This is a genomic window from Winogradskyella aurantiaca, from assembly GCF_003362725.1.
GTDB classification, from domain to species: domain Bacteria; phylum Bacteroidota; class Bacteroidia; order Flavobacteriales; family Flavobacteriaceae; genus Winogradskyella_A; species Winogradskyella_A aurantiaca.
Genome location: NZ_QKTV01000001.1, coordinates 1 through 230,686, shown reverse-complemented (window position 1 = coordinate 230,686; position 230,686 = coordinate 1). Strand labels below are relative to the sequence as shown.

Below are 230,686 nucleotides of genomic sequence, written 5' to 3'. Positions count from 1 at the left end.
AAATTATCTATAGTCTTCATGATACGGTGTTTAAGGCTACAAATATAGTTATTAGGACGCTAAAAAATGCTAGATTTGCTACATGGAGTTTTCCGAAGTTTTGGGGCACGAACACATCAAATCCTACCTTAAAAAAGGGGTGGATACGGGACGTATTGCTCATGCGCAATTATTTGTTGGTCCTGAAGGTTCTGGGACGCTACCAATGGCTTTGGCTTATGCGTCTTATCTGCTAAAAGCCTCGGCGCGTAGTACAGAATCTCATCAACTGATGATGGAGAATTTTACGCACCCGGACATGCACTTTGCATTCCCCGTCACCACCACATCAAAGGTGAGTAAACACCCGGTCTCCAACCATTACCTAACTGAATGGCGCGAACTCTTAAAAACACAACCATACGGCAACCTGTTTGACTGGTACAAACTGTTAGGTGTGGAAAACAAGCAGGGCTTAATTAGCGTTAATGAGGCCCATGAGATTGTAAAGTCTCTAGCCTTAAAATCGTTTGAAGGAGGTTACAAAGTGATGATCATCTGGATGCCTGAGAAAATGAACAATGAGTGCGCTAACAAATTACTCAAGCTTATTGAGGAACCTCCCTCACAAACCTTATTTGTATTAGTTGCCGAAGATGAAGAACAACTCATCGACACCATAAGATCGCGCTGCCAGATCATCCATTTTCCGCCTTTAAGTGAAAATGATATTGTAGAGGGCCTTGTACGCGATTACGATGTGGACTCTAATGTGGCGCAAAAGATTGCTCACCAGTCTGAAGGCAACTATAATAAAGCCTGTGACCTGGTCTATCGCGACAGCGAGGACTTGCAATTTGAAAAGTGGTTTGTCATATGGGTACGCTCAGCCTTTAAGGCAAAAGGAAATAAGTCGGCCATTCATGATCTGATTACCTGGAGTGAGGAAATTGCTAAGACTGGTAGAGAAACACAGAAGCAGTTCCTACTCTTTTGTTTAAGCTATTTTAGGCAGGCCTTACTACTCAACTACAAGGCCACCGAGCTGGTGTATATGGAGCCTCAGGTTGAAAATTTTAAATTGGAAAAGTTTGCGCCCTTTGTGCACAATTCCAACATCATGGAAATAACGGATGAGTTGGAAAAAGCCGTGTATCACATTGAGCGCAATGGCAACTCAAAGATCATCTTGACTGATTTGTCCATAAAGCTCACACGCCTACTGCACCGCAAGAGTGTTGCCTAATTTGTCTTTTTATAATCGCTGTTAAGCTGATACAGAATGGTCTGAGAAATATCGTTGCTCTCAGAACTAAACATGACGGTATTGGTAGCATCACTAGTACCAAAAATAAAGGTGTAGTTGTTGGCCTTCCCATAGGTAGTGACGTACTCCTTCACTTCCATGATCACTGAATCAATCTCGGCATCAAAGGCCTGCTGCAGTTGCTGCTGTTCTGCCTGAATTTGCTGCCCAATAAAGGCTTCCTTTTGCTGAAACTGCTGACTGAGTTGCTGTACCTGTTGTGGAGTCATGGACTGAGCACGTACACTGGCCTGGGTGCGTTCCAGCTCATAGGCCTGGATAAGACTATCACGACGTTTGATAAAATCCTGATTCATAACCTCAAATCGCTGCTCGATGTTAACCTTTTTCTCGTAGCCATTAATGACGACAGATCTATCAATATACCCGAGTTTTTCCTGATTCTGACAGGCGGTTACAACGAGTAAAAGAACTAAAAGACTTAGGAACTGTTTCATACTAATGGATTTGCTAAGGGGCCAAAGATAGCTATACCTAGGTCTTAGAGAAATTTAAACAGTACTTTTAATATAGGTTTGTCAAAAAGAGTGTTATATGATTCCTCTGCCTAGCAGATTGCGCTACGCACTGTTACATCCGTTTTTATTTTTTCACACTAGTATCTCTCTAGGATCAGCTGAGATGGTGCCTTAGGTTGTGTTAATAAAGTTATTATCATTCACGTCTGAAATTGAACCATACAAAATATACACAATCTATAGGCTTCCCGTCCTTTAGTGCCACTTGAAATTTAAGCTGTCTTGCGGCACTTTCAACGTGATCTTTTGACCACAAATTGGAGGCAGCTGATAGATCTATTGACTCTACGTTGCCCTGTTGGTCAGCATGGACGATATAAGAATAGGTGATTACAAAATCATCGCGATCATATAAATCAAAATCAGTCTCATTAATTGTTATTAATTTTTCAAGTTCCTGTAGATTTACTATTTGTGGGTTATTGTCAGGTTGGATATGTAAATGTGTTTCGTCAAAGCAGCCGTCACCAACTCGCATAGTAATGTTCGTGCGAACCTTTGATCGTCCCACTTCAGACAATGTATTTTCGTTGAGTCCCAATACCAATCCTATTATGGCAATAAGTTGAATAAATTTCATTTCGCTTCATTGAAATGTTTCACACATGGATTATCGCAGCTAATGGTTTAGCCCTGCCTTCATGCATACGGCGTGTAACGGTTTGGCTATGATATGTCGCGAGTGACAGCGTGGCTAAGCGCCACTCCGGTCTGCTTTGGTTTTCTAGCCGGTAGTGGAGCGCGCTGCAAGTTCGCAACGTTCATGCATTTATTTAAAATTAAATGTAGGAAATAATCTCCAACTACCTGAAGAGTAGCTATGCATTATAGGTGGTGTTGTGAGCTGGCTTTTTTTTGCGCCCAGTTTTTCCAGTATGGCGTTTTGATTGATGATCAATTGTAGTCCGAACATTATAACCAATTGCCACAGGTTTATAATGTTGAAATAGTTTTTTACATCTTGCTCTGAATGAATAAAACTTATTGATACAAATACGAAAATCGTAACTGAGATAATCCAATTTGTAAAGCGGGATGTTGTCTCTTTAAACAATGATTTTAATAGAAACATTGTTAATACAGGTGCAGTTATAAATGCTCCTAAGCAAAGAGACAAGTCGGTATAAAACCAATTCCCAATTTTTATGTCATTCGGAATTCCAAGTAGTTCGAAAAGTCTGTAGAATCCACTTGATACTAGAATTCCGATTAAAAACGCTGCATAGCAATAAACTAGACTCAAAAGGATACCTTTAGGTAGATCACTCCTGAATGACTGGTAATTTGATAGGCTTAACGTTAGACTGAAAACTAACGGATAGGCATATAAATTTGATTCTGTAAAATATAGAATTGAAACTGACAAAAACGGGGGCAGGAATAATTTTAATATCAGCTTTAATGAATCCATTTATTTTTTCACGTCGATTTTTAGGGCTTGCTCACAACAACTAAATAAACACAAATGTGTTTATTTTCATTATACATTTCCTACAAAACTACAAATTGGATTTTTGGGGAAGTAGTTTAAAGTAATTGATTTTTGAAAGCTGTTGTAACGAACCATTCAGAAGCTAAATAGCTAATTTTTGCATAATAGACAAAACCTATGCTTTTTTCGATTTACTATAAACGTAGCTTATAACATGTCATGTTGTAAAACAGTGTTTTTAGACCACTTCAAAATTGCAGAATATACTTTTGCGACCCCTTGGTTGAAAAACGCTTAAAAGGGCTTATTTTGAGTTTTAGGCCTTAAAAGATAAATATGCGATGAGTACTCTTTGGATCCTAGGCCCTTTAGGTTTGAAATCATTCCTGTCCAAGCCCCTTTTAGAAATCCTAATTGAGACCCCTTTTGTTTTTCAGAAAGCATACTCACATAAAAAGAATCAAACCACATAGGTTTGGTATTAAACAATTCAAAATCGTATTGCCCCAATAATTTCTGAATTGAAGCTTTAGAAAAATGCCATAAATGTCTAGGTACATCAAAAGCCGCCCAATGATTTTTATAGTGCTGGGCATCATAAGACTTAAAATTAGGGACGGCGATCACCAAAAGGCCATTAGGTTTAACAAGTCGCTGTAAAATTTTAAGGTGCTCTTCCAGCTTTGGCAAATGTTCCAAAACATGCCAGAGAGTGATCACATCAAACGACTGTTCTTTTAAACTAAGTAGATGCTCCACTTCAAATACGTCTTCAACTTTGTCCTTAGCCAATTCTCTGGCCTGAACATTGGGTTCGATTCCCCTCACCTGCCAGCCAGCTTTTTTAGCTGTTAATAAAAAATCTCCTGTGCCACAACCAATGTCTAAGAGTTGACCCTTTCCCCTACTGTGTTTAGACACCAATTTTAATTTAGATCCTAACATATAAGAACGAACCATATGGTAGACACGCTCAAATAAATTGCGCTGGCTACTGGTATGAGAAATGTAATCTTCGCTTTCGTAATAACGCGGTAGGTCCTCTAAAGATGGTTGCGGAACTGTAGCGTACATGTCCAGGTCTTCATCATACTCAAGCGTAAAAGACTCTTTAGATACCGATTGATCAATAACCTGAAATGTGTTGGGATGTTTCAAAAAAACAGAGGAAATTTATAATGTTCCACGTGGAACATGTCTTATTATCGGCCTAAATATACCAGTAATACAGAAATATCATTAGGTGAGACACCGCTAATTCTTGATGCCTGAGAAACCGTAACCGGTTGGATCTTTTTTAGTTTCTCTCGCGCTTCCATACTCATGGATTTTAAAACGGAATAGTCAAAATTAGCAGGGATCTTTAGGTTTTCAAGGCGGCTCAGCTTATCGGCATTATTCTTTTCCTTGGCGATATAACCCGCATATTTCACTTGAATTTCAGTTTGCTCTATCACCTCATTATCCAAATCATTCGCCGTTAAATAATCCTGCACTTCCTGGAATTGTTTCATGTCCTCGAAATTAATATTAGGACGCGCATAAATTTTAAACATCTTATCCTTCTGCTTGACCGGTGCTGAATTCTTAGCTTCTAAAACCGGATTGGCCTCTTCTGGTGCGACGCTAGTATTCTTAAAAAAGGTTACAAAATCCTCAGACTGTTTTTGCTTTTCCTCCATGCGTCTTAAACGTGCTTCCGAAGCGATACCTAGTTCATATCCTTTTGGAGTTAATCTAAAATCGGCATTATCCTGACGCAACAGTGTACGATATTCGGCTCTAGAGGTGAACATACGGTACGGTTCTTCAGTACCCTTAGTAATTAAATCATCAATCAATACACCTATGTACGCCTCATCACGCCTTAAGGTAAAGGCTTCTCGTTCCTGCACCTTTAAACTAGCATTAATACCGGCCATTAAACCTTGAGAGGCCGCTTCTTCATATCCTGTAGTTCCGTTAATTTGACCTGCAAAAAACAAGTTGTCAACCAACTTTGTTTCCAGCGTATGTTTCAATTGTGTGGGTGGAAAATAATCGTATTCGATGGCATATCCGGGTCTAAAGAACTTGACATTTTCAAAACCTTTTACTTTACGCAAAGCGTGGAATTGTACATCCTCAGGGAGTGAGGTTGAGAACCCATTCACATAAACTTCCACCGTATTCCAGCCTTCCGGCTCTACAAAAATCTGATGGCGATCTTTGTCTGCAAAGCGATTGATCTTATCTTCTATAGAAGGACAATAACGCGGGCCAATACTCTTAATTCTACCATTAAACATGGGGGATCGATCAAAGCCTTCTCGCAACAAATCATGTACCTCACCACTGGTGTAGGTCATATGACAAGACCGTTGGGTTGTTAATGGTTTGGTGACATCCAGATATGAGAACTTCTCTGGGTTGACGTCACCAGGTTGTTCAATCATTAGATCGTAGTTTAAGGATCGCCCATCCACACGTGGTGGAGTTCCAGTCTTCATACGACCGGAATCAAATCCCAAATCCATTAACTGTTCCGTAATACCTGTTGCCGCCTTTTCACCAGCACGACCTCCGCCAAAATTTTTTTCGCCAATATGAATAAGACCATTTAAAAAAGTCCCATTAGTCAAAACAACAGACTTACCCTTTACTTCAACACCCAAAGAAGTTCGCACACCAACCAATTGGTCTTTTTCAATTAGTAATCCGGTTACCATTTCCTGATAAAAATCAAGATTAGGTGTTTGCTCCAACAAGAGTCGCCAATCCTCAGCAAAACGCATACGATCACTCTGCACCCTGGGACTCCACATAGCTGGACCCTTAGACTTGTTCAACATTTTAAACTGAATGGCGCTGGTATCACTTACGATACCACTGTAGCCACCAAGTGCATCAATCTCTCTTATAATTTGCCCCTTAGCAATTCCACCCATAGCAGGGTTGCATGACATCTGGGCAATGTTCTGAAGATTCATTGTAATTAGAATGGTCTTAGAGCCCATATTGGCAGCCGCAGTCGCAGCCTCACTACCAGCATGTCCACCACCAACTACTATAACATCATATTCAGTTTGAAACATTTTTTAATCTTTATGTTCCACGTGGAACAATTCATCCGTCCAAATTAAAAGTCTGCAAATATACGTTGAAATACAATTATTTAGCTAAAAGCCCCAGATAGAAGTTCTCTTTAGACCTCATCAGCTCCTTCTCAGAATCCGTCTTGTCTTTATAGCCACAATAATGAAGTACACCATGAATCATTACACGCGCCAACTCATTTTCAAAATCCACTTCAAAATCCTTGGCATTATCCTTAACCCGATCAACCGAAATAAAAACATCGCCCTGTATTACTTTTCCTACTGTATAGTCAAAAGAAATAATATCTGTCAAGGTATCGTGATCCAGATAGTCAACGTTCATTTGGTGTAAGACATCGTCTGTTACAAAGGTGTAGCTTAACTCACCCAATTCATGAGATTCTAACTCAATTGTACCTTGTATCCAATGGGAGTATTTATCCTCATCCAACAGTTCAAAAGGATAGTCGATGTTATAACTGATCATTGTTGGTCTTAAAGTACTGTTGCACCTTCTTCTTGTAATTATCCTTAAGCGGTAAAGTTTGCCTATTTAGGGCCTCGGTTCTATTAAAATATTCTTTAGCCTTTTCCAAGCTGCTATTACTGCCTTCAAACTGCTTTAAATTGGTTTCAGATTCCCGTCGTTCTTCTTTACCTTGAAGAAAAGTGGCGTTCTCTAATTTGAGCAGGCGATGCTGCAAATCAAGCATCTTTTCCATGGTTTGATTGGTAAAGCCATTATTGATTAGATCTAACTCCACCTCTTCCATTTTCTCAATTAAGTTTTTGATCTCCTGCTGGGTTTCACCACTAGATTCTTGAATCTTATTTTCTAGCGCTTGTCTTAATTGTTGTTGCTTCTGATAGATCTCATACAGTTCTTTATTCATTTCTTCAGAGTTTCCTTCACCATAACCATTATTATCAGAATTACCATCTCCGTTTTTACCATCTCCTTCGCCACCGTTTTTTCCGTCATTACTGTCTTTTCCACCTTCTCCTTGCTCTCCGTTTTCTCCTTCTTCACCTTCATTTCCTTCTTGGCCTTCTTCACCGTTCTCTCCTTGCTGCTCGCCTTTTTGTTCTCCTTCCTCACCTTCACCTTTCCCTTTGTTCTCACTTTGATTGCCGCTTTCCTGGCCTTGTGCTTTTTCCATGCCTTCCTGCATCATTTTATTCAACTCTTCCTGGCTAATAATAATATCTTGCAGCTGCTCACCTGACCCGCCGCCTGAGCCAGGCATCATGTTCAGTTGTTGCTCCATATTATCCAGCATATCACTTAAAAAACTAGCCAATTCATTAGCTGCAGTGATGGTGTATTGCTGGTAGGAGATACCTTGATACAGCCTGTTCTCAGATAACTGCCCTAAGGCCTTATCTATGTTGAAATAGACATTAGATATCTGCTTGTTGACATTTTCAGATAATTTAGGCTGCCTTAATGACAAGGCAAACAAACTGTCATCCACATGCTCAAAATGCGTACGTAAGGTGCTTTGGTCCACAATGTATTTACCGTATTGATTGTTATCAATATCAATGGACTTAAACTGATTCATTAACTTTTCTTCGTCAAATGAAAACAACACCAGATTGTCCAGGATCTGCCTTAGCATCTCTGCATCTTCTTGCATCTGCTGGGCACCACCCATACCGCCGCCAGACTGCTGCATCTTTTTAAGGTTATCGCTCATCTTTTTCATTTTCTGAGCTGCTGCCTTCTGCTTCTGCTGTGCCTTTTGTTGTGCTTTTTTCTGTTCCTCCTGGTCCTTCATTTCTTCAGGCTGCCCTCCTTTATCACTTTGCTCGCTTTCTTTCTTTTCCAATTGCTCAGTCGCATCTTGCTGATCCTTCTCTATACGCTCTTCTGTGAGCTTATCTTCTGGGAGGCTCATTGGCTTTTGTAGTGCACTATTATCTTTCTTTAATTTATCTAGATCATCTCTAATCTTTGAAAATTCTTCATTGAGCTTTTCCTGATTCTTGGAACTATTATTGCGCTCGTCTTCTGACAGTTTCTTTTGTTCTTCTGCCAATTGTTCCAGCTCCCCCTGAACCTTCTCGGCTTTTTTAGCCACATAGTAGCGCTTGGTCAACTCTAAAAGCTGCTTCATACTGCGCTTTTTATTCTTATTCTGCTTGGCCAGTTCGTCTAACTTCTGGCTAAATTCTTCTTTGTTGATCTTATCCTGCATGCGCTCCAGCTCCTCCAACAATTTCTCATCTTTCTCCAGTTGCTGCTCATTATCCTTTAGGCGCTGTTGCAATTCTTCTTTAAAGGGGTCCTGCTCTTCCTTGTTAAACTCCTGAAGGTTTTCCTGAAGGTTCTTGTTAAAACTCTTCATGAGTTCTTCCTGCTGCTTCTGTCGTTTGAGGAAATTCTGAAACTTCTTTCGGTCATTGAAATTAAGCGCTTCTTTTTCCTTCTGGGTCTTAGAGAATTCCTCCAGCTTCTTGTCCTGATCATCAAGTTTCTTAAAGGTATCATCCATTTTCTTAATGGTCTCACTTTGTTGCTGAAGTTGCTGGGTCTGTTCTTCCTCTGCAGTGCGTTTTCTGTAACTAAACAGCTGACTTTTGGTGCTTTTAAAGCCATGTATACGATCGTTGTCCACAACCTCAAAATAAAGCTCATAAGGCACCCCTTCTTTTAGCTCAATTTGATCTGGGAACGCATTAACAAACTCCGAATAGTTACCCGCACCAATTGGTAGTTTGACACGCTGTTCAACTTCAGGGTTATTAACCTCGTAATAGACCAGATTAAGTGCGCGTAAACCATAATCATCACTAGCTTGTCCAAAAAAGTAAAGCGTCTGCTGATCCAAAGAATCTAATTTGCTTTTAATACTCAATTCTGGATAGGCATCCTTCACCACCTTCACATTATAGGCCAAACGCTCATAGTCCTTAAGATTTAAATTACTAGACACCAAAGCATAAGCATAGTTAGAAAATAGCTGCTTTTGTGCCTTAAACGCGTTTTGTTCTTCCTGAGTGAATTGCAGTGTATCCTGTGCATAGATCTTTACTTCTGATGCTTCTCTAGTTTTTACATTCCAATTCACTGTAGTGCCCTCTGGTACTATAGCGTTTCCGCTACTTTTAATAATTTCGTTTTGTTTACCAGTATGTCTTGGGTATTGCAGTTCCATTTCCAAGTACTCTAAACTTGGTGTTTTCAGCACCTTTAACTCGTAAGGCTGCGAATTAACCTCGTTGGCATACAGCTCGAAAATAATATCATCTGTTAATTGTGTAAATACAAACTGAAACTGCCCATTACCTTTTGGTTGCAGGAAGTAAGATTCGTTATTGTACTGTAATTGCACCGCTTCAGGAATTACGGAGCCTGAGGTACGCACCTCCAAGACAAATGGAGCGTTCTCGATCGCCTCGAGGTTGTCGTTGACAATAAAAAATTGAAATGGTGACGGTGGCTCGTAAGCAGTCTGGTAATTGACCACACGCTCATAACTGTTGCTAAACCAATTAAAGTTATCAGTTAGCAATGACAGTAATAGTATAACCACAGGTATTGCCATATACCGTGTGTATTTGATGTTGGCCTTAAAGTCAATTGCGGTTTTAAATGGAATGGGTTCTAGTTCTCGTGATTTTTGATCAATACTCGCCAGCAAGAGGTCTGACTGGGTCTTATTCTTGCTCAATTGTAGGACGTTGAGCAGGCGATCGTTGACATTTGGAAAGTGTTCTCCAATAATTTTCGAGGCCTCATCATAACTGATACCGGATTTTAGCTTAAACAACTTAGCCAGAGGAAGTGCAATAAACCTCCCAAACAAGAAAAGCTCGACAACAACAAAGCACCAAAATAGCAAGGTTCTCCAGCCAGATTCCAACCACAATAAATACTCAACAAAGACAGTGGCAAGCAGGTACAGCAACCCGAAAGCTAGAAATAGAATCGCGCCCTTGATCAGGTCGTTCAAATAATACTTCCGGATAAACCCCTCTAATTTCTCTTTTATCAGCTCAAAACTTCCCATAGCCCCCTTGTCTACAACTAAACTACGACAATATTTTATTATCATTTTCTTAAATTTGGTAAGATTGTGTTAATTAAAGATTGAATGCTGTGGCCCCAAATGAACTACAAACACCAAATTTTATCTCATGAGCGACTTTAAATACCTAATGGCTTTTTCCATCCCATTAACAGCTGTTTTAGGCTTGAGTTTACAAGACTGGTGGCTATGGGCTACACCGGTTTACACCTTTGTTCTCATTCCTGTTTTGGAAGTCCTGTTTCCGGTTGATCCCTCAAATTTGAGTGAAGATGACTCTAAAAATCGTCTAAAAAATAAGGTGTTTGATTGGCTCCTATACCTCAATGTCCCCATCGTATTTGGCTTGTTGATCGGCTCATTTATTCTCCTGAGTCAGCAAAATCTGGAATCCTACGAATATGCGGGCCTAATCTTTTCTGTTGGTATTGTGTTAGGGGTTAACGGCATTAATGTGGCCCATGAATTGGGTCACCGGCAGCAGACCAATGAACGCTTTATTGGCAAACTCTTACTGCTTCCTTCGTTCTACATGCACTTTTATATTGAACATAATTATGGTCATCACCTGCATGCTGCAACTCCTGAAGATCCAGCTACCGCTAAATACAACCAGTCGGTCTATTCGTTTTGGATGACCTCTACCTTTAGACAATACTCAAGTGCCTGGGCCATACAATCCAAACTATTAAAGCAGCAATCGCTTCCGTTTATTTCCATAAAGAACGATATGATTTGGTATGTTTTGTTCCAGATTTTGTATTTGCTTACGGTGTATCTTATTTGGGGAAGTTCTATAGCTGTTTTTGCATTGTTAGTAGGCATTGTTGGGTTCTTATTACTAGAAACCGTTAACTACATTGAGCACTATGGCTTAAGGCGCATGAAAACTAAATCGGGCCGCTATGAGCGGGTCAAAGAAATGCACTCGTGGAACTCCAATCATGTTATTGGCAGAATTGTGCTTTATGAACTTACAAGACACAGTGATCACCACTTTAAGTCTTCGAAAAAGTATCAGATTTTGGACTGTCACGATACTAGTCCGCAACTACCTTTTGGTTACCCAACGTCCATGGTGATTGCCATGCTGCCACCTATTTGGTTTAACTTGATGAACCGTCGTGTTCCCGAATCTATGAGACTGGCTAAGATATAGGCCCATAGATCCCAAATTAACATTCAATATTGTTGCCTCGGTCATTGCTTTTGCATCCTTTTACCTTTTTAAATACCTACATGTTTGGATCAATGATCTGGTTTTGAAAAAGCAACCCCATTTTAAGGAGAAGTTTCCCTGGATTTTTACAACAAGAAGTCATGCTTATGTCTTTTTAATCATGCTTTTATAATTGGGAATTGTGATAGCGCTTATCTGGTTGGGTCTTATTGCGGTGCCAAAAATTTTGCAGTCTTAAACACTCTGTTTTGCAGCGCTGTATTATAGGTCTATCTTTGCAAAAAATTTAATCACACTCATGGCTCAGAAAGTACGTGTAAGATTTGCTCCCAGCCCAACTGGTCCGCTTCATATTGGCGGCTTAAGAACGGCTTTATTCAACTATTTGTTTGCTAAAAAACATCAAGGAGATTTTGTGCTTCGCATAGAAGACACCGATCAAAACCGTTTCGTAGAGGGTGCTGAAGCATATATTACTGAGTCCCTTAATTGGTCTGGCATTCCCTACGATGAAGGGCCTGAAAAAGATGGAGGGTATGGCCCGTACAGACAAAGTGAACGCAAGCATCTTTATATACGCTACGCTGATGAGCTCCTTGCCTCTGGCAAGGCTTACTACGCTTTTGATACGTCCGAGCAATTAGATGCCCACAGGAAAGACCACGAAGCCAATGGTAAGACCTTTATTTACAACTGGCATAACAGAGAAAAAGGACGGCTTGTTAACTCTCTCGTACTTAGCGAAGAGGAAGTGGCTTCGAGAATTGCTTCCGGCGAACCCTATGTGGTACGATTTAAGTCCCCTCAGGACCGAATTCTTGAATTAAAGGACATCATAAGAGGAGATATGCGTATTGATACCAACATTCTGGATGATAAAATCCTGTTTAAGAGTGACGGTATGCCTACCTATCACCTGGCAAATATCGTGGACGATCATCTTATGGAAATTTCACATGTAATTCGTGGTGAAGAGTGGCTGCCATCTTTAGCGCTTCATGTGTTGTTATATGAGGCTTTTGGCTGGGCCAGTCCAGAATTTGCGCATTTACCACTAATTCTTAAACCTGTGGGTAAAGGAAAACTAAGCAAGCGCGATGGGGATAAATTAGGTTTCCCTGTTTTTCCTTTAGAATGGACTGATCCCAAATCTGGTGATGTTTCGCGGGGCTATAAAGAAGATGGCTACTTTGCGGAAACGGTTGTTAATTTTCTGGCGCTTTTAGGATGGAATCCTGGCACCGAGCAGGAATTATTTAGCCTCGAGGAGTTGGTGTCGTCATTTGATTTGGCCAGAGTCAATAAATCCGGAGCGCGTTTCGATCCTGAAAAGACCAAATGGTTTAACCACCATTACCTACAAACCAAACTGGATTTGGAATTAGCAGAAAGCTTTAAATCTCATACTTCGGCTTTAGCTGATATTGATATTAACTATGTGGCTTTGATCGTAGGCCTTATTAAAGAGCGTGCGACTTTTGTCAGCGACTTTTGGGATTTGAGTAGTTTCTTTTTTGAAGCTCCAGTGGATTACAACCCTAAAGCCCTTAAAAAAGGATTTAAAGAAGAAACTGCAGATATTCTTCAACAGGTAATTCATATAATTACACGAACTCGAGAATTCACCGCTCAAAATCTGGAGGCCAAGATTAAAGACTGGATCACAGACCAGGGCATTGGATTTGGAAAGGTCATGATGCCATTAAGGCTCGCCTTAGTTGGTGATTTAAAAGGTCCTGATGTGTTTGATATCATGTTTATGATTGGTAAAAACGAATGTGTGAAGCGTCTTGACACGTTTTTAGAAGTGGCGCAAGCTTAAGGCCTTTGGGTAAAGTGTAACAAATTCTCGTTTTACACACTAATAATATAGACGTTTGAAATTTTTTATTTCAACAGATTCCTGTCCTTTTCTTTGAATATAGGCGTATCTTTAAGTCTGCATTGTTTAATCCTTAACCATCATTAATACCATGGGTTTATTTCTATATCCAGTAATTTTTGTTGGGGTCGTTATTCTGGTTGGCTCCTTCTTTATTGTTAAACAACAAACAGCTGCTATTATCGAGCGCTTTGGTCGCTACCAAAGTATTCGACAATCAGGTCTTCAAATGAAAATTCCTTTAGTAGACAGGGTCGCGGGGCGTTTAAGTCTAAAAATTCAACAGCTCGATGTTATTGTTGAAACCAAGACCTTGGATGACGTATTTGTTAAGATCAAAGTATCGGTACAATATGTGGTTATTCGCGATAAGGTATATGACGCCTTTTATAAGCTTGAATATCCACACGATCAAATAACCTCTTTTGTTTTTGACGTAGTACGCGCTGAGGTTCCTAAAATGAAATTGGATGATGTCTTTGTAAAGAAAGATGATATTGCTATTGCTGTGAAGCGGGAGCTACAAGAATACATGTCTGAATACGGTTACGACATCATTAAAACCCTGGTAACAGACATTGACCCAGATGCTCAGGTAAAAGCCGCTATGAACCGAATTAATGCTTCTGAGCGCGAAAAAATTGCTGCACAATTTGAGGGAGATGCTGCCCGTATATTAATCGTAGAAAAGGCCAAAGCCGAAGCTGAAAGCAAGCGATTACAAGGGCAGGGTATTGCCGATCAGCGTCGTGAAATTGCCCGTGGGCTTGAGGAGTCTGTTGAAGTACTCAACAAGGTGGGTATCAACTCTCAGGAAGCCTCCGCTTTAATTGTGGTGACCCAGCATTACGATACCTTACAATCTATAGGTGAAGAAACCAATAGTAATCTTATCTTGCTGCCCAATTCACCGCAAGCGGGTAGCGATATGCTCAACAACATGGTAGCTAGTTTCACTGCTAGCAATCAAATTGGTGAAGCCATGAAACAAGCTAAAAACAAAAAGAAAGAAGATGAGAATTAAATCTATTGCAACAACACTCTTACTAATATTAACCATAGCTCTGGGTTTCGCACAGACGAAAGAGGACGCTCTTAAAGATGCTCAGATGGCTGCCGAAGGAACGCTTTCGGAAGACTTTGACACAGTTTTAAAGTATACCCTTCCCGAAATAATTGAGGTTATGGGGGGTAAGGAGAATGCGAAAAACACCATTGTTCAAACATACGACACTATGAAGTCTCAGGGCTTTAAAATCGAAAGAGCGGAAATTCTTGAAGTTTCTGAGATCGTTAAAGAACAAGGGCAGTCGCGTTGCTTAGTTAAAAGTTATAATGTCATGGTCATGTCTGGGCAACGGCTTAAATCTACAAGCCACTTGTTAGGCATTTATGATGATAATGCAAAACACTGGAAATTTATTGAAGCGAAACAGCTTAAAAACCCTGGTTTAACTAGCCAAATCCTCCCCGATTTTAAAACGGAAATGGATATTCCGGATGACCAAGTGGATATGGAACCGGTTAAAAACTAAAAGCAAGTCTAGACAGCACTCGCTTCCTCAACCAGTAAATGGTTCTTGTCTTCAAGTGCCTTTTTAATAAAAGTATTAATGGCTTCGTTTTTAGCGAGGCCATTTTTTATGAGCTCTGCCAGCACAATCATCGTGGCAATTCTGGTTCCTACTTTCTTCACAGCCGTTCCAAACAGTGGTTCCAGGTCCTCATAGGAAACCTGAGCGGCCAGATTTACCAATTCCTCTCTCACTTTTAAGCGCTTCTCTTCAGGAAGATTGGGATACTTTTTTCCAAATTGCTGCAAGAGGCTTACAGGTGATTTTTGTTGTTGTTTTTGAGCATGCGCCTTCGCTTCAACCGTCGGCTTTGTATCGTTCTGTTTGGTCCAGCCATCTCTCAATCCAACGGTTTTGTTGAATACTAACTTGCCTTCTTTAGTGTCGGGGTCCACATTGAAATAACCAATGCGTTGAAATTGAAAATGCGCACCAACCTTGGCATCGGCAAGGCTTGGTTCCAAATATCCGGTTTTAACTTGAAGAGAATTAGGGTTAATAAATTCAATGAAGTCTTTGTTTTTGTCCGCATCTGGCGCTTCATCCAAGAACAAACGATCGTACTCTCTTATTTCTGCAGTTATAGCGTGTGGAACAGACACCCAATGCAAGGTTCCTTTTACGCGCTTCTCCTTGTCTTCACTGTAAGTACAATGAACCTCAATGATATCCCCCGATTCATTTTTAACAACAGATTCTGCTTTTACAATGTAGGCGCTTTTTAAGCGCACTTCACCACCAAGTTTTAGTCTGAAAAATTTACGGTTAGCTTCTTCCCTAAAATCTTCCCTTTCAATAAATACTTCCCTGGTAAATGGAATCTTTCTATTACCTGCCTTTGGGTTTTCGGGGTTATTTTCAGTATCAAGCCACTCTACTTTATCCTCCGGATAATTGGTTATGACCAACTTTAAAGGATCCAAAACGCCCATTACCCGGTTGGCAGTTTTATTCAAGTCTTCTCTCACAGAAAATTCAAGAAGAGCCACATCAATTATGTTTTCTCGCTTCGCCACCCCTACCCGATCAATGAATTCTCTAATAGAATTAGGTGTATAACCGCGTCTTCTCAATCCTGAAATAGTAGGCATTCTTGGATCATCCCAACCACTAACAATACCCTCCTCAACCAGGAGCAACAGTTTACGCTTGCTCATGATCGTATAACTGAGATTTAATCTAGCAAATTCACGTTGTTTAGGAGGTAATGGCAAGTTATCCTTACTGTAAGAATGCACATGATCTCTAAACCAATTATAAAGTGGTCTGTGGGGTTTAAATTCCAAAGAGCATAATGAGTGTGAGATTTGTTCTAAATAATCGCTCTCACCGTGTGTCCAGTCGTACATGGGATAAATGCACCAATCTTCGCCTGTCCTATGATGAGCTGCGTGTAAAATACGGTACATGATAGGGTCCCTCATTAGCATGTTGGGGTGTGTCATGTCTATTTTTGCTCTAAGCACATGTGCCCCGGCATCAAATTCACCATCCTTCATTCGTGAAAAGAGATCTAAATTCTCTTCAACAGAACGATCTCTAAACGGACCATTAATACCCGGTTCGGTTGGAGTACCTTTTTGCTCTGCTATGGCCTCTGAGGACTGGCTGTCCACATATGCTAAACCATCTTTTATCATTTGTACAGCCCAATCGTAAAGTTGCTGGAAATAGTCGGACGAATAGCATTCTTCTGCCCACTTATAACCCAGCCACTCAATGTCGCGTTTAATTGCGTCTACATATTCCTGTTCTTCTTTGGCGGGGTTGGTATCATCAAATCTAAGATTCACCGGGGCGTTATACGTCTCCCCTAGCCCAAAGCTAATACCAATTGCCTTAGTATGGCCAATGTGCAAATAGCCATTAGGTTCCGGCGGAAACCGAAACTTTAATTGGCTCCTGTCCAGACCATTTTTAAGATCTTCTTCAATAATGTGCTCAATAAAATTGAGTGACTTTATTTCTTCTGACATTCGTAACGACTATAGCTGTGATAATGAGGGCAAAAGTAAGGAAATCTGGGATTTTCAAGTTATTTTTAAGGTATCTAATTTACTAATCCACAAATTATGAATCAGTTGAATTATAAGTGTCCAAAATGCGGCAATCGCACCTATGAGACAGGACAAATGAGAGCTGCCGGAGGAACCCTCTCCAAGATTTTTGATGTACAAACAGAAAAATATACCTCTATTACATGCGAGCGTTGCACTTATACCGAGTTTTTTAAGGCTAAGACCAGTGCTCTGAGTAATATCTTTGATCTATTTACCAATTAAATGGGAGAAATACTGTTAGAAAATATAAGGACCTACTCCTATCACGGATGTCTTAAGGAGGAAACCGCAATTGGAAGTGATTACAGAGTAGACCTTACGGTTAAGGCTGATTTAAAGAGGTCTGCTGAGTCCGATAATTTAATTGACACTGTTGATTATGTACTGCTCAACCGGATTGTAAAAGAGGAGATGGCCATTCCTTCAAAACTCCTCGAACACGTTGCTCAACGCATTCTTAATCGCATATTTGAAGCTAGTGATATGGTTAGAAAAGCAAAGATCACCGTGAGCAAAATTAATCCCCCAATTGGTGGAGATGTGCAACAAGTTAGTGTGCGAATGGGTCAATCCAAAAAATAGGATAGTAATAGCTTCCTAGAGTTATTTTTTTTACATTTGCCCTCTATTATTGGCGTCTTGGCCGAGTGGCTAGGCAGAGGTCTGCAAAACCTTTTACAGCGGTTCGAATCCGCTAGACGCCTCAAAAAAAGCCTCTCGAATTGAAGAGGCTTTTTTTATTTAGCTAAGAGACTTCAAATACGATATAAGTGCCCCGACGCTTGCGGGGTCGTAAAAGTCCACATCTTTTGCCTTTACGTAAGCTTTATATTGCTTTTTATGCTTCGCGTAATGTTTTTTTATTTGATTAAGACTCTTAAAAATTTCTGTGCCTTTTTTATCTGTTAAGATGTAATTCAGTTTCATTTCAACACTGTAAGCTTCTGGTAGGTCAGTGTTTAAAACCACACTAGAATTTTCAACGGTGGAAACAACTTGGGTCGACGTGGTTTGAGACGAACTACCGTAGGCATTACGGCCTTCGGTATTCGTTTTTAAAGTGGCATTATACTCAACGAGTAACTCTACTTTTGAAGTTCTAAAAATAATCTCATAAAACTGGTCGCCTCGGTAGATAAACTTTCTGTTTTCGATGTAGACCATGTCTACATTTTCGGCGTCCTTCTTAGAAACAGATTTTATTTCACCATCCTTCAAAAGAGCAAAGTTTTTTGTAAGCCCATTATAGTTTAAATAGCCAGTCTGCTCAGAACCGTCTTTAAAGACGGCCACAGCTTCTTTAAATTCTGGAAAGACATAGTGATCTTTCTTGCTTTGACCAAAAGTGCACATGACTAGAAATGCCATTACTGTGGTGATGATTGTTTTTTTCATGATGATTTTAGATTACTTGGTTAACTAATGATTTAAGTGTAGGAATATACATCAAGAAACGTGCCAATAAAAATGTTTGTGGAATCTTTAACGTTATTCAACTTAATAGGATTGCACTTTTTGAATTTGCTCTTTTCCTTCCTCAAATAATTCTGGAAATAGACCCTGTGAGAGCAAAAGAATGCCAAAACCTAGAATAACTAAGGCTACAATTTTCTTAGTCTTAAAAATACGTTTTGGAGTTAAACGGTTTCTCAGGCGTTTTGCCGCTGCAATTTTTACCAAATCTGTAATAAAATAGGTGATAATCATCGTGCTTATAAAAACCAAAACACCATTTTCTGAGGAAGTTATCGAAGTGCCAATAACAATAAAACCTAACCAGCCTAGAAGCACACCTATATTGATAAAATTGAGTAAAAACCCTTTGACAAAAAGCTTCCAGTACCCCTTCTTTATTTTTACTTTTTGATAATCTCTTACAATGGATCTGAAAGATTTGGATGTTTTAATAAAAGAAATTAACCCGTAAACAATTAATAAAACACCGCCAAACACCAGAAAATTGGGATCGTCCTTTATCTTTTCAAGTAGTTTATTAGTGCTGAAAAAGGCTAGAAAAATAAATACTATATCTGCTAGAACCACGCCAAGATCAAAAATGACAGCGCTAGCAAAACCTTTGGTGGCACTAGTTTCCAATAAGACAAAAAATACTGGGCCTATCGTAAACGCTAGTAAAATACCAAATGGAATGGCCGCTAATATATCGTCTAATAACAAAGCATGGGGTTTGTCACAAAAATAATAAAAGAGACTACTTAATCCACACGTTTTACACGGCCTCCAAAAACTCTTTTTTCATCCACCATTTTAGGGTTTCCGTATATATAAACATCACCACCAGCCTTTATTTTAATCTCTAAACGATCAGAACAATTAACAGAGACCTCTCCCCCTGCTTGAATACTGACTTCGCTAAATTCTGATGACATCTGTTCACCTTCATAAATACCACCTGTATAAACGGAAACATCCTGGTTTTTTGCTGTACCTGTCGTATGTACAATACCCCCAGTAACCGCTCTAATATTAGCGTAAGTAACATCAAGCTCGGCCTCTATATAGGCACCTTCCTGGGTTTTTAAATCTATCTCATATTGTTTAATAGCTTGTTTAATTTTTACTCTAGCACCCTCGTTAGCGTCAACAACGTCAACAGATTTGAAGTAAAGTGTTATATCAACACCATCACCATTAAATGCGTGCTCAGGATCCATTCTAATTTTTAGTTTACCATTCCTATTAACAAATTCCACTTCTTCTTTGTCACTACCCTTAATAACTGCCTTATTCTCATCGGATTTAATCATTGCAACATTAATTAAATCGTACACTTTTAAGGTGCTAAAATCTCCAAGGGATTTTTCAATAGTGCTTTGTCCCTGAACCGTAACAGTTACCACAACCAGCAGATAATAGATAATTTGTTTCATAATTTATTTTCGATTAATGATTTATGCTTTTTAAATTAAATAAAAATCCAGATGTTTCTTAATTAAGTCGGTGTTTTTAACCTTCACCATCACTTCTTCTCCAAGCTGATACACTTTTCCTGATGATCTACCAACCAGGGCATATTGTTCTTCATCAAAATCATAACGATCATCAGTCATATCTCGTACACTTACCATGCCTTCACATTTGTTTGATATAATCTCAACATAAATTCCCCAATCGGTCACGCCAGAAATAACCCCTTTAAATTCTTCATCCAAATGATCCTGCATAAAACGAATCTGCATGTACTTTATAGAATCGCGTTCTGCTTTAGTGGCTAAATATTCCATGTTACTGGAATGTTTGCATTTTTCTTCATAAACCTCAGCGTTAGGGGAGGAGCCATTATCTAAATAATGCTGTAACAAGCGGTGTGCCATAACATCTGGATAGCGTCTTATCGGCGACGTAAAATGCGAATAATAGTCAAATGCCAAACCGTAATGACCAATGTTTTGAGTTGTATATTCTGCCTTACTCATAGAACGTATGGTCAAAGTATCTACCAAGTTTTGTTCTTTCTTTCCAACCACTTCTTTTAAGAGGTTGTTCAATGACGCCGAAATATTCTTCCGATTACTAAAATTAAGTTGATAACCAAAACGACCTACAACATTCTGAAGTTGATACAACTTAGCTTCGTCTGGTTCATCATGAACGCGATAGACAAAGGTTTTTTTAGGACTTTGCTTTCCAATATACTCAGCCACCTTTTTATTAGCTAAAAGCATAAATTCTTCAATTAGCTTGTTTGCGTCCTTACTCGTTTTAAAAAACACCCCAATTGGATTGGCCTCGTTGTCTAAATTAAATTTGACCTCTACCTTATCAAAAGAAATAGCCCCTGAATGCATGCGTTGCAAACGCATTTTTTTAGCCAAACGGTCTAAAACCATAATAGCCTCTGCTATTTCAGTAGCGGTGTCATATGATTTTCCTGTAAGTGATACTTCTTTTGGTATGTTGGTCTGTATTGGATTTGAATCTGATTCAGTATTAGAAAGGCTAAATATAGGATTTGCCTCGATAATTGCTTGTGCTTCTTCATAAGCAAATCGAGCATCAGAATGTGTGGCAGTCCTTCCAAACCATTGGTTCTTAAGCTCTGCTTTTGAATTCATTTGAAACACAGCTGAGAAGGTATATTTATCTTCTTTAGGACGTAATGAACAAGCATTATTAGATAAAACTTCAGGTAGCATAGGTACCACTCGATCCACTAAATACACCGAAGTGGCTCTCTCATAAGCTTCATCATCTAAAACTGTATTAGGCTTTACGTAATGTGAAACATCAGCAATGTGAATTCCAATTTCAAAGAGGTTTTTACCTAGTTTTTTAAAGGATAAGGCATCATCAAAATCCTTAGCATCCTTAGGATCTATAGTAAAAGTAAGGTCAGACCGCATATCCCGGCGCTTCGCAACCTCTTCTTCTTTTATTAAAGTATCTAAACTATCTGCATACTGTTCAACTTCATGCGGAAATTCATAAGGCAATCCATAATCAGCTAAAATACTATGGATTTCAGTGCTGTGTTCACCTGGTTTACCAAGTACCTTTAATACTTTACCATAAGGAGAATCGGCATCTTCCGGCCAATCGTTAAGTTCAACAAGAACCTTATCACCCTCCTCTGCATCTTTAATTTTATTGATAGGAACAAAAATATCCTTGTACATATTCCGGCTATCAGGTATTACAAAAGCATATTTTTTTAAAAGTTGGATTGTTCCAACATATTCCGTTTTTGCACGCTTTAATACCTGGGTAATTTCACCTTCGATTCTCCCATTTTTTCGTCGTTTATAAGCATAAAACTCTACCTCATCCCCGTCCAATCCGCGATTAATGTTATTGGATGCAATAAACACGTCCTCCTTAAATTCGTCTGAAATAATGTACCCAGATCCTGTGGCAGATAAATCGAGTATTCCCTTGTGGTAAACAGTATTAGAAATGACTTTAAAACGTCCGCGCTCGACTTCTCTTATCTCACCTTTAATTTTTAACTGTTGAAGCTTCTTGATAATTTGATTACGGCTACTAGCATCATTAACACCAAGAATAGCGGCAATTTGTTTATAATTAAAAGACTTGTTTCGGTCTTTTTTTAAAATGGAAAGAATGGTGTTACTGAGATTTGAAATTCTGTTTCTTGAATTTCGTTTCTTTTTTCTGGGCATCTTTTAAAGATAAAATATAACGTAAAAGTCAGATACTCTTAACCCTAACAAAACTACGTTATTAAACCGAAGAAAAGTTTATCAACTATAGAATTATATATTAATATTCTTTTTTCTTTTTTAAAATTAAAACTGTCTATTATGATAGCTTGTTAATAGGGCTTAAAACTTTTGTTTAATAAATTTTGATTTTAAAAGGTTTACAGTTTGTCAATGTGTTGTTAACATTAACTTAACTTTAGTAGTCCTTCATTTTCAAGCGTTTCAATTTTTTAATTAACAGTTGTTGACATTAATTTTTTTGAATAGAAGTTGATATTGAATTTTTAAAATTGCTGTTGATTTCTTCATTTTTTATGCTGATATCTTTCATGAAAATAGTAGACTTATTATTTTGATTTTTGTTTCCAATTCGCATATGTAATTATTTAACTGAAATCAAAACTTTTGTTGTGATAAGTTTTGAACATCTATTAACAACATATTAAAGATGCTGTTAACCTCCGCTAACTAATTCGTAATTTTGCTTCATTAAAAAATACGATTACAAATGACAATATCCATTGGAAACGACCATGCTGGTCCTGAGTATAAAGCTGCTATTGTAAAACATCTTGAAGCAAAAGGTATTACCGTAACTAATTATGGAACTGATACCTTTGATTCTGTAGATTACCCTGATTTTGTACACCCTGTGGCTAAGGATGTTGATTCAGGGAAGGTGGATTTTGGAATTCTTATTTGTGGCAGTGCTAATGGAGTAGCCATGACGGCTAATAAGTACCAAAATGTAAGGGCTGGTATTTGTTGGATGAATGAAATAACAGCATTAACCCGTCAGCACAACAATGCGAATATTATCTGTATTCCTGCCAGATATACGGCTATACCACAAGCACTTAAAATGGTTGACACATTTTTAAATACAGAATTTGAAGGTGGAAGGCATCAAAATCGTGTAAATAAGATACCTTTAAGTTGTTAAAGCGGTATTTATGCCTGCTTTTATCATGTTAAAGATTAAAATTGGGGCATTCACATCATCATCATCATCACCCGAATGAATTAAATGGTAGAAATTTACTTATTTCTATCTTCCTTAATATTGCCATTACCCTATCTCAAGTAATTGGAGGTATCGTTTCTGGAAGTTTAGCCCTTTTAAGTGATGCCTTGCATAATTTCACGGATGTTCTATCCTTGATCATTAGTTTTATTGCGAATAAGCTGGTGAAAAAGAAAGCTTCGTATGAGCGTACCTTTGGTTATAAACGCTCAGAGATCTTAGCCGCCTTTATCAATGCTGCTTCCTTAATAGTTATCGCTGTTCTATTAATTATTGAAGCGTTTAAAAGGTTTCAAAATCCGCAAGAAGTAGAATCTAATCTGGTTATTTGGTTATCCGTTATTGCTATCTTAGGAAATGGATTTAGTGTCTTATTACTTAGATCTAATTCTAAAGATAATATGAATCTAAAATCTGCCTATTTGCATTTACTAACCGATTTAATGGCTAGTGTAGCGGTGTTAGTAGGAGGCGTACTAATGAAGTATTATCAAGTATTTTGGGTGGACAGTCTTCTTACACTTGCTATTGCAATTTATCTTATTGTAATGGGGTATAATCTATTAATTAGTTCCACTAAGGTATTAATGCTGTTTACTCCTGAGGGTATTCCAGTTCCTGAGATTGTAAAGGATATGCAACAATTTCCCAATGTACAAAACGTGCATCACTTGCATGTATGGCAACTCAATGAAGATGAAGTGCATCTAGAAGCACATATCGACTTTAATGAAGATATTAAGATTTCTACCTTCGAATCGTTATTAGAACAAATAGAAGAACTAATGCATGAGAAGTATGACATTAACCATGTTACCATTCAACCAGAATTTGGGAAATGTGATTCTAAACAAGTTATAGTACAAGATTAATGATGTTATCTATTAGAATAAAATACTTTGATGAGCTTTCTATAAACGAGTTATATGAATTATTGCGTTTACGATCCGAGGTGTTTGTGGTAGAACAAGATTGTGTATATCAGGATATAGATAGTAAAGATCAAAAAGCAGTTCATGTTTTAGGATATGATAATAATAAACTTGTTGCGTACACAAGACTGTTTAAGCCTGGTGATTACTTTAATGAATCTAGTATCGGACGTGTTGTGGTCAGGGAAAAAGCACGAGGTTCAGGGGCAGGTTATGATATTATGAACGCATCAATTACGTTCATAAATGATGTCTTAAAGAAGTTTGAAATACGAATATCAGCTCAAACTTATTTGAAGAAATTTTATAATAATCTAGGATTTAAAGAAGTAGGAGAGGGGTACCTTGAAGACGGTATTCCTCATATTAATATGATACGAAACTAGTTAGTCTGATTTCCCGATTCCAGTCACTAATATTTCAACTCTACGATCAAATTCTGGTTCGCCCCCTAGTGGAAACTTACGTCTTTGTCCAACGTATTTCATTCGTAATCGACTAACACCTGCTTCAAGAAGATAGTCATAGACAAATTTCGCTCTAGCGACAGATAAGTTTCTTTTTTTGGTTTTACGATCAATAGCATCCCGTTCTCCATAAGTACAGCAGACATGCCCTTCAATGGTGAAGTAAATATCAGTTCGTTCTTTTAGAATTTCGGCAATATCATCAAGGACCTGTCTTGAGGTAGGTACTAAGTATGAGTATCCAGTTTCAAAAAGTAAATTATCTAATAGAATTTTATCACCAACTTTTAAGTCTCCTGCTAATCGCTCTTTAGCGTTTTCAGGTACTTTTTCAGGTCGTTCTCTAGGTGGATCATAAGGGTAAACAATGATCTCTACTTTTCTATTAAGACCTCTGATTTTTTGTACATCGGTTTCTTTGACAATTTTTAGAAGAATTTCACCTTTTCCATCGACATTGGAAATTAACGATTCGTCCAACTCATTATTAGAGAAGACATCTTTAATAGATTGTGCTCTTTGGCTGGAAAGAACGAGGTTATAATCATCACTACCACGATCATCTGTGAACCCATAAATTTCAATACGCTGAATATCTATGGTATCTATTTCGGCAAGAAATAATAAAAGGCGATTCTTCTCAGTTTCGGGAATATTGTACTTGTCGGTTTCAAAGTATACCTCGTGTCTGACCTCTTTTTGGGATAGGGCCAATTGAAAAAAGCATAACAGTAAAAAGGTAAGCTTTCTCATCGCTAATCAATCAATCGAGTTAAATATAGAAAAATTTAACACTTACCTCAAAATATTCTGGTATTCAGATGTGTTTTTAAGAACATCGGCGGCTTTTAGAACTTCTGCATTATTCTTAGTATAATAATCATAGACTCCTTCGCTATAATAATAACGTTTAATAATTTCATCAGTTAACAAACTGATTAGCTGATTTCTATTCTCATCGATGGCTTTTTCTTTGTAGTTAACTAGTTCTTTTTCCAGCGCTTTTATAGAATTTGAAATATCAGAACTTATATCTTCCTCTTCTGCAGTATCAACAAGAATTGCCAAGGCATCTTCAGTCTTCGTATTAAAATCAAAGTTTGAAGATTTAATCAAGGATTTGAAATCTTTAAAATCTCGATCTGTTAAGGCAAAAGAACCAAGATCAACCTCTGGATTCTTGTAGTAATATTGGGTTGCATAATCAAAAACAAGCTGTTCCTTAACAATAGCCTTTGTAATAGGGGAGAGCCCCGTCTGTTCTAACTCAATATCCGGTTGCACTCCACCACCATCATAAACAGTTCTTCCATTTCTAGTTTTAAATGCATTGTAATTTTCTTTCTTAACGCGTGTAGCTTTTCCTTCGGCATCCCGATTCCAATAGTCCAGTGCTTGAATACAGCGTCCGGAAGGGGTGTAATATCTGGATATAGTAATTTTCATTTGAGTACCGTAAGCTACTGGTTTTGGTCGTTGCACCAGACCTTTTCCAAAACTACGCGCCCCAATAACCACTGCTCTATCCATATCTTGTAAGGCTCCGGAAACAATCTCACTAGCAGATGCAGATCTATCGTCAATTAAAACAACTAACGGAATCTCAAGATCAATGGCATCTCTTTTGGTTAAATAAGTTCGGTTATACTTCTTTACTTTAGACTTCGTGGTTACCACCAATTGTTCTTTTGGAATAAAGATATTGGTTACGTTCACAGCTTCATTTAATAAGCCCCCAGGATTACCCCTAAGATCTAGTATAAGCTTAGTGGCCCCCTCAGCTTTTAAGGCTTCTAACGCTTCAATGGTTTCTGAAGATGCTTTTCTATTAAACTTTCTAAGGACAATATAACCAGTATTGTCATTAACCATTCCGTAATAAGGTACAGCATGGATTTCCAAAGCCTCTCTTGAAATTTCCACAGATTCCTCTTTACCGTTGCGCAGGTAAGTTATCTCAACAGAAGTTCCAGCAGATCCCTGAAGTAAGTTGGCGGCGTCATCTTTAAAATCAGCCACTCTAATATTATCCACCTTAATTATTTGGTCTCCGGCTTTTAGTCCGGCTTTATCTGCTGCATAATTCTTATAAGGTTCGATTACAATCAGCTTATCTTTTTTAGTTAGAATTTTGGCTCCAATACCTGTGTAATCCCCGGCTTGGTTAATTCTTGAAGCTTCAACATCCTGCTCGTTGTAAAATTTAGTGTAAGGGTCCAGATCGTCCAGCATACTTTTTATAGCACCATCCATCAATTCTCCGGGATTGGTATCATCCACATAATTCATATTAAGTTCTTTGAAAAGTGTGGTGAATATTTCTATCTGCTTAGCGATTTCAAAGAAGTTGGAATTAAATTTTGCTGCGCTAGTAAACGTGAGAATTCCTGCTATACAGAGAACAATTAGTATTTGCTGCTTTCTTTTCATGATTTGTTTTCTATTGAGGCTTTAAACTTAGCCATTAACATTGTCATTTTTGAATGTATCAATTCATAAGATGGCTGGTCTTTACTAAGGTACAAAATCATTAAAGCGAAGCCTGTTTCCGTTTTGTTAAAGTCCGAAGGCTTGTTTAATCGATAAGCCTCTCTAAGTAGTCGTTTTATTTTATTACGTGTTACGGCTTTCTTGTGATGGCGTTTACTCACAGAAACAGCAGCCTTTATAGTACTTTTGTCATCAAAAGTGGCTTCTGTGAATATTAATTTTAAAGGATAGACTGTAATTGATCTTCCTTCAGCGAAGAGGCGATCAATCTGTGCTTTACTTTTAAGCTTTTCATTTCTGGAAAAAGAGAAGGGTTTCATTAATAGCAATTCTGCACTACACCATGCCCATGATATTTATCATTTTTTAACGCTCAGATTAGCACTACCTTACAAGGTACTTACTAAATCCGGTGCGCCATGGGACATCTTCATGTTAAAAAATTAGACCGCCCTAAAGATAAAGCTTTATACATTCATCATTTAATTAAGGACCTAAAGGTTCTTGATACCATGCTCGAAAATGATGATTTTGAGAAAAAACCAATAAGAATCGGAGCAGAGCAGGAGTTTTGTTTGGTATCCGATAATTATTTTCCTGCTGATAACAGTCTTTTAGTACTTGATGATATAAATGATGATGATTTTACTACGGAAATTGGCAGGTACAATCTGGAATTAAATTCCAACCCACTTGTGCTGAAGGCGAATTGCTTTTCTGCCTTACATGATGAGATTAAATCAAAATTGGAATACGCTATTGAAAAAGCTAAGGATCACCATTCTAAAATTATTCTAACAGGAATATTACCAACCTTAAGATTAAAGCATATTTCAGAAAAGTATATGACTAACAAAGCTAGGTATCATGTGTTAAATGATACTTTGAAGTCTACCCGACAGCAGGATTTTCATGTACATATAAAAGGGGTAGATGAACTTAATTTGCTTAATGATTGTGTGATGTTAGAGGCTTGTAACACAAGCTTTCAAACACACCTGCAAATCAATCCTGATAATTTTATAGACCAGTATAACTGGGCGCAGGCCATCGCGGGACCAGTTTTAAGTACTTGTGTTAATTCACCTTTATTATTTGGAAGAGAACTGTGGGCAGAAACAAGAATCGCACTGTTTACACAAAGTATTGATACCAGAGCAAACTCATTTATACATAAAGAAAAAGAAGCCCGTGTAAGTTTTGGTTTTGATTGGGAACGTGGAACTGTTACAGATATTTTTAAAGACAATATTGCTCGATTTAGAAGTTTATTGTCCTCTAATGAGCTAGAAGATAGCGAGGAACTATACCAAACAGGAATCACACCTAAATTACGTGCTCTAGCCTTACATAATGGAACTGTTTACAAATGGAACAGAGTATGTTATGGCGTGGGAAACAACAAACCCCATTTACGAATAGAGTGCCGCTACATTCCGTCTGGACCAACCCTTGCAGATGAAATTGCCACAATGATGTTTTGGGTGGGCTTAATGTTGGCTCAAAAGGATGGTTTCGAAAACATCGCCGACCAATTATTGTTTAGGGATGTGAAGTCCAATTTTTACAAGGCGGCGAGGTATGGCATGGAAACCCAATTTGTATGGTTTGGAAAAAGAATTCCCGCCGCTGAATTGTTGTTAGAGCAATTAATTCCATTGGCCGAGAAAGCTCTTAGAAGAGCCAATATATCTTCGAAGGATATCGATTATTACCTAGGTATTATTAAAGATCGGATTTCTAATAAAAATGGAGCTGAATGGATGGTTAACAGTTACCGATCCTTGCAAAAAGAACAAACCAATTTTGAAGCCTTACAAAACATCACGTCTCATATTTATAAGAACCAATTAAAGAATAAATCAGTGGCATTTTGGGATGTTTTAGACCCCGGAGTAGAGAAAAAGCCACATCACATGCGTATTGTAAAACACAACATGAAAACCAAGATTCTTTTGGTTGATGAAGAAGATAGTTTAGAACTGGTATATCACCTGATGAAATGGAAAAATATTCATCATTTACCAGTAATTAACAAACAAAAAGACCTATGTGGACTTCTGTCCTGGACTGACCTTATAAAGTTAGGAAATGATCAACTTAATATTCCAGTAAAAAAGGTTATGACAACAAATCTGATTACTATTTCACAGGAAAAACCATTGGAAGAAGCTGCACAGCTCATGCGAGATAATAGAATTCATTGTCTTCCAGTTACCAGAAAGAGCGAATTACTAGGAATTCTAACCACCAATGATTTGTAACATGCCTCAACCTGTTGCTGTTTTGAACAAGAAGGAAACACAGTCCAGCCGAATCATTCACCATGTAAAAGGAGTCTCGGAGGGTCCTGCAGTAGTTTTTTTTGGGGGTATTCATGGCAACGAGCCAGCTGGGGTAACTGCACTTGAAAAGGTTTTGATTGATTTAGACCCAAAGGTAATTAAGGGTGAAATTTATGGCATCTATGGCAATCTCAAAGCTTTAAGTACCAATAAACGCTTCATTGAAAAAGATCTGAATAGAATTTGGACAGAAGATCGGGTTAAAGCCTTACCGACCAAACAGAGGTTAACCGCGGAAGAAGAAGAACAGGTAGAATTATTTGATATTATTCAGGGAATTCTTAAAACAAACAATAATCCTGTTTATTTTATTGATTTTCACACCACTTCAAGCCCAACGCTTCCTTTTATTACTATTAATGACGCTTTAATTAACCGATATTTCTCCATGCATTTTCCAGTACCAATTGTTTTAGGGATTGAGGAGTATCTTCAAGGACCCCTTCTGAGTTACTTAAATAAACAGGGTTATGTATCTCTTGGGTTTGAAGCAGGACAACACACAGATGCGGATTCTGTCACTAACTGTGAGGCCTTTATATACTTGTCAATAGTCATAGCGGGCTTGTCTGCTATGGAGAATTTCATTCGTTATCCAAACTTTTACAGAACGCTTAGAAACCAAGCCAGAGGATTAAGAGAGGTTTTTGAAGTGATGTACAAATACGAGATCAAGCCCTTTGAAGAGTTTAAAATGAACCCTGGTTTTGTGAGTTTCCAAAAAATTAAACTCGGAGACGAACTAGCCCTATCCAATGATACCATAATAAAATCTCCTTTAACTGCACGTTTGTTTATGCCATTATACCAAAAGCAGGGAGAAGATGGCTTTTTTATTATCAGGACTATTCCTGTGTTCTTTTTAAAGTTATCAGCTCTTTTGCGTAAAATCAGGGCGGATCAATTATTAACTCTGTTACCTGGTATTTCATGGTTCGATAGAAAACGCGGTATATTAAGAGCCAACTTAAAAGTGACGCGATTCATGGCGAAATCCATCTTTCATTTATTAGGCTACAGAAATAAACAGGAAGACAAAACACATCTTTTATTGTATAACAGAGAACGTGTTGCTCGAAAGTATCTTTATGAAAAATCCGGGTGGTTTCACGCATAAAAAAAGCGCCTCATGGGCGCTTTTTTACTTTTTATTGTTCTCAGGCTTAATGTCAGCCATGAATTTGGACGGATCAATTTCCACTCCAGTTACTTCTTTATCTAGAGTCACAGAATAAGTGGGGTAGGCCCAGGCCCAATCATCCAGAACTCGAGCGGTTGTTGGTTTTTCACCCCGCATCATTTGAAGGGGAACATACAAATCTTCTGTACTTCCGTCAGCATAGGTAACACGTAAGTCAATTGGCATTGGCATTAACCCAATGCGTTCTAGAACAATTGTCTTTCCTTCAATAGATTTAATACCGTAATCAACGGTATTGGTTGTTTGAGCAAAATCAATCAGGTACCATTCCAGTTCAAGGCCAGAGACCTTTTCGGCAGTTCTAATAATATCATTTGGTGTTGGATGTGTAAATGAAAAGTCGACAAAGTATTTCTTTATGGTTTTATCAAGATTTTCTTTTCCAATCACATAACCTAATTGCGATAAGAATACGGATCCTTTGCTGTAAGCTGAAATTCCATAAGCCTGATTGTAAGCATAACGATCTGCCTGAGTAGTTAATGCCTGTTCTACACCAGAATTAGCCAGGTATGTATAGCCTCTGTAGGATCCAGCCACAGGATTATCTTTACCACTTTGCATTACTTCATTCATAGCATAATCAGAGATATAGCTGGTAAATCCCTCATCCATCCATTCATGACGGGCTTCGTTGGTGGCTAAAAGAAATTGGAACCAGGTATGAGCCATCTCGTGAGCTGTGACACCTACCAAACTCCCGAATTTACGTTTACCGGTAATAAGGGTACACATAGCGTATTCCATTCCTCCATCTCCCCCTTGAATTACAGAGTATTGTTTGTATGGGTATGCCCCCACATGCTCACTAAAATATGTCATGAGCGCAGCAGTCTTTGGTTGCAGGTCTTTCCAGTTTTTAAGAAACTCCTCATCCATGGTTTTTTTGTAATAGAAATTTAAAGTGGGTCCGTTTTCCATTTCCAGAACATCGTGGTTAAATTCTGGATCTGCCACCCATGTAAAATCATGAACTGCAGGCGCCACAAAATGAAGTGTCTTTTTACCTTTTTTTACCTTGGTTTCGCTCTCCAAATACCCAGTACCACCAACCACATAATTTTTATCAATAGTTAGCTTCACGTCAAAATCCCCCCAGACACCATGAAACTCACGAGCAATGTATGGATCGGCATGCCAACCTTCAAAATCGTACTCTGCTAATTTTGGATACCATTGAGTCATGGACAATGCTACTCCTTCTGCATTGTTTCTTCCTGATCTTCTAATTTGAGTTGGGACCTGTCCTTTAAAATCCATTTCAAAAACTGCTTTCTCTCCTGGTTTTATAGCTTCGTTTAATAAGACCTCTAAAACAGTTCCAGCGACCTCATAAGTTACATCAGTACCATTTTGCTTGAGAGAATTGACTTTTATAAACCCAATTTCATCAGGGTTTAATTTGCTAATACGGTCTTTAACTCTTGGATCCGGATCTTGAATTGTTCGGGATCTAACATCCATCTCACTGCCTGGTTGAAAGGCATTGAAGTAAAGGTGGTAAAACACCTTGTTTAATTCATCTGGCGAATTATTAGTATAAGTAAGGGTTTGTTTCCCATCGTATTGATAGGATTCTACATCCATATCAATTTCCATTTTATAATCAACGTGTTGTTGCCAGTAGCCAGGATATGGTTGTTTAGTTAAGGAGTTTTGACTAAATGACAGTAGTCCAATTGCCAGAATAGGAATTAATATTTTGATTTTCATTGGAATTATAATTTAGAAGCAACAATTAAGGCATTAAATGCATTGACGATTTTTCCTGTTTTGGAAAGGGTGTTAAAAGCTCTTATGTCTGTAGCCTCACCCCCAACAATGACTTGGGTATCTAGGGCAAGCCCAGATTCTAAGATCGCCTGCTTAACCTGGTTGGCTTTGAGTTTTGGATAATAGGACCTTATTAATGCAGCAACTCCAGCCACTGCTGGTGCGGCCATTGAGGTCCCACCTTTAAACATGTATTCATTCTCGGGTGTAGTAGAATATACCTGAGATCCAGGTGCAAAAACATCTACATTTTGTTTGCCGTAGTTTGAAAACTCAGACACCATTTTACTTCCATAGGAATTAGTTAATGAGCCAACGGAGATATAATTATCTGCCACTTCTTGTCCGTTGTTATTATCGGTTGGAAAATTAGGCTCAACATCTATATCATTACTATCGTTACCAGCGGCATGTACAATGACCACATCATTATCAGCCGCGTACTTAATAGCATCCCACACCCACTCCTTATGAGGAGAGAAGGATTTACCAAAACTACCATTAATAACTTTTGCCCCATTATCGACAGCGTACCTTATAGCCAGAGCCACATCTTTGTCGTACTCATCTCCATTAGGCACCACACGAATTGACATGATTTGTACATTATTTGCAACACCATTGATACCAACACCATTATTTCGCTCAGCGGCAATAATACCAGCAACATGAGTGCCATGAGCCTCAGTCTTCCTTACTGGCGATACATTACCATCACCATAACCCACGTCATTAAGGTCATTAGGGTTGTCACCAGTGGTTCGACCGTTAAAGTCAATGTTGAGATTATAGTTTAAGCGGTCATTGATATCGAGAAGGGCATTACCTAATTCAGTTTTTGCCTCAGACATAGAGCTAAGACCATTACTAAATAAATATTGAGCAAACTGAACCGCCTGATTCACTTGAGGCTCATCACTCTTAATGTTATTGACATCCTCTTCAGTGTAATCTTCTTTGCCCAAATGATTTCTTAAGGCTTCATCAGCATTGAGCAACTGCTGGTTTATTTGATTATACTGAATTTTGTAGGAGGCATATTTCTGGTATTCAGATTCGCGCAGTTTTTGCGCTTCTTCATATCTGGCATCCTGAGTTAGTTTTTGAGATAACAACCTAACATACTCTAACTGCTCGTCATACCCTTTACCAAGAAAATTCCAACCATGTACATCATCAATATAGCCGTTATTATCATCATCAACACCATTGCCTGGAACCTCATCTTCATTGGTCCAAACAACATCATCTAAGTCTTCATGGTCAATGTCAATTCCTGAATCAATGACCGCCACAATAACAGACGCTCCTTTTCTGTTTTTAATGATTTCTGAATAGGCTTTATCAACACTCATTCCCGGAATGGTATCTTTAGCCAAATCCAGATGCCCCCAAGACTTTTTTTCATCTTCCGTTAATTCTTGGACTTTTAAAGGAGAGGAATCAATGTTTTCAACAGGAGTTGAGATGATGGTGTTACTTCCACAGGACATTATCAGTCCAAGCAAGCCAAGCCCAAAAAGCTTTCTAAAATTAGTCTTCATATAGTATTATAAATTGAATATCTCTTGACAGGTAAAGGTGTCTTTTAACCGCACACCTTTTTCCGTATGTTGTACAGTAATAATTTGATTGTGAGCATCATGCTCTAGAAACAGATAGAAGTTATTGTCTGCGGCCATATTTAAGAATCGCTCTTTTTCATCGAGCGTTATCAAAGGGCGCGTATCATAACCCATAACAAATGGTAGCGGTAAGTGACCAGCAGTTGGTAAAAGATCTGCCATAAAACATATGGTCTTACCTTCATATGAAATCATAGGCACCATTTGTTTATCCGTATGGCCACTGACAAAAAAGATGTCAAAACCTAATTTTGAATTTTGGAGAATATCCCCGTTAGGGACAGCAGTAAAATTCAATTGGCTTGATTCCTCCATAGGAATGATGTTTTCCTTTAAAAAGGAAGCCTTTTCCCGTCTATTTGGTTGGGTAGCCCATAGCCAGTGATCTTCATTGCTCCAAAAGTGAGCATTTTTGAAAGCTGGCTCTAAACTGGTACGATCTTGATTCCACTGGATACTACCACCACAATGATCAAAATGTAAATGCGTCATAAACACATCAGTTATATCATCTCTATGGAAACCATATTTTTTTAGACTCTTATCAATAGAGTCATCTCCCCATAGATAGTAATAACCAAAGAATTTATCGCTTTGTTTGTCACCCATACCTGTATCAATTAAGATTAATCGATCTCCGTCCTCAATTAGTAAACACCGAGCGGCAATATCTATCATGTTGTTGGAATCTGCAGGATTGGTTTTTTGCCAAAGCGACTTGGGTACCACGCCAAACATAGCCCCTCCATCTAGCTTAAAATTTCCCGCTTCAATAGGGTATAACCTCATAGCAGTCGCAAAATATAAAAAAGCCTTATAAATTAAGTGGCAGTTTAGATTTTATTGTGATTTTATAGGAGTGGAAAAAAAAGGTTATTTTGGGGCATAAACATCAACTGATTGAAAAAACTTAATAGAAGTATTTCCCTGTCGTCGGCTATAGCCATAAGTATCGGGGGTATGCTTGGAAGTGGAATTTTTGTACTTCCGGGAATTGCAGCTGCTAAAACTGGCTCGTCTATTTGGCTCGCTTATCTTTTAGCGGCGATTTGTATTTTACCGGCAGCATTATCTAAAAGTGAGTTGGCAACAGCCATGCCATCATCAGGTGGGACTTATGTATACATAGAGCGCACGTTTGGACCAGTATTTGGTACCATTGCAGGGCTTGGGTTATGGTTGTCCCTACTTCTTAAAAGCGCCTTCGCTTTAGTTGGATTTGGAGCTTATCTAACAGTACTGGTTAACATGTCATCAGGACTCACAAAATACATCGCTATTTTATTTTTGAGCGTCATACTAGTTCTAAACATTTTTGGGGTCAAAAAAGTAGGGAAGGTTCAAAAAATTATAGTCAGCATTAGTATTATTTGCCTATCGACAATCCTCATTTTCGGATTGCCAGTAGTACAGGATAATCTGTTAGAGCCATTTTTAAGCCAAGGCTCAACAGGTTTGTTTTCTACAGTAGCCTTTGTCTACATATCATATGCCGGTGTTACAAAAATAGCTGCCATTGGAGGTGAGATAAAGAACCCAAGTGTTAACCTTCCTAGAGCAATGATGCTTTCTTTATTGATCATGTCAGCAATATATGTGTCTGTAGCCTTTGTCCTTGTGGGGAATATTCCAATGGAAAGCCTGTCTTCAGATATTAAGCCTATTTACACAATAGCTGAAATCCTTGGCGGGAAGTACATAGGATACGTCGTTGCTGCTGTTGGAGTTATAACATTGGTATCCATGGCCAATTCTGGCGTTTTGGCAGCTTCTAGATTCCCCTTTGCCATGGCGATTGACCAGTTGATGCCTAAGTTTATGGGGAAAATACACAGTCGATATCTCACGCCAATCTCCACTATAATTCTCACTTGTTTTGTAATGGCCTTAGCAATCATTTTTTTGGATGTTGAGAAAATTGCAAAATTGGCAAGTGCCTTTATGGTAATGATGTTTATCTCTGTTAATGCTTGTGTTATCATCTTAAGAGAGACGGCCACACAATGGTATAAGCCTGCCTACAGTTCACCGTTATATCCCTTTATGCAGTTATTTGGTATTGTTACTGGGATTATACTTTTAATAATGCTCGGTGCTTTACCAATATTAGCTGTTATCACCATTTCTATTCTTGGGGTTTTAATATATCTCCGCTATGGCAAAAAGACGTCTAGGGTTGGTGTTCTTAGAAAATACGGTCACCGCCCAGCTTTATTTTTACTTTATAAACGTAAACGAAATAAGAAACAGGTACATAAATCAGACATTCCAATTGATAAGTCTTATTTAGACGGTGAGATAATGGACGACGCTGGGGTCGTGGTGCCACTGCTAGGTAGTGAGACATCTCCTGAGATGTTGGTAGAAATTGGTGCGGCGCTTAACACAAGAGATAAGTTACAAGTGGCCAACCTTACCGAGGTGCCAAATCAGACATTTCTAGAGGCGGTTGTTGAAGAAAACCCAAAAGTTAATTCACTAGCGAGACGCTTTTCTCGACTGGCAACAACCAGAGATTTAGATGTGGATTTTGAGTCGGTCGTCACCCATAATCTTCAGGAAACCATTTATGAACTTAGTGATCAGACAGATTGTGATTGGCTGGTTATGGGATGGGATGGTAAAGCGCGAACAGGAATACTTATTAGTAACCCTGTAGGCTGGCTGGTGACCCATATCAATTCAAACCTGGCCCTATTCAAGGATAATGGAGTTAGATATATTACAAGAGTTCTTATCGCTTTGCGACCTGGAAGAAATGATGAAAAGTTTATTGAAGTAGCTGATCGTATTTGTCAGTTTTACGATGCTAGTTTTGCCTTCTTACGAGTGGTGCCAGAGTCCATCTCAGATGAGGAATTAGAACAAATGGAAAGCACCTCCTTAGAATTAATTGCTAATTCCAAGTCTGAAAGCAAACTTGTTGTTATGAGGTCAAATGATAGTATCGAGGCGATATCTAAAGCATCAGCATCCTATGATTTACTGGTCCTTGGCACACCAAAAGTGGATAGTTGGCGCAGCGTTTTATTCGGTACAGGTAAAGATCGATTTACTGAGAACTCTGCATGTTCAGTATTGCGATTAGCAATTAAAGAAAACACTGACTAGCCTCATATTTTCTCACTAACTTTACTTTTTAGTTATGATTGAATTAGCAGGCATTATCATATTGGGAATTCTGGCACAGTGGATGGCCTGGAAATTTAAGATTCCGGCAATCTTACCCTTAATCCTAATTGGGCTTCTGGTTGGCCCCGTTGCCGCCGAATTTTTTACCGAAGATGGTAGTAAATGGATTGAACCCATATGGAATGGAAAAAAAGGATTGTTTCCAGGGGATCTTTTATATCAATTCGTGTCACTAGCCATTAGTATTATTCTGTTTGAGGGGGGGTTAACCTTAAAGCGAAACGAAATAAAAAATGTAGGTCCTGCTATTACCAAATTGATAACGGTTGGAGCCACCATCACATTTTTTGGTGCCGGTATTGTAGCGCATTATCTGTTTGGCCTAAGATGGGATATATCTTTTCTATTTGCGAGTTTAATAATTGTAACCGGACCAACAGTAATAACTCCAATTCTTAGAAATATCCCTTTGAAAAAAGATGTTTCAACAGTTTTAAAATGGGAAGGTATTTTAATAGATCCTATTGGTGCTTTGGTGGCGGTATTAGTCTTTGAGTTTATTAGTGTGGAGGGGGACAGTGGGTTTACACAGACAGCCTTTATTGAGTTTGGCAAAATTGTATTATTTGGCACCACATTTGGCTTTACCTTCGCTCATGGCTTGGCGTTTGCTATTAACAGAAAACTCATACCCCATTACTTGTTGAATGTGGTGTCCTTATCAGTCGTACTTTTAGTATTTGTTGAATCTGATCTTTTTGCGCACGAGTCTGGTCTGTTGGCCGTTGTTGTTATGGGCATGGTTTTGGGCAATATGAAGCTAAAGAACATTGACGAGCTGCTGTATTTTAAAGAGTCACTGAGTGTTTTACTAATTTCCATTCTCTTTATTCTTCTGGCTGCCAACATGAATATTGATGACATGCTATTATTGTACAACTGGCAGACTCTTGCATTATTCCTAATTGTTGTTTTTGTGATCAGACCAATTGCCGTATTCATCAGCACCCAGGGATCCAATCTAAAATTTAATGAGAAAGCCTTTATAAGTTGGGTAGGCCCAAGGGGTATTGTTGCTGCTGGGATCGCCTCCTTGTTTGGAAGTAAGTTAATTGACAAAGGGGTTCAGGGCGCAGAATATATTACCCCGTTGGTATTTATGATTGTACTTGGTACCGTTTTGTTTAATGCCACTACGGCGCGATTTTTCGCTAGAATTGTCGGGGTGTTCCTTACTAAATCTGAAGGGGTTTTAATTCTTGGAGCATCGAATTTCTCGAGGATGTTGGGGCAGTACTTAGTAAAAAACAACAGAAATGTAGTCTTAATTGATAGCAATATGTCCAATGTAAATAAGGCCAAAGAACTTGGCCTGGAAGCTATCAACGCTAACATTTATTCAGACGCTTTGACGGATGATATTGAATTAAATGACATGGGTTATTTAATGGCCATGACGGCGAATACCGACATTAATAAGTATGCTTTAGAAAGGTTTGGAAAAGTCTTTGGAGAAAACGGCTCGTTCAGGCTAATTTCATCTACAGAATCTGGTTCAACAATGAACAATCTGCAGGACGGATTGTTTTCACCAAAAGATGATTATAACTCATTGTTAAATGTGGCTAATACATTTCCTCAGATTCTTGAGGAACCGGTTAAAAGCGTTGAGCACTTTAACCAATTAATTGAAAAAACAGATCAGGAGAAATTCACCATTCCCTTGTTTATAAAAGATAATACGGGTGAATTGCACATTATTTCATCTGATAACAAGGATAAGGAAAATGTAACGGAAACCTCTTTCTTGGTTTACCTCGGAAAACCCCTAACTACTTAATCTTAATCGTTCAGCTTAAGAACGGCCATAAATGCCTGCTGTGGAATTTCAACATTGCCGACCTGACGCATACGCTTCTTTCCTTTTTTCTGTTTTTCAAGAAGCTTTCGTTTTCTTGATATGTCACCACCATAACATTTAGCCGTGACATCTTTTCTTAAGGCTTTGATGGTCTCTCTTGAAATGATCTTAGCCCCAATGGCAGCCTGAATAGGAATGTCAAACTGTTGCCTTGGGATTAATTCTCTCAGCTTCTCACACATTTTCTTCCCAATGGTATAAGCATTGTCGGCATGTATCAATGCAGACAGTGCATCCACCGTTTGGGCATTAAGAAGTATGTCAACACGCACAAGTTTGGAACTGCGCATACCAATTGGGGAGTAATCAAAAGAAGCATAGCCCTTGGACACTGTTTTTAATCTATCGTAAAAATCAAAAACAATCTCGGCCAATGGCATGTCAAAGTTAAGTTCTACACGCTCAGTAGTGAGATAGGTTTGGTTCGTAATTTGCCCACGTTTTTCAATACACAAACTCATAACAGGGCCCACGAAATCGGCCTTGGTAATTATAGATGCTTTAATATAAGGCTCTTCCACACGATTTAGTGTGGACGGTTCAGGTAGATCTGAAGGGTTATTAACCAGAATAACATCATCGGGTTGTTTGTTGGTAAAGGCATGATAGCTTACGTTAGGAACCGTCGTAATCACCGTCATATCAAACTCGCGCTCCAGGCGTTCCTGAATAATTTCTAAATGCAGCATCCCAAGAAACCCACAACGGAACCCAAAACCTAAGGCTGCTGAGCTCTCAGGCTGAAACACCAAAGAGGCATCGTTAAGCTGTAGTTTTTCCATTGAATTTCTTAACTCCTCATAGTCTTCAGTATCTACAGGATAGATTCCTGCGAAAACCATAGGCTTTACATCCTCAAACCCTTCAATAGCTTCTGTGGTTGGGTTTTTGGCGTCAGTTATGGTATCACCGACTTTTACTTCGCGGGCATCTTTAATTCCCGTTATTAAATACCCAACATCACCGGCTTCAATTCTGCTTTTAGGTACTTGATTCAGTTTTAAGGTGCCCACCTCATCTGCATAGTAATCTTTTCCAGTAGCAATAAACTTAATGTGCTGCCCTTTTCTTATGGAACCGTTAATTACCCTAAAATAGGTTTCTACACCTCGAAAGGGATTGTAAACCGAATCAAAAATTAAAGCCTGTAAGGGCTCGTCTGGTTTTCCTTCTGGAGCTGGAATACGCTCAATAATGGCGGCTAAAATATCTTCAACACCTAGCCCTGTTTTACCACTTGCTGGAATAACCTCATCAGGATCACAACCGAGAAGATCTACAATATCGTCTGTCACTTCTTCAGGGTTGGCGCTTGGGAGGTCAATTTTGTTAAGAACTGGAATTATTTCCAGATCATTTTCTAATGCCAAGTACAGGTTGGAGATTGTCTGGGCCTGTATGCTTTGGGCTGCATCTACAATGAGCAAGGCCCCTTCACAAGCCGCAATAGACCGTGAAACCTCATAGGAGAAATCCACATGACCTGGGGTGTCAATAAGGTTTAGAACGTATTCCTGACCTTCATATTCATACTCCATTTGAATGGCATGCGATTTTATAGTAATCCCTCTCTCGCGTTCCAAATCCATATTGTCTAAAAGCTGATCTTGCTTTTCGCGATCAGTTACAGACCCTGTATAATCCAGTAATCGATCAGCAAGTGTACTCTTCCCATGGTCAATATGAGCAATAATGCAGAAATTTCTTATGTGCTTCATCTCTGTTCCCTGTGCATTTTAAGATTGCAAATATAGCGTATTTATTGCCCTGCGAATGAAGATATTGCTGCTTAAGACTATAAAAGTGCGGAAAACCCGTAATTAAAAATTTATAACAATGTTTATATTGCGCATCATGCAATTTGCTTTACATAAGAAATCCATAGCATTATGGATGGTATTGTTAACTGTGGGCGCACAACTATGGGGTCAAGAGTTCGGGGTGTTTGGAAAGGTTCAGGATATCAATGGTGAGCCCATTTCATTTGCCAACGTGCTGCTTACTAGAGCTTCAGATTCTTCTTATGTGGCGGGTACCAGTACAGACGATTATGGCAACTTTTCTATAATTCCATTGGCATCTGAAGAATACAAGATTTCAATTTCCTTTATTGGCTACAATTCCTTTGAGTCCGTTTTTCTATTAGACAAGGATCGAGATTTCCAGACCATAGTGCTCGAAGAAAACAGCGAAACACTTGATGAGATTAGTATTATAGCTAAGAAACCAACTGTTACTAGGCAGCCAGACCGCCTCACTTTTAATGTAGCTAATACAGCCCTTGTAGAGGGGAGCACCATGCAAGTTTTAAAAAGTACCCCAGGGGTCATTGTTACAGAAGGAGCTATTAATGTTAAGAGCTCATCGGCTACAATCTTTATTAACAACAAGCGGGTTCAGTTAACGTCTAATGAGTTAATACAGTTATTGGAAAGTGCTCCAGCGGAAGCCATTAAATCGGTTGAGGTAATAACTAACCCACCAGCGAGCTACGATGCTGATAGTGGGGTTGTTATTAATATTAATATGTCTAAAAATTTAATTGCTGGTTACCGAGGAAGTATTTATGGGAGCTTTACGCAAGGGGTTTATCCTCGATATAATTTAGGAACTAGTCAATACTTCAAAAATGACAAGTTGAGTTTTAACATCAACTATAATTTTACCAAGAAAAAGATTAACAGGGATAACTTGGGTGTGGTTAATTTTTTAGATGATTTTAATGAGGTGGTGGATATTTGGACCTCTGATATTAATAGAACCACAAGATCTGAAACACATAACCTTAACCTTAATCTTGATTATGAAATTGATGATGCAAACAGCTTAAGTCTTTCAGCAACAGGCCTTTTGACTCCGTTTTTCAAATACGGAATTTTTAATAATACCACCATTACTGATCCGAGCAATATTTTCCTTTCGCGCTTTACTGCAGATAACCTGGCCAGAGATAATAAGTATAATGTTGGTGCAGATATAGGCTATAGGCATCAATTCAAAAATAGTGCTGTTTTAAGGGTGAATGCTCATTATACTGGGTATGACTATTCGAGAGGGCAGAATGTATTTAGTGAATTCTTTGATATGAACGATGATTTTGATTTTGACACGGAGTTCAACACCGATGCTAATCAACGAACAGATATCTTTAATGGAAAGGTCGACTATAGTACCTCTATCGGGGAAGACACCGGTACCTTTGATGTGGGAGCTAAGTTTTCGAATGTTCAAACAGATAGTGATATCACTAAAACAGATATTGTAAACGGAGTCCCTGTTCTAGACCCTTTAAATTCTGATGCTTACAAATATGATGAGAAGGTTTTTGCCGCCTACGTCAATTTTTCGAAAAGCTGGGATAAGTGGAACCTTACCCTAGGGCTCCGGGTAGAGCAGACCAACATTGAAGGGCAATCCATCTCTCTTGGCGAGACTAACTTACAGGATTACCTCGAATGGTTTCCAAACTTGAGCGTTTTACATAACATTTCAGATAACACCAGTTTATTTTTTAATTATAAGAGAAGTATAACCAGACCCAATTATAGTAATCTGAACCCGTTTAGGTTTTTTCTAAATGAAAATACCGTGGTGGTTGGAAATCCACTTCTTCAACCCACCTTTAGAGACTACTTTGAAATCGGGGTTAATTTTCTAAAATATTTTACAGCTCAATCCTATTATTCATACAGGAAAGGTGATATTCAGGAATTACCACGACAAAACAATAACACCAATATAATCGCCTATATTCCAGCTAATCTTGATAAAACGGTGGAATATGGCTTTGACCTTTGGGTAGATTTCTATTTGACGGATCGTTGGAGCGTTTTTGCACTAACCTCCTTTTTTAATATAACCGAAGAAACTCAAATTAATGATGATTTTGTTTCCTTGTCCCAATGGACTAATTACAGTCAACTATCAAATACGTTGAGCTTACTAAAAGACAATTCACTCAATATAAATTTTAACTTGACCTACGCTTCTAAAAGTTTGCAGGGATTGAGTTTGGTGTCAGCACGGCTGTATTCTGACTTGAGTATCTCAAAGTCTTTATGGGATGATAGAGCGGTTATTACTTTGTCGATGGAAGATCTTTTTAACGAGCAGGATGTTCTGGTAACAACGGAGTATCTCAATCAGTCCAATTCTTATTTCTCCAATCTTGACAATAGGTTTATTAAGCTGGGATTCCGCTATAAGTTTGGTAACACCAAATTAGTTTCAAACGAGCGCACATCCGATGTTCAAGAACGGGAACGAATCAAAGAGCGAGAAAATTAACATTCTTAATCCTGCCACTCTGCTATAAACAGGTTGGTATCCCTGTTTCCACCATTATTTCGGTTCGATGAAAAGGCCAGATACTTACCATTATTGGAAAATACTGGGAAGGCATCAAAGGTTTCACCATGGGTAATTCTGGTTAGGTTTTTCCCATCGATGTCTATCATGTATAAATTAAAAGGAAACCCACGCTCGGCTTCAAAGTTTGAAGAAAACAGGATTTTATCTCCTGATGGATGAAAGAAAGGACTCCAATTAGCGTTACCAAGATCTGTAAGCTGCCTTAAATCAGAACCATCAGCATTGCAGATATAAAGCTCCATATTAGTTGGCTCAACCAATCCTTCTGCTAACAATTCTTTATACTCTTTGATCTCCTGCTCCGTTTTTGGTCTGGATGATCTGAAAATAATTTTGCTGCCATCGGGTGAAAAGAAGGCTCCTCCATCATAGCCCAATTCATTAGTTATTTGTTTAACATCCGATCCATCAAGATTCATGGTGTATAATTCCAAATCCCCGCTGCGTGTTGATGTAAACACGATTTTATCACCCATCGGAGATACAGTTGGTTCAGCGTCATAACCCACTTCATTAGTCAGCTGGCTTACAATATTCCCCTGTAGATCCGCCACAAATATGTCATAACTATCGTAAATGGGCCAGATATATTTTCCATTTTTTCTCAGTGGTGTATCCGGGCACTCTTCAGCCCCCAAATGGGTTGAAGCGTAGATAATGTGTTTGTTATCCGGCAGAAAATAAGAACAGGTGGTTCTGCCCATTCCCGTGCTAACCATTGGGGGTTTGTGGTTTTCAAAGCTGTCTTCAAGGTTCATCAGGAACATCTGGTCGCAGTTAACTCCCCAATCCTTAAAATTTGATTGAAAAATAAGCTTTTTATCATCAAAACTCCAGTAGGCCTCGGCATTATCCCCACCAAAAGTAATCTGTCGTATAGATTTAAAATGTTTGCGTTCTTCAGGATAAATTAAAGAATCAAATCCTTCAGTTGAAGCCATATCAGAAGTTGCAACTGAATTTTCATTAGAAGCTTTGTCTTTACAGGATACAATTGCTGTGACAGCAAGTAATACCAAAAATTTCTTGATCATTTGCTTAGTTTTAATACTGATGATTTATAGCTAATTTTGAACAAAAATAAGGTATCAACATGAAACAGCATTTTGTTATAGTCATTCTAATTATCCTGTTGGCTTCCTGCAGAAATAGTGATTCTACAGACAAGAGGTACTTATATTCTCAAAAGATGAAGGATGATGTGAGTTATCTGGCGGACGATCAACTAGAAGGCCGACAAACCGGAACCCCCGGCGAACTGAAGGCATTAGAATATATTCAAATTCGATTTGAAGAGATGCAAGTACAACCTTTGGGAACTAAAGGCTTTGTCCAGGAATTTTCTTTTAAACCCAAAACAGACCCACATGAGGACGTAGAGTTTACTACCAATTCAGATAGTACTATAACAGGTAGAAACGTCATTGGCTTTATTGATAACCAGGCACCAACAACCATTGTTATTGGTGCCCACTATGACCATTTGGGTTATGGTGGCGAGGGGTCCTTATATCGAGGAGAAGACAAAGCTGTTCATAACGGAGCCGATGATAATGCAAGTGGAGTTGCTATTATGCTTGATTTAGCTGGAAAACTAGTAGAAAAATCTCAGGCGGTCGAAATCCGCGATAATAACAATTACCTTTTCATTGCCTTTTCTGGGGAGGAAATGGGACTTTTAGGGTCCAATTATTTTTCAAAAAACCCAACCATTGATTCGCAGAAGATTAACTATATGATTAACATGGACATGGTAGGTCGGTTAAAAGAAGACAAAACGCTAGCGGTTCATGGGGTAGGTACCTCACCAATGTTTAAACAAACACTCAATGCCAATAACGAACAGTTTAAACTTGTAATGACCGAAAGCGGTGTTGGACCAAGTGACCACACCTCCTTTTATTTGATTGATGTTCCCGTGTTGCATTTTTTTACTGGACAACATGAAGATTACCACAAGCCAGGGGATGATGCAGAGAAGCTCAATTACCAGGGTATGGAATTTATATCCACCTATATTTTCGACATCATTACAGATCTTGATGATAATGGTGAGTTGGCTTTTAGGACAACGAAGAACGAAAGTGAAGAAGTTCCCAGATTCAAGGTTGGTTTAGGTGTAGTGCCAGATTATTTATATGATGGTAAAGGCATGCGTATTGATGGTACCCGGGAAGAGACACCAGCATTTAATGCCGGAATTAAAAAAGGGGATATTGTAGTGAAATTAGGAGACAGTGCGGTATCGGACATGATGAGCTATATGCGTGCTCTGTCAGTCTTTGAAAAAGGTGATGTTACCAACATAACTGTTAAGCGTGGAGATAGTTTAATAGTAACAACAGTTAAATTCTAAACTTGCAAGCACCTCTTATAACCAAAATCCATTTAAAGATATCGCTAATCATATCAGTATTAGTGGTAATTCCTGCCGCCTTTATTTATGGGTTTAATCCAGAGGTCCTTTTAGATATTTCATTGAGCACCATTGATGAGCAGAACTTTTCAAAAGGGGTTATGGGCTTGTATTTAGCTTTGGCTTCCTTGTGGTGTTTTGGCCTGTTCAATCCTAAATTTTTGCATGCAGCACTGATTTCAAATGCCCTATTTATGTTGGGCTTAGGATTTGGCCGTATTCTAAGTGTCATCTTTGATGGGATACCTTCTACAGCCTTTAGCATAGGGCTAATCGGCGAACTTGTTCTTGGGTTATATTCGGCCTGGGTGCTTAATTCCAAGTGCTTTCAGAAGGCCTCATAAGTCTAGGATTATGACCATTTTACAATAAACCGTAGCTTTGCAAAAAAATTGATTTGGTTAAGATAGGCGACATAGAACTAGGCGACTTTCCATTGTTACTCGCTCCCATGGAGGATGTGAGTGACCCACCCTTTAGAGCACTTTGCAAAGAACAAGGTGCAGATGTGGTTTATACCGAGTTTGTTTCTTCTGAGGGTTTAATAAGAAATGCCGCCAAGAGTGTGATGAAATTGGACATCTATGAAAAGGAACGTCCTGTTGGCATTCAGATATTTGGTGCCAACATGGATAGCATGCTCCAAACCATTGATATTGTTGAAAAATCCAATCCTGACATTATTGATATTAATTTTGGATGCCCAGTTAAGAAGGTAGTGAGTAAGGGGGCTGGAGCTGGAATTCTCAAGGATATTTGCCTGATGGAGAAACTCACTGCTGAAATGGTTAAACGGACAAATCTCCCCGTTACTGTAAAAACCCGATTGGGTTGGGATCATGATTCTATAAAAATTGTTGAAGTTGCAGAGCGCCTTCAGGACGTGGGTTGTAAGGCCATAGCCATTCATGGTAGAACACGTGCCCAGATGTATAAGGGTAATGCTGATTGGAAGCCTATTGCGGCTGTTAAAAATAATCCAAGAATGCACATTCCTGTATTTGGAAATGGCGATGTCAATACTCCAGAACGCGCTGTTGAGATGCGTGATGAATATGGTCTGGATGGAGCTATGATTGGTCGTGCTACGATTGGAAATCCATGGTTCTTTAAACAGGTCAAACACTTTTTTAAAACCGGTGAACACCTGGCGCCAATTTCTCTGGCAGAGCGTGTAGAAGCCGCAAGGCGTCACCTTCAAATGTCTATAGATTGGAAGGGTGAAAAACTAGGGGTATTTGAAACGAGGCGACACTATACCAATTATTTTAAAGGCATTCCCAATTTTAAGGAATATCGCATGAAAATGGTAACCAGTGATGATTCAAAGGATGTATTTGCTGCTTTTGATGAGGTATTGGAAAAATTCTCCGACTACGAGTTCGCTAGTTAGGCTTTACCAGTTTAGAATTAATGCGTTGTGACGCTATTTGTGAGGCGAGAATTCCTAACACATAAATGGTGACTAACACCAGAACAATATTCCAAATAACAATGTCAACAGGATAAGGCAACTCTTGCGTTAAGTATACCAGATGAAATTGTTTTTGCAACCAGACCAGTATCAGGCCAATAAGTAGCCCTACTGTTCCACTAATTAGGGTTAATAAACTCCCCTGAAAGAAAAATATTTGTTTGATTTGTCTAATCTCAACACCCAAAGAATACAAAGTGTTGAGAGAGTTTTTCTTATCTAAGATCATCATAATAATAGCCCCAATCACATTAAATAGCGCAATGATGATGACCAAGGTAAAGATGAGGTATACAGCCAAGTTTTCAGTGTTAAGCATTTTATACAAGGCATCGTTCAGCTGTGCCCTGGTTTTAATTGTAAATCGATCGGGGAAGGTATTCTGAATAGCCGTAATGATAGCTGAAAGGTCTTTAGTTGCGTCCGCCCTAATTTCTAAAGCAGAGAATTGATTGCTATCATATTCCAAGAGGTACTGAGCCATTTCAACCGGACCGTAGATGAACTCATTATTCATTTCTTCATTAATATCTACCAATCCAATATTACTTACCCTTAAACTATTATAAGCAGATTTGGCATTGGTAATCTGCCCTTTTCCCGCTTTTGGAATATAGATGGTTAAAGGTCGTCTATAATCCAAAATACCAAAGGCCAATTGATTAGAGATACCCCAACCAGAAACAATTTGATTGGTTTCCTTAGTCAGCCACGCCCCCCTGCGTATCATAGAATCGATGCGTGTTACCGATTGGAAGTTCTCGTCCACACCTTTAAGGGTGGCCAGCACATTTTTGTTATCCGAGTTCAAAACAACACGTTCTTCAATAATCTTGGAGTAGGCTGTAATGCCCTCTATTCTCGATAGGGCTATGGAATCCTCAGAAGTCCAAGTAAAACTTTTACCTTTTAAAGGGCTGAGCTTTAGGTCTGGGTCTACGTAGGACATAAACTGCAGACTGTAAGTTTTTAAACCGGCAAATCCAGATAAGACAATAAACAGTGCTGCCGCCGATATTACAATACCAGCAGAAGCAATACCCCCCATGATGTTAATGGCATTGTTTGAGCTTTTTGAGAACAAATACCGTTTAGAAATGTATAACGGAAACTTCAATTAGGATTTTTTGCGTTTATCCAGTAAGTCTGGGTTTTCTATTGGGTTATCTCCTTGTTTCAACGATTTTTCAATATTGTCGATATATTCTAATGAGTCGTCTATAAAGAATTCAAGTTCCGGCATGCGTCTGAGTTGATGCCGTGTTCTTTGTGCAATTTCATGACGGATCATTGGAGTATTAGACCGAATCCCGTCCAGTAATTCCTGGGCATCCTTGTTAGGGAAAATACTGAGGTATACCTTAGCAATGGACAGATCAACGGTGACTTTCACCTTAGTTACAGAAATAATAGTTCCCTTAAACCCACTCGATGAGGCCGCACCTTGAAGAATTTCAACAAGATCCTGTTGAAGAATTCCGCCAATCTTTTTTTGTCTGTTAGATTCCATAGTACAAAATTACTTCTTAGGGCAGGAATAGCCTAAATTTGAATTGGAATAATAAAAATAACATAAATCATAGTTTCTAGAACTGGAGCAAAGTACTTTTAGAATCTAAATTCTGTAACGAATAGCATTATGAGAAAAATTGAACATATTGGAATTGCCGTTAAGGATATTGAAGCATCCAATAGTCTGTTTGAAAAGCTTTTTGGTGAAGCGCACTATAAAACAGAAGAGGTAGAATCAGAAGGTGTAAAAACCTCGTTTTTTCAGGTAGGACCCAATAAAATTGAGCTTCTGGAAGGTACTAACCCCAATAGTACTATCACTAAATTTATAGAACGAAAAGGAGAAGGTATTCACCATATAGCCTTTGATGTAGAAGATATTGTTTCTGAAATAGAACGACTCAAAGAAGAAGGCTTTACGGTGTTAAACGAAACCCCAAAAAAAGGCGCTGATAATAAGCTGGTTGCCTTCCTGCACCCTAAAACTAGTAACGGTGTTTTGGTGGAGCTCTGTCAGGACATTCAACCTTAAATGTTTGGGCACTTTTAAAATATGTAGTAATATTGCAGCCCTAATGGTCTCATAGCTCAGTTGGTTAGAGCATCTGACTCATAATCAGAGGGTCCCAGGTTCGAGCCCTGGTGAGACCACCCCAAAAACAGCCTTTCTATCAGTAAGGCTGTTTTTTTATTGAGGATAATTCATACCTCTTTTAAGATTTCAACATATAAATGTGCATTTGATACCCGATAGTTTTAGACAGTGACAATTTTTTATATTTTTGAATTCTAATTAGTTAAAATTGAACTCGCTATTAAACCAACGTGCTAATTTTACAATCGCTGATTGTAATAATGAATAAAATTATGCGTTCTGCCTCAATGCTACTTTTGTTCTTAACATGGAACATATCTGGTCTACAAAACACCCAGATTCCGCCAACTCCGGATCCTGGGCCATCACCTCCTCCACCAGGTTTGCCAATTGACAATTACCTCGTAGTTCTATTTTTGGCCGGTTTATTATTTGGATCTTATAAGATCTATAAGACCATAAAGAAAGGGAGTCTTAAGAATTAATTTGATGAAGGCGCGCCACGTATTTGCCAATTACATCAAATTCTAAATTTACCTTATCACCTAACTTAATTTGCTTGAAACCTGTATGCTCATAAGTGTAAGGTATAATGGCCACTGAAAAGGAAGTAACCTGAGAATTTACAACCGTTAGGCTGACGCCATTTACGGTAATGGAGCCTTTTTCTATTGTAATGTTGGACAATGAGGGGTCGTATTCAAATGTAAAAGTCCAACTTCCATCGTGTTCTTTGGCCTCTGTGCAAACTGCCGTTTGATCCACATGACCCTGCACAATATGACCATCTAACCGAGCACCCAGTTTCATAGCGCGTTCAAGGTTCACAAAGTCTCCTGTTTTTAATGACCCTAGATTTGTTTTCTGTAGCGTCTCGTCTATGGCAGTTACGGTATATTCAGATCCTTCAATGTTAACTACAGTCAAGCACACTCCATTGTGTGCAACACTCTGGTCGATTTTTAACTCAGATGTAATGGGACTGTCAATGGTTAAGTGCACATTGGAACCTTCATGATCAATCTTTTTCAGTTCCCCCATAGCTTCAATGATACCTGTAAACATAGTGTGCCTTTTTATAGTTAAATTTGTCCTCTTAAATGGTTTGCAAAGTTACGGCATAATATGAAAAGCGATAAAAAAATAAGAGTTGGAATTTCAATTGGTGATCTCAATGGCATAGGATCTGAGATTATTTTGAAATCTTTTGAAGATCAACGCATGTATGATTTTTGCACTCCAGTCGTATATGGCTCTTATAAACTAATGAGCTTTTTCAAAAAACATTTTTCCAGCAAGGTTAATTTGTTTGAGTACAAAACGGTATCCAACATCGGTCATAACAAAATGAATGTTGTTAATGTTTGGCGCGACCGTGTTGATATTAATTTTGGTGAGGAAGATGCTCATATTGGGAAGTATGCTATCAAGTCGCTAAAAGCCGCTGTTGAAGCCCTGAAGAATCGTGAAATTGACGTTCTGGTGACGGCTCCAATTAATAAGTTTAATAGCCAATCAGAAGAGTTTAAGTTTCCGGGGCATACGGATTATTTAAACCAGGAGCTAGACGGAAATAGTTTGATGTTTATGGTAAGTGATACGTTAAGAGTAGGGTTGCTCACAGATCATGTACCTGTGAAAGATGTACCGAGTCATATAGATAAAGACCTCATACTTAGAAAGATTAAGACCATTTCAGAGAGCCTAAAGCAGGATTTTAGAGTGAGTAAACCAAAAATAGCGGTGTTATCTATCAACCCACATGCTGGCGACCAGGGGGTTATTGGAAAGGAAGATGACGAAATTTTAAAACCAACTCTGGTAGAATTACAAAAGAATGGTCAGTTGGTATACGGACCTTATGCAGCAGATAGTTTCTTTGGTAATAAAAATCATGAGAATTTTGATGCCGTGATAGCCTCGTATCACGATCAGGGTCTTATTCCATTTAAAACCATAACCTTTGGTGAAGGCGTTAACTTTACGGCTGGCCTCTCACGAGTTAGAACCTCTCCAGATCATGGCACAGCCTTTGAAATTGCAGGTCAAGGCGTCGCCGATGAGAGCTCGTTTAAGAAGGCTATATTTATGGCGATCGAGATTTTTAGGAACCGATCTGAGTACCGGCATTATTCCAAACAGCCCTTGAAAGTTTCCAGAGATTAGATACTAACAATTTTTGTTCATATCTTCCTCAAGATTAGATAAAAAGTTATATATTTGCACGCTCAAAATGAGTGGAGGGATGAAAAAAATGAAGGCATACAGCATTTCATTTTCAGGATTGAAAATTGGAAAACACCATTTTGATTATCAAATAGATAATACGTTCTTTCAGGATTTAGATTATAATGAGTTCAATGCCGCCAATTTATTGGTGGAACTGGTTTTTGAGAAAAAAACAACACTTATGGAGTTGGAATTCTCGGTTAACGGTCATGTGAATGTCAATTGTGACCTAACAAACGAACCATTTGAATTACCATTAGAAGACCAGTTGAAACTGGTTGTGAAGTTTGGAGAGGAATACAATGATGATAATGAAGAAATACTCATTATTCCTCATGGTGAATACGAAATTAATGCCGCCCAATACATCTATGAAATGATTGTATTGGCAATGCCATTAAAAAAAGTACATCCAGGTATTGAAGATGGGACATTGAAATCAGACATTCTTGACAAATTAGAAGAACTAAGTCCAAGTAAGAACACAGACAACGAAAACAACGACGATTATAAAGATCCCCGGTGGGATTCATTAAAAAAACTATTAACGGATAAATAACATTTAAGATGGCACATCCTAAGAGAAAAATTTCTAGAACAAGAAGAGACAAGAGAAGAACTCATTATAAAGCCACTGCACCGCAAATTGCTACTTGTCCAACTACTGGTGAGCCACATTTATACCATAGAGCTCACTGGCACGAAGGTAAGTTATATTACAGAGGTCAGGTTTTAATTGACAATACTCAGGAAGAAAATGTAGCATAAGTATTATGCACGCATATAATAAAACGCCCGGTAACGGGCGTTTTTTTTGTTATAATTTCCTGAATCTGTCAAAAACTGCTTAATTTGCATAATTATTTGCCAAAAAAGAGGGGTTTTTGACCAAAAACGAGCATTTTTCGTCAAAACCGAGTTTTTAACTTAAACGCCAATAATGAGTAAAATAACAGCAGCTATTACAGCTGTAGGATCATACGTTCCAGATTATGTACTAACAAATCAGATTCTGGAAACCATGGTGGACACCAACGATGAATGGATAACCACCAGAACTGGAATTAAAGAACGTAGAATTCTAAAAGAGCCAGGAAAAGGCACCTCTTTTCTTGCCATTAATGCCGCCCAGGATTTGCTATCTAAGTCGGGTGTGGATCCCAAAGACATAGACCTTGTTCTTGTTGCAACAGCAACTCCCGATATGAAGGCTGCTGCAACGGCCCCATATACGGCTACTGAAATTGGTGCGACAAACGCTTTTGCTTTTGATTTAGAGGCTGCTTGTTCAAGCTTTTTGTATGGTATGTCCGTAGCGTCTTCTTACATTGAATCTGGTCGTTATAAAAAAGTACTTTTAATAGGAGCAGATAAGAACTCTTCTTTCATTAACTATAAGGACCGAGCAACCTGTATTATTTTTGGAGATGGTGCAGGTGCTGTGTTATTTGAGCCAAACGAAGAAGGTTTTGGTGTACAGGATGAATTGCTGAGATGTGACGGTTCTGGTCGCGAGTTTTTAAGAGCACAATACGGAGGGTCATCCTATCCAATAACAGAGGAGACCTTTAATGAAGGGTCTCATTATGTGTTTCAAGATGGAAAAACAGTGTTTAAAAACGCTGTCTCAAATATGGCCGATGTTGCAGAACAAGTGGTTAAACGCAACAATTTAACTAACAGCGACGTTGATTGGTTAGTAGCACACCAGGCTAATAAGCGTATTATTGATGCTACTGCTCACAGAATCAATCTAGAAGATGAAAAAGTGATGATGAATATTCAGAAATACGGAAATACCACTTCTGCTACCTTACCATTACTTTTAAGTGATTATGAATCACAACTGAAAAAAGGAGATAACCTAATATTTGCTGCCTTTGGTGGCGGATTTACCTGGGGCGCTTTGTATTACAAGTGGGCCTATAATTCTTAACTATTTTAACTAACAAAACCAACATTATGGATTTAAAGGAAATTCAGAATTTAATCAGATTTGTTGCAAAATCAGGCGCAAGTGAGGTTAAACTGGAAACTGGCGATGTAAAAATCACCATTAAAACCGGACAAGATTCAGAAACAACTATTGTTCAGCAAATGCCAATGGCGGCAGCTCCAGTAGTTCCTGCTGCTCCTGTAGCTCCAGTAGCAACTCCTGCTGAACCAGCGGCCCCAGCAGCTCCTGCTGCGGCAGCAGATGATTCAAAATATATTACTATTAAGTCACCAATTATTGGAACGTTCTACAGAAAACCGTCTCCAGACAAACCTGTGTTTGTAGAGGTAGGTACTGAAATTAAAGAAGGGGATGTTCTTTGTGTGATTGAAGCGATGAAGCTTTTTAACGAAATCGAGTCTGAGGTATCAGGTAAGATTGTAAAGGTACTGGTTGATGATGCATCTCCTGTTGAATTTGACCAGCCATTGTTCATGGTAGACCCGTCTTAACCATATTCATTTAATTGAATAGGTTTTGAATTCCACTTAGGTGGATATTAATCTTCAAACTTGAATCAAAATGTTTAAGAAAATATTGATTGCTAACAGGGGAGAAATAGCACTACGTGTTATTAGAACCTGTAAAGAAATGGGCATTAAAACCGTAGCTGTATATTCTACTGCTGATGCGGATAGTCTGCATGTTAAGTTTGCAGATGAGGCGGTTTGTATAGGACCAGCTCCTAGCCCGGAATCGTATCTAAAGATGTCCAATGTTATTGCAGCAGCCGAAATTACTAACGCTGATGCGATACATCCGGGATATGGATTTTTATCAGAAAATGCCAAATTCTCTAAGATTTGTGAAGAGCACGGCATTAAGTTTATCGGTGCTTCTGAAGAAATGATATCTAAAATGGGAGATAAGGCAACAGCTAAGGCTACTATGAAGGCTGCTGGTGTTCCTTGTGTTCCTGGTAGTGATGGCATTATTCCTGATTTCGATGCTTGTAAAAAAATCGCCTTAGAAACGGGTTATCCAGTCATGTTAAAAGCTACCGCTGGTGGTGGTGGAAAAGGGATGCGTGCTGTTTGGAAAGAAGAAGATCTAAAGGCAGCCTGGGACTCTGCTAGACAAGAATCCAAGGCTGCATTTGGTAATGACGACATGTACATGGAAAAGCTGATTGAAGAGCCAAGACATATCGAGATACAAGTAGTAGGTGACTCTCGTGGAAGAGCCTGTCATTTATCAGAACGCGATTGTTCTGTTCAAAGACGCCATCAAAAACTAACAGAAGAGGTACCGTCTCCATTTATGACCAAAAGATTGCGTGATAAAATGGGTAAAGCCGCCGTTAAAGCTGCTGAATATATTAAATATGAAGGAGCAGGTACTGTAGAGTTTTTGGTAGATAAGCACAGAAATTTCTATTTCATGGAAATGAATACACGGATTCAGGTGGAGCACCCAATCACGGAACAAGTAATTGACTTCGATTTGATTCGTGAGCAAATTTTAGTAGCTGCAGGCGTCCCAATTTCTGGTAAAAACTATACACCAAACCTGCATTCGATTGAATGTCGTATCAACGCTGAGGATCCCTATAACGACTTTAGACCGTCTCCAGGAAGAATTACGACACTTCACGCTCCTGGTGGGCACGGTGTAAGATTGGATACGCATGTCTATGCTGGCTATATCATACCTCCAAATTACGATTCTATGATCGCCAAGCTCATCACAACTGCTCAGACACGTGAGGAGGCCATAAATAAGATGAAGCGCGCTTTAGATGAGTTTGTTATTGAAGGAATTAAGACAACCATACCATTTCACCGTCAATTAATGGACCATCCTGATTATCTGGCAGGTAATTATACGACTAAGTTTATGGAAGACTTTGAAATGAAGCCTTTAGAAGATTAAAAAAAAGCTCCTATTTTTAGGAGCTTTTTTTAATTATGAGCTTATCTTTTTGGGAAATAGAATCCTGGTTAAACCATGTAGACTTCACAGTTGTGGGTAGCGGTATTGTGGGGCTTAGCTGTGCCCTTGAATTACGCCGACTCCACCCAAACGCCAAAATACTGATTTTAGAGAAAGGTATGTTTCCACAGGGGGCAAGTACCAAGAATGCGGGCTTTGCTTGTTTTGGGAGCTTAAGTGAAATTCTGGACGACCTTAATCACCATTCTGAGGAAGAGGTGCTTAAATTAGTCCATCAGCGGGTGCAAGGTATACAATATCTTAGATCTAATTTAGGTGATAAAGCTATCGATTATCAGGAATTAGGCGGTTATGAACTTTTCCTTAAAGAGGATCAGGCCTTCTATGAAGAATGTGTCGCCCAAATCCCTAAAGTCAATCAATTGCTTCAACCTCTTTTCTCTGAGGGGGTATTTTCACTAAAACCCAATGCATTTAAGTTCAACGGGATTGTCAATAATTATAGTTTTAACAAATTTGAAGGCCAGATAGATACTGGTAAAATGATGCAAGCCTTAATAAAAAAGGCCTATTCTGAAAACATTCTAATTATTAATAATTGTCAGCTCATTAAATATACTGAACAAGCGAATCAAGTTACTCTGTTGACCCATGATTTTGAATTCAACACAAACTATCTAATGGTGGCCACCAACGGATTTGCCCAGCAGCTAGTCCAGGAAGAAGTTCTTCCTGCAAGGGCCCAAGTCCTTATGACAACCCCGATGCCAAACATGGAAATCAAGGGAACATTTCATTTGGACAAAGGCTATTATTATTTTAGAAATATAAATGATCGTATTCTATTTGGTGGAGGACGAAATCTCGATTTTAAAACTGAGGAAACAGCTAAGTTTGGCCTGACGGATTTAGTTCAAGAAAGGCTTGAAACCTTGTTAAAAGAGGTAATCCTTAAGGATATACATTTTGAAGTTGAACACCGATGGTCAGGAATTATGGGTGTTGGGCATCAAAAGAAACCAATTATAAAAGCAATAAATAACCGGGTGTTTTGTGGTGTGCGACTGGGCGGAATGGGGATTGCTATTGGAAGCGCTGTTGGCAAAGATTTGGCTAATCTGACAACATGAGCATAAAAAAACAACTTTTGGAACAATGTGGCGATTTGGTTGGTATGCGCCTTCGGCTTCTCCAAAATTCTATTCTTGATATTGAAAACAGTTTGAACTCTGAAACCAAGAGTAGTGCAGGTGATAAACATGAAACGGGCCGTGCTATGATTCAATTAGAACGTGAGAAACTGGGAAACCAGTTAAGGATAGTTGAGGAACAACGTAACATTCTAAAGAGAATAAGAATTGATAAAACCAATCATACTGTGGCCCTTGGAAGTATAGTGACAACTAATAAAGCTAATTATTTTATCTCTATAAGTGCCGGTAAAATTTCTGCAGACGGAATTTCCTATTATGCCATATCTTTAAATACACCTATCGGCCAGTTATTATTTTCTAAGCGAGTTGGAGAAACTGTAATTTTCAGAGATGAAACTCAGGAAATTATAAAAATTCTGTAAAACTCATCTTCCTTTTTTATTAACTGCTAATTCTGCCGTAACTTCATTGATTTCAAACATTTTGATACATGCGGTTAATGCTAATTATTCTTGTATTTCTAACACATTCAATGTGGTCTCAGAATACACAGATAAGTTTTGTCATTAAAAACTTTGGAATTGATGTTGATGGTGCTTTCTCAAAATCAAAGGTCAGTTTGGGTCAGGATAGCTTGGGTAATATAACCGACATTAAGGGCGAAGTATTGGTGGCCACCATAGAAACTGGAATCACCAAAAGAGATAAACACTTATTGGAAGAGGATTATTTTGATGCATTAAAATACCCTCAAATCCTATTAGAAAGTACTTCTGTTAAGCCTTTAGGAAATAATGCTTACCAAATAAATGCCGATTTAAGTATCAAGGGCACTACCAGGTCTATAACCATTAGAGGAAGGAGAATAACCGAAGGAGGTCGTGAAACATTCCAGTCAGAGTTTGAGATCAACCGTCGTGATTTTGATGTTGGAGGTGGTGGTTTCCTAGGGAAAACAGTAACCGTAAAAGTCGTACATTTTTTAAATCCTTGACAAACAAACCCAATTCAAATATTGTTATTATTGGAGGGGGCTTAGCTGGTTTATGCGCTAGCATTCACCTATCAGAACATGCGAGTTTAGTAACACTAATTGAAAAAGGCAATTATCCTAAACACAAAGTCTGTGGGGAATACATTTCAAACGAGGTATTGCCTTATTTGAAATCACTTGGGTTTGACCCCTTTGAATTTGGCGCTAAAAAAATTAGTGAGTTTGAATTAACAACACGATCTAATAGAAGAATTAGAGCCAAACTGCCGCTTGGTGGATTTGGGATGAGTCGTTATCAAATGGATTATCAGCTTTTTCTTTTGGCCAAATCAAAGGGAGTAAACATGATAAAAGATACCGTAACCTCAACCTCCTTTGAGAATAATGAGTTTATCTTAACAACAAAGGGTTCAGGAATTCTTACTGCAGATTTAGTCATTGGTTCCTTTGGAAAACGATCCAACTTGGATGTTAAGATGGACCGCAACTTTATAAAGCGAAAATCACCTTATTTGGGTGTAAAGATGCATGTCTCTGGTAATTTTCCAGAAAGCAAGGTGGCGCTTCATAATTTTAAAGGTGGCTATTGTGGAGTTTCCAAGGTAGAGAATGATCATATTAACCTTTGTTATATTACCAGTTATGAGTCTTTTAAACAGTATAAAGACTTAGAGGAATTTCAAGAGAAAGTACTTTTTGAGAATGATCGTTTGAAAGAGATCTACCAAAAAACCACTCCTGAGTTTGAGAAACCATTAAGCATTAGTCAAATCTCTTTTGAAACAAAGGAGGCCGTTGAAAACCACATATTAATGTGTGGAGATTCAGCAGGAATGATTCATCCACTATGTGGTAATGGTATGGGAATGGCAATAAGGTCTGCACAATTAGTATCACTTTGCATTATTGCCTATCTTCAAGGTGAAATACCAGATAGAAGCGCCTTGGAAACGGTTTATAAACGAAAATGGCAGTCTAACTTTAGTTTTAGGCTTAAGGTTGGGCACACAATTGCGTATCTATTTCGAAAGGATTCAATAGCAGCCTTTCTTCTTAATGTTTTGAGGGTTTTCCCATTTTTGATTCCTCAAATTATAAAAATGACCCACGGCAAACCGATGAAAGAGGCATGAGCTTGTTTATAGATACTACATATAGAAGTAACGAGGAGGAACTGATGGATGATTTTTCCATTCAGGGCGATCTACTTCGCGACACATTGGATCAACTAGGTCGTATCAATAAATGGCTTGGCGGAAACAGGATTACGCTTAATGGCATAGACCGTTTGTTAAAGAATCGAACGAAAGGACAGAGTTATACGATTATAGATTTAGGATGTGGTCATGGCGATATGCTGAGACAGGTAGCCAATTATGGAAGGAAGCAGCAATTTAAGTTTCGGTTATTGGGTGTTGACGCTAATAAGGATGCCATTGCCTATGCAAGAGAACTATCTAAATCATATCCTGAGATTGAATATTCTAGCCAAGATATTTTTTCAGAACAGTTTAAAGAAGAGACTTGTGATATCGCCCTCTGCACCCTCTTTCTTCACCATTTTTCAGAAATCGAAATCTTAAAACTACTCAAACAACTTAAAGAGCAGTCCAATCTGGGTATTGTTGTTAATGACCTTCAAAGATCTGAAATAGCCTATGGGTTATTTCGTTTATTAGGTATTACCATTTCTAACCATATGGTAAAACAGGACGGTTTAACCTCAATATTAAGAGCCTTTAAAAAAGAAGAATTAGAACACATGTCTAAACAGTTAGCCCAACCTTTTGTTATAAAATGGAAATGGGCATTTAGATACCAATGGATTATTAAAACAGAAAAGCAATAACGCCATATGCCCGTAAAAATAAGTGCAATCGCCAAACAATTACCTCCTTATACGCGTGAAACCAAAGACATTTTGCCCTTCGTGGAATTATGGTTAGAAGGTCAGGAAGATCGCTTTAAGCGAAAGGTGCTCAAGATATTCGAGAATGCAGCCGTGGATCGACGTTACTCCATCATGGATGCAGAGGAAGTGTTTTTGAAAACATCCTTTGAAGAAAAGAATGATATTTATACAAGAGAAGGAATAAAACTGGCTGAAGCGGCCCTTATAAAAGCTTTGGATAATGCTAACTTAGAGGCTAAGGATATTGATTATATCATTACCGTAAGTTGTACAGGTATCATGATTCCTTCTTTGGATGCATATTTAATTAATCGTTTAAACATGCGCGAGGATATTGTGCGATTACCAGTGACAGAAATGGGTTGTGCCGCTGGCGTGTCTGGGATTTTATATGCAAAGAACTTTCTTAAGGCTAATCCAAATAAGAGAGCTGTGGTTATAGCCATGGAATCTCCTACGGCCACATTTCAATTGGACGATTATTCTATGGTGAATATTGTAAGCGCCGCAATTTTTGGTGATGGTTGCGCCAGTGTTATTCTCTCATCTTATGAGGATGAAACAGGCCCTGAAATTCTCGATGAGTCCATGTATCACTTTTACCAAGCGGAGCATATGATGGGCTTTAAACTGCGAAATACAGGATTACAAATGGTTTTGGATCAAACAGTACCACAAACTATAGCAGATCATTTTCCAGCAATCATCCATCCATTTTTAGAGCAAAATGATCTTAGTATTTCAGATATTCAACATTTAGTGTTTCATCCTGGAGGTAAGAAAATTGTTCAAACGGTTGAAGATCTGTTTGGTGACTTGGGAAAAAATATTGATGATACTAAAGAAGTTTTAAGGCTGTATGGAAATATGAGTAGTGCCACAGTTCTATATGTCTTAGAACGATTTATAGAAAGAGGAATTAATAAAGGTGAATATGGCTTAATGCTAAGTTTTGGACCAGGCTTTTCAGCACAACGAATCTTATTGAGATGGTAAAAGAATTCAAAAATAAGAACCAATGGGCCCTAATACTAGGTGGAAGTTCTGGATTGGGACTAGCCACAGCTAAAAAATTAGCAAATCATGGCATGAGCATTATTATCGTGCATAGAAATGCCAGAAGTCAAATGGAGGCTATTGAGAAATCCTTTCAAGAGATCAAGGATCTGGGAGTGGAGTTGTTGTGTTTTAATCAGGATGCGTTTAAGCCAGAAAAGCGGGAGGTTATAATTCAGGATATCAAAGATACATTAGGTAATTCTGGGACTATAAAAACCCTGATTCATAGCGTAGCAAAGGGTAATTTAAAACCAATGACCTCAAAGGACAATCAGGTCTTAAGGTCTGATGATTTTGAGCTCACTATTAAAGCGATGGGTATTAGTTTATACAATTGGACCAAAGCTATTTTAGATGAAGAGTTGTTTGATTCAGACGCACGTATCATCAGTTTTACGAGTGAAGGAAATTCCAAAGCCTGGGAAAATTATGCGGCTGTATCTGCCGCTAAGGTGACACTTGAAGCCATTACCAGAAATATTGCATTGGAGTTGGCGCCTTTTGGTATTAAAGCTAACTGCATTCAAGCAGGGGTGACCGATACTTCTTCCTTACGCATGATTCCCGGAAGCGATAAGATTGTGGCTCATAGCCTAAAACGTAATCCTAATAAGCGCCTTACCACACCAGAGGACGTGGCTAATGCAGTATATCTATTGTGTAAAGATGAGGCATCCTGGATTACAGGAACTGTGATACCCGTAGATGGGGGAGAACACTTAAGATAAATGGATAGTAGACAGATCATATCATTATTGCCCTATAAGGAACCTTTTCTTTTTGTTGATCACCTAGAATCTGTTTCTGAACAAGGTTGTGAAGGCGCTTACACCTTTAAACATGATGCGTATTTTTATCAAGGACATTTTAAAGACCATCCTGTCACCCCAGGGGTTATTTTGACGGAGTGCATGGCTCAAATTGGAGTGGTTTGTTTGGGCATTTATCTGATGGGTCAATCCATAGATAGTCTGACAAATCCTCAAATTGCACTAACCTCTCATCAAGTTGATTTTTATATTCCCGTATTTCCTGGTGAGACAGTTAAAGTACGCTCAGAGAAAGAGGTGTTTCGCTTTAATAAATTGAAGTGCAAAGTTTATATGTATAATAGCAAAGAGAAATTAGTGGCTCGAGGGATTATTTCAGGAATGTTAAGCTCATGAACCAACGCGTTGTTATTACAGGAATGGGTGTGGTGGCTCCAAATGGAGTGGGCCTTGAGTCCTTTTTACAATCATTGAAAGAAGGAGTGTCTGGTATCCAACATTTCCCTGAATTAGAGGATTTAAAATTTTCTTGCCAGATAGGTGGTATTCCTAGTATTTCTGAAGAGTTCAAACGACACTACTTTACAGACTTACAACTGCGGGGATTTAATAGTTCTGGGATTCTTTACGGTTGTATCGCAGGAATTGACGCCTGGAAGGACGCAGGCTTTGACAACAATGCCGATAGTAAGCTGGATGATGAAACAGGTCTCATTTTTGGGACAGGGACCTCTGGAGTGGAGAAATTTCGAGAAGCTATTTACAAACTTGATGATGGCCAGGTCAGACGCTTAGGGAGTACGGTTGTCTTGCAAACCATGACGAGCGGTGTGAGCGCTTATTTGAGTGGCATCCTGGGATTGGGCAATCAAGTGACTACAAATTCGTCAGCATGTAGCACAGGAACTGAAGCTATAATCATGGGTTTTGACCGAATTTGTTCAGGCAAAGCCAAACGCATGTTAGTGGGTAGTTGTAGTGATCATGGCCCTTATGTTTGGGGAGGTTTTGATGCCATGCGGGTTATGACCTATAAGCATAATGCAAATCCCAAAAAAGGTTCAAGACCTTTGAGTGCTTCGGCTTCAGGTTTCGTACCAGGTAGTGGAGCAGGTGCTCTAGTGTTGGAATCGCTCGAATCAGCCTTAGAGCGTGGCGCTACGATTTACGCTGAAGTATTAGGAGGGGCAGTTAATTCTGGTGGTCAACGCCAAGGAGGTACCTTAACGGCACCCAATTCAGAGTCGGTTCAAAAGTGTATTAAAAAGGCCTTAGAGTTCAGCGAAGTGCAGGCTTCGGAAATTGATGTGATCAACGGTCACCTTACAGCAACTTCTAAAGATTCAGTGGAGGTGCAAAACTGGGTTCAAGCGTTAGACCGTTCAGGTGATGACTTTCCGCATATTAATGCGACTAAATCCATGATTGGTCATTGCCTTGCCGCAGCTGGAGCTATTGAATCTGTGGCAAGTATTCTGCAATTAAAAGATCAATTCTTAGCTCCTAATTTAAATTGTGAAGATATCCATCCTGAAATTGCAAAGCTTGTACCTTTGAAATGCATTCCACAAAGTTACACTCAAAAACCATTGAATATACTTGCTAAAGCAAGTTTTGGATTTGGAGATGTCAATGCCTGTGTTTTATTTAAGCGTTATAAAGCGTAACTTTACTTTGTAAAATAACGCTATGAACAAAGACGAGCTTATTGCCAAGTTAAAACCTATCATTGAACCTTATATTCAAGATGAAGCGGCATTTAAAAACCTATCAGAAGACACGGATTTTGTAAAAGATCTCAAGATTAATTCGGCTAATTTGGTAGATATTATTCTTGATATCGAAGATGCCTTCGACATTAGATTAGAAAATGAGGATATGGAGCAGATGATGGATGTAAAATCTGCCATGAGTATTGTCAAGTCTAAGCTGGAAGCTTAATGATTGGAAATGACATTGTTGACCTAGGCTATGCCAGGATTTCTAAATGGCAGCACCCAAGGTTTTTAGATAAATTGTTCACCATTCAGGAACAAGAATTAATAGGACAATCTTCTAACAAATTTTCTGCGATATGGCAACTTTGGGCAATAAAAGAGGCGGCTTATAAGGCTTATTTGCAACTATATCCTTCCCGATTTTTTAATCCCAAGGCCTTCGTTTGTTCTGCTTTATCTTCCAGAACTGAGGTGAGCTATCAAGACTTTAGTGTAGAAGTTCAATGTGTTAAAGACAACAGCATGATTTACGCAGAAACGATTGCTCAAAAGCCAGTGCATAGAGAAATCTTAAAAGTGTCACCCGACCATGAGTCTCAGAGTAAACAAATTCGACAGACCCTTTTTTCTAGAATGTCTGAACAATTAAATATTGAAAACGAGTGTTTGACTTTACGAAAAGATCGTTCAGGGGTTCCTCATATCTACCATCAAGGTTCCAAACTTAAGGCGGCCATATCATTAACCCATCACGGGGGCTATGCTGCTTATTCCATTACCTATTAGTGAAAGTGTTGAGACACATAATCATCCAGATCATTCGATTCCGTATTGGCATAATGGTCCTTTTAGCTCTATTAATGGGGTTGTCGGGATACCAGACGTTTCAAAAGTTACGTGTTGACAATTCTCTTGCAATATGGTTTTTAGAAGATAATCCTAGTTACAGAGCCTATATTGATTATCAGGAACAGTACGGCTCCGATGAGATTTTTGTTGGAATGATACCAGTAGAAAATGCCATGGACTCCCTTAATATCCTGCGTCTATCGAGATTTCATCAGCATATAGACTCCCTTTGGTTTGTAAAAACCTCCTTTAGTTTGGCCAAAGCGGAGTATCCTATTTATGCCAAGGGAGATATTTCTTTTCAACCGCTTTACAATCCTCGACGTAGTGAACGGGGCATGAAAAACCTGATGTCCAAATTGCCTAATATCTCACAGCAGTTGGTCACTGAAGATTTTAAGAACCTGTTTTTTTATATCCAATTAAACCCCACACCGAGCATAGAAGCACAGCGCGATCAAATTGCCAAGGATATACGTGAGGTGATTGATGAGCACTATAATGACTATTACCTTACTGGAGCCCCAGTTCTTAACGAAGCCTATAGCGTTGGAATTTATAAGGAAAGTCTCATTTTTGGGATTCTCACAATCGGTTTTATTAGCCTTATGCTATTGTTTTTGCTGCCGAGTAAGCGTTATTTAATAGTATCGCTGTTATCGGTTGTCGTCCCCATTTCTCTCCTCTTTGGAATCATCACGTCTTTCGGTTTTGCCTTAAATATGATTTCGATGCTCATACCAACCATTCTTATGGTTTACAGTGTGAGCGATGCGGTACATATTATCAATATCTATCATAAGGAAGGATTGTTGATGGGAGATAGTTCCAAAATCGACTTACTTACGCTTACCGTAAGACGGAGTTTTACACCGTGCTTTTATACGACTCTTACCACTTTTGTAGGGTATTTTGCGCTGTATCTTTCGCCGCTTCCCGCATTTAAGGAAATGGGTGTATTTACCTGTGTTGGCTTATTGCTAAGTTTCATTTTAGTCTATCTAGTTACAATCATTGGCTTTTCATTTATGAACATAGATTTTAAATCGGCCACACCTGTTTTACAATGGAAAGTTTTTAATCAAAGTGCTGTTATTCAATGGCTCAACCAACTAACGACTAAGCGTCAAATATCTATAATAGTAGTTTCTAGTATTATCCTGGTATTTGGTATTTTCTCTGTTTTTAAAGTTGACATAGATACTAACTCCCTTGATCTTTTGGCCGAAGGGCAGGCTAAAGATGAATTGCGTATAGTTGAGCAAGAGTTGAATAGTAGTTCCAGACTACAATTGAATATCACTACCAATAAAGGGAGTATGTTAGAACGGGAGAACATTAAGAAACTAGAGTCCTTTCAAACAAACCTTGAAGGCAATATTTTTGCAGCACATCCGGTCTCGATAGTCAATCTTAAACAATTTTTAGAGGCTCGTTCTCCGATATTGTTTCAATCAAATATCAATGAAGAGAAAATCAAATTTGCATTGCAGCGCATAGGAATGACTGACAACCAGTTTTTTACTTTAGTATCAGATGATTTTAAGACCACTGGCCTGGTTTTAGGTGTTAAAGAGATCCGGACCTCTGAGTTAGAAACCTTATTAGATGATATTAAAATCAGGTTTAAAGAACAGTTTGATCCTGATAGTTACGACCTAAAGATTAATGGTTTTTCGGTGGTGTTTTCTCAGTTGAACAACTTTATTTTAGAAACTCAATTCAAGTCCTTTTTTGCAGCATTTTTTGTGGGCTTCTTATGTCTTTTTGTTTTTATAAGAAATATTAGAACTACAATTCTGGTGTTAATTCCTAATGTTTTGCCCTTGGCCATTTTAGCAATTTTCATGAGCCTTTTAGATATCCCGTTGGACGTGTCCACAGCTATGATCACACCCATCATGTTGGGAATCGCCATGGACGATACCATACATCTGGTCTATAAGTACCGAAAAAGTAAAACGATTAAGGGAACACCAGAAGAACGTATGGATAATGCCATGCGATATACGGGAAGCGCTCTATTCTCTACAACCATAGCCTTAGTTGTAGGCTTTCTAATTATCGCATCCAGTGCAGTACCTTCAGTTCGGGATTTTGGGTTGCTTTGTGCGGTGACGGTGGCAATTGCCTTATTAACAGATATTTTTTACTTACCAGCCTTATTGAAGCGGTTAGATCGCTAAGAAGAAAATTGAATTTGAATTGAAGAGTTCTTTTCAATTGCTTTTTCTGACCTTATAAATAGTGTTTGCCCATCAAATAAGGCCTTTACCAACCAAGAATTCCCATTAAAATAAGACTGTTCCACGGTTGCTATATGATCTGATTGCTCAATGATTTGAATTTGATCCGCGTAATATATCTTATCATTAATTTGATTGAATTCTCCAAAAAAGGAGGCAATTAGGGGGAGCTTTGGATTGTGATAAAGTATTTCAGGTGCGCCTCTTCTGATAATTTCGTGCTCATGAAGAACCAATATCTCGTCGGCAAAACTTAGTACGTCATCTTTGTCATGCGTAGCAACTAGGCAGGTGATTCTGCACTCTTTTAAATAACCAAAAATATTACGACGTAGGGACTGCTTTTTAAAATTATCGATATGACTGAAGGGCTCGTCCAATAATAAAATTTCAGGTTCTTTAGCCAAGGCTCTGGCAAGGGCAACACGTTGTTTCTGTCCACCACTAAGATTCTTTACTTTGACATTAGCAAATGGCTCTAGCTCCACCACTTTGATCAATTCAGCAATACGGGAGGCCTTTTCTTCAGGATAAAAATTAGACAGGAATTCACCAATATTTTCAGCTACCGTAGTAAAAGGCATAAGGTCAAATTCTTGAGTGACCTGCTTCATAAAATTATAACCCACGACCAGGTTGAAAGCTGGGCCAAGTATTTGCTGGTCTTTCCACCAAATTTCACCGTGTTTTAGGTCGAACTGTCCATAGATGAGATTGAGTAAGGTACTTTTCCCTGAGCCACTTTCACCAATAATTGCAAGATTGGCTCCTTTATCAACGGAAAATGTAATGTTCTCCAGGATGGGTGTACTACCGTAAGTGAATGAAATTCCTTTTACCTCTAGCATGTTTTACTGAAAACCATTAAAAAACCAAAGTTACTATCGATCTTTCAATGTACCTCTAGACTGTTCTAAAAACTTTCTTTTGAAAATGACACCAACCGGAACATTTTCAATTTTACTCTCTAACCAAGAAATGATATCCAGGTACAAAAATGCTCTACGTTCAAAAGGGTGGTCTTCGTATTGTTTTAGCCGTTGATGTAATTCGGAGAAAGCGGCTTTAACCTGGCCTGGATAGATGTCTTGAAGGCCTTTAATGAATTTGATCATTTCTTTTTGAACCTCATGCAAATCGTTCATTTTAATCAAGAAACGGTAGGTGCTTTTCAGTAAGCTGTCAAGATGAAAATCTAATCCAGCTTCGTAATGTGCAACTAAATTGAGAATCCTAGCAAAACACATAAGATCCTCACGAGCTTTTAATGATTTAGTTGAAATAATTTTTTGAAGATAGCGGATGCATTCCCTGTTATTGCCAGCACCAAAATGAAGGCAGGCAAATTTGTAGTAGAGTACCATTTTATAATGGGTATCAATTTTTGAACTTAAATGTCTCAATTCCTCTTCTATTTTCGGTATCTTATCGATGCCCTGATTAAAACTCCCATCTATAAAGTGCATATTTATGCTATGGGTGTTGAGGTAAATAAAGGACAGTATTTTTATGTTTTCGTTAGTCGGAAACGATGAGGATTCTAGTTGCCCCTTTAAATTAGTATAGGCTTCAATAAATCGCTCTTTTTTTCTTAGAAAGAAAATAGATTCCAACAAGTAGTTGTTTCCTTTTAAAAAAAATACTGGGTTCAGTGAAATCATCCTTGGATATTCATAAAATAAATTCACCCATTTTGAAGCAAAACGATAACAGTTTTTAAAATCCTGAAGCAAAAAACTAAACCAAAGGTGTGCATTGTAAAGCCACAGTTTCTCACGAAACCCCAGCAATTTAAAATCATATTTGGGCAATCTGTCCTCGAAAAAGGTTGTTATTTCATTCCGTTCAGATTCATTTTTTACATATCCAGATTTTAATATAATCCCATAAAGCTGAAGTGATAGGTTAGAAAGTTTACTAGCCGTGATGTTTAAGGTGCTTAATTCTTCAGCCTGCCTTGTTAAATCTTCAGCGCGATTGCTAATACTTCTTGTGATGTATTGGGATTCAATTATTTTCTCAAGTTCTACAATTTCATAAGCAAGATTCTTCTCCTCGTTTTTGATAGCAAACTCTTTGGACTTATCTAAAATTCTTAAACTCTGTTTGTACAATCCTTTGTGATATAGAATGGAGGCAAAATCCAACTGTTCTCGTATTTGAAGTCTCACATTTTGATGTGAAGGGTTCAGTTTTAAACTGATCAAAATTTGTTTATACAGGTGCGCTTTAACATTCGCCAACTGCTGCTTTTTTATAATACCATTATTGAGGATAGCAGCTTCGTCATAGGTTTTTGCTTTGTCTAGAAAATTAAAGAGATGCAAGAATTTTGAGTCCTGATTAATGTCAAGACGACCTACAAATAACTTGAATTGCCGCTTCTCCGATTTGGTAAGCGATTTTATAAGTAGAAATAAATGGTCTTTAACTTCCTTAGTCATCAATCAAAATATTATTTAAAAATCTGATAATCAAGCCTATACAGGGAATTTTCTCTGTTGAACATCGTAAACTGAATTCAAACAAAAAACCTAACTCAAACACCAAAGTATAAATTCGTAATACAACTGAAAAAATTATTTTAACAAATGTCTAGTCAAAGCGTTCAAATATTCGATACAACCTTAAGGGATGGAGAGCAAGTTCCTGGTTGTAAGCTCAATACAAAGCAAAAATTAGTCATCGCAGAACAGCTGGATCAATTAGGGGTAAATGTAATTGAAGCTGGGTTCCCAGTCTCAAGCCCAGGAGATTTCAATTCTGTTGTTGAAATTTCAAGATTGGTCAATAATGCAACGGTTTGTGGCTTGACTAGAGCCGTTAAAAATGATATTAAAGTAGCAGCAGAAGCCCTCCAAGATGCCAAATACCCACGGATACATACTGGAATTGGCACTTCAGATTCGCACATCAAGCACAAGTTTAATTCTGATAGAGAAACTATTTTAAAACGGGCGTATGATGCGGTTACTTTTGCAAAGTCCTTTGTGGAAGACGTGGAATTTTATGCGGAAGATGCCGGAAGAACAGACAATGAGTTTTTGGCGCGTGTTTGCGAGATAGCCATTAAGGCCGGTGCTACAGTCTTAAACATACCTGATACTACGGGTTATTGCTTGCCAAGCGAGTATGGTGCTAAAATGAAATACCTCAAGGAGAACGTCAAGGGGATTGAAAAGGCCATTTTATCCTGTCATTGCCACAACGATTTAGGTTTGGCTACCGCTAATTCTATAGAAGGGGTTATTAATGGAGCTAGGCAGATTGAATGCACCATTAATGGTATTGGTGAGCGTGCTGGAAATACGGCTCTTGAAGAGGTGGTTATGATATTAAAGCAGCATCCGTACTTAAACCTTGATACCTCCATTAAGACTGAGCGTCTTTATGGCATTAGTCAGTTGGTAAGTGAAAATATGGGAATTTATACCCAGCCCAACAAGGCAATTGTTGGTGCCAACGCCTTTGCGCATAGTTCGGGAATTCATCAGGACGGTGTGATAAAAAACCGAGCTACCTACGAGATTATTGACCCAAAAGATGTTGGTGTTACAGATTCTGCAATTGTTTTAACAGCAAGAAGTGGTCGTGCAGCCCTGGCCTACAGAGCCAAAAAAGTAGGGTATGATTTAACCAAGTTACAACTGGATGAAGTTTATGCCAACTTCCTCAATTTTGCAGACAGAAAGAAAGAGATTGATGATAATGATATTCATCAGATCATCGAAACTAGTAAGGCATACCGTCAAATTATTTCAGCTTAAATGAGTAAGAAAGCATTATTTGATAAGGTGTGGGATTCACACGTAGTCAGTAGTATAGAGAATGGACCGCAGATTTTATACATTGACCAGCATTTAATACATGAGGTTACCAGCCCTCAGGCTTTTAATGAATTGGAGCGTCGAGGTATTCCAATTTTTAGACCAGATCAGATTGTCGCTACAGCCGATCATAATACCCCCACTTTAAACCAGGATCAGCCAATTAAAGATGCTTTGTCACGGAAGCAGTTGGAGCAGCTCTCACAGAATTGTGAAAAGAACAACATTACCTTATACGAATTGGGTCACAAGTACAATGGTATTGTACATGTTATGGCTCCGGAATTAGGAATCACACAACCTGGTATAACCATGGTTTGTGGTGATAGCCATACCTCAACCCATGGTGCCTTTGGCGCCATTGCTTTTGGTATTGGCACAAGTCAAGTAGCTCAGGTTTTCGCTAGTCAATGCCTACTACTTAAAAAGCCTAAAAGTTTAAGAGTAACCGTAAATGGAACGTTAAAGAAAGGAGTGCTTCCTAAGGATGTTATTTTATATATCATTTCAAAACTGGGCACTAATTCTGGTACGGGTTATTTCTGTGAATATGCGGGAAGTGTTTTCGAAAACATGAGCATGGAAGGCCGAATGACCGTATGCAACATGAGCATTGAAATGGGTGCTCGAGGCGGGATGATTGCACCAGACCAAACAACATTTGATTATATAAAAGAACGTGAATTTGCACCAAAAGGGAAAGCCTTTGAAGAGAAGGTCGCTTATTGGAAAACACTACCAACTGATGAGGGAGCGATATTTGACAAGGAATACGTCTTTGATGCGGACGATATAGAACCTATGATTACCTATGGCACCAATCCGGGAATGGGTATAAAAATTACCGAAGCGATACCTGAAGAGGACACCCTGTCATTTAATAAGTCCTTACAGTATATGAACTTTAGCGCTGGAGAGCGTTTGATTGATAAACCTATCAATTATGTATTTATTGGTAGCTGCACCAATTCGCGTATCGAAGATTTTAGGGTTGCCGCCAGTTTTATTAAGGGCAAACAAAAAGCAGAAAATGTTACTGCCTGGTTAGTACCTGGTAGTAAGCAAGTGGAAGCTCAAATAATAAAAGAAGGCCTAAAAGACATTTTTGATGAGGCCGGTTTTCAGTTACGACAACCAGGATGCTCTGCCTGTTTGGCCATGAATGAGGATAAGATTCCACAAGGTGAATATTGTGTGTCTACCTCAAATAGAAATTTTGAGGGTCGTCAGGGGCAAGGGTCCAGAACCATTTTAGCGAGCCCACTTGTGGCAGCCGCAACCGCCGTGGAAGGTAAAATAGTTGATATTACGGAACATTTGAATTAGTAGGTATTAGAATTACAAATTAGTTTATGGAGAAATTTACAACACTTATATCGACTGCCGTTCCATTGAACATTGAGAATGTAGATACTGATCAAATAATACCTGCTCGTTTTTTAAAGGCGACCGATAAAAAGGGTTTTGGAGACAATCTTTTTAGAGACTGGCGATTTAACAAGGACGGTAGCGAAAACAAGGACTTTAACTTAAACAAAGCACAATACACGGGAAGTATATTGGTGGCGGGAGATAATTTTGGATGTGGATCCAGTCGTGAACACGCCGCCTGGGCTATTGCTGGCTATGGTTTTAAGGTGGTGGTGTCCAGTTTTTTTGCAGATATTTTTAAGGGAAATGCATTGAACAATGGTCTTCTCCCAGTGCAAGTTTCAGAGGGGTTTTTAAATGACTTAATGACTATTATAGAGTCTAATCCCTCATCGAAGATTGAAGTTGATTTGAGTAATCAGACCATCTCAGTTCTAGATTCAGAGCTATCTGAAAGTTTTGAGATTGACGCCTATAAAAAAACCTGTTTGATCAATGGCTATGATGACATTGATTATTTGATTAACAATAAAGAATTAATTGAGGCTTTTGAAGCCCAGAAAACATACTAACGGAAGACTTATGAAACTTAATATTGCAGTTTTACCAGGTGATGGTATTGGTCCCGAAGTAACTAATCAGGCTATTAGGGCACTTAACGCCATTGCTTCAGAGTTTGACCATAGTTTTAAATTCACAACAGCGGATGTTGGGGCGATTGCCATTGATAATTATAACGATCCGCTCCCTGATGAAACCCTGGAACTGTGTAAGTCCAGTGATGCTATTTTATTTGGAGCTATCGGTCATCCAAAATACGATAATGACCCATCTGCAAAGGTGCGGCCCGAACAAGGTCTCCTTGAGCTTAGAAAGGAATTAGGTTTGTTTGCTAATATCAGACCGGTAAAAGCCTATGAAACCTTATTGGATAAGTCTCCTCTTAAAAAGCATATCATAGAAGGGACGGACATAAGTATCTATAGAGAGCTGACAGGTGGTATCTATTTTGGGGAAAAACATTTAAGTGAAGACGGAAATTTAGCTTCAGATTTATGCGCGTATTCAAGAGAAGAAATAGAGCGTATTGCCCATTTGGCCTTTAAAGCAGCTCAAAATAGAAATCAAAAGGTAACTCTGGTTGATAAAGCCAACGTGCTTGAGAGCTCAAGACTATGGAGGAAAGTCACTACGGAAGTAGCCAGTGACTATCCAGATATTGAATTAGACTTTTTGTTTGTGGATAATGCGGCTATGCAGTTGATTTTAAACCCAAAACAGTTTGATGTGATTTTAACAGAAAATATGTTTGGGGATATTATTAGTGATGAGGCTAGTGTTATAGGCGGATCTATCGGCCTGTTGGCTTCGGCTTCTATTGGTGAAAAGCACGCCTTGTTTGAACCCATTCACGGATCCTATCCTCAAGCCGCAGGAAAAGGGATTGCTAATCCAATCGCTTCCATTTTGTCAGCGGCCATGCTCTTAGACCATTTCGGTCTAAACAATGAGGCAGAGCAGTTGCGATTAGCAGTGGAAAAATCCTTGAAGCTGGACATTACAACCCCAGATATTAATTCTAAATACAGCAACATCACCACTTCAAAAGTCGGTGAATTTATTGAAGATTTTATTTTCCATCCCAAGGACAAAAACATCAACTTCACTAATATTCATTTGGGTCAGTCTACCATTATATAATCTAAGTGACATATATTTAATTACACGGCTTCTAAAGTGTGATTAAAATGAAAAACCTTCTTAGCGGTATGAGCTAAGAAGGTTTTTTGCAAAATAAAACCTAACTAATCAATTTTCTCTTTAAAACGAGACCATCCTTATTTGGTTAGTCTCGTTTCGTAATTTCTTGAAATTGTTTATTTAGACAATAGTTATATAACTGCAGACTTTACAGTTTTAATAATACGTCCTGCAATTTTATAAGGATCACCGTTAGAAGCAGGCCTTCTGTCTTCTAACCATCCTTTCCAGCCTTTTTCAACTGTAATAATAGGAATACGAATTGAAGCGCCTCGGTCTGATATACCATAGGAAAACTCATCAATTGACTGAGTTTCATGTTCACCCGTCAAACGTTGATCGTTAAATTCTCCATAGACTGAAATATGCTCCTTGACCACAGACCTAAAGGACTCACATATTTTTTCATACGTTTCTTTAGAACCACATGTTCTTAATGTGGTGTTCGAGAAGTTGGCATGCATACCCGAACCATTCCAGTCCATGTCCTTACCTAATGGCTTGGGGTGATATTCAATATAATAGCCATATTTTTCCGTAAGACGATCTAAAATATAACGAGCGATCCATATTTCATCTCCTGCCTTTTTTGCTCCTTTAGCAAATAGTTGAAACTCCCATTGACCAGAAGCTACCTCTTGGTTTATACCTTCAAAATTTAGCCCTGCGTCTATACAGATATTGGCATGTTCTTCTACCAAATCTCTGCCATGGGTGTTTTTGCCACCTACTGAGCAATAGTACATTCCTTGTGGTGCAGGATATCCACCCACCGGAAAGCCTAAGGGTAATTGGGTGGATTTATCCATTATAAAGTACTCCTGCTCAAAACCAAACCAAAAGTCGTTGTCATCATCATCAATTGTAGCCCTTCCATTAGACTCATGAGGAGTTCCATCAGCATTTAAGACTTCAGTCATTACCAAATAACCGTTTTTTCTCGTGGGGTCTGGATAAATGGCCACTGGTTTTAATAAACAATCTGAGGAATCTCCAGTTGCCTGACGAGTAGAAGACCCATCAAAAGACCAAATAGGACAATCTTCTAATTTACCGCTAAAATTTTCTTCAATTTTAGTTTTACTTCTCATATTTTGGGTTGGCTTATAGCCATCTAACCAAATGTATTCTAATTTTGATTTGCTCATTTTAACTGTTTTTTATTTCAATTTTGTTGAGGATATCTCGAAAGAGATTTTTCTTTACTCACCTCTATTTCGTTTTCCTGGATAAGCAAGTGTTCCGTGTTCTGAAATGTCTAAGCCACTTTCTTCAACCTCTTTACTAACCCTTAGGCCAAAAGTCTTCTTTAATGTGAATAATACGATCCATGAAAGTACTACTGCCCAAACGGCATAAGCCAATGCTCCAATTGCTTGAACACCAAGCTGACCAGCACCGCCACCATTAAACAGACCAATACCTGTTTCACCATCTACACCCCAAAGTCCAATAACTAAAGTTCCCCAGACTCCTACAACTCCATGTACCGAAGCAGCTCCGATAGCATCATCAATCTTAAGTTTTTTCTCGATAAATTCAATTGAAAAAACGACTAAAATACCTCCAAGTAAGCCAGCTAATGCAGCACCTCCTTCTGTCATATTTCCGCAACCAGCAGTAATGCTCACCAAACCAGCCAGAGCACCATTTAGTGTTTGTGCAAGATGCGGTTTACCGTACCATACCCAAGTAGTAATTAAAGCACCTAATCCACCAGCGGCAGCAGCTAGATTTGTCACCAATACAACATTGGAAGCTCCAATGGCGTCAGCACCGCCCCAAGCTAATTGTGAACCACCGTTAAAACCAAACCATCCTAACCAAAGTATAAATACTCCAAGGGTAGCCAAAATTTGATTGTGACCAGGAATAGGCATTACTTTTCCATTGACGAATTTTCCAATACGAGGGCCAACTAATACCGCAGCAACTAAAGCAGCCCAGCCACCTACTGAGTGTACAATGGAAGATCCTGCAAAGTCGATAAATCCTAGTTCAGTTAACCAACCGGAACCTTGCCATTGCCATCCTCCTGAAATAGGATAGATTAATGCAGTCATGACAATTGAGAATACCACATAAGTTGAGTATTTTGTTCTTCCTGCGATAGCTCCAGATACAATAGTGGCTGCTGTAGCGGCGAACATTGTTTGAAAAAACAAATCAGCTCCTTCACCCTGGAAGAGACCGCTCCAGAAAAACCATCCGTTTGAGGTGTCACCATACATTAGAGAGTAGCCAACAAGCCAATACGTGAGCGAGCCAACACAGATGTCCAGCAAATTTTTCATTGCAATATTAACGGCGTTTTTTGAACGTGTCATGCCGGATTCTACAAGTGTAAATCCTGCTTGCATAAAAAACACTAGAATTCCGGATAATAGCATCCATAACATTCCTAAGTCTCCATTTATCGCTGCAACTGCATCTTCTATGTCTTTAGTAGTTGCAGGAACTTTTTGAAGGGTTAAGGCATGAGTGTAAAATGTTAGAAATTTAGTAATCATAATAATTAGTTTAGTTAGTTTAAAATGTATAAATAGCGGCTAATGTGAAAGCGGCTAGACTGTCCGCAGGGGCTCCGTCTTTATCAATTACGTTACCGTATAAGCCTCCCGTGGCGTTTGTTAAAGAATCTAATCGTAATTCTGGTTTTATAATTAGACTTTCTATCGTGAAGCTTCCAGTTAAAGTGGTTGCAAACACGCTTGGGTCTGGAACACTAACTAGATTGCCGGTACCTTCGTCTAACTCTTGAGATCCATGTAGTGAGAAGTATTCACCTCTTAACCCCAGTGCAAAAGTATCTGTAAATGTGTATTGTGGGTAAAGTGCTGCTCCATAAAATCCCGCACCACTATTGTCGTTATAAGCAGCATTAATTCCAAGGAAGAAGTCCTCAGTGAAATTGAAGCCACCAGTATAATCAATCTCAAATCCTAGACCTCCATTTTTTCCACTATCATAATAAATATTAAGATATTGATCTTTGTAACCTAACTGTGCACCAAGTGCATATTCCCCGGTAGTAGACGTATCATTAACATCCCAAGGGTTGGTTACGGCTAACATTAGGCTAAAATCATCTGATAGGGCAAAATCAGCTTTTAAACCTATGTGTGAAAACGGTCCGCTTGAAAAAAGGTAGGAAGTACTATAGTTGAAATTGGCAGCTGGTGCAATTACCTCGTACCCAAGAAATGTATTCCATCTACCAAAGGTTAATGTGGTCTTTTCAGAGACATTCCAATAAACATAAGCCTGATTGACTATACCGTCAATAATGTCTGAGTTAAAAGTAGCACTAGCACCTCTAGGCCCTACAACTAGGTCTAAAACTACTCCTACTTTATCTCCTTCATAACTAGCAATTAAGTTTCCCATACCTAAGGCAAATCCTGTTTGATCTGCGAAGGCCGTACCAAACGATGGTTCCAAGTTGTCAGGGGCAGTTAAAAAAGTTTGATAATAGGCGTCAACACTACCACTAAGAGTGAATCGCTTTTTTTCTTCTTCTTGAGCAAATAATCCCAAGCTTGCAATAAGCATCAAAAGTGTAAATTTTCTTTTCATAATTCTCTGTTTTAAAAAGTTAATTAGCACTCAAAACTATTTTATTTTTATTTGTACCCACAAAAAAATAGGGGTATAGATTGCATTTTTATGAATATTTTATTTTTACCCCCTTAAAATTTGGGGTATTTGATTTTCAAGATGATATTTTATAAAATTGACAAACGCTAGATTTAATAATTGTCAATAAATTCACATAAAAACTGAAAGATTCTTATTAAAAGGAAGTTTTCGAAAACGTTTTCGTAATATTTAGCATGTTTTATTAGAAAAAATTTCATTGGGAATTTTTCAATAATTCGCCTTTATATTGACGATTATTCAGTAAAATCGAATAGAATTATCGATTTTGGAAAAGTGATTTCACTTTTTTTCTAATAGCCTTAACGACTATATATTAGTAGTTCACAGCGGATTGAAGATCCCTTAAAAAAATAGGAGTTATGCTGAAGAAACAAGGTCTTTATTTACCCGAATTTGAACATGATAATTGTGGCGCAGGCTTTATCTGTAGTTTAACAGGGAAGCGTTCTAATGATATTATTCATAAAGCACTAGAAATTCTAGTAAAATTAGAACACCGTGGTGCTGTTAGTGCCGATGGAGTTACTGGTGATGGCGCTGGAATACTTATAGATATTCCCCATAAGTTCTTTACTGTTTTTTGTGAGTTTGATTTACCAGAAGCCGGACAATATGCTGTTAGTAATGTGTTCTTGCCTAGGAAAGAAAACCAACGCAGCTATTGTATTGATGTTTTTGAAACGGAGATAAAGAATCAAGGCTTGCAATTAATTGGTTGGAGGGATGTCCCTGTTAATAGTGAGGTTCTTGGAGACATTGCCAGAAGCACTGAACCATATGTTAAACAGGTTTTTATTGGGAAGTCTGATAATGACCAATCTGATAAAGAGTTTAGACTTAAATTGTTTGCTGCTCGTAAAATAGCCGAACACACTATATACAACTCGCGCTTATCCGAATCTCAGTACTTCTACCTGCCAAGTCTTTCAACCAAGATCATCATCTTTAAAGGTCTTTTAAAACCCGAACATATTAATGAGTACTATTTAGACTTAAATAACTCTGCCTTAAAGACTAGATTGGCCTTGGTTCATCAACGTTTTTCAACAAATACCTTCCCTACTTGGGATTTAGCACAGCCGTTCAGATACATTTGTCATAATGGAGAAATAAACACCCTTAGAGGCAATGTATCCAGGATGTTTTCTCGTGAGGAGATTATGAAGAGCGATGCCTTTGGGGAGGATTTGAAAAAAATAATTCCAACTGTCCTAAAAGGAAAATCAGATTCGGCCTCCTTAGATATGGTTGTGGAATTACTATTGATGACAGGGCGTTCTTTACCAGAAGCCATGATGATGTTAGTGCCTGAGGCTTGGGAAAAGAATCCCAATATGTCTGATGCTAAAAGAGCTTTTTACGAATATAATTCCTGTGTTATGGAACCATGGGATGGTCCAGCGTCAATTCCTTTTACGGATGGTAATTATATAGGAGCTGTACTAGATAGAAACGGGTTACGTCCATCGAGATATACGGTAACTAAAAATGGTAATGTTATCATGTCTTCTGAGACAGGTGTAGTAGACATTAAACCAGAGAACGTGGAGTATCACGGGCGATTAGAACCTGGCAAAATGTTCTTAGTGGATATGAACGAAGGAAGAATTGTCAACGATGAGGAGATAAAAGAAACCATAGCCTCCAAGCATCCCTATAGAAAATGGCTTGATGAAAATTTAATTCATCTAAAGGATATCTCTGCCAAAAAGGGGCCAATACTATATGATGAAATCGATCTCAAGAAGCGAGAAATCGTTTTTGGATATACTCAGGAAGACTTAAACACGATAATCAGACCCATGGCTCAGTTAGGAAAAGAGCCCATTGGGTCCATGGGAAGTGATACTCCAATAGCGGTATTATCCGAGCGCCCACAATTAGTTTACAATTATTTTAAGCAGCTTTTTGCTCAGGTCACAAACCCTCCTTTGGATGGGATACGAGAAGAGTTGATTACCGACATCAGTCTCACTTTAGGAAGCGATGTCAATTTGTTTGATATCAATGCGGAACATTGTAAGAAACTAAAAATCCAGAACCCTGTTATTTCAAAACACGATTTGGATAAAATAAGGAACTACGAAACTAATCCAGATTTTAAGGTCACTTCTATTTCCATGTTATATGAAGTAAATCGAGGCTTGAACGAGTTGGAAGTTGCCTTGGATAACTTAGTGACAAAAGCATCCAAAGCGGTGGACCAAGGCACCAATATTATCATACTGTCTGATCGTTATGTGGACGAGAATCACGCTCCAATTCCGGCATTGTTAGCCTGTTCCTATGTCAATCATTCATTACACAAACTCGGTAAACGTTCTCAGGTAAGCATCGTAATAGAATCGGCTGAACCTCGTGAAGTGCATCATTTTGCGCTGCTATTTGGGTTTGGTGCTAGCGCTGTTAATCCTTATATCGTTAATGAAATTGTCCAGGAACAAATCAATACAAATGACGTTACCGACTTAGAGTACCTCACAGCCATTAAAAACTACAATAAAGCTGTTGGGAAAGGCATTTTAAAGGTGATGAACAAGATTGGAATTTCTACCCTTAACTCCTATAGGGCGTCACAATTATTTGAATGTATAGGAATTAATACGGCTACCGTTGAAAAGTATTTCCCCAATACCCCAACGCGAATTCAAGGGATAGGCTTGAGAGAGATTGAGCAAGGAATAGTCAAGCGGCATAGACGCGCCTTTCAGGTTAATGACACCAATGTGGATATTGAAGTTGGAGGAGATTACCGTTGGAGGCGAGGGCAAGAAAAGCATATGTTTAACCCCCTAACCATAGCAAAGCTTCAGGAATCCGTTAGAAAAAATAAGACCACTACCTATAAAGAATACTCCAAGTTGGTCAATGATCAGTCCAAAAGCTTGATGACCATAAGAGGCCTATTTGAATTCGATCAGTTTGATCCAATCCCACTGGAGGAGGTGGAATCATGGACCGAGATTGTGAAACGGTTTAAAACTGGGGCCATGTCTTATGGATCCATCAGTAAAGAAGCGCACGAGAATCTTGCCATAGCCATGAATAGGATTGGTGGCAAGTCCAACTCTGGAGAAGGCGGTGAGGATCAGGAGCGTTTTTATAAGAGTTCACAGGGCGATTGGAGAAATTCGGCAATCAAACAAATTGCTTCTGGACGATTTGGTGTCACTTCTAATTATTTGACTAACGCTAATGAAATACAGATAAAAATAGCACAAGGAGCCAAACCTGGAGAAGGAGGCCAACTACCAGGACCCAAGGTGAATCGCGAGATTGCCAAAACAAGAAACTCTACTCCTTATGTGGGATTAATTTCTCCACCGCCTCATCACGATATTTATTCCATTGAGGATTTGTCGCAATTAATATTTGATGCCAAGTCAGCAAACAGAGAAGCTCGAATCAATGTAAAATTGGTCTCTGAAGTGGGTGTTGGTACCGTGGCCGCGGGTGTAGCCAAAGCCAAAGCTGACGTTATTTTAATTTCAGGTTTTGACGGTGGAACAGGGGCTTCACCGTTGACCTCATTGCGTCATGCAGGACTACCCTGGGAACTAGGGGTAGCAGAAGCACAACAGACCTTGGTGATGAATGATTTGCGCAACCGCGTTATCCTGGAATGTGATGGGCAATTAAAAACGGGAAGGGATGTTGCCATCGCCTGTTTACTAGGGGCAGAAGAATTTGGATTTGCAACAGCGCCCTTGGTGGCATCTGGTTGTATTATGATGCGTGTCTGTCATTTAAATACTTGTCCAGTTGGAATAGCAACCCAGAACCCAGAATTGCGAAAAAAATTCAAAGGGAAACCCGAACATGTGGTGAATTACATGTATTTCGTTGCTCAGGAACTGCGTGAAATCATGGCTAAACTAGGCTTTAGAACGGTTAATGAAATGGTGGGGCAGGTTCAGAAATTAAATCGCAATAAAGCCATTGAACACTATAAGGCATCAGGTATTGACTTAACTCCAATTCTTCATAAAGTTGAGGTGGCGGATGAGGTGAAACTATACAATACGGAAGAACAGGATCACAATTTAGAGAAGCATTTGGATTTTCAGATTATTAGTCAAGCTCATCAAGCTTTGTTTAGGAGGCAGCGCACTCATTTAGAATTGCCCATAACCAATATGGATAGAGCAATTGGCGCCATTGTAAGTAATGAAATTTCAAAAATTTACGGAGCTCAAGGGCTTCCAGAGGATACTATAAACATTGATTTTAAGGGGTCTGCAGGACAAAGCTTCGGTGCCTTTACAACTTCAGGAGTCCGGATGACGGTTCATGGTAATACCAATGATTATTTAGGTAAAGGCTTATCTGGAGGTAAATTAATAATAAAAGTGCCTTCAGAAAGTACCATAGTCCCCGAAGACAACATTATAACAGGTAATGTAACCCTTTACGGAGCAACTAGTGGTGAGGTATACATCAATGGAAAGGCTGGAGAACGATTTTGTGTTAGGAATTCAGGTGCTAAGGCTGTTGTGGAAGGCATTGGGGACCATGGATGTGAGTACATGACTGGAGGTGTTGCGGTTATTTTAGGAAGTGTTGGTAGAAACTTTGGTGCCGGTATGAGCGGAGGTATCGCTTATGTTTTAGATACGGATGACAACTTTAAATCCTTATGTAATTCCGCAGATTTAAATATTGATCCTGTGGTATTAGATGAGGATGAGCTTCAATTAAAAACCTTGATTGAAAATCACTATGCGGCGACAAATAGTCCTTTAGCCATCCGTATTTTAATGGATTGGGATAGCTACCTGCCTAAGTTTAAGAAAGTACTTCCAGAAGAATACAGACAGGCCTTATTACGATTAGAAAAAGAACAATTAGAAACAGCTTAAATCATGGGAAAGATTACAGGATTTTTAGAATTTGAACGACAGGATGAATCCTATGTAGCGCCAAAAGAACGTGTTAAGAACTACAAGGAGTTTACAATTCCTATGCAGGAACAAGAACTTAAAGATCAAGGGGCGCGCTGTATGGATTGCGGTATTCCATTTTGCCATAGTGGATGCCCACTTGGGAATTTGATACCAGATTTTAATGATAAGGTCTATCAGGGTAAATGGAAGGAAGCTGCGGAAATATTACATAAAACCAATAATTTCCCAGAGTTTACTGGGCGCTTATGTCCTGCTCCCTGTGAAGAAGCTTGTGTTTTAGGTATCAATGAGGATCCGGTTAGTATAGAAAATATTGAGAAAAATATTGTTGAAACTGCTTTTGAAGAAGGATGGATTAAAGCCTTACCTCCAAAAAATAGAACCAACAGAACGGTGGCTGTTATAGGCTCAGGCCCAGCCGGATTAGCAGCAGCTCAGCAGCTCAATAGAGCAGGTCATTCCGTTACTGTATTTGAACGAGACGAAAAAGTTGGCGGACTGTTGCGCTATGGCATTCCTGATTTTAAAATGGAAAAGCAAGTCATTGACAGACGCATAAAAGTTCTAGAAGAAGAGGGAATTACATTTAAAACCAATGCCCATGTTGGGGTCAATGTAGATCCTCAGGAGTTGAAGGCTAATTTTGATGCCATAGTGTTATGTGGAGGTGCTACGGTAAGACGAAGTATTCCTATCCCTGGTGCCGATTTGAGTGGAGTGACTCAGGCCATGGATTTTTTGAAAATGAATAACCAGTATGTGGATGGTTTAATTGATTTCGAAAATATTATTTCAGCTAAAGATAAAAATGTCATAGTAATTGGAGGTGGAGATACAGGTAGTGATTGCATTGGTACATCTAACCGTCATGGTGCCAAATCAGTCACCAATTTTGAAATTTTAAGCAAGCCCACAAAAGGGCGACCAGCCCATCAGCCATGGCCTTATTGGCCAATGAAACTTAGAACAAGTTCTTCACATAAAGAAGGTGTGGATCGATTCTTCAGTATATCTACCAAAGAATTCTTAGGGGATAATCAGGGTAATCTCAAAGCGTTAAAAACGGTTGAGGTAGAATGGCTATTGAAGGAAGGAGAACGACCACAACTCCGTGAAATTGAGGGAACGGAAAAAGAATGGGCTTGTGACTTGGTGCTTTTGGCTTTAGGATTTACAGGATCTGAAAATACCTTAGTGGAACAATTTGGACTTGAGACGGACTTTAGAACCAATATTCAAGCTTCTACTAAAGATTATACAACAAATGTACCGGGTATATTTGCTGCTGGTGATATGCGCCGCGGACAATCATTGATCGTTTGGGCCATTTCTGAAGGACGGCAGGCAGCGCACCATGTGGATGCTTATTTAATGGGCGACTCTAATCTGCCATTAAAAGACGATAGCGATTTGCCAAGAGTTTAACCTAGTAAATCCTTGGTCGTTTATCAATTCAAGAGCATAGTTTCAAGGCATCGGTGAACGATGCCTTTTTATTTGGGATATTTTTTCCGAATCTGATCTAAAGCTAGGTTGCCCATACTTCCAATGTGCGTATGCCTTTTTCCTAAATCCGGTTGATAAGTATTATTTTGAACTTGCATCCCAACATGTTGATAGGCATCACGGAATGGCATGCCATCCACAACTAAGTTATTTATGCTATCTACTGTGAAGAGGAATCTATATTTTTCTTCACTTAAGTCGATATCCTTAACAATAATCTGCTGCATAGCATGATTGAAAATATCTAACATGTCTTTTACATCTTCAAAAGCATTAATCATATTTTCTTTTAATAATTGAAAGTCACGATGGTAACCACTTGGTAGATTATTAGTGATAAGTAGCATTTCTGTGTGTAAGGCCTGAACCTTATTGCATTTACCTCGTATTAATTCAAAAACGTCAGGATTCTTTTTATGTGGCATAATACTGCTTCCTGTAGTTAAATGGTCTGGGAAACTGATGAATCCGAAATTCTGACTCATATACAAACAAACATCCATCGCTAATCTCCCCATGGTATTACATAGGCCGCCTAAGGAACTAGCAATTGCTCGTTCGCTTTTTCCTCTGCTGAGTTGAGCTGCAACAACATTGTATTTAAGGGTTGAAAAATTAAGCTCTTTAGTGGTAATTGCACGATCTATTGGGAATGAACTGCCGTATCCAGCAGCGGAACCCAGCGGGTTTTGGTCAACAATTTTAATTACAGAATTGAGCATGTATACGTCGTCAATTAATAATTCTGCATAGGCTGACAACCATAGACCAAATGATGAGGGCATAGCTACTTGTAAATGGGTATAGCCGGGCAATAAACGATCTTTATGAGTATTGGCAAGGTTTAAAAGGGTTTCAAAAAACACTTTTATTTTAGAATCAATTAATTTTAAATTGTCCTTATAATATAGCTGCAATGCCACTAAAACCTGGTCGTTTCTTGATCTTGCTGTGTGAATTTTTTTCCCGATATCACCAAGAGATTTAGTAAGCTCATATTCAATCTTGGAGTGTACATCTTCAAAATCGTTTTCAATGACAAAATCTCCAGCTTCTATATTTTCTGAGAGTTCGTTTAATGAGGCTATTAGTTTCCCCAGTTCTACTTCGCTTAATAGCCCAATTGATTGCAACATAACCGCATGCGCCATGGAGGCTTGCACATCGTATTTAGCTATCTTTAAATCGATTTCTCTGTCATTTCCGACGGTAAAGCTTTCTATTTTTTTGTCGATTGAATAACCTTTATCCCAAAGTTTCATAGTTAATATTTTTGACGATTAAAGTACTTGTTCTAATAGTTGTATATACAGGTCAATGCCTTCTTCTATTTCTGATATATGAATGAATTCATCTGCTGTATGTGAGCGTAGTGAGTCACCAGGCCCAAGTTTCAAGGAAGGACAACTTAAAACTGCTTGATCTGATAACGTTGGTGAACCATAAGTATCCCTACCCATTCCAATACCTGCTTTAACCAAATCATGATCTATTGGTATAGAAGATGAGTTAAGCCTTAAACTGCGAGGGAGGATGCTTGTGCAAGGGGACTTTTCTTGAAGTATAGAAGCAACATTTTCATTAGTATACTTGTCATTAACCCTTACATCAATTACCAAATCCACTTCCGCGGGAACTGCATTATGTTGCTTACCCGCATTTATTTGAGTAACGGTCATTTTAACATCCCCTAGGACTTCTGATGTTTTGTCGAATTTGAAGTCTTGAAACCACTGAAGCACATCGATGGTATTATAAATAGCATTGTCCTCATTCTTATGCGCGGCATGACTGGGTGTTCCTTTTACCTTGGCATCAAATACCACAAGGCCTTTTTCTGCGATTGCAAGATGCATTAAAGTAGGCTCCCCAACAATGGCAACATCAATTTCCGGAATAACGGAAAGCATACTGTTTAAGCCATTCGGTCCGCTATTTTCTTCTTCAGCCGAAGCAACCATCACCAAATTATAGTTGAGGTCTTCCCTGTCGTAGAAATATGTAAAAGTCGCCAAAAGAGATACAAGACAACCTCCGGCATCATTACTACCTAAACCAAATAATTTGTCCTTGTCTTCAATGGCTTTAAAGGGATCTTTGGTATAGGCTTTATTGGGTTTAACCGTGTCATGATGGGAATTAAGAAGCAAAGAGGGCTTGCTATCATCGAAATGCAAATTAGTAGTCCAAATATTATTGTTTTGTCGTTTAAAGGGAATGTTATGGTCGGTAAACCATTGTTCAATAAGCGCAGCTGTTTTTGCTTCTTCGCCTGAAAAAGATGGTGTTTCTATTAAAGCCTTTAATAGGTTAATAGCTTCTTTGGTTAGTTTTTTTATCATTTTTGAATACTTGTATAGGTTGAATTCACATCAAATAGCATCTCTGTTTTACCAATACATACCTTATGGACACCACTATCAATAGCTTTGAAGCAATTGGTGAGTTTGGGTAGCATTCCATCTATTATGATGCCTTTTTTAAGGAGCTCTTGATAGGATTCCGTATCGATGTGCTCTATAACAGAGTCTTCATCAGAAACTCGTTCTAAAACACCATTTTTTTCGAAACAGTAATACAGTTCTGTATGAAACGTCTTTGAAAAGCCAATAGCCAATTCAGAAGCGATGGTATCTGCATTGGTGTTGAGTAATTGTCCATTTTTATCATGTGTTATGGCACAAAATACAGGGGTTATGACATTTCTTAACAATGCTTCTAAAATAGTGGTATCAACAGATATGATGTCTCCAACAAATCCGAAGTCTACCATATTGATGGGTCTTTTGCGCGCAACAATAGTATTACCGTCTGCACCTGTAAAACCTATGGCATTGCAACCATGACTTTGTAAATCAGCTACAATAGCCTTATTAATTTTCCCTGCATAGACCATTGTTATCAGATCTAAAGTCGCGGCATCGGTAATGCGTCGGCCTTCATGCATATGAACAGAAATGTTCATTTGTTCTGCCAATTGAGTTGCTAATTTACCTCCACCATGAACCAAGATTTTCCTGCCTTCTAGGCCACTAAATAGCTCCAAAAACTCTGATAACGCTTGAGGATTATCAATAATATTTCCACCGATTTTTACAATTTTTAGGGTCTCCATGTTATTGGTTTTCAAGGATGGTTTTTAATACCACTTGAGCGGCATAGGTTCTATTATTGGCCTGTTCTATAACCACAGATTGGGGGCTGTCTAAAACGGAATCTTCTACAACTACATTTCTTCTAACAGGCAAACAATGCATGAATCTAGCATTTCCTAACTTGTTCTTGGTCATCATCCAATTAGGGTCTTTACTAAGAACTTTGCCATAGTCTTTGTAATTACTCCAATTTTTTACGTAGACGAAATCTGCATTTCTCAAGGCATCCTCTTGATTGTAATTAATGGTGCAATCTTTAGTAATACCAGGATTCAATTCATATCCTTCAGGATGGGTTATTTGAAAATCTACATTTAACCGTTGCATCATTTCAACAAACGAATTGGCAACAGCCTGAGGTAAAGCTTTTGGATGTGGTGCCCATGATAAAACAACTTTAGGGGTTTTCTTTTTGGCCAGTTCAGTTATAGTGATGGCGTCTGTTAAGGCCTGCAATGGGTGAGCTGTTGAACTTTCCATATTTATAACCGGCACATTGGCATACTTTGTAAAACTATTGATGACGATTTCTGATTCATCTTTCGTTTTATCCACTAAACCGGGAAAGGCTCTAATAGCAATGATATCTGCATACTGTGAAATTACCTTTGCTGCTTCTTGAATGTGTTCTGATGTACCCATGTTCATGATTGAACCATCCTCAAATTCCAGGTTCCACGCATTGTCTAGATTTAAGATCATAACATCCATACCTAAATTTTTAGCGGCTTTTTCAGTGCTTAAGCGTGTTCTTAAACTTGAATTTAAAAACAGCATTACCAAGGTCTTATGTCGGCCCAATGCTTCCAACTTAAAAGGCTCATTCTTTAATGCTATAGCATCCTTTATCATAGCTAAAGGATCTAGAATATCGTGTATGGAGGTATAATTATTCATGGGTTCCTAGTTCTGTAATTAAGGCATTAAAAAGTGTGTCTATATGTCTTTTTTTAACGGTTAAGGGTGGAAGAATTCTAATTAGATTTTGATTTTTAGCACTCCCAGTAAAGATGTGGTGCTTAAAAATAAGTTGCTTCCGTAATTCGGCAATAGGGAAATTAAACTCTAATCCAATCATAAGCCCTCGGCCTTTAATGGCTTTCAACTTAGGAAGTTGTTTGGCTTTTTCAAGAAAGTATTGAGAGATATCAGTTGCATTTTGCATTAGATCTTCATTTTTAATTACTTCTAAAACTGATAAGGTTGCAGCACAGGCCAAATGATTACCCCCAAATGTGGTCCCTAGTAGTCCATAAGAGGCTTCAATTGAGGGGTTTATGAGTATACCGCCAACAGGGAATCCATTCCCCATGCCTTTAGCAATTGAAATAATATCTGGGGTAATCTTGTGTTTTTGAAATGCAAAGAATTCACCAGTTCTTCCAAAACCAGATTGGACCTCATCAGCGATCAAAACAGTATTGAATTTTTTACAAAGCGATTCTAAACCCTGGTAAAATTCGGTGGTACTCTGGTCTAATCCACCCACTCCCTGTATGCATTCAATAATGACAGCGCAAGTCTGATTGTTTTTGAGAATGGATTCAACTGCTTTTAGATTCCCAAGTTCTACAAAATCAACCTCCTGTTGTGCGTTGACTGGCGCCACTATTTTTAAGTTATCCGTTGCGGCAACAGCGGCAGAGGTCCTTCCATGGAACGAATTTTTAAATGCGAGTATTTTTGATTTACCCGTGTGAAATGACGCTAATTTCAAAGCATTTTCATTGGCTTCCGCACCTGAATTACACATAAAAAGTTGGTAGTTATCACAACCTGAAAGCACTTCTAATTTTTGAGCTAACTCCAATTGAAGTGGGTTTTTTACGGAGTTGCTGTAGAAACCGAGTTTCTTAACTTGAGCTGTGATAGCAGAAATATAGCGCGGGTGCGAATGCCCGATAGAGATCACGGCATGCCCGCCATAAAGATCTAGGTATTCAGTACCCTTTTCGTCGTACACATAGACATCCTGTGCAAACGTTGGGGTAACATCGTATAAAGGATACACGTTAAACAAGCTCATATTTGTTCCTTTTTTATGTTGTTGATTTTATCGAAAGAGGCTACCATTCCTTGGATTAAGGAGGAACTTAAGCCATTATGCTCCATTTCATTTAAGCCTTTTATCGTACAGCCCATTGGGGTTGTCACTTTATCAATCTCCATTTCAGGATGACTGCCAGATGTAATTAATAAATTAGCCGCGCCTTCACTAGTATACATTGCAAGTTCTTGTGCTTCCTTGGAATCAAAACCTAATTGTATGGCAGCCTGGGTCGTAGCTCTTATTAAACGCATCCAAAAGGCAATTCCGCTGGCACATACAACAGTAGCGGCTTGCATATGTGACTCAGGAATTGTCATGCTATGGCCTAACCGATTGAAAATGGCCTCAGCAATTTTTATGCGTTTCTTGCCCTGCTCATTGCTGCACAGACAAGTCATGGATTTACCAACTGCAATGGCCGTATTGGGCATGGCTCTTATAATATAATTATGACTTCCAAGGAGGGTTTCAATCTTTGGAATTGTAAAACCAGTAATTGCTGAGATTATAACATGGTTTTCATTAAGGTAAGGTTTAATAGTTTCAAGAATATCTTCAAAATGCCCTGGTTGTACCGTAAAAATTAGTACATCAGAGGCTTTCACAGCTTCTATATTATTGGTGCCTATGATGACATTTTTATAGCCTTCAAATGATTTTATTCCTTCAATATTCCGTTTAGTGAGATACAAAGAAGTGATGGCATTGGTAGTGATTAAGCCTTTTGCAATGGATGCCCCCAAATTTCCAGTACCTATAATTGCAATTTTCATATGATTGTAATTTGTATTTCCCAAAAAGAAAGGGAACCATTTTAAAAATAAGTTGCTTTAAGTTTAAGCCCTTCGGACTCGTTAAAACCAAACATTAAGTTCATGTTTTGTATGGCCTGACCAGAAGCTCCCTTAAGTAAATTATCTATAATACTTGTTACTAATAATTGATTCTCGTGCTTATGTAGGTGTAAAACACAGTTATTTGTATTTACAACTTGTTTAAGATGAATCTCATCATCTGACAGCATAGTGAAGGGGTCGTTTTTGTAGTAGTTTTTATAGATTTGTTTAGCCTCCTCTAAACCGCCCTCATATTTTGTGTATGCTGTTGCGAATATGCCTCTTGAGAAATTTCCCCGGTTGGGCATAAAGTATATTTCCGACTTAAAATTGTTATCCAGCTGTTTTACGGATTGCTTGATCTCATCTAAATGTTGGTGCATAAAAGGCTTGTAATAAGAAAAATTATTGTCCCGCCACGTAAAATGCGTGGTTTTAGACAGTGAGGTTCCCGCACCTGTAGCTCCAGTCACCGCATTTATATGGATATCTTTTTTAGCCAAATTAGAGTTAAATAGGGGCAGTAGTGCTAATTGAATGGCGGTGGCAAAACAACCGGGATTGGCAATATGATTAGTATCTTTTATATGCTCCTTTTGTAATTCTGGGAGTCCATAAATGAATTCTTTGCCCTTAAAAATCTGATTGGGCTTTAGTCTAAAGTCATTACTCAAATCAATGATCTTAGTATTGTCTGAAAAATTGTTTTCTTCAAGAAACATTTTAGAATTGCCATGCCCTAAGCATAGAAACACTGCATCGACATCTGGATTTAAAGTATTAGTAAATTCTTGTTCTAAGGCACCAACCAAATCCTGGTGAACTGCGTATATTTTATTAGCAGCGTTAGATGTGCTAAATACAAAATCTATGGTCACTTTTTCGTGATGGATCAATAACCGTATCAATTCTCCAGCGGTATATCCTGCTCCTCCTATAATGCCAACTTTTATCATAGCTATGAATTTACGTGTTGATATATTCTATTTTGATTGCCAATAATCTTGATAAAGCCTTTAGCCTCTTCTGCCGTCCAGCCTTTATTTTCTTCACCATAGCTACCAAATTTTGTACTCATTAAATCGTTAGGAGAATTGATGCCATCTAAAGAAAAATGATAGGGCTTTAAAGTCACATAGACACTTCCGGTTACCTTCGATTGACTATTATCCAGAAAGGCCTCAATATCTCGCATCACAGGATCCAAATACTGACCTTCGTGTAAATGCATACCATAAAAACTTGACAGGTATTCTTTGTGCTGTAGTTGCCATTTAGTTAAGGTGTGTTTCTCTAGCAAGTGGTGTGCCTTAATTGTTATTAAAGCAGCAGCAGCCTCAAAGCCAACACGTCCTTTAATCCCAACAATGGTATCACCAACATGAATATCTCTTCCAATAGCAAACTTGGTGGCAATATTATTTAGCGCTTTAATACATTGTTCAGAATCCCCCATATTTCCATTAATCCCCACTAGTTCACCTTGATTAAAATTAAGGGTAATGGTCTCATTAGTTTCTTTTTCTAATTGAGAAGGATAGGCAGAATTAGGCAAGGGCTTTTCGGATGTTAAGGTTTCATCACCTCCAACACTAGTACCCCAAAGTCCTTTATTGACTGAATACTTTGCTTTCTCCCATGACATATCAATTCCATTAGCTTTTAAATAGTCTATTTCTTCCTGTCTCGAAAGTTGGCCATCTCTTATTGGAGTAATAATTTCAATCTCTGAGGCCAGTGTTTGAAAAATCATGTCAAAACGCACCTGGTCATTACCGGCACCAGTGCTCCCATGAGCAATGTATTGGGCATTGATACTCTTGGCGTATTCAATAATCTCAATGGCCTGAATGATACGTTCAGCACTTACTGATAGGGGATAGGTATTGTTCTTGAGAACGTTGCCAAATATTAAGTATTTAATAACCTTATTGTAGTAGGTAGCAATGGCATCAATATTTTTATAAGTAGACACCCCCATCTTATAGGCATTGTTCTCAATAGTTTTTATTTCCTCTAGGGTAAAGCCCCCTGTGTTAACGCTAACAGCATGCACGTCATATCCTGCTTTGCTCAAACTAACGGCACAATAAGAGGTGTCCAAGCCTCCGCTGTAGGCAATTACTAGTTTTTTCATCGGTTTACTTTTTTTCTTTTTTTAGGAACATCGACTGTTTGATATTTTTCAATCGTGTCCAAACTTTTTTATCGTATTTATGATTGCCTGTCTCAGGCCTTGTATGTTGAGAAGGGTCATACAACATTCCAGTACACAAACACATTTTTTGCTCTGTACGCTGAAGAACGTCATAGTTTTTACAGGTCTGACAGCCATCCCAAAAGGATTGATCATCCGTTAATTCAGAAAATGTAACAGGCTTATAACCTAATTCGCTGTTCATTTTCATAACAGCTAGGCCTGTGGTAATACTAAAAACTTTAGAATTTGGGAACTTTGTTCTGGAATGCCGAAAAATGACTTTCTTGATTTTTTTAGCTAAGCCTTGATTTCTGAAGTTGGGATGAACTATCAATCCGGAGTTAGCAACAAACTTACCATGGCCCCAGGCTTCGATGTAACAGAATCCTGCAAATTGATCACCCTCAAGTGCAATTACGGCGTTACCATTTTCCATTTTTGAGATAATATAATCTGGTTGTCGTTTGGCAATACCAGTTCCTCTAACTTGGGCAGCTTCTTCAATGGTTTTGCAGATGACATCTGCATAAATGATATGTGATTTATCAGCAATAACAATTTTCATTGCAATTGTGTTTTTGGTTTAAAATGTAATTTGAAGTGTTTGAAAAACAGAACCGGACTCACCTAGGTTCTAAAAATAGTAGTGTACCCTTACGGGCGACGGAAAGCAAGGCGTAACCTTCTGTTGTTGAGAAGAACAACAGAACTGAATATGAATATTAAGATTAAGGCCAACAAAATCTTTGCTTTGCGTTTAATAAGGGTAAAAGTAAAAATATATTTTTATTGACCCTTCATTTAGTGTTTATTCTTGAAAAAATTATGATCTCAATAAAAAAAGCACCCTTATTTTGCTAATTATTAAGTAAATAGTGCTTTAGTTCTTCGTAACCAGAAATCACGAAACTTTTCTTTTCAAGATGCAAAAGGGCTTCAATTTGAGTTGGGGTTTCAATTTTGTCTGCTATTTGTTTGGGTATAACCGGCAAGAATTTAATTGGGTGAGCTGTTTCTAAAAACACCCCTTGAATTCCGTCATTAGAATCCAAATAGTCTCTCAAAGCTAAAAAGCCTATAGCACCATGAGGGTCTGCAATATAGTTTTTAGTCTCATTTAAATAGTTAATGGCTTCAATAGTTTCTTCATCTGAATAACTGAAACCAGAAAGATTTGTTTTTAGTTTTTTAAAATCATGATCGTGTAATTCTTTGATACGAATAAAATTACTTGGAGCACCAACATCCATGGCATTGGAAATTGTGGCCACAGAAGATTTAGTTTTATAATTGCCTGTCTTTAGATATTCTGGCACGGTATCATTTTCATTGGTTCCGGTTACAAAGTGCTGTATTGGTAAGCCTAATTTTTGAGCCACCATCCCGGCACAAATATTACCATAGTTGCCACTTGGTACTGAAAACACGAGCGCTTCGGATTTGTGTTTTAATGCTTTGTAGGCAAAGAAATAGTAAAACATTTGAGGTAACCACCTGGCAATATTGATAGAGTTGGCTGAGGTGAGGCTTCGTTTCCCTTCGAGGTCCTTGTCCAAAAAGGCCCGCTTTACCATGGCCTGACAATCGTCAAAAACACCATCTACTTCAAAAGATGTGATGTTATTACCAAGAGTCGTCAATTGTTTTTCTTGGATGTCACTTACCTTACCACTGGGATATAAGATGACTACTTCTACACCATCCACGCCCAGGAAACCGCTTGCAACAGCTCCGCCAGTATCACCAGAGGTAGCGACTAAAACCGTAATATCCTCTTGGCTATCTTTTTGCTTATTAAAATAACCCAAGCATCTGGCCATAAATCGTGCTCCAACATCTTTAAAGGCCATAGTAGGCCCATGATATAACTCTAGAGAGGCAATGTTTTTATCTATCTCAACTATAGGAAAGTCGAAGCTTAAGACGTCTTCAAGAATGGCTTTTAAATCTTGCTCAGGAATCTCGTTACCAACAAACTGTTTAATCGCTTCAAAAGCAATGGTTACATGATCTAAAGATTCAATTGTTTCAAAGAACGACTCAGAGAGGCTCTCAATAGTATTTGGAAAATACAAGCCTTTATCCGGAGCTAAACCTTTTACTACTGCTTCTTGAAAAGAGACCTCGGGGGCCTTATGATTTAGACTAAAATACCTCATAACACCCTGGTACCATTTTTACTGATATGCGATACATATATATTATAATCAATACCTGTTGAAGCATAAACCAGATCCATAGTTTCAGCGACCTGCTTAGCAGTTGCATCCCCCTTACTAAGTGCAAAAATTGATGGTCCTGAACCTGAAATACCAGCTCCTAAGGCACCTGATTCCAAAGCTGCTTTTTTAACATCATCAAACTTTGGTATTAGTAGTTTGCGTTGTGGCTCCACAACAAAATCTTGAATAGAAGCCCCTATTAAATCGTAATTACTAGAATATAATCCACTGATGAGGCCACCAACATTAGCCCATTGGGATACCGCTGTTTTAATAGGAATGGAATCTGGAACAACCTTTCGTGCATCTTCAGTTTTTATTTCAATTTGAGGGTGAATAATAGTTACAGCTAAATCTGATGGTGTAGGGATACTCACAATATCTAAAGGGTCATAACTTCTCACCAATACAAAGCCACCATAAATACAGGCGGCGACGTTATCAGCAATAGCCGATCCACAAGCTGCTACTTCACCTTGCATGGCAAATTTGGTAAGTTCGAGCTTGCTGTATTTAGATCCTAAAAGCTGATTTACTGCAAAAGCTGCTCCAGCACCACTGGCGGCGCTACTTCCCAATCCGCTTCCAGGTTTAAAGTTTTTCCAGATTTCGATGTCAAGCCCAAAATCTACTTTAGCGTCATCCAGCAATAATTTAGCAACCACTCCAGCTACATTTTTATCAGCCTCATATGGGAGGTCTGCACCATAAATTTTACTAATCCTTACACCTTTGGTGTTAGTCTTAGTAAATAACATCTCATCTCCTAAAGCTTCTAAAGCCAGGCCCATGGCATCATAGCCGCAGGAGAGATTGGCTACCGTTGCTGGTGCAAATATTTTGATGCTTTCCACGCTCTTAATTTCTGCCTAATGTAATGATATCTGCGAACAATCCAGATGCGGTCACCTCAGCTCCAGCGCCAGCCCCTTTAATAATAAGTGGTTGTTCTGGATAACGTTCGGTATAGAATAAAACAATATTATCCTTTCCCTGTAAATTATAGAAGGGATGGTCTTTGTTAATTTCTTTGAGCCCTACTTTTGCTTTTCCATTATTGAACTCAGCCACATATTTGAGCTCACAATCCTTACTCTTGGCAGAAGTATACAAGTGTTCAAAGTGGGCGCTTTCAGATTTTAAGGTCTCATAAAAATCCGCAACTGAACCTGCCTCTAAACTCGAATTCGGTAAAAAAGAGATATTTTCAATATCGCCCAGATCAATTTTAAAACCTGCTTCTCTAGCGAGAATCAGAATCTTTCTGGCAACATCAACTCCACTTAAATCAATTCTTGGATCCGGTTCAGTATAGCCTTCATCTTGTGCTTGTTTGACAACATCGTAAAAACTGGTTGACTCGTTATAGTTGTTAAAGATGAAATTGAGGCTACCAGATAGGACTGCTTGAATACTGTTAATTTTATCTCCTGAATTTATCAAGTTATTAAGAGTGTATATGACTGGTAGGCCTGCACCAACATTGGTTTCAAAAAGAAAGCCTGCGTTGTACTTTTTGGATAGTTCTTTAAGTTCTTGATAATCCGAATAGGTAGAGGAGCAAGCAATTTTATTACAAGCAATTACAGAAATGCTCTCTTTTAAATATGCACCATAGGTTTTAGCTACAGCCTCATTTGCGGTGATATCAATGAAGATGCTATTCCCTAAATTAAAACTTTTGACCGTCTCGAAGAAGGATTCGTCAGTCCTTGAATGGCCATCTTTAATGCTTTCGGTCCAAGTAGATAAGTCAAGCCCTGCTTCATCAAAGATCATTTTTCTGGAGTTACTTATGCCAACCACCTTGACATTAAGCAAGAGATTTTCTCGAAGATAGTCATGCTGTTGCTTTATTTGATTTAGTAAAATGGAACCCACATTACCGACTCCAACAATAAATAAATTTAGTGTTTTAGTTTGCTTTTCGAAGAACCTATTATGTAAAGTAGTGAGGGCTTTTTTAATGTCTTTATGGGCAATGACTGCCGAAATATTGCGTTCCGATGCTCCTTGGGCAATAGCCCTTACATTCACATTATTTTTGCCCAAAGACCTAAACATTCTTCCGCTAATCCCCTGATGGTTTTTCATATTATCGCCTACAACAGCTATAATGGCTAAGCCATCTTCTACTAATAAGGGATTGATTTTTTTCAATGAAATCTCATAGGCAAATTCCTTGTCAACGGCTTGCTTGGCTTTTGCAATATCGGAATTGAAAACCCCAACACAAATGGAATGTTCAGAAGAGGCTTGGGTGATTAGAATAATATTTATTTCACTTCTCGATAGGCTCGAGAAAAGACGTGTAGAAAATCCTGGAACCCCAATCATGCCGTTTCCTTCCAGCGTTAGCAATGCAATATCTTCAATGTGACTAATGCCCTTGACTGGACCTCTACTTCCATTAGGTTTATGACTGATTAAAGTGCCAGGCGCTTCGGGTTCAAATGTGTTTTTAATATAGATGGGAACCTGTTTTTGAAGCGCAGGTTGCACCGTAGGAGGGAACAACACCTTAGCACCAAAGTGAGACAGTTCCATGGCTTCCTGATAAGATATTTGCTCAATTGGGAAAGCCTGCTTTACCAGTTTTGGATTGGCAGTAAACATACCACTTACATCGGTCCAAATCTCTAAAGAAGAGGCGTTTATTATGGCCGCTATGATAGCAGCCGTATAGTCGGACCCACCACGTCCCAAGGTGGTAGTATCCTGATTTTCATTCCTCGAAACAAATCCTGGAACGACTGTTATTTTTTCATTGGTATCCTTAAAATATTCTGAGACCTTCTGCCTTGTTAGTGAAATATTAAGATTGGCCTGGGTGAAATTAGAATCAGTTATAATTAGTTCACGGCTATCTTTAAGGGCAGACTCTTTAACATGATTCTTCAGCGTTTCTGAAATAATGAATGACGATAATAACTCACCATAGCTTAAGATAGTATCCTTGGTCTTGTTGGAAAACTCATTAATTAAATAAATACCCTGAAGCATTTCATTTAGGTCCTCAAGTCGTTCCTGGGCCTTAAGTAAAACTTGTGCATTTTTATCCTCTGGAATTAGAAGATGGATGGTTTCTAAATGACGTCTTTTAATAGACTCAAATAGATCTAAATAGCTCAAATCTTTTTTATTCGCTAGCTCACCAGCCTTCAATAATTCGTTGGTAATTCCACCTAAGGCTGAAACAACCACAACAAGGGGTTGTTGTTCAGATTCGGTTGCAACGATATCAATAACTTTATTTATGTTTTCGGCGTTGGCTACAGAGGTACCACCGAACTTCAGTACTTTCAAATCGAAATGTTTTTAAGGGTTAAATTAAGAATTGAAATAATTCTGGCTTATCATTGAGGTAATTTCCAAAAAAATTATGAAGCTTCATTTTGGTTATTAGAGGTTGAAGATCTTCTGGAGATTTTAATTGTAGACCAACCACAGCCACATCATTTTCACGATTCACCTTTTTAGTGTATTCAAAATGAGTGATATCATCCTCTGGACCTAAAATTGTTGTTACAAACTCTCGTAAAGCTCCAGCGCGTTGAGGAAATTTTACAATAAAGTAGTGTTTCAACTGTGCATAAAGAAGGGCTCGTTCTTCAATTTCAGCCGTTCTTGTAATATCATTATTACTACCACTAACCACACAAACAACATTTTTTCCAGCTATTTGGTCTTTGTATTGTGCTAATGCTGACAAGCTGAGGGCTCCTGCCGGCTCCACTACTATAGCATCCTTATTGTAAAGATCTAAAATTGTCTGGCAGATTTTACCTTCATCAACGATGATAATATTTTCCAAAGTCTCTTTACAAATATTAAAGTTTAGATCACCAACACGCCTAACAGCAGCACCATCCACAAAGTTCTCGATAGACTTTAGTGTGGTATTTCTATTATTTTCAATGGAGGTAGCCATAGAAGGCGCCCCTTTAGGTTCAACCCCTATTATTTTGGTCTGAGGAGATAGAATTTTAAAAATGCTAGACAATCCTGCTGAGAGGCCACCACCGCCAATTGGGACAAAAACATAATCGATAGGATGCGATTTAATTTGATCGATAATTTCTAGGCCAACAGTTGCTTGTCCCTCAATAATTTTTTCATCATTAAAGGGATGTATAAAGGTTTTGTTCATCCTTTGACATTGTTCCATGGCCGTATCATAGGCATCATCAAAGGTGTCACCCACTAATACGACATCTATATAGTCCTCACCAAACATTTTAACCTGTTCAATTTTTTGTTTTGGCGTTGGTGAAGGCATGAAAATGGTGCCGTTGATTTTTAAAAGCTTACACGAAAGCGCAACACCTTGTGCATGATTACCGGCACTTGCACAAACAATTCCATTTTCAATCTGAGTTGTACTTAAGGAAGAGATTTTATTGTAGGCCCCTCTTATTTTATAGGAGCGTACGACCTGCAAATCCTCTCTTTTAAACAGAATATTGGCCTTAAAATGCTTGGAATAGCGCTCATTCTTAATTAAAGGTGTGACCTTGGCTATACCCTGTAATTTTTCAGCGGCTAACTCTGCTGCTTCAAGTGTAGGTCTGTATATTGCGGTTAGATTATCCATTAAATGGACGTGTTTTTTTAATTCTTGAATTTTTACTTTTTTTAAACTAACACGGAGTCTTCAATCGTTGTTGTCTTTATCGTTTTCATAGCGGTCATAGCAGCACGTAAACGTTGACCAACAGCTTCAATAGGATGGTTTCTAATAGCATCATTGACCGCAATAAGTTCAATATTATCAACCCCTGTTGAGGTTGAAAATGACCTTCCAATTACTGATGTATCCACCTTTTCCATAAACTTTTTTAAAAGTGGCTTACAAGCATGGTCAAATAAATAGCAACCATATTCGGCAGTATCAGAAATGACACGATTCATCTCAAATAGTTTCTTTCGGGCAATGGTATTGGCTATTAAGGGTAACTCGTGTAAGGATTCATAGTAGGCGGAATCTTCTATGATACCTGCACTTACCATGGTTTCAAAAGCCAATTCAACTCCAGACTTTACGAAGGCCACCAATAAAACGCCATGATCAAAATACTCTTGTTCGGTAATATGCTCAGGGGTTAATGCTGTTTTCTCAAATGCTGTTTCACCAGTAGCAGCCCTCCACGTGAGCAGATTAACATCATCATTAGCCCAGTCTTCCATCATGGTTTTTGAAAAATGACCAGAGATGATATCATCCATATGTTTTTCAAATAGGGGGCGCATAATGTCTTTTAACTCCTCTGCTAATTCGAAGGCTTTTATTTTCGCTGGGTTCGACAAGCGATCCATCATATTAGTAATACCTCCGTGCTTTAAAGCTTCGGTAATGGTTTCCCATCCAAACTGAATTAACTTAGCCGCATATCCGGGCTCAATACCTTCTTCTACCATTTTATCAAATGATAAAATCGCCCCAGTTTGTAACAGTCCACATAAAATGGTCTGTTCGCCCATTAAATCACTTTTGACTTCTGCCACAAATGAAGATTCTAAAACGCCAGCCTTATGGCCTCCAGTTGCCACAGCATAAGCCTTAGCTTGTGCCCAACCCTTAGCTTCTGGGTCATTTTCAGGGTGAACGGCCGTTAAGGTTGGTACACCAAAACCACGTTTAAATTCTTCGCGTACTTCGGTCCCTGGACATTTGGGTGCTACCATGATCACCGTAATATCCTCTCGAATTTTCATACCCTCTTCTACAATATTAAAACCGTGAGAGTAGCTCAAGGTGGCTCCTTTTTTCATTAAGGGCATCACTGAATTGACCACATTGGTATGCTGTTTATCCGGTGTTAGGTTGAGCACCAAATCAGCTTCTGGAATAAGTTCATCATAAGTGCCAACGGTGAAGCCTTCTGAAGTGGCATTCTTGTAAGATGCTCTTTGCTCATCAATGGCTTGTTGGCGTAAGGCATAAGAAATATCCAGTCCAGAATCTCTCATGTTTAATCCCTGATTAAGGCCTTGTGCCCCACAACCTACAATTACAATTTTCTTTCCTAATAAGGCCGTTACTCCGTCTTCAAATTCTGAAGCTTCCATGAAGCGGCATTTTCCTAATTGAGCCAGTTGTTCTCTTAATGATAAAGTGTTAAAATAATTTGACATTTCTAATGGGATTTAATGTTGAAATGCAGCGAGCATTTCTGATATTTTCATTTCGTTTTTAGTTACTGCTATGCGCCCAGAACGAACAAATTGCATAATGCCAAAGGCACTTAATTCTCTATGCAGTAAATCGATTTCCTGTTTTCTTCCTGATTTTTCAAGAACAAAGAACTCTTTATTGACCGTTACAATTCGTGCATGACTCTCCTTAATAATATTTTGGATCTGTCGCTCTTCAAACAGTAGATCCGACTTTATTTTAAAGATGGCTGATATCTGATAAATGGTTTCCTCATCTGTGTGATAATAAGCTTTGATGACTTCCACTTGCCGTTCCAATTGCCCGATGATTTTTTTCATCTGCTCTTCTGTTATATCCACTACCAGTGTAAACCGTGAAACGCCGTCAATTTCAGATCTAGATGTGTTTAAACTTTCAATATTGATGTGTCTGCGCTGAAAAATGGCGGAAATCCTATTCAATAACCCGATGTTATTTTCGGTATAAATAGATACTGTAAAATGTTTAATCTCTTTATCCATAGTTATTCTAATCTTATATCTGATACGGAAGCTCCTGAAGGGATCATTGGAAAAACATTGTCTTCTTTCTCCACACAAACTTCCAGAAAGTAAGGCTCTTTACTGGCAATCATCTCCTCAACGGCACTTGCCAGTTCCTCTCGTTTAGTTACCCGTCTGGCATTTAAATGATACCCTTTGGCAATGGTTACAAAGTCGGGATTAGTCATTTTTGTTGAGGCATAGCGCTTGTCAAAAAACAATTGCTGCCATTGCCGTACCATACCAAGAAAATCGTTGTTTAATACAACCACTTTAACCGCAGTTCTCTGTTGAAAGATGGTTCCCAATTCCTGAATGGTCATTTGATAGCCACCATCACCACAGATAGAAACCACTTCACGCTCTGGGGCAGCCATTTTAGCACCAATTGCAGCTGGCAGGCCAAAGCCCATTGTCCCCAGGCCACCTGATGTAATATTACTTTTAGAAGTATTAAATTCAGCATACCGGCAGGCCACCATTTGATGCTGGCCAACATCGCTTACAATAGCCGCTTCTCCCTTTGTTTGTTTATTGATCTCTTTGAGAACCTCACCCATTGTGAGTCCCTCTTTAGTTGGGTGCAGATCGTATTTGATTACTTTTTCAAACTCTATTTTATAGAGATCTTTAAACTTTTGATGCCAGTCATGATGGGAGTTGGCGTTAAGTAACGGCAAAAGGTCTTTTAAACTTTGCTTTGCATCCCCTAAAACCGCAATGTCTGTTTTAACATTTTTATCCACTTCTGCTGGGTCGATTTCAAAATGAATAATCTTAGCTTGCTTGGCATAGCTGGCCAGGTTGCCCGTCACACGGTCGTCAAATCGCATTCCAATAGCAATCAACACATCACATTCGTTGGTTAGTATATTTGGCGCATAGTTACCATGCATGCCAACCATACCCACATTTAAAGGATGAGATGTGGGTATTGCTGAGGCTCCTAAAATAGTCCAAGCCGCAGGCAGGCCTGCTTTTTCAATTACTGCCTTAAATTCTTCTTCAGCCTTACCAAGTATAACACCTTGACCCCATACCACTAAAGGTTTTTTTGCGGTATTAATAAGTTCAGCTGCTTTCTCCAAAGACGATATGTCCGTTTCTGGAACAGGCTTATAACTTCTTATACCTTTACATCTTTTATATTTAAAGTCAAACTCTTCAAACTGGGCGTCTTTTGTAATGTCAATTAAAACAGGTCCTGGTCGCCCACTTTTAGCAATGTAAAATGCCTTGGCAATGACTTCAGGAATTTCCGCCGCCTCTGTAATTTGATGATTCCATTTAGTGATGGGGGTTGAAATACCTACAATATCAGTTTCTTGAAAAGCATCACTTCCTAATAAATGTGAAGGCACTTGACCAGTGATACAAACCATAGGCGTCGAGTCTATCTGTGCATCTGCAATACCAGTTATTAAATTGGTGGCACCTGGTCCGGATGTAGCAATGGCCACTCCTACCTCTCCCGAAATTCTTGCATAGCCTTGGGCGGCATGGGTAGCACCTTGCTCATGCCTTGTGAGCACATGATGAATTTTATCCTGGTACTTAAATAGTTCATCATAGACAGGCATAATGGCTCCTCCTGGATAACCATATAGCACTTTCACCCCTTCTTCAAGTAGACATCGAACAATAGCTTCGCTACCTGTTATTCGTTCAGTGACAGCTGTGCTTTTTGTTATGTTTTCAATGGTTTGTGTTTCTTTCATAATCTTATCATGATGTGGCTCCCAGAGTTTAAGAATTAGAATTCATCTGTTACACAGCCTTTTGAGGCTGATGCTACTGACCTAGCATATTTATAAAGGACACCGCGTCTAAACTTCAGTTCAGGTGCCTTCCATTTGTTTTTACGTTCTCGTAATACTTCTGAGGATACTTCCAATTCAATGGTATTGGTCTCGGCATCTATGGTGATGATATCTCCATTTTCAACAAGTGCAATAGTGCCACCTTCCTGAGCCTCTGGAGTAATATGACCAACAACAAAACCATGGGTACCACCAGAGAATCGTCCATCAGTAATTAGGGCTACATCTTTCCCTAGTCCGGCTCCCATTATAGCAGCTGTAGGTTTCAACATTTCGGGCATACCTGGTCCTCCCTTTGGGCCTTCATAACGAATAACAACGACATCTCCTTTTTGTACTTCACCATTTCTAATGCCATCATTAGCGGCATACTCCCCTTCAAATACGCGCGCCTTACCGCGGAATAGGAGGCCTTCTTTTCCAGTTATTTTCGCTACACTTCCATCTTCAGCCAGATTACCATATAGCATGCGTAAGTGACCTGTAATTTTTATAGGGTTCTCTATTGGTTTTATAACATCTTGTCCCTCTGTTAAGTCTTTAACATCCAATAAATTCTCAGCTAAAGTTTTCCCTGTTACCGTTAAGCAGTCACCGTGGATTAGGCCCTTCTTTAAAAGGTATTTAAGAACTCCAGGAATGCCTCCAATCTCATGAACATCTTCCATCAAATACTTACCGCTTGGTTTTAAATCGGCAAGGAAAGGTGTGGAATCACTAATATTTTGAAAATCCTTTAAGGTAAAATCAATATTGGCGGCTCTAGCAATGGCGAGGAAATGAAGTACTGCATTTGTAGACCCTCCTAGGATGGTAATAAGTCTTATAGCATTTTCAAGTGATTTTCGGGTAATGATATCACTTGGTTTAATGTCTTTTTCCAATAATATACGCATAGCTTCTCCAGCCCTAATTGCTTCTTGCTTTTTATCCTCGCTAAGCGCGGGATTAGAAGAGTTAAATGGCAAAGCCATACCCAAGGCTTCGATAGAAGATGCCATGGTATTGGCGGTATACATGCCACCGCAGGCACCTGCACCGGGACAGGCCTTTTCAACTATGGTCTCAAATTCGTTTTCAGTAATGGTTCCGGCCACCTTGCTACCCCATGCTTCAAAAGCTGAAACAACATCTAATTTCTTTCCTTCATGACATCCTGAATCTATAGTGCCTCCATATACCAGAATACTGGGTCTGTTTAAACGAATCATCGCAAGTAAGGCGCCAGGCATGTTTTTATCACAGCCAACAACAGTTACCAAACCATCATAACTCATAGCCTGTACCACGGTCTCCATGGAGTCTGCAATGATATCTCTTGAAGGTAGTGAATAGCGCATACCAGGTGTACCCATTGAGATACCATCACTCACACCAATGGTATTAAAGATTAACCCAATAACATCTTCATTTAAGGTGCCTTTTTTTACAAGCTTAGCCAAATCGTTGAGATGCATATTGCATGGGTTTCCTTCGTATCCCGTACTTGCTATTCCTATTAGGGGCTTATTGAAATCCTCTTTGGTTAAACCAATAGCATGAAGCATCGCTTGTGCGGCTGGCTGAGTTGGATCTTGGGTGACGGTTTTGCTGTATTTATTTAATGCACTCATATAGCCTTGGAATAGTTGTTAGAACGTTCTCCTAGTACCTCTTGTTTATAGAGATGCATTAAGCGATAGCCGTGAGTTTCTTCCCACGACTTTGGAAATACATAATCATCAATAGATTTTAAGCCAACCACTTCAGCCGCAGTTCCTGTAAAAAAGGCGCTATCAGCTGATTTCATCTCATCGATTGTAAAATGTCTTTCTTCAACAGGTATGCCAAATTCTTGGCAAATCTCAATGATGGTGGTTCTGGTAATACCAGGCATAATATGCCCTTTAGGAGGGGTAAACAATTGACCATCTTTTTCAATAAAAACATTAGCGCCAGAGCATTCTGCAACATTATTATTGATGTCAAGGAGTATGGCTTCGTCATGTCCAGAGACGCTTGATTCATTTCTGGCGAGTATGGAATTGATATAATGCCCCGTTACTTTGGCATCTACGAAGCAAGATTTTGGATTTGGTCTTTGGAAGGATGAGGTTCTCACCTTCAAGAGCTTATCTCCCATTAACTTACCCCATTCCCAGCACTGTATGATGAATGATGATTCTCCAGCCGATCCGAGGCCCATATTGGCGCCCGCAACTACAATTGGCCTGATATAGGCATCTTGAAACCCATTGAGATCTAATAATTTATAAGTGATGTCAATAAGTTCGTTTATTGAGTAATGAAACGGAATATTCATTACTTCTGTGCCGTAAATCAGACGCTCATAATGTTCTTTGGCTCTGAATATTCGTGCTCCTGTGGCTGTTTTGTAGGATCGTATACCTTCAAATACTCCATTGCCGTAATGCAGTGTTTGACTGTAACTGTCACCCTTTAATTCTGTAGGTGACAAGTAATTACCATCTGCGAATATTAGTGTTTTATCGTTGTAATATGGACTCATTTCAATACTTATCTAGATTAAAATTAGGAGTTCAAGTAACTCGCAGAAGTCCAATTACTTAAGTTGACTTAAAGCCAGCGATCTTATTATTTAACTAACAAATTGAAAATCAAACAAATAGGAATAATTTAATATGATATTCAACTAATAAGACATTAAAAAAACCGCTTGATTTGTCAAGCGGTTTTTTAATATAAGTGATGTATTGTTTATCCTTTTAACTTACTAGGTAATACTTCAAAGCCCATATTATATAGGGTAAATCCGTAAATATCTGCGTATTGTTCTATCGTCTTACTAACAGGAGTCCCTGCACCATGTCCAGCATCTGTTTCAATACGAATCAAGACTGGGTTGTTACCCGATTGTTTTTCCTGTAGCTCAGCTGCAAATTTAAAGCTGTGCGCTGGTACCACGCGATCATCATGATCTCCGGTTGTGACCATAGTGGCAGGGTATTCTACTCCGGCTTTTACATTATGTACTGGTGAATACCCTTTTAAGTATTCAAACATCTCTTTGCTTTGTTCAGAGGTTCCATAATCGTATGCCCAACCGGCTCCAGCAGTGAAGGTGTGGTAGCGCAGCATATCCAATACTCCAACTGCAGGTAGAGCCACCTTCATTAAGTCTGGACGTTGTGTCATGGTAGCACCAACCAGTAGCCCCCCATTAGATCCACCTCTAATAGCCAGATATTCCGATGAGGTATAATTGTTAGCAATCAGGTATTCTCCCGCAGCAATAAAATCGTCGAAGACGTTTTGCTTTTTCATTTGAGTTCCGGCGTCATGCCACTCTTTCCCGTATTCTCCACCACCTCTTAGGTTAGGTACTGCATAAATTCCACCCTGCTCCATCCAAACTGCATTTGTAATGCTAAATGAAGGAGTCAAACTAATGTTAAACCCGCCGTAGCCATATAGGATGGTTGGATTCTTTCCATTCATTTCTAATCCTTTTTTATGAGTGATAATCATGGGCACTTTGGTACCATCTTTAGAGGTATAAAATACCTGTGTGCTCACATAGTCATCAGGATTAAAATCAATATTTGGTTTACGGAACAATTCTGATGTACCATTTTTTATGTCAAACTTATAAATGCTTCCAGGAGTCACATAGTTAGTGAAAGAGTAGTAGAGTTCTGTATCTTCCTTTTTAGCACCAAAGCCACCCGCACTTCCAACACCAGGAAGTTCTACTTCACGAACTAAGTTACCATCATAATCGTATTGCAATACCTTAGAAACGGCATCAACCATGTATTCAGCAAAGAAATAACCTCCACCAGTTGAAGGGCTTAAAACGTGCTCTGTTTCAGGAATAAAATCCACCCAATTTTCGGGAGTTGGATTTGAAGCATCCACAGTCACAATTTTTTGATTGGGGGCATCCATGTTGGTCATGATAAATAATTTACTCCCTACATTTTCCATAACGTAGGAATCCGTATCGGTATTCCCAAGCACTGTTATTATTGGACTGTTGGGCTTAGACAAATCTTTCATCAACATCTTAGTTCCAGAAGTTGAAATTCGTGGATAGATGAACAGATAGTTGTCATCTTCACTTACGCCCCCACTAATGTAGCGGTGTTTTTCAGCTTCAGTCCCACCGTAGATTAAAGCATCATCTTTCTGTGAGGTTCCAATTTTGTGATAGTATAATTTGTGCTGATCAGTCTTGGCTGATAATTCGGACCCTTCTGGTTTATCGTAGCTGGAATAGTAGAAGCCCTCGTTTTTGTACCATGACATTCCAGAGAATTTAATGTCTACTAAGGTGTCTTCAATAATTTCTTTGGTTTCGGCATTCATAACCAAAATCTTTCTCCAGTCGCTACCACCTTCTGATATAGAATAGGCGGCCAATTTACCATTACGTGAAAAACTCAAACCACCAAGAGAAATGGTGCCGTCATCTTTAAAGGTATTTGGATCTAAAAAGACCTCGGCTGTTTCAGGGTTTTCACCAGTTTTATAGCGATAGATCACATATTGATTCTGCAGGCCATCGTTCTTATAGAAATAGGTGTAGTCACCTTCAATAAATGGAGACCCTACTTTTTCGTAATTCCATAATTCGGTCAAGCGCTCTTTTAATTCATCTCTATAAGGAATGTTACTGAGGTAATCAAAGGTAACGGCGTTTTCGCTTTTAACCCATGCCTCGGTTTCTTCACTTCTATCGTCTTCCAGCCAGCGGTAAGGATCTTTAACCTCCTCGCCAAAATAAGTGTCAACAGTATCTACCTTTTTTGTTTCAGGATAGTTGGTTACGGTTGCTCTTGCCATGTCTTTTTGTTCTTCGTTTTTACAACTGTAGACCAATGCTATGCATGAGACTACAAGGAGTATTTTTTTCATAACTGTGAGATTACTGATTTATCCCCTAAAATTAAAAGTCCGGTGGGACATAACCCACCGGACTTTCTTAAAGTTTTTATAATGTATTGAATTTTAGGATACAGCGGCAGCTTTAATAAGACCTACTTTTACCAAATATTCAGCAATTTGTACTGTGTTTGTGGCGGCTCCCTTTCTCAAATTATCACTAACTATCCACATGTTCAAGGTATTGGGTTGCGATCCATCTCTACGTAACCTACCTACAAAGACATCATCTTTGCCATGGGCATATTTGGGCATTGGATAAATCCCTAATTCTGGATTATCTTGAAGCGTCACCCCATCCGTATCATTTAACAGTTGGCGAACTTGCCCTAGATCAAAATCCTTATGAAACTCAACATTAACAGACTCACTATGACCCCCTGCTGTAGGTATACGAACTGCAGTAGCCGTAACAGCAATGGTATTATCGTCTAGGATTTTTTGGGTTTCACGAACCAATTTCATTTCTTCTTTGGTATACCCATTTTCTTCAAATACATCACAGTGTGGCAAGGCATTTTTAGCGATAGGGTATGGATAAGCCATCTCACCATCTCTACCGGCAATCTCGTTTTCTAATTGCTCAACGGCCTTAATACCGGTCCCGGAAACAGATTGATAGGTAGAAACGACAATTCGTTTGATACCGTATGTTTTGTGTAAGGGAGCTAAAGCCATGACCATTTGAATGGTGGAACAGTTGGGGTTGGCAATAATGCGATCTGTGTCCTGTAATGCAGAAGCATTGATTTCTGGCACCACTAGTTTTTTATTAGGGTCCATTCTCCAGGCCGATGAATTATCAATAACTGTAGTCCCTACTTCTGCAAATTTGGGTGCCCACTCAAGAGAGGTGCCTCCACCTGCAGAAAATAAAGCGATATCGGGTTTGGCATTAACCGCATCCTGTAAACCAATCACCTTAAGCGATTGATCTTTATACGTTACTTCTTTACCAACAGAACGTTCAGAAGCCACCACTAATAATTCATCAGCAGGAAACTGACGCTCTTCCAGTACTTTTAGCATTACACCACCAACAAGACCGGTGGCTCCTACGACAGCAATTTTCATGTTTTTTTCTTTTGAGCCTTCAAAATTAGCGATTTAATACCTCCCATCATCTAAATATATCCAAAAAAAAGCCGCTAAAAGAGCGGCTTTTTCTATTGAGAACTATCTTTTATTTCTTGAGGGAGTCTCTGATCTCAGTTAATAGGTCGATTTCAGATGGTCCAGCTGGCGGTTCTGGCGCTGGCTCTTCTTTCTTTTTCATTTTATTGACACCTTTCACCACCATAAACATGACGAAGGCCACAATAATAAAATCAATCACATTGGTGACAAATTCACCCCATAGTACAGCTACTTCACCTACCATTTCTCCGGCTTCATTTGCAGTTCCTTCTCTCACAATCCATTTTAATGATTTAAAGTCGGCATTAAATACCAATCCAATTAGGGGTGAAACGATACCTCCAGTAAATGAGGTCACCACTTGTTTAAAGGCAGCACCCATGACAAAACCAACGGCAATGTCAACTAAGTTGCCCTTCATTGCAAATTCCTTAAATTCTTTAAGCATAATTGAAGTTTTAGTTAGCACTAGCAATTTAAATAAAAAATTGAAAGTGAGACCCTTGCAACAAATAAATACCTATTAAAAAATATAGCGCCGCTTCACTCGCTGTGAAATACCAGTAATAACTTCATAAGAAATAGTACCTACCGAATCAGCGAGTTGGGAGGCTGGTGTACTGGCGCCAAAAACAACCACTTCATCACCTTCGGAGCATTCGATACCTGTGATGTTGACCATGATCATATCCATACACACATTTCCAATAATAGCAGCTTTTTTACCTGCTATGGTCACATAACCACGTTCATTTCCAAAATGACGACCAATGCCATCAGCATGTCCTATGGGTAGGGTGGCTATCTTTTCGAAGCCTTTAGCCTTGTATCCTCTGTTGTAGCCCACGGTCTCATCTATTTCAATCAAATGAATTTGCGATATAACTGTTTTTAAACTGGCAATGGGTTTCAAATTGTGGTCTTCTGCTGCTGCATTTCCAAAGCCATACAAACCAATACCACATCGAACCATATCGAAATGCGCTTCAGGGTAATTGATTACACCAGAAGTATTACAGAGATGCAACATGGGTTTATAGCCAAGTTGGACGCTGAGCTCATCGCAAATGCTTTTAAAACTGGAGAACTGATTCTGGGTAAATTCTTGTTCCCTAGCATCTTCACTTGCCGCTAAATGCGAAAAGATGGATTTGACTCTGATAGAGGATGTTTCATTGAGTTGAGACATTACATAGGCCACATCATTTTCCCAAAATCCAAGCCTGTTTAGGCCGGTATTGAATTTTATATGTACGGGATAATCCGATTGGGCTTGTGCCTCCGCAACTTTTATGAACTCCCTTAAAATTCTTGGGCTATATAAACTGGGTTCTAAACAATGCTCAATAAGGTCTCTAAAGTTGGCAGGTTGTGGATGCAATACCAAAATGGGTAATTCAATTCCAGAGTTTCTTAGGGCAATACCCTCATGAACGTAAGCTACAGCTAGGTAATCGGCACCCAGTGCCACAAGAGTTTTGGCAACCGCAACAGCATCATTTCCGTAAGCAAATGCCTTGACAACCCCTAAGAACTTTGTTGACTTGTCTAGTTTAGATCGTAAATACTTGTAATTATGAGCTAACGAATCAAGGTTGATTTCCAATACAGTTTCCTGAGCTTTAGGCATCGGCGCTAGGGTCTTTTGGATTGATCTCTTCTGGATCTTTAACGTTTAGACTGCGAAGTTTATCTCGTAACATGGTTTTGTAAAAAGCAGCACGACTCAATGGCTCGTACTCATCCACCTCTCCTAAAAGTACCAGGTCATCGCTTTTAGCTTTTCGGTAACTGTATTGCGCTAAGTTGCCTGTTTTGGTGCAGACCGCATGCACTTTGGTAACGTACTCGGCGGTTGCCATTAGATAGGGCATGGGACCAAAAGGATTCCCTTTAAAATCCATGTCCAAACCAGCCACAATCACTCGAACTCCTTTATTGGCTAAATCGTTGCAGACTCTTACAATTTCGTCATCAAAGAACTGTGCCTCGTCAATGCCCACAACGTCACAGCCATCGGCCAAAATAGGGATGTTGGCGGCGGCAGGAACCGGAGTAGATCGTATTTCATTAGCGTCATGAGACACTACCATCTCATCTGCATACCGATTGTCTACGGCAGGTTTAAAAATCTCGACCTTCTGACGTGCAAATTGGGCCCGCTTGAGTCGACGGATCAATTCTTCGGTTTTACCAGAGAACATCGAGCCGCAAATGACTTCAATCCAACCAAATTGTTCTTTATGATTTACAGTGTTTTCGAGAAACATTTTGTAATTTTAGCACTAAATGAGCAGTGATTATCGTTAGTCTAAAGGTGACGTAAATTTATTAAAAAACAAAGGTATTAATCATGAAAAAGAAATTAGAATCAGAATTGGTAAGTATCGCTCACAGGATTCTAAAGTTGACTGGAAAGGAGGATGTGGTTCGCATGCATGAAGAGGTATCTCAGCTTTATGAAAAGCTGACAGTCCTGCGCTTTGCTCATGAAAATTTTGAAGAAGATTTCCCTACCATTGGACAGGATTCCTCATTCTTTGGGATGCTGGATTCTGCCTTTAACAATAAGATTAGTGATACGGTAGAGGTCGAAAATAAGGTTTATGTCAATGTGGATGAACGCGAGAACGACGAGATTGTTGAGCCGCTGATGGAGAAGATTAAGAACATGGTAGCCTTGATGCCGGATAATTCCGAGTCTGAAGGCGTCTCTGTGGAAACTGCCATTAGTGACAATGCTGTGAGCATTACCTTTGAGGATATTACTGCAGATTTTGAGAATTTACCTGAGTTTGAACCCATTGACTCGACCACAGAATCCAAAAATGGTGCAGCTATTAAACAATCGCTTAATGATAAGCTCAATAAGGGCAAGCAATTACAAATTGGCTTAAATGATAAACTGGCCTTTATCAAACACTTGTTTGATGGCAATGCAGATGATTACAATCGCGTAGTTAGTCAGCTCAATACAGTCAAGTCCTTAGAGGAAGCTCAATCGTTGATCAATACCATGATCAAACCCGATTACAACAATTGGAAGGGTAAAGATGAGTACGAGGCGCGACTCTTCGAAATTCTTGAAGCACGCTTTAGTTAATGGCAAAGCTGTATGTTGTTCCCACTCCTATTGGTAATTTAAAGGACATCACCTTTAGGGCTATTGAAGTTTTAAAGAAAGCAGATTTAATACTTGCCGAAGATACCCGTACCACTGGAAAACTTCTGAAACACTATGAGATTGCAACTCCCATGCAAAGTCATCATATGCACAATGAGCATAAAACGGTTCAGAGGGTAGTTAATAAGCTTAACTCCGGAATGGCTATTGCTTTGGTAAGTGATGCGGGAACCCCTGCGATTTCAGACCCTGGTTTTTTATTGGTTAGGGCTTGTGTTGAAGATGATATTGAAGTGGAATGCCTGCCTGGTGCCACTGCCTTTGTTCCAGCACTTGTCAGTAGTGGCTTACCAAACGATAGGTTTGTATTTGAAGGCTTTTTACCGGTTAAAAAAGGCAGACAAACCCGATTAAAACTATTGGCGGAAGAGAGCAGAACAATGATTTTCTACGAGAGTCCCCACAAACTGGTGAAAACGCTTACCCATTTTTGCGAATACTTAGGTGAAGACCGTCCGGTGTCAGTATCTAGAGAACTTTCGAAACTCTATGAAGAGACGGTGCGCGGTACTGCTAAAGAGGTACTAGAGCACTATACCAATAAAACTCCCAAAGGAGAGATAGTTATTGTAGTTGGCGGAAAAAATTAATAGGTATTACCAGCATGTTTTCCTTTCTCCCACCCGTGTTTTCCTAAATATTCATTAGCACTTTCTACAGCTCCATCTTCGATATCGGTTCCCATTGAATCGTTCCAGCGGTTGAGGTAACCAAAAAGAGAAATAACGCCTAGCATTTCTACAATTTCACCTTCATCCCAATGTTTGTAAAGCTCCGCTTTAATATCGGCATTGACGGCATTTGGTACTTGACTTGCCGCCAGACTAAAATCCAAAGCAGCGCGTTCTGCATCTGAAAAGGCTGGATGCGTGCGGTATTCCCAGATGTTATCCAGTTGTTCTTGCTCGGCTCCATAGCGTTCCGCAGCGCGTATAGCGTGGGCTTGACAATAGCGGCAGCCTGTAGCGTTACTACTCACCCAGGCAATCATGCGTTTTAAGGCCGAAGTTACATGGCCTTCATTGGCCATTACTGCTTTGTTTAAATTGATAAAAGCCTTTGAAATGGCTGGTCTCCGTTGCATGGTTAATACCGAATTTGGACAGAAACCTAGGGTCTCGTTAAAGAACTCTGCTAGCGCTTTGGTTTCTAAATCATGCTCGGGGGATAAGGGTGTGACTAATGCCATAATACAGATTTTAGTGGTATTTTTGATGGAACAAGATAAGCCCATTTAAGGACTTGACCTAGGGCTTTATATTCAATACTCAACGCACAAAACATACAACTATGTTCAATACTGTTATCACCCACTGGAAAGGAGACCTCACATTTGAATCGGATAACCCAAGCGGCAAGTTTGTAACTATGGATACTGATGTGGAAGGCAAGGATCGTGAGGGTTTATCACCCAAAGCCATGATGCTGTCTTCTCTGGCCGGTTGTTCTGGTTTGGATGTGATTTCAATCCTGGATAAAATGAAAGTACCGCTGGATGATTTTAAGATTGAAGTAACCGGTGAACTTACCGATGAACACCCAAAGTATTACAAGAAAGTCAATGTGGACTATCATTTTTATGGGTCGGACCTTAAAAAGGACAAATGTGAAAAAGCCGTGCAGTTATCGGTTGACAAATATTGCGGTGTTATGGCCATGTTCCGTCGCTTTGCAGAGATAAGTATTGAGCTGCACTATCATGTGAGCACTGTTAGACATACCTAGTAGTTACTAAAGTTTAGATATGCGATGGACCATCAAGGCCTTACCCGAAGCTGATAAGGTTTCCAAGCTGCAGGAGCAACTGCAAATTGATCCTGTATTGGCGACCCTTTTGGTACAACGTGGCATTGAAACATTTGAGGCGGCTAAGAGCTTCTTTAGACCTCAAATAAGTGAGCTTCACGATCCATTTTTAATGAAAGACATGGATCTAGCAGTAGCCCGATTGGAGTCAGCTATTGCTAACGACGAACGTATTTTGGTCTATGGAGATTACGATGTGGACGGCACTACCTCTGTGGCCTTAATGGCCTCCTATTTACAAACGCGAACAGAGCAGGTTGCTACGTATATTCCGGATCGCTACGACGAGGGTTATGGTGTTTCGTATCAAGGTATTGACTTTGCTCAAGATAATGGTTTTAGTCTTATTGTCGCTCTGGATTGTGGTATTAAGGCCATAGATAAAGTGGCCTATGCCAAAGAAAAGGGTATCGATTTTATTATCTGTGATCACCACCGCCCTGGAGATAAAATTCCAGATGCTGTAGCTGTATTAGATCCCAAGCGCGAAGATTGCGACTATCCTTTTAAAGAATTATGTGGCTGCGGAGTAGGGTTTAAGCTCATCTCAGCTCTAGCCCTGAATAACGGAACAGCCATTGAGGAATTGTATTCCTATTTGGATTTAGTGGCTATTGCCATAGGAGCAGATATTGTCCCTGTGGTTGGGGAGAATCGCATCTTAGCATATCACGGCATTCAAGTGATTAATTCAGAACCAAGAGCAGGCATTAAGGCCATTCTGGCTGAAGTTCAAAAACCTGAGTTGACCATAACTGATGTGGTGTTTATTATTGCTCCACGGATTAATGCTGCTGGACGGATGAAACACGGAAACCATGCTGTGGCGTTACTTATGGAAACGGACTTTAATCAGGCCGCACAATTTGCCTTGGATGTGAATGCTTTTAATCTAGACCGACGGGAAACCGATCAACGGATTACAGAAGAGGCCCTAGAACTCATAAAAAACCTAAAAGAAGAAGAGCGGTTTAGTACTGTGGTTTACGATGCTTCCTGGCACAAAGGGGTCATAGGCATTGTAGCATCACGGCTTACAGAGACCTATTACCGCCCAACACTTGTCTTTACTAAAAGTGGAGAGAAACTGGCTGCCTCTGCCAGATCGGTTAAGGGGTTTGATATTTATAATGCTCTTGAAGCATGTTCAGAGTACATTGAACAATTTGGGGGGCATAAGTATGCAGCAGGCTTAACCATACTTCCTGAGAATTACGAAGCTTTTAAGGCAAAATTTGAGGAGGTAGTCAAGGCAACTATAGATCCTAAACTACTAACTCCAGAATTAAGTATAGATATGGTTATTCCATTGCAACCGGTCAACCAACGCTTTATGCGTATCGTTAAGCAAATGGCACCCTTTGGCCCAAAGAATATGACTCCTGTGTTTATGTCTAAAGGGCTTATAGATACGGGATATGGTAAATGTGTGGGACAAGAGAAAACACATTTGCGCTTAACAGCGGTTCAACCAGATAGTGATAAGATAGTTGCTATTGGCTTTAATATGGGGGATAAATATCCCTTGATTCAAGATCATAAACTCTTTGACGCGGCCTATACAGTAGATGAAAATCACTGGAATGGGCAGGTATCAGTACAATTAAAATTAAAAGACATTAAAGCATAGTATGGCAAAGAACGATCCGTATGCAGCTTTACGCTTCAAAGAATTCAACATTTTCCTCCTAGTCCGCTTTGCATTGGTCTTTGGCTGGTCTATGCAATTTGTGGTCATCGAATGGCAGGTGTATGCTTTAACTGAGGATCCCTTGTCGCTTGGAATTATTGGTATATGTGAATTTTTACCAGCTTTCTTCCTGGCACCTTTTGCAGGGCATATTGTAGATAAAAAGGAGAAACGCAATTTATTTGCCTTGTGCATTGCCTTGTTTTCATTAATAAGCTTTGGCTTGTTCTGGTTAACATCAGAAACTATTGAAGCTTCCTGGGCCACTAAATCCATACTTTTAGGAATCTATAGTCTGGTGTTCTTTGGAGGGGTGTTGCGTGCCTTTTTTGGGCCTACCATTTTTTCATTGATTGCCTTGTTGGTCCCCAAAAAAGCTTATCCCAACGCTGCTACCTGGAGCAGTAGTACCTGGAAAGGGGCTAATGTCTTTGGGGCTTTGTGCGGTGGTTTCTTTATCGCCTGGATTGGGGTACATCAAACCCTTGGGATCATTTTCGTTCTTGTTATGATTTCCTTGGTTTTGATGACTCAGATTAAATCCAAACCTGTTCTCAATAAAAAAACCAACGAGTCGGTAAAAGAAAGCCTCATCGCCGGTTTGAGATTTGTATTTAATGATAAGGTGATCTTAGGGGCCTTAACTTTAGATATGATCGCCGTGTTATTTGGAGGAGCGGTGGCCATCTTTGCGGTCTTTGCCAAAGACATTCTGGATGCTGGACCAAAAGGATTCGGCCTTTTAAATGCAGCCTTATCTTCTGGAAGTATTATTACCATGCTGGCAACCACTTATTTACCCATTACTAAGAGCACTGGTAAAAAGCTACTTATATCTGTTTTTGGATTTGGTATAAGCATGATCATATTTGGGGCTTCCAAGCTGCTTTGGTTGAGTGTGATTGCTTTGTTTATATCAGGGGTGTTTGACGGTATCTCCATGGTCATTCGTCAAACGATTTTGCAACTGAAAACGCCAGACGAGATGCGCGGTCGCGTTGGTGCGGTTAATTCCATGTTTGTTGGCTCCTCTAATGAGCTAGGGGCCTTGGAAAGTGGTATTGCAGCTAAGATTTTTGGAGCTCCTTTGGCAGTAATTCTTGGTGGCACAGTAACACTTCTAACGGTTACGGTCATAGGATTAAAAAACAAACCACTGCGCGATTTGGACTTAAGACGGGATATCGAGGATCATATCCTGGACTTGGATTAGAACTCTTTTAGCTCTGCCGTTGATCCATCAAATTCAAGATAGGTAAAGTAATGAATCCAATCCCCTAGATTAATGTATTTGGAAGTCTCGTTAAGAGAAATATTCAATGGCAAATGTCTGTGACCAAAAACAAAATAATCGCGGTGTTTCTCTTGGAGTTTTCTTTGGCTATAAACCGCTAACCATTCTTTATCTTCCCCGAGAAATTTAGCATCCTCATCCCCGGAAATAAGTTTATTTTTTACAGATAGATACTGGGCTAGGCGCACTCCTAAATCCGGATGTAGCCAACGGAATAACCATTGAAAAAACGGATTGGTAAATACCTTTTTCATCCGTTTATAACCCTTATCATTAGGACCTAAACCATCACCATGACCAATAAAAAAGAGGGTGTCATTTATTGTCACTTCTTGAGGAGCGTGAAAAACAGGTATCCCTAGTTCGTCTTCAAAGTATCCATTCATCCAGAGATCATGGTTGCCCACAAAATAAAAGATAGGAATCCCTGAATCAGCAATTTCAGCCAACTTCCCAAGTGTTCGTACAAATCCCTTTGGAACTACAGTCTTATATTCAAACCAGAAGTCGAACAAGTCTCCCATAAGAAAAATTGCCGCAGCATCTTTCTCAACCATCGTCAACCATTCCAGAAACTTTTTCTCTCGTGGTCTCGAGGCATTATGAGTGGGTGCTCCCAAATGGTTATCTGAGGCAAAATAGACTTTCTTACCTTCTGGAACCGATATGTTTGGAATCTTATTCATTATCTGAGGCATACCACTGGGCATAGCTGGTGGCAGTCTCTTGAAGTTTTAGAGAATGCAATTGGATGGTATCCGGCAAGCGTCTTTTGATCTTTTCGGCAAAATCGATAATCATCATTTCAGTGGTTGGTTGGTAATCCACCAATAATACATGATGACCTAAACCTTTAAGATCATTGGCCATATCTACGTGTGGGGTATTTTTATTAAACACCATAGAATGGTCAAATACATCCACAATATCTTCCTTGACTATTTTCTTTAGATCGCCAAAATCAATCACCATACCATGCTTCACATTGTTGGTGTCGGCGATTGGAGTACCAATAACGGTGACTTCTAAATGGTAACTGTGGCCGTGTAAATTTTTACATTTACCATCATAGCCGTGCAGGGCATGTCCGGCTTCAAACGAAAACATCTTCGTTATTCTTATCTTGCTCATTTATCTCCTTCTGTTTCTGTTTATAAAGTAAATAACAACCAATGCTAAGGCAAGGACTGCAAACAAAATATTTCCCATTACAATTGCTTAATGCGGTTTTTGTTATACCTATATATGGCGTAGGCTATTAGTACCAGAATTACAAAGGGTAACATGGTACCAATAAACACTCCAATGCTATAGGAGGCATCGGGTGCTTCTTCTAGTTTTTTCTCAATATCCACCTCCTGTAAGAGGCTTAGAAATAGAATCATGCCTATTCAAATTTGGGTTAAAGTTACGTGTTTTGTACGAGTGCAGTAAAGGTTCTTTTAAATTTTAAGATTAGGGGTAAACCTCGTGCCATGATCCAGAAGGTGAAGGCTGTAAAAACGCCATATAGTTTTAAATCGTAATAATCCGTGAGGAATATAATGGGGATAAACACCAGGAGTGTGGAATACAATAAGAGGTTTCTTAAATAACGCATCCAGCCTAGACCCTTAAAGACTCCATCAAAGATAAAAGCCAGTGCACACAAAGGTTGCATGATAAGCACCATCCAGAAAACCTCTCTAAACTTTTCAAGGACTAAGACGTCATTGGTGAAAATATGTCCAATAGGTTTGTAAAACAGAAAGCCCACCAGGCACATGATAGTGCCAACGATAATGCCATAGAGGATAAGTCGATTGCTGAGTTTGAGAAGCGTTTTGTAATCCTGAGCTCCAAATAACTTCCCTGATAATATATTACCAGCACTGGCATACCCATCGATGACAAAAGCTCCCAGAAACCAGATATTAATGGCAATGGTATAGGCCGCAATGTAAGTCTCTCCATAGGAAGTGGCAAAACTGGTTCCAAAATACAAGGCAATGTTTAAGGCCAGGGTTCTGACAAACAAGTTTAGAATCATTAAGAGGAACTTCTTAATTTCTTTATTAAATGGAAACCGAAAACGTAGCGGGATGTCTGTTTTAGTCAGCAAATAATATCCAGATAGTATGGCCATGACCAGTTGGGCGATGACACTGGCCCAAGCCGCTCCTTCAATATGCATAGCTGGAATAAACCCATCGATACCATAGACTAAGACAATGTCTAAAACAATATTTACCACAGTTCCAGCGATGGCGATAATCATGGGCTGAAAGGTATTTTGCAAACCCCTAAAGGTCCCAAAAACCGCAATGGTGAATAGGGTAAACGGAAAGCCGAGAACCCTTATGTGATAGTACAGGACACTATAATCCAGAATTTGATCGGAGGCATTGTAAAGCTTAAAAATCGGGACCGCTAGTGGATAGGTCACGGCAATGATCAAGAGGCTTAATGAAGTTATGATTACTATGGCCTGAGCCGGTAAGTCTTTAACTTCATCTAGATTACCTGCCCCTAAATACTGCGATACTATTGAGGAAATAGCACTGCGTGTTTGCCCTAATACCCAGATGAGCATGGAAATAAATGTCGTTACAATACCTACCGCTGCCAATGATACCGTGGCATTGGTCTGCATATTACCAATAATGGCGGCATCCGTTAAGGAGAGTATGGGCTCCGAAACTCCTGAGATTAAGGCTGGGATGGCCAAGCGGTTGATATTTTTAAAGGATATGATAGCGCTCACAAGAGTAATTCATAACAATAAAATGGATGTTTGCTTTGCTTAGGGAAATAAATATTTCCCAAACGCTTGTAGCCCCGTTGTTCGTAAAACTGTTGGTTGCGGGGATTTTGCGAAAAGGTGTCCAAACGGATGGATTCAAAACCCTGTTGCCTCGCCTGTTCCTCAGCAAAACTCATAAGTTGCTGAGCGTAGCCCTGACCCTGAAATTTGGGATGCACAGCTAGGCGATGCACGTATAAATTTTGCTCTGTTCGACTCAACCATTGAATGGGGATGTATTCTTCATCCTTAAGAATGGAGAGGACTACACAGCCAACAAGCATGTCATCTTTTTCAAGAATATAAAGTTCTTTCCGATCGATATCAGTTTGAAAGGCCTGTTTATTGGGATAATGCTCGTTCCATTGGTAGATACCCTTATTAATCATGTGCTTGGCACAGGCACGAGTTAATTCCATTAATGGTTCTAGATCCAGGGTATCGCCCTTTCTAATCATTAAATGTGTTATTTTTGTTTAACATTCACTTTCAATCGTCCTATGAAAAATATTCTTGTCCCTGTTGGAACTTCAGTTAACGCGAGGAGTCACCTAAAATATGCCGTGGACTTTGCTAAGGTATTTGGTGCCAAAATTTATCTGGTTCAAATATATAACGTTTACACTAAAGCGGGTACCTTTATAAAAGTTGATGATTTAATCATTAGAAAGTCTATGGAGTTCTTGAGGGAGCACGTGGCTTCTGTCGACACCCGCGGTGTGGATATTGAAGTAAAGACATTTAAAGGAGATGTAGTAGATATTTTGGAAAGTGTTTGCGAGACTTTAGAAATTGATCTTATTATTTTGGAACCACGTACCAATTCAGTTAAAGATGAGGTGTATTTAGGAAAGGATTCCGGACGCATTATTAAACGCACCCAAATTCCGGCGCTCATTGTACCGGAAGGCTATGTCTTCAAGCCAATAGTATCAATTTTAGTAGCCATGAAATCGGCTATTGTCAAGAGAGAAGGTGTATTTAAACCACTAATAGAAATTAAGAATCAGTTTAGATCCATAGTTAATCTACTACTGGTAAAGACCCCATTTTTTAATAAAGGGGATTTTGATGTGCCGGACGAACTCAAAACCTTAGTGACCAAACAAGAAGAATCCATTAATCCAACTACCTTTCAGGGGGTCCTTGAACGTTACCAGTCCTATGACCCGGATTTATTATGTGTAGTGCGCAGAAAACGTGGTTTCTTTAGCAAACTTTGGGAAGGGGATTCTATTCTTAAAAAAGAATTTCATGCCCGGTCCATGCCTGTTTTAGTGCTTCGTGGTCTTAAATAGGCAATTCCTTTCTAGATTTAGGGATATATATTACATTTGTGGCCCTTGGGGATGTAGCTCAGCTGGCTAGAGCGCTTGACTGGCAGTCAAGAGGTCGGCGGTTCGAGTCCGCTCTTCTCCACTTTAATAATCAGGCACTTACAAAAAAATTGTAGGTGCTTTTTTCGTCTTTGTAACACATTTGTAACGATTAGATGGAATAAGAGTACTTTTTTGTTCTAATTGTTTCTATTATTTAATGCATGATAGTTTTTCAATAAACAACTCTGGATAATAGAATGACCTTTCATCTTGATATCCCTCAGTGCCAGAAAACCTAATAGTTTTTATAGGTGATTTTTTCAAACGATTAATATCACTATTTGATAAGTACGCTAACAAAATGAAAACACCTTCACATTCAACATCCCCTTTATGGTAAAAAGTCAAAATATCATTGTTTTCCAATTTAACTGCAACATATGAAGGATCATAAGGGCTGGCACAACCTAAATCGCTTCTCAGATAAAAACGAACATATTTGTTTCCATACTTTCCCAATTGAATACTTACAATATCGAGACCATACTTTAATTTCTGTATTGAATAGTATTCAGTTAAAACCCTTTTTGCTCCAGTAAACTCATCTATCTCATTGGTTTTGAAATGACATTTCGACCGTCTCTCCACAAATTTCAAACTGTCATTAACCCTTCTTAAACTATCTTTAGTCTTCCTTGCCTGGAATTCAGCCATCTGTTTCTGTAACCTTAACTCCTTTTGACGATTAGCTATACTGTCTAATTTTCTTTGATATGCTAACTCTTTATTCTTTTCCGCCCTATCTATGGAGTCCTGAACTCTCTTTGCTTCAAGTTTCATAGACTCTGAGTACTCATCATAAAAGGTTTGCATGTATGGTGTAGTTTCTAGAAAAGTTGATTCTATAAACCCAATACATTTTTTATACTTTACCTTCCAATAATTTGATGAAAACTCGATAAGTTCAACTGATTTGCCGCTTTTTATGCTACATACGTACTCTCTGCCTGAGTTCTCGATTTGATTGAGAGCATTAATATCTCTTGTTACAACTGTATGGTTTTGTGACTGAAGGGTCAAACCTGTAAAAACTAAAATAAATTTTAGGAAATAAGAACTTTTCATAACTCTACAGAAGGTTTTTCTACTCATTTTCTCTTTGATTTTCGCCATTCCCAAGGTGGAATTGGATTTGGTTCTGACCACAATCCTATTTTTTTATTCCGAGAATCTTCTTGAAGTTTAATTAGAATCTTATCGTCAGAATACTTGTCGTAATTCCAGGCGTAGCCATTTCTTACTAATTCTTCACTAAGGTTTAATCCGTCATCATAGATGGCAAAAGCGATAAGCCTTCCATATCTATCCGTATTTAGAACTTCTATTTTAATATCCTTTGAAAATATAGCATCTGAGGTAAACTGTTTTGCTCTGTTTGAGAAAGGCTGTCCTCTTTCTGGGCAATCTATGTTTGCAACTCGGACCTTATGGAGGATCGAGTCTTTTTCTAAAAGTTTAAAGGTATCGCCATCTGTAATTCCTACCACCTTCCCAATTATGTTCTGCGAAATCAAAACTTGAGAAGATAAAAGTATCCAAGTAATAATAAACTTAATAGACATTGTTGGGCATAGTTTATTTAATTCGATGTATAAGAATTTATCAAATCACCTTTCTCGTCAAAAGAATAAAGTCCTTTATTCACTCGATACGTTGTCCTTTTGTAGTTGTCTTGGTCGTTGAACTCATTAGATAATTCGTATCTGCCTTTATTTATAAGTTTAAATTCGTCTAGTTTAATTGTTTGATTATAATGAGCTACCAACAGCATTTTATAATTAACAATTCCGCTTTCGTTAGTGTGAAATTTGATGTATTCATTCATAACACCGTATGGCGTATTTGCAAATGCGTCAGCTTGAGCATTCAATTCTTTTAGAATGTCCGTTTCGTCAGTTTGGTGTCGAGATGCTTCATTGTAATATTCTCGATAGCGTTCTGGCATTTCATTTTTCCAACTTTTCGCCCATTTATTCAGTCCGTCAGATGAATTGTAAGAAGTAAGGACACCATTTTTAAAGTTCAATTCGTAGCCAAATTCTACCGCAACGAAAGAATCATTTTCAGATATTTGGTTATTAAATACTTCGCCTATAAAATCATTCGAAAGTGATTTGTTTTTTACGCCGTCCTCAAGAGTGCTTTCAACATCATATGAGTCGAAATCATCTTTTAAATTAAAGTTTACAAGATAATTGCTAACATCTTTTTGTTCAATTGATTCAACAGTATCTTCTGTTAAAACACAAATGATTTTATCTGAAAATGATTTGAAAATCACGATAAAGACTTTGCTATCTTTTAAATCAAAATCATTGTAAGTGTAAAATTGCTCTGGATTGTAACCAAGAAACTTACAGATATTATTTATTGATTTTTTCTCAACTTTTATCTCGACAGGAAAGTATCCATCTTCTTTCGGAACAAACGTTTTAAATCCAGATGCGTAGGATTTAATTCCGCAAAATAGCAATATCGCTATCAGTAACTTTAATTTCATTTTTGTTAGTGTTTAAATTATATTAAACTTTACCATATCAGATTTTGAAATCTCTATTTTCTTTCGAAACAAGCTCATTTAATATCGATTAAGGTAGTTTTTGATAAGAATATGTAATTGATACGGACTTACCATCTTTAAAGGTCATTGTCATTAAGTTGCCAGTTACGATTCCACTCATAGAAATAACAGATAAATGAATTGTTGATTTACCATCATTACTATGACCCCTTAAAGTGTATTTGAATGCATCTCCTCCCAAAGATTCATTCTTCTGGGTATATTCTGAGTCAAAGTCATTTAAAAGTAATTGAAGATCAATTTCGACAGGGGGTATTTCATCAGAATCGACCTCAACTTTTACAATTTTATCAATTCTAATCGTTCCTTTTATATTATATTCAGTTTGAGATGCCCCCTTTTTAACTTTAACCTTTTTTAGAGGAAATATACCTGTTAATGGTAATTCAACTTTCTCTTGAGACTGCACTAAGCTGAAAATAAAAAGAGTTAAATAGAAAAGTTTAATTTTCATAATTAAGAATTTTTGATGTTTAAATATTTGCTTTAGTCTTTGAAATTCCTGATGCTCGTTTCCATGAGAATCCTCCTTTGTTCATTATTTTTTTATTTAATTATTGTATAAAAACTCCTCTAACTGTTTAACGCTTTTCGGAATATCAGACCTGCTTTTTTGAAGCATTAGTAACTTAGCTTTAAGGCTATCTTTGTTTTCCTCTAATGTTTTAGCTTGATTTTCAGTCTGAGTTTTAATTAAGCTCATTGCCTTATTTTCTTTCTCGCAGGCCATCCCCCTAACGTAAACAAAGACATCGCCCGTCGAGCCCATGGCTTGCATATCTAATTCAAAATTGTAAACAGCAGTACATTTTGGATAAAGCGCCTTTGCCTTTTTTAGCAGAGTCGCCTTGGCTCTTTGTATACCGTCGTATTGACTCCCAGACTCACGCCAGATCTTATCAAGAGAGCCTTCAATAGCAGCTCCAATCACACCGTTTTCATATCTATTTCCTGATGAGGCCGTCGTAAACTTTACAATCTCTCCATGATCCACAAATCCAAGTAACTCAGCTTCACGAATATCAGTATTAAATAGTAACATTTTAGACTCAGTTATGTCGCTAGATTTCTTTTTATAGGCTGCAATATTCTTTATAGCGCTACTTAGTTGCTTGTCAAGAGTTTCAATGAGAGTTTCAAGCCTAACGTGCATTCGTTCGCTTTTAAAGTCCTCCACTTGATAACTGCTTTTTTGCAATTCAGCAGGTAGAATTGAATTTATCTTTGTAAAGTCCGACGTTGATAGTTCTAATTTTTTGCTAAACAGTCCCATTAATAATGATTTTAGTTTTCTAAATACTCCCAATCAGCATTTTTATGCATTAACTCTGTTTTATCATTAAAAACAACTCCTAAAGTAGAAACTTTAAGCCCTTCCATCAAGAATTCTTTTTTTACTTTTTCGTTAGCAACTTCATCGCCAAGTTCATCTCTTAATGATTTTTCAGCACGGATAGGAACTTCAGAATATAGAAAACGAGCTACAGAATTATATTTTTCTTGAGTTGATATTTCAACCTCTCCATTAAAACCTTTGGCAACCTTATCAGTCAATTTAGATTTTTCACTAAAGAATTTGGTATCGTATTTATTGACATATTTGTATTCCATAACGATGTATAGAACTTCTTTGTCAAATTTGTTATTAAAGTCTAGCGTCATATTCAAATAACCATTGTATTTATCTATAGATACCATATCTACATCAACAAGCTTTATAAAATCATCAAGCAACTTATTATTCTCTTTTATTTCAATTTTAGACGATCGAATCGAGTCATAGTCTGCTTTTAAATCTTCAATTTGCTCACCAAATGTTAGGATTTTGGAATCATCGACATTCATAGCTTTTCCTAGTTCTGCAAAACCTAAAATCATTGATAGATTATCGATGACATATTTTTTTTTCATGTCACTTAATTGATTATCTGTGTTTATACTTTCTTTAATAGCATCAAAGTCTTCTGTATTTAACTTATTGTTCATTGGGTTCGAGCAATAGGTAACTGTAAGTAATAAAAGTGCAAGGATTAAAATTGATTTGATTTTCATTAGTTTGGTTTTTATGATAAATAATTTGATAAGGAATTTCCATTTAAGAAACCCATAAATTGCATTATAAATGTATGGTTTATTCCTACTAATAAACTACGTAGAACTACGTAGAAACTACGTAGAAACTACATACGTGAGCAACAACCTCATAATTTACTTGATAGTTTTGTTTTATGCAATTCACAAAATATTATTCTGATTTAATTAAAGCATACGGGATTCCGCAATTAACTGTTGAACAATTCCAAAAGGTGATGAATATCGTAGTATTGGAAAGTAGAATAGCAGAACAGAATCTTATAAGTAAAAGGCTTACTGGTGATGCCAAAGTGATGGTAGGCAAACGCAATTATTCGTCATACAATCAATTAAACAACCTCACACAAAGGAAAGAGCCTAAAGAACTATTTGAAGAAATTATAAGGGCTGAAAGTGATTAATTTACAAAGTGATGTTTTCGAATATAACATCTGTAATCGCATCCAATTTGGGGTTAAAACTTATATTTTTATAAGGATTAGAGATACAACAATCTCATTTTATTTATTGATATAGGACAAAAAACACTATGAAAGCACAGGCACAGGCAGAATTTATTTACTACGTTTTCGAAGCTTACAAGAAACAAGCTAAAATTTATGGAGCTGAAAATATGAAGAAATCAAGTGATTGCCTGAATTATGCTATATGAGGATTGGACAAGGTGTTAGGAGCTAATTACGCATCTAAAGAGGTTTTACATAAATATTCACGTGAAGAATTAAGAGGAGCTGCTTGGAATAAATTTAGGGCAGTCAAATATGGTAAGGATAAGGATACTCATTTTGAACATGCTTTTACTGTAAGCACTATGAGAAAGAAATTAATTGACAATGATTTTTCAAAGACAGAAGCAGTAGAGTTTATATTATCTAACTATGCATGTTGTTTCATAAGTAAAGATGAAAATATTAGACTAAATAAAGCTGGGCTAAATAGTAAAAGACCAAATGGCTGGAAAGAAGCTTATAATCAAGTCGGAATAGAATTTGAATTACTATGAGAGTTATTATTGGTAAATGCTCATATCACGTATAACAAGCTTAATGATCAAAGTATAGGCCTTAAATATGAATTTCAACTTAAGAACCTGTAACAAGCCTCAAGAACTAAGACCATTTCCTTAGGGAGTTGAGGTTCTTTCCAAGGTTGTTTCATCCCAAAAACATGATTGGCTCCTTCAAACCAGAGTAATTGACTGTGTCTACACCAGCTATGTAAACGTTCAGCTTCTTCATGTTTTACCGCTTCATCTGCCGTGCCATGAACAATTAAATAAGGGCACTTTATAGACATTGCCGCTTTGGAAATACTCAGGCGCTCTTCATTAGCCACAAAATCCTCATAATATTGGAAGTAATGCGGCATGTCCTGAAGGGTGCGACCGTTTTTAATAAAATAGACTCCATCTTTATTCCATTTGATAAATGCTTCTCCTTTAGGGAAACGCACTTTGTAATCGCTAACACCAGCAAGGGTTATCACCTCAGTTATTCTTGGATCTTCTGCTGCTTTAAGGAGCACAATACCACCGCCGCGACTATGGCCAATGAGGATAATCCTATTGGTATTAACATTAGCATCATCCTTATATCTGCCAACAGTCCAATCAATCAAATCTCCTAAATCATCCAGTTCTTTTGAATAGTTGTTTTGCCCAAATGCTTCAAGATCCGGAAAGTCAATGGGTTGCTCGATGGTGCCTCCATTGTGAGAGAAATTAAACTTAACAAAGGCAAAGCCTGCTTTAGCAAACTCAATTGCCATCAAGGACCAAGCTCCCCAATCTTTGTAGCCTTTATAGCCATGGCAAAATACTATAAGTGGTTGTGCCTCCTTTTCGGTATTGATATAGCAGTCGATAAGTATGGGTTTTTTATCGTGTCGCTGTAATACTATGTTAGTACTGGCCTTGATCATAAAAGTTCCTTTTCCTGGAATAGGTTGTTTAAATCCAGTATTTCCAAAATTAACTCAGATACTAACTCTTCGAAAGTAGCCATGGTCTCTGGTGTGATGACTTGTTCCACGGTTCTACTGTTTTTTGACAGTTTGGTACCAAAGTGGAGAACACCACCACCCAGATTTTTAAAGGAAATGATTCCGGCGAAGGTAGGAAGCTTACCTGTAGATTTCCAATAAATATAAGCATAGCACAGTAACTGAAATGCCTTGCTTCGCGCATAATCCGTAATCAGTTCTGACCAATCATAAAGCCTGAGTTCACTTGCATTGACTCGCCCTGATTTATAATCAATGATACGAAGTTCACCATCAACCTCATCGATACGATCTACAGTTCCTTTTATGCAGACTTCCTGACGTAGCCCTTTAATTTGTAACGGAACCGCTGCCTTGTGTTCTAGTTCTAGTATTTTAATACGCCGCCCACTTAATAATTCTTGTTGTTCCAGCTCAAGAAAATTCTGAATATAACGCTTGGCAACCTCAAAGGAAATGAGATTCTTTCCAGTATTAAAATTGCCTTCCCCATAGTGTTTTATGAAAAAGCGTTTAACGAGAGCATTCGCATTTCTCGCCGCCTCTTTTAGTATATCTGATGATAGAAAAAGGCCTTTAAAGGGTGTATATAAGACTTCGAGTATTTCGTGAATTATAGTTCCAAGCGTGTTGGCTGCCAAATGCTCTTCAACGGTATCCAGTTCTTTTAATGAGAGTACATACTGGTAATAGTAGTCAATAGGATTTCTGATATACTTGGTTAAAGCCGATGGGGAAAATCCTGATGAACCCACATGGTATATCTTATCAATAACCTCATTGGTCTTAGGAATAGCTTTCAATATTTCAGCCTCAACTCTGACCTCAGGGCTTAGTACTTTGTGATGGATTTTATGGATGTTCTCAGCTTCCAATTGACTGATGAATCGGCTTTTTTCTCCACCTTTAAGCGCATCTACTTCGGTGTTATAAATCAAGTAGACCTTTTTGGCCCGTTGTAATAGGCGGTAAAAATGATGGGTATAAACCGCGTCTTTCTCCTTATAGGTCGGTAAGCCATATTGCAATTTAAGGTCATATGGAATCATTGAGTTTTGTGTCTTACCCGCAGGCAAAATTCCTTCATTCACCGATGTTATAATAATGGTTTCAAAATCCAGTACCCGGGATTCTAACATACCCATTATCTGAAGCCCTTGAAGTGGTTCCCCTTGAAAATCCAAAGATTCAGAACTGAGTAGCTCCTTGTAAATTAGGTACAAAGATTCGAGACTAGTCATATGCCTTTGGCCCTGATTTAGTTCTTGAATGGAATTGAATAGAGAATTAAACCTGAATAGATATTCCAAATTAATTTGGTGGACTTCGGTGTTTGATTGGTAGTGTTCTTTAAGAATGAAAATTAAGGCCTTACAGGAATGCAATGCATCTTCTGCACTTTGATTCCAATTATGGAACAGCAGTCGGATTATTTCTGGATCTCCATCGTGGGCATCCAATAACCAGTTGAGCGAGGTATATACTTTATTTTGCTTCTGGATCGTCTCAATTAGATGTTGGGTATCTGTGAGACTTTTGATTGTCTCATGTAGCAGTAAGGAGATTACATCCTTATAATAGAAACCTCTGGATTGTTTCTTGTGGATTCTAAATAGCAGTTCAAATAATGAAGCCAATGGAACCTGCTTTAATGGCAGGCCCATGGTAATGTTTATATTAGGAATTTCTTTTGGAATGGAACTGATTATTGGCATTAGGAGACTTTCATCCCCAAGAATAACCGCAGTGTTAGATAAGTCTGGATTTTCTTTGTAAATACTATTAAGTAGCTGACCAACGTATTTGGCTTGCCCTACTTGTTTTGGAATTCCTATGACTTGAATGTGTTTATTCGTTTTGTAGTTATTCTCAAGCCAATTAAAATCATGATGTCTGTAATAAGGCCAATCGTTTTTGAAAATCCTGGTAAATCTTCCTGCAGAATGATCAGTATTGTTATGGAACGTTATATCGGTATCCCAGTAGATATCGGCTAAATTATCTTGAAGTAATTCCTGAATGATTAATGATTCTGCTTTGTTAAGAGCATTAAAGCCTAAAAAGATATGGCGTTTCTCAGAATTGTTTGAAATGTACAATTCCAGCTGATCTACTGCTGATCTATAGGCCATGCCTTGGTAAGCCAGTCCCTGAGAATCCAGTCGTTCATTAAGATGGTGATAGTAAGTTTTAAGGCGCCCCCAAAACTTTAAATGGTTTTTTATGAGCGGAGATTGTTCTGAAGCAACAGACCAATGGTCGATATCTTTTATGGCTTTGAGATAGTCAAACACAGCACTTGGTTCGACCAGAAATCTATCGATTTCATTAAAGTCCTGAATAATCATAGGCGCCCAGCTCATAAACTGTTCCAGTGACTGTCTTTCATCTTCAGGCGTTAGATCCTTGTATACAGAATAGAACTGAAATATAAGCGCCACCTTGGCAATAGAATTTAGGCCGCTTATGGAGGATACAAATTCTTCAATCGAAAGAATCTCAGGACTTATAACAGGCTTAGAAATGATCTTTGAGAGCGAACGTCTCAGGAATACAGATGCTCTTCTTGAGGGTACTATAAATAAGCATTGATCTAACTCATAATTTTTGGTAATGATGTCTTTAGTGACCTGATCAATGAAACTCTCCATATGCCTAAAATAAAAACGCCTTGAGAAATACCCAAGGCGTTTTTAATATTTAATTGTGTGCTGTAACTAAAGACTAGTCTTCTGGGTTTACAACTTTAATTTCAGTTCTTCTATTTTGTTTTCTACCTTCTCTGGTCTTGTTATCGGCAATCGGGTTAGATTCACCATAACCTTTAGAAGATAATCTGAATTCATCAATACCTGCAGCTACAAGATAATCTTTTACGGCACGAGCTCTTTCTTCAGAAATTCTTTCATTGATTTGCTCGCTACCAGTACTGTCAGTGTGACCTTCAATGTGGAACTTAGCTTTTGGATACTCGTCCATAATAGCTTTAACATTGTCTAATACTCTTAAAGACTCTTCAGTTAATACAGACTTACCAGTGGCAAATTGTACTTTACTTGCGTAGTCTCTTAAAGAAGCTCTTACTGCTTCAGATAATTCTGGACATCCATTCATAAGTGCAGTACCAGGAGTATCTGGACACTCGTCATCTTTATCTAGGATACCATCACCATCTCTATCTGGCCAAGGACAACCGTTATTTTCAGCAGGACCAACTTCGTTTGGACACTGATCATCACCGTCAGCAATACCATCGCCGTCAGAATCAGGACATCCTTGAAGTTCTCTTAATCCAGCTTCAGTTGGACACTTATCGTCTTTATCCATTACACCGTCACCGTCAGAATCAGGACAACCGTTAAACTCAGCTAAACCAGCTTCGTTTGGACAATCATCTTTAGCATCCTCGATACCGTCACCATCAGAATCAGGACAACCATTGAACTCAGCTAAACCAGGAACGTCTGGACAAGCATCTTCATGGTCGTATATACCATCATCATCAGTATCTTTTCCACCAAACTTAAAGCCAATACCTAAAGAATGTTGGAAGTGTCTTGGAATATTGTCAGTTTCAAATGCGTGCTTGTATTGTGTTCTCCACTCAAGTGCAATTAACTCTGATATCCAGAAGTTAAGTCCAACAGCTCCGTTAAGCGTACCAGCACCTCTACCATCTAACCAGGTATAACCCCCACCAACACCTAGGTAAGGATCCCAACGCTCAGAACCGATAAGTTCCATAAAGCTGTAAGTTACTGTCCCATCTACTGCGAAGTATGTAAGATCTTCAATACGATTTACAACATCTCCTTCTGGAGTGCGGAAACTTCCAAATTTATCGATGCTATTTAACGAACCACGTACACGGAAAGAAAATCCATCATCCAAGTATCTTGCAACTTCTATTGTGGATAACATTGGGAAAAAATTCCAGTGGTCTGAAGCGTTAAAAAACTCGTCAAAAAATGGCCCCTGAGGCTCATCTTCCCCAACTGGATATGGATCAACAGCATTGACACCTATAGAAATGACCCATGGATTGTTCTTATCCTGGGCATTAATACTGCTGAAGCTTGCAATAAGCAACACCATAAATAATAACCTGCTAAGATTTTTCATATTCTAAATAATTTAATTTTAAGTGTTAATTGTTAGCAAAAGTATATTGTTAAAAAGTATTAACAAAGACAAATATAAAAAAATATTGAAACAACCAGCTATTCAAAGGCTTTTGTGAAGATTTTAAATAATTTTTAGTGTTTTTCCAACCTTGATAAAAGCGTTGATGGCACGGTCCAAATGTTCCTTTGAATGAGCCGATGAAAGTTGGACTCTAATTCGTGCTTTATCTTTGGGGACTACTGGATAGAAAAACCCAATCACATAGATACCTTCTTCCAACAGCATATTTGCCATTGTCTGTGATAATTTAGCATCATACAGCATTACCGGCACTATGGCAGAATCACCATCTACAATATCAAATCCTGCGGCTTTCATCTTGGACTTAAAATAATTCGTATTGGCTTCTAAGCGGTCTCTCAATTCTGTGTTGGAGGATAACATGTCAAATACCTTTAACGAAGCACCAACTATAGCTGGGGCAAGCGAATTGGAAAACAAATAGGGTCTTGAACGCTGTCTTAGTATTTCAATTATTTCTTTTTTAGCCGTTGTAAAACCACCCATGGCACCCCCCAAGGCTTTTCCTAGCGTCCCGGTAATAATGTCGATCCTACCTAGAACTCCTTTGGCTTCAAGGGTTCCAATTCCAGTTTCACCAATGAAACCAGAGGCATGGCACTCATCAATCATGACCATAGCATCATACTTGTCCGCTAAATCGCAAATCGCATCAAGAGGGGCCACAAGACCGTCCATTGAAAAGACTCCGTCAGTAACAATGATCTTGAATCTTGCACCATTAGCATTTGCTGCTTTAAGTTGTTCCTCAAGGTCATGCATGTCACCGTTTTGATAGCGATACCGAGCTGCTTTACAAAGACGAACCCCATCAATTATGGATGCGTGATTTAGGGAATCGGAAATAATAGCATCTTCTTTTGTTAATAATGGTTCAAAAACCCCACCATTGGCATCAAAAGCGGCCGCGTATAAAATGGTGTCTTCTGTTCCGAAGAAATCAGCAATTTTCTGTTCTAATTCTTTATGAATATCCTGAGTGCCACAAATAAATCGTACTGAGGACATGCCAAAACCGTGGGAGTCTAATGTGGATTTTGCTGCAGCGACCACCTCTGGATGTGAGGACAAACCAAGATAGTTGTTAGCGCAAAAATTGAGCACTTTTTTCCCTGTGTTCAGCGTAATTTCCGCTCCTTGTGGTGAGGTGATGATGCGTTCTTCTTTAAATAACCCAGCTTCTTTTATAGATTCGATTTCAGATTGCAGATGCGATTTTATATTTCCGTACATGATCGTTGTTTTTTTAGACTTACAAAGATAAGTTCCTTTGCTCAGACTTTTATCACATTAATATCCTGATTGATATAAACTAAATAACCAGCAATTTTTTTGAAGCCCATATCATTTAAAACCGACTGATATTTAGAAAGTTGAGCTTGATGCGAGGATTGAGGTGCACCTGTTTTGTAATCAATTATTACCGCCTCTTGGCTTGGTGAAATACACAAGCGGTCTGGACGAAGAATCTCTCCTCCTGGAGCAATTAAATCCCGTTCATTGTAGATGTTATAGCCTTCATCAAAGTAAGGCGCAATTGTTTCATTAGAGATAAGTTCTTCAACTAGGGTTTCGTAGGAATTAAGATCTGATTTTACTATAACACCTTCTTCTTTTAACTGAGCCGTTGCAAAAGGAATATCCGATTTTGTTTTTATTAAAGATAATAGTCTGTGAATAATATTTCCTTTTTCAATGGCTTGTCCTTGTGAGGAATCCCATAATAGGCCTGATTTAGTGACTATCCTAAATTGATTTCTTAATCTTGAAGTGGCTACAAATTGCAATTGTTCCTCCTGGTCTTTTAGCAAAGATGTTACTTCCCTTAAAGGTGCACCAAAACTGTAAACTGATTGATCTTGGTGCCATAAATCCAGGTCTTGTAAATAAGAGATAAATAAACCATGAAAGTAACTGGTATTTGAAAGTCCCTTTTTGTGACTGTTTTTGCAAAAAATATAAAGTTCATTCTTTGGCCTGGTTAAGGCCACATAAAGTAAGTTAATATGATCCAGTTCTAGGTCACTTTTATAGTCCTGATATAGCTGATGAATTTCTTCTCCGAAATACTCCATTTTTAAGTTTGCAGTTAGCAAAGCCTCTTGAAAACCAGCATTTTTAGTAGGATTTATTGGAATCCACAACTGCGGATTACGATCTTCGTAAATATGTGTATCTGCATAAGGGAATAATACTATTGGAAATTCGAGACCTTTTGATTTATGGATGGTCATAATTGAAACTGCATTACGGTCTTCGGGTACAGATATGCTCAGTTTTTCCTGATTCTCATCAAAGTACTCCAGAAAGCTTGGAATGTCTCCACCACGTTTATATGAATGTTCCAAAATCTCATCCAGAAAAAATTGGAGGTGCGAATCAGCGTCTCTATAAAAACCTAAGTTTTGAATAAGTAATTCTACCAGTTCATACAAGGGAAGTCCGTTATTTAATGATATAAGGGTTGAGCTGAAATTATCAAAATGGTCTGATAGAATGACTTCTATAGAATGATTTAAATGCCTGCTAATAAATTCATGCTTGTTTGGGATATTCAGTAATTCACTTAGGTCATATAACCAATCGGCCTTTAATAAATGATCTTGGGGGTTAATACTAAGACGTAAAATATTTAAAACAAACTGTACTTTTTTTGAATTTTTAATTAGAAGGGTTTCAGATGAAGTGATTGGAATGGAGTGTTCGCTTAGTTTTTTAGAAATCTCAACGCCATGTTTCCGCTTTCTAACTAGAATGCAGATATCTTTATATGCGTAACCGCGCTCGAGGCAGTCTGTAATCGCATTAATAACCGCATTACCGTATTGATCGTCTAAGGACGTTTCCTGATCCTCAGAGAACAATTCAATTCTTACAAAACCATCATCTTTATTATTGGGTATTTGCTGTGCGCTTTCAAAAATGCTTTGGTGAATTGGATTGCTAAGACTTATTTGACGAACGTGTTTAAAAAACGCGTTGTTAAACTCCACAATGGTTTGACAACTCCTGAAGTTTTGTGCTAGTGTAATGGAAGATGCTTCTTTTATAAAGGGAGTCTTATGTCCACCGCTAAGTGCCGTGAACTGAGAAGCATCCCCACCTCGCCAGCGATAAATGGCTTGTTTGGCATCCCCAACTATTGTTGCCGTGGTATTTTCAATTGATAAGGCGTTGTCTATTAAGGGAATCAAATTATGCCATTGCAAGGTGGAAGTATCTTGAAACTCGTCTATGAAATAGTGGCTTATTTTCTCACCTAAGCGCTCAAAAATATAGGGCATGGGTTGATCCTGAATCTCCTTTTTTATGAGAGTATTGAATTCTGAAATGAGTAGTTTTTTTTCTTCAATTTTTAGTGCGTTTAGCGTATTTCGCAATTCCTTTAAAATTGATAGTGGTGTGAGGTGTTTAACGAGTGCCTTATTGAACCAGAAGGAAATTAAAAGATCTTTAATTCTTAAATAACTAGACTTGAGCTTGGGTTGAATGGCATCAATTTGAGACTTTTGGTCATCCGTAAGGCGTTTGGGATAGATTTCTAGATCTTCAAGTAATTTATGTTGCCAAACTTTGTCAAGTGCAACATCGTCCTCTTTTTTTGAAAGTTTTAGGAAGAAATTGCCCAGGCCAGACGATAAATCTTTGTGGCTAATATTTTCATTGGTCAACAATTTTAATACAGTATCTGCTTCCTTTACAATCTGGGTTTGTAGTAATTGGTGTTTTGTATCTAAAATTTGTTTCCAGGCTTTAAAATCTTCAAGAGACTTTTGGTTTAGATGTTCTAAGTGCGCATGATCATTTTCTGAAATAAGAAGCTTAGATATCTTCAAGAGATCATAACTAATATCAAAACTTTTGTCTTCATCACTTTTTTCAAGTGCAAATGCCACTAATATTGGGGTTAATGCATTATTGACATCTAATTCTGAGATTAAGGTGTCAACTGTTTTGGACAGTATTTCGTCCTCTTTGAGTTCTACTTCAAAGTTCTGTGGCAGCTCAAGATCAATGGCAAATGTTCTTATCAGGCGATGAATAAAACTGTCAATAGTAGACACCTCGAACCCGCCATAATTGTGAAGCATGTGCGTTAGTAGCTTCCTGGATTTTTGTTGAATATTGTCATGGGTCAACCCAGTCTCTTCCATAAGCATTTCTAACATTGGGTGTTGATCTCTGGAGGGGTCATCTAATGCAAACGCTTGTAAAGTATCAATAATGCGCTCCTTCATTTCTCCAACGGCCTTATTTGTAAATGTTATAGCTAGAATGTGCTTAAAGGCATCGGGATTGGAGGCGGTTAGGATAAGCTTCAGATAGGCTTTAGTAACTGCAAATGTTTTGCCGCTGCCAGCCGAAGCTGCTATAATCTTGAATTCAGAGGGGTGCAAATGAAAAATTTAATAGCAAAATAGGGAATCTTAATAATATATTTAGATTTCATTTAGACCTAAGCACTACCTTTGTCTAACATTAATTAAAAACTATCAATTATGGCTTTTGAATTACCTGAATTAGGATATGCATACGATGCTTTAGAACCACATATTGATGCTAGAACAATGGAAATTCACCATTCTAAGCATCATAACGGATATACTACCAAACTAAACGCTGCCATCGAAGGGACGGACTTAGCAAATGAAAGTATAGAATCTATATTAACGAACATGGACATGACCAATGGCGCTGTTAGAAACAATGGCGGTGGTTTTTACAACCATTCCTTATTTTGGTCTGTAATGAACCCTGAAGGTAAAGGCTATCTTTCTGGAGAATTAAAAGATGCCATCATAGAGGCTTATGGCTCTGTTGACGCATTTAAAGAGGTATTTGCGAAAGCTGCTGCAACACAATTTGGATCTGGTTGGGCCTGGTTATGTGTTCATAAAGGAGGTAAAGTAGAAGTTTGTTCTACACCAAATCAGGATAATCCATTAATGCCTGGTGTTAGCTGCGGTGGCACACCAATTCTAGGACTTGATGTATGGGAGCATGCCTATTATTTAAACTACCAGAACAGAAGACCCGATTATATTCAGGCATTCTTTAATGTGATTAATTGGAACGAGGTTGAAAGACGTTACGCAGAAGCAAAGTAAATAAAACACGCTTTCTATATAGTAAATCCAGACATCTTATTGTCTGGATTTTTTTTGTCTATACAGATTTTATAAGATCTCTTGGTATAAAATGAAAAAGGATGAACATCTGTTCATCCTTTTTGCCCCAAATCTACCATAAACTTAACCTACTTATGTTATGGTGAGTCAAATATATATGCATTCCATTTCGACCAATTAAATTTATGGACAAACGGCTCAATTATTAGTCTAAGCGTCGAGTGCGACTTATTTATTAGATGAACGGTATACAAATGCGAAGTGCAGTATTAATAAAGGGGCATAAAAAAAGGTGAAATAAATTCACCTTTTTTTGCCCCAAATCTACCATGAACTTAACCTACTTATGTTATGGTTCTACTAAATTAGACTTATTTTGATTAGCCGTTCTAATTATTAGATGAAATGCAACTTTTGTGGATTAAAGGCAAAAAATACCTGATTAAGCCCCATTTTTATCGATTAAACCTTAATAAGCACGCTCTTTATTGCCTTCGTAGAAGTTTATAAAAGCCTTGTTAACCACTCGATTACCACCATCAGTTGGGTAGTTACCTGTGAAATACCAATCCCCTAAATTCTTAGGGCAAGCCTGATGCAAATTCTCAACTGATTGGAAAATGATCTTCACTTTGGCATTAACGGAATCCTCACTTAACAGTTCTGAAATTTTATCTGAAATCTCTTCATCGGTAAACTTGGCGTAAATGGCTTTTACATAATTAACCACGTTTTTGTCTTCTTCGTTAACTTGAGCCAAACATTTTTGATATACTTCATCAACCAAATGGTATTCTCCGCGATCTTTCAACAATTCTAAAGCAGCTCTAAATGCAATAAGACTTTCAAGGTTGGCCATATCAATCCCATAACAATCTGGATATCGAATTTGAGGTGCTGAAGAGACGACAACTATTTGTTTAGGATTTAAGCGATCCATCATTTTAATGATACTCTTTTTAAGCGTAGTACCTCTAACAATACTATCATCAATGATGACCAAATTGTCGCTAGGCTTAATAACACCATACGTAACGTCATAAACATGTGCTACGAGATCGTCTCTGCTACTGTCTTCAGTTATAAAAGTTCTAAGTTTAACGTCTTTAATGGCAATCTTCTCAATTCGTGGACGCTCAGAAAGTATATCTGTAACTTGTTTGGCTGATAATGTACCATTACCAGCCAATATTTGTTTGGTTTTTTGTGCGTTCAAATGTTCTTCTACAGTATCAATCATTCCAAAAAATGAAGTCTCTGCCGTATTTGGTATAAACGAAAACACCGAATTCTTGGTGTCGTTGTTTATTGCTTCAAGAACTTTTGGCATTAACAAGCGCCCCAATTCTTTGCGTTCCTGATAAATTTCAGCATCACTTCCTCTAGAGAAATAAATACGTTCAAAAGAACAGGCCTTGCGTTCTAATGCTGGAAGAATTCTCTTGATCTTAGTTTCTCCTGATTTTTTAATAATAATGGCATGCCCAGGATCCAATTCATGAACAGATTCAAAAGGAACATTGAAGACCGTTTGTATCACAGGTCGTTCAGACGCTACTACCACTACTTCTTCATCTTCATAAAAATAAGCAGGACGAATTCCGGCAGGGTCCCTTAGCACAAATGAATCTCCGTGACCTAGTAAACCCGCCATGGCATACCCACCATCCCAATTCTTGGCTGCCTTCTTTAATATTTTAGCAATATTTAAACGTTCTGCTATTAATGGGGAACATTCACTTTTACTATAACCTTCCTTTTTTAGGTCCTTGTAAATTTTTGAAACAGCGTCATCCAAGAAATGGCCTATCTTTTCCATTACAGTAATGGTATCTGCTTTTTCTTTTGGATGCTGTCCAATTTGAACAAGATTTTCAAAAAGCTCGTTCACATTGGTCATATTAAAGTTGCCGGCAACAATAAGGTTACGGTGCATCCAGTTATTTTGTCTTAAGAACGGATGAACGCTTTCAACGCTATTTTTACCAAAGGTGCCATAACGTACATGACCAAGTAAGACCTCCCCTAAATAAGGGGCGTTTTTCTTTTGCCAGGCCACATCGTCTTGAAATTCAGTATTGTCTTTTAAAACTGAATTAATCCTATCGTTTATCTGAGCAAATATGTCCTGAATGGGTTGCTGTGCAATAGAGCGTACACGACTAATGTAACGTTCACCGGGTTGCATGTCTAATTTGATGCTTGCAAAACCAGCCCCATCTTGACCACGGTTGTGCTGCTTCTCCATCATCAGGTACATTTTATTGACTCCATAAAATGCAGTCCCGTACTTTTCTTTGTAGAATTCGAGAGGCTTTTTTAGCCTTATGAGTGCAATACCACACTCATGTTTCAACATGTCACTCATTACTGTTTATGTCTGACGCTTAATAGCATTAAATAAAAAGCGCCCATCATTGGGCGCGTGTGTTTATGTTAGCTCAATTTCAAATTGAGTTAAATTCTTAAAGTCCTGTAGGCGTTTTCTAACCTCTTCTGCCTCCAAGTTAATCATTCGTTCTGTTCCAAATCGTTCCACACAGAATGACGCTAGGGTAGAGCCATAGATAACGGCATTTTTCATGTTTTCAAATGAGTAATTCCTAGTTTTTGCCAGGTACCCTACGAACCCTCCTGCAAATGTGTCGCCTGCTCCAGTGGGGTCAAAGACTTCTTTTAGAGGCAAGGCTGGAGCATAAAAAATATTGTCATTATGAAACAGTAAAGCTCCATGTTCTCCTTTTTTAATTACCACATATTTAGGGCCCATCTGCTCAATCTTTTTAGCAGCAACTACCAATGAATACTCGTTAGTTAATTGACGTGCCTCTTCGTCATTGATGGTAATAACATCAACATGCTTTATGGTTTTATGCAATTCATCAAGCGCAGAATCCATCCAAAAATTCATAGTATCTAAAACCACAAGTTTAGGTTTGCTGGTCATTTGCTCAAGAACACTCATTTGAGTTGATGGATGCAAATTACCAAGCATAACCACTTCGGCATCTCTATATCCATCAGGAACCACTGGGTTAAATTCAGCTAGAACATTTAACTCGGTTGCCAAAGTATCTCGTGAATTCATGTCGTTGTGATAGCGCCCACTCCAGAAGAACGTCTTACCATCCCTAACCATTTCAATACCTGAGGTATTAATGTTCCTCTCATTCATTAAATCCAGATATTCCTGCGGAAAATCACCACCAACGATGGATACCACTGCCGGATCTATTTCAAATTGTGAAGCAGCGAGCCCAATAAAGGTGCCAGCTCCTCCAAGTATCTTGTCTGTTTTTCCAAATGGAGTTTCAATGGCGTCAAACGCCACCGTTCCGACAATGACTAATTTACTCATGTATTGAGTTTAAAATTAAGCTGCAAATTTAGTGAAAATAAGTTCCGTATAAAACAACTCTTTTCCATTCAAATTGGACTTAAGTTAGCTCTGCAGATGAGTCGTTTATTTTGTCAATTCTTAACATTTTGTAGTCTAAAACATAGTTTTGATAAACACGCCAGGGAGCCTTGTCTCCTTGACTTGGTAGAATATTCTGGGCCCTGTGTATGTAACCTGAATTTAGATTAAGTAAAGGTGTAGGTAGCAGTTGCTCTTTTACCCTTGGGCATATGGTTTGTAAGTGTTCTTTATCTAAATACTTCAATACCCTTGAAATGTACTCGCTTGTTAAATCACTTTTTAAAGTCCAGGAGGCATTGGTGTAGCCTACAAAAAGAAATATATTGGGCAGTTCGCTCAACATGCATCCCTTGTAAACAAAATGATCAGCTAAGTTCACTTTTTTGTTGTCCAAATAAATATCTACTCCTCCTAGAGGTAAAATATTGAGCCCTGTAGCGCTAATAACAACATCCGAAATTAACCGCTTACCAGAACTTAGCTCAATACCGTTTTCAGTAAAATGACTGATGATTTCTGTTTCAACGGAGGCTTTACCGCTTCGTATAGCTTTAAATAAATCCCCATCTGGAGCTAGACAGAATCTCTGTTCCCAGGGATTGTAGTTAGGTGTAAAATGAGGTTCTATAGGAAAATCTCCGAGAATTTTTTGCGCCTTCTTTACAATATAGTTCCTCATCGTGTTGGGCCATCGCCTGCAAGCATTAAAAAAGGCCATGTCTAGAAGGACATTTTTGGTTCTAATGACCTGATGAGCTAACTTTTTTGGTAAGATCGTTTTTATGATTTTAGCAACAATATCCTTATTGGGTAATGCGCCAACATAAGTTGGAGAACGCTGAAGCATAATTACATGGTCTACCGCTTCTGCAATCTCAGGTACAATGGTTACCGCTGTTGCCCCGCTTCCAATTACGGTTACCTTTTTATTTGTTAAATCCAAATCCTCAGGCCATTGTTGTGGATGCACAAAAACTCCTGTATAATCTGACAGTCCCTTGTATTTAGGAGTGAAACCTTTGTCATAGCGGTAATAGCCACTACAATTAAACAGAAACTGTGCTGTATAGGTGTTTCCGTTTATTGTTGTAACAGTCCATATATTATCAACTGAACTGAATGAATACGACGAGGCTTTTTCGTTGTAAACGATATGCTCTTTTACCTTGTATTCGGTGGCTGCTTCGTTTAGGTATTTTAAAATGGATGGTGCATCTGCAAAAGATTTTGGATTGTCCCAGGTTTTAAAAGAGTAACCAAAAGTATACATATCGGAGTCTGAACGTATCCCAGGATATTTGAATAGGTCCCAGGTGCCTCCTAAGGCCTTTCGTGCTTCAAGAATGCAGTATGTTTTTTCAGGATTTTTTCGCGACAGATGACAAGCCGCGCCAATTCCAGATAAGCCCGCACCAATAATTAGTACATCAAAATGCGTTTTATTCATAGTTTACTTTCTTCCAAAGTCGGCTGGAATTTCCCCCCAGGCTTTTGTCTCCCACTTGACAATGGTTGTGCTGTAAGAGTTGTTCTTTAACCATACAACGGCGCGATCAACCAACTCAAAGAGGTCTTTATTTCTTGGGCTGCGTTTGAGTTTGGTATTACAATTCTTTTTTTTCACCCAACTAAGCGCCGTTCGCGAGTCCGTATAGAGAATTCTGTCGCTTGATTTTTGTTTTAAGTAAGCCAAACCATGTACTATCGCCAAAAATTCACCTATGTTATTAGTACCTTCTTTAAATGGGCCTTGCTTGAAGAGTTCCTTTTTGGTTTGGGTATCCACACCACGGTATTCCATTTTTCCAGGATTACCACTAGAAGCGGCGTCTACACTTATAGAATAGAGGTTTGGGTCACCAATGCGTTCTAGTTGTGCTTCTGATAGAGTTGATTTTTTTGACGTACCAAGGTAGTCTCTATAATCACCTCTTAAGGCTTTTTTTGCTTCTTCAAAGGTTTTAAAAGACTTATAGATGGCGCCCTTGAAATTAGTGATTTGAGCTTTGCAGTCATCCCAGGACTCAAAGACTCCTGTATGATGACCCCTCCACACCGTATAGAATTTTTTTTTAGTCTTTGCCATAGATTAAGGTTCCTGAATTAGGGATTCTACAACTTTCGGGAAGTGTTCCATTTCCAGATCATGAATCTTAGCGCTTAAACTATCAACAGTATCAACGTTGGTTAAGGAGCACGATGCTTGAAAAATAGTAGCCCCTTCATCGTAGTGCTCATTTACGTAATGGATGGTAATTCCAGATTCGGACTCTTTATTAGCGATTACAGCCTCATGAACATGCTTACCATACATACCTTTTCCTCCATATTTTGGAAGCAAGGCAGGATGAACATTAATTATTTTATTGGGGAAGCTAGTCACCAAGGCCTCAGGTATTTTCCATAAGAACCCGGCTAGAATAATAAGATCAGGATTGAGGTTCTTGAGCAAGTCTATGATTATCTTAGAGTTCTGAAATACCTCCTTGTTAAAAGTTATAGCTCCAATTTTAAGTTGTTTGGCTCTCTCTAAAACCTTGGCTTTAGGGTTGTTACAAAGAATTAATGAAACCTCAGCTGTCTTAGAAGTTTCAAAATACTTAGCAATGTTTTCAGCATTAGTTCCGGAACCAGAGGCAAAAATTACGAGCCGTTTCATAGGGGTCTACTCATTATGTATTGACAACGCAAAAAAAGGTAATTTTAAATATAAACGTAGCAAGTTATCCAAATCTTCCTTAAGGTCACATTTTATTAGTAAAAATGCATTTTAAAAAATAGTTTTTTATTTTTGCGGTCTAATTAAAACTTAAAAATAAAAGATTATGTCAGACATTGCATCAAGAGTAAAAGCGATTATCGTAGACAAATTAGGTGTTGATGAAAATGAAGTTGTTGCCGAAGCAAGCTTCACTAACGATCTAGGTGCGGATTCACTAGACACTGTTGAGTTAATTATGGAATTTGAAAAAGAATTTGATATTCAAATCCCAGATGATCAAGCAGAGAACATCGCAACTGTTGGTCAGGCTATTTCTTACATAGAAGAGGCTAAGTAATTACCCTTAATATAATTTATGGAACTAAAGCGTGTTGTAGTTACTGGATTAGGTGCATTAACGCCCATTGGAAACACTAAAGACTCCTATTGGGATGCTCTTTTGAGTGGAAAGAGTGGTGCAGCTCCTATTACGCATTTTGATGCGTCTAATTTTAAGACGCAATTCGCTTGTGAGGTAAAAGATTTTCAAGTAACAGATTTTATAGATAGAAAGCTTGCCCGGAAAATGGACAAGTTCTCTCAGTACGCCATGGTGGCTACTGACGAAGCTATTGTAGATTCTGGTATGGATCTTGAATCCATTAATAAGTATAGAGTCGGAGTCATTTGGGGAGCTGGAATTGGTGGATTGGAGACCTTTCAGGATGAGGTGTTAAACTATGCCAAGGGCGATGGAACACCAAGATTCAACCCATTCTTTATCCCCAAAATGATTGCCGATATTGCTCCAGGAAATATTTCCATTAAATATGGATTTATGGGGCCTAATTACACAACTGTATCTGCCTGTGCGTCCTCAGCAAATTCAATGATTGACGCTCTTAACACTATTAGACTAGGTCATTGTGACGTTGTTATTACAGGTGGTTCTGAGGCGGCAGTTACTATTGCAGGTATGGGTGGATTTAACGCCATGCATGCCATGTCCACTAGAAATGACAGTCCTGAAACAGCCTCTAGACCCTTTGATGCAAACCGTGATGGTTTTGTATTGGGTGAAGGAGCCGGTGCTATTATTCTTGAGGAGTACGAACATGCGAAGGCTCGAGGTGCTAAAATCTATGCTGAGGTAATTGGTGGAGGTTTGTCTTCCGATGCCTATCATATGACTGCTCCGCATCCAGATGGAATAGGTGTTGTAGCAGTTATGAAAAATTGTCTAGAAAACGCTGGTATTCAACCTGAAGAAGTGGACCATATAAATACTCACGGTACGTCTACCCCACTTGGTGATGTGGCAGAATTAAAAGCTATTTCTGAGGTGTTTGGTGACCACGCTAAAAACATTAATATTAATTCTACAAAGTCCATGACCGGACATTTGTTAGGTGCAGCAGGGGCTATTGAGGCTATTGCTTCAATCATGGCCTTGGAAAATGGAATTATTCCACCAACAATAAACCACGAAACAGTGGATGAAAATATTGACCCAAGTTTAAATCTAACATTGAATAAGGCTCAAAAAAGAGATATCAAAACTGCCATGAGTAACACCTTTGGTTTTGGTGGTCATAATGCCTGTGTACTATTTAGAAAACTTGACTAATAAAACCTTTAATGGGTTTTCTCCAAAACATATTTAATTCCCGTCGTCGTTCTGATGACGGGAATTTTTTTTTAAAACTTGAGGTACTCCTCGGGTTTAAAATTAAATCCAAATCTCTTTATATCAAAGCATTTACTCATAGGTCAATGAATATAAAGGACGATTATGGAAATGCTATTAATTACGAACGATTGGAGTTTGTAGGTGATGCCATGTTGAGTTCTGTTATCGCTGCATATTTGTATGATGAGGTTCCTCATGGAGATGAAGGGTACTTAACTAAAATGCGATCCAAGGTGGTCAGTAGGGAACACCTTAACGAGTTGGGTAAGGAACTGGACCTAATAAGTATGGTTGAAAGCCGTATACCTAAACACCAGTTTGGAAATAACATTCATGGTAATTTGTTTGAAGCACTCGTTGGAGCAATTTTTCTGGACCGGGGTTATGAGACTTGTAAGAAGTTTATTTTTGAGAAAGTTGTTAATCCACATGTGGATATCGAAAAATTAGAAGGCAAGGTTATTAGTTATAAGAGTCTCTTAATCGAATGGTGTCAGAAGGAGAAGAATACTTTTGACTATGAAGTTTATGAGGACACAGGTAATGATGAACTCAAGCATTTCTCGGTAAAACTTCGAGTAAATGAAAAAATTGTGGCAAAAGCTAGAGCTACTTCCAAGAAAAAGGCTGAAGAAAAAGCATCGAAGCGGGCGTTCTTTGCCTTTCAACGGCAAATGACAAAATTGATTTAATTACGGAAATAACCGTTAGTTACGATAACGTTTTCGTTGATTAAATAGGTCATGTATAACCAAAACTTCACATTCAGCAGTGAATATTGTACTATATTTACCGCCAAATTAGCTAGAACTAATGGCCTTACATAAGTTAGAAGTAATGGATTTCTACGATACGGCTTTTACGCTAATTGCTGTTCATTGTAGACTTGAAGATTATAGATTTGCGTACGCGCTCAACCAATGTCTTAACCTTAGACTTAAACGTTGTGCTCAAGATTTGGATGTCAATTATTTTTTATCATCCTATTCGGTTTATGAATGGGAAGATGAGAGTAGTTATACAACATGGCATCTGATTTCTAACGTGTGTAAGAAGGAAGAGGACTCGTTACAAAGCAGTGGCTCCCTTTTTACCGAAAGCCAGAAAATAATTAAGACATACCACTTAATTCCTGAATTAAATAAGGTTGATTTTTTATTAAAGGTGGAAAGCGATGCTCAGAAAATAAATGAGAGAAAAATAATTTCTCAAATACAAAAAATACCACAATTGATCGCCGCCTATGCTGTTGATCAAGATGCTATAAAAGAAAAAGACTGTTTAATATTCTAGTAAATGGTAAATAAAAAGACAAAAATAGTAGCTACCCTAGGACCTGCCACAAGTTCTAAAGAAGTATTAAAAGGAATGCTTGAAGCAGGTGCCAATGTGTTTCGAATCAATTTCTCTCATGCTGATTATGAGGCAGTGAAGGAGCGTATAAAAATGATTCGCGAATTGAATGAAGAATTGGATTATAATGCCGCTATTTTAGCAGACCTTCAAGGGCCTAAGTTAAGAGTTGGAGTAATGAAAGAGGCTGTTGTAGTAAATGAAGGTGATGAAATTATTTTTGCTACCGGAGAACGGTTTGAAGGAACCAAAGAGAGGGTCTATATGACCTATGAGCGCTTCCCTCAGGATGCTAAACCAGGTGAGCGTATCTTACTGGATGATGGAAAATTGATTTTTGAGGTGGTTTCTACGGATGGGAAATCAGAAGTAAAAGCCAAGGTTATTCAGGGAGGTCCATTGCGATCTAAAAAAGGGGTTAATCTACCAAACACCAATATTTCGCAGCCAGCACTTACAGAGAAGGATATTGAAGACGCTTTATTTGCTATTAAACAGGAAGTAGATTGGATAGCCTTGTCCTTTGTAAGACACGCTGAAGATCTAATGCAGTTGGAAAAAATGATTAAAGAAAATAGTAATCATAAGATTCCAATTATTGCTAAAATCGAAAAGCCAGAGGCTGTAGAAAATATTGATAAAATTGTGGCCTATTGTGATGGACTAATGGTGGCCAGGGGAGACCTTGGGGTAGAAATACCAGCTGAGGAAGTTCCTTTAATTCAAAAGCAATTAGTACACAGGGCTAAACGCGCTAGAATCCCTGTAATTATTGCCACACAGATGATGGAGTCCATGATAACCAGTTTGACTCCGACAAGAGCAGAAGTAAATGATGTGGCTAACTCTGTCATGGATGGTGCCGATGCAGTTATGTTATCTGGTGAAACTTCAGTGGGTCAATATCCGATACAGGTAATCAAACAGATGTCTGACATCATAAAAAGCGTTGAAGATTCACCACTTATTGAGGTGCCACAATCTCCACCACATATTAGAACTAAGCGTTATATAACGAAGTCCATCTGTTATCACGCGGCCAATATGGCTAATGAAATAAATGCTAAAGCCATATCTACCTTGACCAATAGTGGTTATACGGCGTTTCAGATTTCTGCATGGCGTCCATCTGCTTATATTTTGGTTTTCACATCTAATAGGCGCATCTTAAATCAGTTAAACTTGTTATGGGGTGTTAAAGCATTTTATTATGATCGTTTTGTGAGTACCGATGAAACTATTGAGGATGTTAATAACATAGCTTGCAAGAAGGGATATTTAGATGTTGGTGACATGCTTATTAGTTTAGCAGCTATGCCAATTAAAGACCGAGGAATGGTTAATACCTTGAGAGTTACAGAGATTGAATCGTGTAGCTTCTAATCTTCAAATATTAAACCGTTAATACTATTTTTTAGTCCATTTATCTCGTATTTTTAATATGCCTTATCAGCTGGTAACTTCTGTGTCAAGGCTAAAAATATGTTGAGATGGATGACAATTTGATTACCAAGAAAAAGCCCCCTTTTCCTATAAGTCCCTCCTTGGCGGAGTATTTAAAACAACAAGGGCGTACCATTAAAATCCCCATTTTCTATGAAGATTTGTTACGATTTCAAGGTGCGGTTGATGTATTTGATGAAGATGATAATGATACCCTTTGGATTCGGACCTATTATGCGGAACACGAGCGAGATGAGATAGAGTACCGCTTAAAACAGATGTATTCTATTTTGCATTCAGATGGGTCAGATGTTATTATTCCATATTTAAACATTGACGCCATAGATTTCTGCACCTTTGGCAATACTAAACCGTTTAGAGTCAAAGTGAGAAATGTACTTAACGACAACTACATCTTTCTATACATTAAAAAAGCAGATGCTTCCAGAATCTATGGTTTGGAATTAGAGCATTTGCTGTCGCCTAATAACATTAATTTTCTGGTGCACCAGGATACGGTGATAGAAGAGCACATCTTAGGAATACCAGGGGATGTTTTTATTAAAAAGCACTTAAAAAATTTGCCAGAACAAGATAAAAAGGCTCTGGCCAAAGAATTCGTGAAATTTAATGAGCGCTGTTTTGTTCGATTACTGGCTGATATGCGATCCTATAATTATGTAGTAGTTATTACGCAGGATTTTGACCGTGTTCAATATCGTATCAGGGCAATGGATTTTGATCAACAAAGTTATGAGGGTAACCCTAAGGTTTACAAACCCCAGTTTCTTAAGGAGAACTATCCGCTGGTGGATATGAGTATAAATCTGTTAGCAGACAAATCCATCCATCAGTACGAAAAAGAAGAACGATCTCTTTTAGCAAAGAGAGCTGTAAGAGAGAAGAAACGTCTGAGTCAACTCCTTAAATGCATGAGAGATGATATGCTGTCTACACCTGAAAAGACTGATGAACTAAAGATGGGATTATTCGATCTCACGGGAGATGTTAACTTTAAAAAATCAAAAAGCATGGGCGAATTGTTGACACATGCCCTGGATTTTGTAACCAGAAATTATAAAAATGAGAATCCTTTTATTTTAAGTTAATTGATCACTTTGCGGGTTCTCATATTGTAGCGATCACCTGGAGCAAGGAAGTAAAAGAGCTGTTCCTTCTTGGGGAGCTTTTTTAATTCCGAACCTTCTTTAGACCAAAAGGTACCGTCATAAACAAGCACGTAGCTCTCACCTATAACCTTAAAGGAGTCTCCGCTAACCACAATCGCAGTATTTTCATCGATTCCTAAGCCCAGTAGTTCTGGGTGCGCTTCAACAATCTCATACAAATCAAACTGACGATTTCTTGCCAGTACATGCTGGTCGATGGCAACATTTTTTATGTAGGCAAACCCCTCCTGATGATCGCCCATCATGATCTGATTGGTTTTGGTATCGCCTCGGGCGAGGAAACTACCTTGAATGGTAGCTCCTGCTGATGAGCCCCCTACCACGCCACCGCGTTCGAGTACTTTTTGAATTAGCGTTTCGGTTAAAGTATTGGCATAGGCGTCTACCAGTCGCCACTGTCGACCGCCACCAAACCAAACTCCTTTGGCCTCAAGCAATGGTTTGGTAAACTCCTCGGAGTTGGCTTCTTCCTTGTCATTGGTGTGTAATACGGTAACATTTGTAGCCCCCATTTTTTTTAGACGACCAGCCAGACCGGCATCCTGTGAGTATTTGGACCTTCCTGCAGCAGTAGGTATCACAATAATTTGAGCATCAAGGCCACCAGCTAACTCAATAAACTCGTTAACAATAGCCTCACTTTTCATGGCACCACCCACTACCACTAAATGACCCTTATCCGGTCCTGTAGTTTGACTTTGTAGTACAACAGCGCACAATAAGGCACTGAGATTTAATAATAATTTCATAGCATATTAGTTTCTTAAACTCCAGATTTCATACAGTGGTTGTCCTTTGCTTGATAATCCCGAATGGTGCCAGTGACCATCAACAAGTTTATAGTTAAAATCTAAATTAGCTCCTACACGTGAGTTATCGCGTGAAAAGAACTCTATGGATTCTGTGTAATTCCCATCTACTGTTGTATAGGTGCCACCACCTGTTCCTTTAAATTCTTTGGTTTCTGTGTTATAGGCAATCCATTGAAAACGTGTACCCGATAGAATTTTCATGGTCTTTCTAGGTTTTGTTGTATCGCGTTGTTGGGTCTCTCCATTGCGCTTTCTACCAGACATCAACCAGGCCCCATGGAGTTCTCCAGGTGTTCCTGAATCAATGCGATCTAATACCAGGTCATGCCCCTTGATTTTCATTTGAGTGTTCTTTGGAAACTCAATTTCAAAGCTAACTTCAGAGCCAACACGTTCAGGTTTAGCGTTATCAAATTCTACTATTTCTGTCATTTTAAATCCCTCTAAGGACCAGGATCCACCATTGGTTTGAACAAATTCTCCATTGGATGATTTAAAATGCGTAGCTACCTGATAACCCTCCGAAAAAATGACAATCATGTTAATATCCTCGCCAGTGGAGTCCTTATAGCTGGTTTCCCAGGCACCTATGGGTGATTGGGCAAATCCAAATAAGCTTACCAGAAACGTAAGGAGTATAAAACTTAAAACTTTCACTGTGTTAAAATTAGATAGTGAATTTACTACATTCTAATCTGATCTTAAAAATCAAACTTCAATTGGGCACTAATAGGAGTCTCTGTGGTCTCGGGTTTTGTTTTGGTATCAGTGTTGAGGTTGGATAAAGATATACCCAGTAAACGGACCGAGTTTTTAAGCTCACTCTGAAACAGTAATTCTTTAGCGGTATCTAAAATAATATCAACTTGGGAGACAAAATAAGGCAATGTTTTACTACGTGTCTGGGTATTAAAATCGCTGTATTTGATTTTGAGGGTAATGGTCTTCCCGCTCACTTTGGATTTCGCGAGACGGCGTGTTACTTCTTTGGCAATTTGTTCGAGTTTATCCATCATAAAAATTTCAGAGGATAAATTCTCGCTAAAAGTTCGTTCGGCAGCTAAAGATTTTCTTATTCTGTTGGGTTTTACCGCACCGTTATGGATGCCTCTTACCACATGGTAATAATAGCCCCCCGATTTTCCAAAATGGTCAATTAAATAGTTTTCAGTTTTTGATTTTAGATCGGCGCCTGTATAAATACCAAGACGGTACATCTTATCAGCTGTTATCTTGCCAACCCCATAGAACTTTTTAATATCCAACTGTTCTAAAAAATCCAAGACCTCCTCTGGATTGACCGTTTTTTGCCCATTAGGCTTGTTAATATCACTAGCCACTTTGGCTATAAACTTATTGATGGAAATACCTGCGGAGGCGGTAAGCTGCAGTTCTTTAGAAATGCGATCTCTAATTTCCTTGGCGATTAAGGTAGCGCTGGGAAATCCAATTTTATTTTCGGTGACATCCAAATAAGCTTCATCCAAAGACAGTGGTTCTACCAGATCTGTATAATCGTAAAAAATAGCTCTAATGCGCTTTGAAATTTCCTGATATCGATCAAAACGAGGTCTTACAAAAATCAATTCGGGGCAAAGACGTTTGGCCTGAGGGCCACTCATAGCGCTTCGTACACCAAATTTTCGGGCTTCATAGCTGGCAGCACTTACCACACCACGTTTTTCACCACCACCAACTGCTAGTGGCTTGCCACGTAACTCAGGATTGTCTAACTGTTCCACTGACGCATAAAAGGCATCCATGTCAACATGAATTATTTTCCGAATGGGTAACCCCGTCTCCATACTCAAATTTATAATATCTTTAGCCAAATTCCATTTGAAGAATGGCGAAGACTGCTATTATTATTGGGGCCACTGGATTAACGGGTAACCTCTTGACCAATCTGCTTTTAAAAGATGATCGTTACTCAAAGGTTCGATTAATTTCCAGAAGTTCCTTAGGGGTGCAGGATTCCAAGCTGGAAGAGCATTTAGTAGATATGTTTGCTTTAAAGGAACATTCGCATCTCTTCTTAGGTGATGAGCTATTTTGCTGCATTGGTACTACAAAGTCTAAAACCCCCGATGAATCACTTTACCGTAAAATTGATTTTGAAATTCCAATTACAGCGGCAGAATTGTGCAAAGCTCAAGGGGTAAAAACTTTTGTCGTAATGTCGTCTCTAGGGGCCAACCCTAAGAGCAGTATTTTTTACTCACGCCTAAAAGGAGAAATGGAAGCTGCAATTACAGCACTAGAATTACATAAGACCATTATCGTAAGACCTTCCTTGATTTCGGGTAAACGCGAAGAACATCGCTCTGGAGAACAATTTGGCAAAGCAATGATGAGACTCATCAATCCTCTACTCATAGGTCCCTTAAGGGTTTATAGATCTATTGCTCCAGAGACCATTGCCAAAGCCATGATTTGGTTGGCTAATGATTCTGTTGATAAGCAAGTCTTTCTGTCTAATGAACTCATAGAACTGTCTAAAAATGTCCATTGAAATTGAACGTAAGTTTTTAGTCAAAGACTTAAGCTTTAAAGAGCAAGCACTTGAACACTACCGCATCGTACAAGGGTTTTTAAATAAGGATCCTGAACGGACTGTTCGCATACGTCGCCTAAAGGACCAGGGAAAACTCACTATTAAAGGGATAGGTTCTAAGGATGGCTTATCGCGTTTTGAATGGGAAACCAATCTAGGTCTTGAAGAGACGGATGATCTGCTAAAGCTATGTGAGTTTGGCGTTATTGATAAAATTCGATATGTGATTCCGCATGGGGAGTTGACTATAGAAGTGGATGAGTTTTTTGGTAATAATACCGGTTTGTACCTTGCTGAAATTGAACTTCCGACAACGGATACCGACTTTAATAAACCAGTCTGGTTAGCAGAGGAGGTTACAGGTGATATTAGATACTACAACTCTTATTTAAGTGAACACCCCTTTAACTCCTGGGCCTAAAAGAAGCGCGGAGACTTAATACGTTTTTCTTTAGGCAGAATGTCAAACAGAACGATAATCTCACTTGAAGAAGAGCCAAATGCATTTATTTGGGAAGTGATGTAATCATAGGCATAGCCTATTCTCAGATTTCTGGCGATTTGAACATTCACTAAGGCAGAGACAGCGTCAATGGTTCTATAAGAAACGCCTAATTCTAACCATTGATTAAAACGAGCATTTACATTCACATCAAGAGAAGTGGGTGCATTAAAGGCAGACTTAAGAAGAAGGGAAGGTTTAAGATCGACCTGATCAGACACTTGAAAAACATAGCCCACAGTTAAGAAATAATGTTGTATTTCAGATCCTAATTTAGAGCCATTGACATTCAAATGGGCGGAGTTCAACATATTTGGGACTGAAAATCCAGCATAAAAGCGATCTGTATAATAATACAAGCCTGCACCAAAATTGGGTGTTGTCGAATTAACATTCTGGCTAAAAAATGGGTCATTGGGATCAAATACTTCTAGATCTGCCAAACCAATATTGTGAAAGGTTGCACCTAGCTTGACACCAAAAGATAGGGTCTTGTTCTCACCTAAAGGAATTCTATAAGCAAGATCCGCATAGGCATTGGTTTCAGTAATGGGTCCTGCATGGTCAAGGACCAATGAGCCACCTACACCCCAATTATCTGTAATACCTTTATGTAGAAAAAGTGTTCCAGTTTCAGGGGCTCCTCTAAGGCCCGTCCATTGATTTCTATATAAGGCTCCCATAGACCAATGACCTTTGGAACCAGCATAGGCCGGATTGATTACTGCCATATTATACATGTACTGAGTGTACTGCGGGTCTTGTTGGGAGCTAGCCAGGGAAGAAACAAGCAGCAAGAGCAATAACCATCTATACATTTTCAGGCTCAATTTTAAATGTAATGTAAACAGGAAAATGATCGCTGTACCCTCCCAGATACCTCTTTCCGGCATATGTTCTAAAAGGCTGCCCTTTAAAGCGACCTTTATATCGGGTTACAAATCGTTCGTCAAAGACATCAGCAGTTATAAATTCGACATTTGAATTAACATCGTCTAAGACGTTGTGAGAAAAGAGGATTTGATCAAATAGATTCCATTCAAAATCATGATTAAGACTTCCTTTGTCTTGAGGTGACCAGATGTGTTTAAATGGATTAAATAAGTCTGCTTGCGTCTCGAGATTTACGACGCTGGTATTATTAGGATTGTCATTAAAATCGCCCATAACTATAATCTGAGCACTAGGGTCCTTAGACGTGATATCTTGTATTTCGTGTAATAACCGATCGCTAGCTGCCAGACGCTTGTATTCTGAGGCTTCAGGACCATCTCTTCTGGATGACCAGTGGTTGACAAAAATATGCAGCGCGTTGGTATCTAGATGACCATGGACATGCAGTATGTCACGAGTGTAATCTCTCCCTCCTTCCTCATTTTCTAAATAAACGGACAGTGGTTGGGCAGAATCGACGATAAAGTGGCGTGCATCGTACAGAAGTGCCACATCAATACCACGTTCATCTGAAGAGTCAAAATGGACAAAATCATAATGAAGGTCCTTAAGGTCCGAATGTTCCAAAAGATCTGAAAGCACCTTTTGATTTTCAACTTCTGCCAGACCTACAAGGGCAGGTGGTATATCGTGCTCCTCATCACCAATTGTAGCAATGACCGATCCAATTTTTCGCAATTTATTGTGGTACCGTTTGTCGGTCCATCGTTTTTTTGAATGCGGGAGAAAATCATCGTCATTGGTAAAGGCATCATTCTCAGTGTCAAACAGGTTTTCAATATTGTAAAATGCCAGTGTATGTTTCACAGGTAGTTCTTAAACAGGTCTAACTTAAAGATAAAGATTTAAATCAGATATCTATGGCTTTGATTAACTTTGCGGTTTCTAAGTTTTATGATTGAAAAAAAGAACATATCATTAGAGAAAGTGGTCCTTGTAGGACTCATTACTCGCAATCAGGATGAGCTTAAGGCAAAAGAATATCTTGACGAGTTGGAGTTTCTTACCTACACGGCTGGAGGAGAGGTTCTAAAGCGCTTTACTCAAAAAATGGAGATGCCAAACGCCAAAACCTTTATTGGTACTGGTAAGATGGAAGAGGTACAACAGTTTGTAAAAGCAAATGATGTTGGTACCGTGATCTTTGATGATGAATTGTCTCCAGCACAGGAACGAAATATCAGTAAGATACTTAATGTTAAAATCTTAGATCGAACCAACCTCATTCTAGATATTTTTGCCCAACGTGCACAAACAAGTTACGCTCGAACACAAGTAGAGTTGGCTCAGTGCGAGTATTTATTGCCACGTTTAAAAGGTATGTGGACGCACCTGGAGCGTCAAAAAGGGGGGATTGGTATGCGTGGTCCTGGAGAGACTGAAATTGAAACGGACCGACGAATTGTGCGAGATAAAATTGCCCTTTTAAAGGCTAAGATCAAGACCATTGACAAGCAAATGGCCGTGCAGCGCGGTAACCGGGGAAAGATGGTACGGGTAGCGTTGGTAGGCTATACCAACGTTGGAAAGTCTACCCTAATGAATGTGATCAGCAAATCTGAAGTCTTTGCCGAAAATAAATTATTTGCTACTCTGGATACCACAGTTAGAAAGGTAGTGATTGGTAATTTACCATTCTTGGTAAGTGATACCGTAGGCTTTATTAGAAAGTTACCAACGCAATTGGTTGAATCCTTCAAGTCGACCCTTGATGAGGTGCGTGAGGCCGATTTGTTATTGCATGTGGTGGACATTTCACATTCCAATTTTGAAGAACATATAGATTCTGTTAATCAAATTCTCGATGACATTGGTAGCAAGGACAAGCCTACCATCATGGTATTTAATAAAATTGATGCCTACCAACCCGAACCTTTTGATGATACCGATCTGGTAACACCGAGGACAACCGCCAATTATAGCATACAAGAATGGGAGAAGACGTGGTTGGCACGAATGGGCGGAAATGCATTGTTTATTTCGGCTTTAAACAAGGAAAATCTTGATGTGTTCAGAAAGCGTGTCTATAAGGAAGTTCGGGATATTCATATTACCAGGTTTCCCTATAATCATTTTTTATACCCGGATGTTGAGGATATATCATAGGAAAAGGCCAGCAATTGCTAGCCTTTTTTTTATTTTATTGAACCAAAATTTAGAACTTATAGGACAAACCAAAGGTCCAAAATGTTTGTAATTTATTATTAATACTGTCGAAGGTCGCATCTGGATCTCCACCGAGTTCAGGATCCAATCCTTGTATATAATTGACGGCTTCTTGCTTGTTATCTCTCAAGGCAAAGTCAAACCCAAGCCCAATACCTTTCCAAAGTGTATATCCAAAGGAGTTGGTCCAGGTCCAATTGGATAAGTTAGAACTCTTATAACTTTGAAACATAGACAAATTAGAACTTATATTAAAATCTCCAAATGATTTGTTGTAATCAGCAACAATTTTGGCCCCTAAAGAAGAGTCAAATACTTCGGTATTATCAGCAAACACAAAGTTCAAGTTCAGGGGGTGTAATACTAATACGAAACCATCAAAAGGGGTCCAAGTAAAACCAATACCTAAATCCAAATATCCAGGGTTATTGAAATTATCAATTAAGGTGGTACGATATTCACCAAAAGCTGATGCTGCCCATTTACTGCTTAATTTATAACCATATAAAGACTGAAGATTGAACACATCTGTTGTTGCTTTAAAGCCAGTATCATCAGTAGGGTCATCTTTATCATCAAATTTTACCCATTGAAGATTTAAAGTTAAAGAGTTGTTCCAAAAATACTTTTCTTCATTCCTGTTTGCACGACCATTAACAGTGAAACCTATACTTCCAGCATTGTTATTTGGTGATCCCTGTGCATAATAATTATTAAATTCAGATAAACTAAAACCAACGGTACCGAAGACCTTCGTTCTCCATCCAGGTAAATTATCAATAATGCTTTGAATAGAATCTACCTGAGCCTGGTGTTTATCAACTTCGGCTTGATAGGTCGCCTGTTGTGCTTCAAGCTCCTCTTTGGTCTGTGCGAAGCTAAAGGTCGATACCAAGACGAGTAGTATCAATAGACAAATGTGTTTTTTCATAACGTGGTGTATATTAATTGAGCTTTAAAGCCGCAAATATAATAAATGGAAGAACCCTAATCCTATACTTGCTTGATTTTCATAATTCTAATTATTTTCTTTTATAAAGTGGTACTGCAGAGCATGCTTCCCCATACATTATGGATCTGGCTACAGGCATTAATTTGGCCGTTAACGCATTAAGTGCATTAAGGGGAACGGGCTTGTTAGAACAACCTTTAATAATAACAGGAAGCCCTTTGTAATCTGATACTTCTAAATTATCCAAGATTTGCTGATACAGTAAAGTATCTAACAATTCCGCGTTTCCAACTACTGTAAATTTTGTAAAAGGCTGGAGTTTGGAGCTTATGAGCATGTAGGCCCAATCGGGGATAATGGCATCGGTTGAACAATATAAGGCCACATAGTTGTCCTGATATTGAGTCCAGTCATGGGCGTCCACATGAGCTCTAAATTCTTTCTCACGTAAAACCAATTCTTGAAACAACCAATCTTTAATGTCCAAGCTAATGCGTTTTCCAGAAGGATAATACTCTTCAAGGTCAATAACTTTAAGTTTGCTTTGAGTAACTCTATTAACTATTTCTTCAGCCATATTATTTAATGGAATAGCGTCTTAAACCGTAGTTGGTAGGTTCGGTTTCTATATAATCCAGACTAATTTTCTTATTGGTGGCTACCGGAGTCGAAACCTTAAATCCATGCAACTGTTCGTATGTTTCTACGTCAATGGCATCTCTCGTTTTAAGTGTTTCAAACAAGTTAATGGGCTTAATTTTTGATTTCCATCCGCTTTCAATAGTGCCTTCAAAAACCTTACTTTTTGAACCACTACCATAAGCAATAAATCCAATAGTCTCACCAGTAATATCCTGATTGGTGGATAGTGCATTGGCTAAAAGACTGAGTAGGGACATAAAAATCGATGCTGTATACATGTTTCCTATCTCAGAAGAGGCCAGTTCACCCGCCGCAATTTTCTGAACTACAAAGTTCTTATATAGTTGTGATTTATAGGCCCGTTTATTCCAGTCTTTAGCATCGGTTTCAGAGGCTGAACCAATCTCCGTTTCCAGTTCAGATAAGGCATCAGATCCTTTTACCCAGTTTAACCAGTTGTTGAATATTATGCGACGCCCATGGAAGGCATAGGGAAGATGAAAAATCAAATGATCCCATGATTCCAGGAAATTTGTAGCGTCTTGTGAATTAAAGTGAGCCAAAGCTTCGGTAATACGTTCCTCGTAACAAGCATTAGAAAACTGGCCGTCAAATACCGGTTCTTCTTTAAAAATTTCTATGCGTTCCGATGGATCTTTCCAGAAGGAAGAATTACTAGCTTCAATAAATTGGGAAACTGCCTCATCGGAATGATCCAGATTCAATTCTGCCAGGACAGATTTTAATAAATCGCTCTTTTCAAAATAACGTCTGGGTTTGAAGAAATCGCCTTCACTTTTAGAACCTACACCCCAGGCGTTACCAAATGAGATAATACTTGGTTCATGGGCAATTAATACAGCTACGGCACCAGCTCCTTGTGTGTATTCACCAGTAGAATTAAGCTCATACTTAGACAAATCTGATGCAATGACCACAGCTTTACGCGATGGATCTTGTTTCACCCAGTCAACACTGTTATGCATGGCATCCACCCCACCTACACAGGCAAAAGTCATATCCAGAATATCACAGTTTTTAAAACTCCTGCTACCATAGGTATCTGCTAAGTGATTCTCAACAATTTCTACAGCATAAGTAGCTGTTGGTTTGGATCCGTCAACAGCACTCTCGGTACCTAAATACACACGTCCTATGGTGCTTGGATCGATAGCGTTTTGTTGAATGAGATTAAGCAAGGCGTTGGCTGCAAAGGTAGCTGCATCCTCACCTACATCTGGAAGGGCCATTTTTTGCAGACCCAATCCTCGTTTCAATTTTTCAGCTTCAATTCCTCTGGCTGCAGCCAGATCATCCATGCTTACATATAAATTTGGCACATAAAATGCCATAGCGTCAATTCCTACTTTGCTCATTTCTGTCAGGTTAAAGCATTCCTAATTCCAATTTGGCTTCTTCACTCATCAAATCTTGTGACCATGGAGGATCAAAGGTTATTTCTACCTCAGCATCCTTAACTTCATTTAAGGACTTCACCTTTTCCTCAACTTCCATTGGAAGGGTTTCAGCAACAGGACAGTTAGGGGAGGTTAAGGTCATCAAAATTTTAACTTCATTATCCTCATTAACAAATACATCATATATCAATCCTAATTCATAAATATCAACAGGAATTTCTGGGTCATATATGGTTTTTAAAACCCTCACAATTTTTTCTCCAAGGGCTTGTGTATCTATGGTGGCTTCACTCATTTTAATTCAATTGTGTTTGGTATGCAATGGCATACATTTTTAACTGTTTAATCATGCTCACTAAACCGTTAGCACGAGTTGGCGATAGATGCTCTTTAAGACCAATTTCATCAATAAAATCGGTATCAGCTTCTATAATATCAGTCGGGTGTTGATTGGAGAACACACGAATAAGTATGGCAATAATTCCTTTGGTAATGATAGCATCACTATCTGCTGTAAAAGCTACTTTATCATCTTCCATATCAGCATGAACCCATACCTTACTTTGGCAGCCTTTTATGATGTGATCATCTGTTTTGTATTCTGGTGCAATTAGCGGTAAAGTTTTACCAAGATCTATCATATACTGATAGCGGTCTTCCCAATTGTCAAACATTGAAAACTCATCAACAATATCCGCCTTTATTTCTTCAATGGTCATGGATTAAATCTTTTGGCAAAGATACAACTAATCAATCTTTCACGTAACGCTCTTCAAGGGATAACAACTTGTTTACCAGGTCTTCGATTTCTTTAGGAGGATGGCCATCATCAAAAATGGCTGAAGGCCAGGATTTCTTGTTAATAACCAGGGTTAGGGTTGCTGCTGCGGCACCGTCATAGGTCCTGTATTCTGTAGGAGCCTCAAGCTTGCTAAGATCGGTTGGCTTAATTTTTTTGGCGTAGTAACTTAGGCTATCCCAGGCTTCCTTAGGAATGGTAAAAGATTGCGATTTTTTATTAGCCGTGGCTATGGTTAATTTTTTTGGAGTAATGGTAGTTAGGGAACGCAAACCTCTTGATTGTCGTTTGTATTGTATTTCAGTAAGAGTTGCCGTTTGGGGTTGTTTGTTTTTAGCATCTTGAGAATCCAACATTGGAGGAGTCTGAGCTTTACAACCAGCAATTATAAGTACCGCTAGACAAATGATAGTGTTACGCATATTTGAACCGTTAAAACTTTAAAGCTACAAAAAACGCGCCGTCCTTAACTAAGAGAGCATTAAAATTGCTTTTTTAAGACCACTTATAAAAGTATCAACCTCATCTTTTGTATTGTAGAACATAAAAGATGCTCTTATAGTTCCTGGGATTTGATAGAAATCCATAATTGGTTGGGCGCAATGATGCCCTGTTCTTACAGCAATTCCCATTTTATCTAAAAGCGTCCCCACATCGTAAGGATGGATGTTTTCAACATTAAATGAAATAACGGAAGTTTTATTTTTATCAGGACCATAAATAACAACCCCATCCAGAGAATTTAATTCTTGGGTCGCATAGTCCAGAAGTTCTTGTTCGTAGCTAGAGATGGCTTCCAGCCCAATGGCATTCATATAGTCAATGGCTGCCCCAAAAGCGATGCCTCCGCAAACATTGGGAGTACCAGCCTCAAATTTATGAGGAAGATCTGCATAAGTGGTCTTTTCAAAAGTCACTTCTGAGATCATTTCGCCACCTCCTTGATAAGGAGGGAGTTCTAATAACCAGGATTCTTTGGCATACAACATCCCTATTCCCGTAGGGCCACAAATCTTGTGAGCCGAACATACATAGAAATCTGCATCGAGCTTCTGAACATCTATGTTCATATGCGGAACGGATTGAGCCCCATCTACAAGGACCGCTGCACCAACCTCGTGAGCCATGTTTATAATCTCGGCTACAGGATTTATCGTACCCAGGGCATTGGAAATATGGTTGACAAAAACCAATTTGGTATTAGTATTTAATAGCTTACCATAAGCCTCCATGTCTAGCTCACCGGCCTGCGTCATTGGAATGACTTTTAAGTTGGCTCCACTTCGTTCACAAAGCATCTGCCAGGGAACAATATTAGAATGGTGTTCCAGAGCAGAGACGATGACTTCATCACCAGCCTTGAGTCGGTTAGAAAAACCGTTGGCAATTAAATTAATGCCATGTGTGGTTCCTGAGGTAAAAATGATCTCGTGCGATTTATTAGCGTTAAAGTGTTTCTGGATTTTCTGTCGTGCCAATTCATAGGCATCCGTTGCCTCCTGACTTAAGCTGTGAACTCCTCTGTGAATATTGGCATTGTAATTGGAATAGTAATCTACAATCACGTTAATCACCTGCTGTGGGGTTTGTGAGGTAGCCGCATTATCCAAATAAACAAGCGGCCTGCCATTCACTTCTCTTTTAAGAATAGGAAAATCCTTTCTTATCTTCTCAACATCTAATAATTCCACTGTTTTCATAAAGCAAAGGTACGAAGCAAATCCCCTGTATAAAAGAGGATAAATCCTTAAAAGCAGTTAATTTTATTAATCTATCGAAAGAAGGTAATCGAATTTTCTGAGAAATATCCTATCCCATCGAGATTAGTTAAAAATACAAAGTCATTATTATTTATGAACTCAAATTTTTTAACGGCCATTTGATATCCAACAGCATTAGGCAAACCTTCTTTCCATATAATTTTAGGATTAAAAATTAGTTCTTTCTGACTAGCTTTTTCACCTTCAAATAGTTTAAAAAAACCGTTGTTAGTGAAGTAATATATAAACCCATCGTATGAGTTATAATTTAAAGGGCCAAGACACTCTGTGACGGTTTTAAAACGGTTTTCTTCTTGGTCACCTTTTTTATCAGTAAACGAGTGTACATCTTCATAAAAATCTAAAACCTCAATATCTGATTTCGAATAAAAGTCTATTATATCGCACGCATTCAATTTGGTTATTGACCCTTCAAGACCAAAATGCATTGTACTTTGGGCGATGTAATAGTTTCCAAAAGGATCCTCATAAATGCTTTTAATATCACTATTAAATGGAAGATTCGATGGAAATTTATTATACCTTTTAGAGTCAATAATTCTAATTTCGTCTGGGTGTGCCTGAATTACATCCTTTTCATAGCGACTAGAATTTGTCCATCTGTCATAATCAACCTTTAGATTAAAATATTTGGTTGGAAAATAGACTTGGTTGATGGCATCAAAAAAACAAATATCTGGTCCCCATTCTCCACCATTAAAGGTAAGCCATACTCTATCCTTAGAGTCCATAAAAGAATAATCTGGAATCTGAAAATAAGTGACTGGATTTCCATCTTGGTCCTCAAAAGAATTAAAAACACGACATTTCTTATTTGGCCAGTGATTCTCGTCGTTGTAATAAATTCCTTTCTGATGTATAACGAGAGGTCTGTTACGAGAGTCAAAATGAATTTTTCTTCCTTCGGACGGGATCTTATCTATCTCCTTCCACGTTTCTCCGTCACTCGATTCCATTAGCTCTAGGCTTGAACTAGTTATTAAAAGTATCCCGTTTTGATCCTTAGCTACTGATGTTACCTTCGTTCTCATTAACTCACTTTCTCCCGAAAGAATGTTCCATTTTACAAGACTATCTTGCCTTGTAATTGCAAAGATTTCATCGTTTTTTATCACAAAATCTTTATAGATTGAACCAAATCTATCAAACTCAATTACCTTTATAGAGTCTTGTGAGTACGTCTTACAACTTAGTGTCAAGAATAATATGAAAACAATGTAATTCTTCAATCTTTATATTTTCTAACCTAATACTAAAGCTAGCATTTTTTTATAACAAAAAGGGCTAGAGGTTTATTCTCTAGCCCTTATCAAATATTTTAAAAATGCTATTTATAGATCGAATCCTATATTAACTCCCAGTTTTTGAGCAATTAACTTGGTAACACGTTGTTTTAATTCAGGAATCTTAACCGTCTCCAAAACATCATTACTAAAGGCATACATCAAAAGGGCTCTTGCTTCTTTTTCAGGGATTCCACGTGAACGCATGTAGAATAAGGCGCTTTCATCCAACTGACCTATAGTACAACCATGAGAACACTTAACATCGTCTGCAAAGATCTCTAGTTGCGGTTTGGTATTGATGCTGGATTTATCGCTTAATAGAATATTGTTATTGGCCTGGAACGCATTGGTTTTCTGAGCTTCTTTTTCAACAATAACTTTTCCATTGAACACACCGGTTGCAGCATCTCCATAAATACCCTTGTAATCCTGATGACTTTCACAGTTAGGTTCGATATGATGTACCAGTGTATGGTGGTCTACGTGTTGCTTGTTGCCAATGATGGTGACCCCCTTTAGGGTTGAATCAATACGTTCTCCGTTTTGATAATAGTTGAGGTTATTTCTAGTTAGTTTCCCTCCAAATGAGAAGGTATGTACTCTAGCAACACTCTCCTGCTTTTGAGACACATAGGTATTATCTATTAAGGAAGCAGATTCTTTGTCGTTTTGTAGTTTGTAATAGTCTACAATGGCGCGTTTATTGGCAAAAATCTCGGTAACACTATTGGTTAATACAGGATTCTCGGTGAGCGACTGATGACGTTCAATGATCTGAACATGTGAATTCTCTTCAGCAACAATTAAGTTTCGTGGTTGGAGCATTAGAGCAGATTCGCTACCCGTGGCGAAATGAATAATTTGAATAGGCTTCGCTACCACTTTATTCTTTGGAATATGAATGTAGGCACCTTCATTAGAAAAGGCTGTATTGAGAGAAGCCATCCCATCTTTTTCGGCCACCTTGTTAAAATACTTATCGATTACAAGGCGGTATTTGGGCTTAGTTAAGGCTGCAGACATTAAACAAACATCGATCCCATCATGCGTTGTTTCCGACAAGTGGGAGGAATACTTTCCATCTACGAATACAATTTTATACGAATCAATATCGTGAACAAAGTATTTTTTAACCTTAGGATATTCCAGTGCATTTTCAACTTTTGGAAATACCGAATAGTTATGTTTTAGGATAGAATTCAAAGAGGTATACTTCCATGCTTCCATGCGCTTGGTAGGGAATCCTTGATTCTCAAATGCTTTTATGGCTTCGATTCGAATATCGTGTATTGGTGAATCGATATCCACTGTTTCTTCAAATGCGAGAAATGAGGATACAAGCTTATCCTTTAAATCGTTATGTTTTGTAGCCACTTTACTCATTATACTCCAACTTCTTCTTTGATCCAATCGTATCCCTTAGCTTCCAGTTCATGAGCTAATTCTTTAGTACCAGACTTAACAATACGCCCTTCATAAAGTACATGCACAAAATCCGGTACAATATAGTCTAACAAACGCTGGTAGTGGGTGATAACAATCACCGCATTGTCTTCAGATTTTAACTTGTTAACCCCGTTAGCCACAATACGCAGTGCATCAATGTCCAGACCTGAATCTGTTTCATCCAGAATGGCCAATTTTGGTTCTAACATTGCCATTTGAAAGATTTCGTTACGCTTTTTCTCTCCACCTGAAAACCCTTCATTTAAAGATCTGGATAAGAACTTGCGGTCAATCTCCAAAAGCTCGGACTTCTGCCGTATCATTTTTAGCATTTCATTAGCAGGCATCTCCTTAAGACCTTGTGCTTTGCGAGTTTCGTTAATGGCTGTTTTCATGAAATTAGTTACCGACACTCCAGGGATTTCAACTGGATATTGAAAGGATAAAAAGACACCTTTGTGCGCACGTTCTTCTGCGGACAGCTCGTCAATGTTTTCACCATCCAACAAAATTTCACCAGACTGAACCTCGTATTCTTCCTTCCCAGCAACCACAGATGCTAAGGTACTTTTACCAGAACCATTGGGCCCCATAATAGCATGAACCTCACCTGGCTTAACATGTAAATTAATGCCTCTTAAAATGGCTTTATCCTCAACACTGGCATGTAAATCGTTTATTTTTAACATGGTCTTATTTTGATAATTCTATAACATCCTGAGTGCCTGACTCGGGATTTTCAATTTTTAATATTTCTTTTATTTCTATACTAAAAGGCCACCCTTCAGTACCCTCTGGTTTAGGAATACGTTTACCCCTGAGGGTCACTGTCACCATATCCAGATCAGATTTTTTATAAGGAATCACCTGTCTTTGAAGCTCCTCAAGCATATCGTCTATTACCACACCATAAATGGTATTCCTGGTTTGCAAAACGGCTGCACCATCATGAAATATAAACTCCCCTCTCATAGTCACCAGACCGTCCTCAGCGTTAGGCATAGTACTAGCAGCTTCTGCAGTACCTGCCTCATTTTTGCAGCTGACCAAGACTATAAGTGCGAATAGAAAAATGGTAGTTATCCTCATAAATCAATAGTTATCCAACAGAACCTTCTAGGCTTATTTCCAATAGTTTTTGTGCTTCCACCGCAAACTCCATTGGCAGTTTATTTAATACTTCTTTGCTAAAGCCATTAACGATTAGGGCAATGGCCTTTTCGGTGTCAATACCTCTTTGATTGCAATAGAAGATCTGGTCCTCACCAATTTTACTTGTGGTTGCTTCGTGTTCTATCTTTGCGGTTTTGTTATTTGCTTCTATGTAGGGGAATGTGTGTGCTCCACAAAGATTACCCATTAGTAAGCTGTCACATTGTGAGAAGTTACGAGCATTCTCTGCGCGTGAACTCACTTGAACCAGACCTCGGTAACTATTTTGAGATTTACCAGCAGAAATTCCTTTGGATATGATGGTGGACTTGGTATTATTACCTAAGTGCACCATTTTAGTCCCTGTATCAGCCTGTTGGTAATTATTAGTTACAGCTATAGAATAAAATTCACCTACAGAATTATCACCTTTAAGCACACAGCTCGGGTACTTCCAGGTAACTGCAGATCCTGTTTCAACCTGTGTCCAGGAGATTTTGGCATTTTTTTCGCAAAGCCCGCGTTTGGTCACAAAATTAAAGACTCCCCCTTTGCCATCAGCATCTCCAGGGAACCAGTTTTGTACGGTTGAATATTTAATTTCGGCATCGTCCAATGCAATCAATTCTACTACGGCAGCGTGTAACTGGTTCTCATCACGGCTTGGTGCTGTACATCCTTCCAGGTAACTTACATAACTGCCTTCATCTGCAATAACTAGAGTCCGTTCAAACTGACCAGTACCGGCTTGATTAATTCTAAAATAGGTAGACAACTCCATTGGGCACCGCACTCCTTTAGGAATGTAGCAGAAACTACCATCACTAAAGACAGCCGAATTAAGGGCGGCATAAAAGTTATCTTTTTGTGGTACAACAGTACCAATATATTTTTTTACCAATTCCGGATGTTCCTGAATGGCTTCAGAAATGGAACAGAAAATAATACCTTTTTCAGCCAAAGTCTTTTTGAAGGTGGTCGCTACTGAGACAGAATCAACCACAACATCCATAGCTACACCAGCTAATTTTTTTTGTTCGTCCAGAGAAATACCTAGCTTTTCAAAAGTGGCCAGTAATTCTGGATCTACTTCATCAAGGCTATCATATTTTGGTTTACTGTTAGGAGCTGAATAGTAGGATATAGCCTGAAAATCAGGTTTTTCATAATGCACATTGGCCCATTCTGGTTCTATCATTTCTTGCCACGATCTAAAGGCTTCCAAACGCCACTCAGTCATCCATTCCGGTTCTTCTTTTTTCTTGGATATGGCTCTAACAATATCCTCGTTTAATCCTACCGGAAAGGTTTCAGACTCAATGTCTGTATAAAAACCATACTCGTATTCTTTGGTTTTTAATTCCTCTCTTAAATCATCTTCCGTATACTTTGACATTGATTTTGTTCTTAAAGTGAAAAAGATTCACCACACCCACAGGTGCGATTCGCATTTGGGTTGTTAAAGACAAACCCGGTTCCATTCAACCCTCCTGAATATTCAAGGGTGGTTCCAATAAGGTATAAGAAGCTTTTTTTGTCCACAATAATGCGCACACCATTATCCTCAAAAACCTTATCACCCTCTTCCTGAGCGCTATCGAATTTTAAATCGTAGGATAATCCAGAGCAACCCCCGCTTTTAACCCCAACTCTTATATAATCGGCATCTGGATCAAAACCATCTTCGGTCATTAGCTCAACGACCTTTGATTTTGCTTTGTCAGAGACTTTTATCATTCTTATTTAGATTTAATCAAAAATGTATGCAAATATACGACTTAGACGCTCTTTTAACATATTTCCTAACATTATATTAGGAAATGAAATAATAGGAAATGCCTATGGTTTTCATGAATTTATTTTATTGGTTGGAGCGCTTATATGATCTGTTGTCTATTAGTTTGGAGGTCCTTGGGTCTCCAGAAAGGAAGGGTCTGTTAAGGTGAGTAAAAATGCAATAAGATCTGCTTTATCCTGATCCGTTAATTGGACTCCCCCCTGGTCTATTTTTTTCATTAGAGGATCAATGGTAGGGGAGGCTTGCAATCCCTCACTGTAAAAATCAATAACTTCTTCTAAGCTGTCAAATCTACCATCGTGCATGTATGGCGCTGTATAAGCTAGGTTACGTAAGGAAGGAGAACGGAATTTACCATTGTCTGTAGGGTCACCAGTAATTGCGCCAAGACCCAAATCTGTAAAGGTGGCATCCAGGCCATTGTTATGAAAATCATTATCGGTCCATAACGGATTATTGGGACTACCATGACAATGGAAACAATCTCCGCGCGCCTCGTCCATAAATACGTTTAATCCATTTTCTTCATTGGCAGTAAGTGACACTTCGCCCAATAAATAGCGGTCAAATTTAGAATTGGCAGAAATCAAAGTCCGCTCAAATTGCGCAATGGCCTTTGTAACTAAGTCTGCCGATATGGGTTCGTTAGGAAAGGCCTGATTGAACAAGGTGGGGTAGTCTGGGTGTGCATTGAGGCGATCAATAACCTCATCCCAGTCACTGTTCATTTCTATGGGATTGGATACCGGTTCTAAGACTTGACGCTCCAGACTAAGTTCTTTGCCATCCCAGGCAAAACGTTCTGAATAATTCCAGGCCAGATTAAAAATGGGCATGGTATTACGTGTGCCCAATTCACCTTCAATACCCCTACTGGTGGGATTATCATCTGAGAATGCCAATTGTGGTTGGTGGCATGAGGCACAGGACTGACTACCGTCACCAGATAAGATACGGTCAAAAAACAAGCGCCGGCCAAGTGCAATACCTTCTTCGGTTTGGGGATTATCCAATGGAATAACAGGTGGCAGTATGTTATTTTCAAATACTTCTGGAATATCCAATGGTGCCGATATAGGAGAATAGGACTCTTCTGTATTAGAACAGGACAAGATCACCAGAAAAAGAAATACTAATAGCAGTTGCTTCATTATGGCTATTATTCATTTAACGAAAATACGGATTGACCATTTTCATACATGAGTATCTGCGCATTAGCATTGGGCATCAAAACTGAGTTTAGTTCATTTAATTCCCAGCTATTGGGGTTTTTAAACCATTCTGCTAGGTTGGCCCTTATAGAAATATCTGTAGACGGACCAATCCAAATTGTCCCCAGATCAATTGTAAAGAAGGTGTCCTGAGGAAATACAGGGCTGCCCCCTGAAATATCAACAGCTCTAATAGCGTGGTAATTAAAGCCTTGTTCAGCACTTTCAGAATTGATGAACTTACCGTCAAATTGCATGTAATGGTAACCACCTCCAAGCATCTCGGGAACATTAAAATTCGCTGAATTTAAATCGGCATAGTTTTCCGCATTGTCTTCATTATCCAGGCCAAAAGTCAAACGTACAGTGTAAGTACCAAGTGGGATATCGTCCTGAAACTCGAAACCGAGACCTTCACCTGCAGTCACATCGACAAGGTTGTAGACGTCATACTCTAAACCAACATTATTCGCGTCAATAATTTGAACATCTGAAACCAAATACCGGAGACGTTCTATACTAATTACGTCACCAGCCTCAGTTGTAAACTTGAAATCATTAAAGTCTGCATTGCTCACTGGGGTATCGTCCCAGAAATGTTCAAAACTAAAATTGAGAACTACCGATTGTAACAAATCATCCTGATCCTTACTATTACAAGCCAATAGCAGAAAGGAAAGTAGGTAGATGAAGTGCCTTTTGTACTTTAAATTAATCATTAATTATTGCTAATAGTAAATCTGTAAACCCTTTATTTTCCGTAATGTCTCCGTCGGTACTTCCAGTATCTCCAACACTAACCACAGAACCATTGTTTAAGAAAGTAACGCCATAACCAAAGTCAATATTGCTACCCCCAACACTTTGTTCCCAAATCAAATTGCCCTCAAAATCAATTTTAAAGACCCAAAGATCGTTCTGACCCTTATTGACTGCAACGTCACCATCAGCAGATCTAGAACTGCCTGTAATAACATAGCCATCGTTTAATTTTACAATGTCCTGAGCTGTATCAAAATCCGAACCTCCATAGTTTTTCTCCCAAATGAGGTTGCCGCTGGGTGTGATTTTTATAAGCCAGACATCGGCAGCTCCATTATTGGAGCTTACCATAACATCATTACTTCGTGTGTCACCTACGATTAAATAATTACCATCATTACTGGCAACAATGGCCCTAGCCTCATCTATTTGTGTGCCACCAAAGGAACGTTCCCAAATCAGATCCCCATCCGAACTAATTCGTATGACCCAAAAATCATAAGTGCCAATGTTATTGGAAATATCTGTGTCCTCACTGTCTGAACCTCCAGCAATTATGTAGCCTTCATCTGGTAATTGAATCACCCCTTCAGGGGTGTCTGTGAAATTCCCACCGAAATACCGACTCCATTCCAATTCTCCACTGGCTGAAACCTTAACCGCCCAGTAGTCACCACCCGCATGACGTGATGATGCTCGTGTATTTCCTTCTCCTCCAGAACCTGTGACATCGAGAACACCAATAAGCAGGTAACCTAAATCACTGGTTTGAATTAGAGATATGCCTTCATCATTCCCTGGGAAACCAAAAGAGTTTTCCCAGCTTATATTACCAGAGCTATCCAGTTTCACCATCCAGAAATCCAGTTGTCCGGAATTATTGGAGACATCACCATCTGTACTTGAACTAGAGCCTATTAAGGCGTAGCCACCATCTAAAGTTTGAATGATTGACCTTCCCCGATCATTACCGGAACCACCATAGGTTTTTTGCCATTCGATCGTATGATCGGCTTTATATTTAACAACCCAGTAGTCAAAAGAAGTGTCGGTCTTATCTGTGACATCACCATCATTACTCTGCGTATAGCCAAGTATCGCATAGCCCTGATCAGTAGCTGTAACCACACTTGAACCACGTTCATTATTACTGCCTCCTACAGTAGACACAGACAAGATTGAACCATGGGGAGTTTCGTTCTGACTGCTATTGCTGCAGCCTGATACAAAAAACAAGAGAGCAGAAAGCGATAGAAGACCCCAAACCCGTTCAATTAACGTCATAGTCTATTCTTCACTTTTACGGAGAACAAATAACCCTTCAACGGTATCGCTCACAATAATATTACCACTTTCAAAATAGGGATACACACTCCATACTCCATCAAAATTTGTAGAGTTATTAGACTGAAAGGTGTCGAAAAAACGAACTTCCGTCATGGCACTTGTTGAAGCGCCAATATTAGAGATGTCTAAAATTCGCAAGCCGGCAGTATAATTGGCTAGATAGTACTCATCGCCAAGTACATAACCATTGTGGTCAATAGCTGGTGTGGGCCCGAAGTAGGAACTTGATAATTTTGGATCGTCCAGGTCTGAGAAATCAAAGACCAACGTTTTTGTGTTAAAACCAAAGTTGCGTTCATCCAATTCATCACCCAGAATAAAGTATTGCTGATCCTCAGTAAACCATCCTTGATGGGCATAACCATTTTGTGGATATGAAAATGAGCTGATTTGGGTAACATTGGATTTATCGGTAACATCGAGTATCACCACGCGGTCGCTTGGGCCATGACTTCCAACATAAATTTCTCGTCCCGTATAATCTGTATCTGGTCCAGAATAGGTGACCACCTGAGCATCATGCGAATACCCATCAGAGCTATAACTGCCTAAAAACATGGGGTTTGTTGGATTGGAGATGTCTACAAATATGGGTCCACCACTGGCAGAGTCGCATCCTACGAGATAGGCTACAGCCTCACTTTCGTTGATGACAATATTATGACAACTTCCAATCCCGCTATAAATAGCATCAGCCGCAAATGTTTGAGGTCCATTGAAAGAGGAACGTAAGCGTGTTAAATCAAATACCTGCATACCATGCGCTCCAACACCATCTGCTACAATAAAGGCGTGGTTATTATACACCTTAATATCGCGCCAGAAATTGGTTCCAGCACTGGTGTTGAGTCTACCTATAAAAACAGGTTCTTGTGGATCTGTAACATCTACAAATGCGGTACTATTGGTAAGAGCCACTAAGGCATATTCACTACCAGTAGTAGGGTCAGTCCAACCCCAGATGTCACTTCCTTCGGCAGAGCTACTGCCGCCTAAGGTCTGTGTGTCTATTTTAGAAATCAGGTCAATACCATCACAAGGATAATCACCGGCCATTCCATTCTCACATTTGAACAATCCTGGAAATCGGTCGTCTGAATCATCACAAACATCACCAAGACCATCTTCATCAATATCTGCCTGATCTGGGTTGGCAGTATCAGGGCAATTATCTTCCGAATCAATAACACCATCATTGTCCATATCATTATCACAAGCATCCCCAATGCCATCATCATCAGCATCCTCCTGATCGGGATTGGCCATATCAGGGCAATTGTCAACGGCGTCCACAATACCATCTAAATCCGTATCTGGTTCTTGAGCGGGTGCATCGTCATTGTTGGTGCAGGCTAAAACCAAGCCTAAGGCCAACAAGAAGACATACTTATGAATGGAAGTGCTATTAATCATCATTACTTTTTTGGGCAAATTACTGAAATTATATGGTTGAGAACTTCAGTTTGATAATAAACTTCTACAAACCCTTTTTAAGTATGTAAAAGCTGTCTAATTTTGCAAAATGTTTGAAGATAAAAATCCACAGCGTACACCCTTGAGTGAATTAGGTGAGTTTAAATTGATAGATCACCTCACTACACAATTTCAGATTCAAAAAACCTCTACTGTAAAAGGCATTGGAGATGATGCGGCCATATTAGACCTGAGTGATGACCAAACCGTTATTACAACAGACCTTCTTATTGAGGGAGTTCATTTTGATTTGTCTTATGTACCCTTAAAGCATCTGGGCTATAAAGCAGTAATGGTTAATTTATCTGATGTTTACGCTATGAATGCCGAGGCTTCTCAAATTACGGTCTCTATCGCGGTATCTAACAGATTTCCACTCGAAGCTTTGGAAGAATTGTATGCCGGAATTAAAACGGCTGCAGATTTGTACAAGGTCGATTTGGTAGGTGGTGATACAACCTCTTCTACCTCAGGTCTTATTATTTCAATTACGGCCTTAGGGACTGTTGCCTCTAATAAAGTGGTACAACGATCCGGGGCTAAACCCAACGACCTGTTGGTGGTTTCTGGTGACCTGGGGGGTGCATATATGGGACTTCAAGTATTGGAACGGGAAAAGGAAGTGTTTAAAGTAAACCCTCAAAATCAGCCAGATCTTTCAATGTATACTTACATTATAGAACGGCAATTAAAACCTGAGGCGAGAAAAGATGTGGTTGAGCTATTGGATAAATTAAATGTCAAACCAACCAGTATGATTGATATTAGTGATGGATTATCATCTGAGGTGATTCATTTATGTAAGAACAGTCAGGTTGGAATGGAATTATACGAAAACAAAATTCCGTTGGATCCTCAAGTGATTTCTACTTGCGAGGAATTTAATATCGATAGCACAACCGTTGCCCTTAATGGGGGTGAGGATTATGAATTGTTAATGACGATTGATCAAAAAGACTTTCCAAAAATTAAAGGGAATCCCAATCTAACAGTGATAGGCTATGTAACCGAAGAAGCAGGAGGAATGCATTTAGTTACAAGAGCTGAAACAAAAGTTCCTATTATTGCCAAAGGGTGGAACGCGCTTAATCCTCAATCATAAGCCAGCGCTGACTTTTTTCGAGACGTTTGTTATGAACTCGGTGGAGTACTGAATTAATGTGTTTGTATTTTGTGGTTAATGGGACCATTTCACCATTACCATTAATAGTCATTTCTTTGCCGCAATTTTTACAACGGTATTCTTTTACGAAATAGGTAACCTCTCTTTTTATTTGAAAATTATGCCCAAATACTGCGCAATGCAAATGCTTCATTAATAACTATTTTCTTTAGCGGATGGTCAGAAGGACACTAAAGATAATAAAAACAATGAAGTAAGTATCTAAGTTATTGTTAATACATGGCGGCCATGCGAGTCACCTTTCGGCCAAGTCTTGCCATACGGTTTTGATAGATACGTTCTAGTGCAGAATTGATTTCCTGGTACTTTGGTGTTAATTCAATTAAGTTGCCGTTAACGTCAGTCGTCAACTGATGCTTGCAACAGGTACAGGTGTATTCCTTAACATGTTTGGTCACCCGTTTGGTCAATTGATAATTATGACCAAATACACTGCAATACAATCTAGCAAAAGAGGATGCGTTGGTTTTAGTACTCATGGTCTTAGATTTGGTTTGATAAAACTATGAAAAAAAACCTCAATAATCGCTAAATAACTTAAATTATTGGATAAAGTGTAATAAAAAGTAAGTTAAATCATACATATTTTCAATATGACTCATATGCCCTCCAGATAATTCACAGACGGAGACATCGGCATCCTGGACGGTACTTTTCAAAAATTCACCATCTACTATAGTATCCTTAGAACCAATGATAAGCGCTTTTGGCCCTTGAACTTTTAAAAAGCTTTCCAAGTGGTTTTTTCGCAACTGCATACCATTCTGTGCAGCGATATAACCTTGCACTGGTGTTTGAAGTGCCACCTCCAAAGCATCTTCAAATTGATTTTTAAAAGTAGTCCGGCTTTCCGGGGCAAATAAATTTGAGAAGGATAAGCGTACCAGATTCTCGTAGTTTGTTTTGGCCATTTCAATAGAGCGTTGTCTCAGTTCTTTACGTTCCTCAGAATCTTCTTGAAAGGTTGAATTCATTAAACAAAGACCAGACACGAAACTTGGCTTCATATGAGCAATGGCTAAGGCCACATAGCCTCCCATGGAATGTCCAATAAACTTTGCGGTACTAACCGATAGGTGTTGTAACAAGTGCATTACCAATTGGGCCATTTCTTCCATAGAATGCACATAACCCAAACATCCTGTTTTGCCGTGACCTGGCAGATCTATGGTAATGACGCGATGTGTATGCTTAAATTCACCAACTAAATAATGCCACATTGTAGAGGTCTCTAGAAATCCATGGAGTAGTACTATGGCCTCTCCCTCTCCAAATTCTTCATAATAGGCCTTGATCCCTTTGTAAGCAAATCTCATGGCCACAAATGTACGCTTTTACTATATTTGAGATTATTGTAATCACCACCGTATGCGATCCTATTTTTTAGTTATTCTTTCACTTGTTAGTTCAGCAGTTCTGGCACAAATTGATTCCAGTTCTTTAGACAAGTTAATTACCAATACCATAACAACCTTTGAAGTCCCCGGTATTTCAGTGGGTATTTATAAAGATGGGAACCTTATTTATGCCAAAGGGCATGGAGTCCGATCTATGGAAACTCAAAAACCAATGGACGCCAATACACTTGTTGGAGTGGCTTCAAATAGTAAAGGGTTTACCTGTTTTGCATTGGCCATGCTTATCGATGAAGGCAAGCTGCAATGGGATGATAAGGTGAGAACCCATATTCCTGAATTCCAATTACAGGATTCCTGGGCCACCGACCAATTTACCATCAAAGACCTGGTAACCCATAGATCTGGATTAGGACTTGGGGGCGGCGATCTGATGTTTTTTCCTGAAGGCGGGGATTTTAGCATTCAAGACATTATCGATAATTTAAAATACATTGAACCCGACAGCTCTTTTAGAAGCACCTTTGAGTATAACAATCTCATGTTTATTGTGGCTGGTGAGGTGATTAAACGGGTTAGTGGAATGACCTGGGAAGAGTTCATAGAAAACCGAATTATGAAACCGGTGGGTATGACCAGTAGTAAGGCCTCCTATAATAGAGTCACTGATAAATCAAATATTATTGAAGCCCATACAAGAACAGAAGGAAAGGTTATTCAGATTCCTCATGATTGGAGTCCAACGGCAAATGCCGCAGGTGGTATTGTTAGTAATGTACCAGATATGCTTACTTGGGCTAAGTTTCTTATGAATGATGCTGTTACTGCCAGCGGTGAGCGTTTGTTGAGTTCAGCACAATTTCACGAATTGTGGCAATTACAAATGCCCTTAACAGTTAGGCCTGGGGATTGGTATGATTCCAATTTTAGAGGCTATGGCCTGGGATGGTTTGTGACCGATGTCAAAGGAGGCTATAAGCAGGTGTACCATACAGGAGGACTTTTAGGTACGGTGACCCAGTTTACCATGATACCCGAATTGGATCTGGCCATTGTGGTACTTACCAATCAGATGGTAGGGTCGGCATTCAATACCATTACTAATACCATTAAAGATAGTTACCTAGGCTACGAGGATCGGTCCTGGTTAACCACTTACGGTGAAAGGCACCACAAGTATTTGAAGTATAACGATAGCATTAAAGCCGCAGTTTACAGTCAGACAAAAGCCATGCAATCAAGTTCTGCATTGCCCAAACCCGATCAGATTGTTGGAACGTTTACAGATGATTGGTTTGGAGACGTTGTTATTACTCATAATGCGGGAGACTACCGTATTGCATGTGCAAAATCCAAAGATCTGAAGGGTGATTTATTACCTTATAACGCCACAACCTTTGTGGCCAAGTGGGACAACCGATCTTTTGATGCCGATGTGTTTGTCAAATTTACATTTGATGAGACCGGTAAGGCCATATCGGCCACCATGAGTTACATAGCCCCAATTACCGATTTTAGTTTTGATTTTCAGGATCTTGAGCTCGTGAGAACTAAGTAATGAAGCACACCAAACGCATTTTAATTTTTGGATTTGCATTATTTGCAGGATTCTTTGGTGCTGGGAACTTAATATTACCGCCTCTATTAGGGTTTAAGACCGGACCTGACTGGTGGATGGTTGCTCTGGGATTTGTTCTAACAACCACAATAATTCCATTGTTATCCTTATTTGGCCATGCCAAATTACAAGGCACTATGCTAGACTTTGGCAAGAAAGTATCACCAAAATTTAGTTTGATCTATTGTATTATTATGTATTTGATCGTGGTGGCCTTACCAGCTCCAAGGACGGCAGCAGTGACCCATGAGATGGCCATAGCCCCATTGTTTAATAGGCCACCAATAGTAACCAGTACCATCTATTTTGTCCTGGTTTTCATTTTTGTGGTCAATAGGTCCAAGGCTTTAAACTTATTGGGTAAGTACCTTACTCCACTCATTGTAACTATGGTGTTACTCATCATTGTCATTGGGTTGTTTTCAGCCTCGGATGCCATGGAATTATCGCGTATGGAAGTGCCCATTGTAGACGGATTCATTGAAGGGTACCAAACCTATGATGCCCTTGCCGGTATGGTTATGGGGGGTGTTATAATTATATCACTCAATGCTCAGGGATTTAAATCTTATAAAGAAAAACGATCCATTATAGCTAAATCCGGCTTTGTGGCCATGTTTGGTCTCTTTGTTATTTATGCGGGACTTATTGCGTTAGGGGCACAGTACAATTCAGGATTTGATCATGATGTCAGTAGAACCGAATTGCTTTTAGGATTGTCCACGATTACCTTGGGGTCTATAGGTTCCAGTTTTGTAAGTATTCTGGTGGCGCTGGCCTGCTTTACCACAGCTGTAGCTATTACGGTTTCCATTGCTGATTTTTTTAAAGAGTTGTTTAAAGGGTCTGAAAAGGCTTATGTGTCCACAGCTGTAGTTTGCTGTCTTGTAGGTGTGGTCATGGGAAGTTACAATGTAGGCTTTATTATAGATATAGCGCTTCCAGCCTTAATGTTCATTTACCCTATTTCTATTGTTCTAATTTTGTTGAACTTATTTGACGACGATTGGGCCTCCAAAAGTATTCATAGAATGGTAGTGCTTACGGCATTTGTGTTTAGCATTCCAGACTTCCTTCAGTTTTTTGTCAAGGCTGAGCAGCTACAACCGTTTGTGGATGCCATTCCTTTGGCATCTTATAATATGGGTTGGGTATTGCCTTCGGTGATTGTTTTTTTTATGATGAATATTATGAATCGTTTAAGGTCAAGGGAATGAAGTACATGGGCAGCAAATCGCGCTTTGCCAAAGACTTACTACCCATTCTATTAAAGGACCGGGAAAATGACCAATATTATGTAGAACCCTTTGCGGGCGGGATGAACATGATGGACAAGGTGTCTGGAAATCGCATTGCCAATGACGCACATCAGGAGTTAATGGCCATGTGGTGTGCGTTGATTTATGACAATTGGAATCCGCCTAGTTTTGTTTCTGAAGCACTGTACCTTGATATGCGGGATAATCCAGAAGCTTTTAAGAGTTACGAACGTGGTTATGTTGGATTTAATTCCTATGCTGGTAAATGGTTTGCTGGTTACCGCAGAGATAAAGAAGGAAAACGCGACTATTGGCGTGAGCACTACAACAATATAAAAAGGCAGATACCCTTTTTAAAGGGGGTAGAATTACGCAATCAATCCTATCTGGAACTAGATATACCCGAAAATAGCATCATCTATTGTGACCCCCCTTACGAGGCAACAACGTCTTACAGGTCTGGATTTGATCATGTAAAATTTTGGGAGTGGTGCCGTGAGAAATCAAAGGAAGGGCATCAGGTATTTATTAGCGAGTACAGGGCTCCGGGGGACTTTTATTGTGTTTGGGAAAGAGATGCTAAGAGTACGTTTTCTTATAATGGAACTTCTGGAGGAACAAAAGAAAGCAAGGAGCGCTTATTTGTCTATCAACCTTAATCCATGTAGTCCATGACTAACAGATAGGATTCTGGAAAGTTGCTTAAGTCAGATTCTTCTACCAGTTCTCCCATACTAGCATTAGAGGTGTAGTGATTGTCATTATAGGTTAATCGACGCATGCCATCACTGTAAACATATAGATCTTTCCATTGCCCAGCTAATGTTTGCTGCTCCTCTATACTTAATACCGGAATATAAATAGGGGGGCGACTCACTGTTATTGCAGATTCAGTGTCTCCCTTACTGTTGACCACAAACAAATTACAGCCACCACTACCACATAGCATCGGGTCCATAACATAGATTAAATATTCCATGGAGGAGGCATCGTTATCGAGGTTAAGCATGACTTCCATAAAGGGTATGGTTTCCAAATCAGATTCTGTAAAACCATTTTTTAAAAGAAAGTCCAGTTGTTTCAATCGGCTTCTATCGGTTGAATTAATACGTCCCTCTAATTCCTGCCGTTTAAACGTTTTAAAGATGGTCTCAAAGGTATTGGGATCAACTGCAGGTAGGCTAGCTGCCATGCCTCCCGTATCGGTGTACCCCAGTCCAAATGCTTCTTCAAGTAAGGGGTATGCTATAGCTTCTTTGTAACGTTCTCCTTCAGCATAAAATAACCGCTTGCACATTAATTGCTGGGTTTCCCGGTCAATGATACCTGAGAAAGAACCACGCATCCCATCACTTCCATAGGGCTGAAAATAAAAGGACCCTCGAACAAGATCCGTACTATCTATTTCAAAACGGACCAGTTCGGCATTGTATTTTCCACCTTCCAGTGCCGAGTTTTGTAATTGCCCAAAGTAATAATCACCAGGACCGTAAAAGATGGTCTCTGTTTCAGGTTGATCAATCAGGTTCTCTACCTGTTCATTAGAGGGTGGTGTATTGGCTGACTCCTTGCAACGGTACATGACCAAGCAGCAAAAGGCTACTGTTAGGAGTTGGGAAATCAAATATGGACGAAGCTTAATCAATAATCTTAGGGTGTTTCAGGAACGAATTTAAATTTAGCTAATGGTGCCATCCGCGCTTTATTCAAATGCAACTCATCATTACTTACAGTGTAATTATCAGCTCTATCTAAAACCTCGTTGAGTTGATCTGAGATATTCTCGTATGGACAGGCCATAAGGGTCGTAATGCCCGGCGCCAGCTTAAACCTATTGCCCTCCAGGAGTTCATACCCCATAGAAATTTGATTACAACCATTATTACCACTTACCATGGCATTCTCTGAGTTAAAAATCAAATAAGCCTCTTTTTGTCCTTCTTGTAATTCAATGGGCTGTCCCATGAGTTCTTTTAAAACCCACTTCTTATTTTCCAAAGCTAGATCCATTCGGTTTTTGTATAAGATGTATTGATCAGCCAGAGAGTCAGAAATCTGCTGAAGGTTCTCGTCTAGATGCCAGAGCTGATTTTCACCTACTTTATAGCCTTGTGTACGGCCATCCTCAAGGGCTAATATAATTACAGAGCCTGCATCAACCCAACTAAAACTACCGCGTTCAACAATAGCTTGTTGCGACTTGTCTTTGTAAAATTCTACTCTTCGAAAATCACCATCGGAACGCAAGGTTAAGGTGGTTGCAATTCCCGAACAGTCGTCACAAGGCAAAACACCTTTGTATTGCCCATTCCAATCCAGGGCATTTTCACTAGTATCACCAGAAGATAATTCTGTTGCCGTTTCCGTATCGGATTTTGAACTTTCTTTACAAGACGTCATCAAGCTTAAAATGACTAAAAGACTAAGACAAGACTTCGGGGATAATGGGAGCATAGGGTTTTAATTAAGTCCTTAATATGTAGAAATTTACAAAAAAACTGCAAAGAACACCTTAAGCTTTTAAATTCTTAATGATTCCAAAGGCTAAATCCACAATATGATCTTTTACCAATACGGTAAATTCATTGGTGGTTGAGATAACTTCATAGAGTGATATGCCCTCCCATGCAAAGCGCTTAAAAATGTGGTAATACAGCCCAGGAATTTCAGAATTGTTTTCTGGTAAGCGAATGCTTATGGCCGAAAGTTGGTCCTGCCTACCTAATAGATTTTCCTCGGAAAACTTGGTTTCAACCAAGGGCAACTCAGACTCTGAGACAACTAGGTTGCTCTCATACAATCCTCTTGAGAAAGCGTAAAACGCTTTGGGATTAATCACCTCTAGTATTTGAGCGTGGTTGTGCACAAGACTACTTGAGTTCTGAAAGGTAAGGTCTACCAAACGCGATCTTACGGTAATGTCACCTAACTGTTGTAGACTGGTTTTTAGTTTCTTTTCTGAGCGCAGACGCTGCGGAGGTTGAAAACGTCGCAAGGCCATCATTATGGCTCCAGATTTCACGGGTTTTTTTAGCATAGAGGCTATGGTGGGTTGTAGTTCTTCTGCTAAAGCCGAGTAATTTATAATATGCCTGGAGATGGCTTCCTCCAAAAAGGGTTGCTGGATTAGCAACTCTTGGACACAGGCTGAAATAGTCTTCATGTTAATTAATTAACAATTTGTGCAAATTTATATAAATTTTCTAGTTTTTATGGTCGCATCTCAGGAGGGGCCTAATTTCGTGGTTTTAAAATGATACATAATGTTGGTATATAAATTTGGAGGCACCTCAGTCGGATCGGTTCAAAACATGAACCATGTCAAAGAGATAATTCAAGGCGAAGAACAAAAACTGGTGGTGTTATCGGCGATGTCAGGTACAACTAATGCCTTGGTCAAGTTATCGCAGAGCATTGCAAATGGAGATAAAGAATCGGCCATAATTCAGTTACATCAGCTGAATGAATCCTATCAAACAACAGTCTATGAATTGCTTCATGACCAACCATTGCGTCAGGAAACATCAGCTTATGTTAATGCCATTTTTCAAACCTTAACAGATGCGGTGGCCGTACCCCATTCTCAACTGTTGCATAATACGATTGTCGCCCAAGGAGAACTCCTATCTACTTATATGTTTAGCCGCTTTTTGCAACAGGAAGGGCATTCAGTGGTATTACTTCCTGCGCTTGAGTTTATGCGTATCGATCGAATGAATGAACCTGATAATTTTTACATTCAGCAAAACTTACGTCGGTTGATTGCGCAACAGCCTAAGGCAGATTTCTATATAACCCAAGGGTTTGTTTGTTTAGATGCCGAAGGGAAAATTGCCAATCTTCAGCGGGGTGGCAGTGATTATACAGCAACCATTATCGGAGCGGCCATTAATGCCCAAGAAGTTCAAATCTGGACGGATATCGATGGCTTCCATAACAACGATCCACGGCATGTGCATCACACCCAATCTCTGTCGCATTTAAGTTTTGATGAAGCAGCAGAGTTGGCCTATTTTGGAGCTAAAATTTTACATCCACAAACAGTATTGCCCTTACGGAACTTAAATATACCCTTGAAGTTAAAAAACACCATGGACCCTAAGGCTGCCGGTACTACTATTAATAATGAAATTCACGGTGAGGGAATTAAGGCGATTGCCGCCAAAGATGGCATTACGGCTATCAAGATAAAATCAGTTCGGATGTTACTAGCCCACGGTTTTCTTAAGAAGGTGTTTGAGGTTTTTGAAACCTACGAGACATCTATTGATATGATTACCACTTCGGAGATTGCAGTATCCTTGACCATAGATGATACGAGTCGATTGAACGAGATAATTGAAGCCCTGGAAAAATTTGCTACCGTTGAGGTGGACGACTACATGAGTATTGTGTGCATGGTGGGAAATAATATCATTCACCATCCGGATACTCCAGCATTATTTCAGGTGTTACAGGATGTCAACGTGCGCATGATTGCCTATGGAGGTAGCAATAATAATATTTCGGTATTGGTGAACACTAGCGACAAAAAAGAAACGCTGCAAAAATTGCAGCGCTATGCTTTTGAAGCTTCTTCTATTAATGCCAGTTTAGCTTAATCGTTGTTATTAGCTTGGGCTTCAGCCTCAGCTTCAGCAGCCGCCTGTTCTTCCTCTTCGCTTAACCAACCACCACCAAGTGCTTTATACAATTGCACTTGATTGGTTAATAATACCGCTCGAAGGTCTTCCAATAACAACTCAGCATCAAAGGCTTGCCGCTGTTGTTCCAGAAATTCTAGATAACTCGTCACCCCTTTATCGTAACGCTCACGTGCCAGGAATTGAGCTTCCAAGGCGACGCGTCGTCGTTCTTGTGCTATGGCAATTTCTTCTTTAGTTGTGCTTATGGCAATTAATAAATCTTCTACTTCGGCTACCGCGCCAAAGACGGTATTTTGATATTGGTAAACCGCCTGGAAGGTTCTACTTTCCTCAATGTCTACCTGGCGCTGTAATTGACCAAAATAAAACAACGGAGCCAATAGACTACCACCTAAATTCCAAAGCGGATCTTTTAAGGTCAATTGACTAAAAGAAGGAGCCGCTATCCCTACGATACCTGTTAAACTCAATGAGGGTAATCTATTAGCCTTGGCAGCACCCGTAATTGCATTCTGAGCAATGACTCCGTATTCTGCCTGAATCACATCTGGACGCCTGGCGAGTAATTGAACCGGAGTTTCTAATGGCAATTCCAAGTCATCATTTTGTTCAGAAAGGGCTTTGCCCGTTTCAATGGGTCCTGGATTTTTACCGAGTAAAATGCTAATACTATTTTCAAGTTGTACAATTTGACGTCTGTATTGAGGAATGGCACCTGCTGCAATAGCATACTGGATTTTTGCCTGATCCACATCAATCATTGGTACAATGCCCTTATCATAACGCGCTTGTATAATTTGCGTCATACTGTCTCGTGATTTGGCATTGCGTTTGGCAATTTCGTATTGCTTTTTGGCACGTAAAAGGTCAAAATAATTACTTGCCACATCACTTACCAAGGCAATCATAATACCACGGTAGCCATACTCAGATGCTACGAGATCTGCTCTGGCGGCCTCCGATAAGCGTCTGAATTTCCCCCAGATGTCAATTTCCCAACTAACGCCAGCGGTACCTAGTAATAAATTACTAGTTGGCCCAACCTGGTTTAATAAGAAATTCCCTCTAGTTGCCTGAAAATCAGCATTGAATTTTGGCAGCATTTCTGCATTTTGAATCTTTAAGGCGTAGCGTGACTGTAGCACGTTTTCAGCCGCGATTAAAGCATTTCGGTTGTTAGCAAAAGCTTCCTTGACCAAGGTATCCAAAACGGGGTCGTTATACATTTTCCACCATCTCAGATTGGAGGTTTCTAACTGTAAGGAATCGGTATTAATCGTGTCATAAGCCACGGTACGAAGGGTATCCTGCATACGGTAGGAGGTGGGCTGATTAAATTCAGTTCCTTTATAATTTTTTCCTGCCTTACAAGCTTGAAGTAAAGCAGCAATCACTAATATGTAGACTAGTTTTTTCATTCTGCTTCTGGTATTTGGTTCATGCTTTGCGCCTTCTCACGCTTCTCTTCATACTTGCCAATTTTTCCAATTAACAGGAATAACATTGGATAGAAAAAGACCCCTAAAAGGGTAGCTATGGTCATACCTCCTAAGAGGGCCATACCCATTACCTTTCGTGCTTCGGCACCAGTACCCGATGCCACAACTAATGGGAATACCCCAAGTATGAATGAGAAGGCCGTCATAAGAATAGGCCTAAATCGGGATTTAGCGGCTTTTACGGCTGCATCATATAAGGATAAGCCTTTTTGAAACTCTTCATTGGCAAATTCTACAATAAGGATGGCATTCTTAGCAGCCATACCAATGAGCATTACAAAAGAAACCTGCGCAAAAATGTTATTCTCAAAACTGATACTAAAGAATCGCGCAATCCATAAAAAGGCCAGGGCTCCAAAAATAGCAAATGGTGTACCCAGGAGAATGGCAAATGGTAAACTCCAACTCTCGTACTGTGCTGCCAGAATTAAGAATACAAACACCAATGAGAAGGTGAGGATAATTCCTAAGGAACCAGAGGCTTTATTTTCCTGGAAACTCATGGCATTCCAGGAGGTCGTCATATCTCCCGGTAAGGTTTCGGCCGCCACCTCTTTTAAAGCTTGCATGGCTTGTGCTGAGGTGTAACCGGGGGCAGGACCTCCAGTAACTTCAACTGCTCTAAACAGATTAAAACGCACGGTATAATCCGGACCCGAAGTGGACTTGATGGTGGCCAAGGTAGACAGTGGTACCATCTCACCCTGATTGTTTTGCACAAAGAAGTTTTCAATTTTAGATTCGTCCACACGATATTCGCTTTCTGCCTGGATATAGGTTTTATACAAACGTCCAAATCGTGTAAAATCATTCACATAGGTACCTCCCATAAAGGCTCCAATCGTATTGTAAAGGTCGTTAAGAGATACCCCTAGTTTTAATGCTTTTTCTTTGTCAATATCCATAAAGCGCTGCGGTACTCGACTTTGGAAGGTGGTAAAAGCTTTTCCAATTTCCGGGCGAGCGTTGGCCGCCTGAATAAACTTCATGGTATTGTCCGACAGGTATTGTGGAGTGTTACCTCCCTTGTCCTGAATCATAATACTAAACCCAGAACCATTACCAAGTCCGGGGATGGCAGGTGGCCCAAAGGCGAAGGCCTGCGCACCACTTATTTCCATAGCAAGGCGAATGTTAATGCGATCTATGAGCTCCTTAGCTGTATAATCGCGTTCCCCCCAATCTTTCAAGGTAACAAACATAAAAGCGTTGTTGGTGGCCATGGATCCTGATAATAAGTTGTAACCAGTAGCGTTGGTAACATATTCAACCTCAGGAATGTTCATTAACATGGTTTCCACCTTATTTCCTATCTCATCAGACCGCTGCAATGAGGAGGCATCAGGTAATTGCACATTAACATAGAAATAACCCATATCCTCCTCAGGAATAAAACCACCTGGTACCATAGAACCGATGACTCCAGCCCCTATAGTTAGCGCTACAATGAATATTACCCCTCGTTTTAATTTGCCTGTAAGGGTAGAGGTTACAGACATATAACTGTTTGTAGATTTCTCCATCCAGCGGTTAAAACCGCCGAAAAATTTACCAAGCAACCCACCATAAGGCTCTGGCTTTTTCAATAAGATACTACATAAGGCCGGACTCAGTGTCAAGGCATTGACCGATGATACCAAAACGGATACCACAATGGTAATAGCAAATTGCTGGTATAGAATACCTGTGATACCTGCCATACCTGCAACGGGTATAAATACAGCCACCAACACCAGGGTCGTGGCAATTACAGGTGCGGTTACTTTACGCATGGCATCCAGTGTTGCCTCTTTAGGATTCATACCAGAATCAATATTTACCTGTACGGCTTCTACCACCACAATGGCATCATCCACCACAATACCAATGGCTAATACCAAACCTAATAAGGATAGTACATTAATGGTGAACCCTAATATGGGGAAAAAGATAAAGGCTCCTACCAAGGATACCGGAATGGCTAAGGTTGGAATCAAGGTTGCCCGCCAATCCTGAATAAATATAAATACCACCAGTACCACTAGAACCAGTGCAATAACCAAGGTGACTACAATATCTTTAATACCAGCGGTGATTGGTAAGGTTGAATCCAGTGACACATCATAGGTCATCCCTTCAGGGAAGCCCTTACTTAGTTCGGCCATCTCGGCCTTAATATTTTCTGCCAATTCCACGGCATTTGACCCTGGAGCCTGATAAAGGGCAACAATGGCTGCCGCTCTTGAGTTGACTTCTCCATCTTCGGTCTTAGTTCCCAGGCGCGGAATCATATTATAGGTTTCCACACCAAGCGCCACTCTGGCCACATCACCAATTTTAGTTTGCGAGCCGTCGGGCAGGGTTCTAATAACAATTTCTTCAAAGGCCTCGGGCGAATTAAAACGCTCAGGTAGGCGCACCGTATAGGTAAATTCCGTTCCAGGAGGAGCGGGTTCTGCACCAAACTTACCACCAGGAACAATGACGTTTTGTTCGTTGATGGCATTTACAATTTCAGGAACCGTAATACCTCTGATCGCTAATAGGTCTGGTTTGATCCAGATACGCATCGAGTAGTTGGCCGCACCCATAACGTCCACACGGCCTAAACCAGGTACCCGAGCCAGTTGATCCTTAATATTTATAAGACCGTAGTTCCCAAGAAAGTCCGAGTTGTTATGCGCAGGATTGCTGGTTGTTAAGGTTACCAGCATTAAAATATTGGGTAGTGACTTTTTAGTGGTCACCCCGTATTTGGTTACCGAGGCTGGTAATTTGGCCGAAGCCGCCGACACCCGGTTTTGTGCTAAAACGGTATTCATGTCGGGGTCGGTCCCTACATCAAAAGAGACCTGCACCACCATGGTACCATCATTGGCATTGGTAGACTTCATGTAGATCATGTTGTCCACCCCATTCATTTCCTGTTCTATAGGTGTGGCTACCGATTCTTCCACATTAGTAGCATTAGCACCGGTATAGGTGCCTCGTACTTCTACAATTGGAGGCGTTAAATTAGGATATTGCTCAATGGCCAATCCAATCACCGACACCCCACCTACAATAACGATGACTATGGCAATTACCATGGCCACAATAGGTCTGTGTACAAATAAATTCCCTTTGCTTTCTGCCATGGCTATTCTGCTGTTTTACTCTTGAATTCGCTGGCTACAGGAACCACCTCCATCTCCGGTCTAACTTTTTGAATGGCATCGATCACCACTTGATCTCCATCTTTTAATCCTTTAGAAATAATGACCATATCTCCCATTTTTGGACCTAAGGTCACTGGGGCGGAAACCACTTTGTTGTCCGGCCCAACCAACATCACGGAATATTGCCCTTGCAGTTCAATTAAACAACGTTGTGGTAAAACAATAGCATCTTTAGCAATACCTAATTGCAAGCGCACTTTGGCATACAATCCGGGACGTAAAATCAAGGATGAATTGGGGAAACTAGCTTGGATTAATAAGGATCCTGTAGACGCGTTTATCTGGGCATCTACAAAATCAATCCCCCCTTTTTCTTCATAAATACTACCATCGGCAAGAATTAGCTCAACAAATGGTTTCACTTTTCCTTCTTTAACCTCTTTAGAGATTTGTTCTGCCGTTTTATTCTTTCGAAATTCTCTGGCTAATTCGAGGTATTTGGCTTCGGATATTGAGAATTGTACGCGCACCGTATCAATTCTAGACACCGTATTAAGGATGACAGGATTGGGTTCTTTACCCACATATTCACCTTCTCGGGCTTCGGTCTTTCCTATGAGCCCTTCAATGGGGCTTCGTATTTCGGTATAACTGAGTCGTATATTCGCCTGTTCCAAGTTGGCTCTTGCAGCTTCTTCAGAAGCAATGGAGGCATCATAGGTGGCTTGCGCCGCATCCAGATCGGACTGACTCACCGCATTAATCTCAGCTAGAGGCTTGTAACGCTCCAACTCATTTTTAGCATTCACCTTCATGGTTTGCATTTGGGCCACCGTACTCTGTTGTGCTGCTACCTGAGCTAAAAACGGATCGGGGTCAATACTGTACAATAGCTGCCCGCGCGTTACACGAGTTCCCTCATCGAAAGAAATTTTTTCGAGAAAACCGTCGACTCTAGCCCTAATAGGGATGTCTTTTAATCCGTATATCTGACCAACTAGTTCCTCGTAAATGGGAACATCGCTTTGCTCAGCTTTAACAACCGGAATTTTTTGAGGTGGTAATTGTTGGGGGCCTTCGTCTTTTTTGCAGCTTACTATTAATAGTGCTACAAGGATAAATGATAAATGTCTCATGGATTGAAATAGCAATTCTCTCAAATGTAGAAAAATGCGCTATCCCTTCAAAATAATCTTAATTAAAAGTTAAAGACAATCGTCAAGAGGCCTTAAGCCCCGATTATCAGATGGTTCCTGATGCACTAATAAAGTTCAAAATCGCCTGTTTTTTCAGGATATCTTGTGTGAGCTTGTCCATTGATTTTGAGGTCATGTCGGGACTGTCTAACTGTAAGGATCGCAGACTACCATCCTCCTGGGGGGCAATAATAATGGTGCGCCCTTGGTTAAGATGGAACAATCGGGTGTTGACAATGGCAAAAGCCTCACCTTCGGCCGTAATAAAGGCGGCGTATTCAATGTTGGCTTTTGGACCTCTTATATACCCCTGCCCGTAGTAATCTGGATGGTTACGAGATAGGGCGATGGCTTGTGCATCGCGATCAGCAGTGGAGCCTACCACTAGAATCTGAAAGAATACCATATTGGGTAAATCGCCTAGCATAGCCTGATTTACCGGATTGTTGTAGACATAAAAGTTACTCGAGTAGAGGTGTTTTCCAGCCACTTCATATTGGTAATCTTTTTGACCCATGGCCACTTCGGCATCACCAGTTAGCAGTTCGTATTTAGGTACCGGATAGGCAGCTAGTTCAAAAGGGCCAGCCATATCCATACCTATCAATTGCTTATCTATTTCAAAAGTAGTCGTATCCCAGCTTGTGGAATCCTGAAGACGCTGCAGGTGATCCTGCCGCTGTTGTCGGGTGAAGGATTGGGCCTGCCCCAAATGTAAAAGGCCAAGAGCGCTCCATAAAAGTAGTGTTCTGTTCATTTTTTTGATTGATTAATGATTACAAAGAGATAGACGCTTTTACTAAAAAAATGGTTGCCTTGGCAAAAAACTTTTATGGGAAGGGAACCAGGAGATTAGTATCTTTAAGCAAGCTTGATCTTAAAATTTTAATATATGGATAAGATTCACACACATGAAACCACCATTAAGCGCATCAGTGGTTATTTGCATCGGGTAATTCCTGTTGCGGATCACAAGGGCAATGTCATTAGTTATGCTTTAAAACCAATTATGCTCGAATTCAAACCTCGCGATGTTCTACAGGTTATGATTGGTGCTGCCTTACTGGCCATGCCCGTTTGTTTAACCGAAGAAGCATGGGTGCTCGGAGAAGAATTACCGCCACTTAATGTGTTTTTTGTAGCGCTACTGTCAATAGTATTAATTGGCGTATTTGTCTATTATAATTTTTATAAGGTGACAATCAAGGGATATGAGCACCAATTTATCAGGCGTGTTTTAGGAACCTACCTAATTTCTTTGTTTGTTGTTGCCCTAATACTAACCACATTGAATAAATGTCCTTGGTTTATAGATACAGGCTTAGCTCTGAAAAGGGTTATAATAGTTGCCTTTCCAGCGTCAATGAGTGGTACCTTGAGTGATACTATTAAATAAACAAGAAGTTGTCTTCTTTTGGAGTGCCTTCCTGTTTAGACGGTCTCCTTTTTTTGGGTCTAACGACTGGTCTGGAAGCTTTGGGTTTTGGAGCTTCTTCGACAGTTTTTCGTAAATGGTTAACAAATTTCATTGCTTCGGGATTTAGTACATAACATATACGATCACAAGATACGTTTTGGATGATTTAGAACCAATAAAAATCGTTGATCTACAATGATTTAGCATTAAATTAACATAAAAGGGGCATCATAAGCCCATCCATGTCACCATCGGTATTATTATGGTCAAGAGGTCATCTACAACAAGGTATTTTTGAACTCTAAATGTCCTCGTGACCTTGCGATCTTAAATACGCCGCTTTGTGTTGTGCTTTTTGAAGTTGTTGGCGTTTTTTATCAGAGGGTTTGGTGAAGTGTTTACGCTCGCGAATTTCTTCTCTTTGCTTAACGTTTTTAACCTTGCGCTTATAGCGTTTTAAGGCACGATCTATATTTTCTCCTTCTTTAATAATAATTTTAAGCATCGTTCTTACGGATTTAAATTTGAGTTATAGCTAATAAAAGCGACCTGGCCTGAATTGATAAGTATTACAGAAGTTAACCTAAGTGCTACATAGAGACCGCTGAAAGGGAGCTTAAAAAAAGAAAAGGACCTTTAAAAACCTTATGGGGTCAAGGTACGGTGCTTAGTTGGGTCCTACAATAAAATCCTTACTTATTCTTAACAAAGATGAGTTTGTGACGACTTTTGGGGTTTTCACGCTGTTCAATATCAAACTGCCCAATGGATTTAATTAGCGGGGTTAGTTTGTCAAAACCATAATTTCTCGAATCAAAATTGGGACGTTTTTTTTGAATTAAACTGCCAACATCTCCCATAAAGGCCCAACCGTCATCATCGGACACATCACGAATAGAGGATTTGATTAAGCCAATATCGCGCTTACTAATTTTGTCTACTTTAGGTTTTCTACGCTTGGTGCGGGTCTCTTTATCCTCCTCCTGGCTACCAAGAATTTCGATGTAAATAAATTTATCACAAGCCACAATAAAAGGGTCTGGCGTTTTTTTCTCGCCAATACCAATCACCAACATGCCCGCCTCACGTAAGCGAGTGGCCAGTCGGGTAAAGTCACTGTCGCTGGATACCAGGCAAAACCCTTCTACTTTGCCGGAGTACAATAAATCCATGGCATCGATAATCATGGCAGAGTCAGTAGCGTTTTTACCTACGGTATAGGCGTATTGCTGTACTGGGGTAATGGCATTTTCAAGGAGTAGGTTTTTCCATTTTTTTACCCGGGGATGGGTCCAATCTCCATAAATACGTTTGATGGTGGGATTTCCATATTTGGTAATCTCTTCCATCATTTCTTTGACGTTAGCTGAAGGAATGTTATCGGCATCAATTAAGACCGCCATGTTTTTGGTAGTACTCATAAAGAAGGTTTTGGTAAAGATAAACTTTAGAACTGAGCAAATAGAAAAGCGTCACATGAATGTCAATTCCACCCAAGTTGTTTGCGCTCGGTCCAATAGTTTTCTGCAGGCACTCTAAAACTATTGAGTAATTCTATTTCTGAAGCTGATAATGCAAAGTCATGCACCTTGAGATTGCCATTGACATGGGCTGCTTGTGCGGCACCACTTAGGACCGTAAACGGTTGAATACTGTCCATAGCATAACGCAGGGCAATGGCATCAATACCAACGTCATAGTTTTTGGCCAGGGTATCCAATGCCTCATATAGCCTCTGGTATTGTGGGTAGTGCGTATTTGGAAAGATGCGTCCGTTAGCCAGAGCTTCTTTAATCACCACCCGTTTGTCTTGTAGTTGCGGCATGAGTTTAGCCAGGGATTGGTCCAGCATGTTATAGGTCACCTGAAACACTTCAAATAACGGTTCTCCTTCGCGCTCAATGGCTAATGCTGCTTCTAAAACGTCTGTCTGACTGGCGCCGGTGGTGCTTAGACCTACTTTAATGCCACTGGTCTTGATCTCCTGCAGGCGATCTAAAACCGCTTCGTTACGCAACACTCCTGAGTCAAATGTAGCTGAGTGGATTTGAAGCGTACTCAGCTCTGGTAACAAAGCTTGGGATTGCGACCATTGGGTATTCAGTAGGTCAATACTGTGTTCTTTAACTTCATGGACGGTGGCATTGGGATCAAAATTGGCGACGTATTTATAGCCCCATTTAGTAGCCAATTCCACATCGTCATGGGGATGCTGTTGCAACCAATCGTGTAGTAACTGTTCGGCCATACCATAACCCGGGGCCGTATCAAAATACCGAATACCACTTTGGTAAGCCGCTTCTAATAAATAAAGCCCCTGTTGGCGAAAGTCTTCCAAGGACTGCTCTTTTTTGGAGCCGTTTTGGCGAATGTTAATGTACTGAGGTCTACCGATAGCAGCGGTACCTAATCCAAGTGCGGGCATCGTTTTGTTGTTGAGGTTTAAAGGTACAATTTCGATACACAATAACGGTCTAAATCAACTTTTCAAGCGCTCTTTACACCTGTTAATTTATTGCCAATGACATTTCGTGTCACTGCTATAGGCTTGTTTTTCAGATAATTTTATAACAGTAATAAACTAAATCACGAGGTATGAAAACAACGGAATTTAGCAAGCCAATTGTTAGAGACATTGGTTTAAATATTGGAAAAGTGATGTCTAACAACCTATTGGTAGACAAGGGATTTAGGGATGCTAATTGCTTAGAACAAGACAGTGTAGCCCAATTGTTTCATGGGAATTTTAAGGCACACAAGAAAAATCGTTACCACCATCAGTTAAACGATTTGGTACACACCAAATTCACTATGGATAAACAGGCGGTAACGGCTGCCCATACCATATATGAGACCTTTTTTAAATGGGTAGTGACCACCTGCGCTGCCGGGGAGATTGATCATCAGGATTTGGCGCAGTTGTTACGGCATTTTAAACGAGTGAGTCGAAAGCTCAAGGCGATGGCCCAGGCGTATTTGCAGCAGGGAGATCAGGAAAGTGCAGAGGCTATACTTGACAAACTAGCGCATTTAAATGCTTTTATACAGCAGCTCAAACGCGGTTTATCCTTAGCAGATGTCGATAAATTACAAGAAGATGAAAAGGCAAAACAGGGTACGCAGATTTGGTTGATCGAACTCATATGTGCTATGGCCTTAATACACCTGTTTATATTTGGATTAGCGACCGAATTAATGGTGTTAACCTTTGGACTAGCGGGGGTTTTAATAGTGTCTTTGTTGTTAAAAATGGCATCAATAGCGGGACTATCGCAACATAAGCTCAGAATTAAAAAAGAACTCTGGGATCAACATCAGTTCTTGAAACGTCAGGCCGAATTATATGGAAATGCCATTCAGACCTTTCAGATAAAAGCAAAGACGCAACAGCATGCGGATTTTAAGAGAAAGTTGCAGGGGCAACGACCTACAGGGAAGCGATTGGTAATGCCTTTGCTGCGCTAAAAAATTAAGTTGGTTGTTTTGTTGAGCCTATCCAGGTGTTGGTGTCTGGATAGGCTCAATTTTTTCTTCGGCTTTTGATTACTCCTCTATAAAATCCGCATCAATCGTATTCGAATTTGATGGTGCTATACATAAATATGCTTAAAACACCCTTCTTCCTGGGTTTGATATGCGTACTTTCGCGACCAATTTGGGTTTGGATAAACCCGGTAAACATTAGAAATTACATGCGGTTTAGTGACTTAGATTTAAAAAAAGCAATAATTAAGGCCCTTCAAGATCAAGGTTATACAGAGCCTACTCCAATACAGGCCAAGGCCATTCCTTATGTACTTAAAGGACAGGATGTTTTGGGAAGTGCGCAAACCGGAACCGGAAAAACAGCGGCCTTTGCCATACCCATCATTCAAAAACTATTGGAAGATGGGGTAAGCAGAGGAAGACGTCCCATTCGTGCGCTGGTAGTAACACCAACCCGCGAGTTGGCCATACAGATTGGTGATAATTTTAACGCGTATTCTAGGCATACGTCCCTCAAGAGTACTGTTATTTTTGGTGGGGTAAAACAGCAGGCCCAAGTCGCTACCTTAAGACGCGGTGTGGATATCTTAGTGGCTACCCCAGGACGATTATTGGATCTTATCAGTCAGGGTTATATTAGCCTTAACGATGTTGGGTATTTTGTTTTGGATGAGGCCGACCGTATGCTGGATATGGGCTTTATTCATGATATAAAGAAATTACTAACCCTTTTACCCAGGCAACGACAATCCTTGTTCTTTTCGGCGACCATGCCCAAGACCATATTAAAGCTGTCGCAGCAGATCTTAACCAACCCACAGAAGGTGGCCGTCAATGCGGTATCCTCAACGGCAGAGACCTTGCAGCAATTTGTATACCCTACCAATAAAAAGACCAAAAAAGACCTCCTCTTACATTTACTTAATAATCCTGATCTTGATCAGGCACTGGTATTTTCACGAACCAAACACGGGGCCGATAGGATTGTACGCGATTTAAAAAAGAAAGGCATTAGCTGCGCGGCAATTCATGGTGGTAAAAGCCAGAACCAGCGTCAAAAGGCCTTAAAGCAGTTTAAGAATAAGGACATTCGTCTTCTCATAGCCACTGATATTGCCGCCAGGGGTATTGATATAAATCAGCTGCGTTATGTCATTAACTACGACATCCCTAACGAACCAGAAACCTATGTGCACCGTATTGGACGTGCTGGACGTGCCGGTGAGGAAGGTATTGCCTTATCCTTATGTGAGCCAGAGGAAAATGCCTATGTTAAGGATATAGAGAAGCTCATTAAAGCTTCTATAGAGAAGGTGACTTCGCATCCATTTCCACAGACCGATAGCCCTATGACGGCCCAAGAGCGTAAAGATTTTGAAAAAGAAAAGCAGCGACGAAAGCAAGAGTTTTTTGCCAATCGCAAAAAAAACAGAGATTCAAGAGGCTCTAATAACAACCGACGAAGACGCTAAGGCCCTTCATCAAGACATTAGTAACCTAGCCAGAGCCACATCCGAGGCCGCCAGGCGGTAATCCAATAGCTTACTGGCAGGAACCCATTCATAGTGATCATGGTCACTGAGTTGGTAGATGGCCGAAACAAAATCGCAATGATAAGCGACGAGGTGGATGCTAAAGTTCTCAAAGTCGTGATGGGTGTCTCCTGCTTGTAGACCCACACGCACTTCCATACCCAGTTCTTCCATGAGTTCCCGTTTTAGACAGGCTTGATGCGTTTCATTGGGTTCTAATTTACCACCAGGAAATTCCCAAAACCCAGCATGGTCTTTATGTGCGGCACGACGGGCCAGGAAATACTGGTTTTGGTGGTTGCGGATAAGTCCGCAAATGACGGTGATAGGGGATTGTTGCATAATGGCTAAGCTACGTAATTGTAACTTGTATTTGTCATGCTGAACTTGATTAGCTACGCTGAATCTTCGATTTCAGCATCTCATTAAACTACAGAAAGTCAAATCGAGTGATTCGAATGCAATGAGAATTGTATCGAGATGTCTTTTTTGTAAAAAATTTTAGTCTAGTTCTCGATACAAACTGCTATTGGCAGTTCACTCGAACTGACAGTATGTTTACTCTTTTAAGGCTTTAAAGATCCTTGAAACGTTAACTCTCACGTGTCATTGGGATTCCCTCATAGGTTTCCATCACCAGTTCCTTCCCATACTGGCGTTCGAGGCGGCGAATGCAAAAATGGGCGCGGGCCATGGTTTGAAAGTGGTTGATAAACAAAAAGTTTAAAGAGCCTCCTCCCAGGGCACCCGCGACGGGGATGGCCTGCATCACAAACTTTTCTGATACCTGCACCGAAAAGCGACCGGCAATGACTCCTAATAATTTTACCAATGGATTGCCACTACCCATCAATAGTTTACTCAGGCCCTTTAAGCCATTACTACTCATAAAACTGGCGGCGCCTTGTATGGCGGCATCCAAAGCCACGCGACTCGTGTAGTATGAGGTGTCCATCCCCTCCGTTTTATAGGTGGAGCCTCCTAGGGCAAAGACCTGCATGGCGGCCAATTGCGTGTCAAAGGAGTTGAGGTCTTCCCCTTCTGCTCGGGCCATATCCAGAATGGCGCGCATCATGAGTTGTGTAGAGATCACCAGTTCCGAGGCAAATATGGCCGTTCCAATACCGGTGGCAGCTCCAAAGGCTCCTGAGGCCATACCAGTGGTGGTCACCAGCGCCTTATAGGTTTTTGAAGAGGGTTTTTTAAAGGGCTTGCCTTTTTCCATGGTGGCCAGATTACTTTTTACCGCCAGCATCAGGGCTTTATTTACCTGCTTTTGTAACCATTCCTGCTGTTTAAGGGGAATGGCCTGCATGCCGCGTTCAATTTTATTACCCAAGGCATTAAATCCGCGCATCAACAAGCCTAGATTTTCCAGATCGCGCTTGGCGTTTTGGATCAGCTCCAGATCTTCGGAAGTAATTTGTATGTCTGTAGGGGTACTCATAATTGCATGTCGATTAAAGGGTCTTTATAAGCCCATACTTGTCCGTGTCTGGGATTACCGGCAGCCGATAATTGCTTTACATAATACACCTGGTTCTTATGGGTCTTTAATATGTTGAGCATTTTGGCTTTCATTCGTTCATAGGAGTCATCCAATCCTTTGGGGGCATTTCCCCAGGCAATGATCACGGTATTAATATGTCGGCACAAGGTATCAATTGTTTCAAAATTTTTCGAATCCATAAGGCGTTTGTGTTGACTTTGCAACAGATGCGAATGGGTCTGGTAGTGCGGCATCAGGTTGACAATAGAAATGGATCCGATGCTCTTGAGGGCCTCGTGTTTGTTTTGGTTTTGGTAGACGTAATTACTCACATTAAACACGGTCTTGTCTGAAACCTGTGTTGTGGCCCTACTGGGGTTTTTAAGGATCACGAGTAAGGATTCTGACGCATGATTGTCCAGTTCCAGATGCAGGGCATAGCGTTTGGTGTTGCTGCCTTCCATACGGATGGTTTTAATGAATTTTGGGTATTGGTATGTGGGGAGTTTACGCATTACGTATCAAGATAATCATTAATAGTTTGACATCTAGATCGTTTATAGTTGAGTTGTCATGCTGAATTTAATTCAGCATCTCGTGAGACCCTGAATCAAGTTCAGGGTGACAAATTAAAGTAACAGGCTCCCCAATAAATCTGAGTACTATACTAGGCCCTGTTTAATCCGTATCTTTGAAAAAGAACAATTAAAACTAAGCATGATGAAAAAATTAATGACAAGTATGTGTATTGCACTATTAGTGTTAAGCTGTAGCTCAGATGATGGCTACGGTCCTACAGATCCACCAAACAATACCCCCGTTACCCAACATGATGAGAACAGCGATGGTGATTTAAGTGATGCCTTTAATAATCCCGAAGGGCCCTTTACACTGGAAGTCGGGGCGAATATCGTTATTGCCGATCAGCAGGGCGATCCCAGGGATGTGGACTATTTTACCATTGTGGTGCCTAATGGCAGCTCCTTAACGGAGCTCAATCTCACCGGCTTTACAGCAGCCTCTGGTAATCTGGCCTTTTTGGGCATGGTCAATGGCGCTGCCTTTAGCACCGATGAAAACAGTACCACCAGTGGAGACCTTCTGGGAGGTATTGTCTATGGAGCGTCGCAGCTCAATACCAATATGTTGCCTGCTATTGGTAGCTTGGATGGAGCTCAAGGTTTTAGTGGGGCCTTACCCGCTGGCACCTATTCGTTTTGGTTAAACCAAACCGGGCCTAATTCTGAAGCTGAATTGGAGTTTGTGATTGAGTAGCCACTGAACTGGCGCTTAAAGCCTTGTAATACAAAAAGAACTTGTTGTGGATGCAACTGCATTCACTGGATCTTCCTGTTGTAATTTTAGTCCTCATGGACCTTCTATTAGCAAGAGACAAAAAGTCTACCTATCAAACATTGATCTAATAACAGGACCTCCTAAGATTGCACAAACACAATAATCATTCGTTAAAGAAACAAGTTGGGCAAACATTGCCTCTCGTTTTTGACCAATTTGCAAATGCGCTATTGCACCTTCAGACCCCTGATAAATTTCAGTAATACCATAAAGCGTATTCCCTGTTTCACCACTGTTTGGATCAAAAGGATTGTTGAATTGTACTGATTTTAATACTGTATAACACAATATAAGAGGTTCTATATGGCCAGTTACATGGTGCGTATCTCTCATAAAATCTTCATGTGTCTTTAAAAAAGATTCCATTCGTTCGGTATCTACATTGGGCACCACAAAAGACACATGAAAGCCTACAGATCCATTTTTAATTGTCATATCTGTTATGTTAGTTATACTCTTGTTACCCAACTTAGGCTGAGCTAAATTGACTTTTTTGATTTTCTTGCAGATAACCAATCAAGAAACATGTATGTGAGCGCAAGAATTATCATAATACCAAAGTGGTTTACAAATGCTACTGAGTTAATGGTCAATGTCAATTACTAAATGAGGCATAAGATGTATTTGGAAATAAAGGAGTTAATCCTTTGTCGCCACCCACACACAGCGCCATTACTTGTTGCGCCATATTGCTTTCATCGTTATTAAACCGCCAATCCAGATATTTTTGATAGTGCCTGAATGAGGCCCAATCACCATAGATGTAATAAGTATAGGTATCATCGTTAAAGAATGCTTCAAGCGATAAATTGCCATCATAGTTTCGTGTTGTCTGCAAGCCTGCAGGCGTATTTAATAAATCTATCATCGCTTGCTTTTTGCCGGGCTTCACCTTGAGGGTAACCAAAACCGGATGTTTTGGGGCAACGGCTTGCATCATGCCACCATAATCAAAAAAGTCACCTTGCGCTATGATCTTTCCATTATCATCGAAATTAAAATACCAATAGCCATTTAAATTAATCTCCTTGCCGGTCACTGAATTTTTACCCGTCCACGTACCATAGGTTCTCACGCTGCCGTCTGGCTTTAGCGTTAGGGTATCTACGCCGGGAAGCCAAGCTTGCGCGTTGTATGTAACGTCCTCAAAATTATTTTGGTACCCCTTTAACATGTTTACATAGGCTTCATATCCAAGAGGTTCTGAAGAACCATACATAGGGGTGTAAAGTTTGATATCCTTACTGACGAGCATCAGTTGTTCGCCTAGCTTTTCTTCTCCATGGAGTTCAAATAATTTTTGAGCGGTGGCTAGATTTTGTTCGTATTTAGGATTGTTATTACATGCAACTAGAAGAATCGCAGTAAGTAGTAAAATAATTTTTTTCATAATAAATTGATTAAGAAGAATTAATTTAAAACTTAAAAGAAATCAATCTTGAAAAGATAGATAGATCTGAGTTTACCGTCGCCTAAATACCAGTTTCTTAAGATAAACCAGAGGGCTTCAATGCGGTATTCGGGTTTAGTAAACCTATTTAGGTAAATGAAGTAGTAATTAAATTGTAGTGACTCTTAATCTATCTCTTCTGATGTTTGACTTATAGCATCAGAAAAATAAAATCTAATTTTTAATTCACCATTTAGTCTCACCAAATAAGCACTTTCAAGCCATTGATAATTTAAGAGCATTTTTTTTCCGTCGTTTACTGTAATAAATCTGCCACTATTTTTAAAAAAGGCATGAGCAGATTCTTTATCAATATTAATATTCCAATCCGAAACTTTCCAGTCATCCTCAATAGTATTGAAGGTACTTGCAAATTCTAAAAATTCAGCAGCGTTCATTTCTTTACCTATTTCATATAACACATAATCATCGGTTACATAATCATAAAAATTGGCTTTATCATTAGACTCAACAGAAAACGATTCAAACATACCAAGTATGGTATCTTTTACATCTTGTTCTGTAATGGCATTGCTAGTAGTGGTTTGGGTGCAGCTTATAAATACTACAACTATCAACAGTATTGAAAATTTTCTCATTTGAAACTATGTATTGTGGGAAATTGGTAGGATAATAATTCGATTGTTACAGCAATTGTCGTATGCCTTAATAGGCAGGGCACCAAAAGACAGGAGGTAATAGTCATAGGATTACCTCCATTATAATGTTCAACTAATTGGTATTAAAACCCCCCGTATTGTTTAAGGATTTTTAGGCTATAGTTGGTAAGGTCTTTTGTTTCACCTCTGTTCTTAAAATACTCAGCATGACCTTTAGCCTTCTTTTCCTCAATGTAAACTTTCCATTCCATTAACGATTCTAGACTATCAGCACCAAATGCAGCCCAATGCGTGGCACCACCAGGTGATCCTACATCATAAGTGCCAAATAGCATCGCATTACCTTCATAGGCCCATGCCTTATCCATGGCTTTGGAGTGCGCAGCCAACATTTTTTCAGGTTCGTAGACGATACCTTCATATAACTGAAAATACCCCTTGCTAAATGGGTCTACCCCATTTGAAAGCATTATTCTTCCAGAGTAGCTTGGGCCAGATTTTTCAATAAACTTCAGTCTGTTCGTTCTAAACTGTTCCCAGTCTTGATCTGTTTTTTGGCCATCGACAATACCTACGTTTCCTAATTCACCAAAAACTACTACTCTGTGTGTTCCAGAAACATCTCCGCGCTGCATGCGCTCTAAATACAGTCCACCGGACTTAAATTCTACACCATCATAGAATGCGTCAAATACACCAGCTAGTGAGGCTTCCATTCCTGGTTTAACATCAAAGTAATACACTGTAAAAGTATTTGTTTGGGCTATGGCTGTATGCATAAATAGCACAAGCAATAAAATTGCATATAAGTTTTTCATAATTGTTGTTTTAAATTAAGTTAGTTTGACTTTGGTAAAGCGGCCGGGTTAAAATAATAGTCCTCCCTTATGATATCTCCGTTTTCATTGAATGAATGTTGAATATGTTGCATTATTCTAGCACTATTTCCTGATTCCTTATTTTTAAAAGTAAACACCCACCATGATATTACCACTGCTCCGTTTCCTTCATAATCTAGTACATCAGGATAGCCACTCTCTCGAATATCCAAAATCTCATACGTTTTCATATAGTCTTCAATACCAGCAAATTCCTCATCTAAAGTTTTAAACTCATCAATACCAGTATTCATGACATCGTAAAATTGTGCTGATTCGCTGTACATACTTTTGGCTTTTTCGAAATCCATTGCTTGATAGGCCTGCACTAATAGTCTTACTTTAGATATGTAAGGATGATCTTTGTAAATAATACCGTTCCGCTTTGTTTCATAAGCATCATAAGCCTTATTCCAAAGCAATTGGTCATCCATAATAAATATCCAAGCGATTTTTTTACCATCCTCTGTCATCCTGAAATTTGTATTTCTAGGCATGTTTAATTCTACACCCGTGTTTTTATCATAACCAGTTAACCAGGTATAGGTTTTAACATCTACAGATTTGTCTCCCTTATATTCAAAAACATCTGGATAAGCTGTACCTCTATGCTTTATTTCAAAATCAATAATATTTTTACTTAAGTAGTCTGCACGGTTTAAGAGTTGCTCTAATGTTCCATTAACTCCTCTCATTGACGGGTTTCGCCATGCAAAATCATCTGCCACTAGACTTTTAATAGTTTCTAAATCCCCTTTAACAAAAGCATCGTCGAATTGCTTCGCGATTTCTAAAGCAGGGTGTTCAATGTATATTTTCCCATTAGTTTTTTTTTGTGAGAACGATGTTATTGCGGACAACAGTAAAACCACAAGCAGAACTTTCTTCATAATTAATTGAATTTCAATTTTGTAAGTTATTTTTTATGAAAAGAGAAATGATAAAAATTAGTCAGATCAAAGTCTAATGAAGTTAAGTGACTGTTTACTATAGATAAGTACGTGTTTTGTATTGGATATCAACAGGGCTTAATTCTGAAGCTGAATTGGAGTTTGTGGTCGAATAGTTCTTTTTTAATTGTACTTTTTTTCATTGCCCAAATTGGTGAATAACTGAGATCCAGTGGATGTCTGTTATGAGGCACGCTAGGGCCAGTCTTGCCGAAGTTATTATTTGAATCTGGTCATTTTTGCGGGTCCAAAAACGAACCAAAAAAGACCTCCGCTGCTTAAGGTTTTGGCCTGCGGCCACCAGAAAGCAACACTAATTTTCTTCCAAGGCTTCAGAAAATCTTAACGCGTTGCTCTCTTAAACTAACACCAGCGGTGTTCCGGCTGCGCCAGAATTGGGTTTGACAATAACGCTCATTAATGTTTTGTCATGCTGAACTCGATTAGCTACGCTGAATCTTCGATTTCAGCATCTCATGAGACTCTTAAACAAGTTCAGGGTGACAGATCCTAAGAATTTACATTCTCAAGGAGTAAGTAATCTCAACTAACGAATGCCTAACTTTGCCAAAAAAACAACTATGAAACCCTACGACGTTATTATCATCGGAGGTGGCCCCATCGGTATTGCCTGCGGCATCGAAGCCCAAAAAAAAGGCCTCAGCTACGCCATTATCGAAAAGGGCTGTATTGTCAATTCCCTCTACAATTACCCCGAAGGGATGAGCTTCTTTTCTACCTCCGAAAAGCTAGAGATCGACGGTATTCCCTTTATAAGTAAAAATGCTAAGCCTTTTAAGAGTGAGGCGCTGGAGTACTACCGAAGGATCGTGACCAGCAGGGATCTCAACATGCACCTGTTTGAGGAGGTAACTAAGGTGACGCGTCTTAATCCAGGCTTTGAGGTAGAGACCTCGAAGGAGGTGTATAAGGCCGATAATCTAGCAGTGGCCATAGGCTTTTACGACCTGCCCAATATGTTGGGAGTACCAGGTGAGGACCTGCCCAAGGTGAGCCATTATTATAACAACCCACACTTTTATGCCCGGCAGGAGGTGGCGGTGGTTGGGGCCTCTAACTCAGCGGTGGATGCGGCGCTGGAGATCTATAGAAAAGGAGGCAATGTGACCATGATCGTACGAGGTGCCGACATTGGCGAGCGGGTGAAGTACTGGGTACGCCCGGATATGATGAATCGCATAAAAGAAGGCAGCATTGCCGCCCATTTTAATACGGAGATCACTGAAATCAAAGAAGGCAGCATTGTGGTACAAGGCCCGGAAGGCGAGCAGGAGTTGCCCAACGATTATGTTTTGGCCTTAACAGGCTACCAACCCAATTTTAGCTTTTTGGAGAAGCTGGGAGTGGAACTCTCAAATGATACTCTTCGCCAACCGCAGTACAACGAGGACACCATGGAGTCCAACCAGGCGGGTGTCTATTTGGCTGGGGTGGTTTGTGGCGGAATGAAAACCAATGTCTGGTTTATTGAAAACAGCCGGGTGCATGCCCCTATGATTATGGGTAATATAGCGGCTAAAAAGCTAAGTGTTTAAAAACTATGTCATGCTGAACTCGATTAGCTACGCTGAATCTTCGATTTCAGCATCTTATGAGACTCTTAAACAAGTTCAGGGTGACAGATACGATTAATCCATTTTCATTTTCGTCGCTGGAATATCCTGCCCGTTTTGGTGGAGGATAAAGCCTGTAATTTCACCAGCCTCATTGCGTTGGAAACTAGCGCTTGCCTCAACAGCCTTTAGGAAAAATTCATCTTTAGCCGAAGCAAAAAGCTCAAAGGCCCCTTGTCCGGTGCCTTGTCCATAGAGCTGATCGTTTTCCATAAACACCTTAATACTAAAATCTGGGGATAAGGCATACTCGCCTAGATATTCTACAAGCACTTCATCACTTAGGGTCACCTCCTCTGGAAAGACACGTTTTTTAGGGAGTTCTAAAGTAAGCTCTTGACCCAGTAGTTTCACTCCCAGGGCATCCAGGCCTTGCACGCTGTTGGTCATTAGCACCACGGCGGTTTGTGCCTCTGGGTTAAAGCCCGTAAAGGCACGATAGCCTCCTGTGCCTCCATTGTGCCAGACAATGCTGTTGTTATTGGTGTAGTGCCAGGCGAGGCCCATTTCAAAATTCTGCGCGGGGTTGCCATAAGCTATTTTATGACTTAGTGCCATGGCTTTGCCCAAGGAGCTATCGTCCGGGTTCATATTGGCCATAATAAATTTTACCATGTCGTTGGTAGTAGATCGTATGGCTCCGGCACCCGCCAGGGTGGGGAGGTCCCAATTGCTAGTGACCTGCATCTGCTCGTTATGGCCCAGGGCCAAATGGGCTTTCATGTTATCGGTTAACACCACACGGGTATTGGTCATGCCTAAGGGTTTGGCAATGCGCTCCAGTACCAGCTCTTCATAGGATTGGCCGGTATGCAGTTCCAGGATATGACTCAGGAGGCCCATGGCCAGGTTGGAATACTCGTATTGTGCCCCAATATCGCGCGGTAGGGTATAGCTGTTAAGAAAGCTGTAGAGCTGCTCCACCGTATAATCGGCGTAGGGGTTAAGGGCATCTGCCGGGGTCATGTTGTTGGGCAGGCGTGGTAGACCCGAGCTGTGCGTGGCCAGATCGTTTAAAGTGATCTGTTGCCCGTTTCTACTGGGCATGGTCACAGTACTAGGCAAGTAGTGTTGTGCGGGATCCTCCAGATTCATGCGACCATCGACTACTTCCTGCGCCAGGATGATGGCGGTAAAGACTTTAGAGATGGACCCAATCTCGTACACCGTCTCTCCATCAACAGGGCTGCCGCCGTCCAGTTGGGTGCTGCCCACATAATAGGTGCTCACCGAATCCTTGTCTATAAAGGCCATAGCAATACTGGGGTTAAAGCCCTGATCCACCCGTTGGTTAAGGTGGGTGGTGACGTCCTTGGGGATGCTTTGGGCCAGGCTAAAGGCCGTACAAAGGAAAAGAATATAGGAATAGATGCGCATTGTGTGGGGGTTTAGAGGTTGTAGTAATAAAGGTAGGTAAAATTACAAGGCCGCTTGCCAGTGAAAACAGTCGGGTACATGTTCTCATGATAAAGGCTGGATATCACAGCTTAACAGAGAATAATAGATTCTTAACCAAACCTTGTAATCTTATACTCATCTACTTCCTCAATCCAATCGATGTTTTTGTCACCAAGCATATTATTGTATGGATTTTGGTACATTTCTGGTTCATAATCTTTTGTTTTAAGTTTAGATCTATTAACAAGATAAATCCAGTAGTTTTCGCCTTTCAATTTCGCTACTTGAAATTCATTTTTTGACCAATAAAAATAAGGTTTTGAACCATCATACGATTTAACTTCAATAAAACGATTAGTAAAGTCATCATTAATTGAATCAAATGATTCAATATCATAACCCATATTAACAACATTTAGTGCTACCCATTTTACTCTCTTCAAATGGCCTAATCTTTTACATTCAAATTCAAAAACAAATTCTTCAGCCTCATGTCCATATTGCTTATTTTTTTGTTGGATTAATTCAAATTCTTGAGGACTTATCTTCTTCAATGGACGTTGAAGTAGATGGTGACCTATTTTAATATCCGTAATTAAAACGTATTTTCGATTCGAGTGTGGTGCTAATAATTTCAATCCTTGCATTACCAAAAGGAAGGGTCTGTAGGCTATGTTTATTGAGTTAATATTAATAAGAATAAGATTGTCTTTTACGATAAATTCACACTTTTGAAATATTTCATTATTAATATCTTTATTTGATATCAAGATATTCATATAGTAGTTGCAGAACTCTTTTATTAGATTCTTTGTGTCATCTTGAATTTGAAAAATAAAGTTCCCGTCTTTTTCATGAACATAATTATGTTCAACTAAAAAATGAAATAAAAAGTCTAAATCTTTATCGAGAATATTGGTTGTACGGGTTAACTCATAATAAATATTGCTGATATTTCGCTTATTGGACCGAGAAAAAATATTATCTAAACAATGCCTGAATTCAGATTTATTCCCATTAAGCAACAAATTTTCCTTATTGAGAATGTCGATAGTCATTAATTATATTTTGTATTAATAGGGTTCTTTCTGTTTCTAAATCTTCTGTGAAAAAGGGGATATCATGTTCAATTACATCCATCATACGCTGGAATTTTGCTTGAACCCTATGATGGATATCTGTGTCGGTCCTTTGCGAGGTTAAAATATGATAATAATTTGTTTCATACGGGATTTGGTTCAAATCTCTATCAAGCCAAACTCGATGAATTCTGTCCCTCGACTGTACATATGGAGCAACGGAATACCATTGTTCGAAGTAAATTGCATGATGACAAATTTTATGAAGTGAAATGGATTCTCCAAGCACAACTGGATTTGATATCAGGTAATCGAGTTGTCCAGTTTTAAATTGCTCAATTAAAGATTCACGTGTAAAATCATCTTGATAGTTATTTAACTTGTTACTTTTTTTTGTTTCTCCTATAATGTAGCCACCTTGATAACCAGCATTTTTCAGAATGCTATGAAGTTTTTTGATTGAATCAACGAATACACCCCACAATAAAATTTTGTTATTTCTTGAGTTTAATTTCTTAACTAATTCTAAAACTTTTGAATGTTTTGATGGGATATAATCATCATCAAGTGCTTTAATTTTTTGAGATAGGTCATGCCCTAAAATATCTTCCAGGGAGTCAGTTTCATTTCTTAAACCAAAATCAATATCATTATTAAAAGTTGAAAGTGCCGAATTAAGAAGATTTAGGTTGTTACATGTTTGTATCATTCGAAAGTGAATTGATTGTGCATTTCCAGAATTGCTCTCTCTGGATACTAAATAATCTCTCAGTCTGTTGTATACCAATAATTCTAGATTATTTAATTCATTTAACACTAAGGGATGTTCTTTAAATGGTGGAAGGTTTAAGTCATTTTTAGTTATTCTTACAAAATAGGGTTTTATATTTTCAATTAGTTGATAAACCTCTGATTGCAAAGGGTTTTGTGATAATCTTCTTAAATAGTCGGGCCTAAAATTTAATACATTTTTATTTGGGTATATAAATTTGAATATGTTATAAAGATCTTCATAACCATTCGGTGCAGGGGTTCCAGTCAAGACAATCCTTGATACAGCATATGGTGCAAGATTTAATATGTGGTGAGCCCATATACCAGTTATATTCTTAAATTTATGAGCCTCATCACAAACCATCATAACATTATTGTTCTGAGCTCTCAGAAATATTAATAATTCGGCGAATAAACTAGTTACAGAATTATAGGTTAATAAAATCAATTCATAATTCTCTGTGCTAATTCCTTTTAAAACGTCCTTCTTTAAAGAAGGAGTAACTTCACCATTTATGCGAAATGATTTCGCTTTTGTGCCGAAGCATTCAAAGTATTCAGATTCCCATGGACTAAATGAAGATGGAGGTCCAATTATTAGAAGTTTATTTACCTTTTGTGAAGCGTGATTTTTTAGGTATGCATAGGCAGCGTAAACAATTGACGTCTTACCAGCACCGGGCACTGAAAAATTACAAGCGTTTTGGGAGAATGCCATATGGTAGGCACTTAAGGCTTGAAGTTTATATAGTCTTCGATTGGGTAGGTTTACTTTAGTCTTAGCACAGAAAAGTTCAAATTCTTCTACGTCATAGAGGTCTTCCCAAATTAGTCTTGCAGTTTCTGAAAATTGCTTAAAATCTCTTCTCTCTTGTAGTTCATTATTTATAACAGCATTAAATGAAGAATCAAAGTATAATTCAAACCTTCTATCAAGGAATTCCGTTAAAGATTGATGAAAATCAAAAAGTCTAGTTGAATCAAATGGGAAATATGATACAATCATAATTGAATCATCTGTAAATTCGCATTTGAATGATTCATTTAACCAGTGAAGAAATTTTTTCTTTTTCTTTAATCTAGCTAAATCACCCTTCAGTTCAATAATGCCATTAGAAAAGAAAATCGAAATTGAAGAATTCATCTAAGATTCTTCTTTAAACATTCTGCAATTTTTCTGATTTTATCAACCTTAAGATAGTTCTCATCAATTTTATCTTCATGCTTCAAAATTGATAAGACGCCATCATTGAATACAACTTTTCCCTCTACATATAGAAGGTCTTCATTTACTAGGTTCCCTAATTTATCTAAAGCGTCTTTTATAAATTCTGATGGACGATCTTTATTCTGCTTATCAATTAATCGTTTTTCAGCAGAACCTAAGGCTTTTTTGAATATTGGGGCTGCAGAATCCGCCCATAACTTATCGATGGCTCTTGCAGCATCTGCGTCTGAAACACCTTTTTTTTGGACAATTTCAGTTAAGGATGGGATTTCAATATCTTCTACATCTTCAATGTTAGCTTGGAAGTCTCGCCATATCTTAGGGTTACTAAAAATTGTTTTTGTTGCGCTATTTTTAAAGTATTTGTCCCTAATTTTTTTCGCTTCCCAATCACCTTTATTTTTATTCGAAGCATTATAGTTCCATCTGATTAAATCAAATCCTATGTACTTGTAATTTTTCACATCAACTTCACTAAAATTCCATCCAGCAATACCTTTTCCATCTTTATAGAGGCCATATATGGTCTCTAACTGTAGAAAAAGGTCTTCTGTATTTTGGAGTCTGCTAAACATCTCGGGGAATCCAATGTATTTAAGATACTCTAACATTAATTTTCCTGTACGATACTTTTTTTTAAGTTCTTTTTCTTTACCCTTAATGTTCATTAAGCGTACTAGCTCTTCATATGTCATTTTTGGGGACTTTACTTCAATATAATTGTCGATAAAATCCATTATTTTAATGTATTGCTCTATAGCACCATACTTTACTTTTTCGTCTTGTCCAAGTTGAATTTCTGTTTCAAGTTTTTTTATTTGCAACGCATTATCACCACCATCTTCATATGTGTCATCTAATATTATTGTCAGGAATTGGCGATTTAACCCCTTTTTATTTAGTTCACGGGCAATCATAAACCTTCTATTTCCGTCAACTACAATACCGTCACGAGTAATAATACCAGGGATAATTTGTCTTTTTCTTTCAATATCTTCAAGGGTTTTTTTGTTTTCGTTTTTAGATTTTTCCCATATCCAATTATGTATTTTACCGTTTATTTCGTCAATGCTTAAATCTTCTAACTTTTGTCCATTAGTGATAGCAAATTCTCTCACTTCGGTGCCTATTCGACCGTTCAAATAATTAAACCTTAAGAGTTCTACAGGTACTTCGTATACTTCTAGATTTCGTTTTTTACCCTTGTAGTATAAAGGAAAAGTAACGTTTGACCCTGCAGCTTTAATTTTTTTTAATTCTTCTTCGATTGTTTTTAATTTCATTCTTTTTTATTATTTGCTAACGATACTATTTTATTTATACCATAAAGGGCGAAAACTTGTTTTAATGGAACTTTTGTTTTATGCCTAAAAACGCTCACCTTTTCGTCAATATTGGAATTCGATTGATCAATTGAATTAATTATATCTTTTAACTCCTCTATTAGTTCGGTTGGATCTTTTTTTCCGTCAATTTCCGTTTGATTTTCAAATAAATATTGAAGTTCTTTTTTTGAACCAATTTTCTCAGTAAAGCCATTGTTTACAATTTCAAGAAATACATTTCCTTTAGATTGCTTTTTAATAATAGGCTCTAGCTTTTTGAAGGTATTATCACTAACCATATGCGAAGGATAGCCTTCTCCGTTTCCATATTGTATAGAAGTGTACCATTTATTCTTTGAGGTTTTATCTATTCCAATTCTGAAGTTTGAAAGCGTTACCGTTAGATTACCATCTTTGAAGGAATGCCATCTACATTTAGCACCTCTGTTTTTTACTGGAGGTGAGTCGAATGTTTTTACCGAAAATGTATTTAGGTTTTCAATGCCCTCGATTCGAGCTCTTTTCTCAACATTTAACTTTTCTGGGATTGGTAACGATAATTCTTGAAGAACTGTTTTAGCAAATGATTTACTGACAGAGGAACAAACAGCGTTACCCACCAAACGCCATTTAGTATATTCAGACCCTTTAAATTGAAAGGTGATTGGGAATCCCATATAAATTGCGGCTTCTCTTACAGTTGGAAGTCTGAACTCGCCATCTCCTTCACGGGTAATTTCCGATCTATAAATTATGGATTCCCGAGAGTGTGAAATTTTCGTCGCAGTAATGGTTCTACTTGGTTTGTCTTCATTTTCAGGGAAGGACATTTTCCCCATATATGGATGATTAACTTTCCAATGCCTGGAAAATTTTGCGTCAACAGCATAAATGCCAGTGTCATAAAAGTGATCCGTAAGCTCTGTTTGGTTTAAGGTAATGTCAAAAAGAGGATCCTTAATAATTTCATCGTACTTGGCTTTAAATGGAGATGGAAATGCTTTCTTCATTTCTCCAATAGATCGGTGTTTAGGGAGAGAAATATTTGGTTTGTTTGTGTGAGTTTGAGGGGGTTTAACTAACTTTCCATTACTTATTAATTCACCTGATATAACCCTTTTTCTTGCTTGAAGTGAACCGTAGTCAGCAGAGTTAATTACTTCTGTATTCTCTAATAACCTAATAGCTATCTTTTGTGGGTTAATATTATTTTTGATGGCCCATTGGTCTAAACTCAAATCTTTGAAAGTGTATACTTCTTTAAGATACCTTTTAGAGTTAACTACATTTTCCATAAACCATGCCTTCAGCATTGAGCCCTTTTGATGCTTTTTAACTGCTACAACTCTCAGAAAGCACTCTGTAAGTCTTAGTCCTAAGGATTTATCAGCTTTCCCTGAATTATTAGAATTTGAGAATGATACACAAGGAGGAGATCCAAGAATTATGTCCGTATCTGGTAATTGTTCAATTTCTTCAATATTTTCGAAATCAAGAATGTTTTTTACGTCGGCAGAAGTGCCAAAATTGTGATTATAAGTTTCTACAGCCGGTCTCCAATAGTCATAACCATTGACTATTTTAAACCCCATTTGACGAAAACCCTCAGAGAATCCACCTGCACCACAAAAAAAATCTATAACGGTAAGTTGAGACATTTGTAAATAAATACTTTCAAGTAATTCTCAAAGTTAGTTAGAGTTTTGACTTAAAACAATTAGAACCAGTCCTAGTTTTCAACAATGTTCTACCTAATTATCTTGATTAATTTTCTCAAAATTTTGCACTAAAGAAGACACTAAGATTCCACCTGCGGTCCCAGCCAAGAATCCCCAAATTCCAATTGCTCCACCAAGACCGGCGATACCGATACCGCCAGTCCCAAAAATGAACAGTCCCGCTACAGTACCAATAAATCCACCTATAAATAATTTGGATTTAACTGATTGCTCTTTCCACATGACTCTTTTGATGGCTTGTGTTTTTTGTTTGGTATTTAAATCAGATTTCTGAATGTCTTGAACTTTCCTAAGTATAACAAACAGCTCTTCCCTCTTGTCATTTGATAGGTCCTTTAGGTAATCGATTACTTTGGATAGCTTTTCATTGAAGTCGTTGCATTGAGATTTATTTTTTTTCATTGTTTATTCAAGAGTGGAACCATCAGAAAAAATAATTTTCTCTGGTGTCCAAATTACCACCAAATCTTCTATTTTCTTGTTCCTTAACCTACTGTCTTCTTCTCTAAATTGATTGTAATCTGTAGTATAGGTCCCCTTAAATATTTCACCTGCTTTGATAGGATCATCTATTGTCAAGGAAATAGATTTAATTTCTGAATCAAATAAATCGCGAATAGAGATTGAGCCTTTAAAAGCCCTTATATCTTTGTCTGTTTTGTTTTCGAAAGCAAAACTGTATGTTAAGTAATCTTGATAATCATATTCTTCATACCCTTTATTATACATAGCGACTGTAAGGGCCGAACCAAGTCTCTGCCGTTTTTCTTCTTCTTCCAGTTTGGTCTGTTCTGCTAAATATTCTTGTTCTTTTCTATAGTCCTTAGCTTCTTTAATAATTTCATTATAGGTCTTGCCCTCAAGGCTTTCTGATTTAAGTTTTGAACGCATTATCCAACCGGCAAGAATTAAAGCATCCTCATCCGAAAGATTGCCACTCTCTTTAATTTCTTTTGTGTCTGTCTCAAATGTATCCTCGTTATATTTTTTATCCAGTGGGCTAGAACAGGAGATTACTGTTACAAGCATTAATAAGAACGTTATTGCTTTTTTCATTTGTTTTGATATATTAATTAGGGGTAAATTATTTAATTAAGGAGTAATTTAATTACGGATTTCCGTAGATATTGGGTGAATAGAAGAGCTATTGCTTATATTTCTTGTTAGACCGGTACTGCCAGGGGGCAATGGCATGAGGGTCAGACCATAGGCCAATTTTTTGTGCGCGGGCCTCATCCTCTAATTGTTGAAGGCTAGCGTCGTTGGAATATTTTTGGTAATGCCAAGCCAAACCTGCCTTCAACAGTTCTTTACTTAAATTTAAATCTTGATCATAAATGATGTTGGCTACCAGCCGGCCATATCGGTCGGTCTTTATAACCTCAATACGCACGTTCTTGCTAAAAACAGCATCGGATGTAAACTGCTTGGCCTTGGTGGAAAAGGCTTGTTTGCGTTCTGGACAGTCGATATTAACAAGCCGTATTTTTACGGTGGTACTATCGAGTTTTAAAACCTTAACCGTATCGCCGTCTGTTATGCCAATGACTTTGGCGTTAAAGGATTGACTGTAACTAAAAAGAGTTGAGACAATTAGTAAGACAATTAGTCTTAGTGTTCGCATGATCATGATTGTAATTGGGACTTAATTTGGTTCTAATTACCGCATTTAATTTCTAAATAATAAATCTAAACTACTTTTTACACCGGTTAAATTATTAGAGGACTTATGAATTTTTATGGCATTTTTATCGATGCCCATCTCAAGAAACCAATCCTGCCAAAAGCGTCTCAATACTTTATATTCATTTGGACAGGGTTTTTTTGGTTCGATCCTAGTTCTTGATATGCAATCAGGTAGCATCTCTAACAATGTAATAGTTGTCTGTTTTGGTAATTTAATGTTGGCACTAACAATTTTATAATTTTTAGTTACATAAAGTTTCTCCCAATTTTTATTGGTGCGGAACGGATCCAACATCGGACCTTCCAAGTGACCTAGTTCATTACCTTGACCTTGAGGATTTTCATTGGCCATATACATATAACCATCTGTAAAAAGTATAATGTGGTTATTATAATTTTCTTTGAGGTAGTATTCTACACTATAACTAAAAAAGTCATAAATATTAGATCCAAAATAATTGGGGTTTTGTTGAAGTGCAATATCATAAACCGAATTGAAGGCCTCTAATAATACAGGCTCCTGGTCTTTTGGGAAATTTTTAATGTAGTATGCGAGTCTATTATTATAATCCATTTTAGAAAAATCAACTTCTAAGGAACTTGTAAGTTCTATTATGTTCTCATCTTCTAAATCCGGATAGAAAAGAATTGAAAATTTATCCTGAGAATAGATCTTTCCGCTTTTATATAGTTCTTCCACCTGTTTCTTAAACTTATTAACTAGATATTTAAGAAGGTCTATGTCTTTTTCACGTTGGTGATTTGCTTCTATGCGAGCAGATAAATCGACAAAAACAATATAGTTATTAGGCGTTGGCAGTTGAGCATAAGAACTAAACCCAAAAGTTAGAACGAATATGACGGATAGGAGATTTTTTTTTAACATCATTAAATATTAGTTAGTTGGCTTGAGCAAGTTCGCTTTCACTTATCTTGTTGGTTGTACTTAAAATTGAAGATGATTCCAGGAATTGGTTAAGTGAAGATTTAATTTCATTTATCTTACTATCACTTTCTTTTCTTGGGTAATTAAAGGTTAAAAATTGGTTCCATCCGATCGTAAACTCAATCAATGCTTGTCTTAACATTTCTACACCCCCAATTTTGATGAGCTTAATGGTTTCTCTTATTTCAGATATTTCATTGTTGTAAGAGCGAATTTGATCAGGAATTGTGTTGTTTTTTTCCTCTTTTAGCTCTTGGATTTTTTCTTTGAGTTCTTCCTTTTTCTGTCTTAAAAATTTGAGTTTTCTCCGCCATATTATTTCTGGGTCTTTTTTATCCCATTCTTTACTCATTTCATGTAGAATTAAACTCCAAACAATATAGCCCACAAAGCCTAGGCCTAGTATCAACAAAAATGCAGGTTCTTTATAAGAATAGGATAATTGTTCCATTAAACCCACTGGGAATTGTTCACCAAAAGGCCCGCCTTTTCCTTCCCAATTAAAGAGACGTTCTTCAAATTTTATAGCAAGAATTGTATCTAGAATCAAAACCAAGGATAAGAGTAAAAATATCCCGAACGCGGCTAAATATTTCTTTGATTTAGCCTTGAGTATATTTTCAAGTTTAATATGTATTAGAACGGCAATAGTTAGAAAGAGAATAGGTAACAATAAAGGACCTGTACTCAAGGAAGTACTGCAGCCACCATCACCTTTCAGCTCCGTTATTGAATTTAACACTGAGGGAGAACAACTAAATACTAAATCTGGAGGCAAATTTGACGGAATATCAAAAAGTACATAACCTAAATTGACGTAGAAATAGTAAATGAAGATTGTTAAAAATAAAACCGCTATTAGACAAACATAAAATACCCAAGGCTTAAATTTTTCTTCTGTAATGATCAAGTCTTTTGGATTCGTCCTCTCAAGGCTTTCAATTTCGTTAGATAGGTTATTCAACTCCTCTTGCTTATTAGGAATTGTAACGTTCTCAATTTTCTGTATGGCTTCATTACAGCTATCAATCTTTTTTTGCTTGGAAATTATTTTAGACTCCTTCTGTTTAATTTCCTCTCTTTGATCATCTGTCTGTTCATTCTTTTTAACAATGTGACCACTTTCAATTCTTTTTAGATGTATTGTATACATTTCTATGGAGCCTCTTGAATCAACGGATTCTTCCCTTCCATAATTTACCAAGGAATCTACAATGGTTCTGGATTGTTGTTCAAAGTCTAGATTATTCGACTGATTTGAATTACTGTTGAATAATTGTTTTAGATTACTCATGATCACTAAAGTTATTTTTTAAGAAGTCCTCAAATGTTTGGTCCGAAGCCACTGTTTCTCTTAGAAGCTGAAAAACTTCTTCATGTGCTTCACTTTTAAAATTCAACTTGTTTAAGTATTTGTAGAAAATCTGTTTCTCAGACTCTTCAATGACTTTATCTGCATAAATAACCGTCATTAAATCATACATAAAGTGTAATTTTTCTTGTTCGGTTATAGGCAGTATCAGTTCTTCTTTATCTGGATTTCTAATGATTTCTAGTAGATTTTCTTTCTTAATCCCTAGTTCCTTCGCTCTCTGGTTGATAATAAACAGTTCTCGACTATCGAAGAAACCGTCAGAATATGCAGTTGCAACTAGTGCTCGTAATTTTGATTCGTTCATAGTATGATTAATATTGTCAGTAAAAGAATTGCTAGTTTCAAAAAACTATTGGCAAAACACCAATAATTTGCAAGAACTTGAAGTGGGTTTGGAAAAGGCACGAATTTTTGATCTCTCACTTTTTTGGCGCCAAAACTCAAGATATAATGATATATAAATTCATGTGCGAATTTTGATAGCACAACTACATCTGTGTTAAGATTCTCCATCCCCAATTTTTTATACGCAGTTCGATTGACATGATGAATAGCATAAGGACCATAAAAGTTCTTATGACTTCCCCTAATATTATGTCGGCCTAATACCAAAAATGGGAACATTTGGCATCTATATCCTTTTTGGTAAAGCCATATTTTTTGCATTAGTTTCCATTCGTTGGATAGCATATAGTTTGTTTTTTGCTCATATGTAAAAGGTGTCAATCGTTTTTCTCTTTTCATCATTATAAGTTTCTCTTCGTAGTTGAATGAAAGAGGTTTTTTTGGTAACTGAAAGACTAGTTTAGTCGCCAGCAAAAGTCTATGAACATTCATAGCTGTAGTTTTGATCCTTGGTTCAAACCTAGTTTTTATCATGCTATGATCATTACGGCTTCCCGTAAAGCAAAAGACGCGTCTGACCGGACGCGCCTTTTATAACCTCATACTTAAGCACAAGTAGAGGGGCTTGATTAAATAGCATGTTAAAGCTACGTCTGGTCCAGGTGATTGTTTTACGGGATTCCGCAATAAATGCAGTTAAATCAAGCCAAGGTCTTTGGCCTGTGAAACCAGATGAATGGCATTTTCAGCCTTAAACTGTATACGAAGGCGGTTTAAGCGCTTTTCAATGGAGCTAAGGCTGCTGGGTTTAATAGCTCTGGTTTTAAAGTGGTGGCTGATCTCCTCTTGGGATTTTCCCTGAGATAGGAGTTTTAATAGAGTGATGTCGTAATCCAGGATTTCGAGGTCCTCTTTGCGGCTCATGGCGTCCACAATTTGTGGTGAGAGGTAGGTAACTCCTTTGCTGGTGTCCATTAAGGCAGATGTTAGTTCCAAAGAACCCCGGCGGTCTTTGCATACAAAACCATTAACCGCGCAGCTTTTTACCAGATAGCGGACCTTCTGCAGCTGGTCGTTCATGGAATACACAATAATGCTAATGCCTTTATCTGTGGCGCGTATGGCTTCTATCAAGTCCTCTCCTGAAGCCAGATGGGTGTTTCTGTAGTCTTTTTTAAAGCACAGGTCGGTGATGATTAAATCATAGGCATTGCCGTCTAAGAGGGCCCGTTTGTATTTTAAAAAGGCATCATCACAATACTGGACGCTGTCTATCTGGGATATTTTGTAAGAATGCAGCACCTTGGTAATGCTGTGTAAAATGGCGTCGTGGTCGTCTACAATAAGTACGCGCTTATACATAAATCTGGGCTTTAAATCCGTTTTGATCATTAGACTCAAAAGTAAAGGAGCCTCCAACGGCACGCATACGGTTTTCCGCATTTATTAATCCGGAAGCAGAATTTATGGGGCCTCCTTGCCCATTATCTGTATAGGACAAGCCTAGTTTTTTACCTTGTTCTTTAAAGCGCAGGCCCACAAGATTGGCCTTGCTGTGTTTTTTCATATTAATGAGTAGTTCCTGTAATACCTTGTACAGGGCCTCCCGTTTTAATGGCGGATATTTGTTCCAGTTAACATCAGATAAGCCATTAATAATAATGCGGGTGTCGTCATTGGAAAAATTATGTACGAGATCTTGTAGGCTATCTGCAAAATTTTCTTGTTTGGCTATTAAGGCATGTTCTTTTGAAATGTCTCTTGTTTTTACATAAAGGTCTTCCATATCATCCACCAGAGTGGGGTCTTCTAAATCCTGTTCTTCCATACGTGTCATCATTTGAAAGACCTCGTTGGCCACTTCGTCGTGGATTTGCTGTGAGATGCGACTCTCTGTATTCATGACTTCCAGCAGCGTTTTTTTTCTATTCTTAGCGCGTAGATAAAAATAAAAGAGTACCCCCCCACTAAGGAGAATAATTGAGATGAGAATAAAAATTAGTTTTAAACCTTGCTGCCGTTTTTGTTCAAATTTGGCCTGTTCGAAGTTTAATTGTGCCTCATTAGCATCAGCTCTGGCTTGCTCATTGCTATATTTGAGTGCGGCGTATTGATTTCTGTTGCGTTGTTGTAATGAAGTGATACTGTCATTAAGGACCTTGTAGCGTTGATAATTACTATAATTTCCTGTTTCTAATTGTAATTCTATAGCCTTAATAAGGCGCTGTGTATTGTTGGTTTTTAAGACTAAGGTATAGGCCCGGTTGGCATAATTTCTGGCCTGTTCCTGATTGTTTGTATACAGATAGGCGAGGGTGAGGTCTTTATAGCTTACAAACAGGCCTGTTTGGTAACCCTCACGTTTATTAATTTTAAGTGCCTTCTGCATGGTTGCAAAGCCCTCTTCTTGATTTATATGTACTTGTGCAAAACCAAGGTTGTTTAAAGAACGCGCTCTTGTTGTGGATGAGGTATCTCCTAATTCATCCAATAAGGCTATGGCGAGTTGAAAGTGTGGTATGGCCTCAGCGTAGTTTTTTTGACGCGTATAAGTATAACCTAAGTTATTTTCAATTATGGCAAGGTCTTGAAACCCTGTTTTAAAGTCTAAGGACTTATTATAAAAATTTCTGGATCTTTCATAATCTTTAAGTTCCCCATACAGCATTCCCAATTGGTTGTAAAATATAGTTTTATACTTTTTAACATCCCTTAGGCTGTCGGCCTGAGTATTTAAAATACGCAAAGCCTCTATTGAAGACTGTTCGGCATCATTTAAGTCTCCTATTTTGCGCTGGGCCTTGCTAATGTGCACAAGGGCATAAACTTCACCCAGAGGTACCCCGCTCTTCTGATAATCTAGCTGTACCTGTTTGAAAACCGTGTAGGCCTCAATAAGTTCTTTATTTGAATTGGGATCCTCAAGCTTAGCTGCGTAATGCAGAATGGTATCTCTGGGAATGACCTGTGCTGAGATGGTTGAAATGAAGGCTATACCCAGGAAAAAAAAGAGGAATGAAAAAAAGTGGGATTTTTCCATGGGATAAATTTAATTTATTCCGCAGTAGTTTGGTAAATAAACCTTCTTTAACCTCTTAAATAGGACTAACTTCTTAAATAACTCGCCCCATTTACATCAATAATAGCACCACTAGAATAGGCAGCGCCTTCTGAGGCTAAAAACAAAACCGCATGGGCTACCTCTTCTGGTTGGGCCATGCGTTTAAAGGGGGATTCGCGTAACAGGTTCTCGCGCTCCACTGGGGTGAGAGTTTTGGCTCCCATATCGGTTTCCGTAAAGCCCGGAGCTACGGCTCCCACATAGATTTGATAAGGGGCTAAGCGCTTGGCCAAAGATTGGCTCATGGCGTTTAAAGCCGCCTTGCTGGCACCATAAGCGGGTTTGGTGGGTTCTCCTCTAAAAGCTCCTCTGCTGGAGACATTGACAATACGGCCTCCACCTGTTGATATCATCTCCTTAGCGGCTAAATAGCTGAGGTTGGCGGGGGCTAATAAATTGGTCTGAAGCGTCTGCTCCCAGGCCCTGGACCAGTCGTCAAAATCCACGTCGTCGATGTCATGAGGTATGGAAATACCGGCGTTGTTTACCAGAATATCCAGTTTTCCATAAACTTTTATAAAGTCCTGGATCAGGGCTTGTTGGTCCTCCCTCGATGAGATGTTGTATTGGAACAGCTTGTGGCCTTCACCTTTTAGAAGATCTAGGGTTTCTTTGGCTTTTTCTGTATTACTCTTATAATTAATCCCAACCATGGCTCCGGCTTTGGCAAAAGCCAGTGCTGTGGCTTTGCCGATACCGCGAGATCCTCCAGTTATTAAGACATTTTTTCCTGTGAAGTTCATTTTTTTTGGTGGTTGATTGTGGTTTTAAAGTTAGGGATATTTGGTTTTTCTCTTTTACTTTTTTACTCATGTGATTTCTATTTTGATAAATAGGAATTCGTGAATATCTCACATCAAAGATGCTCGACATTTGCATCGCCCAAATTGGTGAATAACAGAGATCCAGTGGATGTCTGTTATGAGGCACCCTAGGGTGGGTCTAGCCAGCGTTTATTTTTGTTTTGTCCTTTTTTACTCATGTCAATTCTATTGCTATAAATAGGAATTCGTGAATATCTAACATCAAAGATGTTCGATATTTCCATTGCGGCAATTGGTGAATAACTGAGATCTAGTAGATGTCTGTTATGAGGCACCCGAAAAAGGTCTAGGCCTTAGATTTTCGGCGGTCAATAAAGATGCCATTTGCCTAAATAAAATGAACTCGCTAACGCTCAAACAGCATTTGATTTTTAACGTCATCTGGCATCATTGACACTCGCCTGCCAAATCAGAGGGCCTTGTTTTCCGGCGATGCCGGAATTAGGTTTTCTCTGCATACCCAATGAAAGGGATTTGGCCTCAGTTTTTTAGCGTAGTAAAACCAAAACGCTTGGAAGGGCATCGCTGGCGAGCATTGCCTAACGCAGTGTTTGCAATGCGCAGGATGACAAGGGTTGCCAGGTTTTCAAGCTCTAAAAGTGCAGCCTAGATTTTTTGTTTCTTTTTTATCAATGAAAAAAGAAAAGAACCAATAAAGATTCAACCGAATTTAAGAATACTGACCAAACCTTATACTTCACTTGTAATAAGAAGTCTTAGAAGGTTCCAGAACCCCTTTGAATTCGTATTTCATCTTTTGAATCAAAGTTTATCTTTTGCAATTCCTTATTAATTATCAATTTATCTTCTTCGTTATCTGAAAGATCCATTATAGCTTTCTTCATCTTATTTACATTATTCGTTTCTTCGAGTAATTCTGGATATTGTTCCCTTAAAGAGGCATATTGTTCTCTGAGCTGGTTGATTTCGTCTTGTCGTTGTAGATTGGCTCTTTTCGTCATTTCCTGCACATAAAGAGTTTTAAGAAGATTTGTAGCATCATAGCCTGTTGCTTCTGTAATGACATCATTTAGCACAAATTCATCTTTAAGGTCATCTATGAAATTATAGTTACCATTTACAGTTACAAAGGTTGAGCCATTAACCTCTGCGGAAACATCTAATTTCCTTGTTTTTTGTGTAATGATTTCAAGTCTTCCAATTACGAAAGCTTTATCAATAAACTCCATTTTGGCATTTGGATGGTCACTGTACAGCTGGACCAGTGCTTCTTTTCTTTGATCTGGCAGAGCAAAGAATAATTCTGCTAAGTCCGTTCCGTTCTCTGAGGACCACGTGAATTGACCTACATCCTCTATTTCATAAACAAATTTGGCTACATCCCCACTACCAAAGGCAGAACTCACACTGACGAAAGGTAAATTAACATCAGCATCGAAGGCTGTTTCACTTGAAAAAAGTCCTGATATTGTTTGCTTTAAATCTGGCAATGAGGTTCCACTTAATTTAGTACCAAGAACATTGGGATCGATTTTTGAAATAATCTTGCCTTCTTGATTGTAAATAACAATTGATCCTATAACAGAATTTAATCCGTTCAACTCACTACTCTTAACATAGCCATTATCTAATTTTAGCTCTGTAAACTTACGTTTAACCTTCTCGAATTCATCGGTAGGAACTCTTTCTGCAATATTCATTAAATCAATACTCGGTGTCAACTCACCTTTCGAAACTGTATATTTTTGTCTAACAAAGCCTCCTCCTTTCAGATATGCTCGAACAATTATTGTGTTTCGTTTTTTCTTATGAAAATTGATAGGGATAGTTTTAGATCCATCTATGTTCAAGGATCCCTTGGATGAAAAATTTAAACCTGGGGAAAGAGATTCTGTTGCTGAACCTAACCAGTACTCAAGTGTTGTAATAATTTGTTCAGTTCTATTTTTAATAGTAAAATCAATTTGTTTCGCGGATAATAAATTGAAAAAACTGACAAATAGAAATAGTGTAATAAGACTTTGCTTCTTCATAATTGGGTGTGTGTTAGAGGTTACTTAAATAAAAAAACACGCGGTAGTAGTATGCCCAATTAAGGGTTAAGTACTATCGTGCGTCAACAACGAATCGAGAAGATGATCCTCTTTAGAGATATTGCGTTGGTATCTCGTTTGTAAGAATGCTTGAAATTAGTAATTTCTGGTTTTAGTTTTCTACGTAGATCTACGTAATTTATTAACAGTGAGGTTGATAAGTTGTGGTTTTCTGTGAGATGTAGGCAAAAAAACTGCAGACCAGGAACTTAGTCCTGAAGTCTGCAGTCATGGGTTGTTATACCTAATTAGAAAGCAATCTAAACTAGGCTTTTATAGCGACGTAACGAAGACGCTGGTCGTCTCCTGTAAATAGTTGTTGATACAGTTCTGGTGCGGTTTCCAGCAGTTGGGTTTTGAGCTCAAAATAGATCTCGTGCCACTCGTCCTTTAGGCGCTCGCAGGCCTCTTTGCCGTTGCGCACCGATTTGGAAATACCGGTTCTCCATTTAATGGGAATGTTGTGCTGCATCTCGGCATACATACGTCTCACCATAGTAAATAAGCCCTTCTTTTGGACAGTTACCATTAAAGGGGTTTCCTTTTTAATCTGCTCGTGGAGTTGTAATAACTTCGTGTTGTCCATAATGCGAGGTTTTTAAATTCAATTATGAAATTAGGGGTATTTCTCTGGAATTGTTATGACAGAAAATGTCATTGGGAAATGATTAACATAGGGGGGGTGTTTTCATCTTGTACTTTTTTTCATTGCCAAAAAAAGTACCAAAAAACGCTAGCCTGCACCTTCTTCTTCACCCAGCATCGCTTTGTAAGGGTCGCAAACTGACCTCGGCCTGCGGACCTCAAACAAGCATTTTGCTCTTCCCCTTCCTTCAGCGGCTGTGTCCCGAAGTCGAAGCTGAGGGCAAAAGGTTCCGGCTGCGCCGGAATAGGGTTTGACAATTACGCTTCATTAATGATTTGTCATGCTGAACTTGATTCAGCATCTCATATGACATTCAAAAGGTCCCTCGATTTACTCAAGATGACAAGTTCAGAGCAATAAGAAGCTTATTTACCCTGCTTCTCTTCTTGCTTCATGGTAAAGTACATAAAAAACACCACCAGCCACATGGCAGCAATACCCATATAGTTAATGGCATTGGCCTCCCAACTGAGATCCTGGTAATTGAGGAGGACCAGATTGGCCAGCATGATGATCATGGCTGCTGCCATAATGAAGCGTCGTACGCGATTGATGTTCATCTTAACAGGATTATACGGCGAAGATAGCATCCTCCCTATCAAAATACCAACTTCTGGGAATGTTACTAAGATCCCGGTTCGACAAAGCGAATTACTATTGTAAGAAAAAATTTTGAAACGTTAATATAATAATTCGTACGTCTAAAAAAGTGGTGATAACAGCTGTTATTGTCTAGGTTTATACTGTTAAGCCAAATTCTACTATCATGAACAAATCAACCTATTTGGGGCTACTAGTTGTAATGGCCATTGCATTGGCATCTTGTACAGCAGACCCTTTTTTAGACCTGCAAGACCAAAGTAATTCTACTGAAATTGATGCGAAGGTAGAAACGGAATCTGAAACCGATACCTCCACAGAGTCTGACGATGGACCTTGTTTTACTACAAGTCTAATGGCCGGTCAGCATTACGAGTCTGGTATTGTATCGGTAGCCATTGAAGATGGCAATTTAATTATTACCTATAGCATGAACCCCGAGTGGACCATTGGCATTAGCCATTTGCAAGTGGGGAATTGCGAAGAGGATTGGGTGCCCCTAAATGGCGGTGGCAATCCACAAATAGGGCAGTTTGAATATACCCAACCCATTTCTGCTAGCGATACCGAGGTCGTCTACAGCATTAGCCTGGACGCGCTAGGAGATACCATTTGCTTTGCGGCGCATGCTGAGGTGGAAGGACCAACGGGTGGTGAGACCGCCTGGGCAGAAGGTGCGCAGTTTGAAGGTAACGGCTGGGCCATGTTTGTACAAACCGATCTAACCGAATGTGAAGAAACAACCGATCCCGGGGGGGGCGGAGCCTTTTAAAATATAGTTTAGTTCATTGTTACAATGAGCGGGTTAAGTGGAAGACGCATCTGTAAAGATGCGTCTTTCTAGTTGGTGCCAACAAGAGAGAACCCTCCAAACTATTAGTGTATTTTAATCCCTAGATGTTGATTAATAGCATCACGAAAGTACTGGTTTTTAAAGGGGTTTTACTACGTAGTTCTACGTAATTTTATGTTAGAAATTACCATTTGTCATGCTGAACTTGATTCAGCATCTCAACCCCTTACCCTTAGTATTCCAAAGGTCCTTCCAATCCGGATTGGTCTTTTCAATTAAATCTATTTTCCAATCACGATGCCAATTCTTCAATTGCTTCTCCCTGGCAATAGCGTCGTTTATAAACTGAAACTCTTCGTAATAGACCAGCAGATCTAATTTGTATTTTGAAGCGAACCCACTTCCTTTACCATCTTTATGCCGTTCCATACGGTCATCGATACCTCCTGTCACTCCTATGTATAAGGTGCCTCGAGGTTTATTTGTTATGATGTAAACCCAGTAATTATGGTAGGCTCTTCTGACCATAGCCTAAAGCTACGAATTCAATTTTGGATTCTTAGAGACCCTGAATCAAGCCTGCTTTGTCGATAGACATGTTCACGGTGATAAATATTGATGTGAAATAAATTTAAAAAACCGATTGTCATGCTGAACTTGATTCAGCATCTCATAAGACCCTGAATCGAGTTCAGGGTGACAATTAGAGTTGGTTTGTGCTTAAACTAACACCAGCGGATGTTCCGGCGCTGCCGGAATTGGGTTTATCTTCATGCCCGAAATTGTCACATCGAGTGATTCGAACAAAGAGAGAATTGTATCGAGATGTCTCTGGACTTAAACACTAAAAACAGTTCTCGATACAAACTGCCAAAGGCAGTTCACTCGAACTGACATTGGCAATCAAAAAAAGACGCTCAAAGAGCGTCTTTCCAAATCTAATTGTATTAAAAAATCAACCAGTACTTTTTAAACCTCCGGAAAGAGCATTGACATTCAGTAATAACTGAAGTAAATACTGATGACTTTGTGCTTCATCCTTATCCTTAACGGCGCGCCATTTCTTCAAGCGGTCCAGTTGGATGGTATGCAGCTTTTTAAGGGCGGCTTCACGCAGTTTGTTGTTCTGCATTTTGCTGATACGACGCTCTTCGGCCGTGGCACCCATGAGGTCTTCAATGCGTTGCAAACAGGTTTCATAATCTCCAAGAATCATGTCCATAAACTCCTGACGGACATCTTCCTCTTCCAGGAACTCAGCAAAGCACTTCATAATCTCCGCATCGGCATTTAAAAGATTGGACTCGATTTGAATCAATCGGTATTTTAAGAAAGGCCAACGGTCGGCCAGATCCTTAAGTATTTCAAAATCCTCCGGATGGGCTTCCTTAAACTCATTTAATGCGGCACCGGTACCAAACCAACCTGTTAGATTAAAGCGGGCCTGATTCCAGCTAAATACCCAGGGGATGGAACGCAAATCGTCCAGTGAACGTTGACCCGTACGTCGCGATGGACGGGAACCAATCTTACTCTGTTCCAACACATCAATAGGTGTTGCCTTGGTGTAGAAATCCATAAAACGCGGGTGGTCCAATAACTTTCTGTAATTACTACGTGCCATTTCCACCAGCTGATCCATGATGCGGTATAGGGATTCCGGTTTATTATTTTCTGGGTTAATGAGGGTTTGCTTGGCCGTACCGGCAATGAGCATTTCCATATTATAGGCCGCTGTTAAGCGGTTGGCAAACTGATTGGCAATGGTCTCACCCTGGATGGTAATTTTAATATGACCACTCATAGAACCGGCTGGCATACTCTCCAGGAAACGGTGGATCTTTCCACCACCACGGCTAATAGTGCCTCCTCGTCCGTGGAAGAAACAAAGGGCCACGCCAAACTCATTGGCGACCTCAGTGAGGTTTTCCTCGGCCTTATAAATGCTCCAACGGCTGGTCAACACACCACCATCCTTATTACTATCGGAATAGCCCAACATGATTTCCTGAGTAAACTGGTCTTTGGCCTCACGCTGTGCCACCACAACCGGGTGGGCTAGGTAAGCGCGTAAAATGTCCGGTCCTGCCTCGAGATCGTCCACGGTTTCAAGTAGTGGTACCACTGGTAAATGGGCATCGGTTAGGCCCACTTCGCGTAACAAGACATAGACCACCAAGAGGTCGCTCAAACTACGGGTCATACTCACAATCACTGAGCCAATACCATCGGTACCATAGGCATCCACATACTCCTTAACCACGCGAAGGTAGCCCAGGACATTATCCGCTTCCGGGCCGCAAGACACTCCTCCAACCAGGAAAGGGCGTTTGCTTTTTAATTCGGTATTAAGGAAGTCCAGACGCTTCTCTTCGGACCAGGTGCCGTAGTCGTGATCTTCCAAGCCAGAGGTGGCCAGAATCTGCGACATGGCTTTTTCATGGTAGGCAGAATTTTGACGGATGTCCAGCTTGGCCAGGTGGAAGCCAAAACACTGCACCAAACGCTCGGCTGGGAACAGCCACTGCTTGGCAATACGGGTTGCTCCTAATTCTTCCAGCAACTCACGTAGTTGTTTTAGTGCTTCAGACAGTTCAGAGGCTGATTTAAAATACCCCACCTCTCCCATTGAGCTGTCGTTATTCATGGTGTACTCCAAGCGCACCAGTAATAAGTTGATCAATTGTCTCAGGGGCTCAGATGGATTACGATCCATCGCCTCTTGTCCTTTAGCTCCTAGTTGTTTGGCGGTAAGGGCCAGGGTTTCCTTGATACCTTCCGGAATGGCCACCTGATATACCGAGAAACTAAGCTTAGCTGCCAAGTCCACTAATTGATCATGGATCATCTTTAGGGCCGCCTCACGGTGCAGAATCAGGGTACTCTTGGTGAATTCTGGGGTAACAAAGGGGTGACCATCACGGTCGCCACCAACCCAGCTACCAAATTGGGTCACCGGAAATTCTTCGGGCCATTGCAGCAAGTCTTCAGGGAAACCAGCATTGATCCAGGCATCCTTTAAACGCTCGTCGGTGAGATGTACCGCCTCTGGGAATACATTGGTGAAGTAGTGCATTAAATTGCTGCGCTCATCTTCCAAACGGGGTTTCTGTAAATAGATCTCCCCGGTTCGCCACAGGCGCTCCAGTAAACTCATGATCTGGTATTTTAACTGGTCCTGCTCATGACGTGACCAATTGGGATTTTCACTTTGTACCAAACAGAGGTACAGTTCGCGGTGAATGTCGAGCACGGTTAAGCGCTTGGCCTCCGTTGGGTGGGCCGTAAGCACCGGTGCTATCTTGATATTCTTTAGTTTAGCGGCTACCATTTCTGGGTTCAGACCGCGATCTTTCCACTCTTGAATGGTTTCTCCCCAGGACCCACGGGTAGACGATAGATCAAATTCTGTTTCGGACTTACGACGGTATTGGGTGGCCGCATTTTCTTCAGCCAGATTCAACAGCTCAAAACAAATACCAATGGCCTGCGATAGTTTTTCATCCGAATGAAAATGGTGATCGGTTGGTGCATGCCCATTAAAAGGTAGTTGATCGGCCAGCTCACCTTCTCCAATAGAATGGAGCATTTCTTTAAACAGGGTGACCAGATAGTGAAAATCGGTCTTTATTTTATCTAGTCCTTGGACGTCTAATTGTTCTTTACTTAGGTTCATTTAATTAGGATTTTAAATGGCATTTCAATTTACTTAATTCCGTAAGGAATGCTAGTCACAAAGTTTAAAATTCTAATGAATAGTTTTTATGACATTCATTAGGTTTTTTAAGGTAATATTCGTCTTGAAACCCTTATAAACAGTACGATAACGATTTCGGAAGTTTAAAATAGTTTTCGGTTAGGGCGTCATTTTTAGCCAACATACGACGGCATGGCCTCGCCTAGAATCTGGAGCTTAAAATTTCAATAAGGTTCTCCATTTTAGTCGTGAGGTCTTTAATGTTTCGGGCTTCTCCAGAAACACTAATGTCAAAATTATCGACCTGGCCTTTTTTCTCAGGTTCAGCTGCTGGGTTTTCGTATTTGACACGGAGTACCACTTCATCTTTTTTATTGAAGCTCTTAAAGTACTTATGGACATCCTTCCATTTGTACTTTTTTAGTTCTTTAAGGTTAGAAGATTCGATGAGGTATTCCTTGCTTTTTTCCTGGGCTTCCAATCCTTGAGGAACCATAGCGAGTGTTGTAAAGCAAATAAGGCTTAGTAAGAGGATTTTTTTCATATCAATGTTTGGTTAATAGTGCTCTTAAAAATACGCATTTTACTGAGCAAAGAAATAATTTTGATACTGTTGAAAATCCATTAAATTTAATCGGTAATATCCGAATGGATTATGAAAAAAATTCTGGTTTGTATTGTGATGACCGTGTTGGGTGTTTCCGTGCTCAGTGCTCAGGATAGCATTCCCGAACCAAAAACGGTGGAGTATTACAGCGATTATAAGTTTAAGGTCAGTCCCTTTTTTTGGTTTCTGGGCCTAAAAGGGGAAATTATAGCACCCCCTCAACCTTCTACCTTACCGGAACCGCCACCGCGTTATCAGGTGGACCTGAGCTTTAGTGATTTAAGTAGTTCCATTAGGTTTATCACCATGATGGGGATGGACTATAAGGGCGAACATTTTATAATCCGTGCAAACGTCACCTCATTGATTCTAGAGGGGCAAGCCATTACTCCTTTACAAATCATAACCGAAGGGGTTGATTACCGATTCACCTACCTTACTAGCGAAATTACTGGGGGTTATCGAATTCTTAAAAACCCCAAACTGGACCTGGATGTCTTGTTGGGTGTGCGTATGCTCTACACCAAAATAACAGGGGAAACGGATATCGTTGGGGTTACTTTTACTGGAGAGCGACAGGTGTTCTGGTGGGATCCTATTTTAGGTTTCCAAATTAAATACAGGCCTCACGAACGTTTGGAGCTCACTGGTTATACCGATTTTGGCCCCATACGCAATGTGGACTCCTATCAGTTTCAAGCGCAGGCCATCTATCACCTTACTAAAACTTTTAGTATGGCCCTAGGCTACCGAAATTACTACATCAACTCCGAGGCAGAAGAAAAGGAAACCATCTATAAAGGGCGCGTCTATGGTCCCTTTGCCCGTTTGGGCTTTCAGTTTTGAGTCTTGTAGCAATTAGTTGACGGATGGTATTGGCTTCAGTTCCCTTTTTCTATATTTGAAACCATGAAGCGTTGTCTAAGTTTGTTTTTATTTCTCATCGTTTGTGGTGCCTGGGCCCAAACAACGCTACAGCAATTGCAGGCTAATAGGGACGCTGCGCAAAGTAATCTGGAACAGGTGGAAGCCCTGCTATCCTTGTCGCAGTGGTACGAAAGCAAAGATCTGGATTCGTCGCGCTGGTATTTAAAGCAAGCTTTAGCGCTTTCAAAATTAGAACGATTGCTTGTAAAACAGGCCGAAGTGTCAGCGGCTCTGGGTTATAATTTTGTAAGGCAAAACAATCTTGATTCCGCCAAGGTATACTACCAGGAGGCCATGGAGCTGTATCGTGATACCGACAGTACCTTCCAGTATGCACGTAATACCATGCTAATGGGTAATATTAACCTGGCGCAAAACAATTACATTGAATCCTTGTCCTTTTACCAGCAGAGTCTTGAAATGGCCGAGGAGGCTAGCTTTGAGGCCTTATTACCCCATCTGTATAATAACATGGGCCTCTTATACAAGCAGATAGAAGATTATGACGATGCCCAGCTCAATTTCTCTAAGGCCTATGATCTGTTTCTGAAGCAGGACGATGAACCTAATTCGGTGTATCCATTGTACAATATAGCGCTGATTAATAGTATCCAGGGGAAGGATGACCAGGCTATTGAAGGCTATTTGAATTTAACGGGTTACCATTTAAAAAATGAAAACTGGCTGAGCCTGGCTTCCATTTACAATTCGGTCTCAGAAATCTATCTAAATAATGGTGAACTTGAAAAAGCGGAAGAATTTTTGGATATGGCCCTTAACGCTTTGGAGAACAAATCAGATTCGTTTAATACAGGCCCAAAATCCTTGAGAGCTGTGGAGGTGTATAGCAATGCTGCTGAGGTCTACTATCAGATGCAAGAGTGGGATGCGGCTGCCCAGTACGCTCACAAGGGACTAAAAATGTCCCAGGATAATTCCTATAAATTAAGTGCTTACAAGAGTGCTAAAGTTCTGGCGGATGTCTATGATGCTGAAAAACAGACCGACTCGGCCCTGCATTATTATAAGATTTACACCGATTTTAATCAGCAGTATCAAGATGAGAATGATGTGAAGCAGCTCACAACCCTGAAACTGCAAAATGAGTTTGATGCGATATTAAAACAAAAGGAGATTGACTTGATCTACAAGGAAGCGGCCTATAAAAACCGTGAGTTAAAGCTCATTGGATTTATTGTACTTGGGGTGTTCTTGGTAGCCATTCTGGTTCTGGCTTTTTTTAATCAGAAGAATAAAAATGCCAAACTTCAACTTGCTGAGGACAATTTAAAATTGGAGAAAAAGCAACTAGAACAGGACCTGGATTACAAAAAGAAAGATCTGGTCTCAAAGCTCATGTACCTGCTTGAAAAGAATGAGTTCATCACCTCCATTTCCAAACAGCTCATCGAATTAAAACCGGATGCTAAGAAGGACAACAAAGAGGTCATCCAGCAAATCATCAATGAGATTCGTATTAATTCGTCTCAGAAATTATGGGACGAGTTTGAACTGCGTTTTAAAGAGGTGCATATTGATTTCTACAACAGACTCAATGAAGCACATCCGGACTTAACCCCAAACGAAATTAAGATCTGTGCCTTCCTGAGATTAAACATGTCGTCCAAAGAAATCTCGGCCATTACCCACCAGAGTTTAAAGAGCATAAATATGGCCCGTTTCCGCTTGCGGAAAAAGCTGGATATTGATCGTGACGAGAATCTAATTGCCTATTTAAGTGGCCTTTAGGCAGCAATGTCTGAGCAATTATCACCTTTTTCATTAAACATTTTATCGTTTATAAACTTCTGTTATTCAGACAGATAAATCGCTTTGTAGTAGTTTTGTTCCCCTAAAAATTGCTTTTGTAGCACTATTGTAACTCCTCGCACCCCTTTCATACAGTCATGCTCTAATAGTTTAGCTGAAAATCACAAGCTAATTGAGCAAGTCCAAACATTCTAATAACAAAGCATCCAGTACTCCAAAAACGGAAGACCTGGATAAAGAACTCAGTGATCTCATTGAAAAAAACGAGTCGCTAAAAACGGGTATGGCCAAATTATTTAAGGGCATCCAACCAAAACCGAATACTAACAAATCAGATAAGACATCATGAAAAAACTCTACACTTTAATGCTTTGTACATGGTCCTTCTTTGCGGCCATGGCACAACACAACATCTTTATTACGGTAGAAGACGGGACCAACAATCCCATTGAAAATGCCGAGGTAACGGTAGATTCGCAGACGCTATCTACGGACGCCGATGGGATAGTTACCTTTTCCAGTTTGGCCGATGGCGTTTACGCTTATTCCATTGAGGCCCACTGTTACGAAACCGCTTCAGGGAGTATTCCTGTATCGGGGGCTAACGTTAATGAAACGGTAACCCTTAGCGATATGACCGCTGCAGCGGTATTTGTGTCGACCTCCAGCCATCCACTAATTGGATCCTGGGTAGACGGAGACATCACTATTAGCAATGCTGATAATACCTATAACTACTCAGTAACTGAGTTTGACAACATTGTAGCAGACATTGCCTTTGGTACTTACGATTACAGCTTTGTTAGATCAGGTGGATGTTATCCAGAAGTAATAGGAAGCATTACTGTAGACTGTGATGCTATTGATCCAATTTCATCCAACATCTTTTTAGGCATTGTAGCGGATCAAGCAGAGACCACTTCGGCAGCGGTATTTGTATCGACATCCAGCCATCCACTTATTGGATCATGGGTAGATGGAGACATCACTATTAGCAATGACGATAACACCTATAACTATTCCGTTACCGAGTTTGACAACATTGTGGCAGACATCGCCTTTGGTACCTACGATTACACCTTTGTACGCTCAGGAGGTTGTTACCCAGAAGTAACAGGATCTCTTACTGTAGATTGTGACGCCATTGATCCAATTTCATCAAATATCTTCTTAGGCATTGTTGCTGATCAAGCAGAAACAACTTCGGCAGCGTTATTTGTATCCACCTCCAGTCATCCATTAATTGGATCCTGGGTAGACGGCGACATTACTATCAGCAATGACGACAATACCTATAACTACTCAGTTACTGAGTTTGATAACATTGTGGCAGACATCGCCTTTGGTACTTACGATTACAGCTTTGTTAGATCAGGTGGATGTTATCCAGAAGTAACAGGATCTCTAACTGTAGACTGTGGCGCCATTGATCCAATTTCATCAAACATCTTTTTAGGCATTGTAGCGGATCAAGCAGAAACAACTTCAGCAGCCGTGTTTGTATCCACATCCAGTCATCCATTAATTGGATCATGGGTAGATGGAGACATCACTATTAGCAATGACGATAACACCTATAACTATTCCGTTACCGAGTTTGACAACATTGTGGCAGACATCGCCTTTGGTACCTACGATTACACCTTTGTAC

At 39.1% G+C, this 230,686-nt stretch carries 216 protein-coding genes and 3 tRNA genes (1 of these 219 cut by a window edge); 81 read left to right on the top strand and 138 right to left on the bottom strand.

The window, feature by feature from the left end:
* On the bottom strand, positions 1-20 hold the 5' portion of the coding sequence (locus DN064_RS01080) for a phosphoglycerate kinase (protein WP_115460761.1). Its footprint begins 1,168 nt before the window's first position; 20 of the gene's 1,188 nt are visible here — the first part of the coding sequence; the start codon lies at positions 18-20; the stop codon falls past the left edge of the window.
* A gap of 62 nt (positions 21-82) precedes the next feature.
* Here DN064_RS01080 and DN064_RS01075 point away from each other — a divergent pair, with 62 nt between their 5' ends.
* Complete coding sequence (locus DN064_RS01075; RefSeq protein ID WP_115460760.1) at positions 83-1,225, top strand: DNA polymerase III subunit; 1,143 nt, start codon at positions 83-85, stop codon at positions 1,223-1,225.
* On the opposite strand, the gene DN064_RS01070 is transcribed toward DN064_RS01075, so the two are convergent.
* The 6 genes from DN064_RS01070 to DN064_RS01040 all read right to left on the bottom strand — a co-directional run bounded on the left by DN064_RS01070 (position 1,222) and on the right by DN064_RS01040 (position 10,394).
* Complete coding sequence (locus tag DN064_RS01070) at positions 1,222-1,743, bottom strand: OmpH family outer membrane protein (RefSeq protein ID WP_115460759.1); 522 nt, start codon at positions 1,741-1,743, stop codon at positions 1,222-1,224. The genes DN064_RS01075 and DN064_RS01070 overlap by 4 nt on opposite strands.
* Positions 1,744-1,960: 217 nt before the next feature.
* Positions 1,961-2,404, bottom strand: a complete 444-nt coding sequence (locus DN064_RS01065; protein WP_115460758.1) for an energy transducer TonB — start codon at positions 2,402-2,404, stop codon at positions 1,961-1,963.
* A 1,146-nt stretch (positions 2,405-3,550) separates the two neighbouring features.
* On the bottom strand, positions 3,551-4,414 hold the full coding sequence (locus DN064_RS01055) for a class I SAM-dependent methyltransferase (protein WP_232827329.1): 864 nt from the start codon (positions 4,412-4,414) through the stop codon (positions 3,551-3,553).
* Positions 4,415-4,458: 44 nt separating this feature from the next.
* Positions 4,459-6,330 carry a tRNA uridine-5-carboxymethylaminomethyl(34) synthesis enzyme MnmG gene (gene mnmG, locus DN064_RS01050; protein WP_115460756.1) on the bottom strand — a complete coding sequence of 624 codons (1,872 nt, stop codon included), beginning with the start codon at positions 6,328-6,330 and terminating at the stop codon, positions 4,459-4,461.
* Positions 6,331-6,406: 76 nt separating this feature from the next.
* Entirely contained in the window at positions 6,407-6,820 is a 414-nt protein-coding gene (gene ybeY, locus DN064_RS01045; RefSeq protein WP_115460755.1) for an rRNA maturation RNase YbeY, read from the bottom strand.
* The gene (locus DN064_RS01040) at positions 6,807-10,394 is read right to left on the bottom strand and encodes a DUF4175 family protein (RefSeq protein ID WP_232827328.1); all 3,588 of its coding nucleotides are present in this window, start codon (positions 10,392-10,394) and stop codon (positions 6,807-6,809) included. The genes ybeY and DN064_RS01040 overlap by 14 nt, the downstream gene beginning before the upstream one ends.
* A gap of 82 nt (positions 10,395-10,476) precedes the next feature.
* Here DN064_RS01040 and DN064_RS01035 point away from each other — a divergent pair, with 82 nt between their 5' ends.
* The 4 genes from DN064_RS01035 to DN064_RS01020 all read left to right on the top strand — a co-directional run bounded on the left by DN064_RS01035 (position 10,477) and on the right by DN064_RS01020 (position 14,964).
* Complete coding sequence (locus tag DN064_RS01035) at positions 10,477-11,526, top strand: alkane 1-monooxygenase (protein WP_115460754.1); 1,050 nt, start codon at positions 10,477-10,479, stop codon at positions 11,524-11,526.
* A 319-nt stretch (positions 11,527-11,845) separates the two neighbouring features.
* Positions 11,846-13,369, top strand: coding sequence for a glutamate--tRNA ligase (gene gltX, locus DN064_RS01030; RefSeq protein ID WP_115460753.1), 1,524 nt, complete (start codon positions 11,846-11,848; stop codon positions 13,367-13,369).
* A 151-nt stretch (positions 13,370-13,520) separates the two neighbouring features.
* A complete protein-coding gene (locus tag DN064_RS01025) occupies positions 13,521-14,453 on the top strand; it encodes an SPFH domain-containing protein (RefSeq protein WP_115460752.1) in 933 nt (310 codons plus the stop codon).
* Positions 14,443-14,964: a hypothetical protein gene (locus DN064_RS01020; RefSeq protein WP_115460751.1), complete on the top strand. Its 522-nt coding sequence runs from the start codon at positions 14,443-14,445 to the stop codon at positions 14,962-14,964. The genes DN064_RS01025 and DN064_RS01020 overlap by 11 nt, the downstream gene beginning before the upstream one ends.
* A gap of 8 nt (positions 14,965-14,972) precedes the next feature.
* On the opposite strand, the gene DN064_RS01015 is transcribed toward DN064_RS01020, so the two are convergent.
* Positions 14,973-16,979, bottom strand: coding sequence for a glutamine--tRNA ligase/YqeY domain fusion protein (locus DN064_RS01015; protein ID WP_115460750.1), 2,007 nt, complete (start codon positions 16,977-16,979; stop codon positions 14,973-14,975).
* Positions 16,980-17,075: 96 nt separating this feature from the next.
* Between DN064_RS01015 and DN064_RS01010 the strand changes: the two genes are divergently transcribed.
* The 3 genes from DN064_RS01010 (at position 17,076) to DN064_RS01000 (ending at position 17,767) form a co-directional block, all read left to right on the top strand.
* Positions 17,076-17,285 carry a zinc ribbon domain-containing protein gene (locus tag DN064_RS01010; RefSeq protein WP_198659386.1) on the top strand — a complete coding sequence of 70 codons (210 nt, stop codon included), beginning with the start codon at positions 17,076-17,078 and terminating at the stop codon, positions 17,283-17,285.
* Positions 17,286-17,645 carry a dihydroneopterin aldolase gene (gene folB / locus DN064_RS01005; protein ID WP_115460748.1) on the top strand — a complete coding sequence of 120 codons (360 nt, stop codon included), beginning with the start codon at positions 17,286-17,288 and terminating at the stop codon, positions 17,643-17,645.
* Between the two features lie 51 nt (positions 17,646-17,696).
* Positions 17,697-17,767, top strand: a tRNA-Cys gene (locus DN064_RS01000).
* Between the two features lie 37 nt (positions 17,768-17,804).
* Here the strand turns inward: DN064_RS01000 and DN064_RS00995 are convergent.
* The 4 genes from DN064_RS00995 to rnr form a co-directional block, all read right to left on the bottom strand.
* Positions 17,805-18,458, bottom strand: a complete 654-nt coding sequence (locus tag DN064_RS00995) for a hypothetical protein (RefSeq protein ID WP_115460747.1) — start codon at positions 18,456-18,458, stop codon at positions 17,805-17,807.
* A gap of 102 nt (positions 18,459-18,560) precedes the next feature.
* The gene (locus tag DN064_RS00990; protein ID WP_115460746.1) at positions 18,561-19,241 is read right to left on the bottom strand and encodes a LysE family translocator; all 681 of its coding nucleotides are present in this window, start codon (positions 19,239-19,241) and stop codon (positions 18,561-18,563) included.
* A gap of 38 nt (positions 19,242-19,279) precedes the next feature.
* Positions 19,280-19,954, bottom strand: a complete 675-nt coding sequence (locus DN064_RS00985) for a head GIN domain-containing protein (RefSeq protein ID WP_115460745.1) — start codon at positions 19,952-19,954, stop codon at positions 19,280-19,282.
* 30 nt (positions 19,955-19,984) lie between these two features.
* On the bottom strand, positions 19,985-22,204 hold the full coding sequence (gene rnr / locus DN064_RS00980; RefSeq protein ID WP_115460744.1) for a ribonuclease R: 2,220 nt from the start codon (positions 22,202-22,204) through the stop codon (positions 19,985-19,987).
* A 550-nt stretch (positions 22,205-22,754) separates the two neighbouring features.
* On the opposite strand from rnr, the gene rpiB reads away from it, so the two are divergent.
* Genes rpiB through DN064_RS00965 form a run of 3 tightly spaced genes read left to right on the top strand, consistent with a single transcriptional unit; the run spans position 22,755 to position 24,588 of the window.
* Complete coding sequence (gene rpiB / locus DN064_RS00975; RefSeq protein WP_115460743.1) at positions 22,755-23,189, top strand: ribose 5-phosphate isomerase B; 435 nt, start codon at positions 22,755-22,757, stop codon at positions 23,187-23,189.
* A 41-nt stretch (positions 23,190-23,230) separates the two neighbouring features.
* Positions 23,231-24,142, top strand: a complete 912-nt coding sequence (locus DN064_RS00970) for a cation diffusion facilitator family transporter (protein ID WP_115460742.1) — start codon at positions 23,231-23,233, stop codon at positions 24,140-24,142.
* 2 nt (positions 24,143-24,144) lie between these two features.
* Positions 24,145-24,588: a GNAT family N-acetyltransferase gene (locus DN064_RS00965; RefSeq protein ID WP_115460741.1), complete on the top strand. Its 444-nt coding sequence runs from the start codon at positions 24,145-24,147 to the stop codon at positions 24,586-24,588.
* Here the strand turns inward: DN064_RS00965 and DN064_RS00960 are convergent, their stop codons facing one another.
* The 3 genes from DN064_RS00960 to rnpA are packed head-to-tail and all read right to left on the bottom strand — an operon-like array spanning position 24,589 to position 27,479.
* Positions 24,589-25,422 (bottom strand): OmpA family protein, encoded by an 834-nt coding sequence (locus DN064_RS00960; protein ID WP_115460740.1) that lies wholly within the window; start codon positions 25,420-25,422, stop codon positions 24,589-24,591.
* Between the two features lie 42 nt (positions 25,423-25,464).
* Positions 25,465-27,099, bottom strand: a complete 1,635-nt coding sequence (locus DN064_RS00955) for a S41 family peptidase (protein ID WP_115460739.1) — start codon at positions 27,097-27,099, stop codon at positions 25,465-25,467.
* On the bottom strand, positions 27,096-27,479 hold the full coding sequence (rnpA, locus tag DN064_RS00950) for a ribonuclease P protein component (protein WP_115460738.1): 384 nt from the start codon (positions 27,477-27,479) through the stop codon (positions 27,096-27,098). The genes DN064_RS00955 and rnpA overlap by 4 nt, the downstream gene beginning before the upstream one ends.
* A gap of 99 nt (positions 27,480-27,578) precedes the next feature.
* On the opposite strand from rnpA, the gene DN064_RS00945 reads away from it, so the two are divergent.
* Both DN064_RS00945 and DN064_RS00940 read left to right on the top strand, forming a co-directional pair.
* On the top strand, positions 27,579-29,423 hold the full coding sequence (locus DN064_RS00945) for a CBS domain-containing protein (protein WP_115460737.1): 1,845 nt from the start codon (positions 27,579-27,581) through the stop codon (positions 29,421-29,423).
* A 22-nt stretch (positions 29,424-29,445) separates the two neighbouring features.
* On the top strand, positions 29,446-30,621 hold the full coding sequence (locus DN064_RS00940) for a succinylglutamate desuccinylase/aspartoacylase family protein (RefSeq protein WP_232827325.1): 1,176 nt from the start codon (positions 29,446-29,448) through the stop codon (positions 30,619-30,621).
* Between the two features lie 24 nt (positions 30,622-30,645).
* Here DN064_RS00940 and DN064_RS00935 read toward each other — a convergent pair whose 3' ends face one another.
* From DN064_RS00935 to DN064_RS00925, 3 genes are read right to left on the bottom strand one after another with little or no spacing between them, the layout of a single operon-like run.
* Positions 30,646-32,418: a M1 family metallopeptidase gene (locus tag DN064_RS00935; protein WP_115460735.1), complete on the bottom strand. Its 1,773-nt coding sequence runs from the start codon at positions 32,416-32,418 to the stop codon at positions 30,646-30,648.
* A gap of 5 nt (positions 32,419-32,423) precedes the next feature.
* Complete coding sequence (locus tag DN064_RS00930; protein ID WP_115460734.1) at positions 32,424-34,022, bottom strand: S8 family peptidase; 1,599 nt, start codon at positions 34,020-34,022, stop codon at positions 32,424-32,426.
* 6 nt (positions 34,023-34,028) lie between these two features.
* Complete coding sequence (locus DN064_RS00925) at positions 34,029-34,892, bottom strand: MBL fold metallo-hydrolase (RefSeq protein ID WP_115460733.1); 864 nt, start codon at positions 34,890-34,892, stop codon at positions 34,029-34,031.
* A 111-nt stretch (positions 34,893-35,003) separates the two neighbouring features.
* On the opposite strand from DN064_RS00925, the gene DN064_RS00920 reads away from it, so the two are divergent.
* Positions 35,004-37,214, top strand: a complete 2,211-nt coding sequence (locus DN064_RS00920; protein ID WP_115460732.1) for an amino acid permease — start codon at positions 35,004-35,006, stop codon at positions 37,212-37,214.
* 34 nt (positions 37,215-37,248) lie between these two features.
* Positions 37,249-39,075, top strand: coding sequence for a cation:proton antiporter (locus DN064_RS00915; RefSeq protein WP_115460731.1), 1,827 nt, complete (start codon positions 37,249-37,251; stop codon positions 39,073-39,075).
* Between the two features lie 2 nt (positions 39,076-39,077).
* Here DN064_RS00915 and lepA read toward each other — a convergent pair whose 3' ends face one another.
* The gene (gene lepA / locus DN064_RS00910) at positions 39,078-40,874 is read right to left on the bottom strand and encodes a translation elongation factor 4 (protein ID WP_115460730.1); all 1,797 of its coding nucleotides are present in this window, start codon (positions 40,872-40,874) and stop codon (positions 39,078-39,080) included.
* Positions 40,875-40,992: 118 nt separating this feature from the next.
* Between lepA and DN064_RS00905 the strand changes: the two genes are divergently transcribed.
* Entirely contained in the window at positions 40,993-43,443 is a 2,451-nt protein-coding gene (locus DN064_RS00905) for an outer membrane beta-barrel family protein (RefSeq protein WP_232827322.1), read from the top strand.
* A 5-nt stretch (positions 43,444-43,448) separates the two neighbouring features.
* Here the strand turns inward: DN064_RS00905 and DN064_RS00900 are convergent, their stop codons facing one another.
* Positions 43,449-44,561: a TolB family protein gene (locus DN064_RS00900; protein WP_115460729.1), complete on the bottom strand. Its 1,113-nt coding sequence runs from the start codon at positions 44,559-44,561 to the stop codon at positions 43,449-43,451.
* A gap of 59 nt (positions 44,562-44,620) precedes the next feature.
* Here DN064_RS00900 and DN064_RS00895 point away from each other — a divergent pair, with 59 nt between their 5' ends.
* Genes DN064_RS00895 through dusB form a run of 3 tightly spaced genes read left to right on the top strand, consistent with a single transcriptional unit; the run spans position 44,621 to position 47,336 of the window.
* The gene (locus DN064_RS00895; protein WP_115460728.1) at positions 44,621-45,883 is read left to right on the top strand and encodes a M28 family peptidase; all 1,263 of its coding nucleotides are present in this window, start codon (positions 44,621-44,623) and stop codon (positions 45,881-45,883) included.
* A gap of 2 nt (positions 45,884-45,885) precedes the next feature.
* Positions 45,886-46,287 carry a DUF4345 domain-containing protein gene (locus tag DN064_RS00890; protein ID WP_115460727.1) on the top strand — a complete coding sequence of 134 codons (402 nt, stop codon included), beginning with the start codon at positions 45,886-45,888 and terminating at the stop codon, positions 46,285-46,287.
* A 53-nt stretch (positions 46,288-46,340) separates the two neighbouring features.
* Complete coding sequence (gene dusB, locus DN064_RS00885) at positions 46,341-47,336, top strand: tRNA dihydrouridine synthase DusB (protein ID WP_115460726.1); 996 nt, start codon at positions 46,341-46,343, stop codon at positions 47,334-47,336.
* On the opposite strand, the gene DN064_RS00880 is transcribed toward dusB, so the two are convergent.
* Positions 47,329-48,534, bottom strand: a complete 1,206-nt coding sequence (locus tag DN064_RS00880) for an ABC transporter permease (RefSeq protein ID WP_198659384.1) — start codon at positions 48,532-48,534, stop codon at positions 47,329-47,331. The two genes, dusB and DN064_RS00880, sit on opposite strands and share 8 nt — an antisense overlap.
* On the bottom strand, positions 48,535-48,927 hold the full coding sequence (gene rbfA, locus DN064_RS00875; protein ID WP_115460724.1) for a 30S ribosome-binding factor RbfA: 393 nt from the start codon (positions 48,925-48,927) through the stop codon (positions 48,535-48,537).
* Between the two features lie 129 nt (positions 48,928-49,056).
* Between rbfA and mce the strand changes: the two genes are divergently transcribed.
* From mce to DN064_RS00860, 3 genes are all read left to right on the top strand, one after another.
* Positions 49,057-49,461 carry a methylmalonyl-CoA epimerase gene (gene mce / locus DN064_RS00870; protein ID WP_115460723.1) on the top strand — a complete coding sequence of 135 codons (405 nt, stop codon included), beginning with the start codon at positions 49,057-49,059 and terminating at the stop codon, positions 49,459-49,461.
* Between the two features lie 45 nt (positions 49,462-49,506).
* A tRNA-Ile gene (locus DN064_RS00865) sits at positions 49,507-49,580 on the top strand.
* A 216-nt stretch (positions 49,581-49,796) separates the two neighbouring features.
* Positions 49,797-50,009 (top strand): hypothetical protein, encoded by a 213-nt coding sequence (locus tag DN064_RS00860; RefSeq protein ID WP_115461345.1) that lies wholly within the window; start codon positions 49,797-49,799, stop codon positions 50,007-50,009.
* Here the strand turns inward: DN064_RS00860 and DN064_RS00855 are convergent.
* A complete protein-coding gene (locus tag DN064_RS00855; RefSeq protein ID WP_115460722.1) occupies positions 49,999-50,589 on the bottom strand; it encodes a riboflavin synthase in 591 nt (196 codons plus the stop codon). The genes DN064_RS00860 and DN064_RS00855 overlap by 11 nt on opposite strands.
* A gap of 60 nt (positions 50,590-50,649) precedes the next feature.
* On the opposite strand from DN064_RS00855, the gene pdxA reads away from it, so the two are divergent.
* The 18 genes from pdxA (at position 50,650) to DN064_RS00765 (ending at position 66,284) form a co-directional block, all read left to right on the top strand.
* Positions 50,650-51,690, top strand: a complete 1,041-nt coding sequence (gene pdxA / locus DN064_RS00850; protein WP_115460721.1) for a 4-hydroxythreonine-4-phosphate dehydrogenase PdxA — start codon at positions 50,650-50,652, stop codon at positions 51,688-51,690.
* A 79-nt stretch (positions 51,691-51,769) separates the two neighbouring features.
* Positions 51,770-52,312 (top strand): YceD family protein, encoded by a 543-nt coding sequence (locus tag DN064_RS00845; protein WP_115461344.1) that lies wholly within the window; start codon positions 51,770-51,772, stop codon positions 52,310-52,312.
* An 8-nt stretch (positions 52,313-52,320) separates the two neighbouring features.
* The gene (gene rpmF, locus DN064_RS00840; protein ID WP_115460720.1) at positions 52,321-52,521 is read left to right on the top strand and encodes a 50S ribosomal protein L32; all 201 of its coding nucleotides are present in this window, start codon (positions 52,321-52,323) and stop codon (positions 52,519-52,521) included.
* 172 nt (positions 52,522-52,693) lie between these two features.
* Positions 52,694-53,689, top strand: a complete 996-nt coding sequence (locus tag DN064_RS00835) for a beta-ketoacyl-ACP synthase III (protein WP_115460719.1) — start codon at positions 52,694-52,696, stop codon at positions 53,687-53,689.
* 26 nt (positions 53,690-53,715) lie between these two features.
* On the top strand, positions 53,716-54,201 hold the full coding sequence (gene accB / locus DN064_RS00830) for an acetyl-CoA carboxylase biotin carboxyl carrier protein (protein WP_115460718.1): 486 nt from the start codon (positions 53,716-53,718) through the stop codon (positions 54,199-54,201).
* Positions 54,202-54,271: 70 nt separating this feature from the next.
* Positions 54,272-55,621 (top strand): acetyl-CoA carboxylase biotin carboxylase subunit, encoded by a 1,350-nt coding sequence (gene accC / locus DN064_RS00825; protein WP_115460717.1) that lies wholly within the window; start codon positions 54,272-54,274, stop codon positions 55,619-55,621.
* 35 nt (positions 55,622-55,656) lie between these two features.
* A complete protein-coding gene (locus tag DN064_RS00820) occupies positions 55,657-56,772 on the top strand; it encodes an NAD(P)/FAD-dependent oxidoreductase (RefSeq protein WP_115460716.1) in 1,116 nt (371 codons plus the stop codon).
* Positions 56,769-57,218 carry a 3-oxoacyl-ACP synthase gene (locus tag DN064_RS00815; protein ID WP_115460715.1) on the top strand — a complete coding sequence of 150 codons (450 nt, stop codon included), beginning with the start codon at positions 56,769-56,771 and terminating at the stop codon, positions 57,216-57,218. Before DN064_RS00820 ends, DN064_RS00815 begins: the two co-directional genes overlap by 4 nt.
* 68 nt (positions 57,219-57,286) lie before the next feature.
* On the top strand, positions 57,287-57,790 hold the full coding sequence (locus DN064_RS00810) for a YceI family protein (RefSeq protein WP_115460714.1): 504 nt from the start codon (positions 57,287-57,289) through the stop codon (positions 57,788-57,790).
* Positions 57,787-58,923 (top strand): NAD(P)/FAD-dependent oxidoreductase, encoded by a 1,137-nt coding sequence (locus tag DN064_RS00805; RefSeq protein WP_115460713.1) that lies wholly within the window; start codon positions 57,787-57,789, stop codon positions 58,921-58,923. The genes DN064_RS00810 and DN064_RS00805 overlap by 4 nt, the downstream gene beginning before the upstream one ends.
* Positions 58,920-59,639, top strand: coding sequence for a methyltransferase domain-containing protein (locus tag DN064_RS00800; RefSeq protein WP_115460712.1), 720 nt, complete (start codon positions 58,920-58,922; stop codon positions 59,637-59,639). Before DN064_RS00805 ends, DN064_RS00800 begins: the two co-directional genes overlap by 4 nt.
* Positions 59,640-59,645: 6 nt before the next feature.
* On the top strand, positions 59,646-60,698 hold the full coding sequence (locus tag DN064_RS00795; RefSeq protein WP_115460711.1) for a type III polyketide synthase: 1,053 nt from the start codon (positions 59,646-59,648) through the stop codon (positions 60,696-60,698).
* Positions 60,692-61,489, top strand: coding sequence for an enoyl-ACP reductase FabI (locus DN064_RS00790; RefSeq protein ID WP_115460710.1), 798 nt, complete (start codon positions 60,692-60,694; stop codon positions 61,487-61,489). Before DN064_RS00795 ends, DN064_RS00790 begins: the two co-directional genes overlap by 7 nt.
* The gene (locus DN064_RS00785; RefSeq protein ID WP_115460709.1) at positions 61,490-61,927 is read left to right on the top strand and encodes a 3-hydroxyacyl-ACP dehydratase FabZ family protein; all 438 of its coding nucleotides are present in this window, start codon (positions 61,490-61,492) and stop codon (positions 61,925-61,927) included.
* Positions 61,924-63,198: a beta-ketoacyl-[acyl-carrier-protein] synthase family protein gene (locus DN064_RS00780; protein WP_115460708.1), complete on the top strand. Its 1,275-nt coding sequence runs from the start codon at positions 61,924-61,926 to the stop codon at positions 63,196-63,198. The genes DN064_RS00785 and DN064_RS00780 overlap by 4 nt, the downstream gene beginning before the upstream one ends.
* A gap of 22 nt (positions 63,199-63,220) precedes the next feature.
* Positions 63,221-63,472, top strand: a complete 252-nt coding sequence (locus DN064_RS00775) for an acyl carrier protein (RefSeq protein WP_115460707.1) — start codon at positions 63,221-63,223, stop codon at positions 63,470-63,472.
* Positions 63,472-64,035, top strand: a complete 564-nt coding sequence (locus tag DN064_RS00770; RefSeq protein WP_115460706.1) for a 4'-phosphopantetheinyl transferase superfamily protein — start codon at positions 63,472-63,474, stop codon at positions 64,033-64,035. The genes DN064_RS00775 and DN064_RS00770 overlap by 1 nt, the downstream gene beginning before the upstream one ends.
* A 5-nt stretch (positions 64,036-64,040) precedes the next feature.
* Positions 64,041-66,284, top strand: coding sequence for an efflux RND transporter permease subunit (locus tag DN064_RS00765; RefSeq protein ID WP_232827369.1), 2,244 nt, complete (start codon positions 64,041-64,043; stop codon positions 66,282-66,284).
* On the opposite strand, the gene DN064_RS00760 is transcribed toward DN064_RS00765, so the two are convergent.
* Entirely contained in the window at positions 66,281-67,192 is a 912-nt protein-coding gene (locus tag DN064_RS00760; RefSeq protein ID WP_115460704.1) for an ABC transporter ATP-binding protein, read from the bottom strand. The genes DN064_RS00765 and DN064_RS00760 overlap by 4 nt on opposite strands.
* A 33-nt stretch (positions 67,193-67,225) precedes the next feature.
* A complete protein-coding gene (locus DN064_RS00755) occupies positions 67,226-68,788 on the bottom strand; it encodes a hypothetical protein (RefSeq protein WP_115460703.1) in 1,563 nt (520 codons plus the stop codon).
* Positions 68,789-68,935: 147 nt separating this feature from the next.
* Between DN064_RS00755 and DN064_RS00750 the strand changes: the two genes are divergently transcribed.
* Genes DN064_RS00750 through leuB form a run of 4 tightly spaced genes read left to right on the top strand, consistent with a single transcriptional unit; the run spans position 68,936 to position 73,243 of the window.
* Positions 68,936-70,111, top strand: coding sequence for a 2-isopropylmalate synthase (locus tag DN064_RS00750; protein WP_115460702.1), 1,176 nt, complete (start codon positions 68,936-68,938; stop codon positions 70,109-70,111).
* Positions 70,112-71,497, top strand: a complete 1,386-nt coding sequence (leuC, locus tag DN064_RS00745; protein ID WP_115460701.1) for a 3-isopropylmalate dehydratase large subunit — start codon at positions 70,112-70,114, stop codon at positions 71,495-71,497.
* A gap of 26 nt (positions 71,498-71,523) precedes the next feature.
* Complete coding sequence (leuD, locus tag DN064_RS00740) at positions 71,524-72,114, top strand: 3-isopropylmalate dehydratase small subunit (RefSeq protein WP_115460700.1); 591 nt, start codon at positions 71,524-71,526, stop codon at positions 72,112-72,114.
* Between the two features lie 10 nt (positions 72,115-72,124).
* Positions 72,125-73,243: a 3-isopropylmalate dehydrogenase gene (leuB, locus tag DN064_RS00735; RefSeq protein ID WP_115460699.1), complete on the top strand. Its 1,119-nt coding sequence runs from the start codon at positions 72,125-72,127 to the stop codon at positions 73,241-73,243.
* A 191-nt stretch (positions 73,244-73,434) separates the two neighbouring features.
* On the opposite strand, the gene DN064_RS00730 is transcribed toward leuB, so the two are convergent.
* The 3 genes from DN064_RS00730 to DN064_RS00720 are packed head-to-tail and all read right to left on the bottom strand — an operon-like array spanning position 73,435 to position 76,879.
* Positions 73,435-74,451: a glutamine synthetase beta-grasp domain-containing protein gene (locus tag DN064_RS00730; protein ID WP_115460698.1), complete on the bottom strand. Its 1,017-nt coding sequence runs from the start codon at positions 74,449-74,451 to the stop codon at positions 73,435-73,437.
* 54 nt (positions 74,452-74,505) lie between these two features.
* The gene (locus DN064_RS00725; protein WP_394347475.1) at positions 74,506-75,810 is read right to left on the bottom strand and encodes an ammonium transporter; all 1,305 of its coding nucleotides are present in this window, start codon (positions 75,808-75,810) and stop codon (positions 74,506-74,508) included.
* 22 nt (positions 75,811-75,832) lie between these two features.
* On the bottom strand, positions 75,833-76,879 hold the full coding sequence (locus tag DN064_RS00720) for an outer membrane beta-barrel protein (protein ID WP_115460696.1): 1,047 nt from the start codon (positions 76,877-76,879) through the stop codon (positions 75,833-75,835).
* Between the two features lie 443 nt (positions 76,880-77,322).
* Here DN064_RS00720 and gltB point away from each other — a divergent pair, with 443 nt between their 5' ends.
* A complete protein-coding gene (gene gltB, locus DN064_RS00715; RefSeq protein WP_115460695.1) occupies positions 77,323-81,822 on the top strand; it encodes a glutamate synthase large subunit in 4,500 nt (1,499 codons plus the stop codon).
* A 3-nt stretch (positions 81,823-81,825) separates the two neighbouring features.
* Complete coding sequence (locus DN064_RS00710) at positions 81,826-83,292, top strand: glutamate synthase subunit beta (protein WP_115460694.1); 1,467 nt, start codon at positions 81,826-81,828, stop codon at positions 83,290-83,292.
* Between the two features lie 68 nt (positions 83,293-83,360).
* Here the strand turns inward: DN064_RS00710 and argH are convergent, their stop codons facing one another.
* From argH to DN064_RS00595, 23 genes are all read right to left on the bottom strand, one after another.
* Positions 83,361-84,635, bottom strand: a complete 1,275-nt coding sequence (gene argH, locus DN064_RS00705; RefSeq protein WP_115460693.1) for an argininosuccinate lyase — start codon at positions 84,633-84,635, stop codon at positions 83,361-83,363.
* An 18-nt stretch (positions 84,636-84,653) separates the two neighbouring features.
* Positions 84,654-85,715, bottom strand: a complete 1,062-nt coding sequence (locus DN064_RS00700) for a M20 family metallo-hydrolase (protein ID WP_115460692.1) — start codon at positions 85,713-85,715, stop codon at positions 84,654-84,656.
* A complete protein-coding gene (argB, locus tag DN064_RS00695) occupies positions 85,712-86,488 on the bottom strand; it encodes an acetylglutamate kinase (protein ID WP_115460691.1) in 777 nt (258 codons plus the stop codon). Before argB ends, DN064_RS00700 begins: the two co-directional genes overlap by 4 nt.
* A gap of 1 nt (position 86,489) precedes the next feature.
* On the bottom strand, positions 86,490-87,425 hold the full coding sequence (locus DN064_RS00690; protein WP_115460690.1) for a Rossmann-fold NAD(P)-binding domain-containing protein: 936 nt from the start codon (positions 87,423-87,425) through the stop codon (positions 86,490-86,492).
* A complete protein-coding gene (locus tag DN064_RS00685; RefSeq protein WP_115460689.1) occupies positions 87,418-88,554 on the bottom strand; it encodes an aspartate aminotransferase family protein in 1,137 nt (378 codons plus the stop codon). The genes DN064_RS00690 and DN064_RS00685 overlap by 8 nt, the downstream gene beginning before the upstream one ends.
* The gene (proC, locus tag DN064_RS00680; RefSeq protein ID WP_115460688.1) at positions 88,551-89,351 is read right to left on the bottom strand and encodes a pyrroline-5-carboxylate reductase; all 801 of its coding nucleotides are present in this window, start codon (positions 89,349-89,351) and stop codon (positions 88,551-88,553) included. Before proC ends, DN064_RS00685 begins: the two co-directional genes overlap by 4 nt.
* Positions 89,352-89,392: 41 nt before the next feature.
* Positions 89,393-90,370 (bottom strand): N-acetyl-gamma-glutamyl-phosphate reductase, encoded by a 978-nt coding sequence (gene argC, locus DN064_RS00675; protein ID WP_115460687.1) that lies wholly within the window; start codon positions 90,368-90,370, stop codon positions 89,393-89,395.
* Positions 90,371-90,372: 2 nt separating this feature from the next.
* Positions 90,373-91,551: an argininosuccinate synthase gene (locus DN064_RS00670; protein ID WP_115460686.1), complete on the bottom strand. Its 1,179-nt coding sequence runs from the start codon at positions 91,549-91,551 to the stop codon at positions 90,373-90,375.
* Positions 91,552-91,555: 4 nt separating this feature from the next.
* Complete coding sequence (locus DN064_RS00665) at positions 91,556-92,179, bottom strand: GNAT family N-acetyltransferase (protein ID WP_115460685.1); 624 nt, start codon at positions 92,177-92,179, stop codon at positions 91,556-91,558.
* A gap of 292 nt (positions 92,180-92,471) precedes the next feature.
* Complete coding sequence (gene thrC / locus DN064_RS00660; protein ID WP_115460684.1) at positions 92,472-93,773, bottom strand: threonine synthase; 1,302 nt, start codon at positions 93,771-93,773, stop codon at positions 92,472-92,474.
* Positions 93,770-94,690 (bottom strand): homoserine kinase, encoded by a 921-nt coding sequence (locus DN064_RS00655; protein WP_115460683.1) that lies wholly within the window; start codon positions 94,688-94,690, stop codon positions 93,770-93,772. The genes thrC and DN064_RS00655 overlap by 4 nt, the downstream gene beginning before the upstream one ends.
* 4 nt (positions 94,691-94,694) lie before the next feature.
* Positions 94,695-97,142: a bifunctional aspartate kinase/homoserine dehydrogenase I gene (thrA, locus tag DN064_RS00650; RefSeq protein ID WP_115460682.1), complete on the bottom strand. Its 2,448-nt coding sequence runs from the start codon at positions 97,140-97,142 to the stop codon at positions 94,695-94,697.
* A gap of 19 nt (positions 97,143-97,161) precedes the next feature.
* Complete coding sequence (gene ilvA / locus DN064_RS00645; RefSeq protein ID WP_115460681.1) at positions 97,162-98,430, bottom strand: threonine ammonia-lyase; 1,269 nt, start codon at positions 98,428-98,430, stop codon at positions 97,162-97,164.
* Between the two features lie 41 nt (positions 98,431-98,471).
* The gene (ilvC, locus tag DN064_RS00640; protein ID WP_115460680.1) at positions 98,472-99,971 is read right to left on the bottom strand and encodes a ketol-acid reductoisomerase; all 1,500 of its coding nucleotides are present in this window, start codon (positions 99,969-99,971) and stop codon (positions 98,472-98,474) included.
* A gap of 12 nt (positions 99,972-99,983) precedes the next feature.
* Complete coding sequence (ilvN, locus tag DN064_RS00635) at positions 99,984-100,514, bottom strand: acetolactate synthase small subunit (protein ID WP_115460679.1); 531 nt, start codon at positions 100,512-100,514, stop codon at positions 99,984-99,986.
* Positions 100,515-100,516: 2 nt separating this feature from the next.
* Complete coding sequence (ilvB, locus tag DN064_RS00630; RefSeq protein WP_115460678.1) at positions 100,517-102,253, bottom strand: biosynthetic-type acetolactate synthase large subunit; 1,737 nt, start codon at positions 102,251-102,253, stop codon at positions 100,517-100,519.
* Positions 102,254-102,288: 35 nt separating this feature from the next.
* Complete coding sequence (gene ilvD, locus DN064_RS00625) at positions 102,289-103,968, bottom strand: dihydroxy-acid dehydratase (RefSeq protein WP_115460677.1); 1,680 nt, start codon at positions 103,966-103,968, stop codon at positions 102,289-102,291.
* A complete protein-coding gene (gene ilvE, locus DN064_RS00620) occupies positions 103,965-104,864 on the bottom strand; it encodes a branched-chain-amino-acid transaminase (protein ID WP_115460676.1) in 900 nt (299 codons plus the stop codon). Before ilvE ends, ilvD begins: the two co-directional genes overlap by 4 nt.
* A 209-nt stretch (positions 104,865-105,073) precedes the next feature.
* Positions 105,074-107,233 carry a prolyl oligopeptidase family serine peptidase gene (locus DN064_RS00615; RefSeq protein ID WP_115460675.1) on the bottom strand — a complete coding sequence of 720 codons (2,160 nt, stop codon included), beginning with the start codon at positions 107,231-107,233 and terminating at the stop codon, positions 105,074-105,076.
* A 93-nt stretch (positions 107,234-107,326) separates the two neighbouring features.
* Positions 107,327-108,334, bottom strand: a complete 1,008-nt coding sequence (locus DN064_RS00610; protein ID WP_115460674.1) for an aspartate-semialdehyde dehydrogenase — start codon at positions 108,332-108,334, stop codon at positions 107,327-107,329.
* 109 nt (positions 108,335-108,443) lie between these two features.
* On the bottom strand, positions 108,444-108,845 hold the full coding sequence (gene mscL, locus DN064_RS00605) for a large conductance mechanosensitive channel protein MscL (protein WP_115460673.1): 402 nt from the start codon (positions 108,843-108,845) through the stop codon (positions 108,444-108,446).
* Positions 108,846-108,920: 75 nt separating this feature from the next.
* Positions 108,921-110,027 carry an alanine racemase gene (alr, locus tag DN064_RS00600; protein ID WP_115460672.1) on the bottom strand — a complete coding sequence of 369 codons (1,107 nt, stop codon included), beginning with the start codon at positions 110,025-110,027 and terminating at the stop codon, positions 108,921-108,923.
* Complete coding sequence (locus DN064_RS00595; protein ID WP_115460671.1) at positions 110,020-110,667, bottom strand: thymidine kinase; 648 nt, start codon at positions 110,665-110,667, stop codon at positions 110,020-110,022. Before DN064_RS00595 ends, alr begins: the two co-directional genes overlap by 8 nt.
* 83 nt (positions 110,668-110,750) lie before the next feature.
* On the opposite strand from DN064_RS00595, the gene DN064_RS00590 reads away from it, so the two are divergent.
* Both DN064_RS00590 and rsmI read left to right on the top strand, forming a co-directional pair.
* A complete protein-coding gene (locus DN064_RS00590; protein WP_115460670.1) occupies positions 110,751-111,500 on the top strand; it encodes a hypothetical protein in 750 nt (249 codons plus the stop codon).
* Complete coding sequence (gene rsmI / locus DN064_RS00585; RefSeq protein WP_115460669.1) at positions 111,500-112,171, top strand: 16S rRNA (cytidine(1402)-2'-O)-methyltransferase; 672 nt, start codon at positions 111,500-111,502, stop codon at positions 112,169-112,171. Before DN064_RS00590 ends, rsmI begins: the two co-directional genes overlap by 1 nt.
* On the opposite strand, the gene DN064_RS00580 is transcribed toward rsmI, so the two are convergent.
* Positions 112,168-112,770, bottom strand: a complete 603-nt coding sequence (locus tag DN064_RS00580; protein ID WP_115461343.1) for a carboxymuconolactone decarboxylase family protein — start codon at positions 112,768-112,770, stop codon at positions 112,168-112,170. The genes rsmI and DN064_RS00580 overlap by 4 nt on opposite strands.
* 101 nt (positions 112,771-112,871) lie before the next feature.
* On the opposite strand from DN064_RS00580, the gene DN064_RS00575 reads away from it, so the two are divergent.
* Genes DN064_RS00575 through DN064_RS00565 form a run of 3 tightly spaced genes read left to right on the top strand, consistent with a single transcriptional unit; the run spans position 112,872 to position 116,290 of the window.
* A complete protein-coding gene (locus tag DN064_RS00575) occupies positions 112,872-113,306 on the top strand; it encodes an OsmC family protein (RefSeq protein WP_115460668.1) in 435 nt (144 codons plus the stop codon).
* 19 nt (positions 113,307-113,325) lie between these two features.
* Complete coding sequence (gene recJ / locus DN064_RS00570; RefSeq protein ID WP_115460667.1) at positions 113,326-115,017, top strand: single-stranded-DNA-specific exonuclease RecJ; 1,692 nt, start codon at positions 113,326-113,328, stop codon at positions 115,015-115,017.
* A 1-nt stretch (position 115,018) separates the two neighbouring features.
* The gene (locus DN064_RS00565) at positions 115,019-116,290 is read left to right on the top strand and encodes an MFS transporter (protein WP_115460666.1); all 1,272 of its coding nucleotides are present in this window, start codon (positions 115,019-115,021) and stop codon (positions 116,288-116,290) included.
* On the opposite strand, the gene DN064_RS00560 is transcribed toward DN064_RS00565, so the two are convergent.
* From DN064_RS00560 to DN064_RS00545, 5 genes are all read right to left on the bottom strand, one after another.
* Positions 116,287-117,039: a UDP-2,3-diacylglucosamine diphosphatase gene (locus DN064_RS00560; RefSeq protein WP_115461342.1), complete on the bottom strand. Its 753-nt coding sequence runs from the start codon at positions 117,037-117,039 to the stop codon at positions 116,287-116,289. The genes DN064_RS00565 and DN064_RS00560 overlap by 4 nt on opposite strands.
* Before the next feature lie 10 nt (positions 117,040-117,049).
* A complete protein-coding gene (locus tag DN064_RS00555; protein WP_115460665.1) occupies positions 117,050-117,502 on the bottom strand; it encodes a 6-pyruvoyl trahydropterin synthase family protein in 453 nt (150 codons plus the stop codon).
* A gap of 77 nt (positions 117,503-117,579) precedes the next feature.
* Positions 117,580-117,756 (bottom strand): hypothetical protein, encoded by a 177-nt coding sequence (locus DN064_RS14195; protein ID WP_198659383.1) that lies wholly within the window; start codon positions 117,754-117,756, stop codon positions 117,580-117,582.
* Positions 117,757-117,779: 23 nt separating this feature from the next.
* Positions 117,780-119,114, bottom strand: a complete 1,335-nt coding sequence (locus DN064_RS00550) for an MATE family efflux transporter (protein WP_115460664.1) — start codon at positions 119,112-119,114, stop codon at positions 117,780-117,782.
* A complete protein-coding gene (locus DN064_RS00545) occupies positions 119,111-119,611 on the bottom strand; it encodes a GNAT family N-acetyltransferase (protein ID WP_115460663.1) in 501 nt (166 codons plus the stop codon). The genes DN064_RS00550 and DN064_RS00545 overlap by 4 nt, the downstream gene beginning before the upstream one ends.
* Before the next feature lie 42 nt (positions 119,612-119,653).
* Between DN064_RS00545 and DN064_RS00540 the strand changes: the two genes are divergently transcribed.
* Together DN064_RS00540 and DN064_RS00535 are read left to right on the top strand one after the other, a co-directional pair.
* Positions 119,654-120,451 (top strand): universal stress protein, encoded by a 798-nt coding sequence (locus DN064_RS00540; protein ID WP_115460662.1) that lies wholly within the window; start codon positions 119,654-119,656, stop codon positions 120,449-120,451.
* A gap of 47 nt (positions 120,452-120,498) precedes the next feature.
* Positions 120,499-120,572: transfer RNA gene (locus DN064_RS00535), tRNA-Ala, on the top strand.
* Positions 120,573-120,682: 110 nt separating this feature from the next.
* Here DN064_RS00535 and DN064_RS00530 read toward each other — a convergent pair.
* The 6 genes from DN064_RS00530 to DN064_RS00505 form a co-directional block, all read right to left on the bottom strand.
* Positions 120,683-121,624 carry an SH3 domain-containing protein gene (locus DN064_RS00530; RefSeq protein ID WP_157962189.1) on the bottom strand — a complete coding sequence of 314 codons (942 nt, stop codon included), beginning with the start codon at positions 121,622-121,624 and terminating at the stop codon, positions 120,683-120,685.
* Positions 121,621-122,094, bottom strand: coding sequence for a thermonuclease family protein (locus tag DN064_RS00525; RefSeq protein WP_115460660.1), 474 nt, complete (start codon positions 122,092-122,094; stop codon positions 121,621-121,623). Before DN064_RS00525 ends, DN064_RS00530 begins: the two co-directional genes overlap by 4 nt.
* A gap of 17 nt (positions 122,095-122,111) precedes the next feature.
* Positions 122,112-123,032, bottom strand: coding sequence for a hypothetical protein (locus DN064_RS00520; RefSeq protein WP_115460659.1), 921 nt, complete (start codon positions 123,030-123,032; stop codon positions 122,112-122,114).
* A gap of 88 nt (positions 123,033-123,120) precedes the next feature.
* The gene (locus DN064_RS00515; RefSeq protein WP_115460658.1) at positions 123,121-123,567 is read right to left on the bottom strand and encodes a hypothetical protein; all 447 of its coding nucleotides are present in this window, start codon (positions 123,565-123,567) and stop codon (positions 123,121-123,123) included.
* Positions 123,568-123,663: 96 nt separating this feature from the next.
* The gene (locus DN064_RS00510; RefSeq protein ID WP_157962188.1) at positions 123,664-124,386 is read right to left on the bottom strand and encodes a hypothetical protein; all 723 of its coding nucleotides are present in this window, start codon (positions 124,384-124,386) and stop codon (positions 123,664-123,666) included.
* Positions 124,387-124,397: 11 nt separating this feature from the next.
* Positions 124,398-125,165: a hypothetical protein gene (locus DN064_RS00505; protein ID WP_157962187.1), complete on the bottom strand. Its 768-nt coding sequence runs from the start codon at positions 125,163-125,165 to the stop codon at positions 124,398-124,400.
* A 176-nt stretch (positions 125,166-125,341) separates the two neighbouring features.
* Here DN064_RS00505 and DN064_RS00500 point away from each other — a divergent pair, with 176 nt between their 5' ends.
* Positions 125,342-125,608, top strand: a complete 267-nt coding sequence (locus tag DN064_RS00500) for a hypothetical protein (protein ID WP_115460655.1) — start codon at positions 125,342-125,344, stop codon at positions 125,606-125,608.
* Positions 125,609-125,862: 254 nt separating this feature from the next.
* Positions 125,863-126,210 (top strand): hypothetical protein, encoded by a 348-nt coding sequence (locus DN064_RS00495; protein WP_115460654.1) that lies wholly within the window; start codon positions 125,863-125,865, stop codon positions 126,208-126,210.
* A gap of 74 nt (positions 126,211-126,284) precedes the next feature.
* Here DN064_RS00495 and DN064_RS00490 read toward each other — a convergent pair whose 3' ends face one another.
* From DN064_RS00490 to DN064_RS00470, 5 genes are all read right to left on the bottom strand, one after another.
* Positions 126,285-127,127: an alpha/beta hydrolase family protein gene (locus tag DN064_RS00490; RefSeq protein WP_198659382.1), complete on the bottom strand. Its 843-nt coding sequence runs from the start codon at positions 127,125-127,127 to the stop codon at positions 126,285-126,287.
* Positions 127,124-129,859: a PD-(D/E)XK nuclease family protein gene (locus DN064_RS00485; protein WP_115460653.1), complete on the bottom strand. Its 2,736-nt coding sequence runs from the start codon at positions 129,857-129,859 to the stop codon at positions 127,124-127,126. The genes DN064_RS00490 and DN064_RS00485 overlap by 4 nt, the downstream gene beginning before the upstream one ends.
* 73 nt (positions 129,860-129,932) lie before the next feature.
* Complete coding sequence (locus tag DN064_RS00480) at positions 129,933-131,330, bottom strand: OmpA family protein (protein WP_115460652.1); 1,398 nt, start codon at positions 131,328-131,330, stop codon at positions 129,933-129,935.
* Between the two features lie 123 nt (positions 131,331-131,453).
* Positions 131,454-132,647 carry a glycine C-acetyltransferase gene (kbl, locus tag DN064_RS00475; protein ID WP_115460651.1) on the bottom strand — a complete coding sequence of 398 codons (1,194 nt, stop codon included), beginning with the start codon at positions 132,645-132,647 and terminating at the stop codon, positions 131,454-131,456.
* Positions 132,648-132,688: 41 nt separating this feature from the next.
* Positions 132,689-135,811, bottom strand: a complete 3,123-nt coding sequence (locus DN064_RS00470; RefSeq protein WP_115460650.1) for a UvrD-helicase domain-containing protein — start codon at positions 135,809-135,811, stop codon at positions 132,689-132,691.
* A 102-nt stretch (positions 135,812-135,913) separates the two neighbouring features.
* Between DN064_RS00470 and DN064_RS00465 the strand changes: the two genes are divergently transcribed.
* Complete coding sequence (locus tag DN064_RS00465; RefSeq protein ID WP_115460649.1) at positions 135,914-136,522, top strand: superoxide dismutase; 609 nt, start codon at positions 135,914-135,916, stop codon at positions 136,520-136,522.
* 490 nt (positions 136,523-137,012) lie between these two features.
* Here DN064_RS00465 and DN064_RS00460 read toward each other — a convergent pair whose 3' ends face one another.
* From DN064_RS00460 to purN, 5 genes are all read right to left on the bottom strand, one after another.
* Positions 137,013-138,911, bottom strand: a complete 1,899-nt coding sequence (locus DN064_RS00460; protein ID WP_115460648.1) for an amidophosphoribosyltransferase — start codon at positions 138,909-138,911, stop codon at positions 137,013-137,015.
* Between the two features lie 63 nt (positions 138,912-138,974).
* On the bottom strand, positions 138,975-139,901 hold the full coding sequence (locus DN064_RS00455; protein ID WP_115460647.1) for a PfkB family carbohydrate kinase: 927 nt from the start codon (positions 139,899-139,901) through the stop codon (positions 138,975-138,977).
* 79 nt (positions 139,902-139,980) lie between these two features.
* On the bottom strand, positions 139,981-141,411 hold the full coding sequence (locus DN064_RS00450) for a flavin-containing monooxygenase (protein WP_115460646.1): 1,431 nt from the start codon (positions 141,409-141,411) through the stop codon (positions 139,981-139,983).
* A 3-nt stretch (positions 141,412-141,414) separates the two neighbouring features.
* The gene (locus tag DN064_RS00445; RefSeq protein ID WP_115460645.1) at positions 141,415-142,050 is read right to left on the bottom strand and encodes a ribonuclease H1 domain-containing protein; all 636 of its coding nucleotides are present in this window, start codon (positions 142,048-142,050) and stop codon (positions 141,415-141,417) included.
* A 3-nt stretch (positions 142,051-142,053) separates the two neighbouring features.
* Positions 142,054-142,623 (bottom strand): phosphoribosylglycinamide formyltransferase, encoded by a 570-nt coding sequence (gene purN / locus DN064_RS00440; RefSeq protein ID WP_115460644.1) that lies wholly within the window; start codon positions 142,621-142,623, stop codon positions 142,054-142,056.
* A gap of 166 nt (positions 142,624-142,789) precedes the next feature.
* Here purN and DN064_RS00435 point away from each other — a divergent pair, with 166 nt between their 5' ends.
* The 6 genes from DN064_RS00435 to DN064_RS00410 all read left to right on the top strand — a co-directional run bounded on the left by DN064_RS00435 (position 142,790) and on the right by DN064_RS00410 (position 148,260).
* Positions 142,790-143,023 carry an acyl carrier protein gene (locus DN064_RS00435; RefSeq protein WP_009778413.1) on the top strand — a complete coding sequence of 78 codons (234 nt, stop codon included), beginning with the start codon at positions 142,790-142,792 and terminating at the stop codon, positions 143,021-143,023.
* 18 nt (positions 143,024-143,041) lie between these two features.
* Positions 143,042-144,292 carry a beta-ketoacyl-ACP synthase II gene (fabF, locus tag DN064_RS00430; RefSeq protein WP_115460643.1) on the top strand — a complete coding sequence of 417 codons (1,251 nt, stop codon included), beginning with the start codon at positions 143,042-143,044 and terminating at the stop codon, positions 144,290-144,292.
* 11 nt (positions 144,293-144,303) lie between these two features.
* Complete coding sequence (gene rnc / locus DN064_RS00425; protein WP_115460642.1) at positions 144,304-145,047, top strand: ribonuclease III; 744 nt, start codon at positions 144,304-144,306, stop codon at positions 145,045-145,047.
* 121 nt (positions 145,048-145,168) lie between these two features.
* A complete protein-coding gene (locus DN064_RS00420) occupies positions 145,169-145,648 on the top strand; it encodes an IPExxxVDY family protein (protein WP_115460641.1) in 480 nt (159 codons plus the stop codon).
* A 3-nt stretch (positions 145,649-145,651) separates the two neighbouring features.
* Positions 145,652-147,091, top strand: a complete 1,440-nt coding sequence (gene pyk / locus DN064_RS00415; RefSeq protein WP_115460640.1) for a pyruvate kinase — start codon at positions 145,652-145,654, stop codon at positions 147,089-147,091.
* Positions 147,092-147,198: 107 nt separating this feature from the next.
* Positions 147,199-148,260 carry a hypothetical protein gene (locus DN064_RS00410; protein ID WP_115460639.1) on the top strand — a complete coding sequence of 354 codons (1,062 nt, stop codon included), beginning with the start codon at positions 147,199-147,201 and terminating at the stop codon, positions 148,258-148,260.
* Here the strand turns inward: DN064_RS00410 and DN064_RS00405 are convergent.
* Genes DN064_RS00405 through dinB form a run of 3 tightly spaced genes read right to left on the bottom strand, consistent with a single transcriptional unit; the run spans position 148,257 to position 150,958 of the window.
* On the bottom strand, positions 148,257-149,090 hold the full coding sequence (locus DN064_RS00405) for a cyanophycinase (RefSeq protein WP_115460638.1): 834 nt from the start codon (positions 149,088-149,090) through the stop codon (positions 148,257-148,259). The two genes, DN064_RS00410 and DN064_RS00405, sit on opposite strands and share 4 nt — an antisense overlap.
* 6 nt (positions 149,091-149,096) lie before the next feature.
* A complete protein-coding gene (locus DN064_RS00400; RefSeq protein WP_115460637.1) occupies positions 149,097-149,810 on the bottom strand; it encodes a membrane or secreted protein in 714 nt (237 codons plus the stop codon).
* Between the two features lie 44 nt (positions 149,811-149,854).
* Positions 149,855-150,958 carry a DNA polymerase IV gene (gene dinB, locus DN064_RS00395; RefSeq protein WP_115460636.1) on the bottom strand — a complete coding sequence of 368 codons (1,104 nt, stop codon included), beginning with the start codon at positions 150,956-150,958 and terminating at the stop codon, positions 149,855-149,857.
* Between the two features lie 41 nt (positions 150,959-150,999).
* On the opposite strand from dinB, the gene DN064_RS00390 reads away from it, so the two are divergent.
* Both DN064_RS00390 and DN064_RS00385 read left to right on the top strand, forming a co-directional pair.
* Positions 151,000-151,665 carry an NAD(P)H-binding protein gene (locus tag DN064_RS00390; RefSeq protein ID WP_115460635.1) on the top strand — a complete coding sequence of 222 codons (666 nt, stop codon included), beginning with the start codon at positions 151,000-151,002 and terminating at the stop codon, positions 151,663-151,665.
* Positions 151,655-152,128, top strand: a complete 474-nt coding sequence (locus tag DN064_RS00385) for a CYTH domain-containing protein (RefSeq protein WP_115460634.1) — start codon at positions 151,655-151,657, stop codon at positions 152,126-152,128. Before DN064_RS00390 ends, DN064_RS00385 begins: the two co-directional genes overlap by 11 nt.
* Here the strand turns inward: DN064_RS00385 and DN064_RS00380 are convergent.
* Together DN064_RS00380 and DN064_RS00375 are read right to left on the bottom strand one after the other, a co-directional pair.
* The gene (locus DN064_RS00380; protein WP_115460633.1) at positions 152,125-153,027 is read right to left on the bottom strand and encodes a PorP/SprF family type IX secretion system membrane protein; all 903 of its coding nucleotides are present in this window, start codon (positions 153,025-153,027) and stop codon (positions 152,125-152,127) included. The genes DN064_RS00385 and DN064_RS00380 overlap by 4 nt on opposite strands.
* A complete protein-coding gene (locus tag DN064_RS00375) occupies positions 153,020-153,970 on the bottom strand; it encodes an endonuclease/exonuclease/phosphatase family protein (RefSeq protein ID WP_115460632.1) in 951 nt (316 codons plus the stop codon). Before DN064_RS00375 ends, DN064_RS00380 begins: the two co-directional genes overlap by 8 nt.
* Before the next feature lie 87 nt (positions 153,971-154,057).
* Between DN064_RS00375 and hflX the strand changes: the two genes are divergently transcribed.
* Positions 154,058-155,269, top strand: a complete 1,212-nt coding sequence (gene hflX, locus DN064_RS00370) for a GTPase HflX (RefSeq protein WP_115460631.1) — start codon at positions 154,058-154,060, stop codon at positions 155,267-155,269.
* A 49-nt stretch (positions 155,270-155,318) separates the two neighbouring features.
* Here the strand turns inward: hflX and DN064_RS00365 are convergent, their stop codons facing one another.
* From DN064_RS00365 to DN064_RS00285, 17 genes are all read right to left on the bottom strand, one after another.
* Positions 155,319-156,260: a DUF3078 domain-containing protein gene (locus tag DN064_RS00365; RefSeq protein WP_115460630.1), complete on the bottom strand. Its 942-nt coding sequence runs from the start codon at positions 156,258-156,260 to the stop codon at positions 155,319-155,321.
* A 91-nt stretch (positions 156,261-156,351) separates the two neighbouring features.
* On the bottom strand, positions 156,352-156,858 hold the full coding sequence (locus DN064_RS00360) for a DUF2480 family protein (RefSeq protein ID WP_115460629.1): 507 nt from the start codon (positions 156,856-156,858) through the stop codon (positions 156,352-156,354).
* A 1-nt stretch (position 156,859) separates the two neighbouring features.
* Positions 156,860-158,299 (bottom strand): hydroxymethylglutaryl-CoA synthase family protein, encoded by a 1,440-nt coding sequence (locus tag DN064_RS00355; protein ID WP_115460628.1) that lies wholly within the window; start codon positions 158,297-158,299, stop codon positions 156,860-156,862.
* Between the two features lie 10 nt (positions 158,300-158,309).
* Positions 158,310-158,636, bottom strand: a complete 327-nt coding sequence (locus DN064_RS00350) for an SUF system Fe-S cluster assembly protein (protein ID WP_115460627.1) — start codon at positions 158,634-158,636, stop codon at positions 158,310-158,312.
* A gap of 1 nt (position 158,637) precedes the next feature.
* The gene (locus tag DN064_RS00345) at positions 158,638-159,060 is read right to left on the bottom strand and encodes a SufE family protein (protein ID WP_115460626.1); all 423 of its coding nucleotides are present in this window, start codon (positions 159,058-159,060) and stop codon (positions 158,638-158,640) included.
* A gap of 31 nt (positions 159,061-159,091) precedes the next feature.
* Complete coding sequence (locus tag DN064_RS00340; protein ID WP_115460625.1) at positions 159,092-159,562, bottom strand: hypothetical protein; 471 nt, start codon at positions 159,560-159,562, stop codon at positions 159,092-159,094.
* 48 nt (positions 159,563-159,610) lie between these two features.
* The gene (locus DN064_RS00335) at positions 159,611-160,840 is read right to left on the bottom strand and encodes an aminotransferase class V-fold PLP-dependent enzyme (protein ID WP_115460624.1); all 1,230 of its coding nucleotides are present in this window, start codon (positions 160,838-160,840) and stop codon (positions 159,611-159,613) included.
* Positions 160,841-160,911: 71 nt separating this feature from the next.
* The gene (locus DN064_RS00330) at positions 160,912-162,036 is read right to left on the bottom strand and encodes a hypothetical protein (protein ID WP_198659381.1); all 1,125 of its coding nucleotides are present in this window, start codon (positions 162,034-162,036) and stop codon (positions 160,912-160,914) included.
* A 216-nt stretch (positions 162,037-162,252) separates the two neighbouring features.
* Positions 162,253-163,590: a Fe-S cluster assembly protein SufD gene (gene sufD, locus DN064_RS00325; RefSeq protein WP_115460622.1), complete on the bottom strand. Its 1,338-nt coding sequence runs from the start codon at positions 163,588-163,590 to the stop codon at positions 162,253-162,255.
* The gene (gene sufC, locus DN064_RS00320; RefSeq protein ID WP_115460621.1) at positions 163,590-164,342 is read right to left on the bottom strand and encodes a Fe-S cluster assembly ATPase SufC; all 753 of its coding nucleotides are present in this window, start codon (positions 164,340-164,342) and stop codon (positions 163,590-163,592) included. Before sufC ends, sufD begins: the two co-directional genes overlap by 1 nt.
* 4 nt (positions 164,343-164,346) lie before the next feature.
* Positions 164,347-164,742 carry a hypothetical protein gene (locus DN064_RS00315; RefSeq protein WP_115460620.1) on the bottom strand — a complete coding sequence of 132 codons (396 nt, stop codon included), beginning with the start codon at positions 164,740-164,742 and terminating at the stop codon, positions 164,347-164,349.
* Between the two features lie 10 nt (positions 164,743-164,752).
* The gene (gene sufB / locus DN064_RS00310; RefSeq protein WP_115460619.1) at positions 164,753-166,201 is read right to left on the bottom strand and encodes a Fe-S cluster assembly protein SufB; all 1,449 of its coding nucleotides are present in this window, start codon (positions 166,199-166,201) and stop codon (positions 164,753-164,755) included.
* An 11-nt stretch (positions 166,202-166,212) separates the two neighbouring features.
* Positions 166,213-166,542: a HesB/IscA family protein gene (locus DN064_RS00305; RefSeq protein ID WP_115460618.1), complete on the bottom strand. Its 330-nt coding sequence runs from the start codon at positions 166,540-166,542 to the stop codon at positions 166,213-166,215.
* Between the two features lie 159 nt (positions 166,543-166,701).
* The gene (locus DN064_RS00300; protein WP_198659380.1) at positions 166,702-167,754 is read right to left on the bottom strand and encodes a cytochrome-c peroxidase; all 1,053 of its coding nucleotides are present in this window, start codon (positions 167,752-167,754) and stop codon (positions 166,702-166,704) included.
* 8 nt (positions 167,755-167,762) lie between these two features.
* Positions 167,763-168,533, bottom strand: a complete 771-nt coding sequence (locus DN064_RS00295; RefSeq protein ID WP_115460617.1) for an MbnP family protein — start codon at positions 168,531-168,533, stop codon at positions 167,763-167,765.
* Entirely contained in the window at positions 168,526-169,860 is a 1,335-nt protein-coding gene (locus DN064_RS00290) for a hypothetical protein (protein WP_115460616.1), read from the bottom strand. The genes DN064_RS00295 and DN064_RS00290 overlap by 8 nt, the downstream gene beginning before the upstream one ends.
* A gap of 3 nt (positions 169,861-169,863) precedes the next feature.
* The gene (locus DN064_RS00285; protein ID WP_198659379.1) at positions 169,864-171,336 is read right to left on the bottom strand and encodes a choice-of-anchor B family protein; all 1,473 of its coding nucleotides are present in this window, start codon (positions 171,334-171,336) and stop codon (positions 169,864-169,866) included.
* Between the two features lie 109 nt (positions 171,337-171,445).
* Here DN064_RS00285 and thiL point away from each other — a divergent pair, with 109 nt between their 5' ends.
* Positions 171,446-172,498, top strand: a complete 1,053-nt coding sequence (gene thiL, locus DN064_RS00280) for a thiamine-phosphate kinase (protein WP_115460614.1) — start codon at positions 171,446-171,448, stop codon at positions 172,496-172,498.
* On the opposite strand, the gene DN064_RS00275 is transcribed toward thiL, so the two are convergent.
* The 3 genes from DN064_RS00275 to DN064_RS00265 all read right to left on the bottom strand — a co-directional run bounded on the left by DN064_RS00275 (position 172,482) and on the right by DN064_RS00265 (position 173,895).
* Positions 172,482-172,712 (bottom strand): hypothetical protein, encoded by a 231-nt coding sequence (locus DN064_RS00275; RefSeq protein ID WP_115460613.1) that lies wholly within the window; start codon positions 172,710-172,712, stop codon positions 172,482-172,484. The two genes, thiL and DN064_RS00275, sit on opposite strands and share 17 nt — an antisense overlap.
* Positions 172,713-172,791: 79 nt before the next feature.
* The gene (locus DN064_RS00270; RefSeq protein ID WP_115460612.1) at positions 172,792-173,058 is read right to left on the bottom strand and encodes a hypothetical protein; all 267 of its coding nucleotides are present in this window, start codon (positions 173,056-173,058) and stop codon (positions 172,792-172,794) included.
* A gap of 63 nt (positions 173,059-173,121) precedes the next feature.
* A complete protein-coding gene (locus tag DN064_RS00265; protein ID WP_115460611.1) occupies positions 173,122-173,895 on the bottom strand; it encodes an alpha/beta fold hydrolase in 774 nt (257 codons plus the stop codon).
* A 52-nt stretch (positions 173,896-173,947) separates the two neighbouring features.
* On the opposite strand from DN064_RS00265, the gene DN064_RS00260 reads away from it, so the two are divergent.
* Genes DN064_RS00260 through DN064_RS00250 form a run of 3 tightly spaced genes read left to right on the top strand, consistent with a single transcriptional unit; the run spans position 173,948 to position 177,470 of the window.
* Positions 173,948-175,492, top strand: a complete 1,545-nt coding sequence (locus DN064_RS00260; RefSeq protein ID WP_115460610.1) for a serine hydrolase — start codon at positions 173,948-173,950, stop codon at positions 175,490-175,492.
* A complete protein-coding gene (gene brnQ, locus DN064_RS00255; RefSeq protein WP_115460609.1) occupies positions 175,492-176,769 on the top strand; it encodes a branched-chain amino acid transport system II carrier protein in 1,278 nt (425 codons plus the stop codon). The genes DN064_RS00260 and brnQ overlap by 1 nt, the downstream gene beginning before the upstream one ends.
* Positions 176,766-177,470 carry a DNA adenine methylase gene (locus DN064_RS00250; RefSeq protein ID WP_115460608.1) on the top strand — a complete coding sequence of 235 codons (705 nt, stop codon included), beginning with the start codon at positions 176,766-176,768 and terminating at the stop codon, positions 177,468-177,470. Before brnQ ends, DN064_RS00250 begins: the two co-directional genes overlap by 4 nt.
* Here DN064_RS00250 and DN064_RS00245 read toward each other — a convergent pair.
* The 3 genes from DN064_RS00245 to DN064_RS00235 form a co-directional block, all read right to left on the bottom strand.
* The gene (locus DN064_RS00245; RefSeq protein ID WP_157962185.1) at positions 177,467-178,435 is read right to left on the bottom strand and encodes a hypothetical protein; all 969 of its coding nucleotides are present in this window, start codon (positions 178,433-178,435) and stop codon (positions 177,467-177,469) included. The genes DN064_RS00250 and DN064_RS00245 overlap by 4 nt on opposite strands.
* Positions 178,436-178,461: 26 nt before the next feature.
* Positions 178,462-179,211 (bottom strand): copper resistance protein NlpE N-terminal domain-containing protein, encoded by a 750-nt coding sequence (locus DN064_RS00240; protein WP_198659378.1) that lies wholly within the window; start codon positions 179,209-179,211, stop codon positions 178,462-178,464.
* A 112-nt stretch (positions 179,212-179,323) separates the two neighbouring features.
* Complete coding sequence (locus DN064_RS00235) at positions 179,324-179,974, bottom strand: hypothetical protein (RefSeq protein ID WP_115460605.1); 651 nt, start codon at positions 179,972-179,974, stop codon at positions 179,324-179,326.
* Positions 179,975-180,074: 100 nt separating this feature from the next.
* On the opposite strand from DN064_RS00235, the gene DN064_RS00230 reads away from it, so the two are divergent.
* Complete coding sequence (locus tag DN064_RS00230; RefSeq protein ID WP_115460604.1) at positions 180,075-181,412, top strand: aspartate kinase; 1,338 nt, start codon at positions 180,075-180,077, stop codon at positions 181,410-181,412.
* Here DN064_RS00230 and DN064_RS00225 read toward each other — a convergent pair.
* From DN064_RS00225 to DN064_RS00210, 4 genes are all read right to left on the bottom strand, one after another.
* Positions 181,409-182,875 carry an efflux transporter outer membrane subunit gene (locus DN064_RS00225; protein ID WP_115460603.1) on the bottom strand — a complete coding sequence of 489 codons (1,467 nt, stop codon included), beginning with the start codon at positions 182,873-182,875 and terminating at the stop codon, positions 181,409-181,411. The genes DN064_RS00230 and DN064_RS00225 overlap by 4 nt on opposite strands.
* On the bottom strand, positions 182,872-186,072 hold the full coding sequence (locus DN064_RS00220) for an efflux RND transporter permease subunit (RefSeq protein ID WP_115460602.1): 3,201 nt from the start codon (positions 186,070-186,072) through the stop codon (positions 182,872-182,874). The genes DN064_RS00225 and DN064_RS00220 overlap by 4 nt, the downstream gene beginning before the upstream one ends.
* A gap of 2 nt (positions 186,073-186,074) precedes the next feature.
* Positions 186,075-187,229, bottom strand: coding sequence for an efflux RND transporter periplasmic adaptor subunit (locus tag DN064_RS00215; protein ID WP_115460601.1), 1,155 nt, complete (start codon positions 187,227-187,229; stop codon positions 186,075-186,077).
* 106 nt (positions 187,230-187,335) lie between these two features.
* A complete protein-coding gene (locus tag DN064_RS00210) occupies positions 187,336-188,046 on the bottom strand; it encodes a hypothetical protein (RefSeq protein ID WP_115460600.1) in 711 nt (236 codons plus the stop codon).
* Between the two features lie 135 nt (positions 188,047-188,181).
* Here DN064_RS00210 and DN064_RS00205 point away from each other — a divergent pair, with 135 nt between their 5' ends.
* Positions 188,182-188,685 carry a DUF2391 family protein gene (locus DN064_RS00205; RefSeq protein ID WP_115460599.1) on the top strand — a complete coding sequence of 168 codons (504 nt, stop codon included), beginning with the start codon at positions 188,182-188,184 and terminating at the stop codon, positions 188,683-188,685.
* Here DN064_RS00205 and DN064_RS14115 read toward each other — a convergent pair.
* From DN064_RS14115 to DN064_RS00190, 4 genes are all read right to left on the bottom strand, one after another.
* Positions 188,678-188,818, bottom strand: coding sequence for a hypothetical protein (locus DN064_RS14115; protein WP_157962184.1), 141 nt, complete (start codon positions 188,816-188,818; stop codon positions 188,678-188,680). The genes DN064_RS00205 and DN064_RS14115 overlap by 8 nt on opposite strands.
* A gap of 189 nt (positions 188,819-189,007) precedes the next feature.
* Positions 189,008-189,211 (bottom strand): 30S ribosomal protein S21, encoded by a 204-nt coding sequence (rpsU, locus tag DN064_RS00200; protein WP_115460598.1) that lies wholly within the window; start codon positions 189,209-189,211, stop codon positions 189,008-189,010.
* A 187-nt stretch (positions 189,212-189,398) separates the two neighbouring features.
* Complete coding sequence (locus tag DN064_RS00195; RefSeq protein ID WP_115460597.1) at positions 189,399-190,127, bottom strand: NYN domain-containing protein; 729 nt, start codon at positions 190,125-190,127, stop codon at positions 189,399-189,401.
* Between the two features lie 62 nt (positions 190,128-190,189).
* The gene (locus tag DN064_RS00190; protein WP_115460596.1) at positions 190,190-191,131 is read right to left on the bottom strand and encodes an aldo/keto reductase; all 942 of its coding nucleotides are present in this window, start codon (positions 191,129-191,131) and stop codon (positions 190,190-190,192) included.
* Between the two features lie 170 nt (positions 191,132-191,301).
* On the opposite strand from DN064_RS00190, the gene DN064_RS00185 reads away from it, so the two are divergent.
* A complete protein-coding gene (locus DN064_RS00185; protein ID WP_115460595.1) occupies positions 191,302-192,171 on the top strand; it encodes a hypothetical protein in 870 nt (289 codons plus the stop codon).
* Positions 192,172-192,398: 227 nt separating this feature from the next.
* Entirely contained in the window at positions 192,399-193,664 is a 1,266-nt protein-coding gene (locus DN064_RS00180) for a DEAD/DEAH box helicase (RefSeq protein ID WP_115460594.1), read from the top strand.
* Between the two features lie 9 nt (positions 193,665-193,673).
* Here the strand turns inward: DN064_RS00180 and DN064_RS00175 are convergent, their stop codons facing one another.
* The 3 genes from DN064_RS00175 to DN064_RS00165 all read right to left on the bottom strand — a co-directional run bounded on the left by DN064_RS00175 (position 193,674) and on the right by DN064_RS00165 (position 195,728).
* Positions 193,674-194,066 carry a (deoxy)nucleoside triphosphate pyrophosphohydrolase gene (locus tag DN064_RS00175; RefSeq protein ID WP_115460593.1) on the bottom strand — a complete coding sequence of 131 codons (393 nt, stop codon included), beginning with the start codon at positions 194,064-194,066 and terminating at the stop codon, positions 193,674-193,676.
* 250 nt (positions 194,067-194,316) lie between these two features.
* On the bottom strand, positions 194,317-195,171 hold the full coding sequence (locus DN064_RS00170) for an EcsC family protein (RefSeq protein WP_115460592.1): 855 nt from the start codon (positions 195,169-195,171) through the stop codon (positions 194,317-194,319).
* Entirely contained in the window at positions 195,168-195,728 is a 561-nt protein-coding gene (locus DN064_RS00165; RefSeq protein ID WP_115460591.1) for a DUF1643 domain-containing protein, read from the bottom strand. The genes DN064_RS00170 and DN064_RS00165 overlap by 4 nt, the downstream gene beginning before the upstream one ends.
* Positions 195,729-195,933: 205 nt before the next feature.
* Here DN064_RS00165 and DN064_RS00160 point away from each other — a divergent pair, with 205 nt between their 5' ends.
* Complete coding sequence (locus tag DN064_RS00160) at positions 195,934-196,488, top strand: hypothetical protein (protein ID WP_115460590.1); 555 nt, start codon at positions 195,934-195,936, stop codon at positions 196,486-196,488.
* 126 nt (positions 196,489-196,614) lie between these two features.
* Here DN064_RS00160 and DN064_RS00155 read toward each other — a convergent pair whose 3' ends face one another.
* The 5 genes from DN064_RS00155 to DN064_RS00135 form a co-directional block, all read right to left on the bottom strand.
* The gene (locus tag DN064_RS00155) at positions 196,615-197,004 is read right to left on the bottom strand and encodes a hypothetical protein (RefSeq protein WP_157962183.1); all 390 of its coding nucleotides are present in this window, start codon (positions 197,002-197,004) and stop codon (positions 196,615-196,617) included.
* 160 nt (positions 197,005-197,164) lie between these two features.
* Positions 197,165-197,959 carry an antibiotic biosynthesis monooxygenase family protein gene (locus DN064_RS00150; RefSeq protein WP_115460588.1) on the bottom strand — a complete coding sequence of 265 codons (795 nt, stop codon included), beginning with the start codon at positions 197,957-197,959 and terminating at the stop codon, positions 197,165-197,167.
* A gap of 185 nt (positions 197,960-198,144) precedes the next feature.
* Positions 198,145-198,618, bottom strand: a complete 474-nt coding sequence (locus tag DN064_RS00145; protein WP_115460587.1) for a hypothetical protein — start codon at positions 198,616-198,618, stop codon at positions 198,145-198,147.
* Positions 198,619-198,761: 143 nt separating this feature from the next.
* Positions 198,762-199,457: a hypothetical protein gene (locus DN064_RS00140; protein ID WP_115460586.1), complete on the bottom strand. Its 696-nt coding sequence runs from the start codon at positions 199,455-199,457 to the stop codon at positions 198,762-198,764.
* A 20-nt stretch (positions 199,458-199,477) separates the two neighbouring features.
* Positions 199,478-200,407 carry a nuclear transport factor 2 family protein gene (locus DN064_RS00135; RefSeq protein WP_115460585.1) on the bottom strand — a complete coding sequence of 310 codons (930 nt, stop codon included), beginning with the start codon at positions 200,405-200,407 and terminating at the stop codon, positions 199,478-199,480.
* A 641-nt stretch (positions 200,408-201,048) separates the two neighbouring features.
* Here DN064_RS00135 and DN064_RS00130 point away from each other — a divergent pair.
* The gene (locus DN064_RS00130; RefSeq protein WP_115461339.1) at positions 201,049-202,023 is read left to right on the top strand and encodes a YpdA family putative bacillithiol disulfide reductase; all 975 of its coding nucleotides are present in this window, start codon (positions 201,049-201,051) and stop codon (positions 202,021-202,023) included.
* Between the two features lie 93 nt (positions 202,024-202,116).
* Here DN064_RS00130 and DN064_RS00125 read toward each other — a convergent pair whose 3' ends face one another.
* Entirely contained in the window at positions 202,117-203,355 is a 1,239-nt protein-coding gene (locus DN064_RS00125) for a serine hydrolase (RefSeq protein WP_232827366.1), read from the bottom strand.
* On the opposite strand from DN064_RS00125, the gene DN064_RS14240 reads away from it, so the two are divergent.
* Positions 203,302-203,493 (top strand): hypothetical protein, encoded by a 192-nt coding sequence (locus DN064_RS14240; protein ID WP_232827375.1) that lies wholly within the window; start codon positions 203,302-203,304, stop codon positions 203,491-203,493. The two genes, DN064_RS00125 and DN064_RS14240, sit on opposite strands and share 54 nt — an antisense overlap.
* A 116-nt stretch (positions 203,494-203,609) precedes the next feature.
* Here the strand turns inward: DN064_RS14240 and DN064_RS00120 are convergent, their stop codons facing one another.
* The 17 genes from DN064_RS00120 to DN064_RS00040 all read right to left on the bottom strand — a co-directional run bounded on the left by DN064_RS00120 (position 203,610) and on the right by DN064_RS00040 (position 221,201).
* Complete coding sequence (locus tag DN064_RS00120; protein WP_115460583.1) at positions 203,610-204,557, bottom strand: DUF3883 domain-containing protein; 948 nt, start codon at positions 204,555-204,557, stop codon at positions 203,610-203,612.
* Positions 204,535-206,496 carry an SNF2-related protein gene (locus tag DN064_RS00115; protein ID WP_115460582.1) on the bottom strand — a complete coding sequence of 654 codons (1,962 nt, stop codon included), beginning with the start codon at positions 206,494-206,496 and terminating at the stop codon, positions 204,535-204,537. Before DN064_RS00115 ends, DN064_RS00120 begins: the two co-directional genes overlap by 23 nt.
* Positions 206,493-207,863 (bottom strand): ParB N-terminal domain-containing protein, encoded by a 1,371-nt coding sequence (locus tag DN064_RS00110; protein WP_115460581.1) that lies wholly within the window; start codon positions 207,861-207,863, stop codon positions 206,493-206,495. Before DN064_RS00110 ends, DN064_RS00115 begins: the two co-directional genes overlap by 4 nt.
* Positions 207,860-209,563 (bottom strand): DNA cytosine methyltransferase, encoded by a 1,704-nt coding sequence (locus DN064_RS00105; protein ID WP_115460580.1) that lies wholly within the window; start codon positions 209,561-209,563, stop codon positions 207,860-207,862. The genes DN064_RS00110 and DN064_RS00105 overlap by 4 nt, the downstream gene beginning before the upstream one ends.
* Before the next feature lie 93 nt (positions 209,564-209,656).
* Positions 209,657-210,046, bottom strand: coding sequence for a hypothetical protein (locus DN064_RS00100; RefSeq protein ID WP_115460579.1), 390 nt, complete (start codon positions 210,044-210,046; stop codon positions 209,657-209,659).
* Positions 210,047-210,049: 3 nt separating this feature from the next.
* A complete protein-coding gene (locus tag DN064_RS00095; protein ID WP_115460578.1) occupies positions 210,050-210,700 on the bottom strand; it encodes a hypothetical protein in 651 nt (216 codons plus the stop codon).
* Between the two features lie 88 nt (positions 210,701-210,788).
* Positions 210,789-211,268, bottom strand: coding sequence for a thermonuclease family protein (locus DN064_RS00090; RefSeq protein ID WP_115461338.1), 480 nt, complete (start codon positions 211,266-211,268; stop codon positions 210,789-210,791).
* 45 nt (positions 211,269-211,313) lie between these two features.
* The gene (locus tag DN064_RS00085) at positions 211,314-212,219 is read right to left on the bottom strand and encodes a hypothetical protein (RefSeq protein WP_157962182.1); all 906 of its coding nucleotides are present in this window, start codon (positions 212,217-212,219) and stop codon (positions 211,314-211,316) included.
* Between the two features lie 10 nt (positions 212,220-212,229).
* On the bottom strand, positions 212,230-213,480 hold the full coding sequence (locus DN064_RS00080) for a hypothetical protein (RefSeq protein ID WP_157962181.1): 1,251 nt from the start codon (positions 213,478-213,480) through the stop codon (positions 212,230-212,232).
* Between the two features lie 82 nt (positions 213,481-213,562).
* Entirely contained in the window at positions 213,563-213,955 is a 393-nt protein-coding gene (locus tag DN064_RS00075) for a hypothetical protein (RefSeq protein ID WP_115460575.1), read from the bottom strand.
* On the bottom strand, positions 213,952-214,488 hold the full coding sequence (locus DN064_RS00070) for a hypothetical protein (RefSeq protein ID WP_157962180.1): 537 nt from the start codon (positions 214,486-214,488) through the stop codon (positions 213,952-213,954). Before DN064_RS00070 ends, DN064_RS00075 begins: the two co-directional genes overlap by 4 nt.
* A gap of 204 nt (positions 214,489-214,692) precedes the next feature.
* Positions 214,693-215,358, bottom strand: coding sequence for a response regulator (locus DN064_RS00065; protein ID WP_115461337.1), 666 nt, complete (start codon positions 215,356-215,358; stop codon positions 214,693-214,695).
* Complete coding sequence (locus tag DN064_RS00060) at positions 215,351-217,036, bottom strand: tetratricopeptide repeat-containing sensor histidine kinase (RefSeq protein WP_115460573.1); 1,686 nt, start codon at positions 217,034-217,036, stop codon at positions 215,351-215,353. Before DN064_RS00060 ends, DN064_RS00065 begins: the two co-directional genes overlap by 8 nt.
* A 65-nt stretch (positions 217,037-217,101) precedes the next feature.
* Positions 217,102-217,860: an SDR family NAD(P)-dependent oxidoreductase gene (locus DN064_RS00055; protein ID WP_115460572.1), complete on the bottom strand. Its 759-nt coding sequence runs from the start codon at positions 217,858-217,860 to the stop codon at positions 217,102-217,104.
* Between the two features lie 797 nt (positions 217,861-218,657).
* Positions 218,658-219,935: a hypothetical protein gene (locus tag DN064_RS00050; protein ID WP_115460571.1), complete on the bottom strand. Its 1,278-nt coding sequence runs from the start codon at positions 219,933-219,935 to the stop codon at positions 218,658-218,660.
* Between the two features lie 325 nt (positions 219,936-220,260).
* Positions 220,261-220,581, bottom strand: coding sequence for a hypothetical protein (locus DN064_RS00045; RefSeq protein ID WP_115460570.1), 321 nt, complete (start codon positions 220,579-220,581; stop codon positions 220,261-220,263).
* 425 nt (positions 220,582-221,006) lie between these two features.
* Complete coding sequence (locus DN064_RS00040; protein WP_157962179.1) at positions 221,007-221,201, bottom strand: hypothetical protein; 195 nt, start codon at positions 221,199-221,201, stop codon at positions 221,007-221,009.
* Positions 221,202-221,407: 206 nt separating this feature from the next.
* On the opposite strand from DN064_RS00040, the gene DN064_RS00035 reads away from it, so the two are divergent.
* On the top strand, positions 221,408-222,013 hold the full coding sequence (locus tag DN064_RS00035) for a hypothetical protein (protein WP_115460568.1): 606 nt from the start codon (positions 221,408-221,410) through the stop codon (positions 222,011-222,013).
* A 231-nt stretch (positions 222,014-222,244) separates the two neighbouring features.
* On the opposite strand, the gene DN064_RS00030 is transcribed toward DN064_RS00035, so the two are convergent.
* From DN064_RS00030 to DN064_RS00020, 3 genes are all read right to left on the bottom strand, one after another.
* Complete coding sequence (locus tag DN064_RS00030; RefSeq protein ID WP_115460567.1) at positions 222,245-222,562, bottom strand: GIY-YIG nuclease family protein; 318 nt, start codon at positions 222,560-222,562, stop codon at positions 222,245-222,247.
* 427 nt (positions 222,563-222,989) lie between these two features.
* Positions 222,990-225,710: a phosphoenolpyruvate carboxylase gene (locus tag DN064_RS00025; RefSeq protein ID WP_115460566.1), complete on the bottom strand. Its 2,721-nt coding sequence runs from the start codon at positions 225,708-225,710 to the stop codon at positions 222,990-222,992.
* A 223-nt stretch (positions 225,711-225,933) separates the two neighbouring features.
* Entirely contained in the window at positions 225,934-226,275 is a 342-nt protein-coding gene (locus DN064_RS00020) for a hypothetical protein (protein ID WP_157962178.1), read from the bottom strand.
* Between the two features lie 111 nt (positions 226,276-226,386).
* Between DN064_RS00020 and DN064_RS00015 the strand changes: the two genes are divergently transcribed.
* From DN064_RS00015 to DN064_RS00005, 4 genes are all read left to right on the top strand, one after another.
* Complete coding sequence (locus DN064_RS00015) at positions 226,387-227,184, top strand: DUF481 domain-containing protein (RefSeq protein ID WP_115460564.1); 798 nt, start codon at positions 226,387-226,389, stop codon at positions 227,182-227,184.
* A 63-nt stretch (positions 227,185-227,247) separates the two neighbouring features.
* A complete protein-coding gene (locus DN064_RS00010) occupies positions 227,248-229,014 on the top strand; it encodes a tetratricopeptide repeat protein (protein ID WP_115460563.1) in 1,767 nt (588 codons plus the stop codon).
* 193 nt (positions 229,015-229,207) lie between these two features.
* The gene (locus DN064_RS14110; protein WP_157962177.1) at positions 229,208-229,384 is read left to right on the top strand and encodes a hypothetical protein; all 177 of its coding nucleotides are present in this window, start codon (positions 229,208-229,210) and stop codon (positions 229,382-229,384) included.
* A partial coding sequence (locus DN064_RS00005) for a carboxypeptidase-like regulatory domain-containing protein (protein WP_198659377.1) occupies positions 229,381-230,686 on the top strand: 1,306 nt, incomplete at its 3' end. The genes DN064_RS14110 and DN064_RS00005, both read left to right, overlap by 4 nt.

Excerpts from the sequence above, each read along its gene's own strand:
- DN064_RS00460 (WP_115460648.1), bottom strand. The coding sequence starts at position 138,911 with ATGAGTGACATGTTGAAACATGAGTGTGGTATTGCACTCATAAGGCTA.
- DN064_RS00025 (WP_115460566.1), bottom strand. The coding sequence starts at position 225,710 with ATGAACCTAAGTAAAGAACAATTAGACGTCCAAGGACTAGATAAAATA.
- DN064_RS00035 (WP_115460568.1), top strand. The coding sequence starts at position 221,408 with ATGAACAAATCAACCTATTTGGGGCTACTAGTTGTAATGGCCATTGCA.
- thiL (WP_115460614.1), top strand. The coding sequence starts at position 171,446 with ATGTTTGAAGATAAAAATCCACAGCGTACACCCTTGAGTGAATTAGGT.
- pyk (WP_115460640.1), top strand. The coding sequence starts at position 145,652 with ATGGTAAATAAAAAGACAAAAATAGTAGCTACCCTAGGACCTGCCACA.
- DN064_RS00835 (WP_115460719.1), top strand. The coding sequence starts at position 52,694 with ATGAGTAAAATAACAGCAGCTATTACAGCTGTAGGATCATACGTTCCA.
- DN064_RS00185 (WP_115460595.1), top strand. The coding sequence starts at position 191,302 with ATGAAAACAACGGAATTTAGCAAGCCAATTGTTAGAGACATTGGTTTA.
- DN064_RS00445 (WP_115460645.1), bottom strand. The coding sequence starts at position 142,050 with ATGGCAAAGACTAAAAAAAAATTCTATACGGTGTGGAGGGGTCATCAT.
- ilvC (WP_115460680.1), bottom strand. The coding sequence starts at position 99,971 with ATGTCAAATTATTTTAACACTTTATCATTAAGAGAACAACTGGCTCAA.
- DN064_RS00610 (WP_115460674.1), bottom strand. The coding sequence starts at position 108,334 with ATGAAAATTGCTGTCGTAGGAGCCACCGGTCTTGTTGGTGGTGTAATG.
- DN064_RS00180 (WP_115460594.1), top strand. The coding sequence starts at position 192,399 with ATGCGGTTTAGTGACTTAGATTTAAAAAAAGCAATAATTAAGGCCCTT.
- DN064_RS00210 (WP_115460600.1), bottom strand. The coding sequence starts at position 188,046 with ATGAACAGAACACTACTTTTATGGAGCGCTCTTGGCCTTTTACATTTG.
- DN064_RS00230 (WP_115460604.1), top strand. The coding sequence starts at position 180,075 with ATGTTGGTATATAAATTTGGAGGCACCTCAGTCGGATCGGTTCAAAAC.
- accB (WP_115460718.1), top strand. The coding sequence starts at position 53,716 with ATGGATTTAAAGGAAATTCAGAATTTAATCAGATTTGTTGCAAAATCA.
- DN064_RS00900 (WP_115460729.1), bottom strand. The coding sequence starts at position 44,561 with ATGATCAAGAAATTTTTGGTATTACTTGCTGTCACAGCAATTGTATCC.
- DN064_RS00690 (WP_115460690.1), bottom strand. The coding sequence starts at position 87,425 with ATGAATAATTATACCTCCATACACGATATTCTAGATCCTTTAGCTATG.
- rnr (WP_115460744.1), bottom strand. The coding sequence starts at position 22,204 with ATGCCCAGAAAAAAGAAACGAAATTCAAGAAACAGAATTTCAAATCTC.
- DN064_RS00555 (WP_115460665.1), bottom strand. The coding sequence starts at position 117,502 with ATGAGCAAGATAAGAATAACGAAGATGTTTTCGTTTGAAGCCGGACAT.
- DN064_RS00145 (WP_115460587.1), bottom strand. The coding sequence starts at position 198,618 with ATGAGAAAATTTTCAATACTGTTGATAGTTGTAGTATTTATAAGCTGC.
- DN064_RS00795 (WP_115460711.1), top strand. The coding sequence starts at position 59,646 with ATGCCCGTAAAAATAAGTGCAATCGCCAAACAATTACCTCCTTATACG.
- brnQ (WP_115460609.1), top strand. The coding sequence starts at position 175,492 with ATGAAGCACACCAAACGCATTTTAATTTTTGGATTTGCATTATTTGCA.
- DN064_RS01040 (WP_232827328.1), bottom strand. The coding sequence starts at position 10,394 with ATGATAATAAAATATTGTCGTAGTTTAGTTGTAGACAAGGGGGCTATG.
- folB (WP_115460748.1), top strand. The coding sequence starts at position 17,286 with ATGGGAGAAATACTGTTAGAAAATATAAGGACCTACTCCTATCACGGA.
- rsmI (WP_115460669.1), top strand. The coding sequence starts at position 111,500 with ATGGCAAAGCTGTATGTTGTTCCCACTCCTATTGGTAATTTAAAGGAC.
- gltX (WP_115460753.1), top strand. The coding sequence starts at position 11,846 with ATGGCTCAGAAAGTACGTGTAAGATTTGCTCCCAGCCCAACTGGTCCG.
- sufD (WP_115460622.1), bottom strand. The coding sequence starts at position 163,590 with ATGAGTAAAGTGGCTACAAAACATAACGATTTAAAGGATAAGCTTGTA.
- rpiB (WP_115460743.1), top strand. The coding sequence starts at position 22,755 with ATGACAATATCCATTGGAAACGACCATGCTGGTCCTGAGTATAAAGCT.
- DN064_RS00170 (WP_115460592.1), bottom strand. The coding sequence starts at position 195,171 with ATGAGTACCCCTACAGACATACAAATTACTTCCGAAGATCTGGAGCTG.
- DN064_RS01035 (WP_115460754.1), top strand. The coding sequence starts at position 10,477 with ATGAGCGACTTTAAATACCTAATGGCTTTTTCCATCCCATTAACAGCT.
- DN064_RS00315 (WP_115460620.1), bottom strand. The coding sequence starts at position 164,742 with ATGAGGATAACTACCATTTTTCTATTCGCACTTATAGTCTTGGTCAGC.
- DN064_RS01070 (WP_115460759.1), bottom strand. The coding sequence starts at position 1,743 with ATGAAACAGTTCCTAAGTCTTTTAGTTCTTTTACTCGTTGTAACCGCC.
- DN064_RS00545 (WP_115460663.1), bottom strand. The coding sequence starts at position 119,611 with ATGATTAGAAAGGGCGATACCCTGGATCTAGAACCATTAATGGAATTA.
- DN064_RS00405 (WP_115460638.1), bottom strand. The coding sequence starts at position 149,090 with ATGAAATTATTATTAAATCTCAGTGCCTTATTGTGCGCTGTTGTACTA.
- DN064_RS14195 (WP_198659383.1), bottom strand. The coding sequence starts at position 117,756 with ATGATTCTATTTCTAAGCCTCTTACAGGAGGTGGATATTGAGAAAAAA.
- leuD (WP_115460700.1), top strand. The coding sequence starts at position 71,524 with ATGGAGAAATTTACAACACTTATATCGACTGCCGTTCCATTGAACATT.
- DN064_RS01065 (WP_115460758.1), bottom strand. The coding sequence starts at position 2,404 with ATGAAATTTATTCAACTTATTGCCATAATAGGATTGGTATTGGGACTC.
- DN064_RS00220 (WP_115460602.1), bottom strand. The coding sequence starts at position 186,072 with ATGGCAGAAAGCAAAGGGAATTTATTTGTACACAGACCTATTGTGGCC.
- lepA (WP_115460730.1), bottom strand. The coding sequence starts at position 40,874 with ATGAAGCACATAAGAAATTTCTGCATTATTGCTCATATTGACCATGGG.
- DN064_RS00670 (WP_115460686.1), bottom strand. The coding sequence starts at position 91,551 with ATGAAAAAACTAGTAATTGCCTACAGCGGAGGCTTGGACACCTCTTAT.
- leuC (WP_115460701.1), top strand. The coding sequence starts at position 70,112 with ATGAGTAAGAAAGCATTATTTGATAAGGTGTGGGATTCACACGTAGTC.
- DN064_RS00135 (WP_115460585.1), bottom strand. The coding sequence starts at position 200,407 with ATGAAGAAAGTTCTGCTTGTGGTTTTACTGTTGTCCGCAATAACATCG.
- DN064_RS00390 (WP_115460635.1), top strand. The coding sequence starts at position 151,000 with ATGGCGAAGACTGCTATTATTATTGGGGCCACTGGATTAACGGGTAAC.
- recJ (WP_115460667.1), top strand. The coding sequence starts at position 113,326 with ATGCGATGGACCATCAAGGCCTTACCCGAAGCTGATAAGGTTTCCAAG.
- DN064_RS00515 (WP_115460658.1), bottom strand. The coding sequence starts at position 123,567 with ATGAAAATTAAACTTTTCTATTTAACTCTTTTTATTTTCAGCTTAGTG.
- DN064_RS00790 (WP_115460710.1), top strand. The coding sequence starts at position 60,692 with ATGGTAAAAGAATTCAAAAATAAGAACCAATGGGCCCTAATACTAGGT.
- ybeY (WP_115460755.1), bottom strand. The coding sequence starts at position 6,820 with ATGATCAGTTATAACATCGACTATCCTTTTGAACTGTTGGATGAGGAT.
- DN064_RS00100 (WP_115460579.1), bottom strand. The coding sequence starts at position 210,046 with ATGAAAAAAAATAAATCTCAATGCAACGACTTCAATGAAAAGCTATCC.
- DN064_RS00010 (WP_115460563.1), top strand. The coding sequence starts at position 227,248 with ATGAAGCGTTGTCTAAGTTTGTTTTTATTTCTCATCGTTTGTGGTGCC.
- DN064_RS00350 (WP_115460627.1), bottom strand. The coding sequence starts at position 158,636 with ATGAGTGAAGCCACCATAGATACACAAGCCCTTGGAGAAAAAATTGTG.
- argB (WP_115460691.1), bottom strand. The coding sequence starts at position 86,488 with ATGGAGACCCTAAAAATTGTAAAAATCGGTGGAAATATTATTGATAAT.
- DN064_RS00615 (WP_115460675.1), bottom strand. The coding sequence starts at position 107,233 with ATGAAAAAAATACTCCTTGTAGTCTCATGCATAGCATTGGTCTACAGT.
- DN064_RS00150 (WP_115460588.1), bottom strand. The coding sequence starts at position 197,959 with ATGAAAAAAATTATTTTACTACTTACTGCGATTCTTCTAGTTGCATGT.
- DN064_RS00260 (WP_115460610.1), top strand. The coding sequence starts at position 173,948 with ATGCGATCCTATTTTTTAGTTATTCTTTCACTTGTTAGTTCAGCAGTT.
- sufB (WP_115460619.1), bottom strand. The coding sequence starts at position 166,201 with ATGTCAAAGTATACGGAAGATGATTTAAGAGAGGAATTAAAAACCAAA.
- DN064_RS00960 (WP_115460740.1), bottom strand. The coding sequence starts at position 25,422 with ATGAGAAAGCTTACCTTTTTACTGTTATGCTTTTTTCAATTGGCCCTA.
- DN064_RS00485 (WP_115460653.1), bottom strand. The coding sequence starts at position 129,859 with ATGGAGAGTTTCATTGATCAGGTCACTAAAGACATCATTACCAAAAAT.
- DN064_RS00685 (WP_115460689.1), bottom strand. The coding sequence starts at position 88,554 with ATGAGCTTGTTTAACGTGTATCCTTTATACGATGTTACCCCAACGTTT.
- DN064_RS00420 (WP_115460641.1), top strand. The coding sequence starts at position 145,169 with ATGGCCTTACATAAGTTAGAAGTAATGGATTTCTACGATACGGCTTTT.
- DN064_RS00500 (WP_115460655.1), top strand. The coding sequence starts at position 125,342 with ATGCAATTCACAAAATATTATTCTGATTTAATTAAAGCATACGGGATT.
- rpsU (WP_115460598.1), bottom strand. The coding sequence starts at position 189,211 with ATGCTTAAAATTATTATTAAAGAAGGAGAAAATATAGATCGTGCCTTA.
- DN064_RS00120 (WP_115460583.1), bottom strand. The coding sequence starts at position 204,557 with ATGACTATCGACATTCTCAATAAGGAAAATTTGTTGCTTAATGGGAAT.
- DN064_RS00275 (WP_115460613.1), bottom strand. The coding sequence starts at position 172,712 with ATGAAGCATTTGCATTGCGCAGTATTTGGGCATAATTTTCAAATAAAA.
- DN064_RS00055 (WP_115460572.1), bottom strand. The coding sequence starts at position 217,860 with ATGAACTTCACAGGAAAAAATGTCTTAATAACTGGAGGATCTCGCGGT.
- DN064_RS00800 (WP_115460712.1), top strand. The coding sequence starts at position 58,920 with ATGAGCTTGTTTATAGATACTACATATAGAAGTAACGAGGAGGAACTG.
- mce (WP_115460723.1), top strand. The coding sequence starts at position 49,057 with ATGAGAAAAATTGAACATATTGGAATTGCCGTTAAGGATATTGAAGCA.
- ilvB (WP_115460678.1), bottom strand. The coding sequence starts at position 102,253 with ATGAAAGAAACACAAACCATTGAAAACATAACAAAAAGCACAGCTGTC.
- DN064_RS00300 (WP_198659380.1), bottom strand. The coding sequence starts at position 167,754 with ATGAAGCAACTGCTATTAGTATTTCTTTTTCTGGTGATCTTGTCCTGT.
- argH (WP_115460693.1), bottom strand. The coding sequence starts at position 84,635 with ATGAAACTTTGGGATAAAGGTTATTCAATCGACAAAAAAATAGAAAGC.
- ilvA (WP_115460681.1), bottom strand. The coding sequence starts at position 98,430 with ATGGATAATCTAACCGCAATATACAGACCTACACTTGAAGCAGCAGAG.
- DN064_RS00530 (WP_157962189.1), bottom strand. The coding sequence starts at position 121,624 with ATGAGTAGAAAAACCTTCTGTAGAGTTATGAAAAGTTCTTATTTCCTA.
- DN064_RS00895 (WP_115460728.1), top strand. The coding sequence starts at position 44,621 with ATGAAACAGCATTTTGTTATAGTCATTCTAATTATCCTGTTGGCTTCC.
- DN064_RS00075 (WP_115460575.1), bottom strand. The coding sequence starts at position 213,955 with ATGAACGAATCAAAATTACGAGCACTAGTTGCAACTGCATATTCTGAC.
- DN064_RS00125 (WP_232827366.1), bottom strand. The coding sequence starts at position 203,355 with ATGGCCTTTATAGACAAGGATTCGGTGAGCACCTATTATGTGGGCAGC.
- ilvN (WP_115460679.1), bottom strand. The coding sequence starts at position 100,514 with ATGGATAAAGAGATTAAACATTTTACAGTATCTATTTATACCGAAAAT.
- DN064_RS00215 (WP_115460601.1), bottom strand. The coding sequence starts at position 187,229 with ATGAGACATTTATCATTTATCCTTGTAGCACTATTAATAGTAAGCTGC.
- rnc (WP_115460642.1), top strand. The coding sequence starts at position 144,304 with ATGGGTTTTCTCCAAAACATATTTAATTCCCGTCGTCGTTCTGATGAC.
- DN064_RS00045 (WP_115460570.1), bottom strand. The coding sequence starts at position 220,581 with ATGGACAACACGAAGTTATTACAACTCCACGAGCAGATTAAAAAGGAA.
- fabF (WP_115460643.1), top strand. The coding sequence starts at position 143,042 with ATGGAACTAAAGCGTGTTGTAGTTACTGGATTAGGTGCATTAACGCCC.
- DN064_RS00995 (WP_115460747.1), bottom strand. The coding sequence starts at position 18,458 with ATGAAAAAAACAATCATCACCACAGTAATGGCATTTCTAGTCATGTGC.
- DN064_RS00905 (WP_232827322.1), top strand. The coding sequence starts at position 40,993 with ATGTTTATATTGCGCATCATGCAATTTGCTTTACATAAGAAATCCATA.
- proC (WP_115460688.1), bottom strand. The coding sequence starts at position 89,351 with ATGAAAATTGCAATTATAGGTACTGGAAATTTGGGGGCATCCATTGCA.
- DN064_RS00070 (WP_157962180.1), bottom strand. The coding sequence starts at position 214,488 with ATGAATGTTCATAGACTTTTGCTGGCGACTAAACTAGTCTTTCAGTTA.
- DN064_RS00465 (WP_115460649.1), top strand. The coding sequence starts at position 135,914 with ATGGCTTTTGAATTACCTGAATTAGGATATGCATACGATGCTTTAGAA.
- DN064_RS00360 (WP_115460629.1), bottom strand. The coding sequence starts at position 156,858 with ATGGCTGAAGAAATAGTTAATAGAGTTACTCAAAGCAAACTTAAAGTT.
- DN064_RS00130 (WP_115461339.1), top strand. The coding sequence starts at position 201,049 with ATGAAACCCTACGACGTTATTATCATCGGAGGTGGCCCCATCGGTATT.
- DN064_RS00285 (WP_198659379.1), bottom strand. The coding sequence starts at position 171,336 with ATGATTAATAGCACTTCCATTCATAAGTATGTCTTCTTGTTGGCCTTA.
- DN064_RS00270 (WP_115460612.1), bottom strand. The coding sequence starts at position 173,058 with ATGAGTACTAAAACCAACGCATCCTCTTTTGCTAGATTGTATTGCAGT.
- DN064_RS14115 (WP_157962184.1), bottom strand. The coding sequence starts at position 188,818 with ATGAAATTTGTTAACCATTTACGAAAAACTGTCGAAGAAGCTCCAAAA.
- DN064_RS00860 (WP_115461345.1), top strand. The coding sequence starts at position 49,797 with ATGCGTTCTGCCTCAATGCTACTTTTGTTCTTAACATGGAACATATCT.
- DN064_RS00365 (WP_115460630.1), bottom strand. The coding sequence starts at position 156,260 with ATGAAAAAACACATTTGTCTATTGATACTACTCGTCTTGGTATCGACC.
- DN064_RS00590 (WP_115460670.1), top strand. The coding sequence starts at position 110,751 with ATGAAAAAGAAATTAGAATCAGAATTGGTAAGTATCGCTCACAGGATT.
- DN064_RS00115 (WP_115460582.1), bottom strand. The coding sequence starts at position 206,496 with ATGAATTCTTCAATTTCGATTTTCTTTTCTAATGGCATTATTGAACTG.
- DN064_RS00820 (WP_115460716.1), top strand. The coding sequence starts at position 55,657 with ATGAGCTTATCTTTTTGGGAAATAGAATCCTGGTTAAACCATGTAGAC.
- rpmF (WP_115460720.1), top strand. The coding sequence starts at position 52,321 with ATGGCACATCCTAAGAGAAAAATTTCTAGAACAAGAAGAGACAAGAGA.
- rnpA (WP_115460738.1), bottom strand. The coding sequence starts at position 27,479 with ATGAAACCCTTCTCTTTTTCCAGAAATGAAAAGCTTAAAAGTAAAGCA.
- DN064_RS00710 (WP_115460694.1), top strand. The coding sequence starts at position 81,826 with ATGGGAAAGATTACAGGATTTTTAGAATTTGAACGACAGGATGAATCC.
- DN064_RS00580 (WP_115461343.1), bottom strand. The coding sequence starts at position 112,770 with ATGGCATTAGTCACACCCTTATCCCCCGAGCATGATTTAGAAACCAAA.
- DN064_RS00775 (WP_115460707.1), top strand. The coding sequence starts at position 63,221 with ATGAACAAAGACGAGCTTATTGCCAAGTTAAAACCTATCATTGAACCT.
- DN064_RS00290 (WP_115460616.1), bottom strand. The coding sequence starts at position 169,860 with ATGACGTTAATTGAACGGGTTTGGGGTCTTCTATCGCTTTCTGCTCTC.
- hflX (WP_115460631.1), top strand. The coding sequence starts at position 154,058 with ATGATTGAAAAAAAGAACATATCATTAGAGAAAGTGGTCCTTGTAGGA.
- DN064_RS00060 (WP_115460573.1), bottom strand. The coding sequence starts at position 217,036 with ATGGAAAAATCCCACTTTTTTTCATTCCTCTTTTTTTTCCTGGGTATA.
- kbl (WP_115460651.1), bottom strand. The coding sequence starts at position 132,647 with ATGTACGGAAATATAAAATCGCATCTGCAATCTGAAATCGAATCTATA.
- DN064_RS00455 (WP_115460647.1), bottom strand. The coding sequence starts at position 139,901 with ATGAGTAAATTAGTCATTGTCGGAACGGTGGCGTTTGACGCCATTGAA.
- DN064_RS00930 (WP_115460734.1), bottom strand. The coding sequence starts at position 34,022 with ATGAAGACTAATTTTAGAAAGCTTTTTGGGCTTGGCTTGCTTGGACTG.
- DN064_RS00785 (WP_115460709.1), top strand. The coding sequence starts at position 61,490 with ATGGATAGTAGACAGATCATATCATTATTGCCCTATAAGGAACCTTTT.
- DN064_RS00810 (WP_115460714.1), top strand. The coding sequence starts at position 57,287 with ATGCGGTTAATGCTAATTATTCTTGTATTTCTAACACATTCAATGTGG.
- DN064_RS00700 (WP_115460692.1), bottom strand. The coding sequence starts at position 85,715 with ATGATAAAAAAACTAACCAAAGAAGCTATTAACCTATTAAAGGCTTTA.
- DN064_RS00505 (WP_157962187.1), bottom strand. The coding sequence starts at position 125,165 with ATGAAAATCAAATCAATTTTAATCCTTGCACTTTTATTACTTACAGTT.
- DN064_RS00755 (WP_115460703.1), bottom strand. The coding sequence starts at position 68,788 with ATGACTAAGGAAGTTAAAGACCATTTATTTCTACTTATAAAATCGCTT.
- DN064_RS00595 (WP_115460671.1), bottom strand. The coding sequence starts at position 110,667 with ATGTTTCTCGAAAACACTGTAAATCATAAAGAACAATTTGGTTGGATT.
- DN064_RS00565 (WP_115460666.1), top strand. The coding sequence starts at position 115,019 with ATGGCAAAGAACGATCCGTATGCAGCTTTACGCTTCAAAGAATTCAAC.
- DN064_RS00855 (WP_115460722.1), bottom strand. The coding sequence starts at position 50,589 with ATGTTTACAGGTATCATTGAAGCTATGGGGGAACTGAAAAAGATTGAT.
- DN064_RS00720 (WP_115460696.1), bottom strand. The coding sequence starts at position 76,879 with ATGAAAAGAAAATTTACACTTTTGATGCTTATTGCAAGCTTGGGATTA.
- gltB (WP_115460695.1), top strand. The coding sequence starts at position 77,323 with ATGCTGAAGAAACAAGGTCTTTATTTACCCGAATTTGAACATGATAAT.
- alr (WP_115460672.1), bottom strand. The coding sequence starts at position 110,027 with ATGCCTAAAGCTCAGGAAACTGTATTGGAAATCAACCTTGATTCGTTA.
- DN064_RS00845 (WP_115461344.1), top strand. The coding sequence starts at position 51,770 with ATGAAAAAAATGAAGGCATACAGCATTTCATTTTCAGGATTGAAAATT.
- DN064_RS00040 (WP_157962179.1), bottom strand. The coding sequence starts at position 221,201 with ATGAACATCAATCGCGTACGACGCTTCATTATGGCAGCAGCCATGATC.
- DN064_RS00340 (WP_115460625.1), bottom strand. The coding sequence starts at position 159,562 with ATGCGTAACACTATCATTTGTCTAGCGGTACTTATAATTGCTGGTTGT.
- DN064_RS00525 (WP_115460660.1), bottom strand. The coding sequence starts at position 122,094 with ATGTCTATTAAGTTTATTATTACTTGGATACTTTTATCTTCTCAAGTT.
- DN064_RS00020 (WP_157962178.1), bottom strand. The coding sequence starts at position 226,275 with ATGAAAAAAATCCTCTTACTAAGCCTTATTTGCTTTACAACACTCGCT.
- ilvD (WP_115460677.1), bottom strand. The coding sequence starts at position 103,968 with ATGAGTGCATTAAATAAATACAGCAAAACCGTCACCCAAGATCCAACT.
- DN064_RS00175 (WP_115460593.1), bottom strand. The coding sequence starts at position 194,066 with ATGCAACAATCCCCTATCACCGTCATTTGCGGACTTATCCGCAACCAC.
- DN064_RS00050 (WP_115460571.1), bottom strand. The coding sequence starts at position 219,935 with ATGAAGAAGCAAAGTCTTATTACACTATTTCTATTTGTCAGTTTTTTC.
- DN064_RS00575 (WP_115460668.1), top strand. The coding sequence starts at position 112,872 with ATGTTCAATACTGTTATCACCCACTGGAAAGGAGACCTCACATTTGAA.
- DN064_RS00915 (WP_115460731.1), top strand. The coding sequence starts at position 37,249 with ATGATTGAATTAGCAGGCATTATCATATTGGGAATTCTGGCACAGTGG.
- DN064_RS00945 (WP_115460737.1), top strand. The coding sequence starts at position 27,579 with ATGGGACATCTTCATGTTAAAAAATTAGACCGCCCTAAAGATAAAGCT.
- mnmG (WP_115460756.1), bottom strand. The coding sequence starts at position 6,330 with ATGTTTCAAACTGAATATGATGTTATAGTAGTTGGTGGTGGACATGCT.
- DN064_RS00195 (WP_115460597.1), bottom strand. The coding sequence starts at position 190,127 with ATGAGTACTACCAAAAACATGGCGGTCTTAATTGATGCCGATAACATT.
- DN064_RS00155 (WP_157962183.1), bottom strand. The coding sequence starts at position 197,004 with ATGACAATTAAAAATGGATCTGTAGGCTTTCATGTGTCTTTTGTGGTG.
- DN064_RS00140 (WP_115460586.1), bottom strand. The coding sequence starts at position 199,457 with ATGAAAAACTTATATGCAATTTTATTGCTTGTGCTATTTATGCATACA.
- DN064_RS00780 (WP_115460708.1), top strand. The coding sequence starts at position 61,924 with ATGAACCAACGCGTTGTTATTACAGGAATGGGTGTGGTGGCTCCAAAT.
- DN064_RS00110 (WP_115460581.1), bottom strand. The coding sequence starts at position 207,863 with ATGAAATTAAAAACAATCGAAGAAGAATTAAAAAAAATTAAAGCTGCA.
- DN064_RS00540 (WP_115460662.1), top strand. The coding sequence starts at position 119,654 with ATGAAAAATATTCTTGTCCCTGTTGGAACTTCAGTTAACGCGAGGAGT.
- DN064_RS00225 (WP_115460603.1), bottom strand. The coding sequence starts at position 182,875 with ATGAAAAAACTAGTCTACATATTAGTGATTGCTGCTTTACTTCAAGCT.
- DN064_RS00105 (WP_115460580.1), bottom strand. The coding sequence starts at position 209,563 with ATGTCTCAACTTACCGTTATAGATTTTTTTTGTGGTGCAGGTGGATTC.
- DN064_RS00450 (WP_115460646.1), bottom strand. The coding sequence starts at position 141,411 with ATGAATAAAACGCATTTTGATGTACTAATTATTGGTGCGGGCTTATCT.
- DN064_RS00205 (WP_115460599.1), top strand. The coding sequence starts at position 188,182 with ATGGATAAGATTCACACACATGAAACCACCATTAAGCGCATCAGTGGT.
- DN064_RS00490 (WP_198659382.1), bottom strand. The coding sequence starts at position 127,127 with ATGATCAAGGCCAGTACTAACATAGTATTACAGCGACACGATAAAAAA.
- argC (WP_115460687.1), bottom strand. The coding sequence starts at position 90,370 with ATGATAAAAGTTGGCATTATAGGAGGAGCAGGATATACCGCTGGAGAA.
- DN064_RS00480 (WP_115460652.1), bottom strand. The coding sequence starts at position 131,330 with ATGAAAAATCTTAGCAGGTTATTATTTATGGTGTTGCTTATTGCAAGC.
- DN064_RS00410 (WP_115460639.1), top strand. The coding sequence starts at position 147,199 with ATGGATGACAATTTGATTACCAAGAAAAAGCCCCCTTTTCCTATAAGT.
- DN064_RS00190 (WP_115460596.1), bottom strand. The coding sequence starts at position 191,131 with ATGCCCGCACTTGGATTAGGTACCGCTGCTATCGGTAGACCTCAGTAC.
- DN064_RS00520 (WP_115460659.1), bottom strand. The coding sequence starts at position 123,032 with ATGAAATTAAAGTTACTGATAGCGATATTGCTATTTTGCGGAATTAAA.
- DN064_RS00335 (WP_115460624.1), bottom strand. The coding sequence starts at position 160,840 with ATGAAAACAGTGGAATTATTAGATGTTGAGAAGATAAGAAAGGATTTT.
- DN064_RS00305 (WP_115460618.1), bottom strand. The coding sequence starts at position 166,542 with ATGATAAAAGTCTCTGACAAAGCAAAATCAAAGGTCGTTGAGCTAATG.
- DN064_RS00935 (WP_115460735.1), bottom strand. The coding sequence starts at position 32,418 with ATGAAAATCAAAATATTAATTCCTATTCTGGCAATTGGACTACTGTCA.
- DN064_RS00345 (WP_115460626.1), bottom strand. The coding sequence starts at position 159,060 with ATGACCATTGAAGAAATAAAGGCGGATATTGTTGATGAGTTTTCAATG.
- accC (WP_115460717.1), top strand. The coding sequence starts at position 54,272 with ATGTTTAAGAAAATATTGATTGCTAACAGGGGAGAAATAGCACTACGT.
- purN (WP_115460644.1), bottom strand. The coding sequence starts at position 142,623 with ATGAAACGGCTCGTAATTTTTGCCTCTGGTTCCGGAACTAATGCTGAA.
- DN064_RS00030 (WP_115460567.1), bottom strand. The coding sequence starts at position 222,562 with ATGGTCAGAAGAGCCTACCATAATTACTGGGTTTACATCATAACAAAT.
- DN064_RS00085 (WP_157962182.1), bottom strand. The coding sequence starts at position 212,219 with ATGATGTTAAAAAAAAATCTCCTATCCGTCATATTCGTTCTAACTTTT.
- DN064_RS00730 (WP_115460698.1), bottom strand. The coding sequence starts at position 74,451 with ATGAGCAAATCAAAATTAGAATACATTTGGTTAGATGGCTATAAGCCA.
- DN064_RS01020 (WP_115460751.1), top strand. The coding sequence starts at position 14,443 with ATGAGAATTAAATCTATTGCAACAACACTCTTACTAATATTAACCATA.
- DN064_RS00510 (WP_157962188.1), bottom strand. The coding sequence starts at position 124,386 with ATGGGACTGTTTAGCAAAAAATTAGAACTATCAACGTCGGACTTTACA.
- DN064_RS00750 (WP_115460702.1), top strand. The coding sequence starts at position 68,936 with ATGTCTAGTCAAAGCGTTCAAATATTCGATACAACCTTAAGGGATGGA.
- DN064_RS00065 (WP_115461337.1), bottom strand. The coding sequence starts at position 215,358 with ATGTATAAGCGCGTACTTATTGTAGACGACCACGACGCCATTTTACAC.
- DN064_RS00380 (WP_115460633.1), bottom strand. The coding sequence starts at position 153,027 with ATGTATAGATGGTTATTGCTCTTGCTGCTTGTTTCTTCCCTGGCTAGC.
- DN064_RS00985 (WP_115460745.1), bottom strand. The coding sequence starts at position 19,954 with ATGAAACAAATTATCTATTATCTGCTGGTTGTGGTAACTGTTACGGTT.
- DN064_RS00815 (WP_115460715.1), top strand. The coding sequence starts at position 56,769 with ATGAGCATAAAAAAACAACTTTTGGAACAATGTGGCGATTTGGTTGGT.
- DN064_RS00435 (WP_009778413.1), top strand. The coding sequence starts at position 142,790 with ATGTCAGACATTGCATCAAGAGTAAAAGCGATTATCGTAGACAAATTA.
- leuB (WP_115460699.1), top strand. The coding sequence starts at position 72,125 with ATGAAACTTAATATTGCAGTTTTACCAGGTGATGGTATTGGTCCCGAA.
- rbfA (WP_115460724.1), bottom strand. The coding sequence starts at position 48,927 with ATGGAATCTAACAGACAAAAAAAGATTGGCGGAATTCTTCAACAGGAT.
- DN064_RS01015 (WP_115460750.1), bottom strand. The coding sequence starts at position 16,979 with ATGTCAGAAGAAATAAAGTCACTCAATTTTATTGAGCACATTATTGAA.
- DN064_RS00250 (WP_115460608.1), top strand. The coding sequence starts at position 176,766 with ATGAAGTACATGGGCAGCAAATCGCGCTTTGCCAAAGACTTACTACCC.
- DN064_RS00235 (WP_115460605.1), bottom strand. The coding sequence starts at position 179,974 with ATGAAGACTATTTCAGCCTGTGTCCAAGAGTTGCTAATCCAGCAACCC.
- DN064_RS00955 (WP_115460739.1), bottom strand. The coding sequence starts at position 27,099 with ATGAAAAGAAAGCAGCAAATACTAATTGTTCTCTGTATAGCAGGAATT.
- DN064_RS00355 (WP_115460628.1), bottom strand. The coding sequence starts at position 158,299 with ATGAGCAAAGTAGGAATTGACGCTATGGCATTTTATGTGCCAAATTTA.
- DN064_RS00240 (WP_198659378.1), bottom strand. The coding sequence starts at position 179,211 with ATGACGTCTTGTAAAGAAAGTTCAAAATCCGATACGGAAACGGCAACA.
- sufC (WP_115460621.1), bottom strand. The coding sequence starts at position 164,342 with ATGTTAAAAATAAACGATTTACATGCCAGTGTTGAGGATAAAGCCATT.
- DN064_RS01075 (WP_115460760.1), top strand. The coding sequence starts at position 83 with ATGGAGTTTTCCGAAGTTTTGGGGCACGAACACATCAAATCCTACCTT.
- DN064_RS00760 (WP_115460704.1), bottom strand. The coding sequence starts at position 67,192 with ATGCTAGAGGTAAAAGGAATTTCATTCACTTACGGTAGTACACCCATC.
- mscL (WP_115460673.1), bottom strand. The coding sequence starts at position 108,845 with ATGCTTAAAGAATTTAAGGAATTTGCAATGAAGGGCAACTTAGTTGAC.
- DN064_RS01025 (WP_115460752.1), top strand. The coding sequence starts at position 13,521 with ATGGGTTTATTTCTATATCCAGTAATTTTTGTTGGGGTCGTTATTCTG.
- DN064_RS00095 (WP_115460578.1), bottom strand. The coding sequence starts at position 210,700 with ATGAAAAAAGCAATAACGTTCTTATTAATGCTTGTAACAGTAATCTCC.
- pdxA (WP_115460721.1), top strand. The coding sequence starts at position 50,650 with ATGAAAAGCGATAAAAAAATAAGAGTTGGAATTTCAATTGGTGATCTC.
- dinB (WP_115460636.1), bottom strand. The coding sequence starts at position 150,958 with ATGGAGACGGGGTTACCCATTCGGAAAATAATTCATGTTGACATGGAT.
- DN064_RS00265 (WP_115460611.1), bottom strand. The coding sequence starts at position 173,895 with ATGAGATTTGCTTACAAAGGGATCAAGGCCTATTATGAAGAATTTGGA.
- DN064_RS00665 (WP_115460685.1), bottom strand. The coding sequence starts at position 92,179 with ATGAAAATTGTTATTGCTGATAAATCACATATCATTTATGCAGATGTC.
- thrC (WP_115460684.1), bottom strand. The coding sequence starts at position 93,773 with ATGAGGTATTTTAGTCTAAATCATAAGGCCCCCGAGGTCTCTTTTCAA.
- DN064_RS00965 (WP_115460741.1), top strand. The coding sequence starts at position 24,145 with ATGTTATCTATTAGAATAAAATACTTTGATGAGCTTTCTATAAACGAG.
- DN064_RS00015 (WP_115460564.1), top strand. The coding sequence starts at position 226,387 with ATGAAAAAAATTCTGGTTTGTATTGTGATGACCGTGTTGGGTGTTTCC.
- DN064_RS01010 (WP_198659386.1), top strand. The coding sequence starts at position 17,076 with ATGAATCAGTTGAATTATAAGTGTCCAAAATGCGGCAATCGCACCTAT.
- DN064_RS00090 (WP_115461338.1), bottom strand. The coding sequence starts at position 211,268 with ATGCGAACACTAAGACTAATTGTCTTACTAATTGTCTCAACTCTTTTT.
- DN064_RS00770 (WP_115460706.1), top strand. The coding sequence starts at position 63,472 with ATGATTGGAAATGACATTGTTGACCTAGGCTATGCCAGGATTTCTAAA.
- DN064_RS00165 (WP_115460591.1), bottom strand. The coding sequence starts at position 195,728 with ATGCGTAAACTCCCCACATACCAATACCCAAAATTCATTAAAACCATC.
- DN064_RS00925 (WP_115460733.1), bottom strand. The coding sequence starts at position 34,892 with ATGAGGTTATACCCTATTGAAGCGGGAAATTTTAAGCTAGATGGAGGG.
- DN064_RS00295 (WP_115460617.1), bottom strand. The coding sequence starts at position 168,533 with ATGATTAATTTAAAGTACAAAAGGCACTTCATCTACCTACTTTCCTTT.
- DN064_RS00160 (WP_115460590.1), top strand. The coding sequence starts at position 195,934 with ATGAAAAAATTAATGACAAGTATGTGTATTGCACTATTAGTGTTAAGC.
- DN064_RS00385 (WP_115460634.1), top strand. The coding sequence starts at position 151,655 with ATGTCCATTGAAATTGAACGTAAGTTTTTAGTCAAAGACTTAAGCTTT.
- ilvE (WP_115460676.1), bottom strand. The coding sequence starts at position 104,864 with ATGAGTCCATATTACAACGATAAAACACTAATATTCGCAGATGGTAAT.